This is a genomic window from Arachidicoccus ginsenosidivorans (assembly GCF_007971385.1).
GTDB classification, from domain to species: domain Bacteria; phylum Bacteroidota; class Bacteroidia; order Chitinophagales; family Chitinophagaceae; genus Arachidicoccus; species Arachidicoccus ginsenosidivorans.
The window spans coordinates 3,863,986-4,094,671 of the sequence record NZ_CP042434.1 but is presented as its reverse complement, the minus strand read 5'-3'; the positions used below and the strand labels follow the sequence as shown (position 1 = coordinate 4,094,671).

Below are 230,686 nucleotides of genomic sequence, written 5' to 3'. Positions count from 1 at the left end.
AAAAGCAAAAGCGGTGTCAGAAAAATTATCCGACATCGGACAAAAACTGGAGCAACCGGCGAAGGCACCTGAAGCGGCGCAGGCTGCAGCCTTAATCCAGCAAACGGACTTTGAAGCCAATACAAGTCCTAAACAAGTCATCGCACCAACCGGTATCATTAGTTGTCATCGACAACTAATGGCGCTCATCGATCTGATCGGTAAACTGGCGCCTTGGATACCCGCAATAGAAAGTGCGCCACCTGCGGAACTGGAAGCGTTAATACAATCCTTTCCATGGCTGACAGAAAATGCACATCTATTTAAAATCAAAGGCTACGCTAAAAAGTCAGATTCTTTATCGATTATGGAAGATAGTGCCAGATTTCAGTTCCTAAGGCCTGCCCAACTACAGGAGTTTATTGAGCAAGGAGCTGAAGCTGCAATGGATATGACCGTGCGCTGCGTCGAACTGGCCGAGATCTGCGAGCAACTGGCCGATATGGATTACAGCTTTTTATATGACAAGTCCAAACATTTACTGCGTATCGGCTATAATGTGCAGGAAAGACAGGCCGATAAAAGCTATTATGACTTGTTAGCCTCAGAGGCCAGACTCGGTATTTATGTGGCCATCGCGCAGGGCAAGATTGCTCAGGATAGTTGGTTTGCACTTGGCAGGCTGCTCACAGGCGTCGGTAAGACACCGGTACTACTGTCCTGGAGTGGATCCATGTTCGAATACCTGATGCCACAACTTGTTATGCCCACTTATGAAAATACACTACTTGAACAAACCAGTAAAGGGCTTATTAAAAGACAAATAGCTTTTGCCAGCTCAAGAAATGTTCCCTGGGGGATCTCTGAATCCGGCTACAACACGGTGGATGCCAGTCTTAATTATCAATACCGCGCCTTTGGCGTTCCCGGTCTAGGTCTGAAAAGAGGCCTGGGCGAAGACCTGGTTATTGCCCCCTATGCGACTATGCTGGCACTCATGATCCGACCAACACTTGCGACAGCCAATCTGAAAAGAATGGCGGAAAAAGGTTATACAGGTCGTTATGGTTTTTACGAGGCAATAGACTATACCAAATCCCGGTTGCCCAGAGGTGCTGAAGAGGCGATTATTCAGTCTTTTATGGTACACCATCAGGGAATGGGCTTTTTGGCTTTGGCTTATGTACTCAGACAAGGCAAGATGCAACAGCGTTTTGAGTCCGATCCGGCCTTGCAGTCCTCTTTACTGCTGTTGCAGGAAAAAATACCCAGAGCTACGATATTTTATGCACATACCCCAGACAGCGCACAAACAGGCTCTGCCACCCAGCAGGCAAGTATGGATATTATCCGAACACCATTTACCCGCCATCCAGAGATCAAATTGCTCTCCAACGGCCATTATCATGTCATGATCTCCAATGCAGGAGGTGGTTACAGTCGGTGGAATGATCTAGCCATCAGCCGCTGGCGTGAAGATGGCACCATGGATAACTGGGGCACTTTCTGTTATATCAAAGATTTACAGGAAGGCAGTTATTGGTCAAATACCTACCAACCTGTGTTGGGAACAACGGATCTGTATGAGGCCGTTTTCTCCCAAGGACATGCAGAATTCAGAAGAAAAGATGACAATATCGAAACCCGTACAGAGATCGTTGTTTCACCGGAAGACAATGTGGAAGTCAGAAGGATCCGGATCACCAATAGAGGCTCTGCTGCTAAAAGCCTGGAAGTAACCAGCTACGCCGAAGTGGTACTCGCTCCCCAAAATGCAGATGAAGCGCATCCGGCCTTCAGCAATCTTTTTGTGGAAACCAGTATTTTAAAAGATCAACAAGCGATTCTTTGCACCAGAAGACCACGCTCTTCAGGTGAGCAGCCACCATGGATGTTCCATTTGATGTCCTTGTCGGGTAGTGGGGTAAATGCTGGTGCTATTTCCTATGAAACCGACCGGGCCAGATTTATCGGCCGAGGAAGAAACTGCAGTAATCCGGCCGCACTGGAAAAGGCAGGCGTCCTATCGGACAGTGAAGGCTCTGTGCTGGATCCCATCGTTTCCATAAGGCGAACCTTTGAGCTGAAGGCTGGACAGACGGCAACCATTGATTTGATTATTGGGGTAGCTGCTGATCAAAACATTTGCGCAGCCTTATTAGACAAATACCAGGACCGCCATTTAAAAAACAGGGCATTTGAATTGTCCTGGACCCATAGCCAGGTACTGCTCAGACAGATTAACGCCACGGAAACCGAGGCCAAGTTATATAGTAAAATGGCAGGCTTTATTTTATACCCGAGCCCCGCACTTAGAGCCGCCCTTCAATTATTGCCAGCAATAATAAGTCCCAGTCCGGCCTATGGGCATATGCCATTTCCGGAGATTTACCCATCGTACTACTACGGGTACAAAGTGAAGACAATATAGGACTGATCAGACAACTTATCAATGCGCATACTTATTGGCGTTTAAAGGGCATCAAGGCGGATCTCGTTATCTGGAATGAGAATTTTGGTTCCTACCGGCAGGATCTGCATGAACAAATCCAGAGTTTGATCGCCCTGGCCAATAGCGTTTCCATTAACCAGCAATACGGCGGCATTTACCTGCGCAGTGCGGATCAGATCCCCATGGAAGATCGCATCCTGATGCAAACAGTCGCCCGTATTATTATAGATGATCAGCTAGGAACACTCGAAGAACAAATCAGTGCCAGCCAAAAAGCAAAACTGCTGCCGCCGGATCTGGAAAAAACATCACTGGTGGGTACCAGACAGGAAAAAAGCATCATCTCCACCCGCAAATTATTACCAGAAGGTCTGGTTTATAATAATGGCATTGGCGGCTTTACTAAAGACGGCAAAGAGTATATCATCCGCACCTCAGGCCAGGTGAGAACGCCCATGCCCTGGTCCAATGTAATCGCCAACGCTGAATTTGGAACGGTCATTTCGGAAAGTGGCGGCAGTTATACCTGGGCAGGCAACGCCCATGAATACAGGCTTACGCCCTGGCTCAACGATCCCGTTCAGGACAGTTGCGGAGAAGCCATTTATATCCGGGATGAACAAACCGGACAATACTGGTCACCTACACCGCTGCCAGCTGTTTCAAAAGGTGATTTTATTACCCGCCACGGGTTTGGCTATACGGTATTTGAGCATACAGAAAATGGCATTAGCAGTGAACTATGGGTATTTGTAGATAAATTGTTACCCATCCGCTATCAATGGCTTAAGCTACATAACCTCAGTGGCAGGGAAAGAAAACTCTCTGTGACCAGTTATGCAGAATGGGTCCTGGGAGATACAAAAGGAAAGACAGCTCAGTATATCGTTACTGAAAAAGTGCCTGATACAGCGGCGCTACTTGCTTATAACAGGTATAGCAGCAGTTACCCTGGCAGTGTCTGCTTCTCAGCGGTCAATGCCACAAAAGGATACAGCCTGACCGCTGACAGAGAGGCCTTTATTGGTCGCTCCGGCACCATGCGCAGCCCAGCCGGGCTGCGGCGCTCCAGACTATCTGGTAAGGCCGGCGCCGCCCTAGACCCTTGTGCAGCCCTGCAGGTACAGATCAATTTATATGCTGATCAGGAAACGGAACTTAATTTCAGGTTGGGAGCCGGTAAGGATAAAGCGCATGCACTGGAATTGATCGCACAATCCGAGGAAAATGAATATGCGAGTCAAGCGCTCAGCCTCATACATACACAGTGGAATGAGATTTTGGAGCAAACCACAATACAATCCCCAGATCCCGCGCTTAATTTTTTATCCAGTGGCTGGCTCACTTACCAGACGCTGAGTTGCCGCATTTGGGGTAGAAGTGGCTATTATCAGTCAGGAGGAGCCTTTGGCTTTAGAGATCAGTTGCAAGACGTTATGGCACTTTTTAATACGCGTCCAGATATTGCTAAGCAGCAGATTATCCTATCAGCATCCAGACAATTTATACAAGGCGACGTCCAGCACTGGTGGCATCCTCCTACAGGTAGAGGCGTCAGGACACGCTGTTCAGATGACTATCTCTGGTTGCCTTTTGTGTTGGCTCAATACGTCTTTACCACCGGAGATGAAACCATTTTAGAATGCCCTGTCAGCTTTTTGGATGGTCGGCTATTAAACGAAGGCGAGGATTCTTATTATGACCTGCCCATGATCACAGAGGAAAAAGAAAGTCTCTATCAACATGCGCTGAAAGCCATTCAACATGGTCTCAGAACAGGCGTACATGGTTTGCCGCTAATGGGCACCGGAGATTGGAATGACGGCATGGACAAGGTGGGTGAAAAAGGTAAAGGCGAGAGTATCTGGCTGGGATTTTTCCTCTTTAGTGTGCTCACACAGTTCAAAGAAATTGCCCTTCGCATGATGGACCACGAAACCGCTGAAATGTGTATTCAAAAGGCGGCAGCCCTTAAAACCAGTTTGAATCAAAATGGTTGGGATGGTCAGTGGTATAGAAGAGCTTATTTTGATGACGGTACACCATTAGGTTCCAGCCAAAATCAGGAATGCCAGATCGATTCCATTGCCCAAAGCTGGTCCATTTTATCCGGCGCCGGCATGGCGGACAAAAAGCGGCAGGCATTAACATCGCTGGACACACACCTGGTCCGGCCCAAAGAAGGGGTAATTTTACTACTGGATCCGGCCTTTGACAGTTCGCCGCTCAACCCAGGGTATATCAAGGGCTATGCGCCTGGCGTCAGGGAAAATGGCGGGCAATATACCCATGCAGCTGTCTGGGCCATGATGGCATTTGCTGAAATGGGTGAACGAAATAAGGTCTGGGAACTATTCAAAATGGTGAGTCCGGTTTCCCATACGATGACCCGGCAGGCACTGGAGATTTATAAGGTAGAACCTTATGTGATGGCAGCAGATGTATATAATGCACCACAGCATAGAGGCAGGGGAGGTTGGACCTGGTACACGGGATCTGCCGGCTGGATGCAGCAGTTTATGTTCCGCTTTATCTTAGGCATCCGGCGTACCGGCGATCAATTATGCTTTAAGCCTTGTACACCAGAGGTCTGGAAGAATTTTAAGGTGGATTACAAATTTGGGAAAGCTATTTATCACATAGAAGTTTTGTTAAAACCAGGGAATTTTATTCCTAAAACTTATCAGGTTGATGGTGTTTTGCAGCAAAATGACAGCATCGCATTAATTGATGACGGCAAACACCACCAGGTACAGGTAAGCTGACAGGTCGTTTACAAAGAGACCAAATAAGTAACAAATCTTATATGAAAGTGATTAGCTATCTATAATTTTTTTAAACTTTAGGACTTATATATAAATAATATATCAATGGATGAGTTATCCCCAAAGCGTAGTTTTATCTTTTTAGTTCCTTGATTTTTGGCGAAATTTGTCCCGGTAAAAGCTATATTTAATTCATTATCAGAATCAACTTAATATGCCACAATTTTCTCATTTACACGTTCATTCCCAATTTTCCTTGCTGGATGGCGCTGCTTCCATCGGTAGTTTGTATAAAAAGGCCGAATCAGATGGAATGAATGCGCTGGCACTAACAGACCATGGCAATATGTTTGGTGCTTTTGAGTTTGTGGCCCAGGCATGGAATAATACGAAGGTCATTGGTAAGGATGAAAATGGCAAAGATATCCTAACGCCAAAAATAAAACCGATCGTAGGTTGTGAACTCTATGTAGTAGAAGATCGTTTTCAAAAGACCTTCACCAAGGAGAAAAAAGACCGAAGATATCACCAGATTCTGCTTGCTAAAAATGAGTTGGGTTATCGCAACCTGATTAAGCTCACCTCCATGGGGTTTATCGAAGGTTTATATGGTAAATACCCAAGAGTGGACAAAGCACTGATTACTAAACACCATGAGGGACTGATTGCCACGACCTGTTGTCTGGGAGCAAGTGTACCACAGGCGATATTAACCGGTGGGGAAGAGGCTGGAGAAAAAGAATTTAAATGGTGGTTGGATCTGTTTGGCGACGACTATTATGTAGAACTGCAACGCCATAATATGGAGGAGCAAGATAAAGTCAATATTGTCTTACTCAAGCTGGCAAAGAAATACAATGTACCGATTATCTGTACTAATGACAGCCATTATACCAACCAGGAAGATGCCAATGCGCATGACATCCTGCTTTGTATCAATACAGGGGAGAAACAAACGACGCCTGGCTTTGACGACTTTGTCAATGATGATGTGATTATCAAAAACAGAAGGTTTAAATTCCCTAATGATCAATTCTATTTTAAAACAACGGCGGAGATGGAGCAGGTTTTCAAAGACATCCCCCAATCTTTGGAAAACACACAGTCCATCGTTGATAAAATAGATGTACTGAACCTGAAAAAAGATATTTTGCTGCCGGCATTCCCGATACCGGAAGAATTTAAAACAACGAGTGACAGCAATATCAATCAATGGAATTTTCTACATTACCTGACCTATGAAGGGGCCAGACAGCGCTATAGCGAGATCACCGAAGAGGTCAGGGAAAGACTGGACTTTGAGCTGTTCACGATTAAAACCATGGGCTTCGCCGGTTATTTTTTGATTGTAAGTGACTTTATCAAGGCAGGCAGAGACTTAGGCGTATTTATCGGTCCCGGCCGTGGATCAGCTGCCGGAAGTGTGGTGGCTTATTGCATAGGTATCACTAATATAGACCCGATTAAGTACAATTTACTGTTTGAGCGTTTCTTAAACCCGGATCGTAAGTCCATGCCGGATATTGATACGGACTTCGATGACGAAGGACGCCAAAAAGTAATCAATTATGTTGTTCAAAAATATTCCAAACAACAGGTAGCCCAGATTATTACCTATGGTACAATGGCCGCTAAAATGTCCATTAAAGATGTGGCTAGGGTACTGGATTTGCCATTATCAGAGTCCAATGCACTGGCCAAATTGGTACCGGATAAACCTGGCACAAAACTGGGTCGTGTGCTTAAGGCGCCTATCACTGCAGCAGAGGCCAAAGATGGTCAGAAGTCTCTGGAAGAAAAAGAGGGTTATCAGCCAGAGGATATTGAAAATATTAAACAGATTAGGGAGATCTATTACGGCAATGACCTGAGAGCCCAGGTACTTCACGAGGCAGAAAGACTGGAAGGCAGTGTACGTAATACCGGTATCCATGCAGCGGGGATTATCATTGCACCTAAAGACTTGACCGAATTAGTACCGGTATCTGTGGCCAAGGATTCTGATCTATGGGTTACCCAGATTGAGGGTAGCAGTATTGAATCAGCGGGCGTTATTAAAATGGACTTCCTTGGACTTAGAAACTTGTCTATTATCAAGACGGCGCTGAGTCTGATCAAACAAAATTATAATATTGACATCGAGATCGATAATATCCCGCTGGACGATGAAAAGACCTTTGAGATCTTTCAAAAAGGGGAAACCAATGCCATCTTCCAGTTTGAAAGTGCGGGTATGCAAAGAACCTCCGGGAATTAAAACCCGACGTTTTCGCGGATCTGATTGCGATGAACGCCTTATATCGTCCGGGCCCGATTGCTTATATTCCTGATTTTATCAAACGTAAACACGGCGAACAGGAAATCACCTATGACCTTCCGGAAATGGAGGAATATTTAGCCGATACCTACGGCATTACGGTCTATCAGGAACAGGTAATGCTGCTTTCCCAGAAGCTAGCCGGCTTTTCCAAAGGAGATGCGGATATTTTGCGTAAGGCCATGGGTAAAAAACAAATTGCGATATTGAATAAAATGAAGGCCCAGTTCGTAGAAGGTGCCTCCAAAAAAGGACATCCAAAAGATAAGCTGGATAAGATATGGAGAGACTGGGAAGCCTTTGCCCAGTATGCCTTCAATAAGTCGCACTCTACCTGTTATGCCTTTGTGGCTTATCAGACAGCCTATCTTAAGGCGCATTATCCCAGTGAATATATGGCAGCCATCTTAAACCACGCTGGCGCCATTGAAAAGATCACTTTCTTTATGGAAGAATGTAAACGTATGGGACTTGTGGTTTTGGGTTGTGACATCAATGAATCACAAAAAGGTTTTGGGGTAAATAGCAAGGGGGAAATCCGCTTTGGTTTTGGGGGACTGAAGGGCATCGGCGACGCCGCTATTGATGGCATCATCGAAGAGAGGAATCAAAATGGTCCATTTAAAGATGTATTTGATTTTATACAGCGGATTAATCAAAGGGTGGTCAATAAAAAGGCGTTGGAAAGTCTGGTCTATGCCGGTGCATTTGATTGTTTTGCGCAACTCCACAGAGGGCAGTATTTTGCCATTCAGACCGGTGAGCAGATCAATAACCTGGAAAGGATCATAAAATTTGGCAATGTGGTGCAGACCAGCAAACAAAGTTCTATGGGCAGTCTTTTTGGAGAAGCCACTATGCCGGAGATCGCCACACCCAAAATATTACCTTCCGAGCCTTGGTCATTGATTGAGAAACTTGAACACGAAAAAGATGTAACTGGCATCTATATCAGTGGGCATCCGTTGGATAATTATCGTTTTGAGATGAAGCATTTTAATATGCTACCTATCAGTGATTTTGAAGCCATGCGGCTGGAGGCCAATCCTAAAACAGGTATTCCTATACGGCTGGCAGGCATGGTTGTCGGCGCCCAGCACCGGCAAACCAAAAAAGGAATGGATTTTGGGGTACTTGCTTTAGAGGATTATTCTGGCAAGACAGAACTGATGCTCTGGCGGGAAGATTTTTTGAACTTTAAGCATTTTGTGGAGGCTGGCCTTATGCTCAGTATAACAGGATACTTTAAACAAAGGTTCAATCAAGGGCAATATGAATTTAAAATAACTTCTATCAGTTTATTAGAATCCTTAAAAACGTCAATGCCGAAATCGCTGGACATGGAGCTACCCTTAAAACAGGTCACCCATGAGCTGGTCAACTTTATGGAAGAAAATATACAAAAATACCCTGGAACAGCTACGCTTAAATTTAAGGTGTTGGATTTTGAACAGGAAACCTCCGTCAGTCTGTACACACTCGGAGGCGGAGTCACCTTAAATGACGAACTCATTGAATACTTAAATGATCACCCGGATATCCACGTTCAGGTCGGGCTGACAGGTTAACTTCTAACAATAAGGGTGAATGACTATTAGGTCAATCACCCTTATTGTTAGTGCATATTGTTAGCGTAAAAAGGAAATGAATATTACTGGGAATATTTATCCTTTAAGGCGAAATAAACCTATGATACAAACGCTAAAGATTTATCCAATTACAAGATGTTTAATCAGCAGCCATGAAGATTTTCAATGCCGAACAGATCAGAAAATGGGATGCGGCCACCATTCAAGAAGATCATATCAGTCAGACCGATTTAATGCAGCGGGCAGGCACCGCCTGTACCACATGGATCAGGCGTCATTATCAAAGAGAGGTACCTATTTGTATTGTGTGTGGAAAGGGCGGCAATGGGGGAGACGGGCTGGTAATTGCGCGTGGATTAATGGAAAAAGGGTATAAGGTTTCGGTTATTTTACTATATGATCCGAAAATCTTTAAAGACGCCCCCCTGGAGCATTGGCTTTTATTGCAACAAAGCATCACAGATATCCACAAGGCGCATATCCAAATTTTACAGCAAAACAAGGATGCACTAACTGTTGCATCGATTCTATCGATCCTCGAACAGACAAAGGCGCAGGTCATTATAGATGCGGTACTGGGTACAGGTTTTGTCCCCAAAAATACGACAGAGCACAAATTAAGCACGACAAGCCTTGCTATTCAGGCTGTTAATCAATATGCCAACTCGGGTCCCAAACGCACAAAAAGAAATATCGTGGCTATAGATCTGCCCAGCGGCCTGAGTGCAGACACACTCCCTGCAGGTGAGGACGCCCAGTCAATCATTCAGGCAGATCATACCTTAAGTTTTCAGACGTACAAAAGAACTTTTTTACATCCGGAAGCAGCTGTTTTTGCAGGTAAAATCCATCTTTTGGATATCGGGCTCTCCCGCTCATTCTACCATAATGAACCGACGCGCCTGCGCACACTTGATATTAAAGCAGCAGTAAAACGCTTACGTTCACGGACCCTTGATTCTTTTGGTCATAAAGGCAGTTTTGGTACCGCCGTACTCGTTGGAGGTAGTTATGGAAAGATCGGCGCCATTGCCTTATCTGCCAAGGCCGCACTTAGATCTGGTGTTGGGAAGGTATTTATTCAAGCACCTAAATGTGGTTATGAGATTTTGCAGACTTTTATACCGGAAGCCATGTTCGAACCGGCAGGAGCGAGCTATATAGAAAAAATAAGTTTAGTCAAAAAAGCCACATATGGCATAGGTCCGGGTATGGATACCCATCCAGAATCTGCAGGCGCATTATTAGCGTTTATAAGTCAATGCGGCAATGCAGTCGTGCTCGACGCCGACGGGTTAAATATAATAGCCAACGATCCAAAAAACTACCTGCCAATTATCCCAAAAAACAGTATCCTGACGCCACATCCTGGAGAATTTGACCGGCTTTTCCCGGGGACTGATAATTCCTTATCTCAAGTGGAGCTGGCAAGTGCAAATGCACAGAAATGGGAGCTAATTATTGTACTAAAAGGGCACCATACGGCCATCTGTACTCCAGACGGCAAAATCCACTACAATCTCAGCGGCAATGCCGGCATGGCGACTGCTGGCAGCGGCGACGTCCTAACAGGCATTATCACCTCCTTTCTGGCTCAAGGGTATACACCAAAAAATGCAGCCTTATTAGGGGTTTATCTACACGGCTCGGCTGGTGATTTGTGCAGTAAAAAAGGCAGCCCCGAGTCTTTAATCGCACATGATATCATTGAAAATTTACCGGGTGCCTTCAAAAAGCTCGGTCAAAGAATAAAATAAAACCTTAAGTTCACTTACTTGACCATAAAACAGTTTCTCCCCAAATACAGAAAAAATAGCAATTTAGGTTAGCAATTGTTTACCGAAAATCTAAAATGGCATGCTCAATTAACAATCTTCCGTTACAAAATTGTCGCTAGCCTTGACACTACTATTTAAATAACTATTTTACCATAGGTATTTAATTAGAAACAATGTCACTATTTTATATCTTCTACTTGATAATTGAGGTCTTCACTAATTGGCACAGTCCCAGACCAGGAGCCTTTTAACCTCTTTTGCTGATCCGAATTTTGTTCCCTTAGCGTAACCATAAAATTCGTTTTTAAAACCTTCTCTGTAATTTCGCCTGTAACGGTTAGTTTGGAAAAGGGTGCCACAACGACCCTTGTAGGATCCTTTTTAAGCGGAAGAACCGTGTAATTGTTAACTAATGGCCAGGTCATTGTACCCAAACTAGCCTTTCCATCGGCCTCAAATGCCACCGGCACTTGTATAAAAACAGTATCCAGCTTTTGCAATAAAGAATCCAAATCTGATCCAAATGTAAACGCGGAGCTTGATTTTAGTTCTGTGCCCAATACTGCTGTTTGTTCTACGGAAGTCCTATTAGAAAAAATAAAACCAGTACGTGGATAAGACTGAAAGGTTGATCCCTCTCCATCACTTTCAGGCATAAAACGAATACTTTCAAAAACATAGTGCGACGCCTGTTCAGGGGTTAACACCGGAGAAACCGCCTCCTTCGTACAGGCTGAAAAAGTTAATGTTAATGCGATGAATTCTAGGAGTAATTTTTTTTCATAGCTACATTAAATAAGTATTACCCTTCCTGGCAAGATACCTATTTTTAAATGATAAAAAAAATGAGAAGATAACTATAATCCGGATGTTGCAAATATTAGAGGCGATTTTTGGCCCCTTCTATTGACTCTCGTTATCAATTTTAATTAATTTTTATTGATAAATACAATAAACAGCTTCTAATTTGTTCTCTGTCCTTATTTTTGACATATGGGGTCATCAAAGATTTTCTACATAGCCTTTAAGGCGAAATTATTCAAATGGGGCATAAAATCCAGATTCAGTCATTTTAAAACATACCCTGTTTCCCTGGTTACCATATTTTTATGGTTATCACCCTGCATGGTTCGCCAATTATCAGCTCAACCTTTTAAAGATAAGAAACCGATAAGCGTTCAGGACAGCCTGCCCATAATAGACAGTACTGGCTCCCATAACCTAGCCCCGGTTACGATTACCGCCTTTCAGGGCAGGGGAGACGGAACAGATATAGCCGCGAGCATATTCCCTATTGACAAGCGAGCCCTCCAGTTATTGGACAACAGTAGCCTACTGTCTGCATTTAACGCTGCACCAGGCGTAAGATTAGAACAGCGTTCCCCCGGCAGTCTCAGGTTTTCTATTAGAGGCAGCCTACTTAGGTCTCCATATGGCGTGAGAGGCATAAAATTCTATATGGACGGTATCCCCTTGACAGACGCAGGTGGTAATACTTATTTGCAGTCCATCAGTGGAGCGCAAATAGCGTCTGCAGAAATTATCAAAGGGCCTGCCGGCAGTTTATATGGCGCCGGCACTGGTGGTGCGGTGCTGTTGCACACACCTGGAGAATTTACAGACACGGTAAAAACCAATTATCGTTTTTCCTATGACGCAGGCAGTTTTGGCCGGGTTCATCCTACTGGCAGCTGGCTAATTACGACATCAAAAAGTCATACTTTTATAAGTGCCAGTCATTTTTATAGTGCGGGCAATCGGCAGCAGGATACGACGCGTAGGACAATCCTGCATTATAACTCGGCTTATAAACTCTCAGATAAGCTTCAGTTGCATTTATTAGGCTTTTACAGTGACCTTCATTATCAAACTCCGGGGGCATTACCCAAAGTCAATGGGGTACAGATACAACTGCTTATCCACTTGCTATCAAACAAAAAGCAGCGGTATTTAACCGCAGCTTATTTGTAGGGGCGGGATTAAAATCAAAGATCAGCTCCGTTATTGACAATGAGACGGCACTTGTTTTCAGCCGCACTGATTTTAAAAATCCATTTACCAGCAATTATGAAAAGCGCAGAGAAATCAATTACGGGGGCCGTAGCGTTTTCACCTTCCATGGCCCAAATAGCAGCAGAGAATGGCAATTACTGGCCGGCGTGGAATGGATGGGCGGCAATGACCATATCGATAATTACGGCAACCAGCAGGGCATCATTGATACAGTGCAATATAAGGATCACTTAGTACTTGAAAAGCATTCCTTTTTTATGCAATACGGTATGGACCTGGATCGTCCCAAAAAATGGCATTTGCAGGCTGGCATCAGCACCAATCAACAAAGGTTAAGTTACAGCCGGCTTTCTGACAGCAGTTTTGGACAACCAGAAATTGCCCGTACCGCCTATCAGTGGTCTCCAAAACTTGGCCTCACTTACAGATTACTGCCTGATATGGTTGTATTTGGCAATGCCGCAAAAGGCTTTTCCACACCGACGATTGCAGAAATTCATCCTTCAGATGGTCGTTTTGAGCGGTCACTGCAAGCAGAAAGTGGTTGGAATCTGGAAATAGGCATTAAAGGCAGCCTTATCGGTACAAGGTTACAATTTCAGGGAAGTGTATACAGGTTCTCTTTAAATAACGCCATTGTACGCAGGGTTGATGCAAGTAATATTGAATATTTTGTCAATGCCGGTAAAACAAGGCAATCCGGAGCAGAATTATGGCTCAGCTATGAACTGCTTTCAGCTGAGCAGTGGCATCCAAGCAGATGGATTCAGCAGATCATGCTTAACGGCAGCTATAGCTACCAGCCTTATCATTTTTTAGATTATCAGGTAACCGGCAATAATTATAACGGTCACCCTTTGACAGGGGTTCCTAAAAATGTCTGCAATTTATCCCTAAGTATCCAAACTAAAAATGGGCTATACCTTAATTCAATGGTCAATAACACCAGTCGGATTCCACTCAATGATGCGAGTAGTGTTTATGCAAATGCTTATACACTTTGGCAGGCTAAATTGGGTTACCGGTTAATGGTTCATTCAGTGGCGCTGAACCTGTATATTGGCCTGGATAATATTTTAGATCAAGCATATAGCCTGGGAAATGACATCAATGCCTATGGCGGTAGGTATTTTAATCCGGCGCCCGGCAGAAATTACTATGCAGGCATTGAGTTGGATTTTTAATTAATACGACCCGATTTTACTTCTATTTAGCTCAATTGTGACTGCTTGCCTTTTTTTGTCCAGTAATAATAAAAAGGCAGGCCCGAGAAGATCAGACAAAACCCAATCAGGGATTTAACTGGAGATTCAATGAGCGATACTACAAGTAAAGTACCACAGAAAACCAAAAAGACCCAAGGAACCATCGGATACCCCCATGTCTTATAGGGTCTTGGAATCTCAGGTTTACGGATCCTTAAAATGACCACGCCCAGGACTATGAGCCCATAAAAAACAAAGGCTGCAATAATCAAAAGATCGGTCAGCATATCGAAAGATCCGGAAAAGACAAGGATGACACCCCATACACATTGGAATACCAGGGAATTAGCCGGTGTATTTCTGGTTGGATGACATTTGGCTACACTTTTGAAAAACAGACCATTTCCTGCCATGGCATAATAAATTCTGGAAGAAAGCAAAATGGTGGCATTGGTACAGCCGAAAGTAGAGATCAAAATCATGCCACTCACAATATAAACCCCAATGCTACCCACCAATTTATCCACGACGACCACAGCAGCAATGGTATTTTCATTGACATTTACAGCAGCCAGCATTTCATCAATGGGCATTACGTACAAATAAGCTGTATTTAAAAGCGCATACAATAGGATAATCAGGACAATGCCAATGATCATAGCCCTTGGCAAATTCTTTTTAGGTGCATGTAACTCTTCCCCTATAAATCCCAGGGCGACCCACCCTTCATAACCCCAGAATGCATGGCGCATCGCAATAAACATAGCCGTAATAAAGGTAAGAAAAGAAAATCCTTCTGGTGGCATCAATTCACTGACCCGCTCCAGGGTCCCCATGCTTCCTACACTGGACCCAAATGCCAGGCAGACAATGATTAAAATCGCCAGGGTAATCAAAAAAGTAAAGACCAGGCTGACATGTCCGCCTTTTTTCGTCCCCCTGATATTTACAATAGTAAGAATGATAATTAACAGGCTGGCTACCAGTTTACCGCCAAAATTGGAAAATGGCGTCAGGCCCATGATGGAAATGGCTTCCATTTGAGCGGGCAAATGCGGTAAGGGAACAAAACTAGCCAGCGCACCGGCAAAGACAAAGGCGACGGAAGAAATAGCAGCTGTCTGGATTACCGTGAAACAGGACCATCCATATAAAAAGGAGACAAGTTTACCATAAACCTCTTCCAACCAGGCAAATGGTCCACCGGATCGGGGAAACATCGTTCCCAGCTCAGCAATACTGAAAACGCCAAAAAGGATAATTACCCCGGATAATACCCATGCCAGAATCACCAACCAGGGTTTGTGCAAAACTTCAGCCATCGGTGCGACCTTTTTAAAGACACCAGAGCCGATAATCGCACTCATGACAATAATAATCGCCATTTTTAGACCAAAAGACCTGACCAGTGCACCATTTTGTGGTGCGTCCTGCTTATGATTTTCCATAACAATAATGTAATATCCCCTGAAACAAAAACGAACTTGCAAATGCAAAAGGGAAATGAGCCCTGATAAAAATGGGTCCGATGCCTTTAAAAAGCGAATAGGACGGGGCGGATTAAAAAATAGGGCTACTGTTGCCCATTGAGAACGGCTAAGATAGCTTTTTTTTGGCTAAAATGGGTCCATGAAGTGGCATTTCTAAGACTGGCTCCCATAGTTAGACAGGTTTTACGATAATTTCGACAATAAAATGCAAGCGATTAAAAATAATAGGCAGCGGTGTCGCACCAATTGTAGATAACGGCTAAATTTAAAGAAGGCTACTACACTTGTTTGCTAACCATAGTTACAAAGTAAAAATTCGTCCAAATATTTGAAAAATAAGCACTCGTTTATTTCAAATTTTTCATTTTATTCCTTAATTTGCACACGTATAACTCACCCGCCAGCTGAAAAGAACCTGCCTTACAATACGCATAATATGAAAGACAAATCATCATAATTGATTGTGAGGCTTAAAATTAAAAACATTCTAAAAACATTCTAAAAAATCTAAAATCATTCAATACAACATTAAATAAAACCATCATGGCCAGACATTTAACAGAAAAACAGGAGCAAATAGCCCGCTTAATTAGAAATCATTATAAAATCAGAGAACCAGATGAAATGGTAGAAATTCTGTTTGACATGGTTAGCCATCAGGAGATGCGTCTTTTTATTTACCGGTTTATTTCAACGGCTTATAGTAAAGACTTATGGACAGATAGTCTGGCCAGCAGTGTTATGCATATGACTGGTTTATTAAAAACCTTTATTAATACCGCGAACTTCTATAAACAATACAAGGATATCGGTTTTAATAAGGTGCCCTGCATTCCTGACGCCATGTCCAATTTTGATTTTGAGCCATCTACTTTTTTCATGACGCAGAACATTCCGCAGATGCTGACCTTGCATGAATTAACGGCTCCCATGCATGTGTTCAAGAGTTTATTTAATTATGCCACCGCTGAACAGTGGACTGAACTTATTGATGAATTAGAAAAATATGCATTAAGTTATAACGATTACAGAGATTCAGGTAACTATCATAGTAGTTTGACCCTCTTTAGCCTGTTATCCAAAATGATAGACGCATTACAGGTCATCAAATTATCTATGGACCGATTATAGTTCATATAAAAACAAAATAAAGGTGTCCATTTTTGATCAAGATGGACACCTTTGTTTTAAGGTTGTATTTAGGGATTTTTTACTTTCTCTTTTTGTGGATTTTAAATAATCCTTTATTGCTTATTGCAGCGCAAACTTCTGATGCATATCCGGGATGTATACCTCCTTGAATCCTTTTTTCTGAAGACTTCTTTGAAAGTCCTGTTGCACATCGTATTCACCATGAACGATAAAAAGCATCTTAACCCCGTCAGGATGCTGGCAGGCTAAAAACTGACAAAGGTCATCATAATCACCATGAGCACTCATGGAGCGCATAACACCAATTTCTGCATTAACATCATAGTCGTCCCCATAAATGCGCACCTGTTTTTCACCACGCATTAACCGACCACCCAGGGAATGCGGTTCACAGTAGCCCACGATCAGAATCGTATTTTTAGGATCTAAAATATTATTCAAAATATGATGCTGCACCCTGCCAGCATCAGCCATTCCACTAGCAGATATAATCACCATAGGCTGATGATTGTCATTGAGCGCCTTGCTTTCTTCTACAGATTGTATAAAATGCAATCCCTCAAAATCAAAAGGATCGTCATCCACCTCCATCATTTTTCTGATGCGTTTATTAAAGCCTTCTTCATGTCGCTGAGTGACTTTGGTCGCCTCTCTGCTCAATGGACTATCCACATACACCGGTACCCGCGGCAATAGTTTTTCATTAGAAAGCTGGTTTAAAAAATACAGCAATTCCTGCGTTCTGCCTACACTAAAAGCTGGAATAATCAGTTTCCCTTTTTTCTCCACACAGGTCTTTTCAACAAACCCCAGCAGTTGCTCAGGTGTATTAAAAACAGCGTCATGCAGACTGTTGCCATAAGTGCTTTCTATAATAATATAATCGGCTTGCGGGAAAGTTTCTGGAGATTTAAGAATAATATCACGATACCTTCCCACATCCCCACTAAACGAGATCTGCTCTGTTTTGCCATCCTCGGTAATTCTGACATGAACAGAAGCGCTACCTATAATATGACCGGCATCAGCAAACATCACCTCAATTTGATCATCTACCCGGTGCCACTTGTCATAATCTACTGCGGTCAAATGGGGGATAGCATTTTCAGCGTCCTGATCATCATATAGGGCCTCTACGGGGGGTAAATGTTGTTTAGCCCGTCGTTTATTAAAATATTTTGCATCATCCATCTGGATCTTGGCAGAATCCCTAAGCAAAATCGCCGCTAAATCCTTGGTACCAGCTGTACAGTAAATTTGTCCCTGATAGCCATCTTTGATTAGTTTTGGAATCAACCCAGTATGGTCAATATGAGCATGGGAGAGGAACATGTAGGTAATTTTAGTCGGATCAAAACCAAATTCCGCATTTAGTTCATCCGTTTGTTTTCCCATTCCCTGAAACATCCCACAATCCAAAAGGATTTGTTTGCCATTTTTTAGTTCAATTAAGTGTTTAGATCCGGTTACTGTTCTGGCTGCACCATGAAAACTTAGGTTCATATATGATCTGTTTAAAGTTATTGAATTGAAAACAGGTAGACAAGCGCTGGGCGCACCGCCGATTTAACACCAAGCATCCCCCTAGGCGATCGCTACTCATTAAAATTTCCGCCGGCAACTTTTCTTACTAAAAGAACAAATTTGCCGGTAGAATTTTTACCCCCCGTTTCCTTTTGCTATAAATCCAGATTAAATATAGGTAAATTTAGAGATATTTACCTGTATAACTTGCAGTTACTTTTTAAGATCTGCCGGCTTTCCTTCAAAAACCAACTGCCCGCCTTTAAGTCCGGCTTCCGGTCCAAGGTCAATTACCCAGTCAGCGGATTTGATAACATCTGTATTGTGTTCTATAATAATCAGCGAATGACCTCGGTCAATTAGTGCATTAAACGCATCCAAAAGCTTACGGATATCATGAAAATGCAGACCGGTGGTTGGCTCGTCGAAAATAAATAGGGTGTGTTCATTTGATTTGTTCTTACCTAGAAAACTCGCTAGTTTGACACGTTGCGCCTCACCGCCACTCAGCGTATTGGAGGGTTGCCCGAGTTTAATATAGCCTAAACCCACTTGTTGGAGTGGCACCAGGGCTTGAGCCAAACCTTTTTCATCTTTAAAAAACGCTATTGCCTCGTCCACACTCATCTCCAATACATCATGAATGCTCTTTTCTTTATAAGTTATTTCCAGCACTTCCTGTTTAAAACGTTTCCCTTTACAGACATCACAAATAAGATGCACGTCAGCCAGGAACTGCATTTCCACAGTTTGCTCTCCTTCTCCTTTACAAGCGTCGCAGCGTCCACCATCCACATTAAATGAAAAATAACCAGGCGTATATCCCCTGACCTTGGCCAGATATTGTTTGGCAAATAATTGTCGGATTTCATCATAAGCCTTAATATAAGTTACAGGATTGCTTCTGGAGGATTTACCAATCGGATTCTGATCCACAATCTCGACACTACTTATTTGGCTAAGGTCGCCGGTAATGGACTGGTGCAGCCCTACCTTTTCCGCTGTACCGCTTTTTTGCTTCATAATACCGGGATAGAGAATCTGTTTGACCAGTGTCGTCTTACCGCTACCGGATACACCAGTGACCACACACATCACGTTTAATGGAAACTTAACATCGATATTTTTCAAATTATTTTGCCGAGCACCTTTCACTTGTATGCTATTGGTAAAAGAACGTACATTTTTGGGGGCATCGATGCTAAGTGTACCTTTTAGATACTTACCAGTTAAGCTATCTGGATTGGCCATCAGCTCGGTGGCTGTCCCTTTAGCAATGATTTCACCGCCAAGATGCGCTGCCAGTGGCCCCATGTCGATGATATAATCCGCTTCCCGCATAATCATCTCGTCGTGTTCTACCACAACAATGGTATTACCCAAGGATTTTAATTGTTTTAATACCTGAATCAGCCGGTCTGTATCTCTTGGATGAAGTCCAATGGATGGCTCATCCAGAATATACAAAGAATTAGTCAGGTTACTGCCCAGACTTCTGGTTAGTTGAATACGTTGACTCTCCCCGCCGCTGAGGGTATTTGCCATCCTTTCCAGGGTAAGATATCCGAGCCCGACGTCCAGCAAAGTCTGCATTCTTTGCTGCAGTTCTAATAAAAGCCTGGCAGCAATTTTTGTCTGGGTTTCAGAAAGGGTAGGGACCAGCTCGTCCAACCAATGCTTTAAATCTTCTACCGGCATCCGGCAAAGTTCTCCGATATGTAGGCCTCCGACTTTAATATATAAGGCCTCTGGTCTTAACCGGTATCCATCGCAATCCGGGCAATCTGTTCTGCCACGGTATCTGCTTTGCAATACCCTGAACTGAATCTTATAGAGATTTTGCTGCACATCTTTAAAAAAGTCATTGATACCATAGGCATCTATATCACCATTCCATAAAGACCTTTTTTGAGCGGCCGTCAGCTCCTGATAAGGTTGTGGATCGGAAAATCAAATTTGTGTGCATGCTTTAAAAACTGATTTTTCCACCAGACCAGTTTCTCGCCCTTCCACGGGGCAACTGCCCCTTCAAAGACGCTGAGTCTTTGGTCCGGTATAACCAGATCCTTATCAATACCGAGCACCTGACCAAAACCCTCACAGGTTCTGCAAGCCCCATATGGATTATTAAAGGAAAATAAATTGGGTTCAGGTTGTTCAAACTGAATCCCATCGAGCTCAAATTTACGGCTGAAGTTGCTTAATTTATCATCAATTAAAAGCTTCATTTGTTCCTCACCTTCATAAAAAGCAGTTTCAATGGAATCTGTGATTCTATGGATATCTTCCTCACTAAAGGCTCTTTTTTTAATGCGGTCTATCAGAACATACACCCCGCGGTTAGCGAGTTTCTTTTTAAGGCCACTATCTGTTAGTTGCAAAAGTTCATCAATCTCTGATAATTCAGTATTTTCATCCGCTTTAACAAAGCAAACCCTGGAAAAGCCTTTCTGCATTAAAATCTCCAGTTCCTCTCTTTGATCCCTGCCACTATGCTGCTTAAACCCGCTGAGTATATAAATGCGGGCACCTGTAGATGCACTTTCCACCATCCGTAGCACATCCGCTACATCGTCTTTTTTTACTTCCTGACCGCTTACCGGTGAAATGGTAATACCGATCCTTGCATAGAGTAATCTAAGATAATCATAGATTTCAGTCATTGATCCCACGGTTGACCGGGGTGAACGCGTCGTCACCTTTTGTTCAATGGCGATGGCCGGGCAAAGTCCCTTAATATAATCCACATCCGGCTTATCCATGCGTGCCATAAACTGCCTTACATAAGCATTCAGGCTTTCCGCATAGCGTCTTTGGCCTTCTGCAAATAAAGTGTCAATGGTAAGAGAAGATTTACCGCTGCCTGAAACACCGGTTACCACAATAAGCTTATTTCTGGGGAAGGCAACTGATACATTTTTCAAATTATGTGTTCTGGCGCCTTTAATAAATATGTCCTGATTTAGACTGGCGGCCACTTCAATCGCATTAGCGGAGCCATTCTGGTCTTTAGTGGCTTTAACTTGTGCTGACTTGTCTTTTTTGCCTGATATTTGCTTAGAAGCCCCATTTTTAGTGGCTTTTGCTGAGATGGATTTATTCTGGATTTGCATAATAGAGGATAAAGTTACTAATCAGACCGGATAAAAAAATAATTAATTTCTTAAAAATGTAGCAAAATTTACCAAAACACATCACCGACGTTAAAAATATAATGCGTAATTTCAAAAAAAGGAAGGGTTTGATTTGGAAATTATTTAACAAATACCTTATTTTTGCCCAGTAAAACTTTATACGCCTATTGAGCATTTTTACTCAGAAAAACTAATATTCATTTGGAAACGGGCTGCTGAGACCAGAGAATGAGAACTGCGCCAATATCCAATAAAATGAACTAACCATGAGTAATAATGATTACCCAACGGATACTCAGCTGGTATCTCGCTTCCAAAACGGAGACCTAAACGCGTTGGAACAACTGATTGAGAAGTATAAAGACAAAATTTACACTTCCATTTTCTTTTTGGTAAAAGACAAATACCTGGCCGAGGATATCTTCCAGGAGACGTTTATCCGTGTCATTGACACGCTACGCAGTGGCCGGTACAATGAGGAAGGAAAAGTCCTTCCTTGGATAATGCGTATTGCACACAATTTATCTGTGGATCATTTCCGCAGATTAAAAAGGGCACCTTTTGTCAGTACAGATCAAAATGATATGCGGGACATTTTTGATGTAATGGGTATTTACCATAATGAAAACGCTGAAAATCAAAGAGTACGTCAGGAAACCTATCAAACGGTGAGCAGGTTGCTGGAACATTTGCCTGCCTCGCAAAGAGAAGTGCTAGTGCTACGTCATTATGGGGACATGAGTTTTAAGGAAATCGCCAGATTGACGGACTGTAGTATTAATACGGCTTTAGGCCGGATGCGCTATGGATTATTAAATTTGCGCAAACTTATGGCTACGCACCAGATTGAACTCTGAGATACCTCAAAACCGCTAACCATAAAGATAGCTGGATAGCTACCTGGTAAAACCGCGATAAAACGATCTTCAATAAATAATATTAAGGTAGACTACCCAGGTATGGTAGTCTACCTTAATATTATTGGGATGAATCACGATCGGGTCAGTCTAAAAAGTTAATCCTTCCCAATTGACTGATTATTTTGGCCTATATATTTTTGCCGCCTCATTATAAAAAGAATAAAGCATCACACGACCGTCCATTTTATCTTAATACCATTGATATCTATATTAATCTCCATTTTGAGGCCTTATTACGCTCAAAACATTTACTTGTCTGAAATTTTAGAGTAGTATATCGCTAGTAATATGATATTTAAAAATAACACATAACCATTTGGTATACTATAAACATAAAGTCTATTTCAATATTTCAATTATTGAAATGGCCTTGGATGCCTTTCTAAAGTAAAATGGGTATAAATTCAACTGTTATCTGCGTTTAAATCCTATAATTTTAGGGCAAATAGAGATGCCATTGAAGATGTCTTTGATTTTTATGGAGAACAAATGCGTTTTTATGCGGATATTATAATTTGTTTGCGCATAAACCGCTATTCCATTAACTTTAGGGCCGGTCAGCTCTTCTGATTCTCTAATATTCTAAAGTCTTAAAGGTTAAATATGTTTATTAAAGCTCCCAATACAAAGTTTTTCTGCATCCTGGTTGTCGGTACGCTGATGGCAACGTCTGCCTACAGTCAAAATTTCTTTAAAAAATCAACTTCCGCTACTAAATGGGTAGATAGTGTTTATCAATCCTTAACGCCGGACCAACGGTTAGCCCAACTAATGGTGCTAAGAGAAAGCGGCTTAAATAATGGCAAAGCAGAGATCTATGGGGACAAAATAATGGATCTGGTAAAACGCTATAATATCGGGGCAATTTGTCTGTTTCAAGGCACGCCTGAAGATCAGGCAGCTACCTTAAAGCAATTACAGCAGGCAGCCCAAACGCCCCTGATGGTATGTATTGACGCAGAGACCGGCCTTGGGATGCGCATGGAAGGTGTGGAAAAATTCCCGGATCAGCTGACCATGGGTGCCATGAGAAAAAGTCAGCACCTGGTTTACCAGATAGGAGAGGCCATGGCCAGACAATGTCTGCGCATGGGCATCCAGGTGAATTACGCACCCGTTGTGGATATCAATAACAATCCGGCCAACCCTGTAATCGGCTACCGTTCCTTCGGCCAGGATAAAAATGTCGTATCCACCTACGGAGTGGCTATCATGAAAGGCATGCAAAGTCAAGGTATCATGGCCTGCGCCAAACACTTCCCAGGTCATGGCGATGTATCGGTGGATTCTCATTTGGATCTGCCTGTCATTGAAAAATCTTTGCCCGAACTGGAAAAATTGGAGCTAGTCCCTTTTAAACGCGTTTTTAAGGCAGGCATCGGCTCAGTGATGATCGCCCATTTATCCATTCCCAAAATTGACAGCACACCCCATCTGGCAAGCTCCCTGTCCCATAAGTTTGTAACCGACTTACTCCGAAAGAAAATCGGCTTTAAAGGCCTGTCTTTTACAGATGCTCTGGGCATGAAAGGAGTGGCCAAATATTTTCCGGCAGGTGAAGTTTGTGTCATGTCGCTAAAAGCGGGCAATGATATGTTGTGCTTACCAGAGGATGTTGGACTCGGTATCAAAAAAATCAATGCAGCCATCCAAAAAGGAGCGCTCAGTTGGACAGAGCTGGAGCCCAGGGTTAAAAAGGTATTATATGCAAAATACCATTTAGGTTTAAACCGCCCGAATCCGGAAAATATCAATACGGACCATTTGACCAGTGATCTGAACAAGGAGGTAGCCTTCTTGAGCCAGGAAGTGGCCAGGCGCAGCCTGACCGCCGTCCGGCTGGAAAAAAACAGCTTTAAACCCCTGAATAAAAGCCAGAAAACCGCTTATTTGCAGGTCGGTGGGAAGACGAAGAGCATCCTGGCTCAGCAATTAAAAAACAATGCTGGCACCGATAATTATTATTTTGGTTACTCCGACAACAATAGCGTCGCAACAGCTATCCTGCAAAAAATAAAAAGCGGCCAATATGAACGTATTGTAATTTCTATTAGTGGTTTTAGCAAAAGACCGGCAGACAATTTTCACATAAGTGCGCAGGCATTGCAACTCATTGATCATATTCAAGCCTATAATGGGGGTAGTACATTGGTTGTGATGGGGAATCCTTATGCCTTAAAAAACTTCACTGCCTTTAAAAACTTGCTAGTCAGTTACCAGGATGAAGATGTTTTCCAAAAGACAGTCGCAGACTTCCTGCTTGGAAAAATCGGAGCCAAAGGAAAATTACCTGTCAGTGTAACAGATAATATGCCTTTTGGAAAAGGCCTTATTGTAAAAAAGTAAAGGAGCGTCAAATCTCATCTTTTTTTCCCGCTATTTTTATTCTTTTCTGATTCGTTAGCAGCAGCTTTATGCGTGGTATCCGTATCCAAGATATTTTTACCCGTATTATGTAGCCCGGTGGAATCTGCAACTTGCGCTGACTCCGCTGTCTGGTAAGGGCCGGCCGCCTCAATGCGGATTCCCAACTGTAACACACCTAGCAATGGTTCATCGGGCATCAGATGACTTAGGACGAAGCCATTGTTACCAATTGGAAGTCTGGCCGCCATGCCCCCCAGGCGTATTCTGGTCTCCACAATAGAGCCCAGGGTATCTCCCAGCCACTGACCATTTTTAGCCAACGGAAGATTCACCTCCTGATACTTTACACTATCCCCAGGAGCAATATATCCATAACGGAGTAATAAATTATCGTATTTAAACTGCTGATTATGACGAATAACGACATAAACCCGGTAAGGCACCGTAGAATCCTGAACTTGTATCTGTATCCAAGGCTGGTATTCATGCGTCCAGGCTTGCTTTGGAATTGAGACCAATCTCTCCTGAAAACCTACCTGATCACTGCAGCTGCTAAAACAAATTAATAAAAACGCCGCAGCAAAGCACCCCAGCCTTTTCAGGTCTGTCGGTTCCTTAAAGAAAGTTTGTTTAACGGTATGTATAACTCTTAAGGTGCAACGCATAAGTGTATTCTCTCTCTTGGTATATTCTCTCTGGGTATATTCTGTATGACTTAACTTCAATTCAAATGATAGAAACGCTGGCTAAACGCATTAATAGCTCAAGGCAATTTGTGGTTCAACATCTTAGAGCACTATAATTTATATTGCCGGTATGAGCGAGATCAGAGTACATTTAAGATTTGCTCTTTGGCTTTTTCTAACTCATCTTTCATCTGCACAACCAGTCGCTGTATATCCAGATCATAGGCCTTAGAACCAGTCGTATTGATCTCTCTGCCAATTTCTTGCAGCACAAATCCCAGTTTTTTGCCTTTGGACTTGCCTGATTCCTGCAAGATCTCTTTAAAATAGGCACAATGCGTTTTTAAACGCACTTGTTCTTCACTGATATCAATCTTTTCAATGTAATACACCAACTCCTGTTCAAGCCTGTTGGCATCATAGGACTCTTTTCCTACATGTTCTTCTAAAATCTTGGTAAGGTGTTCTTTTATCTTCACTCGGCGATTGACTTCTTTTGCAGCGATCTGAGGTTGATAAGATTCTATGTTTTTAATGCGTAACAGTAGATCCTGTTCCAGCGCAGCGCCTTCACCTTCTCTGTGTTTCTCGATGGCTTGCAACGCGTTTAAGAGGATTTGTTCAAATGCCGCATAATCCTGATCACTTAAGACCTCTGTTGAACTAGAGATGACCTCTGGCAGCTTAAGCACAGCCCCCAACAAGTGTTCGGTGGATGCATTGAGCTCTCTGGCCAGCCTTTCCATAGATATATAAAAATGTTTAGCCAGCTCGGCATTTAAGGCTACTGATTTCCCGGCACCATTTTGTTTGATGGTGACCGTACATTCAACACTACCTCTGATCAGATGATCGGAGATCAGATTGCGAATATTAAACTCAAAAGGCTTCAATAATGCAGGCAGGTTCATTCGGATATCATACTGCTTCCCATTGAGTGATTTGATCTCTACCAGGAAAGTTTTGTCCCCGATTAACTGTTCTGCACGGCCATAGCCTGTCATTGAAAGAAGCATATAATAATAAATTTAATAACAAACCTACTTAATTTTGGCTAAATTGCCCCTTAAATTCAATTTTAGGCTCGTATATGGGGCAAAATTAAGCCCTTATTGATCATGAAAAAACATAAGTTTTATTTTATTTCCTTTACCTATTGGTTTTTACTGCTCTATATCGTGTCTGCACTGGTATGGTGGTTTATCTCTTTGGAAAAACAAAACCAGCAGATGTATTTTTATCGTTATGAGCAACTGCGCCAGGATGACTACCAGTATCAGGAGAAGGTCGTGGCGCTTAAAGATGCAAAACATCGTAAATTCCTGCAATATGTAGGAGAGGGGTCCACCTTCTTTATCCTGATTATGATTGGAGCCGCCTTTGTTTACAGAACGATCCGCCAAGGATTCAGGCAGGCGGATCAGCAGCAGAATTTCATGATGGCCATTACCCATGAATTGAAAACACCAATTGCTGTTGCCAGGCTGAATCTGGAAACCATGCTTAAACGCCATTTAAATCCGGATCAGCAACGTAAATTATTGGAAAATACACTCAGTGAAACCAATAGGCTCAATACCCTGACCAGCAATATTCTGACAACGGCGCAACTTGAAAGTGGCCAGCACCCCCTTAGTGCACAAGCGGTCAATTTATCTGAGATCATGACAGAGCAGCTGCATCAATTTCAGCTGCGGCACCCTTCCAGAACTTTTATTACCCGGGTAACACCTGATGTATGGATAAAAGGCGAGCAATTATTACTCGAACTACTCATCAGTAATCTGCTAGAAAATGCCATAAAATATGCACCTCAGCCTTCAACAATAACGGCCGGCGTCGAAAATATTAAAGATAAGTATGCCATCTTACATGTGGCTGATCAGGGGCCTGGCATTGACGCATCAGAAAAATCCAAGATATTCGCCAAATTCTACAGGTCAGGCAGTGAATCTGTACGCAAAACGAAAGGTACCGGCCTAGGGCTATATTTATGCAAAAAGATTACACAGGAGCACGCAGGTCAGATCCAGCTGGCGGATAATCAACCAAATGGCGCTATCTTTACCATACAGTTTTCATTATTAAAACAATAAGACTTTTCAGCATGACAACAGCAAATAACGGCAATATATTACTGGTAGAAGACGAAGAAAACCTGCATGACACCCTAAAACTGAACCTGGAGCTGGAAGGCTATACAGTAACTTCTGCCTATGATGGCAATAAGGCTTTAAAGGCTGTAGAGAATGAATACTTTGACCTCATTATTATGGATGTAATGCTGCCAGAGCTAGATGGCATCAGTGCAACAGAACGTATTCGTATTCAAAATATTGAAACACCTATTTTGATACTAAGTGCCAAAAACACAACCGTAGACAAAGTAACCGGTCTGAAAAAAGGAGCAGATGATTACCTGACCAAGCCTTTTGACCTGGAAGAATTACTGCTGCGCGTTTATAAACTGATTGAGAAAAACAAAAAACTGCAGGATAAGGAAACAATCAGCGACTCTTTTAGTTTTGGGGACAATCAAATCTTTTTTAATGCCCAACAGGCCACCACCTGGGAAGGCAAAACCGTTGAATTGAGTAAAAAGGAAACGATGTTACTCAAACTACTCTTTGAAAACAAAAACGAAGTGGTCACCAGAGAGAAAATATTACAGGTCGTATGGGGGTATAATGTATTTCCGGCCACAAGAACCATTGACAATTTCATTTTGAACTTCAGAAAATACTTTGAAAAAGATAGCCGTAATCCGACCTATTTTCATTCCGTAAGAGGTGTAGGGTATAAATTCACAGAGGTTTAATCCGCGGCAATTAGTGCCACAATAAGCAAAGCCTGCCTACTTTTGGAGGGGAATAATTGCCAACCAGGCTTTGGCATATTTTACTTTTGGGTACCGAATAATGGTATGATCAATGCCCGGATTGCCTCAAAAGCCGGATGCTGTTGGGCTCTTTGCGCGGCCAGCATAACTTGTGTTAGGATGGTAGATAATGCTGGTGTATAAAATTGTATATCCAGATGGTCATACTGGCTCTTTACAGCGCCTGGCACAATGCTGATACCTGCCCCCAGATGAACCAGTTCTAAAATAGAAGAGATGTTGTTGCACTCATAGCGTAACTGAGGTGTAAAGCCCATTTGTGCGGCAAAGGCCAGCATCTGTGCATGATAAACGGGAACCGCGCTTACGTGATAGGATATAAAGGGCAGCTGCTCCAACGCTGAGATATCATTTGGAAGCGCTGTTTTCCCGGGCATGGCCAGACAAAATCCATCCTCATATAATTTTTCAGCTGTCAAAGCGGCCGATGGATTCGGTCCGCGGATAATGCCAACATCCAGCCGGCCTGCTTCCAGTGCCTGAATCTGTTTTGCGGTAGGCAATTCAAAGAGTTGCGTTTTTATAAATGGATGCGCCAGTTGTATCTGACGGGTCAACTCCCCCAATTTTTTTTTGTCAATAGAACTTATATAGCCGATTTTAATATCCCCGGCCAGTGCATGATGAATCCTCCCGGCTTGAACTTTGGCCGTTTCCAGCTTATTGAAAATACCATGAACCTCTTGCAAAAAGTATTTTCCTGCATCCGTCAATTGCACCCTTTTGTTGTCTCTTAAAAATAAGGTAACCGCCAGCTCTTGTTCCAGTTCCTTAATCTGCCTGCTTAGTGGCGGCTGGGAAATAAAAAGCCGCCTTGCAGCATGTCCAAAATGTAATTCTTCTGCCAACACCTGAAAATATCGTAAATGCCGTAGTTCCATACTTATAAAGTATTAATAGTTGACAAAAATAGTATTTTTCAGGTATCAATGACCGCTTTACTTTTGTATAAAATAAAAAATCATGGAAAAATCAACGATTCAGCAGATCGAAGCGCGTTTTGATAAAGATGTAGAAAGATTCTCCAAACTAGAGACGGGACAACAAACAACGCTGGATGCCAGCCTCAATTTGGAGCTGATAACTGAGGGCATCGTGCGCTGTTACCCCAAGCTAGGCAGGGTATTGGATATAGGCTGCGGAGCGGGCAATTTTGCCGTAAAACTAGCCCAGAAACGACCCGACATCCAAGTAACCTTATCGGACCTCAGCCTTCCCATGCTCAACAGAGCCAAAGAAAGGGTATCACCCCTTACCTCAGGCGCAGTTCAAACAATCAAAGGGGACTTTAGAACAGCAGACTTCGGGCAGCAAAAATACGACGTCATCATTGCCACCGCCGTTTTGCATCATTTAAGAGACGATAAGGATTGGGAAGCGGCTTTCAGCAAACTTTATAACCTGCTAAGCGATCAGGGTAGTATCTGGATCTTCGACCTCGTCCACCAGGCGGATCAAGGTCTGCAGGCGTATTTCTATGAAGATTTATATGGCAGCTACCTCACCAGTTTGAAAGATGCGGATTATCGCGATCACGTGTTTGCCTATATAGAAAAGGAAGACACCCCTCGTAGTTTGATCTATCAATTAAATCTACTGGAAAAAACAGGATTTAAACGAGTTGATGTGTTGCACAAAAACCTGTGTTTCGCCTCCTTTGTCGGCTTTAAGTCTGTAAAGTAGGCCGGGATATAGGCATCACCTAGGCCAGGTTGTTAATTTTTAAGCACTGCCTGTCTTTACGGACAGTTTAAGACAGGCAATGCTTAAAAAAACCAATCATAATTTTACGATCCATGTATCATCGTCTCAATTTTATCCAAAACCTGGTGCATAGCGTTTTGGGCGCCGACCGGCAAGTAGAGGGCTTTATTGCACGTTGTAATAAGCGCACTTAAATCGCTGGCCAAATCAGGACGTCTTTTCTCCAGCTCTTGCAGGAGTTTATGTTCATCCGTCTCGTGACTATCTAGCTGGTATTGCATTTCTTCAATTATATAAGCCTTTGCCAGCACAAAGAATTCTTTCGGATCTTGCCTTTGCTTTAATTCCCTAATCGCTTCTTCTCTTAAATCAGCCCTTGATTTAACCGGGCTTTCCAGTTGCCCAGAGTCTGTTGTTGTTGAATTTATCTGGTCAGCTTGTATTGGATTATTCTTCGCTATTATTTTACTACTCAGCCCTTCAGGCAGATATTGCAGATGGTCTGGTGTCTCGGCCGTGGATGGTCTGGCAGGCGTAGCGCTCACCGGCCCTGGCTTATTTTTTTGATCTTCAATGGAATGATTGTCCTTGATATCCTTATTGCCAGCGGTACGGTTATGCTCTGATTGAAGCTGGCTGCCTCTTCTTTTTTGTGCTTTTGCTTTTTTTGATTTTCTATATTCAGCAACACCAAATATTGCCGCAACCATTAAGGCAATAAGCGCTACAATCCATAAATACTCTTTATTTGTTTTATGGTTCTGCGCCAATCCCTGTTCAATACCATTGTCTTTCAAAGGAGCAGTGAACTGGATTTGAATGGTATCGGTGGAATCTGTCGCGTATTTTTTGGTATCGGGGTTAAAATAATTAAAAACAATGGGAGGGATTTTCACACCGCCCTCTTTATTGCCAATAAAAGGCACCTCAAAGTCCAAGGACCTTTCCATCGGAAAATTCGTTTTATTGACCGATTGGCTGTCTTTTGCGTCATAGGCCTGGATATCTGAAGGCCAATTTATATCAGGTAGGGAAACCCCGTCCAAGTTGCCCGTGCCGGTTATATGGATATGTAGCCTGTTGTTTTCTCCTGCTGGCAATTTATTGTTATCCACCGTTGCCCTTATTGTAAACTGCCCAATAGCACCTGAAAAATCTGCTGGTTGTCCCTGGGTTGGCAATGGCAGCACGGTTACCTGCATGGGTTTGCTTTTTATTATAGCGGTTGCATCATTGCGATCAGCGGGATTGCCTGCATCAATAAAGGTTGTTTGCACTTGCACGGAGGCGGAGTCTAGGGGCAAGTCTCCGGTCTTTAGGGCGACTAGCTGCGCCTTACGGATGCCCCTGGCCCGATAGGATCTACCGTTCACTTTTACGTCATATGGATAGAGATTGCGCTCTATATCTGTTACACTAAAACCGTTAAAAGAAGGAAACCTTTGTGGCTTCCAGCTGCAGTTGACCGCCCCGAAAAATTCATAATCCACTAATATAGGCTCTCCCACATAGAAGGTTTTCTTAGAGGGTGTGATTTTAATAAAGAAATCCCGGGCAGCAGCCTGGTCATAGCCTTCACCGGGATGTACGATCACGCCTGAGGAGGGGGTGGGGCACTTGGGGAGCCAAAAATATCACTTGGCAATCCCATGCCAGGCATGGCCGGAATGCTTTGCAGTAATGAACCAAAAGGATCTGTACCCGCACTTTGTTTTTTCTTTACATGTTCTTTTTGAACCACTTTGACGGTCTGATCATGACAGACTAAAGGCTTGCCATTATAATCATATGTGATGCCTGGTACCTTTAATGTTCCAATATGCTTCGGGTAAAGGGTATAGATATAAGAATAGGAAGAAGTAGCATTCCCGTTAATAATGGAGGTGCGCTGAGAGATGGAAGGGCCGTTTACGTCCCAATCTGCAAAGCTGACATCTGGCATTTGGGGTTGGCTGATATTTTTAAATTCATAGGTTACCTGTAAGGCGTCTTTAGAGCCAATTGTTTGATCAGATAGATGCAATTGGACAGCTGGCTGAGCGACCAGACCGCTGATCATCAGACCTAATACAAATATTACGAGAATCGTCCGTTTAAACATAGATTCCAAATTTAATCTGCTTGCTAGTTTCAAAAAATCTTCTTTGTAAAGATTGGGAATACTTTTTAAATTCTTTGTTAACAAGTGAGTAGTGATATATTTTAAGAAATTGCAGCAGCGGTCAATGCAGCTGTCTTTGGATTATAAAGTGGCAGCACTTCCGCTGCTCCAGGCGTCACACAGAATTCCAGGTCTTTTTCCAGTCCGAAGGCCTTTAACCGGTGCCAGTGGGAAGTATTACGAATGAAATTGGTCATATCCTCTTTATGTAGTTGGTACATCTGTTTTGCCATCAGGGTACTGTCACAATTCATTGCGAATTTTTCACTGAGTTGATCTGCCACTGCGCCGGCAAACAAAGTATCTTCCAGGTTAAACCGGTCCTTCCAGCCTGAACAGGCCAGGATCACGTTTTTTTGGCTTTTTTCCAAAAACTGACAAACGCTGCCAAGATTTACAAAAGAACCGGTAATGATCTGGGCAGCGCCCTGATCTAATGCCATTTTCAGTAGCTTGGTTCCATTGGTGGTGGTTAAGACCAATTGCTTACCATCAATAAACGTACTGGGGTATTCTGCCGGGGAATTACCATGTAGCAGTCCTTCGATGACCTGGCCGTTTCTTTCGCCAGCGGTGATGGCGTTTAGTTCAGCGCCCAGTTGTTTACATTTTTCTACATCTGCTACTGGAAAGACCGCTGTTGCTCCGTGACTCAAGGCAGTAGCGATGGTAGAAGTTGCCCTGAAGACATCAATGATCACAATAGTAGCATCAGATAGGGTATATAAATCCAGCAATCTGGGAGAGAGTACTGTATGTAAAGTTCGTTTTTCCATGGCTGCAAAATAAAGAACTTTTGAGCATAAGTATAATATTTGTATTTTCCGTACACGAATCATACGCTTTTTTGCGTTAGATTTAAATTGTTCACCTAAATAATTAATATTTATGAAAAAGTACATTGCTGAATTTATTGGTACCATGTGGTTGGTACTGGGGGGTTGTGGTGCCGCTGTTTTGGATGCTGCCTTTCCTAATCTGGGCATTGGTTTTCTGGGTGTTGCGCTTGCCTTTGGACTTACCGTACTTACCGGCGTTTATGCTTTTGGGCATATCTCCGGGGGGCACTTTAATCCCGCTGTCTCTATTGGCCTTTGGGCAGGAGGACGTTTTGCAGGAAAAGAAGTCGTACCTTATATCATCTCTCAGGTGCTGGGAGGTATCCTGGGCGCCGCCATTTTGTATGTGATTGCTACCGGCAAATCTGATTTTACCTCCATCGGCGATTTTGCCTCTAATGGATACGGGGCACATTCCCCAGGTGGGTATAACATGGCCGCCTGTCTGATCTGTGAAATCGTCATGACCTTTATGTTTGTAATGGTGATTATGGGAGCCACGCATAAAAAAGCTTCCGGCGCCTTTGCGGGAGTGGCCATTGGTCTTGCGCTGACACTCATTCACCTGATTAGCATTCCTGTTACGAACACCTCTGTCAATCCTGCCCGTTCTTTGGCACCTGCCATTTTTCAGGGCGACTGGGCAATGGGGCAGGTATGGTTATTCTGGTTAGCCCCCATTGTAGGAGCTATCCTGGCTGGTGGCGTATATAAATGGTTATTGCCAAACAATATTCCAGAGCCAGAAACACTGGAACCGCATGCATAAACGAATCTCAGGCAAAAGGCAAATTTTATCCACAACACAAGCTTTCAATAAGCTATTGCTGTAATTTGCAGCCGATTATGAGAAAATACGAAGATACATACTTACACAAGGGACTTAGAAAGCAGTTGATCACTTACCTGCGCGATGTCAGAGGTATCCGGGACAGCCGGGTACTGGATGCCATGAATCTGGTACCCAGGCATTTTTTCCTGGATTCCGCCTTTGACAGGATTGCCTATGATGATAGAGCATTCCCTATTGGAGAAGGACAGACTATTTCTCAACCTTATACAGTAGCCTATCAGAGCCAATTGCTGGAAGTAAAACCTACAGACAGCATCCTGGAAATCGGAACAGGCAGTATCTACCAGGCCAGTGTACTGGCCGCCATGGGAGCCGATGTGTTTACTATTGAAAGGCAGCGTAAACTCTTTGAAGCGCAAAAAGATTTTCCACTCAAAGAGCGTTTCCCTAATATCCATTTTTTTTACGGCGATGGATATAAAGGACTTCCGGATTACGCACCTTTTGATAAGATCATTATTACCGCGGCTGCTCCTTATATACCGGAGAAACTCATGGCACAGTTAAAAGTCGGTGGCAAGATGGTACTACCGGTGCAGGATGAAGAAGAGTTTCAGACGATGATGCGCATTACCAAAAATGATGATGGCACCTGGGAAGAAGAAACCTTTGAACATTTTTCCTTTGTCCCGATGCTGGAAGGCAGTAGTGATCAGAACAGCATTTAAATAGCCTTGGTTCTGGTTCTATTCAAGTTTGCCGACTACACTTAAAGGCATAGAAAAATCCCGATTTGATTATTTTAAAATAATCAAATCGGGATTTTTTATGGTTTAAATATTTTAAGTAATAATTCTGTATTGGCTAACCATTCTTTTAGCCTTTATCACGTAAGTCTGCATTTTGTAATCTGCACTTAGCAATGCCTGCCTTACTAAAGGCAACTGGCAATAATATCCACACATTCCAGAATTTGTTCTTTTGTAATGACCAGCGGTGGTGCAAAACGGATTTTATCGCCATGAGTAGGTTTTGCCAAAAGTCCCGCATCTCTTAATTTAAGACAGATTTCCCAGGCCGCATCTTTATCGCTATGCTCAATCACAATGGCATTTAATAAACCTTTGCCCCTGATTTCTTTAATAAGCGGGCTGTTTAAGCCGCGAATCTTTTCTCTGAAAAGCTGCCCCATTTGCGCAGCATGTTCGGCCATATGCTCTCTTTTCAAGACCTTTAAAGATTCAATGGCCACTGCACAAGCCAGCGGATTGCCTCCATAGGTAGAGCCATGTTCGCCAGGTAGTATGGTCAGCATAACTTCATCATCTGCTAAAACGGCACTTACTGGAAGTACACCACCACTTAAAGCTTTACCTAAGATTAATACATCAGGATGAACATTTTCGTGATCACAGGCCAGCATTTTACCTGTACGGGCAAGACCGGTCTGGATTTCATCTGCAATAAAAAGAACATTATTTGCTTTACAAAGTGCTGCTGCCTTGGTTAAATAACCTTCGTCAGGTACATGAACACCCGCTTCTCCTTGTATAGGTTCTACCAGAAAGGCTGCGACATTTTTATCCTCTAATGCTTTTTCCAGTGAAGCAATATTATTATACTCAACAGTGACAAAACCTGGTGTAAAAGGACCAAACCCATCCTTAGAAACAGGATCCGTGCTGAAAGATATAATTGAAATGGTTCTTCCATGGAAGTTTTCTGAGGCGGTCAATATGACGGCTTTGTCCTGGGCAATCCCCTTAACTTTATAAGCCCATTTGCGGGCAAGTTTAAGGGCTGTTTCTACTGCCTCTGCACCTGTATTCATAGGCAGCACTTTATCATAGCCAAAAAATTCTGTAATATATTTTTCAAAATCACCCAGCACATTATTATAAAAGGCGCGGGAGGTAAGTGTCAGCTTGGCTGCCTGATCCGTCAGTGCTTTCATAATATCTGGGTGACGGTGTCCTTGGTTCATAGCGGAATAGCCGCTTAAAAAATCATAATACCTTTTTCCATCTACATCCCAGACAAACACGCCTTCCCCTTTTTCCAGCACCACTGGAAGGGGGTGATAGTTGTGGGCGCCATATTTATCTTCTAAAGTTAAGTAATGCTTTGATTTCTCGGATAATGCAGTAGCTGCATCTATATGATTAGACATGATATTATTATTAATAAAAAGTGATAGAATATTACGGCTCTTCTGTGCCACTCCCTTGAATGGTCAGAAAACTCTTAAATAGAAGCCAAGTATGTATATAACCGGGTAGAAGGGATACTAATTGTTACCCCAAGGGATGATTCAGATAATCCAGGAAGCTATGTAAGAATAATTCTCGCATGGCCTGCAAGATAATAATAAATTTCTAACTAACAAAAACGGATTTCTAAATCTGAGCATCAAACAGGTTATAATGAGCCGTAGTTTTATTACTTTTGCCAGCCCGGGAGGTTAAATTTGACAGTTGTCAAAACCGTACTGCAAGGGTAAATAAAAGTAAAATCATATTATGAAATATTCGCAGCAAATAGGAGCGGCCTTGTCCTTACTAGTTATTCTGGCTTGTTTTCTTCCCTGGAGTTTTATTCCCTCTTTAAATGCTACACTGACTGGCATGTATACCGCCACCACCGATTTTGGCAAACCAGGGATTTTACATATTGCCTTTAGCATCATTGCTTTTGGCTTATTTATACTGCCAAAACTCTGGAGCAAACGAACCAATATCTTTATTTGTGCCATCAATCTGGCCTGGGCTTTTAAAAACTTTATGCTATATTCCATGTGCTCCGCAGGTGATTGTCAGCAAAAAAAAGTAGGCATTTATATCGTTTTGATCTCCAGTATCCTGATGATCGTAATGGCCATGCTCCCAAAAATAAATGTAAAAGAAAAATAACCACGAATAAAACGGATATTAGATTAGAAACGCCATGTGCGAGGAAAATAAACAGGATCAGTACATTACCCCCTGCGCACACATAATACTGAACTCTATATAGCCATGGGGGTCGAATTCGCCCCCCATGGCTATTTTTATATCATGAATACTTACACGTTTAATATAAGCGGACAGTGCGCCTTCAACTGCTTTAATACGTTTTACGGGTATTCTTTATATTACCATTGCCATTATTATTACCATTATTATTACCATTATCCTTCCCATCAATATCGCTTAATTCATAAATCACCCCCGGAATTAATGGCACTTCCCGTTTTAGGATTCCCATAAATTCATGACGAGGGATCATTATAGCACCCAGGCTTTCCAGATGTGTCGTATGCAATTGACAATCAATGAGCCTGACGCCTTCAAGCCGCAGTTTTTCCACTAATTTAATAAAGGCGTATTTACTGGCGTTACTGCGCCTGGTAAACATGCTCTCCCCAAAAAATATATTCCCCAACCTGACACCGTATAATCCGCCCACAAGCACACCATCTAGCCAGGATTCTGCACTGATTGCATATCCTGCTTTGTGTAATTCAGTATATCCTCGCACAACCTCATTGGTGATCCAGGTGCCGTCCTGATCGGGCCGGTAAATCTGCTGACAATTTTGGATCACCTGGTCAAAGGCCTGATTAAATCTAAATTCAAAAGCATTTTTTTTGAGCAGCACTTTCATGGATTTGCTGATTTTCAGCTCACTTGGGAAAAGCACGAACCTTGGATCGGGTGACCACCACATAGGCAAATCCGTGTCATACCAAGGGAATATTCCCATATGATAGGCTAAAAGTAACCGTTCTTTTGAAAGGTCACCGCCTAAGGCTAATAATCCGTCTGACAGGGCACTGTCCACCGGCGGAAACCATAAACGATCTGTAAGAATAGGAATTGACATGCGTGAGCAGGAGCACCAAACAACCGTTTGAGTCTACCTTTAAAAATCGATAATTTATTAATTAACAGCCATTTGTCACAAATAGTTACACGACAGCTTCAATAGTAGCACCAATGCCACGATCGGTAATGCTGTCGCACATGGGTTTTAAGGTATCATAATCCCCTTTTTTGACGGCATACTTACCCTTTGTATGAATAATAAAAGCACATTGTTCAGCTTGCTCTTCCGTATGTCCGCAGATCTCAACAAGCGCAGTAATCACCCATTCAAAAGTATTAAAATGGTCATTCCAGATAATAAGCTGCAGGGGCGACTCCGTCGCCACCAATGTATCTGCGTGCTCCTGCTCCCAAGGCTTGGGATTGGTTTCACTTACAATACTGCCAGCGAGTTGACCGGTTTTTTGACCGACATTTCTACCGTAGGTAAGACCATGTTCTTTCATAGCCCAAAGGTAAAAAAATAAAAGTGAACAAAGATTCAAATTTACCTGTCCGGATCGCCTCTGGAGACTATAATCAATCACCCCTTCTTTGGGATGTTTTTTTACCGCAAGTGCCTACCAATAACAAATCTCATAACCTCCTAATAATCAATAACTCTTTTCAAAATCACGCCTAAGGCAGTTCCTTTACTGGTTTTTTGATTTGCTATTCTGACCTAATCGACAGACTTGCTAGGAGGTGAGCTCTGCAGTCAAACATCATAAAATTTTATTATATTTAAGCTTAGCCTGCGCAAATCCTTTGGCAATAAGTCGAATTAACAAATTAAGGGTCTATCTTTGCCGGATGAATCAAGGGGCAAAACAAAATATCCGGCATTTGAACCAAGGCCAGCTGGAGCAGTATTTTGAGGTGGCAGGGGAACCTAAATTTAGGGCTAAACAAGTATATGAATGGATCTGGAGCAAACATGCCAGTTGTTTTGACGATATGACCAATCTGGGCAAAGCGCTCAGAGCCAAATTAGAAGAAAATTTCACCTTGCCTGCACTAAAAGTAGAACTCGTACAGCATAGCGAAGATGGCACCCTGAAAAGTCGTTTTATGACTGTTGATCATCATATGGTGGAGGGGGTTCTAATTCCGACGGAAGAAAGAAAAACAGCCTGCGTTTCCTCCCAGGTTGGCTGTAGCCTATCCTGCAAATTCTGTGCAACAGGTTTTATGGACCGCAAACGCAATTTGCATTACGATGAGATATTTGACCAGGTTGCCCTGATCAATAAGCAGAGCCTGGAAAATTATCAGCAAAAACTGACCAATATCGTTTTTATGGGCATGGGAGAGCCGCTGCTAAATTATGCCAATACCATGAAAGCCGTAGAGCGCATTGCCGCCGCTGACGGCCTGGGTATGAGTCCTAAACGAATTACCGTTTCTACTGCCGGTGTGGCTAAGATGATTACCAAGCTGGGAGACGATCAGGCTAAATTCAAGCTCGCCTTATCCCTTCATGCCGCAAGTGATAAAAAGCGCAATCAGATCATGCCCATTAATGAGACCAATAATATCAAGGCACTGACAGAAGCACTCAATTATTACTATAAAAAGACCAAGCAGCATGTCACTTTTGAGTATATTCTCTTTCAGAACTTTAATGAGAGTACCAAAGATGCGGATGAACTGGTCAAACTTTACCGGCAAGTACCTGCAGATTTAATCAATATCATTGAATACAATCCCATAGAACAAAGTAACTTTAGCAAACCTTCTGAAGAAAGCACGGATCTTTTTATGCGCTATCTGGAAGCCCATAAAGTTAACGCCAGGCTCAGACGCAGCCGCGGTAAGGATATCGATGCCGCCTGCGGTCAATTAGCCAATAAAGGCAAATAAAACAAAAACCCAAAGGGGACCGCTGCAACAAGACGCGCTTCTCTCTATTATTTTTATAACAATCCCATTCTCATGAGCAAACTTGGATTTGAAAAATTTATCAATAAAAAATCTGCCGGCAAAATAAAGGAAGAACACCGGCAAGAGAAACGCAAATCCAAGGCAGCGCTGCGCGCAGCTGGAGATGAGTTCAGACGCCAAAAGCTGGAAAAGCAAAGAGGCAATACGGGTTATAAAGCAGAGAATGATCAGGAAAATGTCCGCGGAGGCAAATCCTTCAGAGAACGCAGGCCAGAAAGTGGTGACCGCTCAGCAAAAAAGACCTATGGCAAAAACAGCGACAGCAGGGAAAGTAGAAATAACCGTTATGACAGTAGGCGTAATAATGATGCACCCAGAGAGCGCAGCGGTGATGGCCGCCCGCAAAGAGCAGGGAAATATGGCGACAAAAGAGCGGATAATAAATTTGCGTCTAAAAGAGGCGCCATAAATGACAGTCAATATTCAGGTTCAAAGGCGTCCCCGGTAGATGACGGGACCATGCCTTTAAATAAATTCATTGCTCATTCAGGTGTTTGTGGCAGAAGAGAAGCTGCAGAACTGGTTAAATTGGGACAAGTACAGGTCAATGGAGATATTGTATTTGAACCAGCCATTAAAGTCACAGAAAAGGACATCGTTAAATTAAAAGGCAAGCAACTGACCCTGCAAATCAAACATTTTTATTTTCTGCTCAATAAACCCAAAGATCATATTACCACCACCAAAGATGACAAAGGCAGAAAAACAGTAATTGATCTGTTTAAGGATGTGGTGGAAGCAAAGCACCTTTATCCGGTAGGAAGGCTGGATAGAAATACAACAGGTGTATTGCTGATCACAAATGATGGTGAATTGGCTCAGCAATTGACGCATCCGTCTTTTGAAGTTAAAAAAATATATGAAGCCACACTAGACCGTCCGGTGGCCAAAAAGACCTGGAAGCCATCGCTACCGGCATTACCCTGGAAGATGGCGATATCAAGGCTGACCAAGTGGGTTATCCGGATCAAAAAGACAAATCTGTTGTTGGGATAGAAATTCATAGTGGTAAAAACAGAATTGTCCGCAGAATCTTTGAACATCTGGGCTATGAGGTTAAGAAACTGGACCGCGTCATGTTTGCTGGTCTGACTAAAAAGAATGTCGAAAGAGGCAAATGGCGTTACCTTTCAGAAAAAGAGGTGCGTCTGTTGAAATTCATGAATGCCGGCGGTACAAAAAAAGCAAAAAAGGTAGCCGAATCAGATGCAGTAGAGGATATTGATAATGTTGAAGAAGTCCTTGAGTCCAGACCAAAGTCAAATACTAGAACAGGATCTACATCAAGATCGACAAAAAAAGCAACATCTCATACAAAAAGAGCGACAACAACTGGGGCTGCACCTACAAAAAAGCCAAAAGAACCCGGATTCCAACGGACAAAGATGCTGCCAGTAAAAAAGCAGCAGACGGTGGACGGGATAGAAATCAGGCAGGACCTTTAAGAAAACAGGTGAATAAGTCGGTTTTGGCAGATAAGCAGGTCTCAAAAAGTCCCAAATCAAAGCCTCAGGGCAGAACCACCCGCAGGGAGAAACAATAAAGGGATGCAATTTTGATTTGCCTGTTTTTTAATTTAGAATTCAGATTTAATTTTTATTTTTTATAACGGCCCATGCGATTTGAGACTTTACACGAGAATGATCATTTTATAGTTATTAATAAACCTTCCGGTCTTTTAAGTGTACCAGACAGAAAACAATCTGAACCTTCCTTAAAAGATTTACTGCTGCAAAAATACGGGGAGATTTATACGGTACACCGGTTGGATAAGCCAACCAGTGGCCTGATCCTATTTGCCCGCGACGCTGAGACCCATAAAACCCTCTCCAAACTTTTTCAGACCCGTGAGGTGGAAAAATATTATTTAGGATTGGTGGAAGGGACTTTAATACCAAAGGAAGGCATCATTGAGACCGGCATTATGGAGCATCCGGCAGGAGGGAAGATGATTAACCACGTTAAGGGGAAAGCTTCTAAAACGGCCTATGAGACCAAAGAGACCTTTAAAGGCTATAGCCTGGTTCGTTTCAGGATCTTTACTGGCAGAACCCATCAGATCCGGGTACATTGCGGCTACCTGGGACATACGATCGTAGGTGATGGCATATATGGTGAAGGGAAGCCGTTATTACTCTCAACAATAAAGAAAAAATTCAATCTGGCTAAAAAAGAACTGGAAGAAAGACCTTTAATGGGAAGATTGGCATTGCATGCTCATGAAATCAGGTTTCAGTTTCAAGGCGAGGACTATGTATTTGAGGCACCCTTATCCAAGGATATGCAGGCAACGCTTTCGCAGCTGCGTAAACATGCAGCAGTTACAAATCCTTTATAATAATTTGCTGTTTAAATATCAAGTTGGCAATCGCAGCCTTAGAGTGTAGCGAAATCTGATTGAAATAATCATCTACTTTCAACCGGGCAATTGTCTCTTCTACCGTAAGTACATCTGATTCAAATAATGAAATAGTTGCATAAACTTTGTCATTTGCCACCGCTCCAAATACCACCTCATAAGGATGCGCAACACCCTTTCTACAATCCAAAATAAAATTCAACCAATCTTTGGATGGAGACTCAAAACGTTTTATTTCAAAAGCCGAATCGTCCCAAATAGCCGGGTGCAATTCATAAACAGAGACAATAGCATCCTGTTTATCATATGGATCTGCGCTGTTTTGCTTTAGCAAGGCCCATTTTTTGGCCTGATCTATAGATTGGTGGTCACATAAAAACCTTTACCAAAGTCAGTACTGATCCTGCATTTAGAGCGTAACGGCTTTCCCATGGCAATGACCGATCCATGATATACATTCATCCTTATTTTTTCCTATTTTCTATAAAACGATCAATTTCTTCCATAATATAACCTTCCCCTTGTGTATGTAACATTTCATAAACTTCAACAAGATAATCAATCACACCATATAGGTTAAATAATTCTAGCACTTTTTCAGAAGAAAAGTTCGTGTGTTTTTTATAATTTTCGATACAAAAAGCCAGAAAAAGTAAAATTGGCATGGATAAGTTAATTCTATCTAGCGCCTCCGCCTTTTCTTGGATCAATTGGTCATATAAATTATAGGGGCTTAACCCCCATAAATAAGAATCGTCACCAGACAACTCTTTATATAACTTAGAATCGTATAGAAAGGAAATTGCATCCTTTACCCCAATATTTCGCTTTTCTAAAATTACACCTAATAGTTGTTGGATCTTATAGGGCAACATCAATTGTTCGACATGCTTTTCCATTTTTGTGATCTTAAATAACCCAAATTTCCCCAATTTTATTTATAAACTATTAAAAAAACGTGATAATAAATAACTTTTTAGTTATGAATATAATAATCTAAGTGTCATAGAATTGCTTAATCGGATCAGTTAATATCCAAGCATTGTACACCTAAATTTTTAGCCTTTTTTTTTGTATCCTTATTAAAACAGGCAAAAAAAACCGAATTACAAAGTCTTTTGAGCATCAAAAAATGATTGCAATGCAGCGATCCTTTTCCAAACTGAAACATCAACGCTCTGCTGGCAGATTCTTCCTGTACAATTTTACCTGGGTAATAATAAATTGAGATAGCTCAAAATCAGTCATCTCTTTTAGTTTATCAAAACTTGGGCTATAACGTTGTATAAAATTAGTCAAGGAATCCTCATCATGGATTTGGCCATATTTTTCAACCATACTCCTTTTCATCCGGTGTCTGATATAAGCCATTTGTTCTGCCTCTAGTGCAAAGTGTTGCGCACGTTTTCTTTGTTTTCTTTTTTTAAAACCAAAGACACTGGCCAGAGACCTTACATCCAGCAGACTGAACTTTTTATCCATGGTATTGAGTTGCATTTTCTCCCCCATAACCCCCACTGATTCTGACCACTTGTTGTTACCCATACCCACCTTAGGATCCTGGTAATCGTAGAGATTGCTATAACGCCGTCTGCGTGCAAGCGAATCTTCCTTATATCCTTTGCCGTACACTTTTACAGTAGCCAATTCATGCGCCTTAGCGGACTCATCCATTATTATCGTTACATCATAGGTAGGGTGGGGTTGGGGTTTTAAATAAAAATAGGCGTCCACTAGTCGGTTTTTATAAAAAAATCTGACCGTATCCCCAGGTTTTACAACAATCAGATATTTTCCCGATGGATCTGCATGACTTTGTACGCCACTAGAGTTTTTAATTTGGACCTCGCTCAAGATGATGCTATTGTCGTAGGGAGAGCTAACCACACCTTGTAGTATTTGGGTCTGTTGGCCAAAACTCACCTGGCATATTAACAGGCCTAAGGCCATATACATAACTGTAATTGGCGTTTTTTGATAAAAGGTCATGTATTTTTACGACAGCGTTTGTGAAAGATATAAGTACGGCTTATTTCCATTCAAATTCTTTAGTAGAGATTGGGCGGCTTGGGTCAGCGCATGTAAACAAAAAAATTGATGATCATTCCCCTCATTAGACAATAAAAAAGTGGTCACTACGCAGCAATTCAGAGTCAAATTTCTTTTTACTGGTAGCGTAGCTTTCAGAGGTCGGTAAAAAATATTTTTCGCACTAATTTTATTTTGTTTCTTTGTATGGTCAGCAAATCGCAATGGCAGGGCTAGGCGTGTAAATTATGCATTAAAATAAAATATTATATAATAGACACAGCATCGCCTAGGCGATGCCTCAATATTCTCCATAATTTTTATTGTTTATCAACATTCAGTTGACAGCCCGTTCCCTAGACGGGCTTTTTTTACGTTAAGAGCTGCTACAAATATACAATATATATAAATTATAAACAAATAATAATCATTTAATTACAATTTTTCTTCACTGTTTTTGGCACTTTTTTTGCATAGGAGAATTTTCAAGATTTAAGCACCGCTGATTTGATTTATCAGCTAAATAAAGTGAGCCATCATTTCTTTCCTGAGTTGTCGGACTGGCTTGGCGAGGTGAAGGACCACCGGATTGATAACTGTTGTAAATATAGCATGTCTAACCTATTGACCCAGGTCATTCACATGTTTCAGGTTCAGGGTTCAACCCGTAATAACATGAACCAACTAAGGAAAGATGGGAGCTATTTTAAGGATAATTTTGAAGCATTACACGGCGACATGCAATTAGCGCACTTTGACACGGTGAACAATGTAATTAAAACAGTAGATGCTGGAGACCTGATATTGGTATTAGGCAAGATGATTAACGCTTTAATCCGATCCAAAGTGATTAATCCGGCAGAAGGTTATTATCATATTGTAATGGATGCTACTGGAGTTGCGAGTTATCACACCCCACCATTGGATGGAGCGCTTTCCAAGAAAAAAATAATACAACTACTTATTATGCCAGTGTACTAGAAGCTAAAATCATAACGGATAATGGCCTTTGCCTGTCTGTGGCCAGTGAATTACTTAGTAATGAAGGAAAAGGGTTTTATGACAAGCAGGACTGTGAACTGGCTGCCTTCTCCAGGCTCGCGGACCAGTTACACAAACTGTTTCCCCGGCTGCCTATCTGTTTGCATTTAGATGGGCTCTATGCCAATGCAACGGTTATGAAAAAATGCGAGCAATATGGCTGGAAATATATAATTACTCGTAAAGACGGTAACCTTCCAAAACTGGACGAGCAGATTAAGGACACCCTAGAAAAAGTTAGTTTTGTGTACCCGGAAGTGCTGAATCCAGGGCAAAAGGAAGCAAACATAGGAGATGTTCAATATCTATGGGCTGCTAACCTCCAACACCAAAACCACCAGTTAAACTATATGGAGGGGAGATTCCCAAAGCATAACAGTCAAGCAGTGACCAAGTTCGCCTATATTACCAACCTAAACATTAATTTAGATAGCCCACAGCTTCAATCAATTGTCAGACGTTTTATGTCTTCTGGCCGCAGCAGATGGCTAATAGAAAACAAAGGATTCAATGATCAGAAGAATAACGGGTTCAATATGGAGCACAAATTTGTTCGCAAAAGCATCATGAACCTGTATAAATACTATATACTGCTGCAAATAGCCCATATAATTCATCAATTAACTATAAAGTCAAAGGCGGTGATTAAGCTTGTCAAACAGTCAAAGGTTACCATAAAAATGCTGTGGGACCGGCTTAAATCTGTTTTATTGGAACGGGTCATATGCAAAGAAACGATCATGCAAAACAGGCAAAGGTGCCAAATCCGCCTGGAATAGATAAAGAGGCGGGAGGATAAGCCGATAAACCTTACGAAACCAATTTCTTAACTCCAACTAAAACCAAACCTAAACCTACTAACTACGCTACTAAATTGACTCAGCTTGCTGGGCTGGCGGAGCTATGCCTAGTCTTGGAAATTAGCACAGTAACGGAAATTTTACTTAAATTGACTCTGAATTGCTGTCACTACGGGATTATTTCCCATTTTTGTCATTTTTGTTTCTATTTTTGCCTTTACCTTTATCTTTGCCCCCCTTCTTACCATTATTATAATCACTTTCTATAGATTTCTGCATCCACAGAATTTCTTCTTTTTCTACCTGGGTTGCTTCCACTATTTGATCAATGGTAAACACCTTCATTCGCAGCATATACTGAACAATTTCATTGGCTTTATCATCACTGCCTTCAGAAAACCCCTGTAATAACCCTTGTGAGAGCCCATCATTAAATCCTTGTATGAAAAACTCACGTAGCGCACTATCGAGTCTTTCTACTGTGAGTGGAAACTCTTTTAAATAGTCCTGAAAATATTCTTCTTCAGTTTTACCAAGATAATCTCCGCTACCATTGGCACCGTAACCAAAAGGGGATAGTAAGCTCATATATTAATTTTTTAATAAAATAGCTGGTGGATAATTATATTAATTTTAATTGAAGCGCTGCTATCCTCCATACCGCATTTATGAGCAGAACGCATCAGCTTCATGCATTAGTAATTATTACTATCCAAATTTAAGGGTTTAACCGGGATCAACCTCAATTTTTATATATTTTAGCATATTGTTTATATCATTGTAAACCAGCGGCTTTAAGGTTTACAATTACATAAAACCCATTAAAATTATGCCTAACCAGCGCACGCAATAATCAACAGCGCGCACTTTCTTAATTCCCACAAAATAAAAACCAGAACGAATAAGGATATTTTGTCAATAATAGCGGTTGAAGAAAAGGAAAGTTACTTATAGTCAGAAGTTTAAAAGAGGTGTTGCTTACTGAATAAAAGGGGAGTATTTGGCACTCAAGTGAAGCGGTGTTTCAGCATTTTTACTAAGTATGCCTTAAATACTGTTTTTCTAAGGTCTCCCCATTAGCATTGAACTCTTTATTGCATTGGGTTTGGCAAAATAGTAACTTAAAGACGCTCGAAAACAGATGCTCCACTTCAATACTTAAATTACCCAAGTTTAGCCCCCATTTTGTACACTACACTTTTTTTTGCCTGAAAACCCCATAAATACAGCAATTATTTTGTTGTATGGAAGAAAATGCTTTTCTTTGTAGTGTATAATATATACACTACGATGGCATTTATCCGAAAAATAAAAAAAGGCAACGCGGTCTATCTTGCAAAAGTTGAAAACTACAGGGAAGACGGAAAGGTTAAACAGCGTGTGCTTGAATACGTTGGCAAGGAAGAGAATGGCATGGCCGTTCAGAAAGTTGATATTAATAAAATTGAGGCGATAAACGCCAAACAGTATGCTAATATCAGTATTTTATATCAATTAGCGAAAGAACTTAATTTAAATTATTTATTGGGCAAGCATCATAAACCAATTATCGCCCTGCTCATTGCTCATCTACTTTGTAAGAGCAGTGTATTGAAAATGGGGAAATGGATTGAAGAGTCAACCGTACGAGAAATTATCGGTTTAGATGAGCTATCAACTGAGAAGCTCTATAGATCGTTGGATTACCTAGAAGAATGCGACTTTGAGTTTCTAGAACAAAGCATTTTTGAGTATTGGCAGAAGGTATGTCCAAAGGATAACGAATCTTTTGTTTTGGATGTTACAGACACTTATTACAATGGTAAGCATGATGAGTCCACTCCCCGTAAAGGAAAAGAGGGCAGGGTTTCTAAATTGATACAGATTGGCTTAGGTGTTAGTTTTGAGAACGGTTTCCCGGTATTCCATAAAGTATATAATGGCAGCATCTCCAATATCAAGGTGCTGGAAGATATGATGAGAATAATGGCCCAACGGGGCATTAAGTCTATTATTATGGATCGTGGTTTTTACAGTGAGGCCAATGTGGAAGATTTGCACAGGCTGAATATTGATATGATCGTAGGGGTAAAGCAATCCATTGGTATTAAAAAAAATATACTGGCTCATATTGATAAGGAGAAAATCTATTCATCCAAGCATCAGGTGATACTAAAAGGGACAATTGTTTATGTACAGGAAGTCGAATTCCTGTTTGGAAAGCTGATCGTCATTTATAATCCAAAATACGAAGCCTTAAAAAAAGATAAAATGTTGGCAGATGGAGCAACGGATGCCAAGGTAAAATTCGTGGGTTTCTCTTTAATATTCCACAACACAAGACTGAAGCCCGGAACGGTAGTCCAAAAATATTTTGAGAAAGACGTGGTAGAACGTAGTTTTCGTACAATGAAAGGAGATGTGCAGCTCCACCCAATCAGGCTCTGGCTGCCACAACGGGTAAATGCGCATGTCAAACTTTGCTATCTATCCATGTGCCTACTATCTTTAATCAAATTTAGATGTAACAAGCTAGGCCTGCAGCCTAGCGAAGTATTGAGTGAGCTGCAGATGATCTACAAGGTAAATCTCAAGCACTCCCAGAATGGAAAAGAATTTACCAAGGTGGTCACGTTAACCAACCTGCAGAAAAATATTTTGAAGGCGCTTAGGTGTAGTGTATAAAATAGGGCTTAAATTTAGGAAATTAAAAATCAATTTCTAAACAATCCAGAATATATGATGCACCGATTTAAAACAATCCTTATAATGGCATTTCTAATGTCCATGGCTACAAGTAGTTTTTCCCAGCGAACTGTTTCACATAAAACGCCCCTAAAAGACAAAGTGATAAATGGGCCCTATAAAGCCCAGCTGGACGCCTTGCAAAAGGTCATTCAACAGCATTTTTATGATAAGACTTCCGGGTATTACTTTGCTGAAGTCGATCCAGCCAGACGGGAAGTAAAAAATGGGTACCGTAGAGAATATACCTATTTATGGTCGCTTTGTGCACTTTATCAAGCAGCGAATGAAATTGAAAAGCTGGAGCCCAAAACAAAACTCATGGTCCCTTTACTGAAATTAATGTATAAATATTATAGTCCGGCTCCTCCAAAAGCAGGTTTCACAGATTACATTATGAAATTGAAACCAGGAGAAAGATATTATGATGACAATGAATGGGTGGGCATTACCGCTTTAGATGCTTATGCAAGAACTGGCCAAAAAAGTGACCTTAAGCTTGGCCAGGCCATGTATGATTTTATCATGACAGGCTACAACCAGGTACTGGGTGGAGGAATTTATTGGAAGGAAGGTTCTACAAGTTCAAAAAATACCTGTTCCAATGGCCCCGGTGTACTTGTTGCTTTGCAATTATATCAGGCCACTAACAATAAGGCTTATTTAGACACGGCACTTAAAATATATAACTGGACCAATAAAATGTTGCAAACACCCTCCAAGTTATATTATGATAATATCAGTACCAAGGACGGTCAAATCGGTAAGGCAATATTTTCCTACAACACAGGTACCATGCTGGAGGCCAATGTTTACTTATACCAAATTACGCATGAAACAAAATACTTGCAGCGGGCAAATGAAATGGCAGACAGCTCCCTGGAATACTTTTACGGTCAAGGCAAGTTTAGGGACGGTTATTGGTTCAACGCTGTATTACTTAGGGCCTATCAACACTTATTGCAGATTAACAAGGACACCAAATACATATTGGGATTCAAAAAATGCCTGGATGACGCATTGCAAAATGATAGAAACGAACAGGGGTTATTCCTTCAAAATGGCCAGCATGTCCGTAATTTAGTAGAACATGGCGGTATGCTGGAAATTTTGGCCCGATTTGCATGGTTGGAAAATCACTATAATTTATCCACCGGTGGTTAAAATTTATAACCTAAAGTGTTGCCAATTTTGCCGTTTTCTTAAGGATGGCTGGCGTTAATTTTATAATTGATAATCAATCTCTTAAAAAAATTATCTGGAATATATTTTTAATTTCCCAAAAAAAGCTTTTACATTTGCAACATGATTTTAAACAGAGTAAATATTCATTGGTGGTGGCAATGCTCAAAAACGTCGGGTTCGTTTGAAGTATAGCACCGTTATTTATTCTACTATCCAGTAAGTGAAAAATTAAATTTAGCAATATATTCAAGCCTCGGCGAATACTCGTCCGAGGCTTTTTCTTATCCATTTAAGGAGTCATTTTAAAAATAATTAATGATGCAGAAAATAAAAATTGAAACGCATTGCAAAAAAATACTCTCTGATACCTTTACTCCGGTTGGTATCTACCTGAGACTCAGAGATAAATACAGGGACACCATCCTTTTGGAAAGTGCTGAGCATCAGGTAGCTTCGGCCAGCCGTTCCATCATCGGCATTGGTGCCGTCGGCGGCATTGAAGTTCGCGATCTTAAGTCCATCGAATTAAAATACCCGGGCAGAAACCCAGAAAAAGTGGCCATAACCAACAGCCAGGAGGTTCCTTCCATTCTGTGGAATTATATGGATCAGTATGAAGTGCTGCCTGCCGACTGCCAGGAATCAAAAAGAGCCCAGGGGCTCTTTGGATACGTGTCATACAATGCCGTTCAGTTTTTTGATACCATACAATTACCGCACGCAGGTAATGACCCCGAAAGAGAGGTGCCATTTATGCGTTACCGGCTCTACCAATACGTCATTATCATCAATCATTTTAAAAATGAAATGTTTATCTGTGAAAACAAAATCGCCGGATTGCAAAGCAATTTAAATGAGCTGGAAACGATCATTAAAAGCAAAGACGTCCCTGAGTTTCCATTTGCTTTAAACGGCCAGGAATCTTCCAATAAAACAGACAGTGAACATTTAGAGATGATTGGTAAAGGGATCAAAAGTTGTCTGAGAGGTGATGTATTCCAGATCGTCTTGGGCCGCCGGTTCCAGCAAGGATACACAGGAGACGATTTTAACGTATACCGCGCGTTGCGCTCCATCAACCCTTCCCCATATTTATTTTATTTTGATTATGGTGATTACCGCTTGATGGGGTCTTCTCCGGAATCCCAGCTCATTATAGATAATGGAACAGCCATCGTACATCCCATTGCCGGCACTTTTAAGCGGACCGGAAATCCTACTGAAGATCAATTACTTAGCGAAAAGCTGCTCCAGGACCCCAAAGAAAACGCAGAGCACACCATGCTGGTGGATCTGGCACGCAATGACCTGAGCAGGCTTTGTGAGAATGTGCATGTCAGCTATTTTAAACAAATTCACCATTATTCCCATGTTATGCATATTGTCAGTGAAGTAAGAGGCAGCCTTTCTAAGCAGGCCAATCCCTTTTCGCTACTAGCGGCCACTTTCCCTGCGGGCACCCTTAGTGGTGCGCCTAAATTCAAGGCCATGCAGTTAATTGACCAGTACGAGGCAGATTCCAGAAGTTTTTATGCAGGCAGTATTGGATTTGTCGGTTTTAACGGCTCTTTTAACCATGCCATTATGATCCGCAGTTTTATGAGCAAGCAAAACACTTTGTATTATCAGGCAGGTGGTGGTATCGTGGCTAAATCTGACCCAGCCAGCGAGTTACAGGAAGTGCATAATAAATTAGGCGCATTAAAACAGGCCCTGATCCTGGCAGACGAACTGTTTTAATGCAAACCAGTGACTTTGATTCAATAACAAAATAATCTTTAAGATAACAGACCAGATAATTATACAGACAATGAAACTTTTAGTTTTAGATAATTACGACTCCTTTACCTATAACCTGGTGCAGATCGTCCGAGAAATTACCGGCGGCCCGGTAGATGTTTTCCGCAATGATAAAATAACACTGGAAGCAGTGGCCGCATATGACAAGATTCTTTTATCTCCCGGACCGGGCCTACCCGAAGAATCAGGTATCCTGATGGACCTGATCAAGGTTTATGCGCCTAGTAAGTCCATCTTAGGCGTCTGCCTGGGCGAACAAGCTATCGGCGAGGTATTTGGTGGAAAGCTGGAAAATTTAAGTAACGTGTTCCATGGAGTCAGCTCATCTTGCAGCCTGACAGATGTAAAAAGCGCACTATTTGAAGGACTATCTTCCAGCTTTAGCGTTGGGCGCTATCATAGCTGGGTGGTGAGTAAAGACGGTTTCCCCACGGAGCAACTGGAAGTCACAGCCGAAGACGAGCATGGCTACATCATGGGACTACAACATAAAACTTATGATGTACAAGGTGTACAGTTCCACCCGGAAAGTGTCCTTACGCCAGTAGGAAGACAGATTATGGAAAATTGGCTGGCCAGGTAAGTTTTATGTCCTCATTTAATTACTGACTTGAGCAATCCGTAAATGAAGGCAGCTTAGAAAGCCAATCAATTCGTTAATAGTTAACCGACGTTAAAATCAAACAAATAAATCACCATAAATAGCATGAAAAAGATACTTCAGTATTTATTCGATTATAAAACTTTAAGCGCAGCGGAGGCCAAGGACATCCTGATCCAGATTTCCAAAGGCATGTTTACCGAAACCGAAATCACAGCTTTTGTCACGGTGTTTTTAATGCGTACCATCACCATTGAAGAATTAAAAGGATTCAGTGATGCTTTACTCGAATTATGCGTCAAGGTAGATCTGGGTACAGATCCCCTTTTGGACATTGTTGGCACCGGCGGGGACGGTAAAAACACTTTTAATATCTCCACACTTTCTTGTTTTATTGCTGCCGGGACGGGCCAGAAAGTTGCCAAACATGGTAATTATGGTGCTACTTCCATCAGCGGCTCTTCCAATGTAATGGAGCAGTTAGGCTATGTGTTTAAAGCAGACCAGGATAAATTACAAACGGAATTAAATCAGGCAGGTATTTGTTTCTTACATGCACCTGCTTTCCATCCGGCACTCAAAACCGTGGGGCCTTTGCGTAAAAACTTAGGGATACGGACCTTTTTTAATATGCTGGGACCACTGGTCAATCCGGCTAGTCCAAAATATCAGTTATTAGGCGTTTATAATCTGGAAATGGCCCGGTTATATAACTATCTGCTGCAGGGCACCGAACGAAATTTTGCGATTGTACACAGCCTGGAAGGTTATGATGAGATTTCTTTGACAGGGGACACGAAGATCATTACCAGGACAGGGGAGCGGATTGCCACCCCAGAGGCGCTTGGCAAAAGACAAGTGACTGCAGCAGATATATTCGGAGGTAATACCTTAGAAGAGGCCGCCGCTATGTTTAAACGTATTATTCAGGGTAAAGGCAGCTGGGCACAGAACGCTGTTGTACTGGCTAATGCGGCGACCGCACTTTATTGCACAGGCAACTTTTCCACTTATCAGGATGCTTATCAGGCGGCAGTGGATAGTCTGGAATCGGGTAAGGCACTTGCGGTACTGGAAAATCTGGTAGAGATTAACAAAGCCTATAAATAATTTTAAGCCCAAAAAGGCCGATTAGGCAAAAACAGATAAGGATTTAAATAGAGACCTGAGCGTGATAACACAATATATTAAAACCAATTAGGCATTCAACTGACAGATAGATTACCTTAAGTTAAGTAAGAAATGATATTATGCAACTGAAAAATATATTAGAACAAATTATTGATTATAAAAAGCAGGAAGTGGTCCGTAATATGGCCGAAATGCCTGCCTCAAGGCTTATGAAAAGCCCCCAGTTTTTACGCACGCCCTATAGTTTAAAAGAACGTTTATTAACGCAAAAGGCCCCAGGTATTATCGCAGAATTCAAAAGACGCTCTCCTTCCAAAGGTGTGATTAATGACCAGGTACCGGTACAGGCCGTTACCTCTGCCTATACGCTTGGAGGTGCCAGCTGTCTTTCCGTATTAACAGATACGCAGTTTTTCGGTGGCTGTCTGGATGACCTGCGTATTGCCAGGGCCAACGAAATCCCCATTTTAAGGAAGGATTTTATCATTGAAGAGTACCAGATTCTGGAAGCCAGGGCTGCGGGAGCCGACCTGATACTGCTGATTGCGGCCTGCCTGTCCGCGACAAGAGTCCGGGAGTTGGCTGCTTACGCTAAAAAGCTGGGACTTGAAACGCTGCTTGAGATACATACGGAAGCAGAATTAGACCGCGTGTGTCCTGATATTGATCTGGTTGGCATCAATAACCGTAATCTCAAGACCTTTGAAGTGGATATCCAACATTCCATTCGCCTGTTAGCCTTATTGCCAAAAGACCGTCCGGCAATTGCTGAAAGCGGTATAAATGACGTTAAAGTAACCGACGAATTATTCAGGGCCGGATTTAAAGGCTTTTTGATCGGCGAATATTTTATGAAAAACCAGAATCCGGGTGCTGCTTTTAACAGCTATATTACGGACTTAAAAGCATTACAGTCAAAGGATTAAATTTTATATGAGCAGTATAAATTCATTACAGATAAAGGTTTGTGGTATGACCAGCCAGGCGCAAGTGGCCGAACTGGGAGAAATGGGCATAGATTATGTCGGTTTTATATTCTATCCAGGCTCGCCTAGGTTTGTAGGGGACAGGTTGCGGCCTAAAGAAATTAAGGCCATTAAAGGTCCTTTTAAAAAAGTGGGGGTTTTTGTGAATGCAGATGAAGCGGAGATCCTTAGCACGGTGGAGGCCTGCGGACTAGACATGGTGCAGCTGCACGGGGACGAAGCGCCATTGATCTGTGAGAAAATAGCCGGGAATATACCTGTCATCAAAGCCTTCCGGCTGTTGGGTAATGAAGATGTCCTCTACAAAATTGTTCCTTATAGGGATATTGTAGATTACTTTCTTTTTGACACCAATACCAAGAGCTTTGGCGGTTCCGGCAAGCGTTTTGACTGGAATATCTTAAAAAACCTGCCTTTGGAGAAGCCTTTTTTCCTCAGCGGGGGCATTAGCGAGGAACATTTGCCCGATCTTAAAGTCTTTAGGGAATTAAATGTGGCAAAAAGTTTAATTTCGCTGGACATAAACAGCCGTTTTGAAACAGCACCCGGCGTGAAGGACTTAGATAAGATCCGGGAGTTTCTCAGGCTACTTAAAGAATATGAGCAATGAAAAGATACCTATCTAAAGCAGCCATTTTGCTGACAGCGTTGCTGACATCTGGTCTCACATGGGCCCAGGACCTGACCATTGATCAGATTAACAGCGACGACGCGGCCTTATTATATGTTAAGCAGATGAACTATGATGCCAAGCAGGCACCTCAATGGAAGTTCTTTTACTTAACTACCGGCAATGAGTGGCAATCCTATTACAATTTCAGTAATCAGCAGATTGCTGCTTATGAACAACAGACTCAGGCGACTAAATGGTTCAAGACGGATCTGAACGGGGATGGCAAAACCGATCTAATCGTTAGTGGCTATATTGCCAAAAGACCTGGAGACTGGGCTACCGCCACTTTTAAGATCCTGGTCTTTTTATCTGAGCAGGGTAAAAATTATACTGAAGTGAATATTCTACCCGAAAACAGTGATAAATATCCGGCTTATTTTAACCAGCTTACCCTAAACAATAAACATTATATACAACTCAGCAGATGGCTGATTCAAAATAATGCATCTGAGCTGCCTTACCAGCAAGACACAGTGACATTTTCCAAGTATTGGGGCAGCTTTTTAAACTATCATAAGCGAGGGATGCGCTCCTCAGACATTACCTCCATCAATTACAAGGTCATGGAGGATCTTGCCGGCAGTTACCACGCCCTGAATATTGATCTATTGAGTTCCAAAAGACCAATATGGAAATCATTGTTAAAAACGCAAAAGAGAAGGTACCGGATATCAATAAAGCCAGACTGGCCAAAGGCCTGTGGGTAGAGATGGATACCCTGATCCGCAGCAGTTACGTAGTGGGAAGGAAAAAAGGTGATACGACTTTTATCTCCCATGAAAACAACAATGAACAGTTGCCCACTTTCCTTACAGTCACCTATGCGGACGGACATACAGAAACTGTGCAGGATTATAGCCCGGCGCCTCCTATTCTATGATGAATATTTATAATTGCATGGAAAATATCATCCAAAATGTATTTGCGCAACTACAAAGAAGACAAGAAATATTAAGCTCCATGATTAGTGGCGGTCTTGATTTTTAAGACAAACGGGCCTTATTCGCTCATGGAATATACAAAACAGCAATCTAATTAAATTTTTTATACCACGGATGAAACAGCAGATTCAAATAGATAAAAACGGATATTACGGCCGCTACGGTGGTGCTTTTATCCCAGAAATGCTTTACCCGAATGTAGCCCAGTTACAAAAAGAATATCTCTCCATTATTGCGGATGCGGCTTTTCAAAAGAATACCAATATTTACTCAAAGACTACGTAGGCAGACCTTCGCCTTTATATCTGGCAGAAAGGTTGAGCCAGCAGATTGGCCGCCAGATATACCTGAAAAGAGAGGATCTAAATCATACCGGTGCACATAAAATCAATAATGCGATCGGACAGGTACTACTGGCCGAGCGCCTTGGCAAAAAACGCATTATCGCAGAAACAGGCGCCGGGCAGCACGGGGTGGCCACCGCCACTGTTTGTGCCTTAAAGGGACTGGAATGCATTGTTTACATGGGCGAAGTGGATATCCAAAGACAGGCGCCTAATGTGGCCCGGATGAAAATGCTGGGAGCCAAGGTTATTCCAGCCAAAAGCGGCTCCAAAACCTTAAAGGATGCCACCAATGAAGCCATCAGAGACTGGATTAATAATCCCTCAGATACCCATTATGTAATCGGAAGCGTAGTAGGCCCTCATCCTTATCCGGATATGGTGGCCAGATTTCAAAGCATTATCAGCGAAGAGATTCGCTGGCAGTTAAAGGAGAAAACCGGCAATGAACTGCCTACCCATGTTATTGCCTGTGTAGGCGGCGGCTCCAACGCAGCCGGCGCTTTTTACCATTTTTTAAATGAACCGACGGTAGAGCTGATTGCTGTTGAAGCCGCAGGTCTGGGCATTCATTCCGGGCACTCTGCAGCCACCACTACTTTAGGAACACCTGGCGTACTTCATGGCAGCAAAAGCATCGTGATGCAGACCCCAGACGGGCAGGTTGTAGAACCACATAGTATCTCTGCCGGTCTGGATTATCCAGGCATTGGTCCCTTACATGCGCATTTATTTGCCAGCGGGCGTGGACGCTTTTTAAGTGCCACGGATCAAGAAGCCTTAAAGGCCGCCTTTAACCTGACCAGACTGGAAGGCATTATTCCGGCCCTGGAGAGTGCACATGCCCTTGCCGGACTGGAACAGGTAGCCTTCCCTGAAAACAGCAAAATCGTGGTTTGTCTCAGTGGCAGAGGTGATAAAGACATGGATACCTATATGAAACATATGACGGAGTTTGACTAAACAATTGAAATTATTTTCATTTAAATTTCCTGCATCCAGTGTTATTTGTCCATTCATAATTTAAAAAGAAAATGAGTCGTATAGCAGCCTTATTTAATAAAAGCAAAAGCGCGCAAAAAAAAGTTTTAAACGTGTATTGTACAGCTGGATATCCAGCATTAGATAGTACCCTGGAGGTAATGGGCGCCCTGCAACGTAATGGTGCTGATCTGATTGAACTGGGGATGCCTTATAGTGACCCACTGGCTGATGGAGAAGTTATTCAGCAAAGTGGCGGTATTGCCCTGGAAAATGGTATGACGATCGCCCGTCTTTTTGATCAATTAAAAGATTTCAGAAAAGTCATTGAGGTGCCTGTTGTCTTAATGGGGTATATGAACCCAGTAATCCAATACGGTTTTGAAAACTTCTGCCAAAAAGCAGCTGAGATAGGGATTGACGGGTTAATTCTGCCAGATCTGCCACCACTTGAATTTGAAGTGCAATACAGTAGTATTCTTAAAAAACATCATCTGGATTTTATCTTTTTAGTCACTCCAGAAACGACTGAGGCGCGTGTCCGAATGCTGGATAAGCTTAGTAGCGGTTTCTTATACGCCGTATCCTCCAGTTCTACTACTGGCCATGAAAAGGATTTTTCTCTCGTGGAAAAATACCTTTGCAGATTACAAGGTTATCAACTGAATAACCCAATACTGGTAGGCTTTGGCATCAAGGACAAGGCATCTTTTGACCAAACGACACGGTATACAGATGGCGCCATTATCGGTAGTGCCTACATTAAAGCACTGGATGGCCAAAAGGATAAAACGGCGATTGAAGCAGCCACAAAAGCATTTTTAAAAACGGTTTTATAGCTATAAAATCCATGACTATAAAAGCAATGACAAGTCGCAATAGTGTATAACAAATATGAATACAGTAATTATAAAATATAACGCAGGGAATGTCCAGTCCGTCCAATATGCACTGGAAAGAATTGGTTTTACCAAAGGAGTGACGCTAACAGATGATCCAGCTATTATTAGCGAGGCAGATAAGGTCATTTTCCCAGGTGTGGGCCACGCGGCCTCCGCCATGGCCTACCTGAAGGAAAAGGGACTGGACCTGCTTTTACCCAAGCTTAAGCAGCCTGTCTTGGGTATTTGCCTGGGCATGCAGCTAATGTGCAGCCATAGTCAGGAAGGCGATACGAACTGTTTGGGGATTTTTGAAGAGAAAGTCCTGCATTTTAAGTCAAAAGAGGTAAAGATTCCACAAATTGGCTGGAACCAGATCAGCCAGCTAAAAACGCCTTTGTTTGACCAGGTGGCGGAAAACAGCTTTATTTATCTGGTGCATGGATACTATGCGGCCGTTGGCCGCCATACCATTGCCCAGACCGCGTATATTCTGCCATACAGCACAGCCCTTCATAAGGATAATTTTTATGGGGTGCAGTTCCATCCGGAAAAAAGTGCGGGCGTTGGCGAGCAAATTCTTTATAACTTTATGACAATAATATAAACGAAACATAGACCTATGGAGTCTTTTATTAAAACAACAGAACAAACCTCTCATTATCGTCACCTGGAAAAGATGCCGCTCAACGAACTGCTGACAGGCATGAATCAGGAAGATCAGCAGGTTCCTTTGGCTGTCCAGGCCGCACTGCCTCAGATTGAAAAACTGGCACTTGCCATTGTGGAGGCCATGGCAGTAGGAGGAAGGTTGTTTTATATTGGTGCAGGAACCAGTGGCAGACTAGGCGTGCTGGATGCCAGTGAAATCCCGCCGACTTTTGGTGTTTCAAAAGATTACGTGATAGGTGTTATCGCCGGAGGCAATCTAGCACTGACTGATGCAGTGGAAAACGCAGAAGATGACATAGCGCAGGGTTGGAAAGATTTGCAGGCACATAACATTGATAAAAAGGACATTCTGGTGGGACTGGCCACAAGTGGAACGACGCCTTATGTCATTGGTGCCATGGAAAAGTGCCGGCAATCCGCTATTGTGACTGGTTGCATTACCTGCAATAAGAATGCACCCATCAGCCATGTAGCCGATTTTCCGGTAGAGGTGGTTGTTGGTCCGGAATTTTTAACAGGCAGTACCCGTCTTAAAAGTGGTACTGCCCAGAAAATGGTGCTAAATATGCTCTCTACTATTGCGATGATCCGTATGGGTAGGGTACTGGATAATAAAATGGTGAATATGCAACTGACCAACCAAAAACTCATTGAACGTGGCACCCGGATGATTGTTGAAAAAACCAGTTTAGAAGCAGATAAAGCCCAGCAATTGCTTCTACATTACGGCAGCGTTGCTGCCGCCATGCAGGCGTTTAATCAATCTGGTGGTGCGGCCTGATGCCGGTTTAAAAAACTCGTTGTAAGCAAGTGCCTTTTCTATACCAGGCGATCCATTCAGTAGCGCGACTTTTTTAGTTACTTGTCAAACTTAACGAATTAATAGCCAATTGTTTTCCTATTTGTCGAAGGCGGTTCACAAAAGTGACTATCTGTTATTTAAGTCGATTAAATAAATCAACGACTGCTGCCATGTCAGCGCTAATTGCTACCTTTGTCCCGTGGCTGATGATCTGAAAATTGCTATTTATTGCAAAAAAGCAGGGCAGCAGTTACTTTAAAAATCCATGTATGGCCTTTCAAAAGAAAAGTACAAATAACTACCAATCTAAAAAAAACATTATCGTAGGGCGCAACCCTGTGATAGAGGCTCTCAAAGAGGGCGTGAATATTGATAAGATTCTGATTTTTAAAAATGCCTCTGGTGAGGCAATTCAAACGATCAGAAATCAGGCGAAAAAACTAAGTATTCCTGTGCAACCTGTGCCCCAGGAAAAACTCTATAGTCTGACCAATATCAATCATCAGGGCGTCATTGCTTTTAAGTCTGCTGTCACTTATCAGGATCTCCAGCAAGTGGTGGACTTAATTGTAGGCAACGGGGAAGTCCCCCAATTATTGATGCTGGACGGCGTGACCGATGTGCGTAATATCGGGGGTATAGCTCGCAGTGCACTTTGTACCGGCACCCAGGCCATTATTATCCCGGATAAAGGGGTAGGGGCCTTAGGGGAGGATGCGGTTAAAAGTAGTGCCGGAGCTTTGGAGCAGATCCACATCTGCCGCGTGAGCAGTCTACTTAATGCGGTTGAACTTTTGCAGTTAAATGGTATCAGTATTTTTACCTCAGAGATGAACGGCGAGAAAAAATTATATGAACTGGATCTCACCTTGCCTTGTTGCTTTGTTATGGGCAGTGAAGATAATGGTGTACAGTCTTATATCTCTAAAGCGGCCAATGATCGTTACCAGATTCCCATGGTAGGTAATTTTGATTCTTTGAACGTATCGGTCGCAGCCGGTATAACTTTATATGAAGCCATGAAACAACGGATGCAACAAACGGCAGGCTAAGAGGTCAGGCGGGATCATGATCTTTTTGACCATTTGCCAGAAACCTACCTGACTGCCAAGTTGAACCTGTTTATTTCAAAAGCAAACTAAGGGCCTGAAATGGCATTTAATAATACGATTGGTATGCATGCAAATACAAATAAAGACTCCGCTAGGATCATCAACAAAAAAGACAGTATCATTGAACTTGTTGAATGCCCCAGAGATGCAATGCAGGGCTGGCACCGTCCGATTAACACTGATACAAAGGTTGCTTACCTAAAGGCGCTGTTGAAAGTAGGCTTTTCGGTGCTTGATTTTGGCAGTTTTGTATCCCCTAAAGCCATCCCTCAGATGGCAGATACCAAGGAAGTATTATCCAGGCTTGACTATAAAAGCCTGCAAACAAAAACAAAACTACTCGCCATTATTGCCAATGTCCGAGGGGCCCAGGAGGCTTGTCAATATGAAGAAATACATTATTTAGGATTTCCGTTTTCCATTTCAGAGACTTTTCAGAGGCGCAATACCAATAGTACGCTGGCGGAGAGTTTTGACAGGGTAAAACAAATTCAACAGCTATGTCAGGCACATGGCAAAGCGCTGGTCATTTACTTAAGTATGGGCTTTGGCAATCCTTATGGAGATGCGTATAGCCCTGAGATTCTACAAGATTGGGCTGCGAAAATGGCCAATTTAGGCATTAAAACGATTTCTTTGGCCGACACGGTTGGGCTGGCCACACCTGCACAAATAAAGGAAGCTGTACAAGAGTTGATCCCGCAGTATCCTGCAATTACCTTTGGTGTACATCTACATGCAACCAGACAAAATAGCAAGGCAAAAATTCAGGCGGCCCTTGAGGCCGGTTGTATTAGATTCGACGGGGCTTTGAAAGGAATTGGCGGTTGCCCCATGGCCCAAGATGATCTGGTAGGCAATATGGACACAGAGCTCATGATCGACATGTTTAAAAGCAAGGGCATCAATTGAATTTAAATGAGTCAGCCCTGCAACAAGCACTTACCATGGTGGGATCGGTCTTTATATAAATTAACAGCCTATGTTGACTTCTTTTTGTGAAATCATCAATAAAACAAGGATAAAAGTAGGGCATAATAAATACATTTGAAGTGCATTTACTTGTTTGCACCTGGCTAAATAAATTCAAAAATGTCAAAAACTAAATCAAAATCACAGAAGATTGCGGAGAAAACAATTTTCGCAACCTTTCAAATACTAAAGGAAAATGGCGGAGAACTCAGGGCCAGAGAGGTCATAGATCGTATCAGAGAGACGGTTAATTTTGATGAATATGAAACCCATCGTTTTGAAAAGTCAGGCTATATTCGCTGGGAATCTATTTTGCATTTCTATACCATTGATTGCATGAAAGCTGGCTATTTGCGTAAACAAAAGGGAATATGGTATTTAACGCAGGAAGGGGAGCATGCAATTGAGCTTGGCCCGGAAAAACTCCTTAGCTCTGCAAATAAACTCTATAGAGAATGGGATAATAATAGAAAGGTAGGTGATGATGTCCAGACAGATTTAAGCGATTTTAATGAGCAGGATGCTGCCCAGGTTCAAAAATCACTACTCAGTCAGTATGAGGAGGATGCATTTAATGGCATCAGAAACTTTATCATAAATAAAAATCCCTATGAGTTCCAAGATATCGTAGCAGAGCTGCTTGCTGCTATGGGCTATCACATTTCCGATGTCGCACAAAGAGGTGCCGACAACGGCATAGATATTCTGGCCTATACAGACCCATTAGGTACCAGGCAACCAAGAATCATTGTCCAGGTCAAACACCGGCCTGAAGCTGCTATTGCTGCTGAGGATATTCAAAAATTGGCAGGTACCTTAAAAAGAAATACGGATGTCGGGATTTTTGTAACCTCAGGCAAGTTTTCCAAACCAGCCAAAAAAGAAGCACGTGATTTTAGAGAACATATTGAACTGATCGATTTTGAGCGATTTGTTTCTTTATGGCAGGAGTACTACGCAAAAATGACAGACGAACAAAAATCATATTTACCCTTGCATCCCATTTATTTTTTAGGAGAGTAGTGCAAATCAAACCAATAACCTTAAGATTTACCTGCAGTAGAGGTACCAAAAAGAACATTTGGCGCCCCTGGCTGCATTTAATACCTTTGAAGTTGTAGTAATAACTGGTCACTGCAAAAATAATAACCAGCCGTGACTGCAGACAAATTTAAATTCAATATATGAGCGATATTACACTAAAAGCGGGAGATAAGGCGCCAGCTTTCAAAGGAGTAGATCAGGACGGTAATGTTATTTCTTTGTCCGATTTTAAGGGCAAAAAAGTTGTGTTATACTTTTACCCCAAGGACAATACACCTGGTTGCACCGCGCAAGCCTGTAATCTAAGAGATAATTATGATGCATTGACTGGTCTTGGCTATCAGGTCATCGGTGTTAGTGGCGACAGCGTTAAAAGCCATAAGAAATTTGAACAAAAGTTTGATCTACCTTTCCCACTCATCGCAGATGAGGACAAAGTAATCCTAAATGACTACGGGGTATATGGTGCCAAAAAATTTATGGGTCGTTCTTTTTTAGGCATTCACAGAACCACCTTTTTAATCGACGAAAAGGGTATTATTAAAGCAATTATCACCAAACCAGAAACCAAAAACCAGGCGCAGCAAGTGCTGGATACCTGGGAAGCCCTGGAAGGATAAAGCTGAGAAAATATTTTTACCTTATTCAATACACATTCTCTAAGCGCATCTGGATTATTGGAAATCTACTGGACAACAACTGGACGACGACTATTCGACTACTAAACAAGATCTAATTCAGTGAAGCGTCCTTGGGAAATACTTTTTATACGCCTGAAGCAGCCGATCAACCTTTTCCTCTGTTTCGGGGTCCAGGGTGAGTGCAGGTGCGTGATGTGGCTTAATACGAGCATCAATAATCATGGCGGTATTACAGCCCAATGCTTGTTATTGACCGCTGCTTCTATTCCATCAATATCTGTGGCCGGATCACTTCTGGTAAAAGTAATCCATAAGAAGTTGGCTAAATTGTCCGCTAAATAACGGGCATCTTCTGTCAGCACAATTAGAGGCAGGCCAGTCAAATGCACCTTTTGTGATTCCAATAATTGTTTAACACGAGCCAGATCATTAGCCGCTTGTTCTTTGTTTGTAACGGCTGACATCTCTACCGCTAATACGCCTGGCATTACAAGTGCCACTGGATAATCTTGCAGTAAAAGCGTATCCTGTAAGGCTTTTTTAAGTTCTTCGGGGATTTTATCTGCCAAGGCCCTGATCGCCGCGCCGGTCGCGGCCAAAATAACCTTGCTACCTTTATTGAGTCCAGCGCCACTATAATCCAACGTATCCATCGTGGTACAAGTCTGAAAATGCAAATCTCGACCTAGATCTATTCTCTCTAATATATACTTAAAAAAAACTGGGATATCCCTGACGGACAATTTATTTTCGGGATCATCGGTAATCCAAAGATACTTGGCAAGACTCAATTGTCCAGTGCCCAGTATACGATTGGCCTGCGTTAGTAGCTCAGCTGGCTCCATGACCTTTGTATAAGGTGTGTATCTTTCAGTACCAATTGCCAGCAATAGGGGATGCACACCTGCCTGATCAACTGCATTCACCGCTTTTACCCCGGGCACTTCCTGACTAATCGCACCAGCGGTCATTTCATGGATTAAATCTCCAAAACTCGTATCTTCTTGTGGTGGTCTTCCCACTACGGTAAAGGGCCAGATGGCCTCTTTTTTGGCAAAGACTTTATGAACCTTTAAAAAGGGGAAAGGATGTGCCAGGCTATAGTAGCCTAAATGGTCCCCAAAAGGACCTTCTGGTTTGAGCTGCCCTGGAGCAATTTCTCCTGTAATCACAAAATCAGCATCCCTGCTGATCACATAACCGTCCTCATAAAAATAACGGAACCTGCGGCCGGCAAGTAATCCGGCAAAAGTAAGTTCACTAATACCTTCAGGCAGCGGCATTACGGCTGCCACACTATGTGCAGGGGGACCGCCCACAAATATGCTTACTTTTAATGGCTGGTTATTTTTTTCAGCAATTTGCTGATGAATGCCAATACCTCTGTGGATTTGATAATGTAGCCCTATTTCCTGGTCTTTCAGGTAATCATTGCCGGACAATTGGATCCGGTACATACCGACATTACCATGCAGCACACCTGGGCGATCCTGATTTTCTGAAAACACCTGAGGCAGGGTAATAAATGCACCGCCATCCATTGGCCAATGCTGAATTTGCGGCAGATCAGAGATACTGATCTCGTCAAAATGGTCTGCTGTCTTTGTATGCAGTTTTAGTGGCAGGGCCGCCAGGGCTGCCACACCTGATTTTATACCGGTTACCGGCTTTTTAAGGGCCTCCATGGGGCTACCTCTGAGTAACATTAAATCCTGCACTTTAGGCAAAGTATCTCTAAAAAGAAACTTGCAGCGCTCCATGGTACCATATAAATTGGCCAGGGCCTTATATTTAGTGCCTTTGACATTTTCAAAAAGAATGGCTGGGCCGCCTTCCTTATAGGCGCGCAGCTGGATGGATGCCATTTCCAGATAAGGATCTACCGCATCATGGATACGAATCAGCATGCCTGCCTGCTCCAGATCCTCCAATGCCTCTTGTAAACTTTTGTAGGCCATAATCAATACGATAACTTAAACGCTAATACACTGCCTTTTAAAGCGTAATTGTTGAATATTTTATGAACTTATTGTTTGCCTCTTGCATCTGATAAAACAAGCCCCGCAAAAAGCAGGCCCTTTGTCCTGTTTTTTCAGGCAGGATCGCTAAAGCAGCCGTGCTTTTTATTTATTAATTTATTAATAGACCGGTGGGCAATTGCAATCCTTTCTGCTGGCCCGGCCTGCCGGCCGGCCATAACCGCCACTGATTTTGCTTAGTCTGAATATAAAGCCCAAAGAAATGGAGTAAAAATGGTCATCTTTGCCATCGGCCACAAAATTATCCAGATAGGGATTAAAAAGTACCCTGTATTTTCCTTCCAGTTTTAATTGCGTATTGGCAGATATGCCCCATTTTATGCCCAGCCCTAATGGAATATCCACCTGCCAGTTAGTGAAAGGCTCCACTTGTTTCATCGCCAGGTTTTCTTTTCTAAGCGCCCCTTTATCATTGGTGTATTGTACTACCTGATAAGGTTTAAAATTATATAGGCCACCGCCGGCCAGTACGTATGGTGTAAATTTATACCCCTCATTGAGGTTAAAAAATCATAGGATCCAGTTAGGGTAAATTCGTTAATATTGCTCCTGAAGTAATAAGTATTGCTGCGGGTATCATTGCCAAAATGTTGACTATTGACAAGGGAGGAATCGCCACCACCTGCCTCTGAGGCTGTATAAGTTAGTTGCACGTGAATCTTGTCTGTCATTTCATAGTGGAGCCCAAAGGAGACAGCCGCCCTTGTATCTACCGTAGGCATTGAACCGCCATAGCGCATCACACCGCCACCAATTTCAAAACCTATTCGTTGTGTTAGGCTTTGCGCTTGCAAAGGGCCAGTACAACTCAATATAACCGCAAATGTCAATAATCCTAGTAGATCAAAACCCGACAGATGTTTTATCATTTGCTTTTGGCCTGTTGGGCGTCTTTTGAATAACACACATTTATTAATATTTATATACATAAACAGCTATTTGTGTTTGATTGTCTTCCATAACAACAAAATTTTTAATCTCTGGTAATAATAACGCGGTGACTGCCTTTATATTTTGTCGTTGTTAGTAATGCTATTAGTAGAAGCGGTCCTAACGGGGTCGTAACACTTTAGGCCTGTTGATTTTGCCCTACAGCATTTTGCACAAACAAAGCTTTTAGTTCAGTCGCATCGTCAGGCGACATTTTGCCCCCTAAAATCAACCTGAGTTGCCTTCGGCGGAGCGCGGCTTTATATTGCTCTTTTTCTTCATCTGTTTCTGGGATCAGTGCCGGAACCGGACTGGGCCGGTTATGTTCATCCAAAGCGACAAAAGTAAAATAGGCTTCATTACTCGCATATTTATGCTTATGTAGTGGATCCTCACCCCATACCTGGATTCTAACTTCCATTGAAGTATTAAAAGCACGGGTCAGTTTCACCTCAATATGAACGATATTGCCGAGTTTGATGGGATTTTTAAAGCTGATATTATCCACGCTGGCAGTCATACAAGGTTTATTGCAATGCTTTCCAGCGGCCATGGCGGCACCAATATCCATCCAATACATTAATCGGCCGCCCATCAGATTGCCAAAAGTATTGGTATCATTAGGCAGCACCAGTTCATTCATTACGACTAGAGAATCTTCTGCTTTTTTTGCCTCCATAGTGCTGATTTTCGTGCAAATATAAGTTTTTGCCTGCTTGAACCACCAGTAATCCCCTCTGAAATCCCAATAAATAAGGCAAAGGTTGTCCACAAGGGCTCAAATTCGGGGCAAATTCGGTAATTTGCCGCTTTATTGTGTATTCAATTAACTATGGCTAATAAGTTAAAAACAACCTCTAAACAAAAACCTGCCACCCAGCAACTCAAAGAAGAGCCTGAGGTGCAGGTTTCTGTATCAGAATTCGTGAAAGATGAAAGAACCTATAAGATCGTGGGCGCCACTTTGCTTTTGATCGGCTTTTTTCTATTCATTTCTTTTGCTTCCTATCTGTTCAGCTGGAAAGAAGACCAGGACAAAGTGGTCAATTTCGGGATTAAGATCTTTAGCACCGAGGACGTAAAGGTATCCAACCTATTTGGTGTGCTGGGCGCTTACACATCACATAACCTGATTTACAACGGGTTCGGGCTGGCGTCCTTTTTACTGTGTACAACTTTTTTTGTGCTGGGTGTAAATCTGATGTCGGGCAAAAAGATTTTCAGCCTCAAACGCAATATCAAATATGTGATTGCTGGTCTGTTGATCCTGAGCGTAGCCTTTGCCTTTCTTAACAGCCAGCTTCTGCACACGGGCTTTGCATGGGGTGGTGGTGCTGGAGAGTTGCTCTCCCAATGGCTGATCAAATGGATTGGTTCGCTGGGCACTTTTTGCATCTTGCTGCTGGCCGTACTCTTTTACGTTATCTGGCGTTTTGACCCTGCCTTTAGTCTCAGCAGCCTCAGAAGAAGGGTTGCTGATTTTAAAGCCACAGAAAATGATTTTGAAGACGGACAGGCACAAGGCGATGAATCAGGTGGTCGCAGGCGCAAAAAGCGTAAAAATGAGGATCAGACTTCTGAAGATGATTATATCCATGACAATGAATTAGATCCCGATGGAGCCCAGGAGGCTGCCCTACTTATCGAAAAACCAGGTATGAACGGGGGGAATAGGCTCAAAAATAACGCTAAGGGCTCAGGTAGTGTCACCGTTACCATGCCTGATCAGGATGCTGCAGCGGATGGCCTTGGTTTGTCCCTGTCTGAAAAAGCAGCGGCTGCCACTCAGGGAGAAATGCCACTCAGCGTAAATGAACAGCTGGCGGCCAGTGCTGGTCAAGGGGAAGAGGGCATGATACCGCTGGCGACAACCTCAACCACTGTTGTCTCTCCTAATAATAGTATTTCCAAGTCAAAAATGAAGGAGGCTAATCCGGAAGACTTTAAATTAGAAATCAGCGAAGATGTTAAAGAAGTCCCTTCAGAGATTATTGTCGGTGCGGACAGTCCGGCAGCTAAAGTAGTAGCACAAGGCGATTACGAGCCTACCCTGGATTTGAGTCAATATAAGTATCCAACCATTGATATGCTGGAGATGCACGGTACTGAAAAGTCCGTCCATGATCCAGAGGAACTGGAACAGAATAAGAATCAGATTATAACGACGCTCAAAAACTATGATATCCATATTCAAAGGATCTCTGCCACTGTAGGGCCTACCGTTACGCTGTATGAGATTGTACCAGCACCGGGCGTACGTATCTCCAGAATTAAAAATCTTGAAGATGATATCGCGCTTAGCCTGGCAGCACTGGGTATCCGTATTATTGCGCCCATTCCAGGACGAGGTACCATCGGTATTGAAGTACCCAATATCAATAAGACTATCGTCAGCATGCGTGGACTGATTGCTTCTGAGAAATTCCAAAATAATAAATTCTCTTTGCCGATTGCTATTGGCAAGAAAATTAATAATGAAAATTTCATTGTGGATCTGGCCAGTATGCCACACCTGCTGATGGCTGGAGCAACCGGTCAGGGTAAATCCGTCGGGGTAAATGCTTTGCTGGTCTCTTTGCTTTATAAAAAGCACCCTTCTCAGCTGAAATTCGTGTTGGTGGATCCCAAAAAGGTAGAACTGAGTATCTACCGTACCATTGAGCATCATTTTCTAGCCAAACTACCAGGAGAGGAGGAAGCGATTATCACTGACACGAAAAAAGTGGTCACCACCCTCAATGCGCTGTGCATCGAGATGGATAACCGCTATGACCTGCTCAAAGAGGCCGGTTGCAGAAATATCAAAGAATACAATGAGAAGTTCGTTAAACGTAAACTAAATCCACAAAAAGGTCACCAATTCCTGCCATTTATCGTCCTTGTGATTGATGAGTTTGCGGATCTGATCATGACAGCCGGCAAGGAGGTAGAAATGCCCATTGCCCGCCTGGCCCAGCTCGCCAGAGCCGTGGGGATCCACCTGATCATTGCAACACAGCGTCCTTCTGTAAATATCATTACCGGTACCATCAAGGCCAACTTCCCGGCGCGTATCGCCTTTAAAGTTTCCTCCAAGATTGATAGCCGAACGATCTTAGATGCCGGAGGTGCCGAGCAGTTAATTGGTAAAGGCGATATGCTGATTAGCTATAACGGAGAGATTACCCGTTTGCAATGTGCTTTTGTAGATACACCGGAAGTCGATCAGATTTGTGATTATATTGGGGCGCAGCAAGGCTATCCGGAAGCATTTTTACTCCCAGAATATATAGATGAAAAAGAATTGGGTTCGGGTGGGAGTTCAGATCTCCAGGATCGGGATCCTTTGTTTGAGGACGCAGCTAAACTGATTGTTCAAAATCAGGTAGGCAGTACATCACTTATCCAAAGACGCATGAAGCTGGGCTATAACCGGGCCGGAAGACTCATGGATCAATTGGAGATGGCAGGTGTAGTGGGTGCCAATCAAGGTTCAAAGGCCAGGGATGTCCTTATTAAAACCGATGCAGAATTACAGGTTTTACTAGATAATATACCTTAAATGGATCGAAGCCTGAAGCGCTTCTTATCAATTATTTAAATTTCAGCAACTCACCAAAGAAATATCACTTTTTATGTCAGCAGCAACCCAGGAAATTAAAAGAGTCACCACACATACCCTCCAGAAGTTAAAAGCCGCCGGAGAAAAGATTTCTATGCTTACCGCCTACGATTATTCTTTTGCCAGACTTTTTGATCAAGCAGGAATGGAAGTGATTTTAGTAGGGGATAGTGCCAGCAATGTCATGGCGGGTCATGAAACCACCCTGCCCATCACCCTGGATCAAATGATCTACCATGCCGCAAGCGTGGTCAGGGGTGTTAAAAGAGCGCTGGTCGTCGTAGACCTGCCTTTTGGTTCCTACCAGTCCAATCCTGAACTAGCGCTGGCCTCCGCCGTCAGGATGATGAAAGAAACCGGTGCGCACGCTTTAAAGCTGGAAGGCGGTGTTGAGATTGTGGATGCGGTAAAAAAGATTGTCGGTGCCGGAATCCCTGTGATGGGACATTTAGGACTAACCCCGCAGAGTATCTATAAATTTGGTACCTATACGGTTCGGGCCAAGCAAGATGCAGAAGCTGAAAAATTAAAAACCGATGCCCTGGCGCTGGAAGCAGCCGGTGCTTTTGCGACTGTCCTTGAAAAAATACCAGCAGCGCTGGCCAAAGAGGTATCCCAGTCGCTCAGTATACCTACTATTGGTATTGGAGCAGGAGAAGGCTGCGATGGACAAGTGTTGGTCATGCATGATATGTTAGGCATCAATCAGGATTTTCATCCCCGTTTTGTACGAAAATACCTTGATCTACAGACCCAGATAACTGGCGCCGTTCAAACGTATATTAAGGATATAAAATCAGGCGCATTTCCCAGTAGTGAAGAGTCTTATTAACATTTCGCTGTTTTAAACCTTTAAGAGGTATATCAATCCATACAATTACAAAATGGAAACAGGAAAAAATAAAATATTACAATTAGTCTTCAACCTCGTATTCTGGGCCTGCTTTTTAATGCTGCCCTTTTTGTTTTTCCCTTTTGACAGAGGGCAATCCGCCTTTCAGAGCACCAGGTTTGTGGAGCTATATATTTTCTCCATTTTGTTTTTAGTGGCGTTTTTTTATGTTAATTCGGGTATATTAATTCCAAAATTACTCGGTAAACGAAAGGCATTGGTATATTTTTTATGTGTTTTAGGCGCTTTTTTGCTCTACTTAACCATATTTTATCAAATCTGGGTTCATGCCTCGGAAACCATTGCTGGTTTTGCCCGCCACAGAGGCAAGCCACGTGGCTGGCGTTGGTTTTATTTTTTCCGGCTAGGCCCTATTGTACTGTTTTTACTGGCATTTACGTTCAGCAGTGTTTCTAAGCTGATTGCGCGTTGGTTCTATGCCGAAAAGATCAAAGAAGAGGTCTCTAAACAACAACTGCAGACGGAACTGTCTTTACTTCGTTCCCAGGTCAATCCTCATTTTTTGTTCAATACACTCAATAGTATCTACGCGTTGACGGTTAGTGGCAGCGAAAAAGCCTCTGATGCCGTTATGAAGCTTTCTGGCATTATGCGTTACACGCTGGAGGAATCCCAAAGTGAATATGTGCCTTTGCAAAATGAGGTTAATTTTATTAATAATTATCTGGAATTACAGCGGATTCGCTCCACGGAAAAGGTGCAGATTATTTTTAAAGTCGACACCGTCTCAGAGCAAATCAAAATCGCGCCTTTACTATTAATTCCTTTTATAGAAAATGCCTTTAAATTCGGGGTCAGCGCACGCCAAAATACACTCATTGAAGTAGGCATCCGTATTCGCGGCAACCAACTGGTTTTTACTTGTGTCAACGATCTGTTACCCAAAGTGAATGTGCCGGAAGGAACGGGAACAGGGATTGTCAATGTACGCAGACGGCTGGATCTGTTATATAAAAAGAATTACCAGCTCCAGATCACTACTACTAATCATAAATACCGGGTTCATTTAGAGCTGGATATAATCCCTGAGGTAGCCTAAATTTGATAATATTGCTTATCTTAGTGGGGCCTGGCAACCCAAACTAAATGATTTTGGCTGCCAAGCCGGACATTAGCCATAATCGGGACAAGGCGTCCTCACTGGAAGCGTCTGAGCACTCCAATGGATCAGCTAGACATTTAGTAATAGGTGAGTAGTAAATAATATAAGGAAGGAACTATGAGCATAAATATACATGCGATCGCCATCGATGATGAACCTTTAGCCTTGCAGTTAATTGAGCAGTATGCCAAAAAGCTGGACTGGTTACAAATCGATGCCACCTTCTCTGATGCCATGGAAGCCAAAGAATACCTGGAAAAGAGCACGATAGATTTATTATTTTTAGATATCCAAATGCCGGATGTAAATGGTGTTATTTTTTATAAGGAACTTACGCTTAAACCGGAAGTAATCTTTACAACTGCCTATAGCCATTATGCGGTAGAAGGGTTTAATTTGAACGCAGTGGATTATCTGGTAAAACCTTATGAGTTTAGTCGGTTCCAGGCAGCTGTCGAAAAAGCCAGAGAACTGATAGGATTTAGGCAGACAAAAGAAGCGGAGGAGGGATTTTTACTGGTCAAATACAATTATCAGTGGTTAAAGATTAACTACAAGGACATTGATTATATTGAGGCCTTGGACGATTATATCAAGATCAATGTTAAACCCAAACCGTATCTGATCCACATGAGTATGAAGGTCGTAACAGAGAAATTACCACCAGAGAAGTTTATGCGGGTGCACCGCTCTTACATTGTTGGAATCGAAAAAGTAACCAGCTGGAATAAAAACACCATTACCATCCAGGAAAAAACAATTCCGGTATCAATTACCTATCAAAAGCAGGTCCAGGAGACGCTCAATAAATTGATGGAGGAGAGTGGCAGCTAAATACCCCCTCAAAGCACTGCCCATACATTAATATTAAATGCGGCTAACGAATTTACAATAAGCTTCGATAGTGAGTAATATGTTTACCTCAAATAAGTAACATTTCTTGGCGGGGGCATAATTTCCAAAGTTGTTATACGACCAATAGGGTCTTGCTGTTTATCTACCTTCCAAAAATCAGGTAACCTTTATTGCGGTACCCCACCACTTCATTGACTGTTGCTGGGTGTTCAATTTCAGTTAAAATAAGTACAAATACGTCTTAAGTACCCACTACGCTTCAAACATTTTTTATCTGCAGCAAATAGCTGTCTGCAAGTACATTAAAGTTATGTAATTTTGAGTGAGCCAAATACTTCCAGTTGTTTTATTTTAGCACAACAAAGAAGCAACCATAATGGCTAAAGTTAATTAGTACTGAGAAACTGTGCTTTCTTTTGGACTTTAAATCAAAATTTTGAGCACTTGAGGATCATCTGTTTTTTAGCTTCAAGATCAAAATTCAAATCACTTTAAATTATCATCATGCAAATAATTATCATCGGTTCTGGCGGCGTAGCGGCCAATCTGGGTAGACTATTTCAAGATAATGGTCTTACAATCACCCAAATTCTGGGCAGGACAGAAAGCTCAACCAAAAAGCTGGCAGAATTACTAAATTGCGCCTACACGATAGATATTGCAAATTTACGCATGGACGGTTCGCTATATATTATTGCCATCCAGGACCGTGAAATCCCTGTTTTGTTGTCTCAATTAGTAATTCCTGGAGACGCCATGATTGTCCATACTGCAGGTGGCGTTTCTATTGATGTATTTAAACCTTTTAGAAGACAATTTAGCCAATACGGCGTTCTATATCCACTGCAGAGCCTGCGCAAGGAAACGGTTTCCATCCCAGAAATCCCATTTTATTTAGATGCTAATGACGCTAGGAGCAAAGCCTTTTTGGAAAAATTCGCAGAGCAGGCCAGGCTTAATTACCGGTGGGCTGACGATAAAATGCGTATGCAACTGCATGTAGCCGCTGTATTTTGCAGTAACTACCCAAATTATTTATATACACTTGCCGAAAATTTTTGTAAAAAGGAAGGACTTGATTTTTCCAGCCTTTTACCTGTAATTACAGAAACAACCAATAGAATGAGTAGAGAAAAGATTAGTCCCGCTCTATTACAGACGGGCCCTGCCATCAGAAATGATCTATCTACCATTGATAAACATCTTAATATTCTGTATAACGATACGGAGGCCAGAGAAGTATATCAGTTCCTGACAGAAAAAATAATGGAAAGTTCTGTGTTTCAAAATAAGTCAGAATAGAACAGAAAAAAATATCCAGAAAAACACCCTGCCAATCATCCGTTGCCACGGATGCGGTTGCTTATATAACAATGATTCATTGCTTTTCCATTTTAAGTTTTGCCATACCCGCCCCTTATTAAAGTTGCTGCTTTTGACATACCGATTTTTAATTCTACCAAAATGCGACAGTCATAAAGGTCGTTTCAAATATTATGTTTTATTATTGCACCGTTATAATAATGTTCCATTAAAATAGCTACAAAAAAGACCAGAAAAATGGCTACAAAAATGACCAGAGAATTGACTAAACAAAAGGCTACAGTAATAGCCCCGAAAAAGGATCCGCAAATCATGCGCCTTTTATCTGACGGCCCTTTACCGTTGAAAAAAAACATTGTCCTGCCTTTCAGATATCTTATCTGACCTTGCTTCCCATATCTTTAGATCCGTCCAGCCAATCTGCCCATGTAAAGCAGTTTTAGGTGGATGATTTAGCCATTGATTCCCATTATTTTTTTACGCACTAATTAAACTAAGCCTCCCATTGGGTCCATGGAGCTACTACCAGTGCTATGCCTATCTGATAGGCAAGAACACTAGAAGAGGCTGTTTTGTGCCTATAGCAACCGTAGGTCGCTATAGGCGGATGCCTGTGGTTTATAAATCGTCGTGCTATATCGCAATAAATAATGGAATCGGTTCCTGCGCTAAATGCAGTGAATAGAGTCAATAATAATTATCTCAAATGGGCTCGTGTCCATAAAAACATATTTAAATACCAAAGTTCATGGCACAAAGTAAAAATAAAAAAAAATCTAAAAAGGATTCCACAAGAAACCTTACTCAAGAGGAGCTAGAAGCTTTAAATGACCCCTATCACTTTATTGTGATGCTGACCCACGATACCTGTTGGAAATTCGTTATAGAGTATAATATGGCCATACTGGCTCCCTTTTTCTTAAAAGATTTAGCCAGGCAGCTGAATTTTAACCGGATGGAATTTCTCAATAAAGAACTCCAAAACATTATGATGGAGAGGGCAGAGGATCTTAAAGGCTAGGTTGATAAACTGGTTAAAATTTATAATATCAGATGGCCACATAAATATGTCCTGGTGCATTTTGAGTTTCAGACGGAGGCGAAAAAGGAATTTTCCGGCAGGACAGGATACTATAAAATTGGACTCCAGCTAAACAATAGAGATTGTATAATTATTACCATAACCATTATCCACCGGGCGACCAAATATTATATACACGGACAGCACCAGTTCGGTAGTGAAACAAATGGCGTGGCCATTCGTTATGAGGGGTATATTATAAAAGACATGCAGGAAAGTGATTTTGCCGATACGACCTGTCTGGCGAACCTGCTTTTCCACAGCGTCTGGCTGTATGAACACCGCCGCGAATTTTCTAAGGATATTTTAGTGGAGAAATTTACAGAAACTACAAAAATCTAATTTCTCTTGGTTTAGAAGGGAAACAACATTATAGTAATTTGTTATTTATCTTTAATAACGTCCAAAAAAGTCTCTTAAATCAAAGAAAATTTCAGAACTTTGTAAGAGATATTAACTTAATTGATCAAAAAAATAATCAGATGACAGTAGTTGAACAATACATACGTTATAAACAAGAAGAGTCCAGAGCAGAAGCCTTAGCAGAAGGGATGGAAATTGGAAGAGAAGAAGAAAGAGCAAAGTTTTTTCAACGGTCACTTGAAATTGCAAAATACTTAATCAAAGCAGGAAATCCCCTAAATGAGGCAGCAATTCAGAGTCAATTTAAGTAAAATTTCCGTTACTGTGCTAATTTCCAAGACTAGGCATAGCTCCGCCAGCCCAGCAAGCTGAGTCAATTTAGTAGCGTAGTTAGTAGGTTTAGGTTTGGTTTTAGTTGGAGTTAAGAAATTGGTTTCGTAAGGTTTATGGGCTTATCCTCCCGCCTCTTTATCTATTCCAGGCGGATTTGGCACCGTTGCCTGTTTTGCATGATCGTTTCTTTGCATAAGACCCGTTCCAATAAAACAGATTTAAGCCGGTCCCACAGCATTTTTATGGTAACCTTTGACTGTTTGACAAGCTTAACCACCGCCTTTGACTTTATAGTTAATTGATGAATTATATGGGCTATTTGCAGCAGTATATAGTATTTATACAGGTTCATGATGCTTTTGCGAACAAATTTGTGCTCCATATTGAACCCGTTATTCTTCTGATCATTGAATCCTTTGTTTTCTATTAGCCATCTGCTGCGGCCAGAAGACATAAAACGTCTGACAATTGATTGAAGCTGTGGGCTATCTAAATTAATGTTTAGGTTGGTAATATAGGCGAACTTGGTCACTGCTTGACTGTTATGCTTTGGGAATCTCCCCTCCATATAGTTTAACTGGTGGTTTTGGTGTTGGAGGTTAGCAGCCCATAGATATTGAACATCTCCTAGGTTTGCTTCCTTTTGCCCTGGATTCAGCACTTCCGGGTACACAAAACTAACTTTTTCTAGGGTGTCCTTAATCTGCTCGTCCAGTTTTGGAAGGTTACCGTCTTTACGAGTAATTATATATTTCCAGCCATATTGCTCGCATTTTTTCATAACCGTTGCATTGGCATAGAGCCCATCTAAATGCAAACAGATAGGCAGCCGGGGAAACAGTTTGTGTAACTGGTCTGCGAGCCTGGAGAAGGCAGCCAGTTCACAGTCCTGCTTGTCATAAAACCCTTTTCCTTCATTACTAAGTAATTCACTGGCCACAGACAGGCAAAGGCCATTATCCGTTATGATTTTAGCTTCTAGTACACTGGCATAATAAGTAGTTGTATTATTTTTTTTCTTGGAAAGCGCTCCATCCAATGGTGGGGTGTGATAACTCGCAACTCCAGTAGCATCCATTACAATATGATAATAACCTTCTGCCGGATTAATCACTTTGGATCGGATTAAAGCGTTAATCATCTTGCCTAATACCAATATCAGGTCTCCAGCATCTACTGTTTTAATTACATTGTTCACCGTGTCAAAGTGCGCTAATTGCATGTCGCCGTGTAATGCTTCAAAATTATCCTTAAAATAGCTCCCATCTTTCCTTAGTTGGTTCATGTTATTACGGGTTGAACCCTGAACCTGAAACATGTGAATGACCTGGGTCAATAGGTTAGACATGCTATATTTACAACAGTTATCAATCCGGTGGTCCTTCACCTCGCCAAGCCAGTCCGACAACTCAGGAAAGAAATGATGGCTCACTTTATTTAGCTGATAAATCAAATCAGCGGTGCTTAAATCTTGAAAATTCTCCTATGCAAAAAAAGTGCCAAAAACAGTGAAGAAAAATTGTAATTAAATGATTATTATTTGTTTATAATTTATATATATTGTATATTTGTAGCAGCTCTTAACGTAAAAAAAGCCCGTCTAGGGAACGGGCTGTCAACTGAATGTTGATAAACAATAAAATTATGGAGAATATTGAGGCATCGCCTAGGCGATGCTGTGTCTATTATATAATATTTTATTTTAATGCATAATTTACACGCCTAGCCCTGCCATTGCGATTTGCTGACCATACAAAGAAACAAAATAAAATTAGTGCGAAAAATATTTTTTACCGACCTCTGAAAGCTACGCTACCAGTAAAAAGAAATTTGACTCTGAATTGCTGAAATGAGGTAGCTAAAATAACGAAGTTAGATATCAAGCAGCTAAAAAAGCTACAGGCATCTGTGTAATATAATTTGCTAAATTCAATGAGCATCCTGATCCTTGCCGGTTAAATAGCATTTAAGGGGCCCGGATCAGGATAAATGCTCAATAATCAATACTCACTATATTTATTAATAGACGTATTTCCCATATGGAAGTCCTGCAGGTAACTGCTATAAGCCTTTCATAAATAATAGCCATATGAAGCTTCGAGAACCAATTGCCGGATTGACCTGCATTTTCTGAAACAGTTGCCCTTTAAGAAATATCTCACAGGAAATGAATAATGAGGCTTTAGAGAAAGTTAAAGACAGCCTTACTTAAAAAATATTAAACGATTTGCATGCAGCTGATCCGACAGCAATATTTTATTTGGATATAAGAACGGTCAAAAAACGATTTAATCATAGGAAATTGTGGGAAAACCTCAAAAGAAATTACCTTAATTGATCAAAAAAATCCGATGACAGTAATTGAACAATACATACGTTATAAACAAGAAGAGTCCAGAGCAGAAGCCTTAGAAGAAGGGATGGAAAAAGGGATGGAAAAAAGGTCACTTGAAATTGCAAAATACTTAATCAAAGCAGGAAATCCCCTTAATGAGGTAGCTAAAATAACGAAATTAGATATCAAACAGCTAAAAAAGCTACAGGCAACTGTAATATAAGTTGCTAAATTCAATGAGCATTTTGATCCTTGCCGGTTAAATAGCATTTAAGGGGCAAGGATCAAAATGCTCAATAATCAATACTTAATACATTTATTAATAGACGTATTTCCCATATGAATGTCCAGCAGACGATTGCTTTGAAGGTTAAGTCATTGAAACATACTGCAGCAATTACTGGAATAAAAATCAACTCCAACACTCATTTCTGGACCAAAATTATCTGGACGGCAATAGCGTCATTTTGTTTTTTTGGCCGCTTTTGTATTTAAAATAAACAAATACCATTGTACTGATAATACCCAGCAAACCGGCCACAAACACCGTTACTTTTGGACCAATGCTGGAAGATAAAATCCCAATTAAAAGGCTCCCAATGGGGATTATTCCTTGATAGCCCATAATAAAATAACTGAGGACCCGGCCCCGCATTTCATCGCTGACATGGGTCTGTAAATAGGTATTTATGGCGGCTGTTTGTGTCATCATGCCCATACCCGTTATCAGCGTAAAAAGCAGTGCAATCACCAAATCAAAACTTACAGAAAGTAACAGAACGCCCAGAGAAAATAACAAACTAGCATACACCACAATGGATATAATATTTCTACCTGGCTTTAATCCGGCAAAATAAATGGTTCCCAATAGCGCCCCAACACCGGCCGCACTTTCAAACCAACTGAAGGTCCCCGCATCTCCTTGAAAAACATCCTTGGCAAAGACGGGTAGTAATGTACTAAACGGAATCACAAAAATACTATAGCCTGCCATTAGTAAAATCAACGAGGATAAATCCGGAGCAGCTTTCAGGTAAGTCAATCCCTCCTTCAGCGTCTGCCAGATTCTTACCTGCTGTTTTTTGGAAGGTGGTAAATTGAGCTTCATTTTTAACAGGGAATAAATAACAAAAAGTAGCTTACAAAATTGATAAAAAAGCAAGAGGTATCTCCCAGTGTACTCAGTAATATACCACCCAAGGCGGGCCCTAGAATCCGGGTCAGATTCGCCATGGAAGAATTCAAGGCAATGGCATTGGGTAAATCCTCTTTATTGTCAATCATATTAATTAACAAGGACTGTCTAGCCGTTGTATCAAATGCATTAATCAGTCCTTGCATCAAACTTAATGACAGAATAATAGCGATGCTGTCGACTTTAAAATAAATCACCAGCGTAAACAGTCCTGCCTGGATCATCAGCAGGATTTGCGTAATTAGTAAAATATTATAGCGGTTATGTCTATCGGTATAACTGCCTGCATAAGGGGACAAAAATAGCGAAGGAATCAGATTGGCGAACATGGTCAACCCCAAAAAAAATGCAGAATGGGTTAATTGGTACACAATCCAACTCACTGCTACTTTTTGCATCCATGTTCCCATCATAGAAACGGATTGTCCACTAATAAAATACCTGAAATTTCTGGAGGAGAGAGAGCGAAAAACTTGCATATAACGATTTAAAACACGTTGCTTCTGTTTTAATTTTCGGCCAGACGGCCTAAAATTTCCACAGCTTCCTTTAATATATTTTTTTCTTTGGGACTTAACTGGTCACTTACTGTGCCCGCTAACCATTTACTTCGGGAGATGCGGATATTTAATAACGCCTGCTGTCCCTTTTTGTAAGCGAAAGATAAACCTTGCGCTTATCAGTTTGATCAGGGTGTTTATCAATCACCTCTTGATCAAATAATCTATTCACAATCTGAGAAATCCCTGAGCAGAAATATGATGCGCTTCCGCCAACTCAGAGGGCAACATTTGTCCATTACTATCCAGCAAGGCCATCGTGGCTTGCTCCGTAGTAGAGTAAGGTTGTTTGCCCGCTTGTTTTCTTAACTTTCTAAGAATTTTACCGAGCACATTATAAAGCTTTACTGACAGATCAAAATCAGTCTCATTGATGTCGATTGCTGGATCCATGGGCCTTTTGAATTAATTATAAACTTACTTAATTAACTAACTTTGCAAAGTTACTTTACTATTTTGAATTAGGAAAATAAATTGCAAATAACGGATTTACAATAATTTATGTAGAATAGGGGCGATATTCCAGTATTTTGCGCAGATTTTAAGGATGCAAAAACAGCAAATGGCAATAAAAGCGCCATAAATGTAAGCTATAATACAACGATTATTTGTATCAGCCTGTCAATGGCATACGCTAGTAAATTTATAAAACATTCAAACCGTTTTCAAGGTAGGCTGGCACAAAAAAGGAGCGATAGTAATTATCAAATGCCTCATAGTCAACAATTAATAGCCATCTGGCTGCTTCTTTCAATTGAAAATCAAAGCAAATTTCTAAGAATCCAAAATCCAATCACCAGCACAAAAATCAAGTAAATAGCCTTTACGCCAAACAGCGCTTTACGCCATTTTAGCAACTTTGAAGTAGGGTGGTGGATGGATTCAAAATAAATGCGGTTACAATATAGGGAATAGAGACAACCATTAGCGCATTTTCCCTAAATGCACCCAAGATATCAAGGTTCAATAAATCATGGATAGCCCTTTGTGACCCGCACCCCGGACACTGAAGTCCAGTCAGCGACCTGAAAGGACATTTTGGGAACCAGCTGCTGTCCATAGGACTGTACCTCTTATAAATAATTATAAGAAAACTAAGTAGCAGTAAGGCGCCTATCCATTTAATATATGTTTTAATGGTTCCTGACAACTGCTGCAAATATTACCACAACCAAATAAATAATTCCAACAACAATACCTACCCAAAAGCCCAAGGTTGTCCATTTTTTGGCTTCTTCAGAGGCCTTGAAGGCACCGTCATAATCTTTGGCATAGAACCGGGACTCAACTTTGGCTGCATTAACGATACCGACAATACCAAAGGGCAGACAACAAAATAACGTGACCAAAATGGATTCCGTCAGCCAACTTTTGGGCGGCGCTTCATTTAATTGTTCAACCGGGACAGATTCAGCGGCCAAAGGCCTCGGACTAGCGGTATAGGTATAAGGGGTGGGGTATCTTTAAATAAGACACTTAATTCAGGGACATTTCCCGCTGGTTGCCATTCACTTAACTCCTGGAACCAGACCTTGGTATCCCTGGAAATATGCTCTTTGATCAGTTCCTCCAGTGTAAAGGGTCCAAAAGTGGTCACCCCATTGGTATAATAATACTTTTGCATTCGATATACAGTTTTTTATTTTGATTTGATTCTATAATGTGTCCTTTCATGAGCAATACATTATACATGAGTTGGTCCTGCAATGATTCGGTCACCTACATCGTTATTACTATTAAAATCCCTTCTCTGAATACTAATGAATCCTTCCCTTTAATTAGTAGTTAGTGACTTATGTACAAATATTGCCCTTTTCTCCCCGCGGTTCAGTTTTTGAGGCGCAAATATCAAACAGCTTAAACAAAGATAAGTTAATTGAGCATTAACAATTATATTTTTTTGAATTTTAATTACTTGTGGAAAAAAACACGATCATTGGTTGTTATCAGCTGTCTTTGGGACCGCTTGTTCCATTTTTAAAGAACCCTATTTACGTTTATCAAAAGGTGACGCCCTGCTTCCTGTTTAGAATAAGGAAAAAGTCAATGATAAAGCCCGGTTGAATCCCTTATTTTTGACGTACTTTTGCCTGAAAGGTGTTCATGGGTCTATATTCGTAAAATTCGCTGGGCCTTCCCACCTATAATAACTGAAAAAAAGTATCATGCTAAAAAAAGGTGTTTTTATCGTTCTGGCACTGATTATTTGTGTTGCTGCATATTTGTTTTTTGCAAATAAGGGAAAAAAGGATGTTCAAAATGATAAAGAAATTCCTCTTAAAATTAGTCAGAATTCAGAAAAGTTAAACCAAAGCCTGGATGCTACCCTGATGGCCTATTACGGCATGCATGATGGCCTGGTGCGGTGGGCCCCCATTGATTCCATTGGGCAGTTGGCCGACTCGCTGAGCAGTCTGGCTGCCGCCATCCCTTTTACGGAAATCAAAGCGGACTCGATTCTTATTCAGACGGCCCAGGACTATAGCAAAAATATTCAGGATGCCTGTGCAAGTATCGCCCAGGATACAGCTATTGCAGGTCAGCGCCGTGATTTTTACACAGCAACGGAGGCATTATACAATTTACTCAGAACGGTGCAATATGACAAAAGAACCATTTACCACATTAAATGCCCCATGGCCTTCAATGGTGATGAGGAGGGATTCTGGCTAAGTGATTCAGCTAAAGTTGTCAATCCTTATTTTGGGCTGAAAGACCCGGTTCATCAGAGCGCCATGCTTCATTGCGGTACTGTGGAGGACTCCATTTCCTTTGCGCATTTATAGTTTAATTAAAGGCCTTCCAAACTGGTTTATATATTAGTTGGGGCCGCGCGCTTGGATTTCGGGGTATAATTGTATTTTTGAGCACTTTTTTAAAACAGATAGATGGCCGGGGTTACCACCGCAAGGTACATAACCAAATAGCTGCGGTCATAGATTTTATATTAAACAGATGATGATTCATATTACTTTTCCTGATGGGGCTGTCCGTGAATACGAGGCAGGAATTTCAGGACTGGATATTGCAAAATCCATCAGCGAAGGGCTGATGCGTAAAGTGCTAGCCGTTGAGCTGGATGGTAAAGTCGTGGACGCTTTTGGTCCAATTAACCAGGACGGACATATTAAGTTTTTGACCTGGGAAGACAAAGGAGGTAAATCAACCTTCTGGCATTCTTCTGCGCACCTGATGGCTGAAGCGTTGCAGGAAATCTATCCGGATACAAAATTTGCAATTGGTCCGCCCATTGAAAATGGGTTTTACTATGATATTGATCTAGGCGATCAGAAAATTACCGATGCAGATCTGGAACTGATTGAAAAGAAAATGAAAGAACATGCTTCCAAAAAGGAACGTTTTACCCGTAAAGCAGTTCCTAAGGCGGAGGCCATTGAATATTTTACTGAAAAGCAGGATCCTTATAAATTAGAATTGATCGAAGGCCTGCAGGATGGTCATATTACCTTCTACACCCAGGGGGACTTTACAGACCTTTGTCGTGGTCCACATATTCCTAATACAGGATTTATCAAGGCCATCAAACTCACCAATATTGCCGGTGCTTATTGGAGAGGGGATGAGAAAAATAAGATGCTGACAAGGATTTACGGTATTACTTTCCCGGCCAAAAAAGATCTGGACGACTATTTGCTCTTTTTGGAGGAAGCCAAAAAGCGTGACCACCGAAAATTAGGCAAGGAGCTGGAACTCTTCGCCTTTTCTGAAAAAGTAGGAGCCGGCCTGCCTTTATGGCTACCGAATGGCGCCATGCTCCGGGAAAGGCTGCAGCAATTCCTGCAGAAAGCACAAATAGAAAGTGGCTACCTGCCAGTCATTACCCCACATATAGGCAATATTAATCTGTACAAAACCTCTGGTCACTACGATAAATACGGTAAGGATAGTTTTCAGCCCATCAAAACGCCACACGAAGGAGAGGAGTTCTTGTTAAAACCCATGAACTGTCCCCACCACTGTGAGATCTATAAAACTTCCCCGAAATCTTACAAGGACCTTCCGGTAAGGTTCGCGGAATTTGGTACAGTGTACAGGTACGAACAGGCAGGTGAACTCCACGGCCTGACTAGGGTACGTGGCTTTACTCAAGATGATGCCCATTTATTTTGCCGGCCTGATCAGGTAAAAGATGAGTTTAAAAAGGTCATTGATTTAGTATTATATGTATTTAAATCACTGGGATTCAATGATTTTACTGCACAAGTTTCGCTCAGAGACCAAAATGACCGCAGTAAATACATTGGCAGTGAGGCTAATTGGGATATCGCAGAAGAAGCGATTAAGGAGGCTGCGGCAGAAAAAGGGCTGCCCACCACCATTGAATACGGCGAAGCTGCATTCTATGGACCCAAACTGGATTTTATGGTCAAAGATGCGCTTGGAAGATCCTGGCAACTTGGCACCATTCAAGTGGATTACAATCTCCCAGAGCGTTTTGAGTTAGAATATATTGATAGCGATAATACCCGTAAGCGGCCAGTTATGATCCACCGGGCACCCTTTGGTTCCATGGAGCGGTTTGTGGCTGTATTACTTGAAAACTGCGCGGGTAAGCTGCCTTTATGGCTGGTGCCTACCCAGGTCAAAATTCTGCCTATCTCTGACAGGTTTAATGATTACGCCAAAGAGGTTGAAAAGACATTAAAGGCAAATAATATTCGGGTTTCCATTGACCAGCGCAGTGAAAAGGTAGGGCGTAAAATCAGGGATACCGAACTGGCCAAAATACCTTATATGCTGATTGTTGGAGAAAAAGAAATGGAAAGCAATACAGTTGGTGTACGTAAGCAATCTGCTGGTGAATTAGGCGCAATGGCGCTTAAAGACTTTATTCAAATAATTGAAAAAGAAGTAAATGAGAAGACAGCTTAATATTTTACTTTAAGTTGTATTTGTGAAAGCATATTTATATAATAAAAGCGGACAACAATTTTAAAAATTGAATGTCCGCTTTTATTTATATGCCAATTTAAGCTTGATTTGCCATTGAATTGGCACGTTAACCTATCAAGCCGCTTAATTGCTCAGTCAGCTTTTTCAATGCTTTTTTCTGATCCTTGATAAAACTATTATCTGCCAGTTTGCCCACAACAGCTTCCATTTCCTGCTGATTTTCATACATCATCTTGCGATAAGGGTTGGAGTAATCTTTTTTCCGGGAAACGACAATCTGATCTACCATCCATTTTTGTATGTCCAAATAATCTTTGGCCAGAGAAGTGATCTGATCTTTGGATAAAGTGGCCAGCGGGTAACCCAACGCTTCGCCAAGTGCTGCCAGTGCGTCTTCTCTTTTGAATTGTTCATATTTCGCTCCCTGATCACTATAAAATGCATGGAGTTGATCCCAAGATTGGATCTTAGCATTTCTCACCTTGTCTTTTAGGTTTTCCACATTTTTCTCTGGTATCAATTGTCCACCGACATTAAGCCAAGTCTGCCGTTTCAAATTAGCAGGCAGTCCCTGCAATAGCCCTTTAAGGTTCTTAGCTTCCTGGAGTCTTTCTGCCGCAAATAAATGTTGATAGCCGTATAGGCGAATCATATTTTTATAGCATTGGTAAGCCCTACGCACTTTAATGATTTCTACATTTCTTTTGCTATTTTCAATCCCAGTTGCTAATATTGTCAATGATTCTACATTTGAGTCTGGGTCATTTAATAGCGCTTTGCCCTTTTCTATCAAAGACGCCTCATCAGACTCTTTTGCACCCTCAGCTTTAAAATAGGCCTGTCCCGTGTATTTTTCCAATAACTGGATCGTTTCAATGATTTCTCCAGCCGTATCGGGTGCCAAAAAATCAAACTCAAGATTTTGTACTTTTTCTTTGCGTTGATCCCGGTCTTTGTATTTCCAGGCATTTCTTTTCAGGGCATACATATTGTACATAAACCAATACCCTGGCATAATGATCAGAGAATTGGTAATAGGATGGATGCTCACCAACGAAAAAGGCAAAGGGATATTCAGCTCATAATTATAATCCCCTTTGGCCAGCATGGTAAAACTGGCAAATTTACAGTTATGCTTGAGCGACACACAAAGCGCTGGCCAAAAGCCGCGGCCAGCTACGATTTCTCCATCTGCCCCTCTGGAATTGTGATTGGAGCCAATGGTGGCACCAGCCGGGATATTGCTTTGTCCCATAACTGTTGATGCACATAAAAAGGAGTTATTATGGTGCTGTTCATGTCCTGGGAATATCAGCGAGTTTAATACTTCACAGCAGGAGATGGTAGCATTGCTCCCCATATATGAGTTGATCAGCCGGGCCCCGTACTTCAACTGTGTATGCGATGCGGTCACAAAGCGCACCGCTTTGACACCATAGAAAATTCGGCTACCAAATCCGACACTACCATTAACCAGTTCACAGCCTTCTCCGATCTGGGTCCGACCTTCCTGCCCTGAATTAATGGTCAGGTTCTTAAGCTTATTAGCGCCTTTGATATAGGCATCCGAACCGATCCACACATCTTTTATAATATTGGAGTTTTTAATAACGGTTCTGTCACCAATCTTGCCATAAAAACCTCTGGCAGTTTTAAATTCTGCCTCTGTTAGCTGCTTGAATCGTTCTAAAAGCTTTTCATCATCCCGATATTTACTCCAAAGCCAGGCATCTCCTGGCAGCATGCCATTAAACGGTAAAATCTTTCGACCACCGTTTTCATTGCAGAGTTCCAGCCAGATACGAACCGATTCCTGTTCGCCTTCCTTGATAATACCATTTCCAAATTTACAGGTCTCGGTTGTCTGTATCTCATTGATATTAGTCAGGATAACTTCCTGACCAATAATATAATGGGAGAGATAATGGACATTATTAATGACGCTATTATCCCCAATATCGCTACTGATAATGGTAGAATCATAAAGCCCTACTGCCACCTTCAGATCACTGAAGCCTAAAAAATAAGGTTCCAGCTTTCCAATACGCACTAGTCCATAAAACTTACAATTTTTAACCAATTCTGGATTGAAATGATCCGAGACCAAAATATTATTCCAGTTATCGCTGGTATTTCTATTTCTGACCAGTACCTCAATTTCAAATGCGGAGAGTTGACGATATGTCGTACCGTTTCTGTTTTGCAGGTTACGCAAGTAATACTCATCCTTGCCTTTTGGCAGGTATTGTTTTTTTATAAAATCATAGCCCAAAGCATTCAAGGGCAATTTGGTAATATTATTCATTGGGTAGGCATATTAATATTAAAAAATCAGAGAAGAACCAAAATGACAACCTTATACATGCAGGAACTAATTAACTTTAATCCATGCAAGTGTAACCTTTCCAGCCTTGCGCTCAGAGACTGGAAAGGTGGTTTTATTTGTATTAATTTTACCGAGAAAGGAGGCTAGGCAAGGTAAAGGTTCTCTGCTCATTATTGACTTACGCCTTGGCAGCGGCATTATTATGATTCCGACCGCACCCCATCCCGATGTATCTTATTCGACTGTGACGGACTTGGCCAGATTTCTGGGCATATCAACATTACAACCTCTGGCAATCCCAATATGATAGGAGAGTAGTTGTAAAGGCACCACATTTAGGATGGGCGCAATAATTTCATCAGCCTCCGGAATGGTAATGACGCCATCCGCGATAGCCGGTGTAATTTCATCCCCCTCATTAATCACCGCAATCACCCTGCCTTTTCTGGCTTTGATTTCTTGCATATTGCTGACGATCTTCTCATGATAAATATCCTTGGTGGCAATAAAGATTACTGGCAGATGTTCATCTACCAGCGCTATCGGGCCATGTTTCATTTCTGCGGCCGGATATCCTTCTGCATGTATATAGGAGATTTCTTTGAGTTTAAGGGCCCCTTCAAGCGCAATCGGGAAATTATAACCCCTGCCTAAAAATAATGCATCTGAGCTGTCCTTCAGCGTTTCAGCAATAGCTTTAATCGAATCGTTTTGTTCCAGAATTTTTTCTACTTTGCCCGGCACCAATGCTAATTCCGCACATAATTCACGGTAACGTTCTTCTGTGATGGTTTGTTTGTGATGGGCAATTTTAAAGGCGACCAGCATAAGTGCTGCCAGCTGGCCGGTAAACGCCTTGGTGCTGGCCACACCGATTTCTGGCCCCGCATGCGTATATGCCCCTGTCTGAGAAATTCTGGCAATAGAAGATCCAACTACATTTACAATACCCATGATAATGGCACCTTGTTCCTTGGCTTTTTCAATCGCCACAATGGTATCCGCTGTTTCCCCGCTTTGGGAGATCGCAATGATCATGTCGCCAGGATGAATGATTGGATTTCTATATCTGAACTCAGAGGCATATTCAACTTCAACGGGAATTCTGCAGGTCTCTTCGATGATATATTCAGCAACCAGGCCGGCATGCCAGCTGGTACCGCACGCAATGATAATAATCCGGTTCGCTTTAGAGATTTCATCAAGGTAGTTCTCAATGCCACTCACCTGAATGGTTCCATTTTCTGCATTGAGCCTGCCTCTGAGACAATCCAGAATTGTTTTAGGCTGCTCAAATATTTCCTTGAGCATAAAATGGTCATAGCCACCTTTTTCAATGGTATCCAGTTCCAGATCCAGTTTGGTGATAAAAGGCGTCTGCTTTTCATTACCCAAATTTTTTAAGATCAATTCATCAGGTTTAACAATGGCAATTTCATAATCATTCACATAAACAACTTCTTTGGTGTATTCTACAATAGGGGTAGCATCAGAAGCCAAAAAATGTTCGTTTTTACCAATGCCAATGACCAAAGGACTACCTTTTCTGGCGGCAATGATCGTATCTGGATGGCTGGTTTCAATCAACAGAATACAGTAGGCGCCAACGACCCTTTTGAGTGCAATTCTAAGCGCTTCTTCCAGATTGCCGCCATTGTTTTTATAAATATCCTCTATAAAGTTAAGTAATACTTCAGTATCCGTATCGCTATTAAAATGATAGCCTTTTTTCAACAAATCTGCTTTTAAGGAAGCGTAGTTTTCAATGATGCCGTTATGGATCATGGCTATTTCACCGCTGCCTGATAGGTGTGGATGCGCATTGGCATCACTGGGCTCTCCATGTGTCGCCCATCTTGTGTGCCCAATTGCGGTATTACCATCCAGGGCTTTACCAATCGTATAGTTTTCCAAATCTGCAACCTTGCCTTGCTTCTTATAAAGTTTGATACCCCCATTTAAAAGCGCAATACCCGCGCTGTCATAGCCGCGGTATTCCAAACGCTTCAATCCTTTGATAACGACCGGATAAGCCTGTCTGGTTCCTACGTATCCTACAATTCCACACATAAATAAATTCTTTTAGTTGTTTAACGGACTGCAAATGTAACTGAAATCAATCGTTTGCGTAAAAAATTCTGTATTTAATATCAAGGTTTTTGGATAATGATTATTTGTTATCTGAGTCGTATTTATACGACATCCCCGAACCAAAAGTCCGGAAAAATGCAGGTCCCCTGCACTTTTATGGCATAAATATTTAACTGCCTGGCTAGTAAATTTTTCTACTTTAGCAAAAAACAGGCAGAAGGCTGTCTAGGATTGTTAAATAAATTCTTATTTTTTTGTAAACTGAACGACTTATTTAACAGCATAACGTTTTGACTACTAGTCGTAAATGGGCCCCAATTGATATTATCTACCATTCCGGGACGGCCACTGCGAATAAATTGCACCCAATACTGATGAATTTTGTGGGCAAAAGCAGCTGCTTCAGGTTTTAAATGACCTTTTGCAGGATCATACCAGATATAATTAAGTTCAGAGCCGTGATTGGCCGGCGGATATTGAAACCGGTAAAACCAGATGGACCTGCCTGCCTTAGATAATGTCAAGGCCATGCGGCTCGCATGCATCTGATACATATATTCTGAAAGCACACTAGCCACAGCCAGGCTATCTGCATGTTTTCCAGGCCCTAGTCTTTGCCGGGCTTTTGCAATATCAGACAGACAATATGGATAATTAATACCAAACCAATCATAAATTACCTTTGCATCAGGGTGATATAATCTGCTATCCATGTCCATAAAGATTTTGCTTTCATGCTGATTTGCACCAATCAGATAATGGACTATATTACGTCCGTCTTTTTGTACATAACGATAAGGATTGCCAGTAATAATGCGTCCATCCATCACAGGACCAAAATAATTGGTACCTTTTGCACCGCCTAAAACGGCTCGTTCAGCAGCAATAAGTTTATCGGTTGGTTGTTCTAGTAGGTCTTTTGGATTGGTAATCCCCAACTGCTCCATCACTCTTTTGCGAATCAGTTTTGCCGTAACGGTATCTCGTATACACTGAAAGCCGCCGCTTTCCAGAATAATGCCCGAATACAAACCTTTGGCCTTTGGCGCCACAATGAGTGCACTGGAAAGTTTTGCTCCTGCTGATTCCCCCATTACGGTGACGCTGGAAGGGTCTCCTCCAAAGCGGCGGATATTGGCTCGTACCCACTTTAATGCCTGGATCAGATCCAAAAGCCCATTGTTACCGGAAGTCTTATATTGTGGCCCCAGATCACCTAAATACATAAAACCAAAGACGCCTAAACGGTAATTGATTGTAATGGTAACGATGGAATCCTTATCAGCAAAAGCATGCCCATTCATGCCATTGCCTGAGCCTGATACCATGGATCCTCCATGGACCCACACCAGAACGGGCAATTTAGCCTTAGTGGACAAAGACGGGGTATATACATTTAAATAGAGCCCGTCCTCACTTCCTCTGAGTGGATGCTCATTGGAACCTGGCTGGGCTGATTCGGATCCAAAAGTCAGGCATTTAAGTGTATCCTTCCAGTCGCTATGCACTCTGGGCGCCATAAAACGAGCAGCACCTGTTCTAGGTGCTTCATATGGAATCCCTTTAAATACAAAGCATTGTTCTTCCTGCGCACCTTCAATAAAGCCGTTTTCTGTACGGACCACTGGCGTTATTTGGTAATAGGGCTGTTTTTTTTGCCCAAATGATGTCACTACACTGAATGCAATAAGCAGTAAGGTGCCTGTTAATTTACGGCTATATACAAAGTAGGAATGTCTATTATTTTGAATAGCGCTCAGCAGAGTAGAAATCCAGGACATAGTAAAGCTTTTAAAATTATGCGATCAGTGAATGTGATTTATTATTTAAGGCTATAACGCTTTAGCCGATTTAAAGATAAAAAACAATTGGAAAATGTCTGTATTGTTAACAAAGTGCTGAATATCCAGATTCACTTTGATTGCTGCCTTGAATTCAATGTAACCCCATTGCTTCCCCACCTAAACTAGGGCACAGAATGCAAAAACAGATGAAAAATCCTACTATATGCCTGGGATTCGCTTTCTTTGTAGAGATGCTTTTGGCAAGATAAATAGCCAAAATCCACTTATCGTAAATAAAAAAAACGAAGTGGGCGATCTTACTATCATTATTAGGCGGCATCTTAAAAAAAAGTAAATAAAATTATTTATGGCATTAACGGACCCATCAATTAACATAGAGACGCCTGGTCAAGCTACTGACAAAGACAATCAATCTGAGTCTATGGGCTTTTATAATCAACAATTATCAGAGAGTAAATCGTTACTCAAAAAACTGCAGCAAAAAATCAGAATGATCGCCATGGGCAGACTGGCAACCGGCCTCGCTATTATTGTTTGCATTTATCGTTTATTTAGAACTTATGGGGCCGTTTTTTGGTGGCTAGCTTTTATCATATTGCTGATCCTGTTCATCTTTTTACTGCGCAAATCAGGGGATTTACAGGAGGCTGAAGCTTATCAATCCAAACGAAAGCAAATAAATGAAGCAGAGATATTAGGTTTAAAGGGCCAGTTTGAACACTTTGACGGCGGAGCAGGAATCGCAAGTCCGGACCATCCTTTTGCATTCGATCTGGATCTTTTTGGACCAAAATCTTTATTTCAAAGAATCAACAGGACAGTTACAATAGCAGGAAAGGGCACACTAGGGAATTTCATGGCTGAGCCAGCGCAAAATGGCCAGGTAATCCGGGACAGACAATCCATGGTAGCGGCCATTGAAAAAGCGCCTTTGTGGTGCCAACGTTTTCAAATAGTCGGCTCTATAAATGAGGAGGATCCGGCTGACAGAAAAAATATTGAAGATTGGTTACAAATTCCCCCTGTTTACTTTCCTGATAAATTTTGGAAATTAATCTTAAGCATACTTCCAATACTAACGGTGCTGGCCTGGCTAATTTATATGTTTGGGCCATTTCCTGCATGGCCGGCAATTGGTCTTTCATTAATACAACTTGGCATAACTGGTAAACAAAATGGTCGAATTAGTGAAAGCCACATGCTGATTAGCAAAAGAGCCGGCACTTTGAAAAAATACCATCACCTGATTGATCTATTTATCCAGCATTCTTTTAATGAAACCGGTCTGGACAATTTGCAATTAAATATAAAAAAGGAGCAAACGGGCAAAGGCTCTTTTGAAAAATTCCTTAAATTGATTAATGCACTGGATAACCGGCTAAACATAATTATGAACGTCGTGCTGAATGGATTGCTCCTCTGGGATTTAAATTGCCTATACAGAATAGAAAAATGGAAGCAATTATTTAGCGATCAGTTTGCTGATTGGATCAGGATCAGCAGCGAACTGGACGCTTTGATCAGCCTGGCAATTTACAACTTCAATCATCCGGATTACCGGACACCTGATATCCAAGACCGGGTAAATGAGAAAGATTTTTTGCTAAATATTCAAGACGGAATACACCCTTTATTATACCCTGCGCCTTCCATTCCCAACAGTATTGACCAGCCAGCTAAACTGAACCTGTTTTTAATTACTGGCGCTAATATGGCGGGCAAAAGCACATTCCTTAGAATGATTGGACTCAATATGGTGCTTTCCATGGCAGGTGCTAATGTGGCAGCAAAGGCCATGGTCATTACACCTGTCAATTTATATACGAGTATGCGTACCCATGATTCCTTGTTTACACATACCTCATTTTTCTATGCAGAGCTTAAAAAATTGCAATGGATAATGGAGCAGATTCGCTCAGGTAATCAGATTTATATCATGTTGGACGAAATCTTAAAAGGCACGAATTCACGCGACCAACACCTGGGTTCTGCAGCATTGATTAAAAATATTATTCAAAACGAGGGTAGGGGGCTGATTGCTACACATGATATCGAACTTACCTCGCTGGCAAATAACTATCCTGAATCCATTAAAAACATCGCCTTTGAAATTGATATGCAAGGAGATAAAATGATTTTTAGCTATCAATATAGGGACGGAGTTTGCCAGAATATGAATGCCTCAACACTAATGCGTCAAATGGGGATTACCTGATTTTGCTCAAATCTGATCTTTATAAAATGAGCTGTATCCCATCCTTAACAACGGCGTTTTATTAATCAATACAGTTCAGCAATTATTAAATTTACACTTCGAGTACTTATAAGGATGCAAAGGTTTGCATCTTTATAAGTACAAATCATTTTTTAAATATTTCCTTTAATTTTATTTTGCCGCTTATAAGAAGTTTTTTAGCTATCCAATTAATTTTAGTAAGTTTGTTGTCATCAAAAATCAGTCTTAGAAATACATCTAAATAACTAACAAGGCATGCGGACTTATACGCATTATACCAATCAGGAATTGCTGACAGGTTTACAGCAGGGGGATCGTATGGCCTTTACGGAGATTTATAACAGGTATTGGAAAAAGATATATATTATTGCCTATAACCGTATGTGTGATGGCGCTCAGTCCGAGGATATTGCGCAGGAAGTATTTGCCAGCCTCTGGGCCAATAGAGGTTACGTTCAGATCGAAACACTGGAAAACTATCTGGCAACCGCAGCTAAATATCTGGTACTTACCGCCATTCGGAAAAAAACCCTCAGCCGAAATTATGGTCAAAGGCTAAAAAATAGTACCGTATCTCAACTAACCCCAGAATCCACCTTTCAAAACAAGCAGATATTACAACTGCTGGAATTGGAGATTGAAAAACTCCCTGAAAAATGCAAACTTATTTTTAAGTATAGCAGAAATGAAGGAATGGCAACGAAGCAAATTGCGGCCAAGTTACATATCACTCCAAAAACGGTTGATAATCAAATACATAAAGCTTTAAAAATTCTTAAACTGGCCAGCAGATCTTTTATGCAGTTTATCTTATTGCTCTTTATATGAGCATTTATTGAGGTCAAGTTATTTTTTTTTGAATTGAGTAGGTGAAAACGCTTGTTAGTTATACTTACTTATATGGAAATACCCCAACACATCCTGGATTTAATTGAAAAGTACTTGGCTGCTACGATAAGTAAAGAGGAGTTAATTGCTTTAAACAATTGGTATCACACGCATGATGACAGTCAAACAACGGTAGAGCCCCTGGTTTCTGCCACGCAAAATGACGATCAGTCTTCAGAAGAAGTGATTTCCAGAAGAATTTATGAAAAACTGCTTAACCGCAAAGATATTCAGGTGCCCAGAAAAAAAATCAGCCCCTGGAAAAATTACGCCGCAGCCATTGCCCTGCTTATTTCAATTTGTGGTTTGGGGTATTTTTATTTGCATCAGCGTTCAAACACTAAAAACAATGCAAAAGTGGCTTTACAAGCTACGTCAATTAATGCGGATCTTGCGCCTGGAGGCAATAAAGCCAGGTTGACTTTGGCTGATGGCTCTGTTGTTATTTTGGATAGTCTTCAAAATGGCTCCATTGCCAAACAAGGCGGAATTGATATACAAAAATTAGCGAATGGTCAGCTAACTTATAACAGAACGAATTCTGCGATAAATGCAACCGTTGTTTTCAACCAAATCAGCACACCTCGAGGCGGCACCTATCGGATCACTTTAGCTGACGGCACCAAAGTATGGTTAAATGCAGCTTCTGTATTAAAGTACCCCACTACCTTCAAAGGGGCCACCAGAGAGGTCGTCTTAAAAGGAGAGGCTTATTTCGAAGTGGCCAAAAATGCGGCGAAGCCTTTCCTAGTGCATACCGCCCAACAAACAGTTCAGGTCTTAGGTACCCACTTTGATGTGAATGCCTATCAGGACGAGCCAGTTACCAAAACGACCTTATTAGAAGGTAGGGTAAAAGTAATAGCAAATCATAATGCAGATCAGCAAACGATTCTTGTGCCAGGCCAACAGTCCGCCTTACACCCATCAGGAAAGCTTACCTTAAACCTTCATCCTGACCTGGAACAGGTTACCGGCTGGAAGGACGGTTTCTTTGTTTTCCACAGCACCGATCTTAAATCCATTTTACGGCTAATATCCCGATGGTATGACGCTGATATTGAATATAAAAGCCCGAAAAATCCCGTTTTTACAGGCCAGATATCTAAGCAATTACCCGTTTCAAAAGTATTTGCTTTACTATCCCTTACCAATGAGGTACATTATTCCATTGAAGGCAAAACAATTATCGTAACTAATAAATAAAAATGATGCAAAATCTATTTAAATATGGTATTCGGCTAAAAATAAGGGCCGGTTAAGTTATTCGACTTCGTTTTATTTTACTGATAAGTAAAGACAAAAGAAGACCGGGTCCTGCGCCAACAGTTCCCGGTCGGATTCAGATTTTCAAAAGCATGCGTCTAAACAGGCTTATTTATTCATCTAAACTTTCACAAATCTATGTATTTCTCCCAAAAAAAGATGTGCCACCTCCGGGAAGGTTCGCTCTTTAACAAAACCGTACGGATTATGAAGCTAACGATTCTGCTATTATTAATAGCTGTATTTCAGGTAAGCGCAAAAAACATGAAAGCACAGCGCATCACGCTTCATGAGCATGAGGCTCCTCTAACTAAGATCTTTAAAGCCATCCGCCAACAATCAGCTTATAATTTCTTGTATGCGGATGACGCCTTAAATGGTACAACCCCTGTCAGCATAAGTGTCAAAAACAAAGATGTAAAAGCTGTGCTGGACAAAATATTCCAGCAACAACCCATAAGTTATACGATTACAGATAATACCATTATTATCAAAAGAAAAGCAGTTTATCCTGCGCAAACAACCGCAGCGCTTGCTGCCATCCAGCAACTTGAAATTCAAGGTATCGTAAATGATGAGTTGGGCAACCCTATTGCAGGCGCAAGTGTTATTATAAAAAGAACGGGGCGAGGGGCCATTACCAATGACCGTGGCGCTTTCAGGTTACAAGTCGAGCAGGGAGATGTGCTCACCATTACTTATATTGGCAAACAGGCACGCGAAATTAATATCCAGGAAGGGAAATCCGATTATACTATTACCCTTATGGATGAACAGCGCGAATTACAGCAAATTGTTGTGACTGCCTTAGGAATCAAAAGAGAATCCAAGGCACTCGGGTATTCGGTCCAGACCGTTCAGGGAGATGACTTACAAACTGTCAAAGGCGTGGATGTGGGAACTTCTCTGACCGGTAGGGTAGCAGGCCTTTTGGTCAAAAATAGCACAGAATTCACGCAAGCACCTGATATACAGCTCCGTGGGGAAAATCCACTACTGGTCATAGATGGCGTTCCCTATGGTAATATGACGCTTAGAGATATTGCCCCCGATGATATCCAAAGCATTACAGTATTAAAAGGTGCCACCGCCTCCGCACTATATGGATTTAGGGGAGCAGGCGGGGCGATCATGGTGACCACAAAAAAAGGGACCAATAAAAATGGATTATCGGTCACCGTCAACAGCAGTTCCATGTTCACAGCAGGCTTTTTGGCCATTCCAAAAATGCAATCTACCTATGGCCGGGTAGTCAATACAGCGACCAATACCTATGCCAGAACCGGTGATGGCGCTTGGGGCGTTCCTATGGAAGGACAACCCGTAATCCAATGGGATCCGATCAGTAAATCCATGAAAGAAATGCCCTATCTGCCCGTGGGCAAGAACAACTTTAGAAATTTTCTGGATCAGGGTTATGTTCTGAATAATAATATTCAGGTGATTCAACAAGGCGAATTAGGTAGTTTTCACGCTTCGGCCTCCTGGGTTGAAAATAAGGGCCAGTATCCCAACTCCAAATACAGCAAACTACGCTATTCTATTGGCGGAGACATCAAACTGGATAAATTTACCCTATCTACTACATTATCTTATAATAAGCAAAGCTCCCCTAATATAGGCTTTAGTGGTTATACTGGATATGATCCGATGTACAGCATGCTGGTCTGGTCTGCACCGGATTATGATATCAGACAATATAAAGACTACTGGCTGATCAAAAATGAAGTTCAGAACAGCAGTTATACAGCCGGCATCAATAATCCTTATTTTGACAGATATGAAAGAATACATAATGTCAATAGGGATATCTTTAATGGCTCCCTGGAACTAAACTACGACTTTACCCCTTGGTTGAAAGGTACTTTCAGGACAGGATACGACACTTATAGCGACAAGCAAGAGATCCGGATTTCTGAAGGATCCTTCCAGGGAGCTGGCGCCTCAACTGTGATCCCTGGCGGTACAGAGGTGTGGGGCGAATCTGCCCGTGGATCCTTTAATACAGGATTAAGCCGTGGCTACAGTACCAATAATGATTTATTACTCACCGCAAAATTCAAAGAGGGTGACTTTAAAATTGACGGTTTTGTCGGCGGGACTATTTACTACCGGCAGGATGAGGGTATTGAAGCGCTGACCCAAGGAGGCCTTTCTGTTCCAGCCTTTTATTCTCTGAAAGCATCCATTAACCCTGCGAAGGTCAATTCTGTGACCAAAAAACAACAAGTTAATAGTATTTATGGTAGAGGAGCTGTATCCTGGAAGGATATGTTGTTTGCCGAGGCGACCTTGAGAAATGACTGGAGTTCAACACTACCTAGTTCAACAAGATCCTACCTTTATCCTTCCGTTTCAGGAAGCTTTGTAGCATCCGAACTTCTACCCAAATCAGGTTGGCTCAATTTCTGGAAATGGAGAGGTTCCTGGACCTCTTCTAAAACCCCAGCAGATATCTATAGCATCAATACTGTTTATGGGATAACCAATAATAGCTGGGGAGATTTAAGTTCCGCATTACTACCTACCACCATTCGTGGTGCCAATGTACATCCGGAGTCTTCCTCTACATTTGAGGTAGGCACGGAGGCAAGCATGTTTGGTAATCTGCTCTCTGTGGATATTTCTTACTATGATAAAAGAATGTATGATTTCTTAAAATCAACGGGAATTTCAGCTGCCTCAGGATACGCAGCCAATTACATCAACATCCAGGAAGAAATTTCCAGAAGAGGGTGGGAGGTATTCACTAAAATTACGCCGGTTAAAACCAAAGACTGGCGCTGGGATGTGACGCTTAACTGGTCAACATATGCCAGGTATTATACCAAATTAGATCCTCAGTTCTCTGCAGACAAACCTTGGGTAAAGGTGGGTCAGCGTGTAGACGCCTATATTCTTAGAGACTATCAAAAGGATCCAGAAGGCAATATCATCCATAGTAATGGTTTACCGCTATATTCCAATTATGATTCAAGATACGGCTACAGTGATCCTGATTGGATCTGGGGCGCAGAAACCAGCTTAAGGTATAAAAACTGGTCGTTTAGTATCGCACTGGATGGCAGGTCTGGTGGACTGGCACAGACAACAACAGAAATGTATATGTGGCTATCCGGCAACCACCCTGGTTCTGTAACTCCCGAGCGCTATTTGGATGCCACAAACCCTGGCAGCAAAAATTATATTGGTCAAGGCGTCAAGGTTGTTTCGGGAGAAGCTACTTATGATACTTATGGCAATATCACCAGCGATACCAGAAAATATGCGCCCAATGATGTGCCTGTTACTTATAAGGATTATATATCCAAACTGCACAAAGGAACCGCTTGGGGAGGCGCAGCTGCACCGGTGGATGTTTATAGTACAACCTTCTTTAAAATAAGGGAAGTATCGCTCACATATTCGCTCCCCAAAAGTGTCTACGATAAAATTCATGCGAAAGGCTTTTCAGTTTCTGCCATTGGGCAAAATGTATTTATGTGGGCAAAACAATTTAAATATTCAGATCCAGATGGCGGTGTAGAGAACTTTAGTGATCCATCACAGCGTTTTATTGGCTTAAATATTAAAGTCAATTTTTAACGTATATACTTGGTAATCTAAATTTTAAACACCCATTTTCTTGAATTTAAAAAAAATGTATCATGTTAAACTATTATAAGAAATATGCAGCCGCCTTACTTATGGTCCTTGTAGGGCTTTTTAGTTGTAATAAATTCGATGAAATCAATTCTGATCCAAATACTCCCACAGAAGCTAGCGCTTCTTTACTGTGCACAAGTGCAATTTTAAGTGTTGCCAGATTTAATGGGCGAGATGCCAAGGCATATATCACGGAAAATGCATTGGCCAAATATGTCGGGTATGCCAATGAAGGGCAACTAGCAGAGCAATATAATCTTTTGGGTAGTGGCAGTTTTTCTGCTATGACCATTTTACCTGATCTTGACAAGATGCTGAAATATGCCAAGGATGGCCCAATGGAAAACGCTTATAAAGGTGTAGCCGCTTTTGTTAAAGCGTATATGTTCTACCAATTAACCATGCAAATGGGCGATATTCCCTGTAGCGAGGCCAATGGAGGAGTAAATGGAGAATTTCAGCCTAAATATGACACCCAAAAACAGGTATTTATCACCATTTTAGATGACCTAAAAGCAGCTGACGCTTTCTTTGCGGAGGGTACCAACTTTTCCGGGGATCCAACCCCTTATAATGGGGATCCTGCCAAATGGCGGGCTGCGTCTAATAGTTTTGCCTTAAAGGTGTTAATGACGCTAAGCAAAAAAGTAGGAGACGCTGATCTGTCAATTAAAGCAAGATTTAAATCCATCGTGGATGCAGGTCATTTATTGGAAAATACTGGCGAATATTTTGGTCTTGATTATTCCACCCAAAATAAGCATCCATTATCAGGCACTAATGACCTTTTCACAAGCCGAACCATTCTCAGCTCATTATTGGTTGATAATCTAAAGCAGTTAAATGACAGGAGATTGTTTTATTACGGTGACCCGGCAGGTGCCCAGATTAGCAGTGGACAAAGTGAAAATAACATGAATGCCTATATAGGTGTAGACGTCTCTATGGATTACCCTGCTATGAATGCAGGTCATAGCGCCAATAAATATTCACTAATCAACAGCCGATACCTTAAAGAAGAGGCCAGTGAGCCACGGATGTTAATTACTTATGGCGAACAGGAACTTATTTTAGCTGAAGCCAGGGTACTTGGATGGATTAGTTCAGGTGATGCAAAATCCTATTATGAAAATGGTGTAAAATCAGCCTTGGAGGAGCTCATGAATACGGATCCTTCTTATGCGCATGGCATGGCGATTAATCAGGATTATATCGACCATTACTTTACCGGTGAGGCCGCCTTTAAAACAACACAAAGTGAGCAGCTTAAACAAATCTGGATGCAACGCTATATCCGGGAATTTATGAAAGATGGCCTCAGTAGTTATTTTGAATACCGCAGAAATAAATATCCGGTTTTCCCAATTAATCCAGCCACCAGTTTAAATGCAAATGATGTAGGTGCAATCCCAATGCGCTGGCTGTATCCATCTACAGAAACAGATTATAACAGAGCAAACCTGATTGAAGCTTTAGATCGACAGTTTGACGGCTATGATGAGATCAATAAGATTATGTGGCTATTGAAATAGCACTAATTTATTTGAATTTTAAAATCAGGCAGCTATTTCCCATAAGCGATAGAAATGGCTGCCTGTTTTATTCTACAGTTTCCTCATTTAATTTCCCTTGTGAATTCGATTTCAAGGGAAAAATGAGCCATACAACAAAGTAAAATTGAGCCAATCAACAAAGCCTTGGCAGAATTCTTTGCGGACATTTGCTCCATAAATTAAAAACATATGGAAAGCAAAGTTTGGTTTATCACAGGTAGTTCAAAAGGATTAGGCAAAAGCCTGACCCTCGCTATTTTAAACAAAGGGGATCAGGTCATTGCGACTGCCAGGCGTCTTAGCGACCTTGATTATTTGGATGACTATCCAGCAGTAAACATCCTTAAGCTAAAACTGGATGTCAAGGACACGAAAAAGATACATCAGGCGGTCAGCATGGGAATCGATCATTTCGGGCAGATTGATGTCCTGGTCAATAATGCTGGTTTTGGTATTACCGGCGCAGCTGAAAGTTTTTCTGATGACCAGGTCAGAGACCAGCTTGAAACCAATTTATATGCGCCCATCGAACTCTCAAGAGCGGTCATTCCTCATATGCGCCGCCAAGGTTCAGGTCATATTCTTCAGATCAGTTCCATTGGGGGGCGGGTGGCCAGTACAGGACTTTCCATTTACCAAGCAGCTAAATTTGGATTAAGTGGTTTTAGCGAAGCATTGCATAAGGAAGTGGCTCCATTAGGAATTACAGTAATGGCTATTGAACCGGGAGGCATCAAGACTGAGTGGTCAGGCAGCTCTATGAGCTATGCTGACAGCCCAGAAGTGTATCATGCTGTGCAAAGTAGAATTTCATTTTTCAAAAATGGCAATTTTGTCCCAGTGGGCGATCCAGACAAAATGGCCACTGTTTTAATGGATTTGATTGACCATCCCCAACCTCCAGTCCATTTGGTGCTCGGTTCAGATGCCGTTGGCATCCTTCAGAACGGTTTATCTGTTCGCACTGAGGAGCTTAAACAATGGTTATCAGTTAGTGTATCTACTGATGCGGATCAAGATGAACAAATTAATTTTATTGAAAATCAGCCTTGGGCGGTTAAATAATTGCCCAAATTCAATTAATGGATCCAGGAGATTTAAATAAAATGATTTGAAAAGTGTAATTTCACATAGTGAACCGCTGAAGTTAAGTATGTTTTTTAGACGCTAAAACAGACTATGACATTTGGAATTTAATAGGCATAATTATCGCTTGAATGGCCATTTTAGAGTAAGCACCTACACAATTTATTGAAAATGAATACACAACAGAAAAACATAAAGCCTGAGGTACACTATTCCTGTCATTTTGAGGCCAAAAGAGAAGGAGAGCAATTTGTATCCCAGCACATTTTGAGCTATCAGATATCTGGAACCTTAAAATTCAATGACGGAGATAAAGAATATATTTTCAAAAAGGAGATTTTCGGTTCTCCAAAAGAAATCGGTTAGTTAAGTTTGAAAAGACTCCAGAAGAAAATGCTCCGTTCCGTTGCATCTCAATTCCTTTGGATCAGGAATTGCTTCGCAAGATCAGCATTCATAAAAATATCGCGCCAACGCAGTGTGATAAAGGGGACGCCGTAGTTAAACTTAAAAGCCACCCATTACTCATAAGCTTTTTTGACTCTCTAAGGCAGTATGAGGACAACAAAGAAGCCCTAAATAATAGTTTGGTTTTTATAAAAATGAAAGAAGCCATTCTTTTATTATTGGAACTGGCTCCTAAATTAGCTAATTCACTATTTGATTTTTCAGAACCCGGCAAGATTGATCTGGAAGAATTTATGAACAGGCATTACCATTTTAATGTCAAAATGAGCAGATTTGCTTATTTATCCGGTAGGAGTCTGGCCACCTTTAAAAGAGATTTTCAGAAAGTGTTTAATGCTACACCTAGTAGATGGCTCCTCAGTAAAAGATTGTCTGAGGCGCATTACCTGCTCAAAGAAAAAGGAAGAACCCCCTCTGAGGTATATATTGAGCTTGGATTTGAGAATTTGTCACATTTTTCCTTCGCTTTTAAGAAAATGTATGGTGTTTCTCCTTCCCAATTAAGACCGGTCATCCAATCCATCTCCGCATAACTTTGGTTACTGAAATAAAAGCATTATCAGGCCTCATTGTAATCAAATATTACAATGAGGCCTGATTTTATTTTGATTAACGTGTACTTTACAAAATTGCTTCTAATCCGCCGGCTAACAAATTAATAATAATTCAACTTATTTAATTAAATAATTAATATTATTAAACCTCTGTTCAATAATATTGAAACAAATTTCCTATATTTGAATAAATTATGGAAAAGAGGTTACCCATTTATTGCCCTAGTTGCAATAGCTTTCTGGATGTAGAAGCAATGAGTTGTCATCACTGCCACACTAAAGTGGTGGGTGATTATAAACTTCCCCCCATTATGTTATTACCTGAAGAAGATCAAAAGTTTATGCTTGACTTTGTCAAGGCCAGTGGCAGTATTAAACTAATGGCGGAACAAATGTCACTTAGTTACCCGACCGTCCGCAATATATTAGATAGTGTTATCGAAAAAATTAAAAACCTCGAAAACTAGCTTTATGGTATTTATTTTCAATCCTTTTACAAAAATAGCGGGAGGGAAGGCTCTGTGGATCGGCGGCTTATTTGCTATACTTACATTGGCTATCTCTTATTTTAGTCATAGCGCCTTTGATGGCGTTATTGATTTTCATGTAGCACCTTTTACTAGTATTTGGCCCTACGTTAGTTTTTATATCATTTCCTGGTTATGCCTTGTTCTATTTTTGGGATTGACTGGCCTGTTATTTACCAAAACCAGATTTCGATGGATCGATATTCTAGGTACGACACTACTTTCCAGAGCGCCATTACTATTGGTAGCACTGGCAGCATTTGCGATTCCATATATTGACAAGGAGCAATTAAGCGATATTACCCAAATCCATTTTACAGCAGGCTTTTTTATTGCCTCATTCTTTTCTTTAATATGCATCATCTGGACTGTTGCCCTTTATTATAATAGCTATCGAGTTTGTATAAATATTTATGGATCTAAAGCCGTCTGGACATTCATATTGGCGTTAATTCTAGCGGAGATTACTTCCTTAGTTTTTATTCATTCCATTCATTTTAAATAACAACAACATGAAGCGCAATTTATTACTAGCCATCCTGTTGATTCCATTTATTGGTTTATGTCAAACGCCAAAACAAATCGCAAAAGCGTTCGTGGAGGCAATTTTTAATAAACAATACGACACAGCAATCAGCTATATTGACAGTTCAATACAAAACAAAATGCCTCCCGTACTTTTGGGACAGATAACCAATAGCATGGTACAGAAAAATGGAGACTTTAAAAAAGTTGTTGACGTAAATCAGCAGCAAGCTGGAGGCTATCTGAATTGCATTGTCAATACTGTTTTTGAAAAAAATAGTGAGCTTATCAGAACTGTTTTCAATAGCAACAATAAGATTATAGGATTCTTTTTGGTGCCACACAGAAAAAATCAAGAGACAGATGATGCTCCAAACGCCTATAATATCAAATCTGGCAACCTCACCTTACCCGGCACATTGCTCATCGCGAAAGATAATAACCAAAAAAAATTGGTTATTCTGGTACACGGCTCCGGCGCGAATGACCGCGATGAGACTCTAGGGCAGCTTAAGCCATTTAAAGACCTGGCGCAAGGACTTTTAAAAGCAGGAATTTCTACCTATCGTTACGATAAAAGAACTTTTGTAGCTCCTAAATCGCTACCCAAAAACTTTACAGTAGATGATGTTGTAACAAATGATGTATTGAATATTATTCATTACTTCAATAACAATGATACATTCCAGAATTATAAATTGTATGTCATTGGGCATAGTTTAGGGGCCTTTATGGCACCAAGAATAGCCAAAAAGGCTAAGGGAGTCGTAAATGGCGTTGTTATGATGGCAGGACCAGCCAGACCAATACAAGATCTGATTTTGGAGCAACTAACTTATCTCGATTCATTAACCCCCAGCAAGGAACTCGATGAAAAATTAAAAGAAGTTAAACGACAAATCCATTATATGCATGGCAAGGCTTTCAACCAAAATTCTCCTTCTGATTCATTACTATCAAAACAACAGGCCAGTTTTTGGTTGTCATTTAATGCCTACAAACCCTTAGAAGTTATAAAAAGTATCAACACGCCGTTTTTAATATTGCAAGGAGAAAAGGATTATCAGGTGCGAATGGCTGATTTTAATTTATGGAAAAGAGCCACAAAAGGTATGAGCAATATCAGTTTTAAAAGCTACCCTGGACTCTCACATTTATTTATGCAAAGCAATGGCACTCCAAGTCCTAAAGATTATGAAGGGGAGAAGCACATACCTTCTCAGGTAATAAATGATATTGCTTCATGGATCAAAAAAAATGGATAAAAGGGGCTAAGTTCAATTAAATTATCATTAACTGTAATAAAAACCTTTATTTACATCAAAATGAAAAAAATAATCAAATTGTTTGTTGTGATGGCTGCATTTAGTTCCTGCACTGGAATAATGATTACCCGAAATGTCAACCCTTCCGGATCGGTTATCATTGGACCCAATCAGCAAACCCGAAGAAAGGTTGTGATTAAAAACAAATCAAAAAATCAAATAACAGCATCGACCTTCAAAAATGGCAAGGAATCATCCAAAATAATCCTTCCTGCTAAAAGAAAACGAAGTATCTATTTGGAAAACGACAGTAAAATTGAGGTAAACAATAATCAGCAAGTTCCCGCAAAAATTAAGATCACCGTGCCTGGTTTGCCAGTAGTAAATATCAGCTCAGGCAAAGGCGGAAAGTAGTCTTTAAAAAAAATGTCCACTACATTCATTTTTAAATAAAGACCAAATACTAACACTCGTTGTTTGAATTGGGGTGAAATTTATCTAATTTCAATGCTATAATATATTAACTGAAGAGCATTATTTATTAGAAAATATGAACGAAAATCTTAATAACTTTTTAAGCAATTTAAAGAAAAAGAATCCGGGCGAACCGGAATTTTTACAGGCAGTAGAAGAGGTAGCAACTTCTATTATTTCATTTATAGAATCTGAACCTAGATATAAGAACACCAAAATTTTAGAGCGGATGGTAGAGCCTGAGCGTGTAATCATTTTCCGAGTACCTTGGTTGGATGACAAAGGAGAGGTTCAGGTAAACAGGGGTTTTCGCGTGCAAATGAACAGTGCAATCGGACCTTATAAGGGTGGTTTACGGTTTCATCCATCAGTAACCCTAAGTGTATTAAAATTTCTGGCCTTTGAACAAATATTTAAAAATAGTCTTACTGGATTGCCTATGGGTGCTGGAAAAGGTGGTTCCGATTTTGACCCCAAGGGCAAATCGGATAATGAGGTGATGAAATTCTGCCAAAGTTTTATGACCGAACTTTACCGCCACGTTGGAGAAGATACAGATATTCCCGCAGGTGATATTGGAGTAGGAAACCGGGAAATTGGTTTCCTTTTTGGCCAATACAAGCGAATCGCCGGGTCTTTTAACGGCGTATTAACAGGAAAGGGGAATGAATGGGGTGGGAGCCATATCAGGCCTGAAGCGACCGGTTATGGGCTGATTTATTTTGTCGATGAAATATTAAAAACAAAGAACGAATCAATAAAAGGCAAAACCGTAATTATTTCCGGATCCGGCAATGTTGCACAATATGCTGCCGAAAAGTGTATTCAAAATGGAGCAAAGGTTTTGACATTGTCAGATTCTCACGGATTTGTGTATGATCCAAATGGTATCGATAATGAGAAATTGGCATTTATTAAGCATCTAAAGAATGATGAGCACGGATCGATAAAGGAATATGCAACAAAATTTGGCTGCGAATATTTTGAAGGTGAACGTCCTTGGCGAATTAAATGTGATATAGCGCTACCTAATGCCACTCAAAACGAGTTGAATGAAGAAGATGCGCAGTTATTGGTCAAAAATGGATGTATTTGTGTTGCAGAAGGGGCCAATATGCCATGCACTCCTGAAGCAGTTGCGATTTTCCTAAAAGCAAAAATATTTTATGCCCCTGGCAAAGCCGCCAATGCTGGAGGCGTAGCCGTTTCTGGCTTGGAAATGTCACAAAATTCACAACGTTATTCCTGGACGCGTGCAGAAGTGGATATGAAATTAAAAAGTATCATGCATGAAATCCATGAGCAGTGTATGAAATATGGCAAAGAAGCTGATGGATACATTAATTATGAAAGAGGTGCAAATATCAGTGGGTTTGTAAAAGTGGCTGATGCAATGTTAGCGCAAGGAATCGTGTAAATTGTTACTCGCAAACCTTCTAGAAATAGTGAACGAATAAATAAATTCAGATATATCAATCGCTAAAAGTTATTCTGATAAAAGCTGCAAATTAATAATCCATCAAAGTGATGATCAGAAAATTCCTTTTATTATACGTTCTTATAATTATTGCTTTAATCGAGGTCATTCAAAACTTCCACAATGGACCAGTAGCACTATCACTATCTATTATCAGTTTTGTAGGTCTACTTGGACTCTTAATATTTTTTAAAGTAAGATCTAAAAGATAAGCTGTTTTATTCAAAACGATATCCAAGGGAAATACCAAAAGATTTATTTCTAAGGGATCCTTGTGCTTTAAGATCGCCCCAGTTGGGCGTCAAATTTGCCACCCCGTATTGCGCTTCAAAAGATACAATATACCTATCGAGTAGCGCGTAACCCAATTTAAAATGAGCACCATAATCCCATGGCTTTGCATAAGTAAAACTATTGGTACCTTCACCTCTTGTCGAATTATCATTTTGAAAGGAGATATCGCCTTTCGCATCATACACAATATCACCAACAATTACGGGACCACTTGTTGTCCAGCTTCCTCCGGTTCCATACCCCAAATAAGGGCCTGCACCTAATAATAAGTTTCCAGGGCCAATTCTCGGAGAATATAAAAAATCAATTGGAAGTTCAAAATAGGAGACCCTAGCCTCAAAGTCTTTCCCCCAACCAACATTTGATGGACCAGACTGCTTAAAACCTCTTTTCGCATAAATTAAAGTTGGTTGAAGAGAAAACTGATTAGCCATTACAATATCAGCTCCTAAACCTAAATAAATACCTGGAACAGATTTAGTGTTTGCCTTAACTTCATCCTTATCTTCAGCGCTTATATTTGAGTAATTTAGTCCGGCTTTTACTGCCCAACGGACTTGTCCAAAGCAGGTGCCAGTAATCACTAAAACGACTAATATCGAGAGTAATTTTTTAATTTGCATATGAATTGGTTTATTGTTCATCATAAGGTCAATATTGCCCTTATAACATAACGCGATTTTCGATTAAATCGCTACACACTTAAAGTTGTATCATCGGAAAGAAACACCTCGCAGCCTGGCAAGCTGGACGATATTAATCCTTTCATAAGCTTGAGTTTGTGAAAGGATAGGATAGCCGAGCAACAAACAGAATACTATTGAAACAATTCTTATACCTCATTTAGTATTAACAACAGGAGATTAATTTTGATCTTCTTTCTATTTAACATAATATAAATTATAGGATATAAATTATTCAAATCAACCTCAAAATTTCTATACAACTACTGTTCGATTAAACTGCCCACTGCCTGCAAAAGATCCAGCCGGCTAATAGGATTTCAATTCAACTATTGTTCGATTAAGCCATTTCGTTACCGAAATCGTCTTTTTGTCCGGTATATTATTTCAATTCAACTATTGTTCGATTAAGCCCGCTACGGCGCTCTGTTGATCCTGGGTGACTTCTGGATTTCAATTCAACTATTGTTCGATTAAGCCATTAAATTCAGATGCCTTTACCTGCGTTGATTGGGATTTCAATTCAACTATTGTTCGATTAAGCCCATAAACACTTTCCGGTATGGAATTGAAGAAAACGACATTTCAATTCAACTATTGTTCGATTAAGCCTACAGATAGCGGGTTATGCGCAAAAGTTCGCAGGAAAATTTCAATTCAACTATTGTTCGATTAAGCCTTTTGCATTCTTATTCATTGTTTCTATTTTAAATAGATTTCAATTCAACTATTGTTCGATTAAGCCTGTTGGCTGCTTCTAAAAATAGTGTATACGAACGTAATTTCAATTCAACTATTGTTCGATTAAGCCATGATACAGCCTGAAAGTGAAAGCAAACTATTGCAAATTTCAATTCAACTATTGTTCGATTAAGCCTATTTGCCGCCGTCAAGGAATTAAGCCTTAAAAACAATTTCAATTCAACTATTGTTCGATTAAGCCTCTATCTGGGCGGAGAAAAGTATACCGTCAAACGATATTTCAATTCAACTATTGTTCGATAAGGAACAAACTAATATAAAGTGTATTTCAATTCAACTATTGTTCGATTAAGACTGAAATAGTATTTTGGGTAGCACTCGTTATATTTAATTTCAATTCAACTATTGTTCGATTAAGCCTCTCTTTGCAGTCCAAAGGACAGACAACGGTAAATTGATTTCAATTCAACTATTGTTCGATTAAGCCTTAAATATAGAGCAGGGTTATACATTAGCCCTCCAAATTTCAATTTTTTAACAGCGGTATAAAATGATACCACCTAACGGTGAAAAACGGTACCACTTAGTAATCTCCAATAATTTTGCAAAAATTATTTGGGATTAAATGAAGAATCTTTATCTTTATTACTGCTTTTCATCTTTGGAATTTATTAACAATAGTTGCCGCATGCAACAAGCATTAATAACAGATATGTTCGATTTTTAAAAATCGAACAGCTAGATATATTTCATATATATTTATTTGTTTGTTATATATAACGTGTGCCATTCTACAGCTTCACATCCCAATAATTTGGCATAATTTAAAGCAAACATATATATCATAATTATATGTAATAACGAGTAATCAGCAGCTTATCTGATATATACATATTATCATATTTATAATGTATCAGGTATTGTTCCACCTGAAGATGCCAACGTTATTTATAAGCTTGGCTGTAACTGTAGTGGTTAGACTCCTACTTTGGCTATACTTACTAGCCTTCAATAAGCATCAAAAGGGCGCTTTACCTTGCCCTTTTGATAGCCTTACCCAGGCTGTTTAGAGGCTAACAGAACCCGTTAAAGGGGGTTAAAATGCGCTTTCCCGTTGGGGGCTCGTTCGCCTCCGCTCCGCTCCGGCTCCCTCACCCCCCAACGGCCCCACGATGAATAGGTGTCAAATGAGACTAAATACGGGCAAATAAAAGAAAGCAAGAGCAAAGCACAACGCAAAATATCAGATATCACTACAGTTAAATGATTGATAATCGTCCAATTAAAACATAGGTATCCCAATTAGAAACGATTGCATGTTTTAAGTTGGAAATTGAGCATCAAAAAAAAACACCGGAATGGCTTCTGAAAGTGTGCTCTGGAACACTGCCGTAGTCAGCTGTCCAGAAGGGTGGTATCGTTTTTTGGTGGCAAGTGGTATCGTTTTAGTCCGGTATTAAAATTAATTCAACTATTGTTCGATTAAGCCAGAACTATTATAAGATCACTGCAATTTATTTTCTCTTATTTCAATTCAACTATTGTTCGATTAAGCCCCCCAAACAAAGATCCCCTACAATAAAGACACATTTCAATTCAACTATTGTTCGATTAAGCCGCCCTGGTGAAACGAGCTCATTGCCCTGGTGAAAGCATTTCAATTCAACTATTGTTCGATTAAGCCTTGATTTATTCGCTATAAAGACTTACAATACCAATATTTCAATTCAACTATTGTTCGATTAAGCCAGGAGCCGCTTTTCCTTTAATAATGCGGCTTTCGGGATTTCAATTCAACTATTGTTCGATTAAGCCTTTGTCATGATCTTTTAATTTAGAGTTTTAAGATTTATTTCAATTCAACTATTGTTCGATTAAGCCTGAATATCCTCTGCATCCTCCAAACCGTTCTCTTCCATTTCAATTCAACTATTGTTCGATTAAGCCAGTAATTCCACTATGGTTCGATTAAGCCTAAAATAAAAATTATGAAAAGATATTGGTATTTATTAATTTCAATTCAACTATTGTTCGATTAAGCCGCCCTGGAGAGGTGTTTGCCAATTCCAGCTGTTATCATTTCAATTCAACTATTGTTCGATTAAGCCAAAAACCATCCCTTTAAAGGAGGCATGGGGAAATATGATTTCAATTCAACTATTGTTCGATTAAGCCAGTAGAAATTTCAGTACCCCAATTCCCAGGTTTTTAATTTCAATTCAACTATTGTTCGATTAAGCCTTCCTTGACAGCCTTACCAATATTGGCTAGATAATTCAATTTCAATTCAACTATTGTTCGATTAAGCCTTCAGCAACTGGTTTTGTATTCATCCAGTTACTAAAGATTTCAATTCAACTATTGTTCGATTAAGCCAACAAATTGAGTATTTGAAGTCAATCCGGTATTTGAATTTCAATTCAACTATTGTTCGATTAAGCCTTATTGGCTTTTGCATCTCCTTTTCCCGCTTATACAGATTTCAATTCAACTATTGTTCGATTAAGCCTCATATTATTAAAAGTACTCATACGGTTGATAAATCATTTCAATTCAACTATTGTTCGATTAAGCCTGCTAATGTGCATCTCGATGGTACTGGGTCCCCCAGATTTCAATTCAACTATTGTTCGATTAAGCCCATCGCCGACATTGATTCCACATATAACCAGCGATACCATTTCAATTCAACTATTGTTCGATTAAGCCCAGATGTGCACTTTTGACCTCCAGAGGTCTTTCCAATTTCAATTCAACTATTGTTCGATTAAGCCCAACGCGAAGCGCTTGGTATTAATAAGAAGAATTCACATTTCAATTCAACTATTGTTCGATTAAGCCATAATATTGAACTGATGAATCGTATAAAGGAAATATATTTCAATTCAACTATTGTTCGATTAAGCCATTTATCGTAGTCAAATATTTCCTCCAGTTCTTCATATTTCAATTCAACTATTGTTCGATTAAGCCGAAAGCCACACCAGCACCCGCAACACCACCAAGTCATTTCAATTCAACTATTGTTCGATTAAGCCGATTTTATTCGTTTTCAATAGTGCCCCAAAACAGTATTTCAATTCAACTATTGTTCGATTAAGCCTGGTACTTTATCTCCGCCATTCTTTTTAGGTTTTAAATTTCAATTCAACTATTGTTCGATTAAGCCAAAAGTATTTTATACAATTATCACAATCTTTTTGATATTTCAATTCAACTATTGTTCGATTAAGCCCAGAAGCCTATCCATGTTTGTGTAAGCTGGCTCTTCATATTTCAATTCAACTATTGTTCGATTAAGCCCCCTGGCCACGATTCCAGTGTGCCTTGGATCTCTCCAATTTCAATTCAACTATTGTTCGATTAAGCCGATTCTGGTCCAAAGACTGTTGAGGTTTCCTTTTAATTTCAATTCAACTATTGTTCGATTAAGCCGTGGTCTTTTTGTCGTTTTTCTTTGTGCCCTTCTCAATTTCAATTCAACTATTGTTCGATTAAGCCACACATCTGAACTTACAACAAACGGGGTATTCTCTAAATTTCAATTCAACTATTGTTCGATTAAGCCACTGAGCCCTTAGGGTTTAATTGTCTTAAAATTACATTTCAATTCAACTATTGTTCGATTAAGCCCGGTTTAAATGACCATACTTCATTATCTGCTTTTCTATTTCAATTCAACTATTGTTCGATTAAGCCGTTTTAGGTGTTGTGTTCCTGGGTGTCGTACTCCTAAATTTCAATTCAACTATTGTTCGATTAAGCCGATAATTTTACTTTGAAATTGTTCATGTTTAAAATCTATTTCAATTCAACTATTGTTCGATTAAGCCATTATGCAACCATACAAAGACTATCGAGATACAATTCATTTCAATTCAACTATTGTTCGATTAAGCCTAGAAGTATTCCAACCGAGCGAACTCCTTTTATAAATTTCAATTCAACTATTGTTTGATTAAGCCTGTTTCGGCGGACAACCGCTACCGCATATATATCAAATTTCAATTCAACTATTGTTCGATTAAGCCTTTTTCTAAACGTGATGATAAAACAGGTTTAATAAATTTCAATTCAACTATTGTTCGATTAAGCCTACTGAATGTGTTCCTGGTGATCGTTTTACTCTCGCATTTCAATTCAACTATTGTTCGATTAAGCCCACATCATCAAACGGAATTTCTTCCGTACTAATAGGATTTCAATTCAACTATTGTTCGATTAAGCCTTTGATGAGTATTTTCCGGACCCTCGTACGTTAGATTATTTCAATTCAACTATTGTTCGATTAAGCCTCTGGTAACCCTGAATGACATTGAAAGCCATTTCAATTTCAATTCAACTATTGTTCGATTAAGCCAAGGATATCTATTGGATCCTTGATATCCTTCAGCTATTTCAATTCAACTATTGTTCGATTAAGCCGAGCTGAGCCACAGAAACCTCTCTCCAGAGGAGATATTTCAATTCAACTATTGTTCGATTAAGCCCGCCCGGTATCGCCTTTCCCCTGCGATAATTATATAAATTTCAATTCAACTATTGTTCGATTAAGCCTCGCTAAAGACCCTAAATCGCAAGAAATCAAGATCATTTCAATTCAACTATTGTTCGATTAAGCCGGATTTTTTAGACTTCCTGGTGCCGACGGCTTCGCTAATTTCAATTCAACTATTGTTCGATTAAGCCGGCTCAAAGAGCTGCAAATGTATGTGTACTACAATCATTTCAATTCAACTATTGTTCGATTAAGCCAAAAACGATTCGTTGGCATCTACCTGAATGCTCGCTTATTTCAATTCAACTATTGTTCGATTAAGCCTTTTATTCATTATTTTTTTGTTCCAAATCGGATTCTTATTTCAATTCAACTATTGTTCGATTAAGCCAAGCAATACGAGTTCCAACAAGAACCCAATACCGACATTTCAATTCAACTATTGTTCGATTAAGCCAAAAAGTTTTCTAAGTTTGATCGTTTTGATTATTATATTTCAATTCAACTATTGTTCGATTAAGCCTTTTTCTAAACGTGATGATAAAACAGGTTTAATCAATTTCAATTCAACTATTGTTCGATTAAGCCATACTACAGACGTCTTTGACAGCCTGGGCAATAAATATTTCAATTCAACTATTGTTCGATTAAGCCTCAACCTGAGCCGTCTTTGACTGTTGAAGGTGATGATTTCAATTCAACTATTGTTCGATTAAGCCCCCGTCATTTAGGCTTTTAAATAACGCTGATTATCAGCGCTATTGTGCACAAATATACACAAAATTTTATATAAAAAGTTGTCGATAATCAATGACCTTATAATTTAGCGAATATCGACAACTTCATATCTAAATAACTTTCAATACTTTATATACAACCAATATGTCAAAGAACTAATTATTCCACTCTTTCCAAATAGATCGACAATTTACAACAACTACAAAAAGATGTCCAATTCATTCTTTTCCTTCCCAATAATCTCTTTTTGAAGCCATTTTTCATTTCTACTTTTAAATATAACAATACTATCATATGATAGAACCATGATGGATTTTGCAAGAAATTGCAATTCTTTAAGCTTTACTTCGGAAATTTCACCCTCAAAGACACTATTTTGAATCCAATTTAAATAACGTCGACATAATTTGAGCATCTTTCCTACCCTTTCTTCCCCAATATCATAAACTAAAATCACATACATATTACCACCAAATTTTAAAAGGTTTATATTCCTCCATACCTAATATATGTTTAGTCAATTTATAACACTCAAGTTTTACCAAATGTTTATAACTAACATTTCTATTTAAACTTCTATGTCTAATTGTCTCATTAAGCCTCTCTTCAAAAGCACGTACAAAAATCTTTCGGCTGGCATCCTTCAATAAAACCTTGTTTCCTTGAAAATCAAAATCTTTCGCTTGTATTTCCCTTTTATTTAGCACTTTGAATATTACACGATCAACCAAAATAGGTTTAAAAATCTCAGAAAGATCAAGCGCTAAAGAAAATCTTCTAAAACCAGGTTCATGTAAAAAACTTATTGTTGGGTTCATTTGTGTATGGTAAATTTGCCCAAGACAGAGGGAATAACACATCATATTACCAAAAGAAATTAAAGAATTAATTTCATTGGAGGGAGGTTGTTTACTCCTACCCCCCATCGAGAAGTCGTTTATTATCAGATCAAATGACTCATAATATTTTTGTCTAATATTTCCTTCAATACCCATCAATTCGTCTATTTCTACAACACTTTTAATCTGCCCAGAAAATTTTTCAATAGATTCAATAATTGATTGCAGATCTTTCCCTCGAGACTGATAATAACGAAGATTCTTCAAAATATTGGCGGATGCACCTTCAATAAACTTACTTGCAATAACAATGCGTTTACCTTTAGAAATATAATGCCTTGTTTGCTCTATCTGCATTTTTCCTGCAAGAAGATATTCTTTTGGTAAAAAGCTTCCTGTATAATGCTCATAAAAATCGAAAAAATGAACAGCTATCTGCTGCTTCCCCAAAAAATTAAACAATGATGCATTAGCATCCAACGCGCCAAAACAAAACAAGTCGGATACACTTTCTATTGGAATATATCTTATAGATCCTTCCACTCCATCTTGATCAATAGCAGTAAATTTCAGCGTATTATCTTTCCTGCTAAGACGTCCTGCGTTAAAAAGGTAATATGTTTTTTCATTTATCATTTATATAACAAAATTCATAATACGAGCAAGACTTGCATAGCGAAAGCTTTGTTAGCATCGGACAGTGTTCAAGCATCACAATATTCTTAACTTCCTCCTCCCAACGCTTAGCATCTTCCAAAATACTTTCATCCCAATTAACAACTTCTTTCTGTTTCAGTTTAGGGTATTCAAGTACACCAGTTGGAGTCTCAATTCCATTTCGAGCTAAAACAGCCAAATAATACTTCAATTGTGCAAAGTGGGCCACTTCAATTTTATCAGATTTTTTAACTTCATGAACAATCCCATTTTTGGCATCATAAAAATCAATCTTAATTGTTTCTATTGCAAGTTCTGTATATTTTTATGATCTATCCAAATAAGTAGTTTCCGATATAAGTTTTCCTTCTGCAACTGCCTGAGATGTTTGCTCCATTTGAATGCCATTGGCAAATAACCACAACTTTCTGTGGCAAATGTGTAAATATGCAATATGAGTTCCTGTTACCTGCATGTTCCAAATTTATAGAATTTGTGTATCAACTGAATCATTTTCATCAAAATAACCAATTTCTTGTTTATAATTCAAATTATTGGCAACCATTACATCTCCAAATTTCCTAATGGGAGAAATGTCCGCCTCTGATCGATAAACTTGAACCAAAAGTGAATTCGCCTCTAGGAATTTTTTCTCGGAAATTTTAAGCTCATATTCATCTAGTAAATTGAAACAAAGGACTTCTACCTTTTGATTACCATGCTCTAAAATATCCTTAATCCAATCTTTCCAGTTACCAGCTATCCAGTCGTCCTCAAACTTATTGATTATAGTATTATTATATCCCAATTCAAAATCTTGTAATTGATCCCTATTGTAACCATCTTTATAAACTACATCACATATTTTAATAAAATCATCCTCACCAAGTTCACATCCATCATATTTAATAAGTTCAGACCATGTATTCTCAACTACTTCCCTATTATAAAATGAAATATTACCTATTGATTTCTCAAATATATAGACCGGAACGGTATCAAAACATAAATCCCTTTTAGAATCTAAAGGGTAGATTTTCTTTTTCCCATTACGATTAACCCTGCCCAGTCTTTGAATCAACGCGTCAATTGGCGCATTTTCAATAAACGTCACATCATAATCTATATCCAAACTAACTTCTACAGCCTGTGTCGCGATCAATAATTTGGGGCGCTTGTTAACATCCCTGCTCAATAAATCTTTCTCGATATTATTCCTATCCTTTTTGTTTAATCCGCCATGCAAAAGCTTACTGGAAGAACTAAACTCAAGTTCCTCATACAACTTCTGTGCAGTTCTAACATTATTAACAACTATTAATACCGTATTTCCATCTTTCAAATAAGATTTTATCAATGATAAATCACCAAAAAGATTCGATTCAGGTCTGCAATAAAGTTGATGCCTTTTTCTATCCATTATCACCCTGTCCAACTCGTCCCTGCTGTCTGGCCTGATAAGTTTAGAAGAGTCTCCGTCAAAAACCTCCTTTATAATAAGTCTTAATAAAAACTCAGGGATTGTCGCAGAAAGAAACAAAAATTTTGCATTAAATATTTTTTTAAATAATTTAACCGATGCTAATAGCATCCCAGTCAATAACGCATTATAAGCGTGAAATTCATCGATAATAAATAATGCATTCCTATAATCAAATAAAGCAAGCTCCCACCCCTTCCCTTTTAGAGAAGTTTTCAATACTTGATGTAAGGTCGCCACCTTGACTGGATAAAAAATCTCTCTCGTAAGTGATTGTCGACTCCTTGCCTCACGTTCAATATCCGAACAATCCATATTTAAACTTTGCAAATCGTCTGAAATCAAGTTATAAAAGAAGTCTAAAGTCTTAGAATGCAATGGTGTAACAGTTTCCTTGGCAAAAACCCTTTGCAGTCTACCAACCATCGCATTTATGCTTGCTGTATTAGGCAAAATATAAAATACCCTATTATTTACTGATTGATTAGCAAATACCCAATTTAACGCTGCCTCCGTTTTTCCTGATCCTGTGGGTGCATGTAATATAACATCAGAGTTTTCCCGGCGCATACGTTTTTGAAAAGGTCTAAAATCAAAATACGCCCCCTCTTTTTGCGGTTGAAAGTGTATCAATTCAATAGGCCGATACACAGGAATCTCATTTTCCTTCCTAGCCGATCCCAAATGATCAGCCGACATTAACAACGCTCTCATGAGTGACAAATTCTTCCTAGACTCAAAATCAGGAAGCGCTTCTACCTGGCGCTTTGCGTAAAAGCACTTCTTGAAATTTTTCGAAAGATCAGTAGTTACCTCCCGATTAAAATTAGCAATAACATTCAATTCAAATAAATCTAACCAGCATTGAACAACTTCTGGAGTAAATATCGATTTATCCGATTTGACCCAATCATTCAAATAAGAACGCAAATAATTGGGGGACAAACATTGACTGTCGCTTAAATGATAATCAATAACTCCTTTATGATGAGTTCCAATGGCAAATAATTCATCGTCACTCAAATTCAGAAAGCTATAACAGAAAATTAATGACACTAATTCATGCCGAATCGTACCACCTTTCTGCCCTTTTAATCTTTCCACAAACTCTCTGTGGATCTTTCCCAAATCATGCAGAACCGCACACCTAACCAGCTTTTTGTGCCAAAAATCACGCTCGCTTTCACTTAGTGAAATTGAGTTCAATAAGTTTTCGCCAGCTTTCAATACATGCCTAGTATGCATTTCCAAGGTCGTAACCCCATCACTTTTAGCAAAAAACTTATCAAAGTAATCTTTATTCATTATCAAATTCATGTAAATAAAAATAAACGGGTTCCTCCTCTTTTGTTCTGAATAAATTTCCACAAACAACTTCGGAATTGTTATCGTGTGGGATAGAAATAAACATTTTGGACGCAGCTGGCGTTCGTCCCGTCCCCACGTCTTCGTTCTCAATATATGATTCTGCCAATTGAACCAACTGCCCTGCAGCATTTAAACTAGGTGAAAAAGGTAATAGTGAGCCGCCTAAATTACCCTTATCTACTCTTTCTACATCTTTCAATAACACACTATCGATACATAAAATATCCTGCGATCGGCCCAATGAAGGAGTTCCAATGGGGTTTTCAAAGAATTCTTTCCATTCGACCTTATTCAACCAAACGATTAGCTTCGGTAAAACATGGAACTCACGTAAATAAGCATCACTCCCTTTGCTGTGTTTTTTAATTTTACCTCCGTTATTTTCGAGGCGTTGTCGAGTTTCTAAATCCTTTGCAACTGTGTCAAATGAATACTTAAACCCTAACTTCAATTCAGTCGCAAGAATATTTCGCCCCAGACAACAGCCAATAATGCCTAAAACAAGCGAGTAACTTGGAGTAGGCATACAAATAGCGTTTCCAGAAAGAACAAATGGCAGACGCGGCGTCGATGTCCAACCAGAAAACTGGATTTCTAAAACCTTATCCATTTGTCAAATATTTTTGTATAAATTGATTTGTCACTTCGACTGGTGAACCTAAAACAAAACCATCTTTCAGTTTCTCCAATATTTCGGTCTCATTCTGTAAATACCCTTTACGGAATCCAAGGAAAATTGGTGTTGCCAGCTTCATTTTATAATCCTCAGCCAGCTCAAGCATCAACTCAACGTTAAGGATTGGCCTTTCACCTGTACCAATAAACAAATTATTAAAAATGGGATTTGCTGATTCCATTCCCGCAAGTACCAAAACTTTAGGTGAAACATCAGCACCAAATGCGGCTTGTTTTGCACCTCCTCTTAAATATGCCAACCCTTTTAACAAGCCAGCAGCATTCACATTTCTATTTTCAACTGCATTCTTTAATTCATAACGAGAAAATTTCCCGCCTAAACTCGTCTCAATTAATTTATCCGTATGTTCCTTAATGAGATCAGAACTTAATTCTTGTTTACTGCCTAAATTATCATAAACCCCTAAACGGTAATATTCAAGGTTAAAAAAGCCTTCAAGATGAGTCGAATAGAACTTAGAAGAATACGGCAATGGTGAACCTTCCTTCAAATGAACAAATGCCTCATCAATATTCAAAGTTCTCATATTCTTTATTCCTTTCAAAATAGAAGATTTAAAAGGAGATGTTCTTTGGATACTCTCTTCGCCTTTGGCACCAGCTTTCATATATCCAAATAAATCATCTTCAGGGAATTCTATCGGATTTAATTCGGTGGATATCTTATTAGTAGTTCCTTTTTCAGAACCATCCCCGATTGCTCTGAGCTCACTGGGACTCCAATTATTTTCCTCATTGGCCGTATTTCTTAGCCATCTTCTCCAGGATTGCCCCGAAACGTATGGAACATCTTCAAACCTATTATTCACTTTCTCTTTAAAAGTCTTAGGTATCACCCGGTTTTTATCCTCTTGTATACCCAAACCGGCACCATTCAAAAATGATGCAGTGGCGTCTATCAGCAACGCGCCAGAAATGTTGTTTAATTTTGCCATTTTTAATTTTATTTTTTGTTATTAATTATTTTTTTTAGTTCCATTAGAGATTTCTTTAATAAAAATCTAATCGCAAAATTGCAGAGATTCCATGATGGATTTCCAAGTGGGTCAACTTTTAATTCTTCAATGTCCCATTTTTCCTTCGGGCCATCCTGAAATTCATAAATAAACTGATTTGTATTAAAAATAATTTCTTTTAGTTTTATATAAAAATCATCTTTGTACCTCTCCCCTACCAATCCATTAACCAATTTTTCAAACTTTTCAACAGGCGGTTTGTCTGAATCAGGGTTTTGGTATCTCGTTATGTAATACGCCCTGTAGTCATTTACAAAGCAACCCAATTTTTCCAACCAACATTGGACATTAGCCATAATTTGACCTTTATTTTCATAGTGTTCAAGTTCAATGGATTCGTATTCAGATTGATTAAAAAAGATCCTTAAAAGACCAGTCATTCCATACTTTTGGTATCTAAAATCAACATCATAAAAAGTATCAAGAATACTTTCAAAATGAACTTCTTGGTAATTAAGGGAGTCAATGAATATCCTTCCATACCCAATAATATAATCTTCCCCCTTGTTGGTCAAACCAGATTTAATTCCGTCTAACTTGTCATCTCTTTGAATCATAGAAATAACCCATTGACTGGCATTAAACGCCTTTTTATTAGAAACGTCTACAATAGGTAGATCATTCTGAAATACTGATTTTTGAGTAAAATAATGTATTAATTTATGTAATTTATAAAAATTGTTTTTTACTGGCAATTCATCAGAATTATCCAATATAGCAATATGGTGTTTCAGGTCCCACCTTCCCTCCTTTGCAGCTTTCACTAATACTAGGTTGAGCTCTCCTCTATATTCTGGATTATCCCAAGCTCCTGTTAACGATCTCTCCAATAACTTCTTAAAAGAGTTTGATCGATAAGTCTCAATTAAACCAGCAATATATTTTGCAATAGGCACCATACGATTATTACCAATTTCTGAATAATAAGCTTCCAGAAACTCAGTGGATACGCCACTATAATCCGTTTTCCTTTTCCCAGTACCAAAAACATTTGGGTACAACAAAGACCAATCTTTGTTTCCCTCTAAAGATTCAAGAAAGCGAAAAGCTCTGTGTTTATCTGCCAAAATCGCTTTCAATTCCCCTCCTATCTTGGCGTTGTTATAAAGGTGTTGAAGTTTTCTTATCAATCCATTGGGTACACGGTCTATAGAACAACTGGCGCCAGTGCCTGAGTTTGAAAAGCTCCACATATTCAAATCCGCATAATTTTCCTCAAACTCCTCCAATTCCTCAAGCATTTGCAAGACTTTAATTAAATAATCTCCCTTCCCAAAATCCCTTACATTTTCAATCGGTTCATTGACAGAACAATGCTGCATCTTTTCCGCCAATACGGCCACAGAGTCGGCTACCAATTTTTTGGAAAGTTCAAAATCAGACGAGTCTATTAGCAAAATGCCTCCTTTGTATAGTAATGCAGATAAGGGTAAAATTGCAATATTGCGATACAGATAGGATGAATATTTACGGTAAATTTTGCTTGGGGCAAAGTCTGCGCGTCAGACCCAAGACCACCAATCAATGGAAACCAAGACCTATTTAAGCTCGTGTCTGTGTTATCCAAATTTTTAATTTCTTTTTTTATTTCGCGTGGATCTTTACTGCTGCTATTTATTAATAATTTTTGTTGATCGATGTCTTCTTGATAGAATTCTTCGAAACGCTTATTAAATTTTAATCCGGTGATTTCACAAATACGCTCTCCATCAGCTTCAAATCCATTCATTATTGCAAGCAGCAACCGAATATAAGTCTTTTCTCCAGCCTGATTTGCTTTTTTTGCCGGATTAACCAATGGGTTGTTAAGGCTAAAAAGCATAGTATAACTTTTTAGTCTCTTATTTGTCTCCACCAAACTAACTCTATTAAACAGATCTAGCAACAATTCTGGAGTAATCTCTGCAAGGCCTCCTATTTTAGCCACAGCCATAATCGTCATTAATGCATTATTAATCAATGCATTTCCAGTGAATCTATTAAATATTGTCATGTTCAAATAATTAATTTTAAAGCATTTTGTCCTTATAAATCTCGTTTTCTCAATTGTTGCTAAGAACAAATTTAATAAATACTCCTATAATAATTGTATTTGAAGGATTATTTTTAAAATTCAGCTTCATATTATTTAATTGAATAATATGGAAAAACTATCTCGTTCTTAAAAATATATGCCGCGGTAATCATTACAAATTGGTAACGGTCGTAATTATTTTTTGTTCGCTAGGTTTAGTATCTTGCAGCGTCTATATCTAGGTCATTCAATCGTACAATTACTGAATTGAAATATAATCATTGTTTTTGACCTAGATATTGACCTTTGTTTGAACGCACCCCATTCCCATACTATTATATATTCCTACTCCGGTATTCTGCAACAAATTGACATAACGCTTTTCAGCTTTTACTATTAATTTAAAGTTTAGCCACCCCCTAATCTTAGTTTCTTGTGGCGTATTTGCTTTAATCGTTATAAGTTTTGATTTAAAAGGTCGATTTGTAGAAATTAACTTCATTGATAATTGCGATACCTGTTCATTTTGTTCTATCGTTTTTATTTTGTTTGTCCAGTTATAAATTAAAGAATTAACGTAGCGATCATCATCTGGGCTTAGAAATATATAATTTCCAAGGTCATTTTGTAACCCAGCAACAATAGGTGATTTTGGGCTCAATTCAACCTCAATCCTTTCATCATCTTTATAGCTTTCAAGAAGATTCTTTTCAATACTTATGGACTCAACAAAAAAGCTGGATTTAGATTTATAATCTTCAATAACTAATTGCTCGCTTTGAAACAATCCTTTAATAAAGTTTTCCATAGCCTCTGGAACATGAAAAGAGACTAAAACAGACGCATGATTACCAACCAATTTGAGTCTATCTCCTAAAACCTCAAATGGCGCGTCAATCAATGAAAATGTAAAAAACTTGAACCCTTTCCCATACCCCCGTTTATGTAATAACTCAGCAAAATCCGCATCACCTTTGGCAATAATTCGGTAAATTGCAGCTGATAAGTTATAATTGTAATTGATAGGAATTAACGAATTTCTATCTGCCACAAGATTTAACCTTAGCATCATATTATACTATTTTAAAATAACAAAATTAAATACCCTTTCCCTTGAACTAGGATCAATATTGATTAATAACAACCGTCTCGCAAATCAGTAATATGTCTTCTCATTCTTGCATCGATTCAAAATTACTATTTATATCCCTAATAGTTCATTTTCATTGTAATTCCCAATTAATTTCAAAAAAGGGATCTATGATCACACAAAAGATATCAGTTATTTTGCGCAGATGCTATTCTCAAAGTTCAAAGTCACCAGTGTACTGCATAAAGTCGGACATGATTGGCATTGGGCAAGGTAAATCTCCGTTATCTCCTAACTTTGAACGTGTAAATTAAGAGGCTAAACCGAATTGATCTGTGCCCTTAAGAGTTTTAAAAATGTACATAAATTTATCCGGCCCTTAAATTAATACTAATGGAAACGAAAACGAATCAACTAACCAACAAAGACATAGACTCATTGCTTTTATTATTAAAAGTTAGATTTGAACAAAATAAGCACAGACATCCTGGGATTATCTGGGAAGATGTCTCCAAAAGACTACTCAAACACCCAGAAAAGCTCTGGAGTTTACAGAAAATGGATGAGTCTGGTGGCGAACCTGACGTGCTTGAGATCGATAAAAAAGCCGAAGCCTATCAGTTTTTTGACTGTTCTTCAGAAACGCCCAAAGGTCGTAGAAGTCTTTGTTATGACAAAAAGGCGCTTGCAGAACGTAAAGAACATAAGCCCAAAGGAAGCGCAAAGGAAATGGCAGCAGCGATGGGTATCCAGCTTCTAAATGAAGAGCAATACCGATTGCTTCAATCTCTTGAGCCCGTTGATTTAAAAACTTCCAGCTGGATTCAGACGCCTGATTCCGTAAGAGAACTGGGCGGAGCACTATTTTGTGATCGCAGATATGACCAGGTATTTGTTTATCATAATGGCGCAATCTCCTATTATGCAGCCAGGGGATTCAGAGGAGTACTAACTTTTTAAATCACGGCTCTCTAGCTATTTACAATTATAATATTGGACGATTATTTTCTTTGGTACACCAGATAGCGAGCATCAGCAGCAATCTATCTATGTAAAACCTAGCGAACGACCACGCCAAGCATTTTCTTCTCTATAGAGCACGCCCACCAGCCTTGCCTTCGATAAGGAAATGGTTTGAGTTGATACTTTTAAAATCCCCCTTTTGATGACTTTTCCTATCCCCCCTATCTTATTAATTTCAGAACCAGATGGTACTCAACATTTCAATTTCGGTTCTCACCGGCCATTTATGACATACTGCTTATCTGCCTAGATTCCTCGTTCCACAAGAATTTGGAAAAATCCAATGTGCATTACTGGATGTAAAAAACAATTTTGTTAATCGTAAGGCTAATTCCAATGCAAAAGTTATCTAAATGAACAATCAAATCATTTACAATAAATTAATCAAATTATTATCAACAAATTATAAACCTTAATGCAATTTAAATAAACTATCCACAAACTCATGTTTATCGAAAATCATTAAATCCTCAACTCGCTCCCCCACCCCTATATAACGTACCGGAATATTCAATTGGTGCGCAATTGCAAGTACAACTCCTCCTTTAGCAGTTCCATCTAATTTAGTGATTGCCAATGAAGAAACATTTGTTGTTTCAGTAAATTGTTTAGCTTGTTCTAAAGCGTTTTGACCGGTAGATCCATCCAGTACCAGCAGCACATCACTTGGTCCTCCAGGCACTACTTTCTCTATCACCCGCTTGATTTTATTCAGCTCATCCATCAGATGCACTTTATTGTGCAGACGGCCAGCTGTGTCAATAATGGCAATATCCGCATTCTTAGCTACCGCACTTTGTACGGTATCAAACGCTACAGAAGCAGGATCGCTGCCCATCGGCTGCTTTACGATCGGCACCCCTACCCGTTCACTCCAAATCGTTAGCTGATCAACTGCAGCAGCTCTAAAAGTATCTGCCGCTCCTAAAACAACACTATTTCCAGCAGCTTTATACCTGGCAGCCAGCTTGCCGATAGTGGTTGTTTTGCCAACTCCATTTACGCCAACTACCAATAACACATATGGCTTCTTTATCCCAGTCAGTTCAAAACTGCCAAAGTTTTCTTCTTTAACGTCCGGCAGCAATGCTTCAATTTCTTCTTGAAGTAATCTATTCAATTCACTGGTAGTGACATATTTATCTTTAGCTACTCTTTTTTGAACTCGGTCCACAATTTCCAGCGTCGTATCCACACCTACATCAGCAGTAATGAGCGCATCTTCCAGATTGTCCAATACCTCATCATCTACAGTAGTTTTCCCCGCCACCGCTTTGGTAATCTTAGACAGAAAGTTGTCCTTGGTCTTTTCCAGACCTTGATCCAAAGTTTCCTTTTCTTTCTTACCAAATAAATTTCCAAAGAATCCCATAAATTATTATTTTACAACAAGTTATATAAATATTCTTATATTTTTAGCAGTTTCCTATTTGGTCATAGTTTAATAAATTCCACCAGATAATTTATTGCAATTAAAATCCGTAACATATTATTTTACATTCAACTACAAAAATATTTACATTCCTTGTTTCTATTATAAACGACTAATTCTCGTCTAATAACTAAATTGCACTTCTCCCCAATTTTTTATATGCCCCATTCAGCCGGCTTTTCTCTCCACGCTAAAAGTTCAGGCTCACTTTCAGGCTGAATCATTCCTTTTGCCTTGGCCAGCTCAATTAGCGCTCCATAATTGGTCAACGATTTATATGCTGTTTCATTAGCAGCAAAAGCATCTACCGCCTTTTGAAAACCGTAATTAAATATTGAAACAACACTTATAACATCAACATTTTCAGCTTTTAAAACATTTACAGCATCGAGGCTACTCAATCCCGTAGAAATCAAATCTTCAATCATAACCACCTTCCAATCCTGTTCTAATTTCCCTTCAATCTGATTGCCCATTCCATGAGCTTTGGGTTTGGAGCGAACATACACAAAAGGCAGTTTTAGCTGGTCAGCCACCATAGCCCCCAGGGAATACCCGCCGTGGCAACACCCGCAATAGCATCTGCTTCAGGATAAGCTTCAAAGACGACATTACACAGCTCACTTTTAATAAAGTCCCTGATAAAAGGAAAAGATAACAATTTACGATTATCACAATAAATCGGACTCTTCCACCCGCTTGCCCAGGTAAAAGGTTTTTCCGGACTTAATTTAACAGCCCCAGCCTGTAATAATTTCTCGGCGATTACTTTTTCATCGGTCTTTGCCATAACTCTAAAAAATTTTCACGAAGGTAAAATATTATTGCCTTGTTAGGCCAATATTGGTAAATTTAGTCCCTCATTTAAAACGTCAAAATAATCTATTATGCAAAAGCCCAGAATCATAGCAGCAGGTGGTCTGATTACTGACCCAAAGGGTCATCTTCTTTTAATCTTTAGAAGAGGTTACTGGGACTTACCGAAAGGCAAACTAGACGAAGGTGAATCCGTCAAGCAGTGTGCTATAAGAGAAGTCAAAGAGGAAACTGGGCTGCAGGAGGTAAACGCCGGTCCCCTTCTGGGTATCACCTACCATGAATATTTTGATAAATGGTCCAATCAGGATGTAGAAAAGGAGACCCATTGGTTTGCTATGAGCACTCCCGACGGCCAACACTTAGTCCCACAAATTGAAGAAGATATTGAGCAGGTCATCTGGGCCGATCAGGCACAAATCGACCTTTGCATGGAGGATACTTACCCCAATATTATCCAGATTATGGAAAAAGCCGGATTTTATAAAGTAAAATCCTGAATGCACAAAGTGGTCAACTGAACATTTTTTTTAGGCGATTTTCTCTGACTGCCATAAGGCTGTCAGTGGGAGGCATTTACTTCGCATTACAATCAAGTATAAAGTTAAAGTAATGCGCGCCCCATGACAAAGTTATTTTCAATAAAAACGCCTAAAAGGCTAATAATAAGTAGATTATCCAGAATTAAGGAAGTACTGAGTATTTTGATCAGGCTTTCTTCGCTTTGGATGCTCGCCTGTTTCTCTATTTTATATTTTAGCGACACGGTCGATAATGCAACCCATAACTTATTAATTTGGACAGTGTTTGCTTTCATATGCAGCGCTCTATTTTCACTTTTGATATATTTTTGGAACCAGAAAAACGAGACCTCAAAATAGCTTTATAAAGCTCAATTCCTACTGTCAAATCACATTTTCAATTACACATAACTCAATCTATTTCAATTACATATAAATATACGTATTTTCAACAAGACCGCCCTAGGGGAAAATGATCTTTTCATTTTCCCCTAGGGCGGTCTTGTTGCTTGTGAATTACAAATGTGCCCCTTAAACCCTAATCCAAGGCTTAATATTCGGTACTAAAATCAACAGTTTGATCTGGCGTATTCCAGCCAGAGAATTTAATCTGCAAATTCCCTGTTCCCATCACCCGGTGAAAATTCACGCTGATTTCTTTGCTTTCACCAGGTGCAATGGTCACATAATTATCAGACCATAAAGCAGGCATCACTTCATTATTCCCTACCATTATCTGACCTCTGACAAAAAAGGCGACCTGATTACCTGTGTTGGCTAATTTAAGTGTTAGGCTGCTTCGACTATGCTGCCAATCTGATTTTACAACATCGATCTTTAAAGAGGAAGCGCTCATATGATTAAGGGCCTTATAATTATTTTCTGGCGCTGTCCAGTAAACATTACTTGACACCTCCTTACCCGCATTATCTTTTAGTGAAAGCAATACAAAAGCAAATGTCTGATGTGATTGCAATACCTTTTTCAAACTAAAAGCCTCCAAGCCATGATCGGCCTGTACCAAATTAATATTACCTGCATTTTGCGCCAATTGCTTCCCATTAATATCATAAAGCGTGGCCACTGCCTTTAGATTCTTTTGATCAAATCTGCTCCGATTTATAACGGCCACACTGGAATCATTCAGGTTAAACTGAACATGCACCGGTTCGCAGGCTTTTTTCATATAGTAATAGCCAGCGTTGGGCAATAAATACCAGTCATAGATCTGCCAGATGACACTGGGCAAAGCCGCATTCAGCTTCCAGAGCATCACGCCGCCATTTTCGCTTATTTTTGAATTGGCCGCTTCAAAAATACCTTGGTATCCGGTGGCGTTCATCAACTGCATTTTATTAGAGAAACTATCCAACTGCATAGGTTGTCCATACCGACTCACCATATCTGCATAATACGCGTCGTATTTACCAGCACCCGTACAGGCATCATGATAACCCCAGGTATTATTGAAAGGATAAGGCAGGGTAGTATCCCAGACCATATCCGGGATGACCTTTCTTAAGGTATTGAGAGGCGGCTGAGAAGGAATGCCGGTCTCATCTTTAAACAACCAGTCCTTTGCTGTATCTGCCAGACTGTAATAAACTTTAGGATCCTTCCAGGCATAAGGGCCTCCGCTATAAACGCCCGCCGGCTTATTATCCGGCCAGGCGCCCGGCCACCCTTTGGGCATTTTTGCATATCCGGAAGAACTTGGGATAAATGGTCTTGTTCCATCCAGATCAATGATCGCCTGACGCATTCCGTCATAAAGCGCTTTGCGGGCATGGCCTTCATTACCGCCGGTCCAGACCAAAAGGCTTGCATGGTTACGGATGCTTAATATAGAACTGGTTACATTTCTTAAAAACACATTGCCCTGAAAGGGATAGTCTGGCGAGCCTTTAAATTCACCTTGCGTATCGCCGGTCACCCAGAAATCATTCCAGACCAAAAGACCCAGCCGGTCTGCAGCGTCCCAGAATGGTTCCGGCGGTGTTACTCCACCACCCCAGATACGAATCAGGTTCAGATTGGCATTTTTACATAAGGCTAGCTCTGTATAAAACCGCTGCGCATTTCTATCTAGCATCATATCCGGTACCCAGGCGCCGCCCACAAGATGAATCCTCTTACCATTGACATAAAAATACCTACGGTAAAAGCCATCATAATGTCCACCTACGGCCGCTGCAGTGGACTTTACCGTGCGCATACCAAAAACAAAACTGGTGTCATCCAACACATTTCCTGCGCTGGTAAATTTCAAATTAATTTTATACAAATTAGGATTGCCATAGCCATTTGGCCACCAGAGTTTGGGATTTTTCACCAACAGCTCCTGCACCTTTTCAGGATCCAGATGTAATTGCCCATCAGCATTCGCCTTAAGCGTCACCTCCTGACTAAAAGCAATTTTATCGTTAGCAGCCCCAGAAAAGTTATCCGGATTGATGCTAACCTGCAGTTGTCCTTTGACAGCGGCATTGCTGCTGTTATGCAGTGTCAGATTTAGTTTTAAGGCTGCCTCAGTTGTATCAGGAAGTTTTGGTAATTCAGTGATCAGTTGCGTATTGCCAAAATGTACAACACCGGTTTCTCTAATATAAACCGGTTGCCAGATACCCATATTGCGGTCTCTGACCGGCGGCATCCAGTCCCATCCCACAGAGCAAAGCATGGTCACGTTTTTACCGATATCGCCTGTTGGACCACCATTCAGATAAAAGCTACCTAACGCTTCCAATTGCTCCGAATCCGGTGTACCAGGATAATCCAATGGATAAATCTTAACGGCTAATGCATTGGTGCCATTGGGTTTTATAAATTTAGTCACATCAAACCCGTATTTAGCAAACATGCCTACCATCTCAGAAGAATCAGCAACCCGGTGTCCATTCATCCAGACCTCGGCTCTATAATTAATCCCGTCAAAAATGAGTTCAAATCGTTTGGTTGCATCCACTGCTCCCGCCTTAAAAGTCGTTCTATACCAATAAGGATCTTTCCAGGGGTTTTTAACATGAGGTAAATAAGAATATTTATCCAACCCATAGGCCACACTAAAGCTATCATTGGCGTCCGGGATCAGCATATTGTTCATACCGATATGTGGATCCGGGTACACTTTATTGGCGACAAGCGCAGTAAGAACAGTGGAAGGAACCACCGCATCAAACCATCCGAGATCGCCCTTATAATTCGGATTAGAAATTTCAGCGCCCCCTACTTTTACCTGGGTGGAGCTCATGAGTTTAAACTGCTTTAGCTTGGTCTGCCTAACCCCCTGAGCCGAAACAGAGAGCATTGCAGCCACCATGAGTGATGCCGCTAATAATTTAAAAGAGATGTTGAGATGCTTCATAAAAATTAAATACTAAAATAAATGGGTATGAAAGTCAGAACAAAAGTACTTTTTATTTTGCCTAATTATTAATACTAATTTATCAAAAAAAGATACTTAACGGACGCCAATCGGATATTAATAAAAGGATTTAAGCGCTCTAAAGCATTATAAATGCCTGTACTTTTTTATGCAACTTCTACTAAGTGAGTCCCCTTTTCGAGCATAGCTATCAGCAATACCCCTTTAACGTGTCCTGCACAATGGCCTCTATATCCTGTAATCGCATACACTTAAAATGTCCCTTAGGGCATTTTTTCAACCCAAAATTAGAACAGGGTTGACATGAAAGACCAGGCACAATATAATTGCGATAGTTCGAAGGATTCGCCGTGCCATAATAAGGTTCCACCGCCAATTTTGGAGAAGTCCCCCCCCATACAGCCATTACCCTTTTATTGAAAGCACAGGCGATGTATTGCAGACCGGTATCATGGGAAATCACCCACGCCGCCTGCCGGATCAAATCCGCCGAGCCGTTCAGAGAAAACACACCGCAACCATTCCAGGCACTTGTATTATTGGTAGCCTGGATAATCTTCTCACCAATTACTTTATCTTCTGGCCCTCCCATGAGAATTAATGGGCAGTCCAGGCGGTTGACTAATTCAATCAGTTTTTCAGGGGGAAGTTTTTTGGTATAGTAAGAAGCACCGATAACAATGGCCCCATAACCACTTTGCAAAAATTCTGGTAAAGATTTTATATCCACCCTATCCTTTTCACCAATAAAATAATCCAAACCCTGCCCGTCATCCTTAACATCCAGGGGCAATAGTGTATTTAAGCTCCTGGTAGTAATATGCGTAGACGGCATTAGATCCCAGTGAAATTTGGTTAACAGGAATTTCTGGATACTTAGTTTTTGATAACTATACCATTTTGCTTTTAAGACAAACCGTAATCTAAGGGTTCTGAGATTCTTATGCAGATCTATTATATAGTCGAAGTTTTCGGTTTTCAAATCTGCGGCCATCTGCTTAAAATCACCATCAAGATAATGGAATTTATCGATGTAAGGATTAGCCTCAGTTACTGCCTTCATTTTCATTTTGGTCAGAAAATGAACTTCACTGTCGGGATAACGTTTCTTTAGGCACCTGATTGCAGGTGTCGCGAGCACGATATCGCCAATTGATGAGAAGCGAATTACCAGAAATTTCATCAGGAAGCGGGCGAAGTTGGCGTCGGTTTAATAATATGCAGCGGCTTAAAAATCTTTGGTGCCATGGTAACAAAAATAAGTCCGACGATGACCAGCAATAAAGAGATAATCTCCGCCTGTGAGGGATGAAATAATATATCATATTTTGTGTTCACCCGGATTTGTTCAATTAAGAAGCGCTCCGCACCATTTACAATTAAATACAAGCCAAAGAGTTTACCAGGATAAGTGATCTTTTTACGCAGGCTCCAAAGGATCCCAAAAAGGATCACCGACATGATGATCTCATAGAGCGGTGTAGGATAAACAGGCAAAGGCAGGTAATTACAATACTGCCCCCATTGACAACTGGCCAGTGCAATTCCCTGTCCATTCACGTTGTGTGGGTAAGAAAAAGCGAATAACCAATCCGGCAGCCAGCTAGCGCCCCTAAAGGCCGCATGCTGGATCTCTCCTACAATACCATATTGTTCCGTATGATTTTTAAATAGCACCGCTGCTTGCTGAAACTGCTGCGGCGTACAAAGACGCAGTGAGCCGTCAGGATTTGAAAGATAAGCACTATTGATAATTCCCCAGTCTCCATCTCCTGCCACCTGGCAACCAATTCTGCCAAGTCCGTAGGACAACATCAGAATAGGCGCTACGCTATCCGCCACGTTAATAAAACGCATTTTGTTTTTGCGAAAATAAATCCAAAGTGCAATGATGGCCACAATCAATCCGCCATAAAATGTAAGGCCGCTGGGAGAAAACAAATTTCCCCACGGATCCTGGATAAACCTGTCCCAGTTTTCCAGATTATCAAAGATTTTGGCACCGATAAAGCCCGCAATAGCGGATATAATCACTATATCCCCCACCCGATCACTAGGCCAGATACGCACTGTACGCTGTTCAGGCTGCGCCAGTTTAGACTTATTCTTGTCTTTCCATTTAAGGTAAAGAAAAAGACCGCCTAATACCAGCCCCGCCAGCCAGCTGCCGGCACCGGAAAAAATAAAGGCTTGCGGATTGGCCATTGCCCCCTTGGTAAAGAAAATACCCAGGATCTTGTAACCAAATACAAAGCCCAGTATAAAATTTGAAAGGAGTTCACCCAGACTCGCCGGCTGCCCAATGGTAATTTTCTTTTCCGTATAAGTGAAATACCCCAGGGCCTGGCGTCGTTTAAATTCCTTAGAGATCAGCCATGCAGACACCAGAAAGGAAATCGCGACAAAAAACCCGAATGAGTTAACTACTTTTAAGACCGATATTTTAATGCCAAATAAATCCCAAAATAAATAATATAGATTAGGGTACATTGCTCAGTTTTTTAATGTCTGGTTCGCAATAATAAGGAAAAATATCTACAAATGTCCTTTGAAAAAAATTCCTACATAGAAATGTAGGAATTATAACCCTTAAAACAACCAACATGAAAGCGTTTATATATAGATATTATATAGTATTATATATATGTAAAATAGGCTACCAAAAGTAACCATTTAAGGGAATACAAACAAAATAATTCTTGTTTATTTTGTGAGTGCCAGCTCAATTACTTCCATCATGGTACGGACATAATAAAATTTTACACCTTTAATAAATGAAGGATCAATCTCCTGTACATCTTTTTCGTTCTCAAAACAAAGGATAAGCTCTTTTAGACCTGCTCTTTTAGCAGCCAGCACTTTTTCCTTAATGCCGCCAACTGGAAGTACCTGGCCACGTAAAGTAATCTCACCTGTCATCCCTAAGTAAGACTTTACTTTTCTACCAGTAAAGGCAGAGGTAATGGCTGATAACATGGTAATACCTGCACTTGGGCCATCTTTGGGAACGGCACCTTCCGGTACATGGATATGAATATTTTTCTTTTCAAAGAGTTCAGGATCAATGCCCAATTCTTTACTATGGGCTTTGACATAAGTAAGTGCCGTCATGGCACTTTCTTTCATCACATCTCCCAGATTACCGGTGAGTCTCAGCTCACCTTTGCCCGCGCTGGGCAAGGCTTCAATAAACAAAATATCACCGCCGACACTGGTCCAGGCAAGCCCCACCGCAACACCACTGATCCCGGCAATCCTGTACAATTCATTGGAGTACCTTGTCTTACCTAAAATCTGAGCGACCAAGGCTTCGGTTATGGACGCAGGCAGTGGCTGCTCCAAAGCCACCAATTTAGCCAGATAGCGCATCACACTGGCCAACTGACGATCCAACTCCCTGACGCCGCTTTCTCTTGTGTACTGTTCAATAATTTTCTCGATAACCTTATTGGAAAGTTTTATCTTGGTCTTACCGAGTCCATGCGCCTCTTTTTGTTTGGGGATCAAATACTTTTTGGCAATCTCCAGTTTTTCTTCAATGGCATAACCATTCAGATTAATGATCTCCAGGCGATCTCTTAAGGCCGGTTGGATACTGGCCAGATCATTAGCCGTAGCAATAAACAGGACTTTGCTCAGATCATATTCCAGTTCCAAATAATTATCATAAAACGTAGCATTTTGCTCAGGATCAAGAACTTCCAAAAGTGCAGATGAAGGATCTCCCCTGTGATCTGCCCCTACTTTATCAATCTCATCCAGTATAATGACCGGATTGGAAGTTTTTGCTTTTTTGATATTCTGTAAATCCTGCCCGGCATGGCACCAATATAGGTTTTACGATGTCCCCTGATTTCACTTTCATCATGCAGACCACCCAGACTAAGCCGGATGTATTTTCTACCAATCGCACTGGCAATACTTTTTCCAAGAGAAGTCTTACCTATTCCCGGAGGTCCTACAAAACAAAGGATAGGGCTTTTCATATCCCCTTTCAACTTTAAGACGGCCAGGTACTCTAAAATTCTTTCTTTGATTTTGGTTACGCCGTAGTGATCCTGATTGAGTACTGTTTCTGCAAACTTTAGATCATAATTATCTTTCGTATAATCCTCCCAAGGCAGGTTAAGCAGAAAATCAGTATGATTATATAATACAGAATAATCCGGTGTACTGGAATGCATTCTTTCCAACTTGCTCATATTCGCATTAAAAAGCTCCTTGGCTGCCTCTGGCCATTTTTTCGTTTCAGCCCGCTTTTTCATCGCGCTAAGCTCCATGTCATTATCCGCTCCCAGCTCATCTTTAATACTCTTGAGTTGCTGCTGGAGAAAATATTCCCGTTGTTGTTTGTCAATTTCCGTACGGGCATTATTGGTGACTTTATTTTTGAGTTCCACAAACTGCAATTGCTTTTGCAACAAGTTGATCAAAAGGATGCTACGCTGCTCAATTGAACTTGTTTCAAGCAGCTGTTGTTTATCGCGAACATCCACATTCATATTGCCTGCGACAAAATTGATCAAAAATTCAGGACTTTCAATATTGCGCAGGATAATCGCTGCCTCTGTAGGCATATTAGGAGAAAGTTGGATAATTTGAGCCGCCAGATCTTTAATACTGTCAATATGGGCCAGAAAGTCCTGTGCTTCCGGCACATTTTGGTCTGCGGACAATGTTATTCTGGCCTTAAAATAAGGATCGCTTTGTGTAATTTCCTTAAGGTCAAAGCGTTTCTTCCCCTGAATAATAATGGTCGTCCCGCCATCCGGCATCCGGATCAGCTTAACAATCTTGGCCACTGTACCAATCTGACAAAGATCCTCTGCCGTTGGTTCCTCTATCTGGTCGTCCTTTTGAGCAAGCACGCCTATTAACCGGCCGCCTTTATAGGCCTCCGTCACTGCCTGGATACTTTTATCACGCCCCACCGTTATTGGAATAACCACCCCGGGAAATAAAACTGTATTGCGTAAAGGTAACAGTATCAGTTCTTCCGGGATATCTAATGGTTCTTTATCATCGCCCATTTCATTCATGGGTAACAGCGGCAAAAATTCACTCTCCTCCATTTGCTGCAATAAAATATCGTTATATTTATTATTCATAATATATTGTAGGTTACTTCAAATTACCTGCCTGCCTAACAGCTGGATTTCATCCAGGTGATATTATTCGTTATCGTCAAATTGTCACACAAATACAGGCAGACTGTTGACAATAAGGGTAGTCAATTTGGATGCCAGCAGGAAAATCAAGGGATTAACCACCTAAATTGACACAATTTGGCGCGACCAGCAGCTAATTAATGACTTTTTTACATAGGTTTTGATAGAGTCTTGCTAATTTTGCTGACAAATAACCCGATTATTTTGAGTGTACAACAACGACCCTATTTTTATGAAGCTGATTTAAATGCTCAATGCAGCAGTTTCACCTTAAGTGAGACAACCAGTAAACACTGTGTTCAGGTCTTAAGAATGCAAATAGGTGATGAAATACAGCTAACAGACGGTCATGGCCTACTCACCACCGCCAGTATCACGCTTGCTCACAAAAAACATAGTCAGGTCCGAATCCTGGACAGGACACAACAACAGGCAACCCACAGTCAGGTAACTATAGCCATAGCACCTACCAAAAACATGGGTCGCATTGAATGGGCGCTCGAAAAATTAACAGAAATCGGCGTTTCCGAGATAATCCTGATGAAAACAGAAAGGACAGAGCGGACCGTAGTCAAATTGGAAAGAGTAGAGCAAATTCTGATCTCCGCCATGCTGCAAAGCAGACAGGTCTATTTACCCAGATTAAAGGGCCTGGTCGCATTTGAGACTGTGCTTGCCGATTACCAGGGATTTTCTCATAAATGGATTGCCCACTGCTTGGATCAGGACAGTAAAAAGTCATTAAGCCCCGCCCAGAAAAAAGAGTCCCATATCATACTAATCGGTCCCGAAGGAGATTTTAGCAGTCGCGAAATTGATTTGGCAATGGCACCAGAAAATCAATTTGAACCAGTAACTTTGGGTAATACCCGACTTAGGACGGAGACTGCTGGACTCGTGGCCGGCGTATTACTGAAAATTTAAATAGAATAAATCTGCAAATCACTAAATAATCTGAACTTAAAACACCTGTTAATTAATGAATTTTAGAAAATTACTCTTATCAACCACCATCCTTACCTTACTTTTTGCCTCCTGTGGCCAGCGAAAGAACAGAAAAGTAAAAATTGATGAAACGATCACACCGCAGACTTCATACAACAATCTGTTTCTGGATAGTAATGCCATCCGCCAATTTATTGCAGCAGACACTGTCTATAAACCCTATGCCGAGATGTTTATTAACTTTTACCGGCACCGTAATTTTGAGTTTGCCTGGTTTGATACCAGTGGGCTGGTAGAACAGGCGCATAATTTTGTCAATCTATTAAGCGCAGATGCCAAATCCATGCGCAGACAAGATAGTACAGTAAGTGAGAAAAAGATTGCCGCTATTTTGGACAGGTTCACTGACAGTTTGCCAGAAGGCCTGACGCATACCGAATTAATTCATGCAGAACTGGTGATGACCGGTGAATTTTTCCGTCATGCCGAACAAGTATTTAAAGGCAAGGGCGGGCTCGATGCCACACAGCTAGGCTGGTATATTCCCAGAAAAAAATTGATTTTTCGGCGCTTTTGGATTCTACCATCAATGGAAAGGAAACACCGGACGAAGAGAAATTACTGAATCCACAATTTAAAAAATTACGAACAGCGCTCCAAAAGTATATAGACCTTAAAAATGAAAATCATCCTTGGGACTCTATAGCGCTTGAGCGCCCCAAACTCGTGTTGGGTGATTCTGGTGGCGCTATATCCGCCATAAAAGACCGCCTGCATTACCTGGGAGATCTTAACGATGCGCCGAGCGACGACAAATATGACAAAGACACAAAAGATGCTGTTAAATCTTTTCAGTCACGTTATGGCTTATCCCCGGATGGTGTTGTTGGTCCTAATTTTATGAAGGCCTTGAATATTCCACTGGACACATTAATCAGAACCATTACTATTAATCTGGAAAGAGTCCGTTGGATCCCTAGCGAACTACCCAAAGAATACATCTGGGTAAATATACCAGATTACAAGCTCCATGCATATGAGCAAGGCAAAGAAGTCTTTAATATGCGCGTTATCGTAGGTTCTGCAGCACATGGCACTACTATTTTCTCCGGGAATATTAAATACATTGTATTTGCACCTTATTGGAATGTACCCACCAGTATCGTTAAAAACGAGATTCTGCCCGGCATTAAAAACAATCCTAATTACATAAAGAACCATAATATGGAGATTTATGGGAAGGATGGTAAATATCCACTGGTCAGACAACTTCCTGGGCCGGATAATGCGCTGGGCCGGGTAAAATTTCTTTTCCCCAACAGTTATAATATTTATTTACATGATACCCCTAATCACGATCTGTTTACTTCCAGAAACAGAGGCCTTAGTCACGGCTGCGTCCGGCTCTCAGAGCCGGAGAAAATGGCTGACTGGCTCCTAAGAAATGACACGACGCATTATCCAACGCAGGTCATCGACTCCTTAATGAATAAAAACACTAAAGAAAAATGGGTTACCCTGGATAAAACCGTACCGGTATACTTGGTATACTTTACGACTTGGGTAGATTCAGATTGCAAGATTAATTTCAGAAAAGATATTTATGGCCATGATGCCAAAATCGCTGAAAAACTGTTTAAATAGCCTAATCATTGAAAAGCAGCTCTAAATACGAGCTGCTTTTCAATGATTAATCAACCCACGGCAGAAGCCTTACGGATACATATCTGCTTGCCGTAACAGCAAAAGCACTTAAAATAATAATTGCTCCTTTAGAACGTTTTAAATAGAATATGGGGGTAATGGCAAAAGCCAACGTAGATTCCGGCCGCAATAGGCAGTTTAATAAGCGACCAGCGTCACAACTATTTATAGGTGTAATCATGATATTGGTACTGCTTAGCAGCAGTACTCACCTATTGTATGGCCAGGCAGGAACGACCATCAATCTTCGTGATGTCAAACCCGCCGAATTTGCCAAAAAACTACTTCGGGCAGAAAAGACTGATTATGGACCGCTGGGAAAGTTCCAACAGTTTATGCAAAACACGTTTACCCGGTTCAATTATCTCTATAATGCCAACCAGCGTCTTAAAGAGATCGTGGATAAAGCCACTGAGGATTACAAAGAAGACTATACACAGCTTTTGTCCTATTATCCTTATGACAGCAAGGCCATGGCTGCCAATAGTTATCTGGATTCCGTGATTCAGCATGCCACAGCCGGAATACTGCTGCACGATTTGCGCAACCAATACGTGGATGAACTTTATTTTTTACTGGGTAAAGCCTACTATTATCAAAAAAAATACGACACAGCGCATCAGGTTTTTCAATACCTAAACTATGCTTTTGCCCCAAAAGATGACGGTTACGATCTACCTATCGGCAGTAATATCAGTAAAGTAAAAACCAGTTTACCATCTTAAACCCCGAGCATAAAGGCATTAGTAAAAACAGCTACGCCCGAAAAGAAAGAAGAAATGACGGACTTATCTGGCAGGTGAAAAACTATATTCAGTCCGGTGATTTTATCCAGGCACGGGTGCTTTTGGGTTATATAGAAAAGGATAGTTTGCTACCAAAAAGGTTAATCCCACTTGTGGCCCAGACCCATGGATTTTTATTTTATAAACTAAAAGCCTATGACAGTGCGGCAAACTATCTGGTCAAAACAGATTTTCAACTATACAAAAGGGCTGTAAGGCCGCGCATGTATTATCTGACCGGTCAATTGTATGCGCTGGGAGGCGACAGCCTAAGGGCCGCCGACTATTTTGGCAAAGCCAAATCCTCGGCAATAGATCCGCTGTTAAGTATTTACAGCGCCCTGGCTGAGGCTTCCATGAGTAGGCGCGACTTAGTTGAGCAAATGAGCCTAAGCGCAGGTTCAAATAAAAAAGAAATGGCTGGCAGTCATATGGCACTGCTGGAAAAACTTTCCAGGAAGGACAAATTCAGAAGATACAAGGACGTTATCTATTACGCCGAGGCAGCCATAGCCTTAAAAAAGCAGGATAACAAATTGGGCCGCGATTTGCTACTTAGCAGTATAAAGGCCGGCAAAAAGATTACGCCACCCAATAATTGGCAAAAAAGCAGGACTTACTTTGCGCTGGCTGGATTAGACTACGACAAAAATAGCTTTTATGAAGCCGCCAAAAATTATGATAGTGTCAACTCCGCTGATCTGACCAGGCAAACAGACAGAAAACTATTAGACAATAGAAAAAGCCCCTTAAACCAGGTAGCTGGTCTGCTTGATTCAATTTATTTCCAGGACAGCCTTCAGCATCTGGCAGCCATGCCTGAAAAAGCGCGCCTGCAGCTATTAAAAGAAAAGGCAAAAGAAATCCGCAAGGCCATCCAGCAAAAGGCCGAGGCACAGCAAGGTGATATCTTAAATCCGGCCGTCCGCCGACCGGTAAATCAGGCGCCTACTAGTCTCTTTCCCAGTTCAGGGGCGACATCCACCACCTGGTATTTTAATAACCCGACGCTTAAAAATAGTGGCTATCAACTCTTTAAACAAAAGTTCGGCAACCGGCCCAATGTAGACAACTGGCAAAGAATAAGTGCCATTACAGGCAGGGGCGCAAAACCTATTAAATCAGCTTTAGGTAATGAACTATTAGCGGGTTTTAACCCAGATGGCTCGATCAAACTGGATAGCAGCAATATCCAGGCGGAGGACTTACTGCAAGGCCTTCCATTAACAGATTCCAGTTTAAAAATCAGCAATCATCAAATTGCAGCGCATCTTTTCCATGCCGGCCTTATTTTGCAAAATACCATGGAGAACTTTACAGGTGCCATCTACGTTTATGACTCCCTGATGCGTCGTTTTCCTTCCTGGGATTCCACGGACCAGGTTTTGTTCAATGAATTTATCTGCTGGACTTTACTTGGTAAAAAAAATCAGGCAGATATGGTTAAGACACAGTTAACTAAAGCCTACCCTGCCAGTAAATGGCTGGCAAAGATCAATAGGCAAGATAGTCTGCAAAATAATATCCCAGAAACCAGTCTTCAAAATAAGGCCACCTATGCCTATAACCAAGTCTATCAATTATTTTTAGCAGGTGATTTTAACAAAGCAGATTCTTTAAAACAAATTGCTGACAGACAGTATGGTCGGTTTTATTGGACAGCGCAACTCCTGTATATAGAATCCGTTTATTATATTGACGCTCATAAAGATTCAATAGCCGAGGGTAAACTGGAATATCTCATTAAAAATTTTAATACCTCTCCTGTCAGGCCCCAGGCACAACACTTGCTCAGTATTTTGAAAAGGCGATCAGAAATCCAGGCCTATCTTCGCCAGTTACATATTCTACCCACAGGTCAAATTCAGAACAGTCGCCTTTCCCGGCTGGAATCAGCTGCTGCAGGCCTGGCTGAGCAAAGAGAACGCCGCATTGCCATCTTAAGGAATCAAAAGATTCTGGATCTGCCAGATAGTGCAAATACACCCATTAATCAACTTGAAGGCGAATTAAACCGTCAAAGTGCGCAGATAGGGATCAGAGAAGCAGTTAAACCGGTCAATGAGCTTATAGACAGTACAAAGCTAGCGGTTACAACGGAAAATAACCCTGCCGTTGAAAATAGGCGTCCAGACACGACACAAATCAACAAACAACCTAATCATGCGGTTAGCCTTCCACCAATTTCCGCTAATCCAGATAAACAGGTGCGCTCTGCTCAGCCAACTGATTCCAGTACCAATAGTCAGGCTACGGATTCTGCCGCAAATAACCAGGCGGTTCAGCCACCACCAACTGTTACACAACCCGTATCTGCGCCCCCACAGGCCAATAACCTGAAACAGACCGCCACCATCAATGGGTTCACTTTTAACCCGGCTCAGCCACAATACGTAACAGTGATTTTGCATCACGTAGCGCCGGTCTTCGCCAGTGAAGCAGCGAATGCATTTAACCGGTATAACCTGCTGGCCTTTGAACATGATAAATGGCCAGTTAACCGACAGCAAAGCATCCCTGAAACGGATTTGGTTCAAATTGGTCCATTTAAGGATTATAAAGCTGCTGAGGCTTACCTTAAACAAATCCAGCCGGTAGCGCCTAGTACCATTCTGCCCTGGCTCGCACCGGACAAATTTGAGCTAATCATTGTAAGTCCACAGAATACCAATAAGTTAAAATCAAAAGAAGATTTAAAAAATTACCAAGAGGCCTGGAAGCAATTTGAGGCGAAATAGAATTTTATGGCTATCTTTCAGGAAGTCATTATTTTTGGCTGGGTAGTTAAAAATGAACTTAGTACCAGCCTTAACTGCGTGGTTAAAATCCGCGCGGCATAAACGGTTCAATTTTTGATTAAATGTGGCAACAAAAGCAATAAAATCTTTGTGTACTAAAATACCATAGAATTTAACCTATTTAGATTTAGAATTTAAAGCATGACGCAGCAAAACAAGCAAAGGTCAGGTTCCGGCAGCAAACCAAATAGAGGGGACAGTAAACAACCAGGCAAAAAGCGAAATAAAGTCGTTCGCATCCTATGGATCGTCTTTTTTGCCGGTCTTTTAGGCGCCTGTCTTTTAATCGCAATGGCAAACTATGGATTGCTGGGAGAAATGCCCTCCATCGAACAGCTGCAAAACCCAAATGCCTCAGAAGCCAGTCAGATTTATGCAGATGATGGCACCTTAATGGGAAAGATCTATTCCGAGGACAGAATCAATGTTTCTTTTGACCAGATTAGCCCGCATGTCATCCAGGCACTCGTGGCAACGGAAGATGAAAGATTTTATCAGCATAGCGGTATCGATCCACGTTCGCTGGCCAGAGCATTATTTTCACTAGGTGGCGAAGGTGGTGCCAGTACAATTACGATGCAAACGGCCAAAAACCTTTTTACTGATTATAAACGCAATGCCTTTATCCGTATTATTCAAAAACTCAAAGAATCCATTATTGCCATAAAACTGGAAAGAAATTTTACCAAAAATGAAATAGTCACGCTTTATCTGAACACTGTACCCTTTGGAGATAATGTATATGGTATCCGCAATGCTGCCAGAACATTTTTTCAGGTGAATCCGGCAGATTTGAATATCAACCAGGCGGCCGTTTTGATCGGGATGCTCAAGGCGTCTACTACCTATAACCCGAGGCTGCACATGGATAAAGCCTTGCAGCGCCGCAATGTGGTCATTAATCAGATGCTGCGCAATCATTTTGTTTCTGCGGCAGATGCCGAAAGAATAAAAAAGGAACCCATTACACTCAACTATCATAAGATGAGTAATTCTAATGGGTTGGCCCCTTATTTCAGGATGGAACTTATCCGCCAGCTGAAAGCCTGGTGCGCGGATCCTGCCAATAAAAAACCGGACGGAACAACTTATAATTTATATAAGGACGGTCTTAAAATCTATACGACCATTAATCCAGATCTGCAACGCTATGCTGAGAGCGCAGTAGCCAAACACATGAGCTCCATGCAAAAATTACTCGACAGGCAACAAAATATAAAAGACGGCAGTATTTGGAAAGGACATGAAATTACCATCACCCGTTCTATGAAACGCAGCAACCGATGGAGAGCATCCAAGGACAACGGTATGAGCGATGCAGACATAGAAAAGTCCTTCCATGTCAAAACAAAAATGCGGGTATTTGCCTGGAATAAACAAAGACATACAGACACCATAATGACGCCTTACGATTCCATTAAATATACCAAACAAATGTTACAGGCAGGTGTCATGGCAATGGATCCAATCTCAGGTGAGGTCAAAGCCTGGGTTGGTGGAATCGATTTTCAGACTTATAAATTTGACCATGTGAATATTCATACGAAAAGACAGGTGGGGTCAACCATCAAACCCCTGCTCTATAGTATGGCAATCGAACAAGGTGGATTTACCCCCAGCACCCCTGTAGAAGATGTCCAACAGTATTTTAAAGGATATGGAAATGTCCCGGCAACCAGCGCTACCTGCACCGGCAGAACCATGCCGATGAGTGAAGCCTTGGCAGAATCCCGCAACTGCGCTACGGCTTACATCATGAAGCAACTAGGGCCAGAGGGTAATGAAGGGGCGGTTAAATTTGTTGATTTTCTTAAAACCTGTGGAATTACGTCAAAAATAGACCCTTATCCTTCCATTGCCTTGGGTAGTGGGGAAATCTCTCTTTATGAAATGATGCAGGCCTATTCCATGTTCCCAGGCAGAGGCTTCACCGTTCAACCGATGATTATTACCCGTATTGAGGATGCACATCATAATATCTTATACACCAGCACTCCCAAGCGTAAACAGGTCATTAGTGATATTACCTCCAGTTCACTGGTGTCCATGATGCAGGATGTCATTGATTATGGTACAGGTCGTAGAATGGCCAGCTACGATATACCAGGCGAGATTGCCGGTAAAACAGGTACAACCAATGACAACAGCGATGCCTGGTTTATTGGCTTCACCCCGCAGCTTTTAGTGGGTGTATGGACAGGCTGCGATAGTCGCTTTATCCGCTTTAACAGCACAGCTATCGGACAAGGTTCTTCGCTGGCCCTACCAATCTGGGCTTACTTTTTCCAAAAGCCTATAAGGATAAAAATGCCGGTCTGAACGCCAGTCAACGATTTAATACAGGCGGCTCAAATCCAGCAGCATCCATTATCTATGACTGGGCACATGACATCAAAGACAGCACAGATAGTATCCAAAATAATATACTCAATCAACCAGGGCTCAAACCACAGGATATCGGTCCGGAAAGTGATACCAATATCAACAATACCGACCAAAATGATGTTCCGCTTATAGGTGGCAGCTCTTCGGGCAATAAAACCAAACCCAAAGCAGTGATGCCGGCTCCCAAAAAAGAAGAGCCTAAAAAAAAGGGGTTATTTAGAAAAATATTTGGCGGAGGTAAGGATAAAAAAATAAATAGCCTGCATCCGGCCCCTGGTCATTAATCTCATTAGTAATTATAACTCCAATGATTTACAAGAAGATACATCCTTAAATTCATTGGAGTTTTCGTATTACGGATTAGTAGAATAAAAATATTTAGCTTTTTTATCGAAAAAAACTCCAAAATATTTGGGAGTCATGCCAATACTTAGTAAATTGCACTAATCGTATTAGTGTTCACTCTAAAACTTAAAAAACATGACTACATACGCTGGTAAAAACCTCAAATATCTAAGAAAACTACGTGGCTGGACACAGGCACAAATGGCTGATAAACTGGGTATTAAACGTTCCCTAATCGGCGCCTATGAAGAAAGTCGCGCTGAGCCACGTATTGACGTACTGACTGCTATTGGTCAGATTTTCAAATTAAGCCTGGATGAATTATTCCTGGAAGATCTGGACCAACCAGGTGAAGGGACTTATTTAGACAGAAGACGCGCCATGATGATGGCCAGTACCACGGAAGCCAAAGTGCAATTTGTGCCAGTCAAGGCGGCTGCCGGCTATCTGGCTGGTTATGAAGATAATGAGTTTTTAGATGAGCTCAACACCTTTACCTTGCCTATGCTGGCTCCAGGATTTTACCGCGCCTTTGAAATCGTAGGCGACAGCATGTTGCCCACACCGAGTGGCAGTGTAGTTGTAGGCGAGAAGGTGGAGCATCTGGGAGATGTCAAAAATAACAACGCATATATCGTTGTTTCCAGAAGCAATGGGATCGTCTATAAAAGAATTGTACGCAATAATAAAATCAAGGACCAAGTTACCCTGGTAAGCGATAACCCCATATTCGAGCCTTATGCGGTAGATGCGATCGATATAATGGAAATCTGGAAAGCACAGATGATCATTTCCAAGATTGATAAACATCAAAGATGGGATGTCGGACAGATGGCTGGCCTGGCAGGCGTTGTCAATAACCTGCAACAAGAAGTGGCCTCGCTGAAAAAGCAAATCAGCTAGAAATATCAAGGCATGAATATGAAATGCGGTCAATTGTTTGAGAGCAAATAATTGACCGCATTTTTGTGCATATATGTCACCTTATCCTCTGTAAAGTATTTGAACCCAGACCAGCTCTTTGCAGTTATCTTAAATACGCTTATCTTATGCACTGGAGAAACAGTATGCTTTTCTAACATGGGGGCATACTATTGCTAAAAAGCATATCATTGCATTGATCTGACCGATTCCTGTAGTTCTAGCAGGATTCTCCTGGGACGGAATTACACCCTTTTTTTTTATAGCTCGACAAAATGACAACGCGTCCCAGTTGTTAGAAGCATTTGAAGTTATCAGTTAAATTTTAGAAATATCATTGCATTTTTTCAGGGATCTCATTGAATTTATTTGGCTTTCCTGCCCCTAGCCTGGTCGCGTAATTTGCGAAACTCTTTGCATATTATTTGCGTAACAAATATACGATTTTGGGATAATTTTGGTTGATTTAAGTTTAATTCGGTTGCGCTGAAACCCACTAGGCATAAGAAAACCCGCTGTTTATGCGGGTTCATGGGTGGCCTCGCCAAGAATCGAACTTGGATCTGGAGCTTCGGAAACTCATATACTATCCATTGTACTACGAGGCCTTACATACCGGTCCTTATGCCAACCGGGATGCAAATATAAACGCAAGAATTGTATTTTCAGCCGATTTAAGCATTTTCTTCCCACACTTTGACTAATTCTACTAAAACTTCTACTGATTTTCCATATCACTAATACCAATCCATTCATGACGGGAATGAATGGCCTGCATCCCTGTAAATATATTTGGACATGGCAGTCCCATAAAGCTTAGACGGCTGCCATCAGTGCCTCCCCTGATCGGCTCGTTTGTCACGGTGAGGCCAACATTTTTGTACGCTTTGATCGCATTTTCTGCCACCTCAGGGTATTGCTGCAGAATTTCTTTCATATTGCGGTATTGTTCCTTTACAGTAAAATCCAGCTTTACACCCGGATACTGTTTAATAATGCCCTCCGCAATTGATTTTAACCTCGTTTCGTGTTTTGCCAGGTTAGCTGTTATAAAATCCCTGACAATAAAGTCAATGGAGGCCTCCTCAGCAATTCCTTCTATCTTAACAGGGTGTACAAATCCTTCTCTGCCACTGGTCGTCTCGGGACTAAATTCATTTTTAGGTAAGCCGGCCAGGATTTCCCCTACAATTTTAAGGGCGTTGATCAGTTTGCCTTTGGCATAGCCGGGGTGTGCAATTACACCATGTACCCTGAGCTTAGCACTGTCCGCGCTAAAAGTCTCATCTTCAAAACTCCCGAGTTCACCACCATCTAGTGTATACCCAAAATCCGCACCTACCCTATTTAGATCTACCTTCTCCGTTCCTCTTCCCGTTTCTTCATCTGGCGTAAATAAAATTTTGATCGTGCCGTGTTGTACTGATGGATGGCTTTGTAAATAGTTCGCCAGATCCATAATGATGGCCACACCACTTTTGTCGTCGCCGCCCAACAGGGTTTTGCCGCTCGCCGTAATAATAGATTTCCCCATTTGCGTTTTAAGATAAGGATAGTCAGACACGCGGATGATCTGATCGGCGTCATCTGGCAACTGAATATCATGGCCATCATAATCTTTGTGCACAATTGGTTTTACATTAGTGCCTGAACAATCAGGGGCCGTATCCACATGTGCACAAAAACAAATCACCGGCACTTTTTTATCTGTATTGGCTTCAATCGTTGCATAAACATAGCCATTTTCGTCCATTGCAGCGTCATGAATACCCATTTCCAAAAGCTCACTAACCAGCAGCCGGCTCAGATCCTTTTGCTTCTCTGAGGACGGGAATGCGCCGTTATCAGGATCGCTTTGCGTATCTATCTGGACATATCGTAAAAACCTGTCTGTTACCGTATAACTATATTGATTTAACATATTGCATCTGATTTGTTCGCAAAGTACAAAAAATTGCGGCCACTCGCAGACAAGTAGCCATTTTTAACCAATTGCTTCAAACTATCGTTACGCTTTTAGAGGAATTAGTTTTTTTTTCAAAAAATGTAAATAACTAAGTAGTATCTTTCCGGAACTTTTTAAATACCCGGTCTGAGGCCTGTTTAGGGTGCTAATACTCAATAAAAGAAGGCCGATCGCCTGGGTATTCAATTAAAAAAAGCAATGAATGAAAGTAGTTATTGCAGGGTCTGGATATGTTGGTCTGGTAACAGGAGCCTGTCTGGCAGATATTGGTGTAGAAGTATGCTGTGTAGATATAGACCAGCAAAAGATTGATAACCTTAATAAGGGCATCTTACCCATATTTGAACCTGGCCTGGAAGACATCATCCACCGCAATGTCAGAAGCAAAAGGCTTCATTTTAGTAATTCCATTCAGGAGAATATAAAGGGCGCCGGCGCTGTATTTATAGCCGTAGGCACCCCACCAGGTGAGGATGGCAGTGCAGATATGCAATATGTGCTGGCGGTAGCCAGTGCCATTGGTGACTGCCTGGAAGATTACAGCGTTGTTGTTACCAAAAGTACGGTCCCTGTTGGCTCCTCCGAAAAAGTCCGGGCTGCTATCAAGCATGCTTTGAGTAAAAGAAATCTGGATATTCCCTTTGATGTGGTTTCTAACCCTGAGTTCCTAAAAGAAGGTGCTGCCATTAAAGATTTTATGAGTCCGGACAGAATCGTTGTCGGCATTGACAGTGACAGGGCCAAAGAAACCATGGACACCCTGTATAAGCCATTTTTATTAAATGGCTACCGGATTCTCTATATGGATATTCCTTCCGCAGAAATGACCAAGTATGCCGCCAATGCGATGCTGGCCACCCGTATCAGTTTTATGAATGATATTGCCAATCTCTGTGAGAAGATAGGCGCCAATGTTTCTCATGTAAGGGCGGGCATCGGAGCCGATCCACGTATCGGCAAAAAATTCCTCTATCCCGGTGTTGGATATGGGGGGTCTTGTTTCCCAAAAGATGTAAAAGCTTTACTGCGTACTGGAAAGGATTATGCTTACCCATTAAGACTACTGGAAGCGGTGGAAGCAGTCAATGATGATCAGAAAAAAATAATCTTTGATAAAATCAACCGCCATTACGACAACAACCTCAAAGGGAAAACAATCGCTGTCTGGGGGCTGGCGTTTAAACCTAATACAGATGATATTCGTGAGGCACCGGCGCTGGTACTGATCGAGTCGCTGCTTGCAGCTGGCGCAAAGGTTCAGGTGTATGATCCGGAAGCCATGAAAGAGGCCCATAAACTACTTGGAGACCGCGTCGCCTGGGCCGAAGATGTTTATGACTGCGTTAAAAATGCGGATGCCGTAGCTCTTGTAACCGAATGGAATGCCTTCAGACTTCCTAACTGGGTACAGATTAAAAACTTAATGGCTGCGCCAGTGGTTTTTGATGGCAGAAATATCTATGATGATGTGCAGTTAACAAAAGCTGGATTTACCTATTACGGTATTGGCCAGTAACCCCAAAAAATAGAAAATTAAAAGTCCGGTAGGGCTAACAGTAACCCAGGACTTTTAATTTTAATACACTCGCTACAGTAATACTATCCGTAATCTTGCCTTGCATAACCCATTCAAAGACCCGGGCTAAGGGCTGACGCATTGTTTGCAATTTTTCAGTAGGCTCTGGAGCCGCCTGCTTTTGCGTAAGACCCGTCGCTAAAAAGACCGTAGCCTCCTCATCCGTTACTGAGTTGGATAAATCCATTTGCAAAAGCGTCTCCCACTTATCTGCCACCAAACCAGTTTCTTCCAATAATTCTCTTTTGGCAGCTGCTAATGGGGCTTCATTCAGCGGGCCACCACCTTCAGGAAGTTCCCAGCTATAACGATCCAACACAAACCGGTACTGCCCCACCAGGTATATATGACGCTGTTGGTCCAGAGCGACAACACCTATAGCTCTGTTTTTAAAATGCACTTTACCATAGATACCATCGCCACCTGATGGGTTAATGACATCATATTGTGTAATTTGTATCCAGGGATTATTATACACCTCCTGCTGGTCTTTAATCTTCCAGGGATTTGATTCTACCGGTAATTTATCCATTATACAAAAAAAATTAAGCGTAATGATTAGGCCAAACTATGGATAAAATCAAACTTGGTGACAATATGATGATTCCCTAACTCGTCTGCCACCAAAATGGCTCCATTTTCCCGGCTAATCAAATGACTGCTTTTCTCAATGGGTGTCTCCATAGCCACGATTGGGTAAGGTTTTTCCATTACCTGACTGACTTTTTCATTTTTAAGTTCTGGATTTGCAAAAATCTTCTGAAACAAGCCACTCTCACTAATTGAACCAATAAATTCATCCCCTTGTTTTACGGGGATATTCTCGATATCAAATTTTTTCATAAGCTCGACTGCCTGCACGACTGTCTTATCCGGCTCAATGGCAATCAGTTTATTGTCCTTACGGCCACTTATAATATCTTTTAAGGTTTTTACTTCCATAAAACCTCTTTCCATCATCCATTCATCATTGTAGATCTTGCCCACATAGCGGCTACCATGATCATGGAAAATCACGACGACAACATCCTCTTTTTTAAGCTTGTCTTTTAACTGAAAAATACCCTGTAGGGCACTTCCGGCACTATATCCTACAAAAATACCTTCCTCCTTGGTGATCCTTCTGGCCATGACAGCCGCATCTTTGTCCGTCACTTGTTCAAAATGATCGATGTAATTCATGTCAAAGTTTTGAGGAACAAAATCCTCACCAATACCTTCTGTTATATAGGGATAGACTTCCTTTTGATCCAGTTCTCCGGTGCGGAAATATTTAGTCAACAAAGAACCATAACTATCTATGGCCCACACCTGAATATCCTTATTCTTTTCTTTCAGGTATTTACCGACACCGCTTACAGTGCCGCCCGTACCAGAGGCCACCACTAAATGCGTAATCTTTCCTTCGGTTTGCGCCCATATTTCTGGACCCGTTTGCTCATAATGGGCCAGGCGGTTGGCCAGATTATCATATTGGTTGACATAAAATGAATTAGGGGTCTGCTCAGCAAGTCTTCTGGATACAGAATAATAGCTTTGCGGATCTTCCGGTTCCACGTTAGTCGGACATACAATTACTTCAGCCCCCAACGCTTTAAGAATATCTACCTTTTCCTTACTTTGCTTATCGGTCGTAGTAAAAATACATTTATAGCCTTTTACGATGGCAGCCAAGGCGAGTCCCATGCCGGTATTGCCACTGGTCCCCTCGATTATCGTTCCTCCAGGTTTTAGCAACCCTTGTTTTTCAGCAACATCCACCATTTTAATGGCCATACGGTCTTTCACGGAGTTACCGGGGTTAAAATATTCCACTTTGGCCAAAACCTTACAGGGTAATCCTCTGACACTTTTGTTCAGTTCGATCATAGGGGTATTACCAATGGTTTCTAAAATGTTTTGTAGCCACATAGTCTATTAAATTAGTGATATAATATACAAATTTACATTAAGTTTTTTGAACAGCTGTCATTAACGGAAGGAAAAGCAGGGATTTCCTAAATTAAATCATGGCTAAAAATAAATACCGCTATCAAGCAGAAGGACGATCCTTATGTAGGGATCGTCCTTCTATCTGATTATTTACAGAATTGCCAATTTGATATGACTTTATTTCTTTTTGCGTACATCCTGCATTTTTTTCTGTTGTTGCTGCATGGCTTCCATACGCGCCTGGAACTTACTTTTCTGCTTAGGCTGTTTTCGTTTGGTATTGATTTCTGCCAGGATCTTGTCGTGATCCAAAATGTATTTTTGGATGACCAACTGTATGCCAAGCGTTACTAAGTTACTAACGGTATAATAGAGCGTCAATGCACAAGGCAGGCCGTTGAAAACAAAGAAGAAGATAAACGGCATGAAATAAGGCATGTATTTCATCATGGCCTGGTTTTGACCTGTTGATGGAGACATGTTCATATTATACATGCTGGTAAACATACTGGTCACACAATAGGTGATCGTAAACAAACTCAAGTGATCGCCCAGTAAAGGTACATGTGTATTAAAATGAATAATGGCATCATAGGCAGAAAGATCTTTGGCCCAAAGGAAACTCTGGCCTCTTAATGCAATACTGGAGTTAAAAAAGCGGTAGAGCGCCAAAAATATCGGTATTTGCAAGAGCATAGGCATACATCCACTAAGTGGATTGGCCCCAGCTTCCCTAAAAAGCTTCATTTGCTCCATTGCAAATCCTTGTTGATCTTTCCCGAATTTTTCCTTCAGCGCATCAATTTCTGGCTTAAGCACCTTCATTTTGGCACTGCTGTAATAACTTTTATAAGTCAGCGGAGAAGTAATCAGACGGATAAAGATGGTCAGCAGTATAATGACCCAACCAAAATTACTGACAAAGCTGGCTATAAAATTAAAGATCGGCATGATAAACCAGCGGTTGACGTATTTGGCAAATGCGTCAATACCAGAACCCAGATCCACCATATTATGCATACCGTTGTCATAAGCTTTCAGTATGTAATAATCATTGGGGCCATAGTACAATTGCAGGGGTATATTGACCGAGGCCGTGGCTGGTACATCAATTTTAAGGGTAGCCGTATCATGGAAAATTTGTTTGATGGAAGAATCTCCATCTTCTCCTGGCTGGGCAGTCATTTTTGCAGTACCGGAAGCAATCCCTGCTTTTGCCAACAGGGTCATATTAAAGAACTGCTGTTTAAAGGCCATCCAGTTTACCCCATTTTTGAACTGCTCATCTGCACCACTTGCTGCACGCTCATCATCATATCCCTTTTTAATATCATTATAGGCTAAATAAGACTGCTCTTTTTCATATTTAACCGCCAATTGTTGACGATGTAAAATATTCACCCAACTGATATTCAGTTTATTCTGGGTCAAAAGCTGAGAAGCGCCATTAATCAGGATATTCCAGTCCACCATATAATTGTCCTTTTTTATGACAAACTGGTGCTCGATAACCTGACCATTGGCATTTGTGAGCTTATAGGTAATAACCTCGCTGCCGTCCTGATTTTTTTTAATAGGCTCTGGCGTAAAATACAAATCTGTCGTCTCAGTAGAACTATTGGCGGAAGTGTTGATGGCATATCCTAGTTTATTAGACGCACCGCCCAGAATAACCTGAGTAGAATCAAAGGATTTATATTTTTTTAATTCGACTTTCTGTATCTGACCACCTTTATTGGAGAAGGTCACTTTCATCAGGTCATTTTCCACTACCTGGAACTGTTCATTACCATTTGCGGCATCAGCAAAAGTACCGGCTGCTCCAACTTTAGCCAGGGAATCCGCACTGAGGGAGTCTTTCACAAGCGCCACAGTGTCAACTGGTTTTGCCATGGATTTTTGGACCAACGCAATGGAATCCTTCACATGTTGCTGGCTTTTCTCATAAGCATCTTTTTGTTTGCCGGTAATTACAAAATAGCTAATAAACAATATACCCAGCAATGCCAGCCCTATAATGGTATTTTTATCTGTCTTCATTCAATGTTATTTACTAAGAATTTTTCCCCTAGTATTTTAAATTTTGAGTGGCAAAGGTAATGAAGACAGTAGAATATGCCAATCAAACCCCCTATCTTTTCGGTAAATAGTCAAATAGGGTTAGGTAAGCAGTCTATATATCTTAGCATTTATCGTCAATTTAGCGGAAAAGAAACAAAAAAGTGGCGCCTGAATTAATACAGATTACCAGATATGTCATATTTAATCCATACATAAATGGTCGGTTTCAATCCTAAGTCCTGCGGAAGTCGTATCTAATTATTATTTAATTGATAATATCTACTGTGTTTGTGTTGCGGATTTATCTGAACCATAAAATACTTTAAAACCAGACAAATTAAATTACACAAACGATTGACCGTCATTTTTGCTGAACATTTCCAATAGTTTTACCACTGTATTAGCCAACAGTCCAATTAATAGATGTAGCATACGGCAATATAGCTGCGCTGAATAGATGCCACTTGGTAGTATAGAAGGCGCTCTATTCAGATTAGACAATCTAAGCACATGTATTAAGGCAAGGCAGTTAAAAGGTAGTTATAAAGTACACAAATTTCAATGTTAAACATAAAAAACGGCTTTTATGCAACAGAAAAGATATCTATTCTTTCAGGTTTTAACCTTCATAATTGTCCTTTCACTTACAGCTGTCCAACCTGCAGGTGCCCAGGGAGCGGCTCCTTCTGAACACCTGGTCTTTTATTTTCCCTCTGACGCTGTTTTAAAAATGCACATGATTAAAATCACCCAAACGGCCTATGCTTCTTATTTTGAGATCAACAGTTTTACAAAAGGCTATGCAGGCTTGCAACACACGCCAGATAGTTCAAAAGGAAGTTCCCATACGATGATATCCTCCTTATGGGATCCCAACACAGCAAACGGAATATACGCCCAGGTAGATTATAAAGCGCCCGACACTTATACAGGTAGATTTGGGGGTGAAGGCGATGGCTATCAATCCATCAATCCCTATAACTGGACAATAAATAATTGGTATAACCAGGTCATCCGCAGCTGGAAATCAAATGGCCGACTTCATATCGCCACTTTTATTCAAAATCTCTCTAATAATAACTGGTTTCATACGGCGACCTTCTCCATACCAGATGAGCCAGGGTATTTAGGTCATAATAATGATGCATTTCTAGAAGACTGGACGGGGACCGGGTCTAACAGAGATGGACGTCATATCCGAAAAGCCTACTTTAAAGATTGTTGGAATTTAAGCACCACAGGCCAGTGGGAAAAACATACCAGCAGACATTTTAGTGCAAATGCCGGTGACTCCGCCAGAAATGGCATTTATGACAGGGCTTTTAATGCTGGCTATGATGCAAACCAAGATGCTTATTTTATGCAGCATGGAGGCAATACAACACCAAATGCCGGTTTTGGTTCTGGCAGAACGCTTAAACTACCTGCCCAGAGGGGTCAAGGATCCTCTCCAAGCCTAACGACAGGTGAGATCAAAAAGGTTTATGCTTCTTATGACCATCAAAAGGTCATTGTAAACTGGCAAATCAATGCCCAAAAGAGTCCACAACTCAGTGCTCGTGTGGAAATCTTGGATGCCCAAAAGCGCATAATTGCGTCCTATATAGATACTCTGCCCGAAAGACGCAGCGACACCTTAGATATACCTCTTTCTGCTGGCACTTATACAACTAAGGTTACCATCAGGGATATATTTAATCAATTGAGTGTCCCTGTTACCACTCGATTTATTGCAGGTAATAATAATTCCAAAAGTTGGTCCAGCAAGCATCCTATCTCAAGCGATCAAAAAAAGAGAATAAGCAGTAGATAAGAAGTAGATAAGCGGAAAAAGCAAAGTGGTTAAATAGGTAACTTATCTAAATAAAACAGCAGCATGACTACTAGCCTGACTACTAGCATGAATGACTATCCTATAAGGACTCAAAAAAAAGATGCTTTAAAAGTTACAGGATGACGCTTTTGCCTGGTAAACGCTACCCTAATCCAAAAATAAAAATTGCGCATTATATTATACAGTACTCAATAGGCAGACCAAATAATAATTGGGTGTTCCCTCCCACTTAGACAATTAGGTCACTTTCTAAAAATTAGAATTTTATATTCTCCAAATACGCCAAAACAAAAGCCACCCGTAAGAATACAGGTGGCAGAAAAACAAAATCCAAAATATGGGATGTTTATCAGACTTCTTTATATAATCTAATTCAGGTTAAATTAAAGTCCAAAATTGTATGCAACCCGAAGGCCTAAGAAATTGTTGGTTTTACCAGCATCATAAATTTTGCTGTCACTTTCAAATTTAACGGCAACATCCAGTGCATTATGACCACCAAGGTTAAATAAATAACCTACCTGAGGGCTATAAATAAAGGAAGCGGATTTGTCAGCAGCAACATCATCTTTACTGGTTAAAAATCCAGCACCTGCAGTACCTTGAATATACAGGTTGGTTGTTGGGAAATAATACTTCAGACCAGCACTTACCGGAATCACACCTAAGTCTTTACCAGTACCAACGCCTTCTTTAGCAAAGAAGTTATTATAACCAGCATTAACCACAACATACAGATCATTTTTCAGTACAGGAAAATCAGCCTGAACACTACCGCCAATTGACCAATCGTATGCATCTTTAAAACTTCCTAAAGGCAGTGAAGCCTGTGGGCCAACACTTAGCTGAATACCAGAACGGTCAGTCGTACTTTGTGCATTTGCATTAATGGTTAATCCAAGAACCAATGCAAGGGATAAAACGGCTATTTTGTTTAAAATTTTCATCATTTTTATTTTTGTTATCAATTTAATATCAATTCATCGTATCATTAAAAAACTGCAGTTTGATTAACGCATTGACAAGGCAAAGGTAGTACGGCGCATGGCCGCCGGCAATCCCAATATTAAGGTAAAAATGACCAATTTTCAGGAAAGGCAAAGAATGCATCAACCGCCTTGCATACTTACCATAATGTTTAATAATAAAAAGAGCTATTGTAAATAAAGTTTTAAAAACTGTTATTCACAATAGCCCCAACATCGCTGATATCAACTATTTCAATAAATGATAAATCAGTAAAAAAATAGCGTTAACTTAAACTTTGGTCAATTAACAAACGTTTACTTTTAGAAAAGAGAGATTAATATTTACTTTAATTGTCGTGCATTCTCAGGCGATATTTTTTTTCAGTGCTGTAGGTGCAAATCCAGCGAACTGCTTAAAAAATCTGGAAAAATGAGACGGTGTGTCAAAATTCAATTGATCGGAAATTTCTTTGACGCTCAACTGAGAATAATTCAGCAGGTAGGAAGCTTCCAGATAAATGCGACGGTGAATGATTTTAATAGCCGTTTCTCCTGTTTCTTTTTTAACAATCTCTCCTAAATAACCTGCACTAACAAAGAGTTTGTCAGCATACCATTGAACGGTTCGCTGATCCATAAAATTTTCATCAACAGCCTTTTTATACTGCTGCACGAGTTGATAACCCCTGGAAGCGATAATGGGTTGTGTCTGAATCTCATCCTGGAAGATTCTCCCTGATAAGTAAAAAAGTTGCATAAGCATGGACTGAATCAATTTTAAGTGAAACTTGTCTTGCTGTTTGTATTCTTCATGCATTCCCTCAAACAAACCCTTTATTTTATTAAACATCTCTTTTTCCAGCAAACTAATTGGAGGGAAATCAGGGGCCTGATCCAAAATGCTTTCCAGCACTGCTTCTTTCAGATACATATCTGCAAAAAAATCTCGGCTGAATAAAACCATATAAAGTTCAAAATCATCAGAGACTTGTTCAACAACATTGATCATTCCTGGAAAGATAAAATGCATACTTTGCGGTCGAACCGTAAAATTAAAATGACCGGAAGTCATTTTGGCTTCCCCACTCAGACAGAGTACAATCGCATAATGATCTAACCTATAAGGAGCACTTTTTACGATCTTGCAGGTCGTTTTAAACAGGGCAAAATTTCGGATGGCGCCTTGGCTTTCCAGGTTATCAGTACTTAACTCACCACATTTTTTCTGTATTGCATCTTTGATCGCAACAGTTCTGACCAGGTCCTTTAACTCCGTTGGTTTAGCAAAGGTGTTCATAGGATAAATTTTGTTTTTCAACCCCAAAGATACGTCCTTTCGGAGCTGATCCAACTCCATAACGGCGAGTAGCCACTATAAAGCGGTAAACCCACTAAACCAACCTGTAAATTTCAGTGAAGATTAATATTTAGAAAGCCGTGCTTCTTCCAGATCTAAGGTATGTTCCATATCTCTGATGACACTGTCATCATATTTTTTCTCATTTTTGATGGCATGTAAGTTAGAACGGCGGAGTTTAATCAGCTCTAATAGGACTTTACGATTGAGTTTGCGTTCAGATCTTGCAGTAGCTTCATCATTTTGCTCAGACAGATTCAGTTCACTCATCGTGATATTACGCATAATCTGTTCCTTCAACTTAGCCATACTCTCAAACTCCTGTAATTCTTCACTATAATGTTTGTCCACATAATTCATGGAACTTTTAGCCAGTCTCAATCGAATTTCTTCGAGTTGTTCAACTTCCGGACGGTAATCATCAATCTCCTTAAGTTTCAATAATTTAATAAATAAAGGAAGGGTTAGCCCCTGGAAGACCAAGGTGACCAAAATAACCACAAATGTGATAAAGAGTATCAGGTTTCTGTGAGGAAAGTCCGTTCCATCAGAAAGTGTAATTGGAATGGCCAAGGCAGAGGCAAGCGAGACAACACCACGCATTCCTGCCCAACCAATGACAAAAGGTAGTTTAAAGCCAGGACTCCGTTCCTCTTTGCGTATTTTGGAAGAAAGAAGCCTTGGTAAGAATAAAGCCAGATACACCAGAATAATACGAATGACGATCACAATTACACTAATGACCAGTGCATAGCGTATTGCCTCTTCAATAGAGTAACCTTCCAGGCTGTGAATGATTTGCTTGAGTTCCAGTCCAATCAAGATAAAGACAAAACCATTCAATAAGAAACCAACGGTCGCCCATACTTCCTCTGTCTGCAATCTTGTATGGTAGTTCAAAAAATCGCTGGATCTGAAAGATAAAAAAAGACCACCACTCACTACCGCCAACACACCTGACCAATTAAAATACTCCGCTACCACATACATGATGTACGGGGCTATCAGCGTTATGGGCGTAGTAATACTCGAGGATTTAGCCCAATATCTCAAAATAAAATAAAGTAAATGCGCTATCATTAGCCCAACAAAATCCCCATCACCGACAAGATCATGAAATTAGTCGCTGCCACCCGGAATACAAATTGACTGGTCAGAATTGCCGCAATGGCAAATCTAAGCACGGTCAGAGAGGCCGCGTCATTGACCAGGCTTTCTCCTTCCAGGATAACTAGTCCCCGTCTTGGCATCTTAAGTCCTTTTAAAACTGAAGTAGCCGCAACCGCATCCGGTGGCGAAACAATGCCGCCTAATAGACATCCGAGTGCAAAAGTAAAGCCTGGTATAATGTTTACAGAAAAAAAGGCCACAGCAAGAGAAGTCATGATCACCAGCCCAAAGCCCAGAGAAAAAATAGACCTTTTCCATTTCCAGAAATCATTCCAGGAAGTATACCATGCCGCTTCAAAAAGTAACGGGGGCAAAAAAATCAAAAAGATCAGATCCGGGTCAATGCTGATCGGCCGCACGCCAGGGATCAAACTGATCCCTAGACCGCCTATCACCAGGAAAATGGGATAGGATATCCTGAAACGCTGACTCAGGACATACAGTATCGCCATCGCGAAAAATAAGGCCAAAATCAAAAGTAAATTCTGGTGTATCAGGTTTTCATGGCCCATAAAATGATCTTATAAAGAAACGATTAAATAAATTGTAAGTTCAGTACGCTTAATTTTCTTTACTGCAGCAAATCCGGAATGGTAAATACTCAATTTCCTTTATTGAATGCCCAGCACATTATATCAAAACTGGGCTAACAGGTGCATATTATTGGTTTTAACCTTCTCCTGTTAAAACTCAGGTAATCAATGCTGCACTGAGCTACGAACAAAAATAAGAAAAATGAGTCAAAATTCCCGCGCAAATTATTGACTGATACATAATATAAACAGAGCGCAGTGGCTTTTACTAATTTATCATAGTAAAAAGACACTGCGCTCTGCGTAACAAATCTTCATGGTCTAAGCACATACATCACCCAGACCATTATTTTTTATTTAAACGGTACTCAATTACAATTTAACGATCCAGCCGTATTTATCCTCTGCAACGCCTGTACGGATATCATTTAATCTCCCTGCCAGCTCCTTGGAGACCTCAGCTTTATCCAGATCAAAGACCATATGCTTATCTTTATAGCTGAGTTCTTTAATTCTGGAGATGGTCGCTGCCGTACCGGTGCCAAAGGCTTCCAGGAACTCGCCTTTTTCATAAGCGTCAATAAGGTCCTGCACATTGACCCTTCTTTCTTCTACCTTTAATCCCATTTCCCGAAGTACGACAATGGCGCTTTTCCTTGTGACACCATCCAGTATTGTCCCCTCTTCCAAAGAAGGCGTTACAACAGCGTCTTTCAGCACAAAAAAGACATTCATTGTTCCTACTTCCTGCAACCATTTGTGTTCAAAAGCATCCGTCCATAAAACCTGGTCATATCCATTTCTGATGGCATCTTGGGCTGGCTTTAAACTGCCACCATAATTACCGGCATTTTTTGCCTGACCGACTCCGCCTGGTGCAGCACGGGTATATTTTTCTTCTACCGCAATACGCATAGGTTTATCATAATAAGGTCCGGTCGGGCTTAAAATAATCAAAAATTTATAGGTCGCAGATGGGCGTACACCGATAAATTCATCTGTGGCAAACATAAAAGGACGGATATAAAGAGAATGGTTTTCCATGGCGGGGATCCACTCTTTATCCAGATTAATCAGCTGTTTCATACCATCCATAAAAATCTCTGCCGGCACTTCTGGCATTTCCATACGTAGGGCAGATTCATTAAAACGTTTGAAGTTTTCTTCGGGGCGGAAGATGACTGCTTCCCCCTGGGCATTTTTATAAGCTTTGATTCCTTCAAATATAGATTGACCATAATGTATCGCTGCCAGTGAAGGTGCGAAAGTCAATGATTGATAGGGTTTAATCTCCGCAGACTGCCATTTTCCATCTGCATAATCAGCCACCAGCATGTGATCGGTGAACACATGTCCAAAATGAATATTTTTGAGTTCCACCTGTGGCAAACGGCTGGAATCAGTTTTAGAAACTTTAATTGCTAAAGACTCACTCATAAAATCTGAAATTTAAATGTATATTTGACCAAATGTTTATAATTCAATAATTATGGATACGCAATTGCCTGAATTCGTGTTAGCCGGATTATATAAAGACACGCTCGTTATTACAGAACCGTCAACCCCGCCTTCAGCTAAATTGGTAGTCAAAGGTAATGAAATTAATTCACCAGAAAAGCCAAATGTTGCTGAAAAACAGGTAGAAGTCCCAAAATGGTGGCTGGGTTCAAACCACCAAAAGATCGCTATTCTCGTTGAGGACAAAGCAAGTGTTTTTACTAGCGAAAAAGAGCTGGAATTTTTAACCAATATCCTCAAGGCCTGTAAACTGAGCATCAACGATATTGCACTGATCAATTATGCCAGGACACCGCGTAGTTTGGAGGAGCTCACACATGATCCGGGATGTACCCATTTTCTACTCTTTGGTCTCAGTCCGGCACAACTTCAGCTGCAGTTCAATTTTCCGCATTATCAATCCCAGGCAGTAGGGCAAAATCAGCTTTTACTGGCTGCGCCACTTGGGGCCATGATGAGTGCAACGCCGGCCGCAAAAGCTGAAAAAATGAAACTTTGGAACGCCCTACAGCAATTTTTCCACCTAAAAAATTAACATTCGTATAATTTCATATGGAACTTATTTTTGCGACAAATAATCCCAATAAGGTTAAAGAAATCAGAAAGGTGATCGGTGATAAACTGCAAATTTTACCCTTAAAAGAAGCCGGGATTATCATAGAAATACCCGAACCACATAATACCTTAGAAGATAATGCGCTGGAAAAGGCTGAGACCATTGCACACCTAACCGGTAAAAATTGCTTTAGTGAAGACAGTGGCCTTGAGGTAGACGCGCTACATGGTGCTCCTGGCGTCAAAAGTGCACGTTTTGCGGGCGATCAGGCCACAAGTGAGCAGAACATAGCCCTACTTTTAGCCCAAATGGAGGGGCAGTCAAATCGTAAGGCACGTTTCAGAACAGTCATCACCTTGATCTGGGACCACGAGACCTACTATTTTGAAGGCAATTGCCCGGGAAAGATCACTCATGCTCCAATGGGCACTGATGGTTTTGGTTATGACCCCGTTTTTATCCCTGAGGGCAGTGAACGATCCTTTGCCCAGATGCCCCTCGAAGAAAAAAATCTTTTCAGTCACCGTAAAAAGGCCACTACCCAGCTGATTGAATTTCTAAAAACCAAAATAGGTTAACCTTAGCTGAGGTTAACCTATTTTGGTTCATTTTGAATATCAATATGCGCCCATTTTCTTAAAGATTCACATTCAGATGAAAGGATACCGCGGGATATCTGCTGGCATAGGTATCATAATAATCTTGTGGATAAGCATTTACAGGCACCCCTTGCAAATATTGTATACGGACATTATTCCAATTTAACCCTACCATAAAGCTTGGTAATACCTGGGTAAAAATCCAGCGGCCACCATGTCTGTAAACATAGCCATGCCTGCGCGCATCATAAAAGGCATGATAATCTGGAAAATATACGTGCCGATTGTAATTATAATGACGCCTTACAGCCCAAGGTGCAGGCCTGAATCTATGAGATATTACCCTGCGGCGCACAACGCTAGGGTGATTATAATGGCTATTATAATGCGGCGTCGGGCGGCGATTATAGTGGCCACGATTATTTGTATAAACGCTGCGCTTACCATGACTATAATGCGCCCTATTTTTACGGATGTTTTTGTAAGCCTTTGCATGGCCTTTACGATAATTCTTCTGTGCTTTCTTATAGGCTTTACTGGAATGATGTCCTCTCTCTGCCCTGCCCTTTGCGCAAAACTTTGCTGACTAAAAAACAGACCACCTAAGCAAAGCATCCAAATATAAATTGCTTTTTTCATTTTTCCTTTTTTTAAATAAATGATGTAATTACATAAATCGCACCTCCTGAAAGTTGGCATTAGCCTGTAAGTGGCGTGTTTCATGCAGGTTTATATGGGAGTGTCAATAGCGGTGGCCACGCGCCTTTGTGTTACCCTTTTATACCATTATAGATAGATTATTTACCCCGAAGGTTTAATGTAATTCCATTTAAAAAACAAAATTTCACCGAATAAAGAGCGGTTTTACCTAAAAACGAAAAGTATCCCTGCTTCAAAATTAAAAAAAATCTATCCGCTTTTAAACCCATTTACAATCTCTAACAACAATGAGATCTAACAATCATCTGCTGTTTTGGCAAGCGTTATCCGCAATATATTGCGGTGGCCTTTATGCAAAAAAAGTCGGCCAGGTTAAAATCTATATAGAATTCTATAAAGATTTTTTCCTGGCCGACTTTACAATTAATTAATCACTAACTTAATCAATTAATTTCAAAATGCTATTAGTGCCGCTTATTATTTGAAAGATTCATGCAGCGCATCAAATTTCTTAAATAAGGCGTCATATTGATCATAAGCTTTTGGATCATGTCCTCTGGCTTTATTCATTTTCCAGTTGTAAAGATTTGCAATAATATCTACAGCGCGGTTCAAAGAAACCAGTTCATTCTTATCTCTATCCTGTTTATTGGATAAAATATCGAATCCTTTAGTCAACCAGGCTATAGAACTATCTGCTACTGGTCCTTGTTCCTTTTCAATTGCCGCTCTTTTAGCTTTCTTAGCTGCATCCTCCCCTTTATTGGCATAGAACGCATCATCCAATTCACTAAACCTTTGATAATTGAGGATGCCGACATTAAAGGCGTAAATACCATTTTGACTTAAGTTAAATGCTTTCTTATAAGCATCCATGGAAGCAGCTTTAGCTGCAGCAATTTCAGCGGTGTCTTGCGTAGATTTTTCTGCATTCGCCAAGGTCTGCGCAATCTCGATATACTGCGTTTCAGTCATTTGACCACCGGCATCTTTTTGCTGGTAATTAGCAACAATATCCTTTACACTGCCTCCGGCCAACATAGCCTGCGTTTCTATTTGATTCCATAGATCCGTTTTATCTGGATAGGCTTTTTTCGCAACGACTAAATATTTATCTGCATTTTCTTTATCCTTTTTAGCCTGATAATACTGGATCATATACTGATACATAGCAGGCATATCTTTGGTCGCAATATTACGGTTCGCCAACTTTAAGTACATCGACATGGCAGAATCAGCCATTGCAGGATTTTTAAACGAACCCCCATTTTCCTGTTCATAACCGGAAGCGTTTTGAGCTGCAAAGCCGGTATATAATACAGTAAAAGTATCTATTGCGTTTTTGTCAGGGTTCTGGCTAAATCCATTTTGGGTAATATAGCCTGCCCATTTGTAAGCATTATAAAAGTCTTTGTAGGCATCCGCCCAGGCCGTATCTTTAAATTTTGTAAGACCATTATTAAAAGACTTAGAGTATACGACTGATACCGCATTTATGCCCTGATCCTCACGCATCAGCTTATTAAAAGCAGCCGTATCTGTATTTTGCTGCAGCTGATCCAGGGTCGCAGCCGCTGTCTGCAATGCATCTGGATTATTGGGTCCCAATGCCGAATCAGCAGCAATATCTGCGTAAATAACAGCTTTATAGGTAATCGCTTCTTTATTATCCTGTTCTTTAGGATTGGCTAAAACTTTGTCGATCAGATCTTTTGCATCACTATATTTTTTCTCCAACAAAAGTTTGACGACATCATCCTTTTTAAACTTGACAGGTTTTTGTGCCCATGCTCCTGCGGTAATACCGAGCAGCAAAAATGAGAATACAATCCTTTTCATTTTGTTTTTTTTTGTTAACTGAATGTCTTTAAATTAAATTAAATCCTGATTTGATTATCAAAATATTCCCGCAAATACTGCAAGAATCATACTAACTACTGCTCTTCACCTTCACCTTCAATTTCAGGTGTTGATTGATCATCACCATCCGTGTTATTATTGTCCTGCGGATTATTGTCAGCCGAATCTCCTTCCACGCTGTCTGTGTTTGCCTCTTGCGGTGCATCCTCAGTATTATCGGCAGTAATAGTTGTAATTTCGGTACCCTCAACGTCCTCTGCCACTGCCTGCTCATCTTCCATCTGCTGCTCATCAATTTTTGAAATAGCCGCAATTTCATCGCCTTCATCCAGACGAATCAAAATTACCCCTTGTGTATTTCTGCCGGCCTCCTTAATGGCAGCCACATCCGTACGTAAGGTAATGCCTGATTTACAAGTGATAATCAGATCATGCTTTTCTGTAACATTTAATATACCAACAAGCTTGCCAGTTTTTTCGGTAACATTGATTGTTTTCACGCCTTTACCGCCCCTATTGGTGACCCGATAGACGTCTTCGCCCATTTCATCGACGATACGTGTGCGTTTGCCATAACCTTTCTCGCTGACAACCAACACCGTATGATCAGTATCTTCCTTATCAACATGGATCATACCAATCACTTCATCGTCTGAAGCATCTACTTCAATGCCAGCTACACCAATGGCTCCCCGACCTGTAGGCCGTACCTTACTTTCAGGGAAACGGATCGCTCTACCACTCTTAATAGCCAGCATGACTTCACTATTTCCATCAGTCAACATAGCCTCAATTAGCTCATCACCATCGTTAATCGTAATTGCATTCACGCCCGTAGCTCTTGGACGGCTAAAATCTTTGAGGGCAGTTTTCTTAATAATCCCTTTCTTGGTACAGAGTACAACAAAATGGTTATTAACATATTCCTCGTCCGTTAGTTTTTTGACATTGATAATGGCTCTTACCTTATCATCACCCGGAATCTGAATAAGGTTTTGGATAGCCCTGCCTTTCGTATTTTTCTCTCCTTCCGGTATTTCATATACTTTCAGCCAGAATACCCGGCCTTTTTCAGTGAAAAACATCATGGTATCATGGGTAGAAGCCACAAACAGATGCTCTACATAATCTTCATTTCTGGTAGCAGCGCCTTTTCCTCCACGGCCGCCTCGTCTTTGCTGACGATATTCTGTAGCGGAAGTTCGTTTGATATACCCCAGATGGGAGATCGTAATTACCACATCTTCCTGCTCAATCAAATCTTCAATACTGATATCATTGGCATTGTATTCAATTAGGCTTTTTCTTTCATCCCCAAATTTCGTTTTTACTTCAATAAGTTCTTCTTTGATTACCTCATAACGGGCATCTTCATTGGCCAACAAATGCTTCAGTTTGCCAATGAATTCCATCAGTTCGTTATAATCTGCCTGGATCTTATCTCTTTCCATGCCGGTAAGACGCTGCAAACGCATTTCCAGAATGGCCTGGGCCTGAATTTCATCCAAAAACTCATTAGCCGTCACTTCACCCAGCAACTGGATAATCTGAGAATTTTTTAATTTCAACTGCGCGGACACCAGGTTTTCTTTCGCTACGGCCGGATTGGGTGATTCGCGAATAATACGGATCACTTCATCCAGATTATCCAGGGCTATCAGATAGCCTCTTAATAGATGCTCTTTTTCCTGGGCCTTCTTTAGTTCAAATTTAGACCTGCGGATAACAACATCCATTCTAAACTCGATAAATTCAGAGATTAGCTGTCTGAGATTCAGTGTACGAGGTCGACCTTTGCTGATCGCTACGTTATTGATACCAAAGCTGGTTTGCAACTCTGAATATTTATACAACTGGTTGATAACAACATTTGCAACCGCATCCCTTTTCAGTTCAACGACAATACGGATACCGCCGCGCTTACTGGTTTCATTATTAACATAAGCAATGCCATCTATAACCTTATTAGTAGCCAGCTGACCAATCTTATCTGTCAGTCCATCCAGACTCACCTGATAAGGTACCTCAGTGATAACAATTTTTTCCCTGCCTGATTCTTTGGTCTCTACATGGCATTTTCCACGCACCATGACCCGGCCACGGCCGGTCATCATTGCCTGTCTGACGCCATCCATTCCAAAGATGATACCACCTGTTGGAAAATCCGGTGCTTTGACAATTTTCATCAGATCTTCAATAACGATCTCTCTATCAGCTACATAGGCCAGGCAACCATCTATCACCTCTGTCAGGTTATGGGGCATCATATTGGTGGCCATCCCTACGGCAATACCGCTGGATCCATTGAGCAGTAATTGCGGAATACGCGTAGGCAGCACGCCGGGCTCCTGCAAGGAATCGTCGAAATTCAGGTGAAAATCAACGGTATCTTTCTCGATATCTTCCAACATAGTCTCGGCTAGCTTGGATAAACGGATCTCCGTATAACGCATGGCAGCCGGGCTGTCTCCATCTTGTGTACCAAAGTTACCCTGACCGTCTACAAGTGTGTAGCGCATGGTAAAATCCTGCGCCATTCTAACAACCGTAAAATAGATAGAGGAATCTCCATGCGGGTGGTACTTACCCATCACCTCCCCGACAATACGGGCTGATTTCTTATAGGGTTTGTTGCTGTGGTTACTTAACTCATTCATGGCGTAAAGAACACGGCGATGAACGGGTTTAAAACCGTCACGGACATCCGGCAAAGCTCTTCCAACAATAACGCTCATCGAATAATCGATATAAGCGGTTTTCATTTCAGTTTCAATATTGACGGGAATAATCCGGTCGTGATCACCCGTTTCTTCGGGTAATAAATCTTTATTTTCTTCCATATATTAATTAAAAATATCTAAAGCGATTTTACGCCTTGCATGTAAGGCGTAAAGCTACGAAATTTATACCTAAAAAGACACTAAAAAAGGGCGGTTGCTTCAAAATATCTACCCCGTTTTTAATGGGCTCAATAAAATGGCAAAATAATTGCTAATGAGTAATTTGAGCATTTTTTCGTTCATTAGTGGGATAAAAAATTCCTAATTTTACAGTTCGTTTTTTTAAGTCTTTGATATTCCCTAATTTTATTGTCAATCCTTTAAAACAAAAGTGCAGTACTGGCTACGCAGAAATAACATTGAAAACGGCCCATTCACCAGGGAGGCGATCATCAGCCAAGGGCTACAGACCAACGATCTGATCAGATTAGATGGTGATTCCGACTGGAAACCAGTGAGCTATTTCCAGGAACTGCAGATTGCCCTTCAAAGCGCCCCCAAGCCAAAGTACAAATTTACCGCCGATAAGCAACTCATAGAAATAAAAGAGGGGCATAAAGAAGGCCAAAAGGAAGGGTATAAAGAAAAAGACACACAACTGGACAAAAACCAGCAAAGCGATATAACAAACAATGAACAGGTTGGCTCCGGTCATTCTGGCGTAGCAGGCAATAGCAATTCTCCTTTTAAACGGATGCCTTCTGCTCTACCTAAAAAGAAACCTGCCCAAACACCTCCAGTTGACCATACGGAGGTAAATGCGACTGAAAAAGCGAAAGAACGGGCAAGACTGATTGCCACCAATAAAATTGCAGGCACAGAGCCCTTAGTTGGTTCCGCACCTGCTGCCTCAAATCAAGCCAGTAATGCGCATTTGGCAACAAGTGGCAACGCCCACCCTAAAATTCAAAGCCGGGTCCAGAGTCTGGACGAAGCGCCTTTAAGGGAGGTCAAACACCACCCTACCCCAAAACCAGTACGGACAACGGCCAAGCCACAGAATTCGCATTTTTTTAAAGAATTTTTTCTGCCAATTATCATTATTGGTGCAATTGGTTTTCTGGCCTGGTGGGGCTACAAACAATTTACAGCGCCGAAGATTCTTGCCACCGGACTTAATGGGGCAGACTCCAGCGAGATCGCCCTAAATGAAGCAAATCAGGGAGCTGATACACAAAATAGCCGTCCATCAGCAAAACCTGAAGGACCGGCAGCAATTCCTGTTACGCATGCTAACGGCAGTTCCTCAAAACCCACGACCGGCGACTCGACCCATCAGGTTAAACCGGCTAAGGCTCTTTCAGATAGCAGTCAGGCCAAAAAAGCCACCGTCCAAGCAGCCCCAAAAAGTACAACAGCACCAGCCGCCATTATAAAAGCGAGTGAAGATAAAAAGGACGGCGAGCCACCAGTCACCCCAACTAAGCAGGCAACTGCAAAGACGCAACAACCCACAGATAAGACCGACACACCTGAGGTGGATCAGGCTTCAAAAGCACCCACAAAAAAGCCACTACTAAACCGCCGGCAAAAAAAGCCGCCAGTATCGGAGATTACGTGGGCTTATCACTAAACAAAACACCTGAGCCAGGTATTAAAAACGTAAAAATAAAAGTACATAATACCTCCAAAGAGGACTTGAATATTGCTGTAGTAGAAATCAAATATTTTGATAAGGAGGGTAAATTTATTCAGGGCGAGACCCTGCAGACGGGTAAAATTGGTGCCGGAAAATCAGCCACGCTCAAAATCCCCAGCAGCAAAAACGCCGAAAAAATTTCTTATAAAGTCTCTTTAATCAGTGGTGACAATGTCTATCTGATGGGGCGCTAACCTATTGAAAATTGTTTCATCCAGCACAATTTGTTTATCAAATTTAATAAACACCAATTGGCTGATCAGAGCAGGCCGTTTGCATTATTTTGATGATTTAAACCAGTCTATTTATCCAGCTGACGCGATTGCCCGTCACTATCTTTTAGTGGTCAAACGCGACCTATCTTTGTTTAACAGGCAAGGTTGTATCTTCTGAAGTTTTCGTTTCATTTAAATTTTGCGCATGTTGATACATCCTTTGATAATCTGGAAAAGAAGGTGCGTTCTGTGGCAATGCACCTATACGGAAGTCATGCGCCTTTTTCATCAGATACTGCCCAAGTTCCAAATCATTCATGTCTCTTAGCTGCAGGGCAGTTGGGCGGTAATAGTTCTTAAAATAGCGGATGGAATCTTCATCTTTTATTCTTGTAAATAGCTCAATGGTGGAGGGGGATAACCGGTGATTAATATAGCCTTCATCTTCCGCGTAAAATGCAAATTGCTTAAAGCGCAGATCTTTGTTATTTTTCTGACTTTGCAACCAACGGATAACCCCTGATACGCTTACGCCTAGGGCAATAGGAATAGGGACTTTGCCGATTTTGGGAACGGTGACCGCATCTGCAAGCGTCGGTTTTTTATATGCAAAAATATCGCTGTACAGGTACCTACGCATCAGTGAATCCTTTAGATAATCACGTCCGGTTACTTTGACCTCGGCTAATTCATGGCCCAAATCCATTTGTCCCTTTAAATATTCGGGATCTTGCAAATACACATTAAAATGCTGATAAAACAACAGGTATGCAGCTGGGTAAGTAACGGCAAGCCTGCCGGTTGGATCATAAAAACGAACCGTATCACCCCTTTTTAAATTTATCTGATAAAACCCTGTTTTGTCTGTCGAGGTTGTAAACCCATCAGACACTTTAATGATAGCTGCTGGTACTGGCTTTTTAGACGTGAATGTTTCATAAACATACCCTGAAATTAACCTTGCTGATTGCTGGGGTAGCTTATTGGGCGGCTTTAGATGGCTGCTATTGTGCGTACCGCCCACAGGCAAATCGGATTGTGCCTGCAAGTTGCTGGCCCGCCCAACAATAAAGTACCGATTATTAGCGCCCCTAGTCTGCTTCCAGCTGTAGCCACTGCCTTTTCATTGCTATTGAATATAAAAGGGTACTTGAATAATTTTATTTGTTGTAGTCCAGGCATATAAAAACGAACAACTAGTTACAATATCAGCGGTTTTTTCGGTAAACAGAAAGATCATCATACTAAATAAAAGATCCATATAAAATCAATGCGCTGTCATAAATTTACTCGTTTTCAATCCTTTGGTGATGCAACAAAGCGGTAAATTCAGGTTAAGATGAAGTTAAAGCTATTTATAACCGACCTTGTTTCATTTGTTCGTTAGCTTATAATTTATGCAAAAAAACCGCCATATAAGCTGGGAAGGATCTCCCGGCCTATATGGCGGTTTTTTTTTGCAACACAAGAGAATACTTGTATTTTATATGTTTATTTTGAGCATTTAGAACTTCCGGCAATTTATTATTGTCGGTATGAATCAGCCCATCCACGCCTATTTTTTTAGATACATTACTTCCTTTACCAGTTTTACCACCCCTGCAACACTTGGCAAATAGGCCTCAACAAGGGTTGGCGCATAGTGCATAGGTGCATCAGCTGCCGTAATTCTGCGGATAGGCGCATCCAGGTAATCAAAACCTTCTTTTTGGATTCTATAAGTAATTTCTGAACTGACAGACGCAAATGGCCACTGTTCTTCCACAATCACCAAACGATTGGTTTTCTTAACACTTTCCAGGATCGTTCTCCAGTCCAAAGGTCGGATGGTTCTCAGATCGATCACCTCAGCACTGATTCCTTCCTTTTCTAATTCCACTGCGGCGGCGAGTGCAACTTTCATCATTTTGTTGAAAGAAACAATGGTTACGTCCTTGCCAGCCTTTTTAACATCCGCCTTTCCAAGTTCAATATAATATTCTTCTTCAGGAACTTCACTCTTATCCCCATAACTTACTTCACTCTCCATGAAAATTACTGGATCCTGTTCATAACGAATGGCTTGTTTGAGTAATCCTTTTGCGTCATAGCCATTAGAGACAGATACCACTTTAATCCCCGGGATATTAGCATATAAAGCTTCAAAAGCAGTCGAGTGCTGCGCTCCGAGCTGACCTGCGCTGCCGTTTGGTCCGCGCAGTACAATAGGGCAGCCGATCTGACCACCACTCATTGCCAGCATTTTAGAAGCCGTATTTAATATCTGATCCAGCGCCAGTACGGCAAAATTCCAGGTCATATATTCAACGATAGGCAATAAGCCATTCTGAGCAGCACCCACAGCCACGCCGGTAAAGCCTAATTCAGAGATAGGCGTATCAATGATACGTTTAGGACCGAACTCAGCAAGCATACCCTGGCTAACTTTATAAGCACCATTATACTCAGCTACTTCTTCTCCCATTAAGAAAACACGCTCATCTCTTCTCATTTCTTCACTCATCGCTTCACGCAATGCTTCACGAAAGGCTATTTGTCGCATAATATATTTATCTAATTTAATATAAGAATACTCGTAATTTACGGCGCAAAAATATATGTTTTTTCTGTAGAATTCCGAATTTATTTGCAAAATTACATGGAGATACAAAGCATTATAAAAAATCCACTTTCTTTAGGAAAGTGGATTTTTATTATGATACATTATTATTGTATGCGCACAAATTAGAATATTGCGCCACTTCAATTTGTATTTATTGCAAAAAGCTACTCTGCATCCTCAGCCAAAAATGGATAGGTATAATCCACAGGAGGGTTCAGTGTCTCTTTAATACTACGGGCACTTAACCAGCGATACAGATTTAAAGCGCTACCTGCTTTATCATTGGTTCCTGAAGCTCTGGCACCACCAAAAGGCTGTTGTCCTACAACGGCACCCGTTGGCTTATCATTGACATAGAAGTTGCCGGCCGCAAAACGCAGTTTTTCTGTTGCCAGGGCTATAGCCGTTCTGTCCTGAGCCAATATGGAACCTGTCAGGGCATAGGGTGACGTACTGTCTACCAGATCCAGTGTCTGTTCAAACTTCTCAGCATCATAGACATAGATCGTCAGCACGGGGCCAAAAATCTCCTCACACATGGTCACATACTTGGGGTCTTTTGCCTCAATAATGGTTGGTTCAATAAAATATCCTTCTGTTTTGTCACAGTTACCACCTACCAGAATACTTGCTTTTCTATCTTTTGCAGCGGCTTTCAGATAGGCTGCTATCTTGTCAAAGCTTTTCTCATCAATCACGGCATTGATATAATTACTAAAATCATCCACTGGTCCCATTTTAAATGACTTAACAGTGGCAATCAACTTGGATTTGATCTTATCAGCCAGATTGGAAGGGATATACGCCCTTGAGGCTGCAGAACATTTCTGGCCTTGATATTCAAAGGCTCCACGGGCCAGGGCAGTCACCGCTTCGTCTACATTAGCAGATTTATGGACGACTACAAAGTCCTTGCCTCCTGTCTCACCGACGATCCTTGGATAGGATTTATAACGGCTGATATTTTCACCGATGGTTTTCCAGATGGTATTAAATACAGCTGAAGAACCTGTAAAATGAATACCAGCAAAATCAGGATGGGAGAAAACAATTTTACCCAATTTAGGACCGCTGACATAAATCAGATTAATAACACCATCAGGTAATCCGGCTTCCTTAAGGATCTTCATCACTAACTGCGCACTATACACCTGAGAATCAGCTGGTTTCCAGACGACAACATTGCCACACAGCGCTGCACTGGTCGGCAGATTACCAGCAATAGCGGTAAAGTTAAATGGTGTCAGTGCCAGCACAAAGCCTTCCAATGGACGCCATTCAGTGCGATTTTTCACGCCTGGTGCATCACTGGGCTGCTGACGGTAAATCTCACTTAAGAAATGAACATTGAAACGTAAAAAGTCAATTAATTCGCAGGCGCTGTCAATTTCTGCCTGGTAAGGGTTCTTACTCTGGCACAGCATGGTAGCCGCATTGAGTTGGGCACGGTATTTTTGTGCGATCAGATCTGCTGCTTTTAAGAAAATACCTGCACGGTCTTCCCATGGCATGGCTTCCCAACCGCTTTTGGCTTTTAAGGCTGCGTCAATGGCCTGATTTATATGTTTTTCTTCCCCACGATGGAAAAAGCCCAGCGAATGGCTGAGTTCATGGGAGGACGGATTTCTACTTTCTTTCCGGTCCTTACAGCACGACCACCGATATACATAGGAATTTCTAACTTCTTTTTCTTAGCATCGGCAATAGCCTTACTGAGGGCTGCTCTTTCAGCAGATCCGGGCGCATATCCCAAAACCGGTTCATTGGCCGGCAATGGATAATTAAAATAACCTAGACTCATAGAATTATAATTTGTACTTGATTAAAAACATGATTATAGCTGCTCGAAGCAGTAGAAAATCTTATGCCTGGGCAGCTGGACCGCCAAAGTTCATCGGAATCTCAATGGCATCCAGGTCCTTGATTTCTCCGTTTTCACTTTCAAATCGGCGGACATTGTCGGCCAGTGCACCCAGTAACCTTTTAGCATGCATCGGTGACAGAATGATTCTTGACTTCACCTTATTTTTAGGATTTCCTGGCATGACATTCACAAAATCTACAATAAATTCTGCATTGCTATGGGTAATAATGGCCAGATTTGAGTAAGTGCCTTCCGCGACTTCCTCACTGATCTCAATATTTAATTGCTCAGGTCCTTGTGGGTTCTTTTCCTTTTGATTTGCCATGATAAATACTAGATTTTGAACTGCGAATATAGCACATTCAGTTGAGCTGCCTGCCTATTCAGGCAATCGTTTGTGCCTTGTACCCTACAGTTTAACTTAATTGTTTAACTTTTTCTTTTTGTATGATCGTGATCCCTGAAATGCACTTTAAGTACATTTTTCGTTTTTGGGGTAATCTTAAAGCGCTCATCAATGCGCCAACCGATTAACCAGACAATTCTTTGCTGACTTTCCAGTACCCAAATATGTTCTTTTTCATGTAACCCTACCTTCTGATCTATCAAAAAACGGGCAATTTTCTTTTTTTTATGCATCCCTAAGGGATAAAAATAGTCCCCGGGCTTCCATTTTCTTAACAGTAATGGAAATGTCAGCATTGCCAGATCCAGCTGGGCAAAGGTCGGATCTGCAATAATTTTTAAACCTGCACCTTTCTTTTTAATAACATTGTCATTTATATTTTCAGTGCCACTTTCAGTGTCACTTTCATTTTGCCCATCATTTTGTAGTTTAAGTATCAAGTGGCCCTCAGGGAAATCCACGGTCGCGTCCACCTTTTCAATCACCACTACACCTGCCTTTTCTGCACTGAGCGCTGTTACAACCAAATGTGCCCGATTACGCAAAACCCGGAAAGTGCCAGCAGGATTATCCTGATAGGCTCCGCTGTCAGCCATTAATAATTTTTCCACCTCAAAAATCTGCCTGGCCCCAAATCCATAAGGTTTTAAAGCCTCCCACAAAAGTGTAGCGGCAATGCCAGATTTTTGTAGCAATAAAACACTAAGATGCAATTGGCCGTTCATAATATTAAACAGTCGTTTTTTATAATACTGCAACCCTTTGCGGTATAATACTTCTGTCTGCTTAAATCTTTGGATATTGTCCAACAAGTTATCCTCTATAGCCGGGTATGGCTTTTTGAGCGCCGGTAAAATCTCATGACGCAAATAATTTCTGGTATAATCCGTTAATTGATTGGTAGCGTCTTCCACCCACTCTAAGGATGTTTGGCGGGCATAATCCAATAATTCCTGTTTTCTGATATTTAATAAGGGTCTTAGTATGTAGTCATTTTTTTGGGGCATACCATGCATGCCGCCAATACCCGTCCCCTAAAAAGTTCAAAAGCAAGGTTTCAATATTGTCCTCGGCGTGATGCGCCGTCATTAAATACCTGGGCCTTAATTCGGGATCCATCGTAGATAAGGGTGCCAGATCAGCTTTTGGTGCAGCTTCCTTTATCAGGCTGGCAAAAAAATCATAACGTAGTTTACGGGCTGTTTCTTCTATGGACATCCTCCATTCCCTGGACTGAGAAGTCGTATCAAAAGTTTTTACAATCAGGGGTATTTCAAGCGCTGCAGCCTGCGTCCTTACAAAGGCTTCATCCCGATCACTCTCCTTATCCCTTAAGCTAAAATTACAATGAACCCAGATAGCCGGCATCCCTACTTCAAATAGCAATCTTCCAAGAACCATACTATCCATTCCACCACTGATGGCCAGTAGTACGGGGCGCAGTCCAGGGTACTGTTGCAGGCCTCCGGTCTTTTTTGAGGCCATTAGCAAAAAAGGAAATTCTCGCCTCAACACCTCCTGAAACCTTGTAACAAGGAGCGCTTTATTTGATTTGGAATTTAAGCCTTTGTCTGGTGGCGTATTAATTGGTGACATGAATTAACTACTGATTCAATATGTGTGAAGTACTACTTTTTTTTGCAAAAACGGTCATCAGGTATTACGGCCATTTTTAAGAAAAAAGTTGCAAACTGTCAATAACTACCTGAATGTACCGGTTTTAGAGAATTTATTTAAGAAAAATAAGAGCGACAATGAATCACTTTTTGCTTTCGTATGGATTGTTTACCTAGCTTTTCTGTAACATATACAATGCTACAAGACCCAATGCTTGCTGATTACGCTGTTTACGGTGAGAATCATTTAATCCTCCGAATCATGACTCATAAGGCCCGCTTTAATAAACCCGTCCAACTCTCCATCCATGACGGGTTGTATATTGCCTGTTTCATAATCGGTGCGATGGTCTTTAATCATTTTATAAGGGTGAAAGACATAACTGCGGATCTGGGATCCCCACTCTATCTTTTTCTTACTTGCATTATTAGCGTCCTGTAGCTCCTGCCTGCGCCTAAGTTCCTCTTCATAGAGCCGGCTTTTAAGCATGGTCAGCGCAATTTCTCGGTTTTCACCCTGCGTTCTGGATTGCTGACATTCCACAATGATTCCAGAAGGTGTATGTTTTAAGCGGACGGCTGTTTCTACTTTATTGACATTTTGACCGCCCTTACCACCACTGCGATAGAATTCCCATTGCAAATCCGCTGGGTTCACCTCAATTTCAATGGTATCATCGATTAAGGGATACACATATACTGAAGCAAAAGAGGTATGTCTTCTGGCATTACTGTCAAATGGGGAAATCCTCACCAGCCGGTGCACCCCACTCTCTCCTTTTAAAAATCCATAGGCAAAATTGCCCTCAAATTCCAGGGTGGCACTTTTAATACCAGCCTGGTCGCCTTCCTGATAATCTAATTCAGTAACCTTCCAACCTTGTTTTTCTCCATACATTCTGTACATGCGTAGCAGCATTTCTGCCCAATCCTGACTTTCTGTTCCTCCGGCACCCGGATTAATCTGAACCACTGCCGGCAATTCGTCTTCAGGTTTATTGAGCGTACTTTTAAATTCTGCTTCTTCCAGCTTTTCAAGCGCCAGGTCATAGGCCTGCTTGGTTTCCTGTTCTGTTGCATCACCAGCTTTCCAGAACTCAAAGAGCACAGCAAAGTCCTCTATGGCCGTTTCTACGCTTTCATAAAGGTGTATCCAGTACTCCAGAATCTGTATTTCTTTCATGGTCTGCGTTGCCCGGACATTATCATCCCAGAAACCGGCAGACACACTCAACATTCTGTCTTCCTCTAATTTTTGTCGTCGATTCTCGACGTCAAAGAAACCTCCTCAAAACCAATAGGCGGTCTCTTATATCTTTTAAATGTTCGCTGGTCATGTTGAGAAAATAAAAGTCTAAAAATTTATTGTTTGCAATTGCAAAATTACAGCAATTATTCAGCAATTCCTTAGCAAAATTTGATTTCAATAAACAACCATCCCTGATTCCATTGTTTAGACAAAGGATGGTTGTTTAATGTTTTACTATCAATATTTTATGGGAAAATACCTAGTTCATCATAAGATGTACCTACTTTATTAATGGCCACGATATAGGCTGCAGTGCGCATATCCGGGATGGCGTCATTACTGTTCCAGACCTCCAGAATCTCTCTGGTAGCAGAAACCATCGTCTCTTCCAGACCACTGTAAACCAGATCCACCTCATCGGCTCCATGTTCTATAAATGCTCTTTCCGCGCTGCTGACTTTCTTACCGGTCAGATCTTCTAGTTGCGCTAAAATCTGCTTATTCATATTTTCTGTGAAGCGTTTTTCCATCCGTCCATAACGGACATGGCTAAGGTTTTTCAGCCACTCAAAATAGGAAACGGTTACCCCGCCCGCATTCAGGTACATATCAGGAATGATCACTACACCTTTGGCATTGAGGATCGCATCTGCCTCTGGCGTGAGTGGGCCGTTGGCGGCCTCCCCGATAATCTTCGCCTTGACCCTGTCTGCATTACTTTCGTTAATTACACTTTCCAGAGCAGCAGGAATCAAAATATCACATTCGGTTTCCAGTGCTGCATTGCTTGAGGGAAGATTGGTTGCACCCGGAAAATTCAAAATTGATCCGGTTTTCTTGCGGTGTTTGAACACTTCTTCCTCGTTAAGCCCCTGCTCAGAATAGATCGCCCCTTCATACTCCGCAATGGCCACTACTTTGGCCCCGAAGGCTCTGAAAAATTTGGCGGAGTGAAAACCTACATTACCCAAACCCTGAATAATAACACGTTTGCCTTCCACACCTAAGGAAAGCCCCACCTTGTCCATCACTTTATGGGTATTACAGACCTCCCTTACGCCATAGAAAACACCCAGTCCTGTAGCTTCAGTGCGTCCTCTTACGCCTCCCTGAGAGACTGGTTTACCAGTTACGCATGCTGCACCATCAATCATCCCGGGATTCATGGACATATAAGTATCCAGGATCCAGGCCATTTCTCTGGCACCGGTACCATAATCAGGTGCCGGTACATCAATACCGGGTCCGATGAAGTTCTTTTTTATAAGCTCAGAAGTATAGCGTCTGGTAATTTTCTGTAACTCAAATTCGCTGTACTTCTTTGGATTGATTTTAATGCCCCCTTTACCTCCTGCAAAAGGTACATTGACGATGGCACATTTATAGGTCATCAGCGCGGCCAGCGCCATGACCTCATCCTGATCGACATTTTCGCTAAAACGAATCCCGCCTTTACAAGGCGTTTTGTGGTGGGAATGTTGTACCCGGTAGGCTTCAATTACTTCCAGTGAACCATCATCTCTTTTCAATGGAAATCTTAATCTTAATACGGAGTTTGCAGCTTTAATCTGCTCAAGCAGGCCCTGGGGCCATTTAGTGAATTGGCTGGCTCTGTCAAAGTTCTTATTGACATTTTCAAAGAAACTGTTTTGTTCTGCCATTGTTTGAATGTTTATGGATTTTAAATCATTGTTGATCATGCTCCTTTTCCATTCTGGCTATCTTTCTATCCAAGTAAAACAGATAGGCAAATAGGGCGATAACGATCAGTACGATTACCGCGACAACAACATAGATTTTTCCATTGCTATCCATAAAGTCTTCACTCCCCGCTCCTGCTGCTGTGGTTTGGGCAAATAAAACGCCGGTCATACCAACCGCAAATACAAGAACTGTAGCTAAGGCTTTTTTTAGAATATTCATGGGATTAAGTGACTTTTTGATAAATGATGATGATGATTGGACTTGCTGCCATTTTTTGAAAGCAAATCATGTTTTGATTAAACTATTTTTTGTCGGATGATTGGGTTATTACAAATTGTACTTTTACGATAATATAAAAATGATGAGCAGATCCAAACGCTTTTTAGCCTAAAGCCCGATCCAGTTTCTTCTCCAGTAAAGTTCTGTAACGGACAAATAAAGTAGCTACCCAGACACTCAGTAATGTCCAGCCGATAAAGGCAGGATACATGACCGTTTTTAATGCAGCGGAGGTGTCATTTGGATTAAGTCCTGGGTTGCCTTGACTGCCCAGGCCGCCTGGATGCAGGCTTTCTGTCATTCTGGGCATAATATAAAGCGTAGGAAAGAGCATACAAAACGCAAAAATATTGTACACCGCCCCTATTTTGGCTTTCTTATCAATATCATTCATGGAACCTCTTAGCACAAAATAGGCACAATAAATCAAAATAGCCATCGCCGTACCGGTCTGCTTAGGATCATTACTCCAGGCCGCCCCCATTGGTATTTAGCCCAGATCATGCCGGTAAAAAGTCCGATGAAACTAAATAACAGACCTGTACGCGCGAATTCCAATGAAATAATATCGTCCTTTTTATTGCCGGTACGCAGATATTTAATGGCATAGACAACAGAAACGGACAGTAGAATCATCATCGCAATCCACATGGGCACATGGAAGAACAGATTTCTGACGGATTGTTGTAACCGGCCTTCCAAAACCGGAACTTTGACCAAAAAACCTTCTGTACATACATACATTAAAATTATAAACGCCAGTATTTTCCACCAGTATTTTCGCATATCTCTTTTATGTTTAGGACCCTTTGCTTTGCAAAATTATATAAAAATGATCACCCAAACACTTGTTAGTTTGAATATTTTATAAAATTTTCAATTCTTACCTTAATTTTAAAGGTTGCTGGGCCAGTCAGGCAGTGCCTGCAGTAGCTTGAATCCGCCACTTTGAATTTCCCAGCCAAAATGTTGATATCCGTTTGTCAGCACCAGATAAGTGGCCGTTAATCTGGAATTATAGCGCAGAATCTGCTCAAGAACCTTCTGATCTATGGCCACATCTGGCTCTTTACATTCGATTACCAACCAAGGTTTAGTATTATAATAAACAGCTATATCAAACCTTTTACTCATTTCTCCCAGCCGAATCTGCTTTTCAATGGCGATAAGCGAAGGCGGATACCCCATCCCACCGGTCAGAAAACGGACAAAATTCTGCCGGACCCACTCCTCAGGTGTGAGCCGCACCCATTTTCGGCGGATAGTATCCCAGATCATTTCCTGGCCTTGATCTCCCTGAAACCTAAAATCCGGTTCCGGAAACTGGATCTCTAACATAGGACCAAAAGTAAGCATCTACCACCGAAAGCCTGCCACCAGCCATCATTTATTTTAGATCTGGATGTAAATCAGCCCCCCAAACACCTCTGCCTAAATTTTGGGACTTCATCAAAGCTTAACTATATTCGTGGTGGATAGGCAACACAGAGTGGCAATGGGTAACGACTAAGCTTTTAGGAGATGCTAATAAAGACGTCCCTGACCTTTTTGTAGTCCAACAGCATTTAAATTTATAAACGCGCTAAACTTAAGGATAATAGTATGCCATTAAAAAACAGAAATGAGATCGTGACCAACTGGCTGCCACGCTACACCGGAGAAAAACTGAAAAATTTCGGGGAATATATCCTGCTGACCAATTTTGCCAATTATGTGGAGAAGTTTGCAAAGTGGAATAATGTTCCTGTTGTAGGCAAGGATAAACCCTTTCAATGTGCCACGGCGGGTAATATTACGATCATAAACTTTGGCATGGGTAGCCCCGGGGCAGCCACCATTATGGATTTGCTCTCTGCCATAAAACCCAAAGCAGCCTTATTTTTAGGTAAATGCGGCGGCCTGAAAAAAAGAAATAAGATCGGGGATTTAATTCTGCCCATTGCGGCCATCAGGGGCGAAGGGACTTCCAATGATTATTTCCCTCCTGAAGTGCCGGCACTTCCAGCCTTTGCATTGCAAAAAGCCATTTCCACTACGGCCAGAGATTATAAAGTAGATTATTGGACGGGGACCGTCTATACCACTAACAGGAGAGTCTGGGAACATGATGATGCTTTTAAAAAGTACCTGACCAAAATCCGGGCATATGCAGTAGATATGGAAACAGCCACCATTTTTACCGTTGGATTCTATAACCATATTCCGACTGGCGCCTTACTACTAGTCAGTGATCAACCCATGGTGGCAGAAGGTGTTAAAACGGCAGAGAGTGATAAAAAAGTCACCTCATCCTACGTAGACAATCATATTAAAATTGGCATTGATTCTTTAAAACAACTGATTAACAATGGCCTGACCGTAAGGCATCTTAGGTATTTATAAATATTCGCGCCGAGCTTTGTGTAAATAACTGGCAGCTTACTTGCTATTGGGATTCAATTATCGTTTTGAAAAACAAACGCAAACTTGCTTATATTTCTTTCCGATTAGCGTTTATGACACTGCGCCAAATGCATCGGATTACATCATTGATTTGACTTTACAAATATGCGGTTTCAATAATACAAACAGTGTAAGTGATAACGAAAAAGCTTTGGTAAAAGCTTTAGGACTACTAAAATCTGGACTTACTCTATTAAAACAAGATTCAAATGGCACGTTTGGTCAATTGTCCATCGATTCAAATGACAGTATTAATGTAATAAATTGTAATTAGTAGGAAATATTTATAAATTAATAATCTGTTCCCAGAATGTAAAGGATTAAATTCTGATACGGAAAATTTAAAAGTCAAAAATTGTAAAATATAAACAGATGAAAAAGAAAATAATAATCATAAGTGCTTTGCTTTTAATATTCCACTGCGCAATCGGGCAACAAAAGAGAAGCAATGATCCTATTAAGGATATGGATTTCACCCTAATGAATAAATTTAATGGTACTTGGGAATGGAAAACCAGCAAGGAGTCTCTTACTATAATTCTAAAAACAGCCGCTCCTACACCAGGTAACAACTTATATCTTGTTTTCGGTTGGTATCGTTTTGAAAAAAATGGAAAGGTAATTATCGATGAATTAGCTGATGTAGGGAATCTACGTACTTCGACCTTCGCGGGGTATAGCAAAAAGGGAGATTCATTACTACATTTTTCCTTTACAGATAAATCGAATAACAAACTTAGACACGGCTTTTTATCTTTTATTGACGGAAGCCAAACATCTGCATTATTAACGTTTGAAAACGAAAAGTATATCGCTGAACGGAAGCAATATCGGAAGTCTCAGCAGATTAGAGATACAATCCCCAGTACGTTTAAAATTATATTGAAAAAATTAAAATAGATAAATTTAGCAGAACGATATAACCGTACAATACAATTTAAACACATACAACAGTACTGATATTGGGCAGCAATTCAGCGGCTAATTCTTTAAATGCCTAATTATATTTAGGGCGTGGCTCCTCCCCTGGACTGTTTTTGACCATCCCCTAAGTTTTTGGCCCTTTATGCATCATTTCATACGCTTAATATTTTTAAGAGACCAACAGCTTTGTGTAGGGATGAGTTGATATTTTTTTACACCATTCCCTTTTAACGTTGGGAACACTTGCTTTTAAGCCTAATTTGGTACCTCCCTTTTATTTCAAAAAGACTTTCATCTAGTGTGGTTGCTTACTAGGTTTCCATGAGCTTTTTCCACAGATTTTTAACTGTTTGTTTACTATGCTGCTGTAGTAATTGAACGAAATCGGAACGATGTTCCACAAAGGAATTAATCATATGTGCTATTTGAAGGCACTGATAATAATTACGATAACTACTAAATGAGTTGAGTGAAAATTTATAACCAGGACTATAGCCGTTTTTTTGACTATTGTAGCCCTGATTTCCTATTTTCCATCTATTTCTGCCTGCCTGACATATCTCCCGAACATTTGCCCCCGTAGGCTTTATGTTGGTTATAAATACAAACCTGTTGATTTTTTTTATTTTCTGGATCACTTTGTTTCCGGCCCTTTTTATTCTGGCTTTTGATCTGCTCAGAACTAACCCAATAAAGTGGATACCCCTCAAGATCCAACGGCTCTTCCAGCCATGTTTAGTCTTTGGTTATTGTCGTTTGACCTTGCTTTTATATCTACTGTTTGCATGCTGCGATGCTTATCCTGAAGATCATAAATATCTTCGTGCAGTACGCTAAGAATGTCATCAGGGAATACAACGCTAAATGAGCGCCTTACTTTTCCTCGCTCTTTTCACTACCAGCATGGCCATGCAATTCTTCCCATCTGGGTCGAATCCTAACCTTCGATTTATTAAATATATTTCTGCCCTTATCAATACCTTTTCGGAGTTGTTTTTGCCGTTCTAAAGGCATTTCAAGGGTATCCAGGCACTCTTGGCTACAACAGCCTTGATATTTTTCCCTACATTCTTCACACTGAATAAACAGCAAATGACAGCCATCATTTTTGCAATTGGTATGGGTGTCACAGGCTTTACCACACTGATGGCAATGCGCAATGACATCGGTGGTGATTCTTTCCCCCAGCCGGTTATCAAAGACAAAGTTTTTCCCGATAAATTTAGAATCCAAACCTTGCTCTTTAATTTGATGTGCATAATGAATGACCCCACCTTCCAGGTGATAGACATTTTTAAAGCCGTTGTGCAACATAAAAGCACTGGCCTTCTCACATCGGATGCCGCCCGTACAATACATCACCACATTTTTATCTTCTTTGCCTTTTAAAGCATCCAGGGCCATGGGTAGCTGGTCTCTGAAAGTATCTGAAGGGATTTCTATGGCTTTTTCAAAATGCCCCACTTCATATTCATAATGATTGCGCATATCAATGACTGTGGTTTCCGGATCTTCCAATAGCCTGTTCATCTCAGCGGCATTGACATATTTTCCCTTGCGCTCCATATTAAATGCGGGATCCTCAATACCGTCGGCAACAATTTTCTCCCTGACCTTGATTTTCAATACCCAGAAAGATTTTCCATCATCATCCACCGCTACATTGAGTCGCAGATCCTGCAAATGTTCCAGACCGTGAATATACTGTTTAAAAGCTTCGTAGTGGTGTTCAGGTACACTGACCTGTGCATTCATCCCCTCTTTGGCGACATAAATACGGCCAAAAACAGCCAGGGGAAATAGCGCCTTATATAGTTCATCTCTGAACTCCTGGGGATTAACAATAGGAAAATACTTGTAATAACTAATAGTGATGCGCTTAAATGGTTCTTCCATTAAACGCTTTTTCAGCTCCTCACCGGAGACACGGTTGTGTAATACTGCCATCTAAAAATAATTTTTCTGACATCAGGTGATTTTGGAATTATAATGATCTTTTAAAAAATCATTTCCAGAAGCCCAATGTTCCATTAAAAATATGGACCCGTATATCAGACGGGCGAATAAGGTGCAAAGATAATAGGTTTCAAGGATATCTTTGCTTAGAATGCGCCAATTATACCATTCGGATTATTTCACTACGGTATTTATCCAAAATCGAAGCTTTAGAAATAAAGCCCAGCCAGTTCCCATTTTCATCCACCACCGGCAGTACGTTTTTGGCCGAATGCAGTTTCTCAAACTTATGGATAGCAGAATGCATGTCATCTTTAATGGTCAGGGCAATTTGTTTCATCATCAGATCACCAGCCGTCACTTTTTTATTTTCCTCTCTTTTTTTGTCATCAAAAAGAATCGTTTTGATGTCATTAAGATAGATCACCCCTTTTAACAGTTGTTTTTTACCATTTTCATTACCCTGCTCTTCTACTGCTTCTACGACGGCATATACATCCTTATCTGAAGACCGGATCATTTCCAGCATAGCTGTAAGGTCCGTATTTAATTGAAAAACCGGATAATCTTTACTGATTAAGAACCTGAGTTCCAACCGGCTTAGGGCAAAACGGTCTTTATCTGTGGGATCCAGCTCTGACTCCTGAAACAGCCTTTTCATCTCCAGAGACAGCGGTTCAAAGGACTTTACCACAAAAAAGCTAATGGCCGCTACCATCATTAAGGGAATAAATAAGGAATAACCATTGGTTACTTCGGCTGCCAGAAATATGGCCGTAAGTGGCGCAAAAAAGAGCCCGCTCAGCATACCAGCCATCCCGACTACGATCAGATTGGTAATCGGCACATCCGTGTAGCCTAACAGTTGGAAGAAACGCCCCAAGACAAAGCCTAATAGCGCTCCAATGACCAGTGATGGAGCAAAACTGCCTCCATTACCGCCGCCCATAATGGTAAATGCCGTTCCGAAAATCTTAAAGATCATGATACCACAGATAAATAGCCAGATGAGCCATTCATTGTGTGTATGTGCGATCAAAATCGAGTTATGTGGAATTTGCCCGGTCTCTGCCAGGGTCTTGATAAAGATATACCCCTCTCCAAAGATCTGTGGAAATAAAAAGATCAGCACACCCAATAATAAGGAACCAACCAGCCAGCGTTTGACGGGCCCGCCCATTGCTGCAAATTTATGGTCCATCCAGTGATAAACCCTGGAGTAAAACAGACAAAGACAACCAGCTAATAAGCCTAGTCCCAGATAAAGGAATATATTATTATAATCAAAAGAGCGTATCGTATTAAAAGTCAGCAGTACATTGTCTCCTAATAATACTTTTGCCAGTAATGCGCCTGTAGCCGAAGACATTAATAAAGGAATAAAAGAAGCTATGGATACTTCAATCATCAATACTTCCAGTGCGAATAATATTCCGGCAATTGGTGCACCAAATGCAGAAGATATTCCAGAAGCAATCCCGCAGGCCAGTAAAAGCGTTCTTTCCTTATAAGGCAAAAAAGTAGCACGCCCCAGATTCGAGCCGATCGCTGCTCCTGTGGCCACCATCGGTGATTCAAGGCCGCAGGAACCGCCCAGACCTACCGTTAACCCTGCCGTAGTAATATGAGAATAACACTGGCTAAATGGTAAATCAGAGGATTTTTTGGCTATGGCATAGACAATTTTATCATTCCCTTTTTTAAACGATGATTTATAAACCTTTTCAATAAGCAGACTACTGAGTCCGATGCCCAAAATCGGTGTCAGCGCCTGATACCAGACAATATCCCCTAATTCAGAACTTTCAAAGAAAAAATGTTCCAGCTTAACCACAAACAGCTTTAAAGCAATGGCGCCCAGACTGGCCAGACAACCTACAACCAGGCAACAAAAAATAAGAAATTGCCTTTCAGTCATCCTTCTTTTTAGCATTAAAACGCTGTATTTCAGCTGCGTAAAGAATAAATGAACGGATTTGTTAATTACCTCTCTTATGCGATTGATTGTCATTTGTGAGCGCAAAGTTAATTGAAAAACAAATAAATGTGTGTATATTAGAGCTGGTTCTTACCTATATTAAAAATATTTTTGCCAAAGTTCATTTAATTTGACTACCTTTGCCGTCCCAAAATGGGAAACTATTACTCGTAAGGCTCAACAAGTGTTTCACATGGGGTGAAACCGCCAGCAGAGTGTAATCTTTTAGATTATCTAAATTTATGCCTAAAGTTAAAACAAACTCAAGCGCAAAAAAACGCTTCAAAGTTACAGGTACCGGCGAATTGATGCACCAAAAACCTTTCAAACGCCACATTCTTACTAAAAAATCCACTAAACGTAAAAGAGCGCTTCGTATCATGGGTACAGTAGCCCCTTCTCACAAACATTTTGTGCAGCGTTTACTCCGTTTAAAATAAGAACGTTTAGCTAAAGATTAGCTAAACATAAGAGTGCAGTTAGCGTACAGTTAAAGGAAAAATCAATTTAAAAATCACCGGCTACCCGGTTTAAAATCATAGCATATGCCACGTTCAGTAAATGCAGTAGCATCAAGGGCAAGAAGAAAGAGAATATTAAAACAGGCCAAAGGTTTTTACGGCAAACGTAAAAACGTATATACCGTCGCCAAAAACGTCGTTGAAAAAGGAATGACCTACAGCTATGTAGGCCGTAAACTTAAAAAACGCGAATACCGTCAGTTATGGATCGCCCGTATCAACGCAGGTGTCCGTCAGGAAGGATTAACCTACAGTGAATTTATCCACAAGTTAAACCAAAAAGGCATTGAGCTGAACCGTAAAGTTTTGGCTGACATGGCTATGAATGAGCCAGAGGCTTTCAAAGCACTGGTTGATTCTGTAAAATAAAACAAGACAATCCTTGATTTAAGCTATGTAATTTAACTTAACTTATCTCATGGCGAGTCAACTGAAAAGGACAGCTCTTTTTTATAAGGATGCTGTCCTTTTTAATTATTCAACAGCCATAACCTATTGTGGCTTTGCTTTTTCCTCTTGCTGCATTTACAGTTTTGCCACTGTCAGGTAGCTCCAATCAGCCAGACGCTTTCGATTAGGTGCTTCTTTTGAGGTGCCAGTTGAGACCGAATCCCAAAAGATTGGGATTCCTTTAAAATAATCAGACCATAACCAAAACAGCATCCAAATATTTAAGTTACTTTTGTGGCGTTAAAAATTTATACTCAGATTTTTACCTTTATTTGCAGATGAATAATTCGTACACCGATCTGGTGAAACAAACCTTCCACTTTCCACAGGAAGGTGTTGACCTCAATAAAAATAGCGGCTACCTGGAATTCAATGGACTTGATCTCAAGCCGATTATTGAGAAGTATGGTACCCCACTTAAGTTGACCTACCTACCCAAAATCGGTATCAATATCAACCGTGCGAAAGAATATTTTGAAAAAGCCTTTAAAAAGCACAAATACGAAGGAGAATATTATTATTGCTATTGCACCAAAAGCTCCCACTTCTCCTTTGTGGTGGAGGAAGCCCTGAAGCACAATATTCATCTGGAGACCTCCTATGCGTACGATATTGAGATCATCAATGCGTTATACAAGAAAAAGAAGATCTCTAAAGACACCCATATTATCTGTAACGGTTTTAAACAAAAATCCTATACCAGCCGCATTGCCAAACTGATTAATTCAGGCTTTAAAAATGTGATTCCGGTATTGGATAACAAGGAAGAATTACAGATGTATAAGGGGCGCATCCGGACGGGAGAGCCATTCAAGCTAGGCATCCGTATTGCGGCAGAAGAAGAGCCGAGTTTCCCATTTTATACCTCCAGGCTAGGCATAAAAGCCCGGGATATCCTGGAATTCTATGTAGATGAGATTGAGGGCAATGAAGATAAGTTCCAACTGAAGATGTTGCATATTTTCTTAAACAAAGGGATCAAAGACGATATTTATTATTGGTCTGAGCTGAATAAAAGCATCAACCTTTATTGCCAGTTGAAAAAAATCTGCCCTGAACTCGATAGTATTAATATCGGTGGTGGTTTTCCAATCAAGCACTCCCTAGCCTTTGAGTATGATTATCAGTTTATGATCAATGAGATCGTTGGTAATATCAAAAAGGCCTGCAAAAAGGCAAAAGTGCCCATGCCCAATATCTTTACAGAATTTGGCAGCTTCACCGTAGGTGAAAGCATGGCACATATCTACTCAGTTATCGGCGAAAAAATACAAAATGACCGGGAAACCTGGTATATGATCGATTCCTCCTTTATCACCACCCTGCCAGACACCTGGGGTATTGGAGAAAAATTTCTTATGTTGCCCATTAATAAATGGGATAATGAATACCAAAGAGTTGTCCTGGGTGGCATTACCTGTGATGGACACGATTATTATGACTCCGAAGAGCATATCAATGAGGTATTTTTGCCTAAAACAAAAAGCCAGGAAGTGGAAGATGAGGAAAACAAAAAACCGCTTTATGTGGGCTTTTTCCATACAGGTGCCTATCAGGATCAGATCAGCGGCTATGGGGGCATCAAGCATTGCCTGATCCCTTCCCCCAAACACATTATCGTGGAATATGACAAAAACGGTCAGCTGGATACCTGGGTATATGCGAAGGAACAAAGTGCGCAAAGCATGATGAAGATACTGGGATACCAATAATCGGAGCCTCACGGATCGATTTATTACAGAACTAAGCTAAAGGCAGCAAGTGTTTGCTGCCTTTATTGTAATTTTGAGCCACTGGACCGTTAAAGCTGTCCCGAAAAACAAATTAGCAGAAAAGATTATTTAATATATGTCAGAAGAAAAGTCACTGAATTTTATCGAGGAGATTATAGAAAACGACCTAAAAAGCGGCAAATACGATCAAATCGTGACCCGTTTTCCGCCCGAGCCCAATGGGTATCTCCATATCGGGCACGCCAAAAGTATTTGTCTGAACTTTGGACTGGCCGAGCACTATAATGGCCGGACCAATTTGCGATTTGACGATACAAATCCTGAAAAGGAAGAAACTGAATACGTAGAAAGTATCAAGGCGGATATTAAATGGCTCGGGTTTGATTGGGACCAAGAGCTTTATACTTCTGATTATTTTGAACAGCTATATCAGTTTGCCCTCACCCTAATTAAAAAGGGGCTTGCTTATGTGGATGACAGTACGAGCGAACAAATCGCTGCCGGAAAAGGCACCCCCACAACACCTGGCGTGGCTAGCTCTTATAGATCTCGCTCTATTGAGGAGAATTTGCAATTATTTGAGCAGATGCGTGCGGGTAAATTTAAAGACGGCGAAAAGGTACTTCGGGCCAAAATTGACCTGGCCGCTCCAAATATGTTGTTACGCGATCCTTTATTATATAGAATCAAACACGCGACTCACCATAGAACCGGTGACCAGTGGTGTATTTACCCGATGTATGATTTTGCGCATGGACAAAGTGATAGTATTGAACACATTACGCATTCTATCTGTACACTTGAATTTGTGCCGCATAGGCCAGTTTATGATTGGCTGATTGAAAAACTGGAGATTTTCCCCTCCCATCAGTATGAATTTGCGAGACTGAATATGACTTATACAGTAATGAGCAAGCGTAAACTGCTCCAGCTGGTAAGTGACAAAATTGTTGAGGGTTGGGATGACCCCAGAATGCCGACTATTTCCGGTATGCGCAGAAGAGGTTATACGCCTAAGTCCATCCGGGAATTTTCAAGACAAATAGGTGTCGCCAAGCGGGAGAATCTCATTGATCTGAGTCTATTGGAATTCTTTGTCAGAGAAGATCTGAATAAAACAGCCACCAGGCGAATGGTGGTCTTTGATCCTGTCAAACTTGTTATTACCAATTTTGCAGAGGATCAGGTGGAATACTTAGAAGGAGAAGACAATCCTGAAGCGGAACAGAAAACTTATAGAAAGATTCCTTTTACCAAGGAACTCTATATCGAAAGAGAAGATTTTATGGTGGATCCGCCAAAGAAGTTCTTCCGCTTAGCCCCAGGTAAAATGGTCCGGTTGAAATACGGTTATATTATTCGTTGTGATCAATTTAAACAAGATGAAAATGGTAATATCACAGAGATAGCCTGTACTTATTTTCCGGAAAGCAAAAGTGGCAGCGGCGATACAACGCTTAAAGCAAAAGGCACTTTGCACTGGGTCAGTGCAACCAAAAATACCCCTGTAACCCTGAAACTCTATGACCGTTTATTTACGGTAGAAGATATGAATAGTGCAGAGGGCGAGTACAAGGATCATTTAAATCCGCAGTCGCTGGTCATTAACAATGCTGCACTGGCAGAACCGGCTATTTTGGAAGACGCACCAGGATTGTCTTATCAATTTTTACGCAAAGGCTATTTTATCCAGGATAAAGAAAAAGAGGCAGATGGAAAACCTGTTTTTAACCGCACTGTCGGCCTGAAAGATAGTTGGGCCAAGGAAACCAAAAAATAAAGGGACAATTCCGACTATAGGTCTAAAATCATTACAGGAAAGCTAGCAGCCAGGCTGCCAGCTTTCCTGTTCTCTTTTCAATAGAAAAAACGTAACAACATAATAATCAGATAATTAAAAAGAATTACTCCCCATAAATAATTGCGCATCCCCAGCCTCGTGTTATTCACGGGTTTTTAAGGCGGAAAATCCCCTGAAAATATGGTAAAATCAAGGCTTTTTAGGCCATTTTTAATAATTATTATGTAATTTTGCAGTCCCGAATCAAAACCCTCGGGATTTTTTTATGAGCGAAAACAATATTGTTAATCCAAACGCTGAACAGGAACAAGCAGCAGCTGCACCACAGCCTGAAGCCACAACAGCGACAACAAATGCACCTGAAGTGATTGAATCTGCACATGACGATTTCGATTGGTCAATCGACAAACGTAATGTGGCTCATTATTCAAAAGAAGATCAGGAAAAGTATGGCAAAGTATATGAAGATACTTTCATCCAGATCGAAGACGGCGAATTAGTCAATGGTACAATTGTAGGCCTGACTAAGACAGATGCCGTTGTCAACATCGGATTTAAAAGCGATGGTTTGATTTCCCTGAATGAATTCCGCGATTTACCAGACCTGAAGGTAGGTGATGAAGTGGAAGTCATGGTTCTTGAAAAAGAAGACCGTCAGGGTAACCTGCACCTGAGCCGCAAATCTGCCCGCACTTACCGTGCCTGGGAACGCATTGTGGAAGTACACAAAACTGGTGAAATTGTTACCGGTACCGTTACCAGCAAAACCAAAGGCGGCCTGATCGTTGATGTATTTGGCATGGAAACCTTCCTGCCAGGTTCTCAGATCGATGTAAAACCTGTAACTGATTACGATCAGTTTGTAGGCAAAACAATGGAATTCAAAGTGGTTAAAGTAAATGAAACCATCAAGAATGCTGTTGTATCTCACAAAGCACTGATCGAAAGCGATATCGAAGCACAACGTGCACAGATCATCAGCCAACTGGAAAAAGGTCAGGTATTAGAAGGAACTGTGAAAAATATCACAGACTTCGGTGCCTTTATGGACCTGGGTGGCTTAGATGGTTTACTGTATATTACAGACATTTCATGGGGTAGAATCTCTCACCCTTCAGAGGTGCTGAAACTGGATCAGAAAATCCAAGTGGTTGTTCTGGACTTTGATGATGACAAACGTCGTATCAGCCTGGGTCTGAAACAACTGACTCCACATCCTTGGGATGTTTTACCTGAGACCATCACCGAAGGTGCTACGGTTAAAGGAAAAGTCGTCAATATCGAAGACTACGGTGCATTCCTGGAAATCCAACCAGGTGTTGAAGGTTTGGTTCACGTAAGTGAAATCACTTGGGCTAATACACCAATCAACGCGAAAGAATTCTTCACGTTAAATGATGAATACGAAGCTAAAGTGGTTACCCTGGATAAGGATTCACGTAAAATGAGCCTGTCTATCAAACAATTGACTGAAGATCCTTGGAATACAATTGAAGATAAATTCCCAGAAGGAAGCAAGCACAATGGTCTGGTGAAAAACATCACTCCTTATGGCGTATTTGTTGAACTGGAACCAGGAATCGGCGGTATGATCCATATCAGCGATCTGAGCTGGCTGAAACGCTTCAATCACCCATCTGAGTATGTAAAAGTTGGCGATAACATCGATACAGTGATCCTGTCTATCGATAAAGAAAACCGCAAATTACAGTTAGGTCACAAACAACTTGAAGAAGATCCCTGGAACGCCCTGGAAGACACTTTCGCTGTTGGTACAAGACATGAAGCTACTGTAACGCGCAAGGACGATAAAGGTGCATTGGTTCAATTACCTTATGGTCTGGAAGGGTTTGTTCCTAACCGTCACCTGGCCAAAGAAGATGGTTCAACTGTAGGTCAGGATGATACTGCTGAATTTGTTGTCATCGAGTTTGACAGAAACGAAAAACGTATCGTTTTAAGTCATGCACGTATCTGGGAACAGGCAGCTGTTGAAACCAAGGAAGCCGCTAAGAAAGAAGCAAGAGCAGAAACCGAAAGCACTAAGAAAGCTGTAAAAGCGCTTCAGAGCAAAGTTGAAAAAACAACTTTGGGTGACTTAGGTGCACTTGCTGATATCAAAGCCAAATTAAAATCTGAAGAAAACGAAGCAAAGGATCAGGCTTAATTTAGTCTGAAACTTAAAAAGTTTCAAATGGTTTTATACAAAATGAGCCCTCCGAAGTCCGGAGGGCTCTTTTTATTTACAACTGTAAAGTCTCTATACAAATAAGGGTAATGGTTTAGTGCCAAACTAATTTTCGAAAATAGCTTCTATTTGCTATTTTTTTATTTGCTATTGCCTTGTCAGTTGTTGCAGGTAACATTAAATCGCAGCTCCAATACCCCTCACCTCAACAGCTATCTTACAAAAATTTCAGAAAATTAATTATTCATTTTTCTAATTTTCGTTGTTTTGACTACAACGATCAGTGTTATGACTACTTACAAGCAATAGGTCCATTGCAACTTTGCAGTACAATAATTACATAATTAAACCAGTAAAAAATGGACACAAAAAAAGTATGGTTCGTCACAGGAACCTCAAAGGGGTTAGGCTTATCCTTGGTAAAAAATTTGATTAATGAGGGACATAAAGTAGCCGCAACTTCCAGGAGCGTTGAAATGCTGAAAAAGCAATTAGCGTCCTGTACCAATCTCCTTGCTTTGGAAATGGATATAACTAATGAAAAAAGCATAAAAGATGCGGTTGCTCAAACACTTAAAACCTTTGGAACGATTGATGTTCTAGTAAATAATGCAGGATATGCACAATGGGGTACTTTAGAAGAATTGAGTGACAAAGAAGCGCGCCAGAACTTTGATATAAATGTATTTGGTGCATTGAACGTTATTAGAGCTATCATGGGTCATTTCCGTAGCAAAAAATCAGGTCATATTTTCAATATTGCTTCTATTGGAGGATTTATTGGCACCTTTCCCAGCTTTGGGATATACATTGCTACCAAATTTGCCGTAGTTGGCCTAACCGAAGCATTGTCGGCAGAAGTAAAGGAATTTGATATAAAGGCGACCATTGTCTATCCCGGTTACTTCCGCACCAATTTTCTAGATAAGGGTTCTTCTATCCTGCCATTAAACTCTATTGAGGCTTATACCTCTGCCAGAAATTCAGAGCAGTGGCACGAGACAGAAATGCGCGGTAAACAATTGGGTAATCCGGATAAAGCGGCGGCGGCTCTTATCCAGTTAGCAGAAAGTAAAAATCCTCCTCTACACTTTTTTATGGGAAGCGACGCCTTTGATATGGCTCATAATAAAATGGCAGTCATACAAAATGAATTGAATACCCATGAAGCCTTAAGCAAATCCACCGACTTCTAAATTTAACACCCCCGAAAAAGATAGAGCCCTAGTCGTTCTATCTTTTTTTCTAATTTTGAATAAGCATGAAAGGCAAAAAAATATATACCTTTAATACCGTTAGTGAGTTCCACAAAATGAGTGGCTTGCCCACACCTGAACACCCGTTGGTAAGTTTGGTGGACTATAGCTTGGTAGACTATCAAACCGACGAAAATAAAATCACCTGGATCCAACATTTTTACTCCATAGGTTTAAAACGGCACATGCCAAAGGGCAAATTCCGCTACGGTCAACAACAATATGATTTTGATGAAGGCCTGCTATCCTTTATTGCTCCAAAACAATTGATGGAAATTGAAATAGATAAGGAAGATGAAAAGCCTTCAGGCATTCTACTACTCGTTCATCCTGATTTTATTTGGCAAACATCTTTGGCAAAGCATATAAAACAATACGATTTTTTTGGATACGCTGTAAATGAAGCCTTGTTTCTTTCTGAGAAAGAAGAACTTATTATTACGGATATTATGCACAATATCCAAACTGAATACCGCACCAATATTGACAGATTCACCCAAAATATCATTATTGCACAAATAGAATTACTACTAAACTATAGTGAGCGTTTTTACCAACGGCAATTCTTAACAAGAAAGAAAAGCAGTCACCAAATATTGGATCGATTGGAAAACATCCTCAATGAATATTTTGAAGACAAGGAATTAATCAATAAGGGATTGCCGACTGCACATCATATTGCTGATTTGCTGCATATATCTGCCAATTATCTGGGTACCCTTCTTAAAACATTAACAGGACAGACAACACAACAACATATCCACAACAAATTGATCGAAAAGGCAAAAGAAAAATTATCAACAACCACATTATCCGTAAGCGAAATCGCCTTTGAATTGGGCTTCGAGCATCCACAATCCTTTAGCAAGTTATTTAAAACCAAAACCCATCAATCACCACTGGAATTCAGGCATTCTTTTAATTGAACTGATTTTCAGCATTTCCTTTGTTAGTTTTAATAACTAACAGAAATAAAATTATGCAGTCTAATTTCCCAGGATCACTTAAACTTTAAAATATTGCACAGAAGTACATAAAAATATGGACTTTTGTGCAATATTTTAAACAAAACAGGTTCTAAGTGTGCTTACCTGTCCTTATACGCTTTCCGTCATGGTGTTTACTTTCCACTGGTACTGTTGCTTATCCATCACTTCTTTGCCCCAAATAGGTAATTGTTTTTTTACCTTGCTGAGTAACTCCTGACAAGCAAAAAAAGCTGCTTCACTATGGGCCGCCGATACATAAATAAATAACGAACAACCTCCTGGCTTCACCAGTCCTAAACTATGATAAACATGGATACAACGGATGGGATACTTTTCAAACAGGGACGCTCTAATTTCCTCCATTATATCAAGCGCCATTTGCTCATAGGCGGTATATTCAATTCCAGTGACTAATCCATTTGTTGTCTGATCAGCCCTGACCTGTCCCAAAAAAATCTGATTGGCGCCAATATCTGTTTTAAACTGATGCTTTCTAATCTGCGCCGATATAAATGCCACCGATATAGGCCCCTGAATAAAAAGACTTCTTCTCATGATTTACACATTTTTTACAATAAATAACAATTCTCTACACTTGTCACTTGGTATTATTTACCCTTACCAACCACGAGGATAACTAGCCACCCGAAAATGGTGGCATAAAAGCTATGGTATGCTCGCTGACCAGTAACCTGTTTTCGTTTATTAGTTGTTTATCCAAGGCGATCAGGTAATTATAATTACGCAATGCAGGATATCTATTAATGACAATGTTCTCGACACTATTCGTATCTGCTACATCCCAAATCCGAATCGAGGTTTCTCTGGTTATTTCACTAAGTAATCCGAAAAATAAAACTTCAACTTCTGCTTTCATAACGCTATAGATTTAAACTTTTTATCATTGCCAATTCCGCTTAGCGGTCTTAACAGCAAATAACACAAAATCTGCTGCCTTAATATTGGGGCACTGATTTACACAATTTTCCGATTTTGATAACACGGTTTATCATCCTGAAAAAACTTATTGCTTATTTTTCGGCCCCTTATATTCTGAATGTCCCAGGGGTTTATCTTTGGCGATTAAATCCCTGATCAATATTTTATAGACTTTAATATCTGCAAATCCGCCATTTTTTTTACGGTCAAATATTTCCAACTGCTGTAACCGGATCTGAAAACGCCCGGTTACAGCAGATGGTATCAATGTAACGCCTCCCAATTCATCCGTAAAAGTGGAAAGTAGTTCCTGAGCAATATAGGCTGAACGAAGCAGCCAGCCACATTTTGGACAATATTCAATTTCAATGATTGGTTTCATTTTTATTTAAAATTAATCTTTTTATTTTAAAGTTCACTAATCACACCTACTTCTCAATATATTGCAAGGCCTTTGTATCCGTTTGAATAAATGCACTTTTGTCGCCCCCACATACAGCGCAATGATACCCGTCAGGCACCTCCTTCCATGGGGTTCTGGGGGCTATATCAAACAAGGCATCACCCTGATCAGGGTCATATACACTCAGGCAACTGTTACATTGATATATTATTTTCAGATTTTCCGTCTGTACCTCTTTAGGGGTTTCAGCTAATGCTTGTGTATTATAGTCCGTTTGCCGGCTATAAAATTCCTTACACAAAGAGACCAGGTAAGTCCCGATATATTCCTTTTTAACTGCTTCCCTAAACAAGATCCACTTTTGTGTATTTGGATTAAAATCAACCGTATGTAAGATATCATATCTGTCCAATGACTTTAACCGGTGTGGATTTTTAACGACCTTTTTTTTGATCAACACAGACGCGAAAAGTTTCGCTTGCGCTTTGATCTGCACACCAAAGCAAAGTCCGTAGGTACGTACATCTTCTTTATCAAAATGTCGGATAACTGCTCTTTTTATACTGAGCCCTTCCTCACATAAGTCCGCTATTTGCCAATTCAGCTCATTGGCCGCATGACGAACATTCACCCTGTATTTACCCAAAATAAAATCCCAAAGGGGTCTGGACGAAGGATCAATGTCTTTAATAATTAAACTCTTCCAAGGAGTTGTATACATTTCTGCAATACGCGTTTTTTGACAAAGCGCACACAGCTCTCTTAGAAAAGCCAGATCAAAATATTCATCCCGGCGATAAATCCCCAGCCAATAATTACCACCAGCTTTATTGAACCCTTCATAATATGGCAGGTAAAAAGGATTTTTTCTATCAGCGCCATTACTTTCCACATGAATATAATTAAGTTGAGCCAGTTTTTTCTGGACCATTCTTTCTACAAACACCAAATCACGTCGCAAAGCGAGCGCCGGATCCTCAAACACCTCCTCAATAGCTTTTGTTACCGCTCCTAAATTATTGGTATAAATCCACTCATGCCAATGAAGGACTTCCTGCGTTTCAGGCAAACGTATACTTAGCCTCCAATAATGCGTCTTTTCCGTGGCCACCCAATTAATATGACCGGTATACAGTGGAACAAAACTTTGGCACGCTTCAGTTATATTTACCTTGAACTTTGGCGCCTGCTCAAATTGATCAAATACGTCTTTATATACGCCTTCCCTAAGCCAACTGTCTTCCTGATAAAAATGGATCACCGGATAGGCGCTAATCATACCGGGTGGGGCCGTCCTCCTTTCCATTAATGCAATCCCTGCTGCTTCAAAGGATTTCTCAAAACCTGGTTGACTACTCTCCTTCACCTCAATAAGTAATTGTTGTCTTAACCCCAACCTGACTTTTTTCACACCCGCACTTGAGGCCAGTTCAAGAATCCTATCCAGCTGCCCCGGAGAAACAATCCCCCCTTTAAACCCTATACTGTATGTTTTTAACTTCTGCATAACTGATCATTAAAGTAAACCATTTGAAAATCGAATGATTTTCGCTACGCCGTAGATTCCGCCAGAACGCTTTCCAATATAACCTGCACCTCTGGACGGCAACTGCCGCATCCCATCCCTGCACCACTCGCCTGACAAAGTGGACCTAGTTCAGTAATTCCTTCTTTGATTTTATTTTTTATATTGCCTTCCCCTACATTCCCACATGAGCACACAACTTTTCCCAAGACTGGCTCCGCAGCGCCTCCACTACGTAACAGCGCAAGCCTTTTTTCGGACAGCTCTGTTTTATTTTCAATCAAATTTTTAAATTCTAAAAACTCCGCTTTGTCACCAATCAGAATAGCCCCACCAGTTTATCCTGATGTACGATGCACTTTTTATAATAACGTTTGGCCCGGTCAATAAAAATCACTTCTTCATAAGCCGGATCGCCCTGAGGTGCATCCGATATGCCGATTGAACAAAGTTGTATACCATGCACCTTTAATAAATTCATGGGCAAAGATCCTTCATAATAAGTAGCGATATCACCATTCAGATAGGCCGCCACAATGCCGGCCTGTTGTTCTGCTGCTGCAGTAATGCCATAGAGCATGCCATTATATTCTGCAATCTCGCCAATAGCAAAAATGTCTGGGTCACTGGTTTGCAGATAAGCATTGACCACGACTCCACGTTTACAATTGAGACCCGCCTGGAGTGCAAGCGACATATTCGGCCGGGTGCCAATGGCCATAACCACGGCCTGACACGAGATATCATTACCACTTCTAAGCCGAAGACCTGTTAATTTATCCTCCCCTAGGAACCGATCGACTTCTTCATTAAATAACACTTCAATACCTTTTTCCACTAACTCTTCATGCAGTAGCTGGCAACCTAAACTATCCAATTGCCGGTCCATAAGTCTGGAGGAACGTTGTAAAATGCACGATTGTATTCCAATTTCCATCAGCGATCCTGCCAGTTCAATACCCAGTAGGCCGCCCCCAATAATAACCACCTTGCCACCTTTTTTATCCAGGTGCGCCATAAAATGATCTGCATCCGTTCTGGTGCGCATTGCAAAAATTCCCGGAATCTTTGGGGTATCTTTTAAAATAAAAGGTTTACTGCCAGTGGCAAGGATTAAAACATCATAATCATGCCAGGTGCCTCTATCATCTTTTATTTTTTTGCATTCTTTGTCAATACTTACAATACTGACACCTCTGTGAAGTAGAATATTGCAATCTGCTTCCTCCTCATCTTTCATTTTAATGATCTGTTCCCAAGATTGCGTACCGCTGATATAATCAGGTAACATCACCCGGTTATAAAAGGGCTGATCTTCCTTGCTAAAGACCTCAATTTGATCTTCACTATTGAGCTGTCTATACCGCTTAACAAAACCAAAGGCCCCGGCGCCGGCACCTATAATCAAAATTTTCTGCCGGGGTTTTTATATTTGCAAACCTCCACAGCCGCATATTTAAAATCAGGTTGTTTTGAGACCGGATCTAACAATGCATGCGTAATATTATTGGCACGATTAAGATCGCGCCCTTGTATTTTTCCCCAGTGCATGGGCAAAAACACCACGCCCTTTTTTATGCTTTCACTGAGCTTGGCATGCACCCTGACAGCACCTCTTAAGCCACGAACTTCCACCAGGTCCCCCTCTTCAATACGCCGAGTCAGGGCATCCTCAGGATGAATTTCCAAAAAAGAACGGCCTATATGCTGTTTTAATTTATTTACCTTTCCTGTTTTGGTCATGGTGTGCCACTGATCCCTGATTCTGCCAGTGGTCAGAATGAGTGGAAAATCATCACAGAGTGGTTCTGAAGCATTTTCATCAGCAGGGCTATTAATGATTGCCCTGCCGGATTTTGTAAAGAAACGACCATCCGCAAATAACCTGTGTAAATTCTGATGGGTTTTATCTTTGGGATAAGGCCATTGAACCGATCTTTTTTCTTTCAAGATATCATAGTTAAGGCCGCTGATATCCATATTGGTTCCTTCAGAGAGTCTGCAATGCTCTAAAAACACTTCTTCACTGTTTTTAAAATCAAAACCATGATAATCCATCCTTTTGGCAAAATCACAAAGAATCTCCACATCCCCCTGGCCTCACCCGGCGCATCGGTCACTTTAGACAGATACGTAATTCTCCTTTCCGCATTGGTCATGGTCCCTTCTTTTTCCGCCCATGCTGCTGCCGGCAGGATTAAATCTGCGTAATGCAAAGTTTCAGGTTTACTACTCACCTCTTGTACTACCACAAACGGTGCCTTTGCCAGAGCCGCCTCTGCCCTTCTTACATCCGGCAGACTGACCAGTGGATTGGTTCCCATAATCCAGATCGCCTTTAAATCTCCCTTCTCCAGCGCATCGAACATTTCCGTAGCAGTGAGGCCTGGGTGCTCCTGAATTTCTTTCCCATTCCAGAACTTTTGCACCTCCAGCCGGTCTTTCTCACTTGAAAGCAGTCGATGCGCTGGCAAGATATTGGCCAGGCCCCCACTTCCCTGCCACCCATGGCATTGGGTTGCCCGGTGAGCGAAAAAGGGCCACAGCCTGGTTTGCCAATACGACCAGTAATTAAATTTAAGTTGATAAGGGACACATTTTTATCAACGCCCCGAACACTTTGATTGAGCCCCATTGTCCACATAGTCAACAATCCTTTAGATCTGGCAATCAGATCTGCGGCCTCGTAGATATCTTCTTTAGAAATACCGCAGATTTGTGCCGCCTCTGTTATAGAACGCTGCATCACCTTTGCAGCCAAAGCACTAAACCCTTCTGTATGCTGTGTAATAAAGGGAAGATCTATTTCTCCTTTCTCGATCAGTATTCTGGATAGTGCATGATGCAAGGTAATGTCTGTACCAGGGTGGATTTGCAGATGCACATCCGCTAGCTGACAGGTTTGTGTCTTTCTGGGATCACTGACAATAATTTTCAGCGCCGGATTATTCGCCTTTGCTGCCTCCACCCTGCGCCAGATAATTGGATGGCACCAGGCTGGGTTGGCTCCTGCAACAAAAATCAAATCCGTCTTTTCAATATCATCATAACAAATAGGAACACTGTCTTCCCCCAGACTCATTTTATAGGCTGCCACAGCACTACTCATACATAGCCTGGAATTAGTATCAATATTATTACAGCCGATAAAACCTTTTACCAACTTATTAACTACATAATATTCTTCTGTCAGACATTGACCGGAAGCATAAAAGGCCACGCTTTTCGGGCCGTATTTTTCAATGATCGCCTTAAATACCCTGGCCGCTCTTTCAAGGGCTGTATCCCAGCTGACGCGTTTTTTGGGCATTTGTTTATGGTAACGCATCTCAGGATATAACAGTCGGTCCGTTTTATCCATCACCGTATAATGGAGATTCATCCCTTTACTACAAAGCATACCCCGGTTAACAGGATGCTCCTTATCTCCCTGGACGACCAGTGCACCATTGCTTTGCTTTTGGACTATGACACCACAGCCCACCCCACAGTAGCAACAAGTTGTTTTAAAATGCTCCGCCATACAATTGTGCTGTTTCGATTCTTTTAGGTTGTAATAAAGGCTTAAAAAATTTCAGGAGCGATGACGCATTCGCAAATGATTAAAAGAAGTTCTTTTTCTCCTTTTGAACGCTAAATCTCAATGCGGTTATCAGCCATTGAAAAACGACCAACATTTTCCTCCATCCCTAAGAAATAGCCGCAAATTGTTGTGTTTCAACCGGCTCGGTATTAGACAACGGTTGATAACCGATATAAACGTTTCCATCCTCTACTTTAACCGGGTAAACCTTTATCTGATAATCCTCGCCACTCAGGCATTTGCCAGAGTTCAGTGAAAAAGTCTTCTTGTGAAAAGGGCAGGCGACCTTAGGCTGCTGATCCGGGCCAACAGATCCAGTCATGCCTCGACTAAGTGCCATTTGGTGGCGATGCGGGCAAAGGTTCTGCGAGGCATACCACTGATTGGTTCTAGCGAAATAAAATAAGGCAATTTGCTCATCCCCTCTTTTTACACAGACACCTCCATTATGAGGTACGTCTTCAGCCTGACAAGCCAAAAACCAGTTTTCCCTATCAACTCCTTGTTGTGTGTGATTCATATTACTTAAATTAAGCTGTTAAGATTAAAGATTTCTTCCCTGCACTATTGCCATTCCGCTACACGCTTTTGCGTGCGCATTTCTACAAATTCCATGGTTGGATCTTTCTGGTCGGGCGCATTGACAAAATGAGCAAAACGTTTACGAATACTCGGATCTTCAATGGCTGCCTTCCATTCACATTCATAATGGCTGAGCACTTGCTGCATTTCTGTTTCCCACTCGTGACATTTACCCAGACAGTCCTCTATAACCACTTTTTTCAAATAGTCAATTCCGCCTTCCAGTTTATTCAACCAGGTGGCCGTGCGGGTTAATGGATCAGCCGTTTTGATATAATACATCAAAAAACGGTCTATATAACGGATACAAGTCTCGCTATCCAGATCCTGCGCCAGCAATAAAGCGTGTTGTGGCTTACTGCCTCCATTGCCGCATACATACAGGTTCCATCCCTTTTCAGTGGCAATGATGCCAAAATCTTTGCTTTGCGCCTCCGCGCACTCCCTGATACAACCCGAAACAGCTGATTTGATTTTATGAGGTGTTCTAAGACCTTTATACCTGTTTTCAATCTGAATGGCAAAACTGACACTATCATGTAGTCCGAACCTGCACCAGGTACTTCCCACACAGCTTTTGACCGTTCTAAGTGATTTACCATATGCATGTCCACTCTCAAAACCCGCATCGATTAATTCTTTCCAAATCAGTGGCAGATCACTGAGATGCGCCCCAAACATATCAATACGCTGGCCACCGGTTATTTTTGTATAGAGGTTATATTTTTTGGCCACCGTAGCTATCACCAAGAGTTTATCCGGTGTAATCTCACCACCCGCGATTCTAGGAACCACGGAGTACGAGCCTCCCTTTTGAATATTGGCCAAAAACCGGTCATTGCTATCCTGGGCAGTGTCATTATTTTTGCGTAGGATCATCTCATTGAAGGTACTGGCCAAAATGGAGCTGATAACGGGTTTACAGACTTCACAGCCATCTCCTGTGCCATGTTTTTCCAACACCTCCTCAAAAGAACTTAACCCTTCGAGCTTAATCAAATCATACAACTGTTGTCTACTATAAGTAAAATGTTCGCAGATATCTTTGCGGACCTCCTTACCCATTGTTTTGAGGGTCATGGCAGCCAGATCTTTCAGCATCGGAACGCATCCCCCGCATCCGGTACCGGCCTTTGTGCAAGCCTTGATATCATCAATCGACTCATTGCCATCTTTAACAGCCTGGCAAATTGCGGCTTTCGTCACCCCTTCACAGCTACAGATCAGTGCGCCGTCCGGTAAAGCCGAAATCCCTGCGCCTTGTGGCTTGTCCCCCTCAGTGGCGGCAAATACCAGGCTATCCAAAGCACCAGGCAGAGGCATGCTGTTTTTATAATATTGTAATAAATTATTGTATTGAGAGGCCTCCCCCACCATTACACCCCCAAGTAAGTATTTACCATCCAAGGAGACGTTCAATCGTTTATAAACACCATTGACCTTATCCTCATAAATAACATGCTGCGCTTTATCGGCCGTCAAAAATGGATCTCCAAAACTGGCAACATCTACACCGATAAGTTTTAGCTTGGTACTCATATCAAAGCCTGTAAAAGTTCTTTCGTTTTTGGCACCCTGCAAAGGATCCGCTATAATATGTGTGCATGCCACCTCTGCCATATCATACCCGGGAGCCACCAGGCCATAAATCATCCCATTATGTGCTGCGCACTCTCCAATGGCGTAAATGGCGGGATCTTCTGTCCGCATATAATCATCCACCACGATACCTCCACGAGGTCCCGTCGGAAGTCCGGCGTCTTTAGCCAGTTCATCGCGGGCATTGATCCCAGTAGAAATGACCAGCATATCTACTGAAAGTTCGCTTTCGTCGACAAACTGTATACCAGTGATTTGTTCTTTGCCCAATACCTGATAGGTATGTTTGCGCGTATGAACTTTTAATCCCAAAGCTGATAATTTGCTGCGCAGGACCGCACCTCCGGCATCATCAAGTTGGCGGGGCATTAGTTTGGGAGCAAACTCTATGACATAGGTTCTATCAATACCTATATCTACCATGGCTTTGGCAGCTTCCAACCCTAATAAGCCGCCACCCAGTACCGCCGCTTTTTTAACCCCTTTGGCATACGCCATGATTTTATCCAGGTCGTCAATGGTTCTGTAAACAAACACGCCTTTTTTCTCCACCCCATGGATCGGTGGCACCATGGCTGCTGAGCCTGTGGCCATTATTAGTATATCATAAGGTATCTGTAGGCCACTTTGTGTAACGACTGTTTTAGCAGCCCGATCAATTTTAAGCACCGGATCACCTAAATGTAGGTCAATTCCAGCCTCTTTATACCAGGATAAAGAAGCCATGGTTAATGCTTCAGCCGTAGTCCCATTTATATATGAGGTCAGATGAACCCTGTCATAGGCTGGCCTGGGTTCCTCTCCTAAAACCGTAATATGATAACTGCCAGCCGGCGCTTTGGCAATCATTTTCTCGCAAAATTTATAGCCTACCATCCCATTACCAACGACAATAATTCTTTTCATATATCATATTATTTTTAATTCTATATTTATTATTTTCTATTTTGAATAAGCATTTTAATACTTATTGCTTATTTTTGATGTAAATTTAAAACCATATATTCATTTTTCGTTAGTTTTTTATCACTTTTTATTATATTTTATTTTTTATAATTTATTAAAATGACCAAAAACCCCACCCTAACCCTAGTAGGCGCTGGTCCTGGAGACCCGGATTTAATCACCGTCAAAGGGATAAAAGCCTTAAAGGCAGCAGATATCGTGTTATATGATGCATTAATCGACCCGAGTTTATTATATTATTGTAATCCAACATGTGTTAAACGATATGTTGGCAAGCGCGCCGGCAGTCACTCACTGACGCAAGAACAAATATGTGCGCTCATCAAAAAGCTGGCAGGTCATTATCAAAATATTGTACGACTCAAAGGCGGAGACCCCTTTGTCTTTGGCAGGGCTACGGAAGAAATCCAGGCTGCAAGATCCATTGGCATGCAAGTAGAAATAGTACCAGGGATTTCCAGTGCACTGGCCGTTGCAGCATCTGCCATGATTCCTGTGACTTCCAGGGGAGTAAGCCAAAGTTTTTGGGTGGCCACCGGAACAACCAAAGAAGGAAAGTTATCCAGTGACATTTATTTGGCAGCGCAGTCCTCTGCTACAATCATACTGCTAATGGCCATAAAACATCTCTCAGAAATCATGTCCGTTTTTATCCATTATAACAGGCAATTAACCCCTGTGGCGGTAATCCAGGAAGGTTGCACCAAAAATCAAAGAATGGTAACTGGCAATATTCAAAACATCTGCGAATTGGTTCGTCTTGCCGGACTAACCAATCCGGCTGTCGTAATTATAGGCGATGTTGTACTTAGCAGGCAGCAGTTGGCAGAAGTTCTAGCGCTTAAGCAGGCCATTTAAATCATAAACAATATGATAATCAATTAATTATAATAGACACAAAAAAAAACAAAGATCCAAAAGCAAACCAATCCTTTTAAATGATTGATGTAACTTTTGGATCTTTGTTTTGCCCCCAAGTTCTGTAAGGGCCATAAGTCAAGTTAACTTAGATCAGTAAATGTTTCACTACAAATAAAGTATATAAAAAGTGGAGCTGAGGAGAGTCGAACTCCTGTCCAAACGCCGCTACCATAAGCTTTCTACATGCTTAGTTCTTTATTACTTGTCGGGAAAAGGCAGGAAAAGAACCAACCAACCTAATCCTTAGCTGCATATGTCTTTTGTCATCGGCACAGCCTGAGAGGACAGCATCCTGTGTTTGATTTTGAGTCGGCGGCGGAACCTGGTAACAGGACAACCTGTTCAACGCGGCCCAAATGGATGTCTAATTAACTAATTAGGCAGCCATAGCAAACTGTCTGTTGCCATTTGAATGTTGAGTATTCAGATTTAAGCGCTAATTACACAACGCGCTGCATGCTTACACCTACCGCTACAAGCGCTGTCAAAACCAGATACAGCCCCATAACTTAATTAAATGTAGTCATTACTGATGCAAAGAACTTCCACAAAGGTACAGCTTTTTATCAAAAAATGCGCATTTATCCATTTTGCCAGTGCAGATTAATAATCAGCTTTTACAATTATTAACACTGGTGGATTAAATTGTTTTTATTTAAACATTTTTTTGCTTTGTTTTGTCCTAATCATTCCACAAAGCACCATGCACCTGAACGCAGAGCTTCATGCCTTATTCTCTTTAATTGACGATCCGGATGAGGAAATCTTTCATCTGATCTCCAAGAAAATTGTCACCTATGGCAGAGAAGTCATCCCCTGCCTGGAAGATCTTAGTGAAGAGACGGCGGATGGTAAAATCCAGCGCAGGATTGCAGAAATCATCCGTAAGGTTCAATTTGACAGCCTGATCAGTGAAATCCAGCTTTGGAATGCAGAAAATACCCATGATTTATTAACAGGCAGCCATCTGGTTGCCAGTTATTCTTATCCGCATCTCTCCCTGGATGAACTCCGCACGAGTGTGGCACAATTAAAAAAAGAAATCTGGTTAGAGACCAATGACTTTTTAACTTCCCTGGAAACCGCAACACTGGTCTCCAAGATCTTGTTTCAATTCCAGAAAATTCGCAGCGAACATAATAATTACCAGCATCTGGAGCATTTTTGCCTGCATTCTATTTTGGAAAAGAAAAAAGGCAATGCCTTATCAACCAGTATTCTCTATCAACATCTATGTGAAGCATTAGAGATCCCCATCCAACTGATATCCGTACCGGATCAGCATATCCTGGCCTGCTTTCAAAGAAGCTTTTTTCAAAAGCCAGAAGGCCATGCCTACCAGGCACAAATTCTGTTTTATATCGATGCTACTTCAGGCAAACTATATAGCCAGTATGATTTGGATAAATACTTCGAGGCCTACCATATTCCTAAAAAGGACAGCTATTTTCAGCCGCTCTCCCATCAGATGATTATCGCTAATATGGCGACTGAAGTAGGCAAATGCTATTTATCCAAAAGGGATTTGGATCGTAAAAAGGACCTGGATAAAATTGCCGCACTTTTAAACCAACCCCAAAAATAATTGCATAATTGGCAATTAATCCCTTAATTTTACCTGCACTTAAAAATTTATACAGCAGACATGATTATGCCCTATCTTACTATTGCCTTATCCGGCAATAAAGGCAGAGGAGTATTTACCACCCAAGCCATCCCTAAAGGAAAGATAATCGAAATATCACCGGTTGTCGTACTATCCGCCAAAGACCGCAAACACATAGAGAAAACTGAGTTATTTAATTATATTTTTGAATGGGGGAAGTCCCACCGGAAGGCGGCCGTTGCCTTAGGATATGTATCTGTCTATAATCACAGTTATAATTCCAACTGCGTATATGAGATGGATTTTGATGAAAAAACCATTACCATTAAAACCGTGCGGGCCATCGCCAAAGGGGAAGAGTTATCTATTAATTACAATGCAGATCCCACTGACAGCACTGAAGTTTGGTTTCATCATATGATTAAAGAGCAATAAATAGCCTACTCAATAATTTTTCCAAGCCAGCCATTAGGTAACAACCATCAGGCTGGCTTTATGATTTTAATGACGGTGAGTGCCGGAAAGGTACTGAAAATAAAGGTGCCTACTTTCTCCACCTTTGCCCCTGCCTCCACAAAAACTTTACTATAGGTCGCCGTATGTTTAAAGTCTGATATGATTGCCACTGCTCCGGGCTTTAGTATGCGTAAAATCTGGTTACAGGCCGTCATCCGATTGGAGGCCGTCCCAATATTATGCAAACAAAGATTGCTTACAATAAGATCAAAGCTATTATCAGCTAACCTGGTCGTACAAATATCATCACTGATGATGTCTATTTTATCCTCAACCCTTTCACTGGCGGCATTGGCCAGTAACGCACCCTTTGAATTATCCGACAGATCCTGGGTTCGCCAGATATCCATGGCAGTCACCTTCCCATCTGTGAGTCGCTTAGCGGCGCCAATGGCTAAAAGCCCCCGGCCCGCGCCAATATCCAATACGCGTTCATGTCCCGAAAATGAATAAAGCGCCAGCATCCGATCCCTGTGTTTCAATTTACCGTATTTGCTATACCAGATCATCAGTAGCGCTTCAATAATCAAAAAAATGCCGGTGTATAACATGGCCCAGTTTAAGGAGGTAAGCCATACACCTGCATTTATTCTGGGTAAAACAAATATACCCAGAATATAAAGCGCCACACCAATGACGATCAAATTACGGATCACCCCAGGTGCATCAATACCATACTTTGCTTTGATTTTTGCCATATTGAATTCAATTTTGGTAATGCCTATTATTGTCGGTTGCTTTTGCCCCCTTTACCTCTTTTGCCTGCTATTAAGATAATACCCGCCGGCTTACTATAAAAAGCCCATACAAATTAAGAATTATTATCGATATGGTAAAATCAAACCAAAAGGTTGACAGGTAAAAATGGCTTTGGCTCCTTCAATCACTCAAAAGCTGCTCCCTATTTTGCCCAAATAATCGTTTAACCGTATATCCTTATATAAGGCGATTAATGGAAAATTTTATGGATTTTGCCCCCCGGCTGCATCCAATATAAGCCAGGGGTTCTAGGCCCGATATATCACATTTGCCTAAACACCTAATTTTAAACCTTTAAAAACATTTATAATGCCCTCAATCCACCCGTTAGCTTGTCGATTAGCCACTAGTACCCAGCACCCGTTTTATTATTGCAAAAAAGTGGCTATATCTATAGTTTTAACCCTTTTTTGTTGCTTTTTTGCAAGTGCACAAATACCAGACACAGGTAAGTTTACAATCAGCGGCAGGATTAATGGCATAGAGAGTGGTGTCATTCGACTAATGTCGTCCAACAATCAGAAGGCAGAGGATAGCGCCTTTATAAAAAATGGTAAATTTAAACTAAGGACGTGTAAATAAATAAAGGTTACTTTTAATTAGAATAATTGTAGTATATTTGAATAAATTTCAAATATATGCTTAAGGACAAGATCTCGAAAATGCTCCCACATCTGAATGAGAAACAGAAACGGATCTATTTGGCTCTTGAAGCAGAAGATTTAGGTCATGGTGGTGTAAAGAAAGTTTCTGAAGCCTCTTCTGTTTCGAGAAAAACGATAATAAATGGCAAAAAAGAAATTGCAGAATCTGAGGCTAATATTGAAGATGAAGTTAATCAAGAGTCCGAAGTCGATATATTCCGGATTAGAAAACCAGGCGGTGGTCGCAAAAGTCTTAATGAAATCGATCCGGGACTATTTAGTGCACTTGAAACTATGTTAGAACCTGTAACAAGAGGTCATCCAGAAAGTGTTTTAAAGTGGACTTGCTTAAGTACTCGTAGTTTATCAGAAGCACTGAAAAAAAAGGGATACTCTGTTAGTCATACAAAGGTGGGAGAAATGCTAAAAGAAGCTGGATTTAGCCTTCAGGCAAACTCAAAGACACTTGAAGGTGGAAATCATCCAGATCGCAATGAACAATTTATGTACATAAATACAAAAACGGAGAAGTATATAAAAAGTGGATGCCCTGCAATATCAGTAGATACAAAGAAAAAGGAACTGGTAGGGGAATACAAGAATGGAGGCAAAGAGCTAAGGCCAAAAAAGAATCCTCGACCAGTCAAAGTACATGATTTCGGTAATACAAAGGCTGCCCCATATGGTATTTATGATATAGGTAATAACCAGGGATTTGTAAATGTTGGAACATCTTGTGACACGTCAGAATTCGCTGTATTTAGCATAGAACAGTGGTGGAAAAAGATGGGGAAAAAGCAGTTTCCAAACGCTACAAAAATCCTTATAACAGCAGATGGAGGTGGGTCAAATAGTCATAGGAACAAGCTTTGGAAAACTGAGCTTCAACGCCTAGCAAATAAAATAAAGCTGGAAATAACTGTTTGCCATTTCCCTCCTGGAACAAGCAAATGGAACAAAATCGAGCATAAATTATTTTGCCACATATCCATGAACTGGAAAGGAAGACCATTGGAGGATTATGAAACAGTAGTTCAGCTAATTAGTGCAGTCAAAACAAAAGGTGGATTAAAAGTCAAAGCAATTTTAGATCTTAATGAATATGAAAAGGGAATAACAATCTCAGATGAAGAGCTTAATAAAGTAAAAATTAAACGTCACCGTTTCCACCCTGAGTGGAACTATACCATTTCGCCAAATAAGTAACCTTTATTATTTTACAGCTCATAAGTGGAAGGATTGGACAGTCAGAGTGGCGTGTATTTCAAATTACACCAGGTGTTTGGGCCTTTAGGGGGATCGTAGAACAAGCAAAGTCCTCTATGCAGATTGATACAACTGGTGCAAGTCATTTTGGACAAATGGGCCATGGAGGTCATGCACTTATTTTCACTATAGATCAAAGTGGAAGTCCGCTAATCGATATTTATCAAAAATATCAAAAAGACACAAGGGTGCCTTATTATTTTCACCGCCTACAAGCCTTAAACAAAAAATCCGCCAACCAGTCAGATAACCATCAAAAAGCAAAATTAACCAGAACGGTTGATTCTCTAAAAGCGAGTCTAATGGACAGCGCCAGATTATGGATTGAGCTCTATATCAACCTCCATCCTAATACATATGCCAGTTCATTTCTACTAGCTGATTATTACAATAATTATGAAGGCTTACCATTAGACTATTTAAACGCCAAACTAAGTCAATTAACCGGCGCTGCACGCCAATCTATTTATTACAAACAATTATTGGAAGCCAGCAGTCACATGGAAAACGAAAAATCAGGCCATACAGCGCCAAATTTCGACTTACTTACTAAAGACAATACAACCTTCAATCTATCCTCACTTAAAGGAAAATATGTGCTGCTAGATTTTTGGGCGAGTTGGTGCGGACCTTGCAGAAGGGCCATTACTCATTGGAAACAGGTCTACCAAAATTTTCATCAAAAAGGCCTGGAAATCGTCAGTATCTCTTCAGACATAGATCATGGGGATTGGTTAGCGGCATTAAATAAGGAGCGTATGCCCTGGATACAACTAATCGATCAATACAATAAAAAGAACAATACATGGGCCGTCAGTAGCCAGTTTGAACATTTTCGTATTCCCTTTTATGTTTTAATCGATCAGCAAGGGAAGATCTTACTCGCAACACTAGACCAAAAGGCTATCACCGCAAAAATCAAGTCAAAATTAAAATAAAATAAAAATCAAATTAGCACAGCTATGCTGCTGCTATCGCAAAGCCATCTACACGCCTACTATTCGTTTTATATAGCAGCAGTGGCTGACTTTTTTCTGATCGTCCAAAGTACGCTCAGACCAATCATAAAAAATAGAGCGAGTGCTACAACAGAGTAGCGCATGCTACCGGTTAGCTGCTGGACAAACCCAAAGCTAAACGTACCTAGTACTATGGCATTTTTTTCGGTCACATCATACAGGCTGAAATAAGATGCAGTGTCCTTAGTGGCCGGCATAAACTTAGAATAGGTAGAACGACTAAGTGCCTGAATGCCGCCCATTACGATTCCTACCAGGGTGGCTACAATATAAAAGCCAAGTGCAGTCTGGATAAAATACGCCAGCACACAAATACCTATCCAAACCAGCACCACACAAAGCAATACTTTTATATTGCCATATTTGCCCGAAAGCCAGGCCATCAGTTGCGCTCCACCAATAGCCACCAGCTGAATGATCAAAATGCAACTAATCAACTGCGTGGCACTAAGGCCCAACTCCTGACTTCCAAATAAAGTAGCTGCAATCATTACCGTCTGCACACCCATACTGTAAAAGAAAAAGGCGGTAAGATAACGTTTTAAAACAGGCATCGTCCTCACCTCAGCGAGCACTTTTTTAAGTTCTTTAAGGCCGTTATTCCAAAGCGTAACCTTTTTGGATATACCTTTCACTTTTCCAGGCAAAGCTTTAAAGGTAATCTGGGCAAAACCCAACCACCAGAGTCCTACCAGTAAAAATGACAGCCTGGCCGCCAGCCCGTCACTCATCCCAAATGGTTTTACCAACACAAGTACAAAACAAACAATTTGCAAAAGCACACTGCCGATATATCCGTAGGCAAATCCCTTGGCACTGACCTTATCCTGGAGTTCAACGGGAGCGATTTCAGGGAGATAAGCATTGTAGAAAACCAGCGACCCACAATAACCAATGGCCGCAATAATACAGGCCCCCAATCCCAGGACCAATCTTTCTTTGGTAAAAAAATACAGCAGACAGCAAGCCAGTGCGCCCGTGTAACAGAAAAACTTCAAAAAACGCTTCTTATTGCCCCTGCCATCTGCGATAGAAGATAAAATAGGTGACAATACAGCAATGACCAGGTAGGCCAGAGAAATCGCATAGTTATATAAAGCACCGCTTTCAACATGCCAGCCCCAAAGATTCACCTGCCGGCTGATGACAGCACCATCAGCGCCCTTTACCGCTGTCAGCGCATCATAATAAACAGGGAAAATGGTCGATGTAATCACCAGATTGTAAGCGCTATTGGCCCAATCATACATCGCCCAGCCCCGGATCATTTTCTTTTGTGATGCAGCAGTTATTTCCATGGAAGTCTTTTTCGTTTAAACCATTTGTAAACCGTGGCCAGAATATATCAGCGCCAGTATGATCAACCCCACAATAATACGATAAACCCCAAACGCTTTAAAACCATGTTTGGTTACAAAGCCGATAAAAGATTTAATGGCAATGATGGCCACAATAAAACCCACCAGATTACCTACGCCTAACAGCCCCCACTCATGGGCGCTGACTTGTAACCCCTGTTTGTAAAAATCAAAGAGCTTTTTGGCAGTAGCGCCAAACATCGTCGGTACAGCCAAAAAGAAGGAAAACTCTGCTGCGGCTTTTTTTGTCATCTTTTGTTGCATACCACCTATAATACTGGCCGCACTTCTGCTTACACCGGGAATCATGGCCAGGCACTGCCAGATACCAATTTTAAAAGCGCTTGGATAAGGCACCTGATCAGCATTATCCAGTTTGGGATTTTTAAAAAGTTTATCCACAAAAAGCAGCACAATCCCACCCAGTAACAAACAAACAGCCACTATAGTAACATTGCCCAAAAAAGCCTCAATTTGCTTATTAAACAGCAGCCCTAACACCACTGCAGGTATAAAGGCCACGAATAACTTATAATAAAAATCCAGGGACTTAAAGAACCTTTTAAAGTAAAGTACGACCACTGATAAAATGGTGCCTAATTGGATGGCTACATTAAACAGCTGAACAAACTGATCATTCGGATCGATTCCCAGCAAAGAACTGCCGATAATCAAATGACCAGTGGAAGAGACTGGCAAAAATTCTGTTAAGCCTTCAATGATTCCAAGGATAATGGCCTGAATGTAATCCATATAAGATAAACGTTAGGGTAAATAATAAGCGGCAGCGCCGCTTGTTTTAAGATGAATATTTTATTTAATAGTCTAAATTGAGTTTTAATTTATGCTTAAGCGCCAGTAAGGCATCATTTTTTTTAACCATCGACTCAAAACGCTCTCTGCTGCTGGGTGGCAGTTTAACCTCCATGGCAGTAGGCGGCACATACAAGGTAAAGGTCAGTAATCTATTCTTAAATTTCTTCTGCAAAAAGTCTAGCAACATCATTTTTTCATGTTCAACGATCTTTTTTTGCGTGACTGCCTGTACTTCAATCTGAAAAAGTTCATCTGATTGAATGGTAAGTATAGCTGCATTAAACGTATTGGAAGCAGAGTGCTTGCCCTGAGCGAGTAACCCATCAGCAAACTCATCCCATAGTGGACGAAGCCTTTCCATGGTTAATGGTTCAGGATTGATGACCTCTTTCACCTCGTATTCACGACCTACTTTGGCTTTAATGGCATCCAGCAGGTTCTGTCTGGCAGGTCTTGTTAATGTATTGCCCGTACTACCCTGCAACTTCTGTTCGTCCGCAGCCTTTGAACTGGAAGCAGGTGAACTCGATGCAGGAACTGACCCGGTATTAGAGACAACAGCTGAACTGTCCCCATCAACAATACGCCCAGTTGCCCCCACATTTGCATTAAACTGATTGTCAGTCGGTCTTGACTGGCCAGCAGGGACATAGCACCTGGAGTTTGTACATAAAGGGCCGGTTGCGGCCCTGTTTGCTGAGTCGGCTGAGCTTTACTATCAGCAGCAGTTGCCTTCGTTTGCTTATTAGCAGCAACGGATGCTGCCGGACGCCCAAGGCTCAGAATCTTTCTTTCGCGATAAGCTACCGGACCGTCAATCTGCTTTTTTTTTACCAGCTTTCCGCCCTCATCCATGGTCAGTTCAATGGCCTGTTGCAAAAAGTTCAGTTTAATCAGCGCCATTTCTACATGAAGCCTTTTATTGCGGGCCATTTTATAGTCAATTTCAGCCTGATTTAGGATATTTAGTGCGCTGACCAGAAAGGAAGGCCCGACTTTGCCTGCCATTTCTTTGTATTTAGGTTGCATGGCATCCACCACATCCAGTAATGCCAGTGCTTTAGGTTGCTGACAGACAAGCAGGTTACGGATAAAGCCGGCAAAACCATTCAGGACAAGGTCCCCTTCAAATCCCTTTTTATTGATCTGGTCATATAATAATAATGCACTGCCCATATCTTGAGCTACCAGGCTATCCAGCAACTGAAAATAGTATTCATCATCCAGAATATTCAGGTGTTCCAGGGTATTCTGGTAGGTCACCTCTCCATTGGTAAAGCTGACGATCTTATCCAGAATGCTCAAAGAATCACGCATGCAGCCATCACTTTTTTGGGCGATCAGCTGCAGCGCCGCCTTTTCTGCTTCAATATGCTCTTTGGTGGCTATTTGCTGTAAATGCCCAACCGTATCCTGATTGGTAATTCTTTTAAAATCAAAGATCTGACACCTGGAAAGAATCGTAGGCAGTATCTTATGCTTTTCAGTAGTGGCCAAAATAAAAATCGCATAAGAAGGCGGCTCTTCCAGGGTCTTTAAAAAGGCGTTAAATGCACTGGAACTCAGCATATGGACCTCATCCACAATATATACCTTGTATTTACCCGCCTGAGGCGCAAACCTGACCTGGTCTACCAAGGCACGGATGTCATCCACCGAGTTATTGCTGGCAGCATCCAGTTCATGAATATTCAGGGAAGTGCCTTCATTGAACCGCTTACAGGATGGACACTGATCGCAGGCCTCTCCATTAGGCTGTAACTGTTCGCAATTAATGGTCTTGGCCAAAATACGGGCACAGGTGGTCTTTCCCACGCCTCTTGGTCCACAAAACAAAAAGGCATGCGCGAGTTGTGCATTCTTGATGGCATTTTTAAGTGTTGTCGTTATATGTCCTTGACCCACAACCGTATCGAAGGTCTGCGGGCGATATTTTCTGGCTGATACTACAAAGTTGTCCATATGTGATGCAAGATAATCAATTCGCCTGTTTGTGGACACAACTTTGGGCTACTGACAGGGTAATGTGGATAAATTGTGCCCAGTTTCTAAAATATAGCAGCTATATACTGACCTCTACTTGCAACAGCTTTCTCTGATTAACCGCTACCAAAATTTAAAGCAGGTATTTAACGATTTTGGGGTTATTTTTGTCTGCATTAAATAGTAAAATCGATACCAATTATTTTATCAATTAAACATATATTTTGTCATGCTACCTAAAATTAATCCAACAACCACCCAAGCCTGGATCCTGCTGAAAAAACATTACCAGGAAGAGATGAGCCAGACACAAATGAAAAACTTGTTTGCCGGCAATCAAGCGCGTTTTAACCAGTTTTCCCTTCAACTAAATGACATTCTGTTCGACTATTCTAAGAACATCATTACGGAAAAGACCATAAATCTTTTACTTGCACTGGCCGAAGAGTGTCAATTAAAAACCGCAATTGAAGCCATGTTCACTGGCGATAAGATCAATGAAACAGAAAACAGATCCGTTTTACATACTGCTCTTAGGAACTTTTCCGGCCAACCGGTTTTAAGTGATGGGCGGGATGTGATGGGAGATGTACACCGCGTACTGGATCAGATGAAGGCATTTGCCGAGCAAATTCACAGTGGCGCCTGGACCGGATATAGCGGCAAAAAGATTAAATATATTGTCAATATCGGCATTGGGGGCAGCGACCTGGGACCAGTTATGGTTACAGAAGCCCTGAAACCTTATTGGGTGGAAGGCATTCAGCCTTATTTTGTCAGCAATGTTGACGGTACCCAAATAGCAGAGACCCTCAAAAAGGTAAATCCGGAAGAGACATTATTTTTAATTGCTTCAAAAACCTTTACTACCCAGGAAACCATGACCAATGCCCACACGGCCAGAGACTGGTTCTTAAAATCAGCAGGTGATGAGGCACATGTGGCCAAACATTTTGTGGCGCTCTCTACCAATGAGACTGAGGTCAAAAAATTCGGTATCGATCCGGCCAATATGTTTGAATTCTGGGATTGGGTTGGTGGCCGCTATTCTCTTTGGAGCGCCATCGGCCTGTCTATTGTCCTGAGTGTAGGGTATGACAATTTTGAACAATTATTAAAAGGCGCTTATAAAACTGACGAGCATTTTAGAACGGCGGCTTTTAAAGAAAACATCCCTGTTATCATGGCCCTTGTCGGACTGTGGTACACCAACTTCTTTGGCACACAGACAGAAGCCATTTTGCCATACGATCAATACCTGCACAGATTCAGTGCCTATTTTCAGCAGGGCAATATGGAAAGTAATGGTAAAAGCGTAGACAGAAAAGGAGATGAAGTGTCTTATAGCACCGGTCCGGTGATCTGGGGAGAACCAGGCACCAATGGCCAGCATGCCTTCTATCAGCTGATCCACCAGGGCACAGTGATTATCCCGGCCGATTTTATCGCACCTGCCATCAGTCATAACCCGATCGGTGATCATCACCCCAAACTACTCAGCAATTTCTTTGCGCAGACAGAAGCCTTAATGAATGGTAAATCAGAGCAGACCGTCATAGAAGAATTAAAGGCACAGGGTAAATCGGCTGAAGAAATTAAAAAAATCGCCCCTTTCAAAGTATTTGAAGGCAACCGTCCAACCAACTCCATTTTAATTAAAGAAATCACCCCAGAAAGCCTCGGCAGCCTGATTGCTTTATATGAGCATAAGATCTTTGTCCAGGGCGTCATCTGGAATATATTTAGTTTTGACCAGTGGGGTGTGGAACTAGGTAAACAGCTGGCCGGTAAAATTCTCCCAGAATTAAAAGGAGATGAACCTGTAAGTGGACATGACAGCTCAACCAACGGTCTGATCAATGCCTATAAGCAACTCCGGTAATGACCTTTGAGCGGAATACAATCCTAAATAGCGATCCGACTCAAAGTTTATAATTAATAAAAGAGCCCATCAGTCTTTCAGTTACCTGAAAGGCTGATGGGCTCTTTCAGGTAAAGTAGCCTCGGACCGCATTACACATTACACTTTTTATTGCTCAAATCAAGTTAAACAAAACCAGTCAATATGAGCTACTGCCGGTAAAACCCTAAGTTTGTACCATATGATCAAAAACTACCTTTTTTTTAAGTCCTCAAAAATGCTACAACGTGAAAAATAAACAAAGCTTCCTTACAAATTCACTGACCTGCCTGTACAGACTTAGGGGGTCCTTATTTTTAACAGGCGCCTTTTTATTCACTATAACGCCCAGGATTACGGCCAGCATTTCCAGTGAACCAATTCCTATAAGATTCCGACAAAGCGATAATATTTCACTAATGGACACGATGCAGTTAAAACAAAATATTGCCCACCTCTCTGCTATCATTCACTCTTCTGTTATGCGGGCAGGTATGACTGGCACCCCTGCTTCAACAGATAGTCTTTTAGTTTATAATGACAGATTGCAAAAATTGCTAAAAAGAGCCTCTGGTCAACTACAAGATTTTATGGAAAGAGATTTTCCTGTTTGGGCCAAATCCGGATTAAAAATAATAACTGCTCCTGACAAACACTTAAGAATCATCTGCTGGAACGATGCGCTAAGTGGCACCAATCAAGAATGGACTGCACTGGCTATTACCCAAAAAAGCAATGGCCAGTTATTATGCCAGGAACTCAGCGATCAACAGTATACAGGTATCCGGCCAAGTTATCAGCAAATTATCCCCATTGAAAAAAAGACGGGAGCAGATTTTATTTAGTTACAGCCAGAGGACACGAAGACAATAGGATCAAATATGATTTTATCAAAGCCTACCAAATTACCCCTAGCGGAGTACTAAAGGGTCAGCTCAAAGCCTTTAGCCTCCATGTCGACTCTTTAAAAAAGCTAAATACCATCGGCTTTGAAATTGATTTGATAACGTCTCAAAAAGCCTTTACCCGGCAAAAGGGTTATACTGATCAGCCTTACCCCCTCATTCACCTATCCCGGGATAAACAAATGCTGTATATACCGATCATAAAAGTCAACGGGACGCTTATACCTGGCAGCTACTTGCGTTATAAATTCGACGGCCAGCAATTTATCTATCAAAGCAGCAAATAAAAATAAAGGTATTTCTACCCGATTACTGTCTACAGGCATTGATTGAGCCTGAAGACGCTGGTAAAAATACCTTTGCTTGCACGAATTAATTTTGTCCATTATCTGGACTGCCAGATTGTTTAATTCTCTACAGTAAAAGAGAGTTTCAGATTTACCCTGTATTCCGTAATCTTATTATCCACAACAACAGCGCTTTGTTCCTTTACATACACGGACCGGATCCCTTTAAGCGTCTTGGATGCTTCTGTGACAGCCTGTGCAGCTGCATCTTCCCAACTGGTGGCTGAACTGGCCATTACTTCAATTACTTTTAATACTGCCATGATATTTTTCTTTTAAAGGTTAAAAATAAACTACAATTTAACCCAAAAAGTCCAATTATCCTAGATTTATCTCAATTCCCAATCAATTAACTGACCGGCCCACTGGTCCTTATAAGGCGCCGTGACCCTGATATAATTGTCGGTATAGCCTTCCATCATGCCATTTTTATTGTGGTCTTCAAAAAGAACCGTACGCTTTGTCCCCTTTTGCTGCTCGGTAAAATACTGCATTTTTTTATAAGAGAGATTTCTAAGGATCTTATTGCGCTGATGGCGTTCATGGACCGGTACAACGTCTGCAATATCCAGTGCAGGGGTGCCTGGCCTTTCTGAATACGTAAAGACATGCAGGTAGCTGACCTCCAGCTGATGAATAAAATCAAAAGTCTCTTTAAATTCGATTTCGGTTTCCGAAGGAAAACCAACGATAACATCCACCCCGATACCGCAATGCGGCATTAAACTTTTAATCTCCGCTACCCTATCTAAGTAGAGCTCTCTTTGATATCTTCTGCGCATAAGGCCCAGGATTTTATTGGAACCACTTTGCAACGGAATATGAAAATGCGGCATAAAATGCTTGCTGCCGGCCACAAATTTGATAATATCCGGGGTCAATAAATTAGGTTCAATGGAAGAGATTCTATAGCGCTCAATGCCATTTTGTTCATCAATTTGCCGGATTAAATCATAGAAGGCTTCTTCAGACTTTTTCATACCATCAGGCCCTTTGCCAAAATCACCCAGGTTAACACCGGTCAGAACAACTTCTTTTACATTGCCGGTATCAGCAATTTTTTTGATATTTTCCAGCACACTTTCAATATTACTGGAGCGACTTTTTCCGCGGGCCTTTGGAATCGTGCAAAAGGAGCAGGTATAATCGCAGCCGTCCTGTACTTTTAGAAAAGTGCGCGTACGGTCATTTAATGAAAAGGCGCTGTTAAATCCACTGACATCTTCGATATCGCAACTGGAAATTCTGGCAGAATCTCCTTTAGTCAGCTCCTTTAAATGATCTGCAATATTAAATTTCTCTGCAGCTCCTAATACCAGATCCACTCCTGGGATTTCTGCGATCTCTTTGGGTTTAAGCTGTGCATAACAGCCCGTAATCACAACCAGACTTTCCGGTGCTTTACGGCCAATGCGCCTGACCAGTTGGCGGCATTCCTTATCCGCATTATCCGTAACAGAACAAGTATTGATCACATATACATCAGCCAGATCGTCAAATTCTTTTTTGGCAAAGCCTTCCGCCTCCAGCATTCTGGAAAGCGTGGAGGTCTCAGAGTAATTGAGTTTACAACCCAGTGTATGAAAAGCGACTGATTTTTGAGTATCCATCATTGGTAAAAACAATTTAAACAGTTAATGTGCAAAATCCTGCTCATAACTTCCTTTTATCCTTTCTATAGGTGGATTATAATAACCGTATTTTAGCCGGGGAAACTCTTCATGAATCTGCTGCATTAGCTGCTTGATCCCCATCATTTCCGGGGAGTCTGCAATGCCCTGATGTGACAAATACCAGTCAGGATCGATATTAAAGTTTCGCCATTGAATCATATCCAGATCCGTCTCAAGGATCAGGTGCCTTAGCGCCTCATATTCAGCCTCCGTATCTGTCATACCCGGAAAGACAAAATAATTAATACTGGTCCAGCCCCCAAAGCTTTTAACCACTTTCAGGCTTTCTACAATATCTTGAAATTCGTAATTATTGGGCATGTAATATTTGGTATACACAGTGGCCTGGGCAGAGTTCATAGAAACCCGAATACTATTTAGCCCCGCTTCACAGAGTTGACGTACGCTGTCTGGTTTGGATCCGTTGGTATTGATATTGAGACTTCCTTTGTCTGTATGTTTGCGGATTTCAATGATCGCTTCTTTGATGGTCTCCCACATCAGCAAAGGTTCCCCTTCGCATCCCTGACCAAAACTAACTATTGGATAAGGTGCACTCAGTAAATGCGGAACGGTAAATTCTACGATTTCCTCTGCTTTTGGCTTAAAAGTCAGCCTGTCCTGTGTAGAAACAATGGATTCACTTTCCGGTTGAAAAGAGATACAACCCAGGCAATTGGCATTGCAGGCAGGAGAAACCGGCACCGGGCATTCCCATCTGCCTAAAGACAGATTACGCGCCGCAGGGCAATGATAAGTATTACAGCAATTGTCCATCAAATGCCTTACCAGACGGTTATCCGGGTAACTTTTCAGCATATCCAGTGCGCCGGCAGCAACTAGTTCATCCTTATATCCCGCGCATTCCTGCCGAATATCTTGCTCTACCCTTACAGCCGGCACATACAATTTTTCCTGATGCCAGCCCGCAGCCGTATAACAGAATAAAGGCAGTTTTGGCGCCTCAGGATCCGTCGTCTCATAGGCAGCCAAAAATAGACCGGTATAAGCAGGCGGAATAAAAGCTGCCACAGCCCATCCCTTTTCGCAAAGCCTTAATTCTCCCGTCTGAACATCCAGTCCGATGCCTTTTCTGCCGGGCAGTTCATAGAGGTTGCCACCACTGGGTAATTCAATCCAATCCTCAGTATCGATGGGCAAGGCGTCCCAGCCGCATCTTCCAATGGCGTATAAGGAACTATCCTCAAAGATATTGCCTTCGCCATCAGAGTAAAGCAGATATGGGGAGGAGTTTAAGGGCATAAAATAAGTGATATTAGGAAATTATTAAGGGGCAAAATTACAAAATAAGCAGCACTTAACCTGTAAATTGCTGCTACCTGTTACTTGGTATTTTTTACCCACAAGCAAGGGTCAATAAGGATCAAAATTTAGAAAAGGCGAACAGGGCAGAAAATACCAAAAGATTTAAACCTACAATGCTGCCATTGGTTTGATTGCCTGGCTTAATGATCAGACTCATTTTTTAATTCAGTTGTACTGCGTATCTGACTAAGACAGAAGGCATTAAATTCTTCTTCCAGCGCTCTTGTAACCTTGTTTTGTACTTCTTTTGGTACAATTTATTGCTCTTAAAGTCGATCGTCAACAGTCCGCCCCTAAGAACGACATTGGTGACGTCCTGCCAGGTATAAAACCTACTGGGAATGGAATTGGTCGTAATGCCTTCCTTATCAAAACCGATTTCCTGTGGAAATTTGGCCTGTTTTTCAAACAGCCCGATCAAAACAAATAGGATTCCAAGCCAGGTCAGCCCAAATGGCGGGAAAAACAGCGCCACGCCATTGATTAAAAAAGCGAGCCGGTAATAGCTTATTTTGCCCATTTCCTTTAAAATAATCCACAGCACACTAAAACCAGCAATGACCACGCAAATTACCGCATGTTTATGGAAATTTGTATCCATCAACCTTACAGCCGTATATAAAAAAATACAAATACTGATAATTAACAGGATCAGGGAAATCAGATTGATTTTCTTATCCATATTCTTTTTTAGAGTTACCAGATAATCATATTCTTTTGCAGCCATATTGCGAATTATTGCCCGTAAATGATTAATTTTTATTACTGATGGTCAGCCAGTTGCATAAATGCCAAAGCATACGGGCCCCGACATTCGCATCAGCCACCTCATTATTAGACCCTACTTCCACCAGATCAAAACCGATGAGCTGCCGACCAGAAGCAACGATCTTTTTAATCAGGTAAGAGATTTGACAGGCCTCAAAACCGCCTTGAACAGGTGTCCCTGTATTAGGGCAAAGTTTAGGATCTAGTCCATCTATATCAAATGAAATATATACTTTTTGTGGCAGCGCAGCAACGATTTCATCGACTACAGACTGCCAGCTCTCGCCTTCATACATCCTTTCTTTGATCTGCCGATCAAAAAATGTCTGAATTCTACCTTGATTGGCCTGGATATAATCCCACTCCTGTTCACAGAAATCACGGATGCCAATCTGAACCAGTTTATTTACCTGAGCGATATCCTCCAGGACATTATACATAATAGAGGCATGAGAATACGTAAAACCTTCATAGGCCGTTCGTAGATCGCAATGCGCATCAATTTGTAATACACCAAAAGAGTCGTGTTGTTCTGCCAGTGCTTTAATAAAACCATAAGGCGTGCTATGATCACCGCCCAATAAACCAACTAGTTTCCCTTTATCTAAAAGGCTCTTTGTGTGTTCATACACCCAATTATTCAGGTAAGCCCCTCCTTCGTTAATGTCCCGGATACTTTTGCACATGAAATTATTCTTGCCTACTTCGTCTCCGTGACAGATATAATCTACAAATAATTCGGCTTCCTTGCGTAGATAATCGCTTTTAGTCAGGATCTTCTTGTCCAGATCCATCATATAAAAACCCTTTTTCCAGGTATTGCCATAATCCGGATCAAAAAGATCAATCTGCAGGCTGGCTTTCAGGATTGGATCAATCGCCCTGGCAGCTCCGCTGCCATAGCTGACTGTTACTTCCCAGGGCACGGGTAATATCACTAGCCCTGCATCTTCCACACTATTAAACGGGAGACCGAACAACCCGTTTTCGGGATTACCGACACTATTGGGATCAAAGTTGGATAAATCAACCATACTTTTAAATTTGGCCTGCAAAAGTAAAGAGAACTTCGTGATTAAAACGCGTTTTAAAGGGATTTATGATTTTAAGTGTGCTAAATGTTCGCTAATAAGAATCCATTAACAAAAACCCCAATAAAGAGCAAAACTCAAGGTAAATTTCATTAAAATAAAAAAGATAAAAAGGTCTTTTATTATTTTATATTACCTTTGGTATTCCTTAGCGATAAGGCCCCATTAAAAACAATTTAATCCATTATAAATCATGAACATAGACAATCTAAGCGTTACCATTGACCTGGATAAAGTACTAGACGTCACCCGTATTGAACCCCGGCAAAAACATCCAACCATCTTTAAATATTTTGATCAGTTGCAGCCAGGGGACTACTTTATCCTGCATAATGACCATGACCCTAAACCTCTTTATTATCAGCTACTTGGTGAAAGAGGCAATATTTTTAGCTTTGAATACCTGAGTCGCGGGCCAGAAGACTGGTTTATTCAAATTCAGAAAACGCCTGTTCAAAGTAGCTCCCCAAAACCTGGCGAGCAAGCGACTGCTAATAAAAAAGAACAAAAAACACCAGCATTCCCTGAATCCATCGCCATTAAAGACAAAAATGCAGCTGACCAAAGTAACACATCCCTATTGAAAGATGATATTATCCTTCAGTATGACAGTTGGGATCCTGATTTTCTTTGTGCCTTTATTGAGCAGACCGACCATCGTTATTTTAGAGCGCAGGCTCCCGAGCTGGATGGCCTGGGGGAAACGATCCGTTTAAAGCATCAAAAAACCCATCCAGAACTGGCCTCCTTAAAAATGTATCAGGATCAACTCTTCGCAACACTTCTTTTCCATCTGACGCAAGAAAAATCTGCGCTATTTGATCAGGTGCAGTCAGTGCAGCAAGCTGCTCAGCAAAATAAGGAGCCCGATATGGTATCCTTAAAGCAACTTTTTACCGGTACTACTTTAAAAAAGCAGGCCAATGAAACGCTGACTAAATTGATAGAACAAATCAGAAGGCATACCCAGCAGTATCAGGCGCCTGAGGACGCCTGTGATTCGTACGTTTATTATTTTAAAAGGTTGTCACAGTTTGATTTGAGACTCAGCAGGTATCTGTATCTGGAAAACACGGTATTATTACCCAAAATCAGTCAATGGCTGTAAAATCATTGTCCTGGATGGCAGGCATTTACAAGGAGATCGACTGAATCAGCCTCAGCGAACAACCTCCATGATTATTCACAACAGCAAATAAAAAATTGGCAAATATTAATATTGGAAAGGCCCCGGCAAATAATGCGGTACTCCCCTTTTATGGTGCGGCGGCGCTGTTTTTTATTTTCCTTAGTTTGCTATTGCTTTTGCATAGCCGTTTACTGTTGGAGGCTATTTTGATTTTCATTTATTGGCCATGGTACACCTGGCAGTACTGGGATGGTTGACGATGTTAATTTTTGGTGCCGGGTACCAACTGCTACCGGTTATATGCGAAAGAGATTTATACAGTGAAAAGCTGGCATTCGTCTCCTTTATATTACTATTACTGGGCACGACCTTGCTGGCTGCAGGATTTTGGTATACAACCAGATTGAGCATATTCCCTTGGTGGGGGCTTTTGGGTGGCGCCTTTATTTTCCTTAGCAGCTTACTTTTTGTCGTTAATGTCGCTGGTACAACAAGATTAAGCACCCGTTTTTCCCTGCAAAAGCTCTTTATACTGAGCAGTGCGCTCTGGCTAAGCGGGACCACCCTTGCTGGATTTCTGCTGGCCTGGAACCTGCACGATCCTTATATTAGTCAAAATCACCTTCAATTATTAAAACTGCACGTCCACATGGACTTGTGGGCTGGTTTTTACAATTAATTATTGGTGTCAGTGCCAAACTCATTCCGATGTTCCTTTTAGGCAAATCAAATAAAAACTATTTATTGCGAGGCGCCTTTATTTTGATCAACGGGGGTATGATTTTATTTCTGATAGACGGCTTTTTTTGGTCAGTAACCACCAGAGCCCTGCTTTATTTAGCCATCGTGCTGATGGGTATTGTTTTTTGGTTATTTTATCAAAGAGATGTTTACAAAAACCGGATTAAACGCCCCATTGATGTGACCCTTAAATTCAGCGGCCTTTCTTTTATCAATTTGATACTGACTATTATAGCCTTGCTATTAATTTTGGTGTGGCCCCCTTTTAGACATGGGCAGATTGCCTATGGGATACTGGCCATCCTGGGCTGGATAACAGCACTGGCCCTGGGCATGACTTTTAAGACCCTGCCTTTTATTGTCTGGAATAACCATTACAAAGATTTAAACGGGAAAGGCAAAATACCGCTACCCAAAGAGTTGTACCGGGGATGGCTGGTCAGGGTTCAATGGTGGTTATATATGGCTGCCTTATACGGTTTATTAGCAGGGTTGATTTTACATATAAACATTGTCTTACAGCTGGCACTCATAAGTCTTGTGGCCACAAGTATCAGTTACGGCATAAATGTGCTGATTATCTTACAACATAAAACGAGTTTTATTCATGCAACTACTCCAGCAATTAAAAAATAATGATCCTTATTTTGCCCAGAAAAAAACAGCACTTCAATCTCTTTATGAAGTGATTGATCCGGAACTGTTTATCAATATCATGGATCTGGGACTGGTCTATGGCATTGATTTTTCCCCGGAAAAGAAAATCCAGGTCACCATGACCCTATCCACCCCTCACTGTCCATTGGGGGAAGCTATACAGTCTGGTGTGCGTAATAGAATTTTGCAGGATTTTCCTGATTATGACGTTCAGACCACCATTGTTTGGGAACCGCTCTGGAGTCTGGATGACGTATCGGATGAAGGCAGAAAATCACTCGGAATGGCGCCCAGGGTTTAAGACTGAGCCCGGGGCTGAGCCTGAGCGAGGGTTTTCGTCTGCGCTACTACGATCCAATACATTTGCCCGGTTCAAAGCCTACTTAACGGTTCTGCCCTTCCACTGATATTTTCCAAATAATCCCAGCCAGCCTGCCACCACTGTATATACCAGATGCAGCGGCTGCATCACCAAAAACCAGCCCAGCAGGCGCCGCTCGTTGAAAAACCCAGCCACCAGCCACATAAAATAAAATTCTACTATAAATTTTACCAGCAGTAAAATTACCCAGGTAAGCAGTAAGGGCGGCTGAAAAATCCCCCAGAAAAATAAGACCAGTAAACTAAGATTCAGTAAATAAACCAGTAGCAGCACCGCTTTTATCTTCCAGTCCTTGTAAGTGCCGGCCTTGCTGGCCCAACGAATGCGCTGGTTAATAAAAGCCCCCAGTCAGCCATAGGCAGCGTGATGACTATCGCCTCCTGGGCAAACAAATAGCCTATACTGCCAGGCAGCCTTGCCTGCATTTTGGCCATGAGCAGCATGTCATCACCACTAGCCAACTTGTCAATTCCCGAAAAACCACCCACTTCATAGAAAAAGGCCTTTTCATATCCCAGATTAGCACCATTACACATACTCATTACCCCTCCACCTACGGCAGCGCCTGTCACGCCTTGTAAACTTAGAAAATCCAGGCATTGAAACTTACTGACAAAAGACCCCGTGTCCTTAAATCTAACTGGCGCCGCAACAAAACGTTTCCCAGTTTGGGCGATATACAGGTCATAACAGCTTAACCAATCCACCGGCGCCATACAATCAGCGTCCGTAGTCACGATCCAGTCACCACTGGACTGACCAATGGCTAGTTCAAGCGCCTTTTTCTTATAGGAATTAATAGGACGCTTATCCATTAGTGTGGCCAGTTCAATTACTTTTATTTGCCCGGGATACTGCAGCTGTAGTGTCTGAAGGACTGACAGGGTATTATCTTCACTAAAATCATCTACTACGATGATTTCATACAACTCATTTGGATAATTGCCTTTTAATATGGATAACAGGCAGTTACCTATATTATCCTGCTCATTGCGCGCTGGGATAATCACGCTAAACCGGATCTGTTGTGTCCGGGAGGTTACTGTAGCAGCCTTCCGGATATCCAATGGACGCAGTTTTTGCCAAAGCAACCTGTATATCAGCAGCAGGATCCCATAAAGGATCAGCAGTAAAAGGGTAAAATCTATAAGAATGGAGGATATCGTCATTTTTGCTGCAGGTTAACGGGGTAGTTATGGATAAACAAGTTGGTTAGTTTTCCCAGATACTCGGGTTTTAATAAAAGGTGCCCTGCATCCCATTTATAAACATGCAGATACTGATTTTGGTATTTGCGGACTGTATCTGCATTCTGCATAGGGGTAATCTGGTCCTTTTTACCAAAAACCATCAGTACAGGCACCTTGCTTTGCCTTAATCTCGCCTGAAACTCTTTTAAACTCGGGTGCAGCCGGCACATGGCCACCCACCTGGCATATAACAAGGTGCTTTGCCTTTTTGAATGGACAAAGCTGCTGCCATAGGTATAAATGGTTTTATTGATCAATTTGTTACGGAAGAACCAATTCAGCATGGCCATGGATTTGCGTGGATTTTTAAGGAGCCAGGCCATTAATTGGTGCCCGAGCATCGTGCGAACAAAAAGTTTATACCAAATGGAACTGTATAAGCCATCCGGTGCCAACAAAATCATTTTACTGACCGGAGCCGGATTATAATTAAACAGACACATACAGATTCTGGCCCCAGACTGAAACCTACAAGAAAATAGATGGGATCCCTGTTTTCTTTGGCAACGATTTCTTGCAAAATACCGTCCAGCTCCTCTACCCGCATTTTATCCCTGCCCCAGCTGGTCAACCCATGAAAAGGCAGATCCAGTGCAATCAGGGTAAAATCTGATCCGAGCGCCGGCTCCAGTTGTCCAAATAGCGTGGCATTATTACTATATCCATGCAGACAAAAAGCCAGCTGCGGGCCACTGCCATAGATATAATAGCAGATGCGGGCCTTTTTGAATGTAAGGAATCGCTTTTGCACCATGCAGACAAAAATACCACGATTGGGCTAAAAATCAGGTTTTTATTCATTTTGATTGCGTCCATTTTAGTAGGTTTGTATATACAATACCCCTTTATGGAACAAAAAACCTTTCCATTTTACATGAAGATCAGCAGTGTACTGCTGATGATTTGCCTCTTGCTCTGGCTTTTAGTAGTTGGCAAAGCCATTTTAGTGCCGCTGTTTATTGCAGCCATTATATGTATATTCCTAATAAAGCCATGTAATTATCTGGAACGAAAAGGGATGCACCATGCCATTGCCGCCATCGTGTGTATGCTGGCCGCCATTGTGGTCATCGGGGCCATTATCTATTTTATCTCAGAGCAATTAATTGACTTTAAAGAAGATTTGCCTATACTGGAGCAACATTTTAATACAGCCCTGGGCAACCTGCAGGCATATTTACAGGCACATTTTCATATTAGCTCCATCAACTTGCAACAGTCTGTGGAAAAGCTGCGTGCCAAAATGCTCAACAGCGCACCCGCACTGGTAGGTTCTACGGTATCTACGGTGTCAACAGTGGTAGAATATACGGTCTTAGTGCCGATCTATACCTTCCTGTTTTTACTCTACCGGAACCTCATCGTGCGGTTTTTAATTGCCTGTTTTAAAGAAACCCATAGCGACAGCGTAGCAGCCATTCTGGCCAAAACCAAATATGTCATCCGCAATTATATATTTGGGCTGCTAATAGAAATGCTGATCGTAGCCATTATGCTTTTTATCGGCTTTATGATTGTGGGTGCCAAATATGCGCTGCTCATGTCCTTTTTGGTCGCGCTGCTAAATTTGATTCCCTACCTGGGCATTTTTACTGCAGCGATTCTATGTCTGATTATTACGGCCACCTCGGGCAATATAGTCACCATAGTAGGTGTAATGATTGTCGTATCCATTGTGCATTTAATAGACAGCAATATTCTGCTACCCAAAGTTGTCGGCTCCAAAGTAAAAATCAATGCCCTGGTGACGATCGTCGGCGTCATCATTGGCAATCAGATCTGGGGCATTCCCGGTATGTTCCTGGCCGTGCCCATGATGGCCTTTTTAAAAGTCTTTTTTGATGGTGTGGAAGACCTTAAACCTTGGGGCATTCTACTAGGAGAAGATGTCAGCCGGCCACATAAGCCCCGCAGCCTGAAAATCAAAATCAAAAAGAAAATCAAAGCAGCCAAAGAAAAAGACCAGCAATAAGCAAAGAAAAAATAAGCATACAATTAATAAACAATAAAGTAAGATAATTCCATTATGACTGGTCAAGTTTACCTGATACCCACTGTTTTGCAAGATGATCAACAGGCTTTTGATGCCTTACCGCTTTATATATTGCAAGCCATTAAATCCTGTGATATATTCTTTGCGGAAAATATTAAAACGACTCGCCGGTATTTTAAAAAATGGTGGAAAGAGATGGTCATTGATGATTATCAGTGGTACGCTATCCATAAGCTGGAGGATCAGTTGCGCAAAGAATTTAAAGATCATTTATTGGCCGGGAAAAATATCGGTATTATCAGTGAGGCAGGCTGTCCAGGGATAGCAGATCCGGGCGCGCATCTGGTAGAAATCGCGCAACAAATTGGCGCCACCGTGCACCCGATGGTTGGACCAAACTCCATTATACTCGCCCTAATGGCCAGCGGCATGAACGGCCAACAGTTTCAGTTTTCAGGCTATTTACCTATTGACAGCCATGAACGCAAAAAAGCTTTACAGGCTCTGGAAGCTGATTCAAAAAAAGAAACTGTACCCAGATCTTTATTGAGACGCCTTACCGCAATATGCAACTGGTAGAAGATATGCTCTCAACCTGCCATCCGGATACCCGGCTTTGTATTGCGGTGGACATTACTTCCGCAAAAGAATCCATCCAGACCTGCAAACTTTCTCAGTGGAAATCTAAATTTAATCAACTTAAATTGCATAAAAGACCAGCTATATTCCTGATCCAGGCTGGTTAAACAAAAAATAAAACGTGAGGCCATACATAAAAGTTGACAACTGGCCTTCCTCAAATTTAAAATGGAGTTATTTCCCACTACTACTGAGCTTGATCTACCCATAAAACAAAAACTGTTAGCGGTACTTAAAGCGTATGGCTGGTGCCTTCTGCTAATACTTGTTGCTGCGCCCATTGTTATGATGACTAATTATTGGATTAAGCAGCTATTTCAGGTGGATATCACCCACACCAATCAGATCACGACCTTAACAAAGTCCCCCTTGGATAAATATCTATATGTGCCAATCTTAGCCCCTTTGATGGAAGAAACGCTTTTCAGGCTCTGGCAGGACTACAAAATAAGAAGCCTTGTCATCTCCTGTGGCCTGCTTGCCTTATTTATGTTTGCCAGTTATATGCGTCACCATCACCTTATTTGTATTTTCCTCGCAGCAGGTGCGGTGATTGTAATCTTTCTCTTATGCTTAAAAAGAAAACCATGGAATACCCTGCTGACAGTACCGTTTGCCTACCGCAAGATCTTGTTTTATGCAGCAGCCATCCTTTTTGGACTGGTGCACCTAGGCAATTTTTCACCTATTTACCCAAAGCTACTTTGGGTGTATCCTATTTTCGTTTTGCCTCAACTACTCACGGGATTTGTGCTGGGCCATGTCCGGCTTAGATACGGTTTTTTTTATGGCTTTTTACTGCATTTTATCATCAATTTTGTCTTCATCTTGCATTATTTATAAAAGCAGGAGCTACACTACCCTGACTGAAGCCCTATCGCCTTTTCAAGCTGCCAAAATCACAAAAAAGTGCT

General features: G+C 41.1%; 200 protein-coding genes, 1 tRNA gene, 1 other RNA gene, 5 pseudogenes and 2 CRISPR repeat arrays (1 of these 209 cut by a window edge). Of the genes and pseudogenes, 103 read left to right on the top strand and 104 right to left on the bottom strand.

The window, feature by feature from the left end:
* The 5 genes and pseudogenes from FSB73_RS16495 to FSB73_RS16480 form a co-directional block, all read left to right on the top strand.
* Nucleotides 1-2,410 carry the end of a glucoamylase family protein gene (locus FSB73_RS16495; protein WP_146784649.1) on the top strand. It extends 3,785 nt beyond the left edge of the window, so only the last 2,410 of its 6,195 coding nucleotides appear in the window; its start codon lies off the left edge, out of view; it ends in the stop codon at nucleotides 2,408-2,410.
* Nucleotides 2,411-2,535: 125 nt separating this feature from the next.
* Nucleotides 2,536-5,196, top strand: coding sequence for a GH36-type glycosyl hydrolase domain-containing protein (locus FSB73_RS16490; RefSeq protein ID WP_146784647.1), 2,661 nt, complete (start codon nucleotides 2,536-2,538; stop codon nucleotides 5,194-5,196).
* 214 nt (nucleotides 5,197-5,410) lie between these two features.
* Nucleotides 5,411-7,707: pseudogene (locus FSB73_RS25310) on the top strand (DNA polymerase III subunit alpha); the annotation flags it as partial.
* A complete protein-coding gene (locus tag FSB73_RS25305; protein WP_394344857.1) occupies nucleotides 7,696-9,081 on the top strand; it encodes a helix-hairpin-helix domain-containing protein in 1,386 nt (461 codons plus the stop codon). The pseudogene FSB73_RS25310 and the gene FSB73_RS25305, both read left to right, overlap by 12 nt.
* Nucleotides 9,082-9,254: 173 nt before the next feature.
* Entirely contained in the window at nucleotides 9,255-10,859 is a 1,605-nt protein-coding gene (locus FSB73_RS16480; RefSeq protein ID WP_146784645.1) for an NAD(P)H-hydrate dehydratase, read from the top strand.
* A 200-nt stretch (nucleotides 10,860-11,059) separates the two neighbouring features.
* Here the strand turns inward: FSB73_RS16480 and FSB73_RS16475 are convergent, their stop codons facing one another.
* A complete protein-coding gene (locus FSB73_RS16475; RefSeq protein WP_146784643.1) occupies nucleotides 11,060-11,536 on the bottom strand; it encodes a hypothetical protein in 477 nt (158 codons plus the stop codon).
* Nucleotides 11,537-11,873: 337 nt separating this feature from the next.
* Here FSB73_RS16475 and FSB73_RS16470 point away from each other — a divergent pair, with 337 nt between their 5' ends.
* Together FSB73_RS16470 and FSB73_RS16465 are read left to right on the top strand one after the other, a co-directional pair.
* The gene (locus FSB73_RS16470; RefSeq protein ID WP_146784641.1) at nucleotides 11,874-12,851 is read left to right on the top strand and encodes a TonB-dependent receptor plug domain-containing protein; all 978 of its coding nucleotides are present in this window, start codon (nucleotides 11,874-11,876) and stop codon (nucleotides 12,849-12,851) included.
* Complete coding sequence (locus FSB73_RS16465) at nucleotides 12,761-14,077, top strand: TonB-dependent receptor domain-containing protein (RefSeq protein ID WP_158639693.1); 1,317 nt, start codon at nucleotides 12,761-12,763, stop codon at nucleotides 14,075-14,077. Before FSB73_RS16470 ends, FSB73_RS16465 begins: the two co-directional genes overlap by 91 nt.
* 26 nt (nucleotides 14,078-14,103) lie before the next feature.
* Here FSB73_RS16465 and FSB73_RS16460 read toward each other — a convergent pair whose 3' ends face one another.
* Nucleotides 14,104-15,546: an APC family permease gene (locus FSB73_RS16460; RefSeq protein WP_146784637.1), complete on the bottom strand. Its 1,443-nt coding sequence runs from the start codon at nucleotides 15,544-15,546 to the stop codon at nucleotides 14,104-14,106.
* A gap of 585 nt (nucleotides 15,547-16,131) precedes the next feature.
* On the opposite strand from FSB73_RS16460, the gene FSB73_RS16455 reads away from it, so the two are divergent.
* Nucleotides 16,132-16,719 (top strand): hypothetical protein, encoded by a 588-nt coding sequence (locus FSB73_RS16455; protein ID WP_146784634.1) that lies wholly within the window; start codon nucleotides 16,132-16,134, stop codon nucleotides 16,717-16,719.
* Between the two features lie 120 nt (nucleotides 16,720-16,839).
* Here FSB73_RS16455 and FSB73_RS16450 read toward each other — a convergent pair whose 3' ends face one another.
* The 3 genes from FSB73_RS16450 to FSB73_RS27295 form a co-directional block, all read right to left on the bottom strand.
* Entirely contained in the window at nucleotides 16,840-18,243 is a 1,404-nt protein-coding gene (locus FSB73_RS16450) for an MBL fold metallo-hydrolase RNA specificity domain-containing protein (RefSeq protein ID WP_146784631.1), read from the bottom strand.
* A gap of 234 nt (nucleotides 18,244-18,477) precedes the next feature.
* Nucleotides 18,478-20,112 carry an excinuclease ABC subunit UvrA gene (gene uvrA, locus FSB73_RS27300; RefSeq protein WP_317132804.1) on the bottom strand — a complete coding sequence of 545 codons (1,635 nt, stop codon included), beginning with the start codon at nucleotides 20,110-20,112 and terminating at the stop codon, nucleotides 18,478-18,480.
* A gap of 71 nt (nucleotides 20,113-20,183) precedes the next feature.
* Nucleotides 20,184-21,377, bottom strand: coding sequence for an excinuclease ABC subunit UvrA (locus FSB73_RS27295; RefSeq protein ID WP_317132803.1), 1,194 nt, complete (start codon nucleotides 21,375-21,377; stop codon nucleotides 20,184-20,186).
* A gap of 287 nt (nucleotides 21,378-21,664) precedes the next feature.
* On the opposite strand from FSB73_RS27295, the gene FSB73_RS16440 reads away from it, so the two are divergent.
* Both FSB73_RS16440 and FSB73_RS16435 read left to right on the top strand, forming a co-directional pair.
* On the top strand, nucleotides 21,665-22,255 hold the full coding sequence (locus FSB73_RS16440; RefSeq protein WP_146784628.1) for an RNA polymerase sigma factor: 591 nt from the start codon (nucleotides 21,665-21,667) through the stop codon (nucleotides 22,253-22,255).
* 666 nt (nucleotides 22,256-22,921) lie between these two features.
* A complete protein-coding gene (locus FSB73_RS16435; RefSeq protein WP_146784625.1) occupies nucleotides 22,922-24,664 on the top strand; it encodes a glycoside hydrolase family 3 protein in 1,743 nt (580 codons plus the stop codon).
* A 14-nt stretch (nucleotides 24,665-24,678) separates the two neighbouring features.
* Here the strand turns inward: FSB73_RS16435 and FSB73_RS16430 are convergent, their stop codons facing one another.
* Together FSB73_RS16430 and FSB73_RS16425 are read right to left on the bottom strand one after the other, a co-directional pair.
* Nucleotides 24,679-25,410: a gliding motility lipoprotein GldH gene (locus tag FSB73_RS16430; RefSeq protein ID WP_146784622.1), complete on the bottom strand. Its 732-nt coding sequence runs from the start codon at nucleotides 25,408-25,410 to the stop codon at nucleotides 24,679-24,681.
* 101 nt (nucleotides 25,411-25,511) lie between these two features.
* Nucleotides 25,512-26,387, bottom strand: a complete 876-nt coding sequence (locus FSB73_RS16425) for a YicC/YloC family endoribonuclease (protein ID WP_146784619.1) — start codon at nucleotides 26,385-26,387, stop codon at nucleotides 25,512-25,514.
* Between the two features lie 102 nt (nucleotides 26,388-26,489).
* Here FSB73_RS16425 and FSB73_RS16420 point away from each other — a divergent pair, with 102 nt between their 5' ends.
* Both FSB73_RS16420 and FSB73_RS16415 read left to right on the top strand, forming a co-directional pair.
* Complete coding sequence (locus FSB73_RS16420) at nucleotides 26,490-27,467, top strand: sensor histidine kinase (protein ID WP_146784616.1); 978 nt, start codon at nucleotides 26,490-26,492, stop codon at nucleotides 27,465-27,467.
* An 11-nt stretch (nucleotides 27,468-27,478) separates the two neighbouring features.
* The gene (locus tag FSB73_RS16415) at nucleotides 27,479-28,189 is read left to right on the top strand and encodes a response regulator transcription factor (RefSeq protein WP_146784613.1); all 711 of its coding nucleotides are present in this window, start codon (nucleotides 27,479-27,481) and stop codon (nucleotides 28,187-28,189) included.
* A gap of 80 nt (nucleotides 28,190-28,269) precedes the next feature.
* Here the strand turns inward: FSB73_RS16415 and FSB73_RS16410 are convergent, their stop codons facing one another.
* On the bottom strand, nucleotides 28,270-29,151 hold the full coding sequence (locus tag FSB73_RS16410; protein ID WP_146784608.1) for a LysR substrate-binding domain-containing protein: 882 nt from the start codon (nucleotides 29,149-29,151) through the stop codon (nucleotides 28,270-28,272).
* Nucleotides 29,152-29,233: 82 nt separating this feature from the next.
* Between FSB73_RS16410 and FSB73_RS16405 the strand changes: the two genes are divergently transcribed.
* On the top strand, nucleotides 29,234-29,953 hold the full coding sequence (locus FSB73_RS16405; protein ID WP_192904068.1) for a class I SAM-dependent methyltransferase: 720 nt from the start codon (nucleotides 29,234-29,236) through the stop codon (nucleotides 29,951-29,953).
* A gap of 104 nt (nucleotides 29,954-30,057) precedes the next feature.
* Here FSB73_RS16405 and FSB73_RS16400 read toward each other — a convergent pair whose 3' ends face one another.
* The 3 genes from FSB73_RS16400 to FSB73_RS16390 all read right to left on the bottom strand — a co-directional run bounded on the left by FSB73_RS16400 (nucleotide 30,058) and on the right by FSB73_RS16390 (nucleotide 32,911).
* Nucleotides 30,058-31,569, bottom strand: coding sequence for a BatD family protein (locus tag FSB73_RS16400; protein ID WP_146784602.1), 1,512 nt, complete (start codon nucleotides 31,567-31,569; stop codon nucleotides 30,058-30,060).
* Entirely contained in the window at nucleotides 31,566-32,075 is a 510-nt protein-coding gene (locus tag FSB73_RS16395; RefSeq protein WP_146784600.1) for a BatD family protein, read from the bottom strand. The genes FSB73_RS16400 and FSB73_RS16395 overlap by 4 nt, the downstream gene beginning before the upstream one ends.
* Before the next feature lie 101 nt (nucleotides 32,076-32,176).
* Nucleotides 32,177-32,911 carry a 2-phosphosulfolactate phosphatase gene (locus FSB73_RS16390; RefSeq protein WP_146784597.1) on the bottom strand — a complete coding sequence of 245 codons (735 nt, stop codon included), beginning with the start codon at nucleotides 32,909-32,911 and terminating at the stop codon, nucleotides 32,177-32,179.
* A gap of 112 nt (nucleotides 32,912-33,023) precedes the next feature.
* Here FSB73_RS16390 and aqpZ point away from each other — a divergent pair, with 112 nt between their 5' ends.
* Both aqpZ and FSB73_RS16380 read left to right on the top strand, forming a co-directional pair.
* The gene (gene aqpZ, locus FSB73_RS16385; RefSeq protein ID WP_146784594.1) at nucleotides 33,024-33,743 is read left to right on the top strand and encodes an aquaporin Z; all 720 of its coding nucleotides are present in this window, start codon (nucleotides 33,024-33,026) and stop codon (nucleotides 33,741-33,743) included.
* 77 nt (nucleotides 33,744-33,820) lie between these two features.
* Complete coding sequence (locus FSB73_RS16380; RefSeq protein WP_146784591.1) at nucleotides 33,821-34,495, top strand: protein-L-isoaspartate(D-aspartate) O-methyltransferase; 675 nt, start codon at nucleotides 33,821-33,823, stop codon at nucleotides 34,493-34,495.
* A 206-nt stretch (nucleotides 34,496-34,701) separates the two neighbouring features.
* On the opposite strand, the gene rocD is transcribed toward FSB73_RS16380, so the two are convergent.
* A complete protein-coding gene (gene rocD, locus FSB73_RS16375; protein WP_146784588.1) occupies nucleotides 34,702-35,937 on the bottom strand; it encodes an ornithine--oxo-acid transaminase in 1,236 nt (411 codons plus the stop codon).
* A 349-nt stretch (nucleotides 35,938-36,286) separates the two neighbouring features.
* Here rocD and FSB73_RS16370 point away from each other — a divergent pair, with 349 nt between their 5' ends.
* The gene (locus FSB73_RS16370) at nucleotides 36,287-36,676 is read left to right on the top strand and encodes a hypothetical protein (protein ID WP_146784585.1); all 390 of its coding nucleotides are present in this window, start codon (nucleotides 36,287-36,289) and stop codon (nucleotides 36,674-36,676) included.
* A gap of 193 nt (nucleotides 36,677-36,869) precedes the next feature.
* Here FSB73_RS16370 and aat read toward each other — a convergent pair whose 3' ends face one another.
* Together aat and FSB73_RS16360 are read right to left on the bottom strand one after the other, a co-directional pair.
* Nucleotides 36,870-37,628, bottom strand: a complete 759-nt coding sequence (gene aat, locus FSB73_RS16365) for a leucyl/phenylalanyl-tRNA--protein transferase (protein WP_146784582.1) — start codon at nucleotides 37,626-37,628, stop codon at nucleotides 36,870-36,872.
* A gap of 85 nt (nucleotides 37,629-37,713) precedes the next feature.
* A complete protein-coding gene (locus FSB73_RS16360) occupies nucleotides 37,714-38,076 on the bottom strand; it encodes an ATP-dependent Clp protease adaptor ClpS (RefSeq protein ID WP_146784579.1) in 363 nt (120 codons plus the stop codon).
* Nucleotides 38,077-38,422: 346 nt separating this feature from the next.
* Here FSB73_RS16360 and rlmN point away from each other — a divergent pair, with 346 nt between their 5' ends.
* The 4 genes from rlmN (at nucleotide 38,423) to FSB73_RS16345 (ending at nucleotide 41,891) form a co-directional block, all read left to right on the top strand.
* Nucleotides 38,423-39,472 carry a 23S rRNA (adenine(2503)-C(2))-methyltransferase RlmN gene (gene rlmN, locus FSB73_RS16355; RefSeq protein ID WP_146784576.1) on the top strand — a complete coding sequence of 350 codons (1,050 nt, stop codon included), beginning with the start codon at nucleotides 38,423-38,425 and terminating at the stop codon, nucleotides 39,470-39,472.
* Nucleotides 39,473-39,544: 72 nt separating this feature from the next.
* Nucleotides 39,545-40,549: a pseudouridine synthase gene (locus tag FSB73_RS16350; protein WP_225974087.1), complete on the top strand. Its 1,005-nt coding sequence runs from the start codon at nucleotides 39,545-39,547 to the stop codon at nucleotides 40,547-40,549.
* Nucleotides 40,507-40,998: a hypothetical protein gene (locus FSB73_RS25300; RefSeq protein ID WP_225974086.1), complete on the top strand. Its 492-nt coding sequence runs from the start codon at nucleotides 40,507-40,509 to the stop codon at nucleotides 40,996-40,998. Before FSB73_RS16350 ends, FSB73_RS25300 begins: the two co-directional genes overlap by 43 nt.
* Nucleotides 40,999-41,168: 170 nt before the next feature.
* The gene (locus tag FSB73_RS16345; protein WP_146784574.1) at nucleotides 41,169-41,891 is read left to right on the top strand and encodes an RluA family pseudouridine synthase; all 723 of its coding nucleotides are present in this window, start codon (nucleotides 41,169-41,171) and stop codon (nucleotides 41,889-41,891) included.
* Here FSB73_RS16345 and FSB73_RS16340 read toward each other — a convergent pair.
* The 4 genes from FSB73_RS16340 to FSB73_RS16325 form a co-directional block, all read right to left on the bottom strand.
* Complete coding sequence (locus tag FSB73_RS16340) at nucleotides 41,875-42,270, bottom strand: DUF3990 domain-containing protein (RefSeq protein WP_146784571.1); 396 nt, start codon at nucleotides 42,268-42,270, stop codon at nucleotides 41,875-41,877. The two genes, FSB73_RS16345 and FSB73_RS16340, sit on opposite strands and share 17 nt — an antisense overlap.
* Nucleotides 42,267-42,374 (bottom strand): DUF3990 domain-containing protein, encoded by a 108-nt coding sequence (locus tag FSB73_RS27705; protein ID WP_146784567.1) that lies wholly within the window; start codon nucleotides 42,372-42,374, stop codon nucleotides 42,267-42,269. The genes FSB73_RS16340 and FSB73_RS27705 overlap by 4 nt, the downstream gene beginning before the upstream one ends.
* 2 nt (nucleotides 42,375-42,376) lie before the next feature.
* On the bottom strand, nucleotides 42,377-42,811 hold the full coding sequence (locus FSB73_RS25295) for a DUF3791 domain-containing protein (RefSeq protein ID WP_225974085.1): 435 nt from the start codon (nucleotides 42,809-42,811) through the stop codon (nucleotides 42,377-42,379).
* A 271-nt stretch (nucleotides 42,812-43,082) separates the two neighbouring features.
* On the bottom strand, nucleotides 43,083-43,901 hold the full coding sequence (locus FSB73_RS16325; RefSeq protein WP_146784562.1) for a hypothetical protein: 819 nt from the start codon (nucleotides 43,899-43,901) through the stop codon (nucleotides 43,083-43,085).
* Nucleotides 43,902-44,447: 546 nt separating this feature from the next.
* Between FSB73_RS16325 and FSB73_RS16320 the strand changes: the two genes are divergently transcribed.
* Together FSB73_RS16320 and FSB73_RS16315 are read left to right on the top strand one after the other, a co-directional pair.
* Nucleotides 44,448-44,921 carry a transposase family protein gene (locus FSB73_RS16320; RefSeq protein WP_146782665.1) on the top strand — a complete coding sequence of 158 codons (474 nt, stop codon included), beginning with the start codon at nucleotides 44,448-44,450 and terminating at the stop codon, nucleotides 44,919-44,921.
* Between the two features lie 38 nt (nucleotides 44,922-44,959).
* The gene (locus FSB73_RS16315) at nucleotides 44,960-45,760 is read left to right on the top strand and encodes a hypothetical protein (protein WP_146784557.1); all 801 of its coding nucleotides are present in this window, start codon (nucleotides 44,960-44,962) and stop codon (nucleotides 45,758-45,760) included.
* A gap of 198 nt (nucleotides 45,761-45,958) precedes the next feature.
* Here FSB73_RS16315 and FSB73_RS16310 read toward each other — a convergent pair whose 3' ends face one another.
* The gene (locus tag FSB73_RS16310; RefSeq protein ID WP_146784552.1) at nucleotides 45,959-46,369 is read right to left on the bottom strand and encodes a hypothetical protein; all 411 of its coding nucleotides are present in this window, start codon (nucleotides 46,367-46,369) and stop codon (nucleotides 45,959-45,961) included.
* Nucleotides 46,370-47,071: 702 nt separating this feature from the next.
* Between FSB73_RS16310 and FSB73_RS16305 the strand changes: the two genes are divergently transcribed.
* The 18 genes from FSB73_RS16305 to bcp all read left to right on the top strand — a co-directional run bounded on the left by FSB73_RS16305 (nucleotide 47,072) and on the right by bcp (nucleotide 63,250).
* Nucleotides 47,072-48,445, top strand: a complete 1,374-nt coding sequence (locus tag FSB73_RS16305; RefSeq protein WP_158639582.1) for an IS1634 family transposase — start codon at nucleotides 47,072-47,074, stop codon at nucleotides 48,443-48,445.
* Nucleotides 48,446-48,529: 84 nt separating this feature from the next.
* Nucleotides 48,530-49,669 carry a glycoside hydrolase family 76 protein gene (locus FSB73_RS16300; RefSeq protein WP_158639581.1) on the top strand — a complete coding sequence of 380 codons (1,140 nt, stop codon included), beginning with the start codon at nucleotides 48,530-48,532 and terminating at the stop codon, nucleotides 49,667-49,669.
* A 336-nt stretch (nucleotides 49,670-50,005) separates the two neighbouring features.
* Complete coding sequence (locus FSB73_RS16295) at nucleotides 50,006-51,430, top strand: anthranilate synthase component I family protein (RefSeq protein ID WP_225974084.1); 1,425 nt, start codon at nucleotides 50,006-50,008, stop codon at nucleotides 51,428-51,430.
* A 70-nt stretch (nucleotides 51,431-51,500) separates the two neighbouring features.
* Nucleotides 51,501-52,073, top strand: coding sequence for an anthranilate synthase component II (locus FSB73_RS16290; RefSeq protein WP_146784540.1), 573 nt, complete (start codon nucleotides 51,501-51,503; stop codon nucleotides 52,071-52,073).
* A gap of 123 nt (nucleotides 52,074-52,196) precedes the next feature.
* The gene (gene trpD / locus FSB73_RS16285) at nucleotides 52,197-53,201 is read left to right on the top strand and encodes an anthranilate phosphoribosyltransferase (RefSeq protein WP_146784536.1); all 1,005 of its coding nucleotides are present in this window, start codon (nucleotides 52,197-52,199) and stop codon (nucleotides 53,199-53,201) included.
* A 140-nt stretch (nucleotides 53,202-53,341) separates the two neighbouring features.
* The gene (gene trpC / locus FSB73_RS16280; RefSeq protein WP_146784533.1) at nucleotides 53,342-54,148 is read left to right on the top strand and encodes an indole-3-glycerol phosphate synthase TrpC; all 807 of its coding nucleotides are present in this window, start codon (nucleotides 53,342-53,344) and stop codon (nucleotides 54,146-54,148) included.
* Between the two features lie 7 nt (nucleotides 54,149-54,155).
* Entirely contained in the window at nucleotides 54,156-54,818 is a 663-nt protein-coding gene (locus FSB73_RS16275) for a phosphoribosylanthranilate isomerase (protein WP_146784530.1), read from the top strand.
* Nucleotides 54,815-55,588, top strand: a complete 774-nt coding sequence (locus FSB73_RS16270) for a hypothetical protein (RefSeq protein ID WP_146784526.1) — start codon at nucleotides 54,815-54,817, stop codon at nucleotides 55,586-55,588. Before FSB73_RS16275 ends, FSB73_RS16270 begins: the two co-directional genes overlap by 4 nt.
* Nucleotides 55,510-55,761: a hypothetical protein gene (locus FSB73_RS16265; RefSeq protein WP_146784523.1), complete on the top strand. Its 252-nt coding sequence runs from the start codon at nucleotides 55,510-55,512 to the stop codon at nucleotides 55,759-55,761. Before FSB73_RS16270 ends, FSB73_RS16265 begins: the two co-directional genes overlap by 79 nt.
* A gap of 175 nt (nucleotides 55,762-55,936) precedes the next feature.
* A complete protein-coding gene (locus tag FSB73_RS27985; protein WP_317132802.1) occupies nucleotides 55,937-56,107 on the top strand; it encodes a hypothetical protein in 171 nt (56 codons plus the stop codon).
* Entirely contained in the window at nucleotides 56,041-57,129 is a 1,089-nt protein-coding gene (gene trpB / locus FSB73_RS16260; RefSeq protein WP_317132881.1) for a tryptophan synthase subunit beta, read from the top strand. The genes FSB73_RS27985 and trpB overlap by 67 nt, the downstream gene beginning before the upstream one ends.
* A gap of 71 nt (nucleotides 57,130-57,200) precedes the next feature.
* Nucleotides 57,201-57,986: a tryptophan synthase subunit alpha gene (gene trpA, locus FSB73_RS16255; protein ID WP_146784520.1), complete on the top strand. Its 786-nt coding sequence runs from the start codon at nucleotides 57,201-57,203 to the stop codon at nucleotides 57,984-57,986.
* Nucleotides 57,987-58,041: 55 nt separating this feature from the next.
* Entirely contained in the window at nucleotides 58,042-58,635 is a 594-nt protein-coding gene (gene hisH / locus FSB73_RS16250) for an imidazole glycerol phosphate synthase subunit HisH (RefSeq protein ID WP_146784517.1), read from the top strand.
* A gap of 15 nt (nucleotides 58,636-58,650) precedes the next feature.
* Complete coding sequence (gene murQ / locus FSB73_RS16245) at nucleotides 58,651-59,481, top strand: N-acetylmuramic acid 6-phosphate etherase (RefSeq protein WP_146784515.1); 831 nt, start codon at nucleotides 58,651-58,653, stop codon at nucleotides 59,479-59,481.
* 290 nt (nucleotides 59,482-59,771) lie between these two features.
* Nucleotides 59,772-60,554 carry a 23S rRNA (guanosine(2251)-2'-O)-methyltransferase RlmB gene (gene rlmB, locus FSB73_RS16240; RefSeq protein ID WP_146784512.1) on the top strand — a complete coding sequence of 261 codons (783 nt, stop codon included), beginning with the start codon at nucleotides 59,772-59,774 and terminating at the stop codon, nucleotides 60,552-60,554.
* A 99-nt stretch (nucleotides 60,555-60,653) separates the two neighbouring features.
* Entirely contained in the window at nucleotides 60,654-61,526 is an 873-nt protein-coding gene (locus tag FSB73_RS16235; protein ID WP_225974083.1) for a hydroxymethylglutaryl-CoA lyase, read from the top strand.
* A 180-nt stretch (nucleotides 61,527-61,706) separates the two neighbouring features.
* Nucleotides 61,707-62,609: a restriction endonuclease gene (locus FSB73_RS16230; protein WP_146784509.1), complete on the top strand. Its 903-nt coding sequence runs from the start codon at nucleotides 61,707-61,709 to the stop codon at nucleotides 62,607-62,609.
* Nucleotides 62,610-62,770: 161 nt separating this feature from the next.
* Complete coding sequence (bcp, locus tag FSB73_RS16225) at nucleotides 62,771-63,250, top strand: thioredoxin-dependent thiol peroxidase (RefSeq protein WP_192904067.1); 480 nt, start codon at nucleotides 62,771-62,773, stop codon at nucleotides 63,248-63,250.
* Between the two features lie 239 nt (nucleotides 63,251-63,489).
* Here bcp and FSB73_RS16220 read toward each other — a convergent pair whose 3' ends face one another.
* From FSB73_RS16220 to FSB73_RS16205, 4 genes are all read right to left on the bottom strand, one after another.
* A complete protein-coding gene (locus FSB73_RS16220) occupies nucleotides 63,490-65,229 on the bottom strand; it encodes a UbiD family decarboxylase (protein WP_225974082.1) in 1,740 nt (579 codons plus the stop codon).
* A gap of 180 nt (nucleotides 65,230-65,409) precedes the next feature.
* Nucleotides 65,410-65,688: a hypothetical protein gene (locus FSB73_RS16215; protein WP_146784506.1), complete on the bottom strand. Its 279-nt coding sequence runs from the start codon at nucleotides 65,686-65,688 to the stop codon at nucleotides 65,410-65,412.
* Nucleotides 65,689-65,735: 47 nt separating this feature from the next.
* Nucleotides 65,736-66,179: a hypothetical protein gene (locus tag FSB73_RS16210; protein WP_146784503.1), complete on the bottom strand. Its 444-nt coding sequence runs from the start codon at nucleotides 66,177-66,179 to the stop codon at nucleotides 65,736-65,738.
* Between the two features lie 200 nt (nucleotides 66,180-66,379).
* Nucleotides 66,380-66,919 carry an acyl-CoA thioesterase gene (locus FSB73_RS16205; RefSeq protein ID WP_146784501.1) on the bottom strand — a complete coding sequence of 180 codons (540 nt, stop codon included), beginning with the start codon at nucleotides 66,917-66,919 and terminating at the stop codon, nucleotides 66,380-66,382.
* A 153-nt stretch (nucleotides 66,920-67,072) separates the two neighbouring features.
* On the opposite strand from FSB73_RS16205, the gene FSB73_RS16200 reads away from it, so the two are divergent.
* The 8 genes from FSB73_RS16200 to FSB73_RS16165 all read left to right on the top strand — a co-directional run bounded on the left by FSB73_RS16200 (nucleotide 67,073) and on the right by FSB73_RS16165 (nucleotide 75,789).
* The gene (locus FSB73_RS16200; RefSeq protein ID WP_146784498.1) at nucleotides 67,073-69,781 is read left to right on the top strand and encodes an FtsK/SpoIIIE family DNA translocase; all 2,709 of its coding nucleotides are present in this window, start codon (nucleotides 67,073-67,075) and stop codon (nucleotides 69,779-69,781) included.
* A 73-nt stretch (nucleotides 69,782-69,854) separates the two neighbouring features.
* Nucleotides 69,855-70,673 carry a 3-methyl-2-oxobutanoate hydroxymethyltransferase gene (panB, locus tag FSB73_RS16195; RefSeq protein WP_146784495.1) on the top strand — a complete coding sequence of 273 codons (819 nt, stop codon included), beginning with the start codon at nucleotides 69,855-69,857 and terminating at the stop codon, nucleotides 70,671-70,673.
* A gap of 52 nt (nucleotides 70,674-70,725) precedes the next feature.
* Entirely contained in the window at nucleotides 70,726-71,793 is a 1,068-nt protein-coding gene (locus FSB73_RS16190; RefSeq protein ID WP_146784492.1) for a sensor histidine kinase, read from the top strand.
* A gap of 180 nt (nucleotides 71,794-71,973) precedes the next feature.
* Nucleotides 71,974-72,690, top strand: a complete 717-nt coding sequence (locus FSB73_RS16185; RefSeq protein WP_146784489.1) for a LytR/AlgR family response regulator transcription factor — start codon at nucleotides 71,974-71,976, stop codon at nucleotides 72,688-72,690.
* Between the two features lie 525 nt (nucleotides 72,691-73,215).
* The gene (locus FSB73_RS16180; RefSeq protein ID WP_146784486.1) at nucleotides 73,216-74,013 is read left to right on the top strand and encodes a Rossmann-like and DUF2520 domain-containing protein; all 798 of its coding nucleotides are present in this window, start codon (nucleotides 73,216-73,218) and stop codon (nucleotides 74,011-74,013) included.
* A 769-nt stretch (nucleotides 74,014-74,782) separates the two neighbouring features.
* A complete protein-coding gene (locus tag FSB73_RS16175; RefSeq protein WP_146784483.1) occupies nucleotides 74,783-75,055 on the top strand; it encodes a hypothetical protein in 273 nt (90 codons plus the stop codon).
* A 54-nt stretch (nucleotides 75,056-75,109) separates the two neighbouring features.
* A complete protein-coding gene (locus FSB73_RS16170; protein ID WP_146784480.1) occupies nucleotides 75,110-75,457 on the top strand; it encodes a hypothetical protein in 348 nt (115 codons plus the stop codon).
* 140 nt (nucleotides 75,458-75,597) lie between these two features.
* The gene (locus FSB73_RS16165) at nucleotides 75,598-75,789 is read left to right on the top strand and encodes a hypothetical protein (RefSeq protein ID WP_146784477.1); all 192 of its coding nucleotides are present in this window, start codon (nucleotides 75,598-75,600) and stop codon (nucleotides 75,787-75,789) included.
* A gap of 161 nt (nucleotides 75,790-75,950) precedes the next feature.
* On the opposite strand, the gene FSB73_RS16160 is transcribed toward FSB73_RS16165, so the two are convergent.
* Complete coding sequence (locus tag FSB73_RS16160) at nucleotides 75,951-77,264, bottom strand: transposase family protein (protein WP_146784473.1); 1,314 nt, start codon at nucleotides 77,262-77,264, stop codon at nucleotides 75,951-75,953.
* 898 nt (nucleotides 77,265-78,162) lie between these two features.
* On the opposite strand from FSB73_RS16160, the gene FSB73_RS16155 reads away from it, so the two are divergent.
* Nucleotides 78,163-78,369 (top strand): RpnC/YadD family protein, encoded by a 207-nt coding sequence (locus FSB73_RS16155; RefSeq protein ID WP_146784470.1) that lies wholly within the window; start codon nucleotides 78,163-78,165, stop codon nucleotides 78,367-78,369.
* Between the two features lie 219 nt (nucleotides 78,370-78,588).
* Here the strand turns inward: FSB73_RS16155 and FSB73_RS16150 are convergent.
* The 5 genes and pseudogenes from FSB73_RS16150 to FSB73_RS16130 form a co-directional block, all read right to left on the bottom strand.
* Nucleotides 78,589-79,751 (bottom strand): annotated as a pseudogene (locus tag FSB73_RS16150) (MFS transporter).
* A 318-nt stretch (nucleotides 79,752-80,069) separates the two neighbouring features.
* Nucleotides 80,070-80,294, bottom strand: coding sequence for a hypothetical protein (locus FSB73_RS16145; RefSeq protein ID WP_146784467.1), 225 nt, complete (start codon nucleotides 80,292-80,294; stop codon nucleotides 80,070-80,072).
* A 457-nt stretch (nucleotides 80,295-80,751) separates the two neighbouring features.
* Nucleotides 80,752-80,961 (bottom strand): DUF2752 domain-containing protein, encoded by a 210-nt coding sequence (locus FSB73_RS27700; RefSeq protein ID WP_225974845.1) that lies wholly within the window; start codon nucleotides 80,959-80,961, stop codon nucleotides 80,752-80,754.
* A gap of 73 nt (nucleotides 80,962-81,034) precedes the next feature.
* The gene (locus FSB73_RS16135; protein WP_146784461.1) at nucleotides 81,035-81,322 is read right to left on the bottom strand and encodes a CD225/dispanin family protein; all 288 of its coding nucleotides are present in this window, start codon (nucleotides 81,320-81,322) and stop codon (nucleotides 81,035-81,037) included.
* Nucleotides 81,289-81,525 carry a DUF4339 domain-containing protein gene (locus tag FSB73_RS16130; protein WP_146784458.1) on the bottom strand — a complete coding sequence of 79 codons (237 nt, stop codon included), beginning with the start codon at nucleotides 81,523-81,525 and terminating at the stop codon, nucleotides 81,289-81,291. Before FSB73_RS16130 ends, FSB73_RS16135 begins: the two co-directional genes overlap by 34 nt.
* Nucleotides 81,526-82,066: 541 nt before the next feature.
* Between FSB73_RS16130 and FSB73_RS16125 the strand changes: the two genes are divergently transcribed.
* Both FSB73_RS16125 and thrS read left to right on the top strand, forming a co-directional pair.
* Nucleotides 82,067-82,687: a DUF3347 domain-containing protein gene (locus FSB73_RS16125; protein WP_146784455.1), complete on the top strand. Its 621-nt coding sequence runs from the start codon at nucleotides 82,067-82,069 to the stop codon at nucleotides 82,685-82,687.
* Between the two features lie 169 nt (nucleotides 82,688-82,856).
* A complete protein-coding gene (gene thrS / locus FSB73_RS16120) occupies nucleotides 82,857-84,794 on the top strand; it encodes a threonine--tRNA ligase (protein ID WP_225974081.1) in 1,938 nt (645 codons plus the stop codon).
* Nucleotides 84,795-84,921: 127 nt separating this feature from the next.
* Here thrS and FSB73_RS16115 read toward each other — a convergent pair whose 3' ends face one another.
* The 3 genes from FSB73_RS16115 to FSB73_RS16105 all read right to left on the bottom strand — a co-directional run bounded on the left by FSB73_RS16115 (nucleotide 84,922) and on the right by FSB73_RS16105 (nucleotide 91,013).
* On the bottom strand, nucleotides 84,922-87,120 hold the full coding sequence (locus FSB73_RS16115) for a DUF4954 family protein (protein ID WP_146784452.1): 2,199 nt from the start codon (nucleotides 87,118-87,120) through the stop codon (nucleotides 84,922-84,924).
* A 255-nt stretch (nucleotides 87,121-87,375) separates the two neighbouring features.
* Nucleotides 87,376-89,211 carry a glutamine--fructose-6-phosphate transaminase (isomerizing) gene (gene glmS, locus FSB73_RS16110; protein ID WP_146784448.1) on the bottom strand — a complete coding sequence of 612 codons (1,836 nt, stop codon included), beginning with the start codon at nucleotides 89,209-89,211 and terminating at the stop codon, nucleotides 87,376-87,378.
* A gap of 215 nt (nucleotides 89,212-89,426) precedes the next feature.
* Complete coding sequence (locus FSB73_RS16105) at nucleotides 89,427-91,013, bottom strand: carboxylesterase/lipase family protein (RefSeq protein WP_146784445.1); 1,587 nt, start codon at nucleotides 91,011-91,013, stop codon at nucleotides 89,427-89,429.
* A 370-nt stretch (nucleotides 91,014-91,383) separates the two neighbouring features.
* On the opposite strand from FSB73_RS16105, the gene FSB73_RS16100 reads away from it, so the two are divergent.
* The 13 genes from FSB73_RS16100 to gdhA all read left to right on the top strand — a co-directional run bounded on the left by FSB73_RS16100 (nucleotide 91,384) and on the right by gdhA (nucleotide 106,941).
* Nucleotides 91,384-93,252 carry a MutS-related protein gene (locus FSB73_RS16100; RefSeq protein ID WP_146784440.1) on the top strand — a complete coding sequence of 623 codons (1,869 nt, stop codon included), beginning with the start codon at nucleotides 91,384-91,386 and terminating at the stop codon, nucleotides 93,250-93,252.
* A 276-nt stretch (nucleotides 93,253-93,528) separates the two neighbouring features.
* Nucleotides 93,529-94,101 (top strand): RNA polymerase sigma factor, encoded by a 573-nt coding sequence (locus FSB73_RS16095; RefSeq protein ID WP_146784437.1) that lies wholly within the window; start codon nucleotides 93,529-93,531, stop codon nucleotides 94,099-94,101.
* 72 nt (nucleotides 94,102-94,173) lie between these two features.
* The gene (locus tag FSB73_RS16090) at nucleotides 94,174-95,367 is read left to right on the top strand and encodes a FecR family protein (protein WP_146784435.1); all 1,194 of its coding nucleotides are present in this window, start codon (nucleotides 94,174-94,176) and stop codon (nucleotides 95,365-95,367) included.
* A gap of 267 nt (nucleotides 95,368-95,634) precedes the next feature.
* Nucleotides 95,635-99,012, top strand: coding sequence for a SusC/RagA family TonB-linked outer membrane protein (locus FSB73_RS16085; protein WP_225974080.1), 3,378 nt, complete (start codon nucleotides 95,635-95,637; stop codon nucleotides 99,010-99,012).
* A 62-nt stretch (nucleotides 99,013-99,074) separates the two neighbouring features.
* Nucleotides 99,075-100,604, top strand: coding sequence for a SusD/RagB family nutrient-binding outer membrane lipoprotein (locus FSB73_RS16080; protein WP_192904066.1), 1,530 nt, complete (start codon nucleotides 99,075-99,077; stop codon nucleotides 100,602-100,604).
* A 210-nt stretch (nucleotides 100,605-100,814) separates the two neighbouring features.
* Nucleotides 100,815-101,690, top strand: coding sequence for an SDR family oxidoreductase (locus tag FSB73_RS16075; RefSeq protein WP_146784432.1), 876 nt, complete (start codon nucleotides 100,815-100,817; stop codon nucleotides 101,688-101,690).
* A gap of 192 nt (nucleotides 101,691-101,882) precedes the next feature.
* A complete protein-coding gene (locus FSB73_RS25290) occupies nucleotides 101,883-102,077 on the top strand; it encodes a hypothetical protein (protein WP_225974079.1) in 195 nt (64 codons plus the stop codon).
* Nucleotides 102,029-102,712, top strand: a complete 684-nt coding sequence (locus FSB73_RS16070) for a helix-turn-helix domain-containing protein (RefSeq protein ID WP_394344855.1) — start codon at nucleotides 102,029-102,031, stop codon at nucleotides 102,710-102,712. The genes FSB73_RS25290 and FSB73_RS16070 overlap by 49 nt, the downstream gene beginning before the upstream one ends.
* Nucleotides 102,713-102,927: 215 nt before the next feature.
* The gene (locus FSB73_RS16065; protein WP_146784429.1) at nucleotides 102,928-103,200 is read left to right on the top strand and encodes a DUF2089 family protein; all 273 of its coding nucleotides are present in this window, start codon (nucleotides 102,928-102,930) and stop codon (nucleotides 103,198-103,200) included.
* 4 nt (nucleotides 103,201-103,204) lie between these two features.
* On the top strand, nucleotides 103,205-103,765 hold the full coding sequence (locus FSB73_RS16060) for a YIP1 family protein (RefSeq protein ID WP_146784427.1): 561 nt from the start codon (nucleotides 103,205-103,207) through the stop codon (nucleotides 103,763-103,765).
* A 7-nt stretch (nucleotides 103,766-103,772) separates the two neighbouring features.
* On the top strand, nucleotides 103,773-105,050 hold the full coding sequence (locus FSB73_RS16055) for an alpha/beta hydrolase (RefSeq protein ID WP_146784424.1): 1,278 nt from the start codon (nucleotides 103,773-103,775) through the stop codon (nucleotides 105,048-105,050).
* 60 nt (nucleotides 105,051-105,110) lie between these two features.
* Nucleotides 105,111-105,464: a hypothetical protein gene (locus tag FSB73_RS16050; protein ID WP_146784421.1), complete on the top strand. Its 354-nt coding sequence runs from the start codon at nucleotides 105,111-105,113 to the stop codon at nucleotides 105,462-105,464.
* Between the two features lie 136 nt (nucleotides 105,465-105,600).
* The gene (gene gdhA / locus FSB73_RS16045) at nucleotides 105,601-106,941 is read left to right on the top strand and encodes an NADP-specific glutamate dehydrogenase (protein ID WP_146784418.1); all 1,341 of its coding nucleotides are present in this window, start codon (nucleotides 105,601-105,603) and stop codon (nucleotides 106,939-106,941) included.
* A 278-nt stretch (nucleotides 106,942-107,219) separates the two neighbouring features.
* On the opposite strand, the gene FSB73_RS16040 is transcribed toward gdhA, so the two are convergent.
* The 10 genes and pseudogenes from FSB73_RS16040 to cas6 all read right to left on the bottom strand — a co-directional run bounded on the left by FSB73_RS16040 (nucleotide 107,220) and on the right by cas6 (nucleotide 123,058).
* A complete protein-coding gene (locus FSB73_RS16040) occupies nucleotides 107,220-107,942 on the bottom strand; it encodes a porin family protein (RefSeq protein WP_146784416.1) in 723 nt (240 codons plus the stop codon).
* A 287-nt stretch (nucleotides 107,943-108,229) separates the two neighbouring features.
* Nucleotides 108,230-109,167: a CRISPR direct-repeat array (repeat unit 30 nt; unit sequence ATTTCAATTCAACTATTGTTCGATTAAGCC).
* A gap of 971 nt (nucleotides 109,168-110,138) precedes the next feature.
* Nucleotides 110,139-113,897: a CRISPR direct-repeat array (repeat unit 30 nt; unit sequence ATTTCAATTCAACTATTGTTCGATTAAGCC).
* 218 nt (nucleotides 113,898-114,115) lie between these two features.
* Nucleotides 114,116-114,379 (bottom strand): CRISPR-associated endonuclease Cas2, encoded by a 264-nt coding sequence (cas2, locus tag FSB73_RS16035; RefSeq protein WP_146784413.1) that lies wholly within the window; start codon nucleotides 114,377-114,379, stop codon nucleotides 114,116-114,118.
* Between the two features lies 1 nt (nucleotide 114,380).
* Nucleotides 114,381-115,391, bottom strand: a complete 1,011-nt coding sequence (gene cas1b, locus FSB73_RS16030; RefSeq protein ID WP_146784410.1) for a type I-B CRISPR-associated endonuclease Cas1b — start codon at nucleotides 115,389-115,391, stop codon at nucleotides 114,381-114,383.
* A pseudogene (gene cas4 / locus FSB73_RS16025) lies at nucleotides 115,381-115,887 on the bottom strand (CRISPR-associated protein Cas4). The gene cas1b and the pseudogene cas4 overlap by 11 nt, the downstream one beginning before the upstream one ends.
* 9 nt (nucleotides 115,888-115,896) lie before the next feature.
* Nucleotides 115,897-118,197, bottom strand: a complete 2,301-nt coding sequence (gene cas3, locus FSB73_RS16020; RefSeq protein WP_158639580.1) for a CRISPR-associated helicase Cas3' — start codon at nucleotides 118,195-118,197, stop codon at nucleotides 115,897-115,899.
* On the bottom strand, nucleotides 118,190-118,870 hold the full coding sequence (locus tag FSB73_RS23340; protein ID WP_158639579.1) for a hypothetical protein: 681 nt from the start codon (nucleotides 118,868-118,870) through the stop codon (nucleotides 118,190-118,192). The genes cas3 and FSB73_RS23340 overlap by 8 nt, the downstream gene beginning before the upstream one ends.
* Entirely contained in the window at nucleotides 118,863-119,891 is a 1,029-nt protein-coding gene (gene cas7i, locus FSB73_RS16015; protein WP_146784404.1) for a type I-B CRISPR-associated protein Cas7/Cst2/DevR, read from the bottom strand. The genes FSB73_RS23340 and cas7i overlap by 8 nt, the downstream gene beginning before the upstream one ends.
* Before the next feature lie 8 nt (nucleotides 119,892-119,899).
* On the bottom strand, nucleotides 119,900-121,315 hold the full coding sequence (locus tag FSB73_RS16010; RefSeq protein WP_146784400.1) for a hypothetical protein: 1,416 nt from the start codon (nucleotides 121,313-121,315) through the stop codon (nucleotides 119,900-119,902).
* 47 nt (nucleotides 121,316-121,362) lie between these two features.
* Nucleotides 121,363-121,965, bottom strand: a complete 603-nt coding sequence (locus FSB73_RS16005; RefSeq protein WP_146784397.1) for a hypothetical protein — start codon at nucleotides 121,963-121,965, stop codon at nucleotides 121,363-121,365.
* Nucleotides 121,966-122,278: 313 nt separating this feature from the next.
* On the bottom strand, nucleotides 122,279-123,058 hold the full coding sequence (gene cas6, locus FSB73_RS16000) for a CRISPR-associated endoribonuclease Cas6 (RefSeq protein WP_146784394.1): 780 nt from the start codon (nucleotides 123,056-123,058) through the stop codon (nucleotides 122,279-122,281).
* A gap of 411 nt (nucleotides 123,059-123,469) precedes the next feature.
* On the opposite strand from cas6, the gene FSB73_RS15995 reads away from it, so the two are divergent.
* Nucleotides 123,470-124,036 (top strand): DUF4256 domain-containing protein, encoded by a 567-nt coding sequence (locus FSB73_RS15995; protein WP_146784392.1) that lies wholly within the window; start codon nucleotides 123,470-123,472, stop codon nucleotides 124,034-124,036.
* Nucleotides 124,037-124,511: 475 nt separating this feature from the next.
* On the opposite strand, the gene ftsY is transcribed toward FSB73_RS15995, so the two are convergent.
* From ftsY to FSB73_RS25280, 3 genes are all read right to left on the bottom strand, one after another.
* The gene (ftsY, locus tag FSB73_RS15990) at nucleotides 124,512-125,471 is read right to left on the bottom strand and encodes a signal recognition particle-docking protein FtsY (protein WP_146784390.1); all 960 of its coding nucleotides are present in this window, start codon (nucleotides 125,469-125,471) and stop codon (nucleotides 124,512-124,514) included.
* 215 nt (nucleotides 125,472-125,686) lie between these two features.
* Nucleotides 125,687-126,070 (bottom strand): orotate phosphoribosyltransferase, encoded by a 384-nt coding sequence (locus FSB73_RS25285; RefSeq protein WP_394344798.1) that lies wholly within the window; start codon nucleotides 126,068-126,070, stop codon nucleotides 125,687-125,689.
* Nucleotides 126,052-126,321 carry an orotate phosphoribosyltransferase gene (locus FSB73_RS25280; protein WP_225974076.1) on the bottom strand — a complete coding sequence of 90 codons (270 nt, stop codon included), beginning with the start codon at nucleotides 126,319-126,321 and terminating at the stop codon, nucleotides 126,052-126,054. The genes FSB73_RS25285 and FSB73_RS25280 overlap by 19 nt, the downstream gene beginning before the upstream one ends.
* A 97-nt stretch (nucleotides 126,322-126,418) precedes the next feature.
* On the opposite strand from FSB73_RS25280, the gene FSB73_RS15980 reads away from it, so the two are divergent.
* Entirely contained in the window at nucleotides 126,419-126,847 is a 429-nt protein-coding gene (locus FSB73_RS15980; RefSeq protein ID WP_146784387.1) for an NUDIX hydrolase, read from the top strand.
* A 104-nt stretch (nucleotides 126,848-126,951) separates the two neighbouring features.
* Here the strand turns inward: FSB73_RS15980 and FSB73_RS15975 are convergent, their stop codons facing one another.
* The 5 genes and pseudogenes from FSB73_RS15975 to FSB73_RS27695 all read right to left on the bottom strand — a co-directional run.
* Nucleotides 126,952-127,164 carry a hypothetical protein gene (locus FSB73_RS15975; protein WP_146784383.1) on the bottom strand — a complete coding sequence of 71 codons (213 nt, stop codon included), beginning with the start codon at nucleotides 127,162-127,164 and terminating at the stop codon, nucleotides 126,952-126,954.
* A gap of 254 nt (nucleotides 127,165-127,418) precedes the next feature.
* Nucleotides 127,419-130,232 (bottom strand): glycoside hydrolase family 2 protein, encoded by a 2,814-nt coding sequence (locus tag FSB73_RS15970; protein WP_146784380.1) that lies wholly within the window; start codon nucleotides 130,230-130,232, stop codon nucleotides 127,419-127,421.
* 211 nt (nucleotides 130,233-130,443) lie between these two features.
* A complete protein-coding gene (locus FSB73_RS15965; RefSeq protein ID WP_146784377.1) occupies nucleotides 130,444-131,436 on the bottom strand; it encodes a glycosyltransferase family 9 protein in 993 nt (330 codons plus the stop codon).
* A complete protein-coding gene (locus tag FSB73_RS15960) occupies nucleotides 131,436-132,743 on the bottom strand; it encodes a prolipoprotein diacylglyceryl transferase (RefSeq protein WP_146784374.1) in 1,308 nt (435 codons plus the stop codon). The genes FSB73_RS15965 and FSB73_RS15960 overlap by 1 nt, the downstream gene beginning before the upstream one ends.
* Nucleotides 132,744-132,956: 213 nt before the next feature.
* Nucleotides 132,957-135,190, bottom strand: a pseudogene (locus FSB73_RS27695) (S16 family serine protease); the annotation flags it as partial.
* Nucleotides 135,191-135,601: 411 nt separating this feature from the next.
* Between FSB73_RS27695 and FSB73_RS15950 the strand changes: the two are divergent.
* The 7 genes from FSB73_RS15950 (at nucleotide 135,602) to FSB73_RS15920 (ending at nucleotide 145,286) form a co-directional block, all read left to right on the top strand.
* Nucleotides 135,602-136,345 (top strand): RsmE family RNA methyltransferase, encoded by a 744-nt coding sequence (locus FSB73_RS15950; RefSeq protein ID WP_225974075.1) that lies wholly within the window; start codon nucleotides 135,602-135,604, stop codon nucleotides 136,343-136,345.
* Between the two features lie 55 nt (nucleotides 136,346-136,400).
* Nucleotides 136,401-136,991 carry a L,D-transpeptidase scaffold domain-containing protein gene (locus FSB73_RS15945; protein WP_146784371.1) on the top strand — a complete coding sequence of 197 codons (591 nt, stop codon included), beginning with the start codon at nucleotides 136,401-136,403 and terminating at the stop codon, nucleotides 136,989-136,991.
* Nucleotides 136,940-138,010, top strand: a complete 1,071-nt coding sequence (locus FSB73_RS15940) for a L,D-transpeptidase family protein (RefSeq protein WP_146784368.1) — start codon at nucleotides 136,940-136,942, stop codon at nucleotides 138,008-138,010. The genes FSB73_RS15945 and FSB73_RS15940 overlap by 52 nt, the downstream gene beginning before the upstream one ends.
* 158 nt (nucleotides 138,011-138,168) lie before the next feature.
* A complete protein-coding gene (locus tag FSB73_RS15935; RefSeq protein ID WP_146784365.1) occupies nucleotides 138,169-138,795 on the top strand; it encodes a hypothetical protein in 627 nt (208 codons plus the stop codon).
* Entirely contained in the window at nucleotides 138,789-141,593 is a 2,805-nt protein-coding gene (porW, locus tag FSB73_RS15930) for a type IX secretion system periplasmic lipoprotein PorW/SprE (RefSeq protein ID WP_449371703.1), read from the top strand. Before FSB73_RS15935 ends, porW begins: the two co-directional genes overlap by 7 nt.
* A gap of 201 nt (nucleotides 141,594-141,794) precedes the next feature.
* Nucleotides 141,795-143,972 carry a penicillin-binding protein 1A gene (locus tag FSB73_RS15925; RefSeq protein ID WP_146784359.1) on the top strand — a complete coding sequence of 726 codons (2,178 nt, stop codon included), beginning with the start codon at nucleotides 141,795-141,797 and terminating at the stop codon, nucleotides 143,970-143,972.
* A gap of 546 nt (nucleotides 143,973-144,518) precedes the next feature.
* Nucleotides 144,519-145,286 carry a LexA family transcriptional regulator gene (locus FSB73_RS15920; RefSeq protein ID WP_146784356.1) on the top strand — a complete coding sequence of 256 codons (768 nt, stop codon included), beginning with the start codon at nucleotides 144,519-144,521 and terminating at the stop codon, nucleotides 145,284-145,286.
* A 554-nt stretch (nucleotides 145,287-145,840) separates the two neighbouring features.
* Here FSB73_RS15920 and FSB73_RS15915 read toward each other — a convergent pair.
* Both FSB73_RS15915 and pepT read right to left on the bottom strand, forming a co-directional pair.
* Nucleotides 145,841-145,912, bottom strand: a tRNA-Arg gene (locus FSB73_RS15915).
* Nucleotides 145,913-146,022: 110 nt separating this feature from the next.
* A complete protein-coding gene (pepT, locus tag FSB73_RS15910) occupies nucleotides 146,023-147,225 on the bottom strand; it encodes a peptidase T (RefSeq protein WP_225974074.1) in 1,203 nt (400 codons plus the stop codon).
* 247 nt (nucleotides 147,226-147,472) lie between these two features.
* Here pepT and FSB73_RS15905 point away from each other — a divergent pair, with 247 nt between their 5' ends.
* Nucleotides 147,473-148,786: a UDP-glucose dehydrogenase family protein gene (locus tag FSB73_RS15905; RefSeq protein ID WP_146784353.1), complete on the top strand. Its 1,314-nt coding sequence runs from the start codon at nucleotides 147,473-147,475 to the stop codon at nucleotides 148,784-148,786.
* A 34-nt stretch (nucleotides 148,787-148,820) separates the two neighbouring features.
* Here FSB73_RS15905 and FSB73_RS15900 read toward each other — a convergent pair whose 3' ends face one another.
* The 3 genes from FSB73_RS15900 to yidC form a co-directional block, all read right to left on the bottom strand.
* Nucleotides 148,821-149,378, bottom strand: coding sequence for an NUDIX domain-containing protein (locus tag FSB73_RS15900; RefSeq protein WP_146784350.1), 558 nt, complete (start codon nucleotides 149,376-149,378; stop codon nucleotides 148,821-148,823).
* A 26-nt stretch (nucleotides 149,379-149,404) separates the two neighbouring features.
* The gene (locus FSB73_RS15895) at nucleotides 149,405-150,757 is read right to left on the bottom strand and encodes a pyridoxal-phosphate dependent enzyme (RefSeq protein ID WP_146784347.1); all 1,353 of its coding nucleotides are present in this window, start codon (nucleotides 150,755-150,757) and stop codon (nucleotides 149,405-149,407) included.
* Nucleotides 150,758-150,955: 198 nt separating this feature from the next.
* The gene (gene yidC / locus FSB73_RS15890; RefSeq protein WP_146784344.1) at nucleotides 150,956-152,818 is read right to left on the bottom strand and encodes a membrane protein insertase YidC; all 1,863 of its coding nucleotides are present in this window, start codon (nucleotides 152,816-152,818) and stop codon (nucleotides 150,956-150,958) included.
* Nucleotides 152,819-153,425: 607 nt separating this feature from the next.
* On the opposite strand from yidC, the gene FSB73_RS15885 reads away from it, so the two are divergent.
* Nucleotides 153,426-154,652, top strand: a complete 1,227-nt coding sequence (locus FSB73_RS15885) for a DUF3472 domain-containing protein (protein WP_146784341.1) — start codon at nucleotides 153,426-153,428, stop codon at nucleotides 154,650-154,652.
* A 404-nt stretch (nucleotides 154,653-155,056) separates the two neighbouring features.
* Here the strand turns inward: FSB73_RS15885 and FSB73_RS15880 are convergent, their stop codons facing one another.
* The 4 genes and pseudogenes from FSB73_RS15880 to FSB73_RS15865 form a co-directional block, all read right to left on the bottom strand.
* Complete coding sequence (locus tag FSB73_RS15880) at nucleotides 155,057-155,623, bottom strand: hypothetical protein (RefSeq protein WP_225974073.1); 567 nt, start codon at nucleotides 155,621-155,623, stop codon at nucleotides 155,057-155,059.
* Nucleotides 155,624-156,005: 382 nt separating this feature from the next.
* Complete coding sequence (locus FSB73_RS15875) at nucleotides 156,006-156,938, bottom strand: AraC family transcriptional regulator (protein ID WP_158639578.1); 933 nt, start codon at nucleotides 156,936-156,938, stop codon at nucleotides 156,006-156,008.
* Between the two features lie 123 nt (nucleotides 156,939-157,061).
* A pseudogene (locus FSB73_RS15870) lies at nucleotides 157,062-158,620 on the bottom strand (Na+/H+ antiporter).
* 453 nt (nucleotides 158,621-159,073) lie between these two features.
* Nucleotides 159,074-160,138 carry a branched-chain amino acid aminotransferase gene (locus FSB73_RS15865; protein ID WP_146784334.1) on the bottom strand — a complete coding sequence of 355 codons (1,065 nt, stop codon included), beginning with the start codon at nucleotides 160,136-160,138 and terminating at the stop codon, nucleotides 159,074-159,076.
* A gap of 52 nt (nucleotides 160,139-160,190) precedes the next feature.
* Here FSB73_RS15865 and FSB73_RS15860 point away from each other — a divergent pair, with 52 nt between their 5' ends.
* Together FSB73_RS15860 and rdgB are read left to right on the top strand one after the other, a co-directional pair.
* Nucleotides 160,191-160,754, top strand: coding sequence for a hypothetical protein (locus tag FSB73_RS15860; protein ID WP_146784331.1), 564 nt, complete (start codon nucleotides 160,191-160,193; stop codon nucleotides 160,752-160,754).
* 17 nt (nucleotides 160,755-160,771) lie between these two features.
* Entirely contained in the window at nucleotides 160,772-161,353 is a 582-nt protein-coding gene (rdgB, locus tag FSB73_RS15855; RefSeq protein ID WP_146784327.1) for an RdgB/HAM1 family non-canonical purine NTP pyrophosphatase, read from the top strand.
* A 360-nt stretch (nucleotides 161,354-161,713) separates the two neighbouring features.
* Here the strand turns inward: rdgB and FSB73_RS15850 are convergent, their stop codons facing one another.
* The 3 genes from FSB73_RS15850 to gyrA all read right to left on the bottom strand — a co-directional run bounded on the left by FSB73_RS15850 (nucleotide 161,714) and on the right by gyrA (nucleotide 166,734).
* The gene (locus FSB73_RS15850; RefSeq protein ID WP_146784324.1) at nucleotides 161,714-162,013 is read right to left on the bottom strand and encodes a hypothetical protein; all 300 of its coding nucleotides are present in this window, start codon (nucleotides 162,011-162,013) and stop codon (nucleotides 161,714-161,716) included.
* A gap of 498 nt (nucleotides 162,014-162,511) precedes the next feature.
* Complete coding sequence (locus FSB73_RS15845; RefSeq protein WP_146784319.1) at nucleotides 162,512-163,873, bottom strand: hypothetical protein; 1,362 nt, start codon at nucleotides 163,871-163,873, stop codon at nucleotides 162,512-162,514.
* Nucleotides 163,874-163,968: 95 nt separating this feature from the next.
* Nucleotides 163,969-166,734, bottom strand: coding sequence for a DNA gyrase subunit A (gene gyrA, locus FSB73_RS15840; RefSeq protein WP_146784316.1), 2,766 nt, complete (start codon nucleotides 166,732-166,734; stop codon nucleotides 163,969-163,971).
* A 271-nt stretch (nucleotides 166,735-167,005) separates the two neighbouring features.
* On the opposite strand from gyrA, the gene FSB73_RS15835 reads away from it, so the two are divergent.
* Both FSB73_RS15835 and FSB73_RS15830 read left to right on the top strand, forming a co-directional pair.
* Entirely contained in the window at nucleotides 167,006-168,247 is a 1,242-nt protein-coding gene (locus tag FSB73_RS15835) for a hypothetical protein (protein WP_146784313.1), read from the top strand.
* Nucleotides 168,232-168,507: an FxLYD domain-containing protein gene (locus FSB73_RS15830; RefSeq protein ID WP_146784310.1), complete on the top strand. Its 276-nt coding sequence runs from the start codon at nucleotides 168,232-168,234 to the stop codon at nucleotides 168,505-168,507. The genes FSB73_RS15835 and FSB73_RS15830 overlap by 16 nt, the downstream gene beginning before the upstream one ends.
* A 163-nt stretch (nucleotides 168,508-168,670) precedes the next feature.
* Here the strand turns inward: FSB73_RS15830 and FSB73_RS15825 are convergent, their stop codons facing one another.
* From FSB73_RS15825 to FSB73_RS15775, 13 genes are all read right to left on the bottom strand, one after another.
* Complete coding sequence (locus tag FSB73_RS15825; RefSeq protein WP_146784307.1) at nucleotides 168,671-169,552, bottom strand: peptidase associated/transthyretin-like domain-containing protein; 882 nt, start codon at nucleotides 169,550-169,552, stop codon at nucleotides 168,671-168,673.
* 531 nt (nucleotides 169,553-170,083) lie between these two features.
* Entirely contained in the window at nucleotides 170,084-171,070 is a 987-nt protein-coding gene (locus tag FSB73_RS15820) for a pyruvate dehydrogenase complex E1 component subunit beta (protein WP_146784304.1), read from the bottom strand.
* A gap of 224 nt (nucleotides 171,071-171,294) precedes the next feature.
* Nucleotides 171,295-172,725, bottom strand: coding sequence for an L-glutamate gamma-semialdehyde dehydrogenase (pruA, locus tag FSB73_RS15815; protein WP_225974843.1), 1,431 nt, complete (start codon nucleotides 172,723-172,725; stop codon nucleotides 171,295-171,297).
* Nucleotides 172,689-172,931, bottom strand: coding sequence for a hypothetical protein (locus tag FSB73_RS25265; RefSeq protein ID WP_225974072.1), 243 nt, complete (start codon nucleotides 172,929-172,931; stop codon nucleotides 172,689-172,691). Before FSB73_RS25265 ends, pruA begins: the two co-directional genes overlap by 37 nt.
* A gap of 61 nt (nucleotides 172,932-172,992) precedes the next feature.
* Nucleotides 172,993-173,319 (bottom strand): DUF3467 domain-containing protein, encoded by a 327-nt coding sequence (locus FSB73_RS15810; RefSeq protein ID WP_146784301.1) that lies wholly within the window; start codon nucleotides 173,317-173,319, stop codon nucleotides 172,993-172,995.
* A 104-nt stretch (nucleotides 173,320-173,423) separates the two neighbouring features.
* Nucleotides 173,424-174,407, bottom strand: coding sequence for a tRNA lysidine(34) synthetase TilS (tilS, locus tag FSB73_RS26830; RefSeq protein WP_158639577.1), 984 nt, complete (start codon nucleotides 174,405-174,407; stop codon nucleotides 173,424-173,426).
* Entirely contained in the window at nucleotides 174,391-174,996 is a 606-nt protein-coding gene (locus FSB73_RS15800; RefSeq protein ID WP_146784295.1) for an ATP-binding protein, read from the bottom strand. Before FSB73_RS15800 ends, tilS begins: the two co-directional genes overlap by 17 nt.
* Nucleotides 174,997-175,263: 267 nt before the next feature.
* A protein-coding gene (gene prfB / locus FSB73_RS15795; protein ID WP_394344797.1) for a peptide chain release factor 2 occupies nucleotides 175,264-176,353 on the bottom strand; the annotation gives its coding sequence in 2 pieces (ribosomal slippage) (nucleotides 175,264-176,304 and nucleotides 176,306-176,353; 1,089 coding nt in all).
* Nucleotides 176,354-176,510: 157 nt separating this feature from the next.
* Nucleotides 176,511-177,926: a Glu/Leu/Phe/Val family dehydrogenase gene (locus FSB73_RS15790; RefSeq protein WP_146784289.1), complete on the bottom strand. Its 1,416-nt coding sequence runs from the start codon at nucleotides 177,924-177,926 to the stop codon at nucleotides 176,511-176,513.
* 25 nt (nucleotides 177,927-177,951) lie between these two features.
* Nucleotides 177,952-178,188, bottom strand: a complete 237-nt coding sequence (locus FSB73_RS15785) for a CcmD family protein (RefSeq protein ID WP_225974071.1) — start codon at nucleotides 178,186-178,188, stop codon at nucleotides 177,952-177,954.
* Nucleotides 178,189-178,351: 163 nt separating this feature from the next.
* Nucleotides 178,352-178,732 (bottom strand): hypothetical protein, encoded by a 381-nt coding sequence (locus FSB73_RS25255; protein ID WP_225974070.1) that lies wholly within the window; start codon nucleotides 178,730-178,732, stop codon nucleotides 178,352-178,354.
* On the bottom strand, nucleotides 178,675-179,034 hold the full coding sequence (ccsA, locus tag FSB73_RS25250; RefSeq protein ID WP_225974069.1) for a cytochrome c biogenesis protein CcsA: 360 nt from the start codon (nucleotides 179,032-179,034) through the stop codon (nucleotides 178,675-178,677). The genes FSB73_RS25255 and ccsA overlap by 58 nt, the downstream gene beginning before the upstream one ends.
* A gap of 108 nt (nucleotides 179,035-179,142) precedes the next feature.
* Nucleotides 179,143-179,586 (bottom strand): type I restriction enzyme HsdR N-terminal domain-containing protein, encoded by a 444-nt coding sequence (locus tag FSB73_RS15775; RefSeq protein ID WP_146784286.1) that lies wholly within the window; start codon nucleotides 179,584-179,586, stop codon nucleotides 179,143-179,145.
* Between the two features lie 264 nt (nucleotides 179,587-179,850).
* On the opposite strand from FSB73_RS15775, the gene FSB73_RS15770 reads away from it, so the two are divergent.
* Entirely contained in the window at nucleotides 179,851-180,630 is a 780-nt protein-coding gene (locus FSB73_RS15770) for an AMP nucleosidase (protein WP_146784283.1), read from the top strand.
* A 432-nt stretch (nucleotides 180,631-181,062) separates the two neighbouring features.
* Nucleotides 181,063-181,590, top strand: a complete 528-nt coding sequence (locus FSB73_RS15765) for a DUF6705 family protein (protein WP_146784280.1) — start codon at nucleotides 181,063-181,065, stop codon at nucleotides 181,588-181,590.
* A 335-nt stretch (nucleotides 181,591-181,925) separates the two neighbouring features.
* On the opposite strand, the gene FSB73_RS15760 is transcribed toward FSB73_RS15765, so the two are convergent.
* The 3 genes from FSB73_RS15760 to FSB73_RS15750 form a co-directional block, all read right to left on the bottom strand.
* Nucleotides 181,926-182,252 carry a hypothetical protein gene (locus FSB73_RS15760; RefSeq protein ID WP_146784277.1) on the bottom strand — a complete coding sequence of 109 codons (327 nt, stop codon included), beginning with the start codon at nucleotides 182,250-182,252 and terminating at the stop codon, nucleotides 181,926-181,928.
* 235 nt (nucleotides 182,253-182,487) lie between these two features.
* A complete protein-coding gene (gene trhO / locus FSB73_RS15755) occupies nucleotides 182,488-183,561 on the bottom strand; it encodes an oxygen-dependent tRNA uridine(34) hydroxylase TrhO (RefSeq protein WP_146784274.1) in 1,074 nt (357 codons plus the stop codon).
* Nucleotides 183,562-183,730: 169 nt separating this feature from the next.
* The gene (locus FSB73_RS15750; RefSeq protein ID WP_146784271.1) at nucleotides 183,731-185,581 is read right to left on the bottom strand and encodes a chloride channel protein; all 1,851 of its coding nucleotides are present in this window, start codon (nucleotides 185,579-185,581) and stop codon (nucleotides 183,731-183,733) included.
* 209 nt (nucleotides 185,582-185,790) lie between these two features.
* Between FSB73_RS15750 and rpmI the strand changes: the two genes are divergently transcribed.
* The 7 genes from rpmI to FSB73_RS15715 all read left to right on the top strand — a co-directional run bounded on the left by rpmI (nucleotide 185,791) and on the right by FSB73_RS15715 (nucleotide 194,423).
* Nucleotides 185,791-185,988, top strand: coding sequence for a 50S ribosomal protein L35 (gene rpmI, locus FSB73_RS15745; protein WP_146784268.1), 198 nt, complete (start codon nucleotides 185,791-185,793; stop codon nucleotides 185,986-185,988).
* Nucleotides 185,989-186,093: 105 nt separating this feature from the next.
* A complete protein-coding gene (rplT, locus tag FSB73_RS15740) occupies nucleotides 186,094-186,438 on the top strand; it encodes a 50S ribosomal protein L20 (RefSeq protein WP_091393504.1) in 345 nt (114 codons plus the stop codon).
* Between the two features lie 359 nt (nucleotides 186,439-186,797).
* A complete protein-coding gene (locus FSB73_RS15735; protein WP_146784265.1) occupies nucleotides 186,798-188,231 on the top strand; it encodes a type III PLP-dependent enzyme domain-containing protein in 1,434 nt (477 codons plus the stop codon).
* Between the two features lie 136 nt (nucleotides 188,232-188,367).
* Complete coding sequence (locus tag FSB73_RS15730; protein ID WP_146784262.1) at nucleotides 188,368-190,032, top strand: glutamine--tRNA ligase/YqeY domain fusion protein; 1,665 nt, start codon at nucleotides 188,368-188,370, stop codon at nucleotides 190,030-190,032.
* A gap of 286 nt (nucleotides 190,033-190,318) precedes the next feature.
* The gene (gene rpsA, locus FSB73_RS15725) at nucleotides 190,319-192,220 is read left to right on the top strand and encodes a 30S ribosomal protein S1 (RefSeq protein ID WP_146784259.1); all 1,902 of its coding nucleotides are present in this window, start codon (nucleotides 190,319-190,321) and stop codon (nucleotides 192,218-192,220) included.
* Between the two features lie 380 nt (nucleotides 192,221-192,600).
* Nucleotides 192,601-193,437, top strand: coding sequence for an SDR family NAD(P)-dependent oxidoreductase (locus FSB73_RS15720; RefSeq protein WP_146784256.1), 837 nt, complete (start codon nucleotides 192,601-192,603; stop codon nucleotides 193,435-193,437).
* 65 nt (nucleotides 193,438-193,502) lie between these two features.
* A complete protein-coding gene (locus tag FSB73_RS15715) occupies nucleotides 193,503-194,423 on the top strand; it encodes a helix-turn-helix domain-containing protein (RefSeq protein WP_146784253.1) in 921 nt (306 codons plus the stop codon).
* 171 nt (nucleotides 194,424-194,594) lie between these two features.
* Here FSB73_RS15715 and FSB73_RS15710 read toward each other — a convergent pair whose 3' ends face one another.
* The 11 genes from FSB73_RS15710 to nirB all read right to left on the bottom strand — a co-directional run bounded on the left by FSB73_RS15710 (nucleotide 194,595) and on the right by nirB (nucleotide 204,023).
* On the bottom strand, nucleotides 194,595-195,041 hold the full coding sequence (locus FSB73_RS15710; protein ID WP_146784250.1) for a molybdenum cofactor biosynthesis protein MoaE: 447 nt from the start codon (nucleotides 195,039-195,041) through the stop codon (nucleotides 194,595-194,597).
* 82 nt (nucleotides 195,042-195,123) lie between these two features.
* The gene (locus FSB73_RS15705) at nucleotides 195,124-195,363 is read right to left on the bottom strand and encodes a MoaD/ThiS family protein (protein WP_146784247.1); all 240 of its coding nucleotides are present in this window, start codon (nucleotides 195,361-195,363) and stop codon (nucleotides 195,124-195,126) included.
* Nucleotides 195,364-195,510: 147 nt separating this feature from the next.
* The gene (locus FSB73_RS15700) at nucleotides 195,511-195,807 is read right to left on the bottom strand and encodes a SelT/SelW/SelH family protein (RefSeq protein ID WP_146784244.1); all 297 of its coding nucleotides are present in this window, start codon (nucleotides 195,805-195,807) and stop codon (nucleotides 195,511-195,513) included.
* Between the two features lie 46 nt (nucleotides 195,808-195,853).
* Entirely contained in the window at nucleotides 195,854-197,335 is a 1,482-nt protein-coding gene (locus FSB73_RS15695) for a rubredoxin (RefSeq protein ID WP_146784241.1), read from the bottom strand.
* Nucleotides 197,336-197,379: 44 nt separating this feature from the next.
* Entirely contained in the window at nucleotides 197,380-197,550 is a 171-nt protein-coding gene (locus FSB73_RS25245) for a (2Fe-2S)-binding protein (RefSeq protein WP_225974841.1), read from the bottom strand.
* A gap of 122 nt (nucleotides 197,551-197,672) precedes the next feature.
* Entirely contained in the window at nucleotides 197,673-198,761 is a 1,089-nt protein-coding gene (locus FSB73_RS25240) for an NAD(P)/FAD-dependent oxidoreductase (protein WP_225974068.1), read from the bottom strand.
* Complete coding sequence (locus FSB73_RS25235; RefSeq protein ID WP_225974067.1) at nucleotides 198,758-199,411, bottom strand: molybdopterin oxidoreductase family protein; 654 nt, start codon at nucleotides 199,409-199,411, stop codon at nucleotides 198,758-198,760. The genes FSB73_RS25240 and FSB73_RS25235 overlap by 4 nt, the downstream gene beginning before the upstream one ends.
* Nucleotides 199,363-199,722 (bottom strand): molybdopterin-dependent oxidoreductase, encoded by a 360-nt coding sequence (locus FSB73_RS26825; RefSeq protein WP_262712349.1) that lies wholly within the window; start codon nucleotides 199,720-199,722, stop codon nucleotides 199,363-199,365. Before FSB73_RS26825 ends, FSB73_RS25235 begins: the two co-directional genes overlap by 49 nt.
* Complete coding sequence (locus tag FSB73_RS25230) at nucleotides 199,692-200,876, bottom strand: molybdopterin-dependent oxidoreductase (RefSeq protein WP_262712348.1); 1,185 nt, start codon at nucleotides 200,874-200,876, stop codon at nucleotides 199,692-199,694. The genes FSB73_RS26825 and FSB73_RS25230 overlap by 31 nt, the downstream gene beginning before the upstream one ends.
* A 166-nt stretch (nucleotides 200,877-201,042) precedes the next feature.
* Complete coding sequence (gene nirD / locus FSB73_RS15685) at nucleotides 201,043-201,456, bottom strand: nitrite reductase small subunit NirD (RefSeq protein ID WP_146784238.1); 414 nt, start codon at nucleotides 201,454-201,456, stop codon at nucleotides 201,043-201,045.
* 44 nt (nucleotides 201,457-201,500) lie between these two features.
* Nucleotides 201,501-204,023, bottom strand: coding sequence for a nitrite reductase large subunit NirB (gene nirB, locus FSB73_RS15680; RefSeq protein WP_146784235.1), 2,523 nt, complete (start codon nucleotides 204,021-204,023; stop codon nucleotides 201,501-201,503).
* Nucleotides 204,024-204,182: 159 nt separating this feature from the next.
* On the opposite strand from nirB, the gene cobA reads away from it, so the two are divergent.
* Nucleotides 204,183-204,941 carry a uroporphyrinogen-III C-methyltransferase gene (gene cobA, locus FSB73_RS15675; RefSeq protein ID WP_146784232.1) on the top strand — a complete coding sequence of 253 codons (759 nt, stop codon included), beginning with the start codon at nucleotides 204,183-204,185 and terminating at the stop codon, nucleotides 204,939-204,941.
* 188 nt (nucleotides 204,942-205,129) lie between these two features.
* On the opposite strand, the gene ssrA is transcribed toward cobA, so the two are convergent.
* Nucleotides 205,130-205,508: a transfer-messenger RNA gene (gene ssrA / locus FSB73_RS15670) on the bottom strand.
* A 163-nt stretch (nucleotides 205,509-205,671) separates the two neighbouring features.
* Here ssrA and FSB73_RS15665 point away from each other — a divergent pair.
* Both FSB73_RS15665 and FSB73_RS15660 read left to right on the top strand, forming a co-directional pair.
* Entirely contained in the window at nucleotides 205,672-206,589 is a 918-nt protein-coding gene (locus FSB73_RS15665; RefSeq protein WP_146784229.1) for a transglutaminase family protein, read from the top strand.
* 60 nt (nucleotides 206,590-206,649) lie between these two features.
* Nucleotides 206,650-207,045, top strand: coding sequence for an SET domain-containing protein (locus tag FSB73_RS15660; RefSeq protein ID WP_146784226.1), 396 nt, complete (start codon nucleotides 206,650-206,652; stop codon nucleotides 207,043-207,045).
* A 47-nt stretch (nucleotides 207,046-207,092) separates the two neighbouring features.
* On the opposite strand, the gene FSB73_RS15655 is transcribed toward FSB73_RS15660, so the two are convergent.
* Nucleotides 207,093-207,824, bottom strand: a complete 732-nt coding sequence (locus FSB73_RS15655; RefSeq protein ID WP_146784223.1) for a class I SAM-dependent methyltransferase — start codon at nucleotides 207,822-207,824, stop codon at nucleotides 207,093-207,095.
* Nucleotides 207,825-208,523: 699 nt separating this feature from the next.
* On the opposite strand from FSB73_RS15655, the gene FSB73_RS15650 reads away from it, so the two are divergent.
* A complete protein-coding gene (locus tag FSB73_RS15650; protein WP_146779650.1) occupies nucleotides 208,524-209,735 on the top strand; it encodes an ISAzo13 family transposase in 1,212 nt (403 codons plus the stop codon).
* 116 nt (nucleotides 209,736-209,851) lie between these two features.
* The gene (locus tag FSB73_RS15645) at nucleotides 209,852-210,733 is read left to right on the top strand and encodes a TlpA family protein disulfide reductase (protein WP_146784220.1); all 882 of its coding nucleotides are present in this window, start codon (nucleotides 209,852-209,854) and stop codon (nucleotides 210,731-210,733) included.
* A 68-nt stretch (nucleotides 210,734-210,801) separates the two neighbouring features.
* Here FSB73_RS15645 and FSB73_RS15640 read toward each other — a convergent pair whose 3' ends face one another.
* The 4 genes from FSB73_RS15640 to dnaX all read right to left on the bottom strand — a co-directional run bounded on the left by FSB73_RS15640 (nucleotide 210,802) and on the right by dnaX (nucleotide 214,950).
* Nucleotides 210,802-212,112, bottom strand: a complete 1,311-nt coding sequence (locus FSB73_RS15640; RefSeq protein ID WP_146784217.1) for an MFS transporter — start codon at nucleotides 212,110-212,112, stop codon at nucleotides 210,802-210,804.
* Nucleotides 212,113-212,127: 15 nt separating this feature from the next.
* Nucleotides 212,128-212,925 carry an undecaprenyl-diphosphate phosphatase gene (locus FSB73_RS15635; protein WP_146784214.1) on the bottom strand — a complete coding sequence of 266 codons (798 nt, stop codon included), beginning with the start codon at nucleotides 212,923-212,925 and terminating at the stop codon, nucleotides 212,128-212,130.
* A 64-nt stretch (nucleotides 212,926-212,989) separates the two neighbouring features.
* Nucleotides 212,990-213,472, bottom strand: coding sequence for a hypothetical protein (locus tag FSB73_RS15630; RefSeq protein ID WP_146784211.1), 483 nt, complete (start codon nucleotides 213,470-213,472; stop codon nucleotides 212,990-212,992).
* Nucleotides 213,445-214,950: a DNA polymerase III subunit gamma/tau gene (gene dnaX / locus FSB73_RS15625; RefSeq protein ID WP_225974066.1), complete on the bottom strand. Its 1,506-nt coding sequence runs from the start codon at nucleotides 214,948-214,950 to the stop codon at nucleotides 213,445-213,447. The genes FSB73_RS15630 and dnaX overlap by 28 nt, the downstream gene beginning before the upstream one ends.
* A 250-nt stretch (nucleotides 214,951-215,200) precedes the next feature.
* Between dnaX and pgi the strand changes: the two genes are divergently transcribed.
* Together pgi and FSB73_RS15615 are read left to right on the top strand one after the other, a co-directional pair.
* A complete protein-coding gene (pgi, locus tag FSB73_RS15620; protein ID WP_146784208.1) occupies nucleotides 215,201-216,853 on the top strand; it encodes a glucose-6-phosphate isomerase in 1,653 nt (550 codons plus the stop codon).
* A gap of 266 nt (nucleotides 216,854-217,119) precedes the next feature.
* Nucleotides 217,120-217,716: a hypothetical protein gene (locus tag FSB73_RS15615; protein ID WP_146784205.1), complete on the top strand. Its 597-nt coding sequence runs from the start codon at nucleotides 217,120-217,122 to the stop codon at nucleotides 217,714-217,716.
* Between the two features lie 466 nt (nucleotides 217,717-218,182).
* Here FSB73_RS15615 and FSB73_RS15610 read toward each other — a convergent pair whose 3' ends face one another.
* The 5 genes from FSB73_RS15610 to FSB73_RS15590 all read right to left on the bottom strand — a co-directional run bounded on the left by FSB73_RS15610 (nucleotide 218,183) and on the right by FSB73_RS15590 (nucleotide 222,924).
* The gene (locus tag FSB73_RS15610) at nucleotides 218,183-218,386 is read right to left on the bottom strand and encodes a dodecin family protein (protein ID WP_146784202.1); all 204 of its coding nucleotides are present in this window, start codon (nucleotides 218,384-218,386) and stop codon (nucleotides 218,183-218,185) included.
* Between the two features lie 66 nt (nucleotides 218,387-218,452).
* Nucleotides 218,453-219,736: a tRNA (N(6)-L-threonylcarbamoyladenosine(37)-C(2))-methylthiotransferase MtaB gene (mtaB, locus tag FSB73_RS15605; RefSeq protein WP_225974065.1), complete on the bottom strand. Its 1,284-nt coding sequence runs from the start codon at nucleotides 219,734-219,736 to the stop codon at nucleotides 218,453-218,455.
* Between the two features lie 21 nt (nucleotides 219,737-219,757).
* Entirely contained in the window at nucleotides 219,758-221,059 is a 1,302-nt protein-coding gene (locus FSB73_RS15600) for a radical SAM protein (protein ID WP_146784199.1), read from the bottom strand.
* Nucleotides 221,060-221,282: 223 nt separating this feature from the next.
* Nucleotides 221,283-221,849: a hypothetical protein gene (locus tag FSB73_RS15595; RefSeq protein ID WP_146784197.1), complete on the bottom strand. Its 567-nt coding sequence runs from the start codon at nucleotides 221,847-221,849 to the stop codon at nucleotides 221,283-221,285.
* A gap of 25 nt (nucleotides 221,850-221,874) precedes the next feature.
* Nucleotides 221,875-222,924 (bottom strand): agmatinase family protein, encoded by a 1,050-nt coding sequence (locus FSB73_RS15590; protein WP_146784194.1) that lies wholly within the window; start codon nucleotides 222,922-222,924, stop codon nucleotides 221,875-221,877.
* 250 nt (nucleotides 222,925-223,174) lie between these two features.
* Between FSB73_RS15590 and FSB73_RS15585 the strand changes: the two genes are divergently transcribed.
* The 4 genes from FSB73_RS15585 to FSB73_RS15570 all read left to right on the top strand — a co-directional run bounded on the left by FSB73_RS15585 (nucleotide 223,175) and on the right by FSB73_RS15570 (nucleotide 225,809).
* Nucleotides 223,175-224,089, top strand: a complete 915-nt coding sequence (locus tag FSB73_RS15585) for a DUF2249 domain-containing protein (RefSeq protein ID WP_146784192.1) — start codon at nucleotides 223,175-223,177, stop codon at nucleotides 224,087-224,089.
* 247 nt (nucleotides 224,090-224,336) lie between these two features.
* Complete coding sequence (locus FSB73_RS15580) at nucleotides 224,337-224,789, top strand: cbb3-type cytochrome c oxidase subunit I (protein ID WP_146784188.1); 453 nt, start codon at nucleotides 224,337-224,339, stop codon at nucleotides 224,787-224,789.
* A 29-nt stretch (nucleotides 224,790-224,818) separates the two neighbouring features.
* Complete coding sequence (locus tag FSB73_RS15575; protein WP_146784186.1) at nucleotides 224,819-225,487, top strand: hypothetical protein; 669 nt, start codon at nucleotides 224,819-224,821, stop codon at nucleotides 225,485-225,487.
* The gene (locus FSB73_RS15570) at nucleotides 225,459-225,809 is read left to right on the top strand and encodes a metal-sulfur cluster assembly factor (protein WP_146784183.1); all 351 of its coding nucleotides are present in this window, start codon (nucleotides 225,459-225,461) and stop codon (nucleotides 225,807-225,809) included. Before FSB73_RS15575 ends, FSB73_RS15570 begins: the two co-directional genes overlap by 29 nt.
* A 78-nt stretch (nucleotides 225,810-225,887) precedes the next feature.
* Here FSB73_RS15570 and FSB73_RS15565 read toward each other — a convergent pair whose 3' ends face one another.
* From FSB73_RS15565 to FSB73_RS23335, 4 genes are read right to left on the bottom strand one after another with little or no spacing between them, the layout of a single operon-like run.
* Nucleotides 225,888-226,163 carry a hypothetical protein gene (locus FSB73_RS15565; protein WP_146784180.1) on the bottom strand — a complete coding sequence of 92 codons (276 nt, stop codon included), beginning with the start codon at nucleotides 226,161-226,163 and terminating at the stop codon, nucleotides 225,888-225,890.
* Nucleotides 226,164-226,168: 5 nt separating this feature from the next.
* Nucleotides 226,169-227,059 (bottom strand): glycosyltransferase, encoded by an 891-nt coding sequence (locus tag FSB73_RS15560; RefSeq protein WP_146784176.1) that lies wholly within the window; start codon nucleotides 227,057-227,059, stop codon nucleotides 226,169-226,171.
* Nucleotides 227,056-227,583, bottom strand: coding sequence for an alpha/beta hydrolase family protein (locus FSB73_RS15555; RefSeq protein WP_146784173.1), 528 nt, complete (start codon nucleotides 227,581-227,583; stop codon nucleotides 227,056-227,058). The genes FSB73_RS15560 and FSB73_RS15555 overlap by 4 nt, the downstream gene beginning before the upstream one ends.
* A complete protein-coding gene (locus FSB73_RS23335; protein WP_158639576.1) occupies nucleotides 227,541-227,894 on the bottom strand; it encodes an alpha/beta fold hydrolase in 354 nt (117 codons plus the stop codon). The genes FSB73_RS15555 and FSB73_RS23335 overlap by 43 nt, the downstream gene beginning before the upstream one ends.
* Before the next feature lie 93 nt (nucleotides 227,895-227,987).
* On the opposite strand from FSB73_RS23335, the gene FSB73_RS15550 reads away from it, so the two are divergent.
* The 4 genes from FSB73_RS15550 (at nucleotide 227,988) to FSB73_RS15540 (ending at nucleotide 230,615) form a co-directional block, all read left to right on the top strand.
* Complete coding sequence (locus FSB73_RS15550) at nucleotides 227,988-229,112, top strand: AI-2E family transporter (RefSeq protein ID WP_158639575.1); 1,125 nt, start codon at nucleotides 227,988-227,990, stop codon at nucleotides 229,110-229,112.
* 54 nt (nucleotides 229,113-229,166) lie between these two features.
* Nucleotides 229,167-229,712: an SAM-dependent methyltransferase gene (locus tag FSB73_RS15545; protein ID WP_225974064.1), complete on the top strand. Its 546-nt coding sequence runs from the start codon at nucleotides 229,167-229,169 to the stop codon at nucleotides 229,710-229,712.
* Nucleotides 229,700-229,879 carry an SAM-dependent methyltransferase gene (locus FSB73_RS25225; protein WP_225974063.1) on the top strand — a complete coding sequence of 60 codons (180 nt, stop codon included), beginning with the start codon at nucleotides 229,700-229,702 and terminating at the stop codon, nucleotides 229,877-229,879. The genes FSB73_RS15545 and FSB73_RS25225 overlap by 13 nt, the downstream gene beginning before the upstream one ends.
* Before the next feature lie 61 nt (nucleotides 229,880-229,940).
* Complete coding sequence (locus tag FSB73_RS15540; protein WP_146784167.1) at nucleotides 229,941-230,615, top strand: CPBP family glutamic-type intramembrane protease; 675 nt, start codon at nucleotides 229,941-229,943, stop codon at nucleotides 230,613-230,615.
* The last annotated feature ends 71 nt before the right edge of the window (nucleotides 230,616-230,686 follow it).

Coding starts and splice junctions, on each gene's coding strand:
- FSB73_RS16300 (WP_158639581.1), top strand. CDS start 48,530: ATGGCATTTCTAATGTCCATGGCTACAAGTAGTTTTTCCCAGCGAACT.
- FSB73_RS23340 (WP_158639579.1), bottom strand. CDS start 118,870: ATGGATAAGGTTTTAGAAATCCAGTTTTCTGGTTGGACATCGACGCCG.
- trpA (WP_146784520.1), top strand. CDS start 57,201: ATGAGTCGTATAGCAGCCTTATTTAATAAAAGCAAAAGCGCGCAAAAA.
- FSB73_RS15750 (WP_146784271.1), bottom strand. CDS start 185,581: ATGACAATCAATCGCATAAGAGAGGTAATTAACAAATCCGTTCATTTA.
- FSB73_RS15810 (WP_146784301.1), bottom strand. CDS start 173,319: ATGGCAAATCAAAAGGAAAAGAACCCACAAGGACCTGAGCAATTAAAT.
- FSB73_RS16210 (WP_146784503.1), bottom strand. CDS start 66,179: ATGATAAAACATCTGTCGGGTTTTGATCTACTAGGATTATTGACATTT.
- ftsY (WP_146784390.1), bottom strand. CDS start 125,471: ATGGGATTCTTTGGAAATTTATTTGGTAAGAAAGAAAAGGAAACTTTG.
- FSB73_RS16455 (WP_146784634.1), top strand. CDS start 16,132: ATGGCCAGACATTTAACAGAAAAACAGGAGCAAATAGCCCGCTTAATT.
- hisH (WP_146784517.1), top strand. CDS start 58,042: ATGAATACAGTAATTATAAAATATAACGCAGGGAATGTCCAGTCCGTC.
- FSB73_RS15570 (WP_146784183.1), top strand. CDS start 225,459: ATGCAACTACTCCAGCAATTAAAAAATAATGATCCTTATTTTGCCCAG.
- FSB73_RS27705 (WP_146784567.1), bottom strand. CDS start 42,374: ATGAATGTATATCATGGATCGGTCATTGCCATGGGAAAGCCGTTACGC.
- aqpZ (WP_146784594.1), top strand. CDS start 33,024: ATGAAAAAGTACATTGCTGAATTTATTGGTACCATGTGGTTGGTACTG.
- FSB73_RS16440 (WP_146784628.1), top strand. CDS start 21,665: ATGAGTAATAATGATTACCCAACGGATACTCAGCTGGTATCTCGCTTC.
- FSB73_RS27985 (WP_317132802.1), top strand. CDS start 55,937: ATGAAACAGCAGATTCAAATAGATAAAAACGGATATTACGGCCGCTAC.
- rplT (WP_091393504.1), top strand. CDS start 186,094: ATGCCACGTTCAGTAAATGCAGTAGCATCAAGGGCAAGAAGAAAGAGA.
- FSB73_RS15635 (WP_146784214.1), bottom strand. CDS start 212,925: ATGGATTACATTCAGGCCATTATCCTTGGAATCATTGAAGGCTTAACA.
- FSB73_RS16085 (WP_225974080.1), top strand. CDS start 95,635: ATGAAGCTAACGATTCTGCTATTATTAATAGCTGTATTTCAGGTAAGC.
- FSB73_RS16410 (WP_146784608.1), bottom strand. CDS start 29,151: ATGGAACTACGGCATTTACGATATTTTCAGGTGTTGGCAGAAGAATTA.
- FSB73_RS16305 (WP_158639582.1), top strand. CDS start 47,072: ATGGCATTTATCCGAAAAATAAAAAAAGGCAACGCGGTCTATCTTGCA.
- FSB73_RS15710 (WP_146784250.1), bottom strand. CDS start 195,041: ATGAGAAGAAGTCTTTTTATTCAGGGGCCTATATCGGTGGCATTTATA.
- FSB73_RS27295 (WP_317132803.1), bottom strand. CDS start 21,377: ATGCAAATCCAGAATAAATCCATCTCAGCAAAAGCCACTAAAAATGGG.
- trpC (WP_146784533.1), top strand. CDS start 53,342: ATGCAACTGAAAAATATATTAGAACAAATTATTGATTATAAAAAGCAG.
- FSB73_RS16345 (WP_146784574.1), top strand. CDS start 41,169: ATGCGATTTGAGACTTTACACGAGAATGATCATTTTATAGTTATTAAT.
- nirB (WP_146784235.1), bottom strand. CDS start 204,023: ATGAAAAGAATTATTGTCGTTGGTAATGGGATGGTAGGCTATAAATTT.
- FSB73_RS15695 (WP_146784241.1), bottom strand. CDS start 197,335: ATGCAGAAGTTAAAAACATACAGTATAGGGTTTAAAGGGGGGATTGTT.
- FSB73_RS15960 (WP_146784374.1), bottom strand. CDS start 132,743: ATGTACCCTAATCTATATTATTTATTTTGGGATTTATTTGGCATTAAA.
- FSB73_RS16235 (WP_225974083.1), top strand. CDS start 60,654: ATGGCATTTAATAATACGATTGGTATGCATGCAAATACAAATAAAGAC.
- FSB73_RS16185 (WP_146784489.1), top strand. CDS start 71,974: ATGAGCATAAATATACATGCGATCGCCATCGATGATGAACCTTTAGCC.
- FSB73_RS15715 (WP_146784253.1), top strand. CDS start 193,503: ATGAAAGGCAAAAAAATATATACCTTTAATACCGTTAGTGAGTTCCAC.
- FSB73_RS25280 (WP_225974076.1), bottom strand. CDS start 126,321: ATGGCAAAGACCGATGAAAAAGTAATCGCCGAGAAATTATTACAGGCT.
- cas6 (WP_146784394.1), bottom strand. CDS start 123,058: ATGATGCTAAGGTTAAATCTTGTGGCAGATAGAAATTCGTTAATTCCT.
- FSB73_RS16200 (WP_146784498.1), top strand. CDS start 67,073: ATGGCTAATAAGTTAAAAACAACCTCTAAACAAAAACCTGCCACCCAG.
- FSB73_RS16130 (WP_146784458.1), bottom strand. CDS start 81,525: ATGCAAAAGTATTATTATACCAATGGGGTGACCACTTTTGGACCCTTT.
- FSB73_RS15880 (WP_225974073.1), bottom strand. CDS start 155,623: ATGATGAAAATTTTAAACAAAATAGCCGTTTTATCCCTTGCATTGGTT.
- FSB73_RS25285 (WP_394344798.1), bottom strand. CDS start 126,070: ATGGTGGCTGACCAGCTAAAACTGCCTTTTGTGTATGTTCGCTCCAAA.
- FSB73_RS16420 (WP_146784616.1), top strand. CDS start 26,490: ATGAAAAAACATAAGTTTTATTTTATTTCCTTTACCTATTGGTTTTTA.
- FSB73_RS15540 (WP_146784167.1), top strand. CDS start 229,941: ATGGAGTTATTTCCCACTACTACTGAGCTTGATCTACCCATAAAACAA.
- FSB73_RS16380 (WP_146784591.1), top strand. CDS start 33,821: ATGAGAAAATACGAAGATACATACTTACACAAGGGACTTAGAAAGCAG.
- rocD (WP_146784588.1), bottom strand. CDS start 35,937: ATGTCTAATCATATAGATGCAGCTACTGCATTATCCGAGAAATCAAAG.
- FSB73_RS23335 (WP_158639576.1), bottom strand. CDS start 227,894: ATGGTGCAAAAGCGATTCCTTACATTCAAAAAGGCCCGCATCTGCTAT.
- mtaB (WP_225974065.1), bottom strand. CDS start 219,736: ATGATGGATACTCAAAAATCAGTCGCTTTTCATACACTGGGTTGTAAA.
- FSB73_RS15600 (WP_146784199.1), bottom strand. CDS start 221,059: ATGCCCTTAAACTCCTCCCCATATCTGCTTTACTCTGATGGCGAAGGC.
- rdgB (WP_146784327.1), top strand. CDS start 160,772: ATGGAACTTATTTTTGCGACAAATAATCCCAATAAGGTTAAAGAAATC.
- FSB73_RS15560 (WP_146784176.1), bottom strand. CDS start 227,059: ATGACGATATCCTCCATTCTTATAGATTTTACCCTTTTACTGCTGATC.
- FSB73_RS16230 (WP_146784509.1), top strand. CDS start 61,707: ATGTCAAAAACTAAATCAAAATCACAGAAGATTGCGGAGAAAACAATT.
- FSB73_RS16075 (WP_146784432.1), top strand. CDS start 100,815: ATGGAAAGCAAAGTTTGGTTTATCACAGGTAGTTCAAAAGGATTAGGC.
- FSB73_RS16165 (WP_146784477.1), top strand. CDS start 75,598: ATGACAGTAGTTGAACAATACATACGTTATAAACAAGAAGAGTCCAGA.
- dnaX (WP_225974066.1), bottom strand. CDS start 214,950: ATGGACAACTTTGTAGTATCAGCCAGAAAATATCGCCCGCAGACCTTC.
- nirD (WP_146784238.1), bottom strand. CDS start 201,456: ATGAATCACACACAACAAGGAGTTGATAGGGAAAACTGGTTTTTGGCT.
- gyrA (WP_146784316.1), bottom strand. CDS start 166,734: ATGGAAGAAAATAAAGATTTATTACCCGAAGAAACGGGTGATCACGAC.
- FSB73_RS16405 (WP_192904068.1), top strand. CDS start 29,234: ATGGAAAAATCAACGATTCAGCAGATCGAAGCGCGTTTTGATAAAGAT.
- FSB73_RS16065 (WP_146784429.1), top strand. CDS start 102,928: ATGGAAAAGAGGTTACCCATTTATTGCCCTAGTTGCAATAGCTTTCTG.
- FSB73_RS15895 (WP_146784347.1), bottom strand. CDS start 150,757: ATGTGGCTACAAAACATTTTAGAAACCATTGGTAATACCCCTATGATC.
- FSB73_RS16080 (WP_192904066.1), top strand. CDS start 99,075: ATGTTAAACTATTATAAGAAATATGCAGCCGCCTTACTTATGGTCCTT.
- FSB73_RS16215 (WP_146784506.1), bottom strand. CDS start 65,688: ATGAAACAAGTGGAGCCTTTCACTAACTGGCAGGTGGATATTCCATTA.
- FSB73_RS16390 (WP_146784597.1), bottom strand. CDS start 32,911: ATGGAAAAACGAACTTTACATACAGTACTCTCTCCCAGATTGCTGGAT.
- FSB73_RS27700 (WP_225974845.1), bottom strand. CDS start 80,961: ATGGACAGCAGCTGGTTCCCAAAATGTCCTTTCAGGTCGCTGACTGGA.
- thrS (WP_225974081.1), top strand. CDS start 82,857: ATGATGATTCATATTACTTTTCCTGATGGGGCTGTCCGTGAATACGAG.
- FSB73_RS15885 (WP_146784341.1), top strand. CDS start 153,426: ATGCAACAGAAAAGATATCTATTCTTTCAGGTTTTAACCTTCATAATT.
- FSB73_RS25290 (WP_225974079.1), top strand. CDS start 101,883: ATGAATACACAACAGAAAAACATAAAGCCTGAGGTACACTATTCCTGT.
- FSB73_RS16350 (WP_225974087.1), top strand. CDS start 39,545: ATGAGCAAACTTGGATTTGAAAAATTTATCAATAAAAAATCTGCCGGC.
- FSB73_RS16295 (WP_225974084.1), top strand. CDS start 50,006: ATGATGCAGAAAATAAAAATTGAAACGCATTGCAAAAAAATACTCTCT.
- FSB73_RS16435 (WP_146784625.1), top strand. CDS start 22,922: ATGTTTATTAAAGCTCCCAATACAAAGTTTTTCTGCATCCTGGTTGTC.
- FSB73_RS16425 (WP_146784619.1), bottom strand. CDS start 26,387: ATGCTTCTTTCAATGACAGGCTATGGCCGTGCAGAACAGTTAATCGGG.
- FSB73_RS16145 (WP_146784467.1), bottom strand. CDS start 80,294: ATGGATCCAGCAATCGACATCAATGAGACTGATTTTGATCTGTCAGTA.
- FSB73_RS15790 (WP_146784289.1), bottom strand. CDS start 177,926: ATGGCAGAACAAAACAGTTTCTTTGAAAATGTCAATAAGAACTTTGAC.
- FSB73_RS16100 (WP_146784440.1), top strand. CDS start 91,384: ATGGCATTAACGGACCCATCAATTAACATAGAGACGCCTGGTCAAGCT.
- FSB73_RS16115 (WP_146784452.1), bottom strand. CDS start 87,120: ATGAATAATATTACCAAATTGCCCTTGAATGCTTTGGGCTATGATTTT.
- FSB73_RS16325 (WP_146784562.1), bottom strand. CDS start 43,901: ATGACCTTTTATCAAAAAACGCCAATTACAGTTATGTATATGGCCTTA.
- FSB73_RS16205 (WP_146784501.1), bottom strand. CDS start 66,919: ATGGAGGCAAAAAAAGCAGAAGATTCTCTAGTCGTAATGAATGAACTG.
- FSB73_RS16310 (WP_146784552.1), bottom strand. CDS start 46,369: ATGAGCTTACTATCCCCTTTTGGTTACGGTGCCAATGGTAGCGGAGAT.
- cas1b (WP_146784410.1), bottom strand. CDS start 115,391: ATGATAAATGAAAAAACATATTACCTTTTTAACGCAGGACGTCTTAGC.
- FSB73_RS25230 (WP_262712348.1), bottom strand. CDS start 200,876: ATGGCGGAGCATTTTAAAACAACTTGTTGCTACTGTGGGGTGGGCTGT.
- FSB73_RS16055 (WP_146784424.1), top strand. CDS start 103,773: ATGAAGCGCAATTTATTACTAGCCATCCTGTTGATTCCATTTATTGGT.
- FSB73_RS15650 (WP_146779650.1), top strand. CDS start 208,524: ATGCTTAAGGACAAGATCTCGAAAATGCTCCCACATCTGAATGAGAAA.
- cobA (WP_146784232.1), top strand. CDS start 204,183: ATGACCAAAAACCCCACCCTAACCCTAGTAGGCGCTGGTCCTGGAGAC.
- FSB73_RS15645 (WP_146784220.1), top strand. CDS start 209,852: ATGCAGATTGATACAACTGGTGCAAGTCATTTTGGACAAATGGGCCAT.
- FSB73_RS15900 (WP_146784350.1), bottom strand. CDS start 149,378: ATGGATAAATTACCGGTAGAATCAAATCCCTGGAAGATTAAAGACCAG.
- FSB73_RS25255 (WP_225974070.1), bottom strand. CDS start 178,732: ATGGGGGCGGCCTGGAGTAATGATCCTAAGCAGACCGGTACGGCGATG.
- FSB73_RS15545 (WP_225974064.1), top strand. CDS start 229,167: ATGACTGGTCAAGTTTACCTGATACCCACTGTTTTGCAAGATGATCAA.
- FSB73_RS15975 (WP_146784383.1), bottom strand. CDS start 127,164: ATGAAAGCAAACACTGTCCAAATTAATAAGTTATGGGTTGCATTATCG.
- FSB73_RS16290 (WP_146784540.1), top strand. CDS start 51,501: ATGAAACTTTTAGTTTTAGATAATTACGACTCCTTTACCTATAACCTG.
- FSB73_RS15765 (WP_146784280.1), top strand. CDS start 181,063: ATGAAAAAGAAAATAATAATCATAAGTGCTTTGCTTTTAATATTCCAC.
- panB (WP_146784495.1), top strand. CDS start 69,855: ATGTCAGCAGCAACCCAGGAAATTAAAAGAGTCACCACACATACCCTC.
- FSB73_RS15820 (WP_146784304.1), bottom strand. CDS start 171,070: ATGCGACAAATAGCCTTTCGTGAAGCATTGCGTGAAGCGATGAGTGAA.
- FSB73_RS15585 (WP_146784192.1), top strand. CDS start 223,175: ATGAACATAGACAATCTAAGCGTTACCATTGACCTGGATAAAGTACTA.
- trhO (WP_146784274.1), bottom strand. CDS start 183,561: ATGGCAGTATTACACAACCGTGTCTCCGGTGAGGAGCTGAAAAAGCGT.
- FSB73_RS15860 (WP_146784331.1), top strand. CDS start 160,191: ATGGATACGCAATTGCCTGAATTCGTGTTAGCCGGATTATATAAAGAC.
- rpsA (WP_146784259.1), top strand. CDS start 190,319: ATGAGCGAAAACAATATTGTTAATCCAAACGCTGAACAGGAACAAGCA.
- murQ (WP_146784515.1), top strand. CDS start 58,651: ATGGAGTCTTTTATTAAAACAACAGAACAAACCTCTCATTATCGTCAC.
- FSB73_RS15800 (WP_146784295.1), bottom strand. CDS start 174,996: ATGTCACCAATTAATACGCCACCAGACAAAGGCTTAAATTCCAAATCA.
- FSB73_RS15965 (WP_146784377.1), bottom strand. CDS start 131,436: ATGAAATTTCTGGTAATTCGCTTCTCATCAATTGGCGATATCGTGCTC.
- rlmN (WP_146784576.1), top strand. CDS start 38,423: ATGAATCAAGGGGCAAAACAAAATATCCGGCATTTGAACCAAGGCCAG.
- FSB73_RS16475 (WP_146784643.1), bottom strand. CDS start 11,536: ATGCCTGAAAGTGATGGAGAGGGATCAACCTTTCAGTCTTATCCACGT.
- FSB73_RS15785 (WP_225974071.1), bottom strand. CDS start 178,188: ATGAATATTCTAAAAAAAGCCTTAGCTACAGTTCTTGTATTTGCGGTT.
- FSB73_RS15640 (WP_146784217.1), bottom strand. CDS start 212,112: ATGGAAATAACTGCTGCATCACAAAAGAAAATGATCCGGGGCTGGGCG.
- FSB73_RS25225 (WP_225974063.1), top strand. CDS start 229,700: ATGCAACTGGTAGAAGATATGCTCTCAACCTGCCATCCGGATACCCGG.
- yidC (WP_146784344.1), bottom strand. CDS start 152,818: ATGAAGACAGATAAAAATACCATTATAGGGCTGGCATTGCTGGGTATA.
- FSB73_RS16005 (WP_146784397.1), bottom strand. CDS start 121,965: ATGACAATATTTAATAGATTCACTGGAAATGCATTGATTAATAATGCA.
- FSB73_RS16360 (WP_146784579.1), bottom strand. CDS start 38,076: ATGAAAGAACATGGTCTTACCTACGGTAGAAATGTCGGTCAAAAAACC.
- bcp (WP_192904067.1), top strand. CDS start 62,771: ATGAGCGATATTACACTAAAAGCGGGAGATAAGGCGCCAGCTTTCAAA.
- pepT (WP_225974074.1), bottom strand. CDS start 147,225: ATGTTAAATCAATATAGTTATACGGTAACAGACAGGTTTTTACGATAT.
- cas2 (WP_146784413.1), bottom strand. CDS start 114,379: ATGTATGTGATTTTAGTTTATGATATTGGGGAAGAAAGGGTAGGAAAG.
- FSB73_RS15555 (WP_146784173.1), bottom strand. CDS start 227,583: ATGTGTCTGTTTAATTATAATCCGGCTCCGGTCAGTAAAATGATTTTG.
- FSB73_RS15980 (WP_146784387.1), top strand. CDS start 126,419: ATGCAAAAGCCCAGAATCATAGCAGCAGGTGGTCTGATTACTGACCCA.
- FSB73_RS15720 (WP_146784256.1), top strand. CDS start 192,601: ATGGACACAAAAAAAGTATGGTTCGTCACAGGAACCTCAAAGGGGTTA.
- FSB73_RS15735 (WP_146784265.1), top strand. CDS start 186,798: ATGAATAATTCGTACACCGATCTGGTGAAACAAACCTTCCACTTTCCA.
- FSB73_RS16095 (WP_146784437.1), top strand. CDS start 93,529: ATGCGGACTTATACGCATTATACCAATCAGGAATTGCTGACAGGTTTA.
- FSB73_RS15550 (WP_158639575.1), top strand. CDS start 227,988: ATGGAACAAAAAACCTTTCCATTTTACATGAAGATCAGCAGTGTACTG.
- FSB73_RS16090 (WP_146784435.1), top strand. CDS start 94,174: ATGGAAATACCCCAACACATCCTGGATTTAATTGAAAAGTACTTGGCT.
- FSB73_RS16105 (WP_146784445.1), bottom strand. CDS start 91,013: ATGTCCTGGATTTCTACTCTGCTGAGCGCTATTCAAAATAATAGACAT.
- FSB73_RS15995 (WP_146784392.1), top strand. CDS start 123,470: ATGGAAACGAAAACGAATCAACTAACCAACAAAGACATAGACTCATTG.
- FSB73_RS16220 (WP_225974082.1), bottom strand. CDS start 65,229: ATGGCCTACAAAAGTTTACAAGAGGCATTGGAGGATCTGGAGCAGGCA.
- FSB73_RS16395 (WP_146784600.1), bottom strand. CDS start 32,075: ATGTTTAAACGGACGATTCTCGTAATATTTGTATTAGGTCTGATGATC.
- FSB73_RS16050 (WP_146784421.1), top strand. CDS start 105,111: ATGAAAAAAATAATCAAATTGTTTGTTGTGATGGCTGCATTTAGTTCC.
- FSB73_RS25295 (WP_225974085.1), bottom strand. CDS start 42,811: ATGGAAAAGCATGTCGAACAATTGATGTTGCCCTATAAGATCCAACAA.
- FSB73_RS16175 (WP_146784483.1), top strand. CDS start 74,783: ATGGCACAAAGTAAAAATAAAAAAAAATCTAAAAAGGATTCCACAAGA.
- FSB73_RS15775 (WP_146784286.1), bottom strand. CDS start 179,586: ATGTTAGAGATCCAGTTTCCGGAACCGGATTTTAGGTTTCAGGGAGAT.
- FSB73_RS15730 (WP_146784262.1), top strand. CDS start 188,368: ATGTCAGAAGAAAAGTCACTGAATTTTATCGAGGAGATTATAGAAAAC.
- FSB73_RS15700 (WP_146784244.1), bottom strand. CDS start 195,807: ATGAAACCAATCATTGAAATTGAATATTGTCCAAAATGTGGCTGGCTG.
- FSB73_RS15935 (WP_146784365.1), top strand. CDS start 138,169: ATGGCAAAAGCCAACGTAGATTCCGGCCGCAATAGGCAGTTTAATAAG.
- FSB73_RS15945 (WP_146784371.1), top strand. CDS start 136,401: ATGAATTTTAGAAAATTACTCTTATCAACCACCATCCTTACCTTACTT.
- FSB73_RS15590 (WP_146784194.1), bottom strand. CDS start 222,924: ATGGTTGATTTATCCAACTTTGATCCCAATAGTGTCGGTAATCCCGAA.
- pgi (WP_146784208.1), top strand. CDS start 215,201: ATGCTACCTAAAATTAATCCAACAACCACCCAAGCCTGGATCCTGCTG.
- FSB73_RS15850 (WP_146784324.1), bottom strand. CDS start 162,013: ATGAAAAAAGCAATTTATATTTGGATGCTTTGCTTAGGTGGTCTGTTT.
- FSB73_RS15575 (WP_146784186.1), top strand. CDS start 224,819: ATGTTCCTTTTAGGCAAATCAAATAAAAACTATTTATTGCGAGGCGCC.
- FSB73_RS15970 (WP_146784380.1), bottom strand. CDS start 130,232: ATGAAGCATCTCAACATCTCTTTTAAATTATTAGCGGCATCACTCATG.
- FSB73_RS16125 (WP_146784455.1), top strand. CDS start 82,067: ATGCTAAAAAAAGGTGTTTTTATCGTTCTGGCACTGATTATTTGTGTT.
- FSB73_RS25235 (WP_225974067.1), bottom strand. CDS start 199,411: ATGGATTATCATGGTTTTGATTTTAAAAACAGTGAAGAAGTGTTTTTA.
- aat (WP_146784582.1), bottom strand. CDS start 37,628: ATGTCAATTCCTATTCTTACAGATCGTTTATGGTTTCCGCCGGTGGAC.
- FSB73_RS15655 (WP_146784223.1), bottom strand. CDS start 207,824: ATGGCAAAAATCAAAGCAAAGTATGGTATTGATGCACCTGGGGTGATC.
- FSB73_RS16060 (WP_146784427.1), top strand. CDS start 103,205: ATGGTATTTATTTTCAATCCTTTTACAAAAATAGCGGGAGGGAAGGCT.
- glmS (WP_146784448.1), bottom strand. CDS start 89,211: ATGTGTGGAATTGTAGGATACGTAGGAACCAGACAGGCTTATCCGGTC.
- FSB73_RS15865 (WP_146784334.1), bottom strand. CDS start 160,138: ATGAGTGAGTCTTTAGCAATTAAAGTTTCTAAAACTGATTCCAGCCGT.
- FSB73_RS15920 (WP_146784356.1), top strand. CDS start 144,519: ATGACTACATACGCTGGTAAAAACCTCAAATATCTAAGAAAACTACGT.
- ccsA (WP_225974069.1), bottom strand. CDS start 179,034: ATGCGAAAATACTGGTGGAAAATACTGGCGTTTATAATTTTAATGTAT.
- FSB73_RS16270 (WP_146784526.1), top strand. CDS start 54,815: ATGAAAAGATACCTATCTAAAGCAGCCATTTTGCTGACAGCGTTGCTG.
- rpmI (WP_146784268.1), top strand. CDS start 185,791: ATGCCTAAAGTTAAAACAAACTCAAGCGCAAAAAAACGCTTCAAAGTT.
- FSB73_RS15580 (WP_146784188.1), top strand. CDS start 224,337: ATGGTACACCTGGCAGTACTGGGATGGTTGACGATGTTAATTTTTGGT.
- FSB73_RS26825 (WP_262712349.1), bottom strand. CDS start 199,722: ATGTTCGATGCGCTGGAGAAGGGAGATTTAAAGGCGATCTGGATTATG.
- cas3 (WP_158639580.1), bottom strand. CDS start 118,197: ATGAATAAAGATTACTTTGATAAGTTTTTTGCTAAAAGTGATGGGGTT.
- FSB73_RS16265 (WP_146784523.1), top strand. CDS start 55,510: ATGGAAATCATTGTTAAAAACGCAAAAGAGAAGGTACCGGATATCAAT.
- FSB73_RS16040 (WP_146784416.1), bottom strand. CDS start 107,942: ATGATGAACAATAAACCAATTCATATGCAAATTAAAAAATTACTCTCG.
- FSB73_RS16370 (WP_146784585.1), top strand. CDS start 36,287: ATGAAATATTCGCAGCAAATAGGAGCGGCCTTGTCCTTACTAGTTATT.
- FSB73_RS15660 (WP_146784226.1), top strand. CDS start 206,650: ATGATTATGCCCTATCTTACTATTGCCTTATCCGGCAATAAAGGCAGA.
- rlmB (WP_146784512.1), top strand. CDS start 59,772: ATGGCCTTTCAAAAGAAAAGTACAAATAACTACCAATCTAAAAAAAAC.
- FSB73_RS15595 (WP_146784197.1), bottom strand. CDS start 221,849: ATGGCTGCAAAAGAATATGATTATCTGGTAACTCTAAAAAAGAATATG.
- FSB73_RS16155 (WP_146784470.1), top strand. CDS start 78,163: ATGACAGTAATTGAACAATACATACGTTATAAACAAGAAGAGTCCAGA.
- FSB73_RS16460 (WP_146784637.1), bottom strand. CDS start 15,546: ATGGAAAATCATAAGCAGGACGCACCACAAAATGGTGCACTGGTCAGG.
- FSB73_RS15705 (WP_146784247.1), bottom strand. CDS start 195,363: ATGAAAGCAGAAGTTGAAGTTTTATTTTTCGGATTACTTAGTGAAATA.
- trpD (WP_146784536.1), top strand. CDS start 52,197: ATGAAAAAGATACTTCAGTATTTATTCGATTATAAAACTTTAAGCGCA.
- FSB73_RS16275 (WP_146784530.1), top strand. CDS start 54,156: ATGAGCAGTATAAATTCATTACAGATAAAGGTTTGTGGTATGACCAGC.
- FSB73_RS25305 (WP_394344857.1), top strand. CDS start 7,696: ATGGGTAAAAAACAAATTGCGATATTGAATAAAATGAAGGCCCAGTTC.
- FSB73_RS16180 (WP_146784486.1), top strand. CDS start 73,216: ATGCAAATAATTATCATCGGTTCTGGCGGCGTAGCGGCCAATCTGGGT.
- FSB73_RS15770 (WP_146784283.1), top strand. CDS start 179,851: ATGCCATTAAAAAACAGAAATGAGATCGTGACCAACTGGCTGCCACGC.
- FSB73_RS16415 (WP_146784613.1), top strand. CDS start 27,479: ATGACAACAGCAAATAACGGCAATATATTACTGGTAGAAGACGAAGAA.
- FSB73_RS15925 (WP_146784359.1), top strand. CDS start 141,795: ATGACGCAGCAAAACAAGCAAAGGTCAGGTTCCGGCAGCAAACCAAAT.
- gdhA (WP_146784418.1), top strand. CDS start 105,601: ATGAACGAAAATCTTAATAACTTTTTAAGCAATTTAAAGAAAAAGAAT.
- FSB73_RS15875 (WP_158639578.1), bottom strand. CDS start 156,938: ATGAACACCTTTGCTAAACCAACGGAGTTAAAGGACCTGGTCAGAACT.
- FSB73_RS16470 (WP_146784641.1), top strand. CDS start 11,874: ATGGGGTCATCAAAGATTTTCTACATAGCCTTTAAGGCGAAATTATTC.
- FSB73_RS15845 (WP_146784319.1), bottom strand. CDS start 163,873: ATGAAAAGGATTGTATTCTCATTTTTGCTGCTCGGTATTACCGCAGGA.
- FSB73_RS16480 (WP_146784645.1), top strand. CDS start 9,255: ATGAAGATTTTCAATGCCGAACAGATCAGAAAATGGGATGCGGCCACC.
- FSB73_RS25265 (WP_225974072.1), bottom strand. CDS start 172,931: ATGAGTCTAGGTTATTTTAATTATCCATTGCCGGCCAATGAACCGGTT.
- FSB73_RS16450 (WP_146784631.1), bottom strand. CDS start 18,243: ATGAACCTAAGTTTTCATGGTGCAGCCAGAACAGTAACCGGATCTAAA.
- cas7i (WP_146784404.1), bottom strand. CDS start 119,891: ATGGCAAAATTAAACAACATTTCTGGCGCGTTGCTGATAGACGCCACT.
- FSB73_RS15610 (WP_146784202.1), bottom strand. CDS start 218,386: ATGGCAGTATTAAAAGTAATTGAAGTAATGGCCAGTTCAGCCACCAGT.
- tilS (WP_158639577.1), bottom strand. CDS start 174,407: ATGCCCCAAAAAAATGACTACATACTAAGACCCTTATTAAATATCAGA.
- FSB73_RS15905 (WP_146784353.1), top strand. CDS start 147,473: ATGAAAGTAGTTATTGCAGGGTCTGGATATGTTGGTCTGGTAACAGGA.
- FSB73_RS16190 (WP_146784492.1), top strand. CDS start 70,726: ATGGAAACAGGAAAAAATAAAATATTACAATTAGTCTTCAACCTCGTA.